The following is a 166,886-nucleotide window of genomic DNA, read 5'->3' as shown; positions in this document are numbered from 1 at the left end:
TGACAACATCGCGGCACCCCCGTCCAAACCATGGAGTGCCGCAATACGAATCACACAGACTCCCGATTCTGGAATCCCCGCGGCGGACCCGAGTCAATCCGTCGCACCAGATATGTGCATGCCCTAGCGCGAAGGCGGGGACCCATAACCACAGGGAGTCGTTTGGCGAAGACTCGTCGTTCGGTACTTCGACCCTTCGCAACAGATAGATCACGCGGTATGGGTCCCCGCCTTCGCGGGGACGACGTTGGGGAGAGAGTTTAAGCCGACCACGGCTCCGCTTCGGCCGCGCTCTTGGCCTTGGCGGAGACCGGGCTTTCGCCGATCACATCGGCCAGCGCGCGCAACGCCTCCTTGACGCCCTGGCCGGTGGCGCCCGACAGCAGCAGCGGCGTCTTCTTGGCGGCGCGCTTCAGGCGGTCCTTCTGCTTCTTCAGCTCGTCCGGCTCGACCGCATCGATCTTGTTCAGCGCGACGATCTCGATCTTGTCGGTGAGCTGGCCGCCATAGGCGTCGAGCTCCTTGCGCACGGTCTTGTAGGCCTTGCCGGCGTGCTCGCAGGTGGCGTCGACCAGATGCAAGAGCACGCGGCAGCGCTCGACATGGCCGAGGAAGCGGTCGCCGAGGCCGGTGCCTTCATGCGCGCCTTCGATCAGGCCGGGAATGTCGGCGAGCACGAACTCGCGGCCGTCGGCATTCACGACGCCGAGCTGCGGATGCAGCGTGGTGAAGGGATAGTCGGCGATCTTGGGCTTCGCGGCGCTGACCTTGGACAGGAACGTCGACTTGCCCGCATTGGGCATGCCGACGAGGCCGGCGTCCGCGATCAGCTTCAGCCGCAGCCAGATCCAGCGCTCCTCGCCGGGCTGGCCGGGATTGGCGTTGCGCGGCGCGCGGTTGGTCGAGGACTTGAAATGCGCATTGCCGAACCCGCCATTGCCGCCTTCGGCCAGCACGAACTTTTCGCCGACCTTGGTGAAGTCGTGGATCAAGGTCTCGCGATCCTCGTCGAAGATCTGCGTGCCGACCGGCACCTTCAGCACGATGTTCTTGCCGTTGGCGCCGTGGCGGTCCGAGCCCGAACCGTTCTCGCCCTTCTGCGCCTTGAAATGCTGCTGGTAGCGGTAGTCGATCAGCGTGTTGAGGCCGTCGGCGACCTCGATGATGACATTGCCGCCGCGGCCGCCATTGCCGCCGGAGGGACCGCCGAATTCGATGAACTTCTCGCGGCGGAACGCCACGCAGCCGTTCCCGCCGTCACCGGAGCGGATATAGACCTTTGCTTCGTCAAGGAATTTCATGGGCCATAGGTAGGCCAGCCGGCCCCCTGCGGCAACCCGGATCGGTCAGCAAATCGGCTGAAATTCCGCGAATTGGACCCCTTGCTTAATCCACCGGCCGCCGCCGGATCAGGAATTTCTGCAGGCCGTCCAGCACCAGCTCCTTGCGCTGGTTGAACACGGTGCTGCGCAGCGTCACCACGCCTGTGCTGCGCCCCGGCACCAGCTCGGTGACTTCGAGCGCGGGATAGATGGTGTCGTCGGCGAACACCGGCTTGAGGAACCGGCTCGACTGCTCGAGGAAGCCGACCAGGGAGTCCTCGACCATGAACGGAAACAGGCCGGCGCCGGGCGCGGTGTGGATCAAGGTCTGGAAGCCGTGGGCGAGCAGGTGCGGCATGCCGCGGGCGCGGCAATACTCCACGTCGTAATGCACGGGGTGGGTGTCGCCGCTCGCGGTCTGGAATGCGGCGAACAATGCCGAGGTTTGGGTGCGGCTCGGCAGCACGAAGCGTTCGCCGACGACGAAATCCTCAAACCAGCGTTGCGTCGGGATCATGCGATGCCGGGTGGGATCGAAGTCGGTCATGTCAAAGCTCTCTTTTCGTCGCTGGGCGCTTATCGCTACCGCGATGCAAACAATGCGACAATCCGTTCAATTCGGCTTGCGCGGGCTTGCCGCGGCGGCTGCCGTCATTAAAACGACTGCAAGCGACTCTATTCGCCTGCTTTCGCCGCTATCTCCCCGTCATTGCGAGCGCAGCGAAGCAATCCAGAATCCCTCCCCGGAAAGATTCTGGATTGCTTCGTCGCAAGAGCTCCTCGCAATGACGAGCCCCCGAACCTGCAACTCGTCGCAATGCCCCTGTTCAAGAATCTCTCCGCCTATGACGATCGCTCCGCGCGCCTGGCCGGCATCGGGCTCATGGTGCTGTCGATCTTCATGTTCTCGTTCGGCGACGCCATGGGCAAGTTCCTGGTCGGGACCTATTCGGTGGGGCAGCTGCTATTCCTGCGCGCCTGCGCGGCACTGCTCCTGCTGTCGCCGCTGATCTGGAAGCAGCGTCACCAGTTTCTGCATCTGGAGCGGCCGGGCCTGCAGCTGGTTCGCGTCGTGCTGTCGACGCTGGAAGTCGCGGCCTTCTTTCTCGCAACCGTCTATCTGCCGCTCGCCGACGTCATCACCTATTATCTCGCCGGCCCGATCTTCGTCACCGCGATGTCGGCAATCTTTCTGGGCGAGAAGGTCGGCTGGCGGCGCTGGACCGCGATCCTGATCGGCTTCTGCGGCGTCTTGGTCGCGCTGCGGCCGTCGGCGCAGACCGTCAGCCTGCCGGCGTTGATCGCGCTCGGCGGCAGCCTCTCCTTTGCAACCCTGATGCTGATCACGCGCAGCCTGCGCAAGACGCCCGACATCGTGATGGCGTCCTCGCAATTCGTCGGCACGTTTTCGCTGGGCGCGGTGCTGTCGGCGTTCAACTGGGTGCCGCCGACGCCCGGCAGCCTCGTGATCTTCGCGCTCGCCGGATGCGTTTCGGTAACTGCGCTGTTCTGCGTCAACCGTTCGCTCAAGCTCGCGCCGGCCAGCGTCGTGGTGCCCTATCAATATTCGATGATCGTCTGGGCGGTGATCTTCGGCTTCGTCGTGTTCGGCGACGTCCCGTCCATCGCAACACTCGTCGGCGCCGCAATCATCATCGGCGCCGGGTTCTACATTTATCTTCGGGAGCGCGATTTGGGGCGTGAGAGCGACGAGGTCAATCCGCCGGCGTAGCCACGACGTCGTCCCGGGGCGCGCGCAGCGCGAGCCCGGGACCCATAGCCCCAGAGAGCAATTGGACGACGACCCGGAGTGGGCGCTTTGCCCCACACTGCGCTCCGGGATTATGGATCCCGGGCTCGCGCTACGCGCGCCCCGGGATGACAATTGTGAGTGCGGCGCCTCGCCCTACCGCACCCGCCTCGCACTGCTCCAGCTCTTCAGCGAGGCCCACACGCCGCGCGAGAGGCGGAAGCAGTCGACGGGGGTCGAGGAGCCCAGCGCCAGGAAGCGGTGCAGCTGCACGCCGCTCCACTGGAAGCCGCACTTCTCCAGCACCTTGCGCGAGGCCGGATTGGTGACGCGCGCGCCGGCGTAGAGATGCTCGTCCTCGAACTCCTCGAAGAAGAAATCGATCGCGCCGCGCGCCGCCTCGGTGGCAAAGCCCCGACCCCAATGCTCGACGCCGAGCCAGTAGCCGAGCTCGGCATTGCCGGGCTTGGAGCAATCGATGCCGACCATGCCGACCGGCCCGCTGTCGTGCTCGATCAGGAACACGGTCTCGCTGCCGAGCTCGGCGGTGGCGCGGATGAATTCGGCGGCGTCGTCCTGCGAATAGGGATGCGGCAGGCGGCGCGTGTTCTCGGCGACGCGGCGGTCGTTGGCGAGCCGGGCGATGGTCCTGACGTCGGCCAGCGTCGGCCGCCGCAAGGTCAGCCGCTCGGTGGCGACGACGCTTGGTCTCGCCTCGGCCAAGGTCACGCTCGAGAAATCCTGCAACATGTCCGGCTCCGTGAAAGTCACTAAGTCAAAGTGCAAAGAACAAAGTGAGCAAAGAAAAGGGGAGGCCGGTTTCCCGCCTCCCCTTGGAGCCTTCGATCTCTTGCGATCTCTAGGACTCCGCCGGTTCAGTCGGGACCGGCGGACTCCGTTTTTGTCCACCGTCTATTCAGCAGCCTCGGCAAGCGGGAGCACCGATACGAAGGTGCGGCCGTTGGCTTTGGCCTGGAACGCAACGCGGCCCTCGATCTTGGCGAACAGAGTGTGGTCCGTACCCATGCCGACATTGAGGCCGGGGTGCCAGGTCGTGCCGCGCTGACGCGCAATGATGTTGCCGGGCGTGACAATCTCGCCGCCGAACGCCTTGATACCGAGGCGCTTGCCCTTGGAATCGCGACCGTTGCGCGATGAACCGCCTGCTTTTTTGTGAGCCATGGCTCGTCTCCGAAATCCTGCGTAGTTCTAGGTCAATTCCTTGACGGAATCATTTCAAAACGTCGCACGCATCAATTCGTGAATTGGCGTGATCGGTTTTGCGTTACTCGGCGGCTTCCGCTGCCGGCTCCTTCGTCACCTTTTCCTTCTTCGGACGCGGGCCCTTGGTGGGCTTGGCGCCGTCCGTCAGAATCTCGCTGATGCGCAGAACCGTGATCTCGTCGCGATAGCCGCGCTTGCGGCGCGAGTTCTTGCGGCGGCGCTTCTTGAACGCGATGACCTTCGGTCCGCGCTTGTGGTCGAGCACCTCGACCGCGACGGACGCGCCTGCGACCGTCGGGACGCCCAGCACCGGCGTGTCGCCGCCGACCACGAGCACTTCATTCAGCTGCACGATCGAGCCGACTTCGCCTTCGATCTTGCCTACTTCGAGAACATCATCCGGCACGACGCGGTATTGCTTGCCGCCGGTTTTGATGACTGCGAACATCGTTCTTTCTCCGTGTTCAATCCCGGCCTCGGGACGAGCGTCGTCCGGGCCGGCTTTTTGTCAGTCGCTATGGTTTATGCGAGTCTGCGTGGGCGGGAATTATCCCTTTGAAAACCCAAGCAAAAACAAGCGGCGCGAGAAACGCCCCGCGCCGGCTGTGGGACTTATAGCGGCTGAGCGCGCCAAGTCAAGGAAAACTGGGCGAAAACCGCCCGGATTTGAAGGCTTTGGCCGCGCTGAAAGCGCGCAGCCGAATCTCGGGTGGGCTTTGCAACAAACGGGTTCCCCCGCAGTTGTCCCGGCCGGAACAGGAAAGCGGGGCAAGGGCTCTCATGGCAACAGACGAATTGGTCAAAACAACGGGCATTGCCCAGCATGGCGCCGAACGGCTGCCATCGGTCGATGTCGACAGCTTCAACATCGAGATCAAGGACGAGGACGGCTTTCTCGGCGACCGCGCCAGCAAGGGCGCGTTCCGGGAGGTGCTCGAGCGCTGGCGCAAGCCGCTGCGCAAGACGGGGGAGGACCCGTTCGGGAAGGTGCCGACCGAGGAGATCAACAAGAAGACGCTGGACGCCATCCTGATCGGCGACGACACCGAGGCCTCGGCCGTGGTGCACAGCGCGATCGAGGATTTCTCCCAGGAGCTCGCTTATGTCACGCGCCGATTCCTCAAGACCAAGGCCTGGGCCAAGACCGAGCGCATCGTCGTCGGCGGCGGCTTTCGCGATTCAAGGCTCGGCGAGCTCGTGATCGCCCGCGCCGAGATCATCCTGAAATCCGAGGGCTTCAAGATCGACCTGCAGCCGATCCGCCATCATCCTGACGAGGCCGGCCTGATCGGCGCGCTGCACCTGGCGCCGTCCTGGATCTTCGAGGCTCATGACAGCATTCTCGCCGTCGACATCGGCGGCACCAACATCCGCTGCGGCGTGGTGGAAACCGGCTGGAAGAAAGCCAAGGATCTGTCCAAGGCCAAGGTGGTGCATGCGGAGCTGTGGCGTCACGCCGACGACGAGCCGACGCGCGAAGGCGCGGTGAAGCGGCTGACCAAGATGCTGAAAGGGCTGATCACGGAGGCCGAGGCCGAAGGCTACAAGCTCGCGCCGTTCATCGGCATCGCCTGTCCCGGTGTGATCAACCCGGACGGCTCGATCGAGAAGGGCGCGCAGAATCTGCCGGGCAATTGGGAGAGCAGCAAGTTCAACCTGCCGGCGAGCCTGATCGAGGGCATCCCCGCTATTGGCGAGCACGACACCGCGATCCTGATGCACAATGACGGCGTGGTGCAGGGGCTCTCGGAAGTACCGTTCATGCAGGACGTTGACCGCTGGGGCGTGCTCACCATCGGCACCGGACTTGGCAATGCGCGCTTCACCAATCGCCGCAAGGAAGGCAACGGCAAGGACCGGGATACCACGGAGAACGGGAAGAAAAAAGGTAAAGCGGACAAGGAGTAACCTTGACCGGTTAGGTTAAGGACCGGATTGCGTTGCGGACCGCCCGTCGCACGCTAGGGTCGAATCGTCGCTTCCACTCGGCCGGCGAAGCCGCCCTTCACGGCCAGTATTTCAATAAGCGGCACGGGACCGCCAGTGTTTACCGCGTCTGGCGGTCCCACCCCGTTTTTCTCCTCAGCTCCAGCCGATGCGCGCAAAGAACGCGGCGATCTCGCGTGCCGCGCGATCCGGATTTTCCCGATGCGGGAAGTGGCCGACGCCGGGAAACATCTCGAGGTCGAGATCGCTGAAGGTCTCGGACAGCCGGTCGGTCCAGCCAAAGGGAAACAGCGGATCGTGCTCGGCCCAGCGCACGCAGGTCGGCACCGCGATCGGCGGAAGTGGCGGCGCTTCGCCCTTCATCATCGCCACGCGCCCGGCATGCGAGGCGCGGTAATGCGCAAAGCCGCCGGCGAGGTTGCCGGCTTTCAGGAAATTGTCCGTGAAGGCGTCCAGCACGTCGTCGAAGGCGTTTGTCCGGTGCGCCCAGCCTTTGAGGAAATGGCTGATGTAGAGCCGGCAGCTCTCCCGGCTCGCACCGATGAGCTGTGGCGCCATCTCCATCTGGTGAAAGGACTGGTACCAGATGTGGTTGAGCCTATCGGGCGCGGCCATGCGCGGCCCGATCCCGGGATAGACGAAATCGAAGAAGAAGAGGCCCGCCATCCGCTCGGGCGCCTGCCGGGCCAGCGGCTGCATGACAGCGCCGCCGACATCGTGGCCGACGACGCCGAATCGGTCGATGCCGAGCCGGTCCATCAGCGCCAGCATATCGGCGGCATGGCCGTCCGGTCCGTATGGTCCACCTGGCTTGTCGCTGTCGCCGAAGCCGCGGAGGTCAGGCGCGACAAGCGTGAATCGGTCCGAAAGCCTCGATATCACCGGCTCCCAGGTCAGCCAGAATTCGGGCCAACCATGCAGCAAAAGCAGCGGTTTGCCGCTTCCGGCACGAGCCACGTGGAATTTGGCGCCATTGGCGGTGACCGTCAGATGCTCCATGGCAGTTCCTTCCCAAAGCGGGATAGCGGGCGAAAAGAGGCAGCGGATTTTCCCCTTTCGCGCCTTGTCTGGCCCGCCATCCTCGCCTATTAACGCCCCCAACCACAGGGGCCCAGCTCCTAATATGGCGCCTTCAGGAGAGGTGGCAGAGTGGTTGAATGCACCGCACTCGAAATGCGGCATAGGTGCAAGCCTATCGGGGGTTCGAATCCCTCCCTCTCCGCCATATCAAACACGACGCTTCCAAATAGCTCCGCAAAATCAGCCTGATGCTGCTGCCGTTCGGCCGGCCAGCACCATCCGCGCCGTCGTCACGAACGCCTGCGCCGCCGGCGACAACGTTCGGCCCTGGCGCTGCAGCAGCGACACGGGGCGGGTGAGGGCGGGGCGCACCAGCGGTCTTGCGATCAGTGTCGGGAACTGGTCGGCCGGCAGCATCGTCGCGGGCAGGATGGCGAGGCCGAGGCCCTGCGCCGTCATGGCGAGCGCGGTGTTGATCAGGGTCACTTCATAGGTCGGATCGAGGCGCTTGCCCTGCGCGCTCAGGGCCTGATCGATCTGCATGCGGATGCGTGTCTCGCTGCGCATCGCAATCGTCGGCAGTTGCACCAGCTCGTCCCAGGTTAGGGACCGACGCGCGGCGAAGTCCGCGGTGCGACGGCCGATCGCGCTCAGGCGGCCGCTCGTCAGCGTCTCGATCGTCATGTCCGCGAATTCGCCCTCCACGCTGCCGATCGCGAACTCGGCGTCGGTCGTGCTCAGCCGTGGCACGAGATCGTCGGCGGCGACATCGCGCATGTCGATCTCGATGTCGGGATGACCAGTGCGGAATTTCGCCAGCACCATGGGCAGCAGCGCCGATGCCGTGCCGGCGGAGGCGAGAAACACGACCCGGCCTGCGCGGGCCTGCGCGAGGTCACGCATGCGGCGCGACAGGCCTTGCGCATCGCTCAGCATGCGCTCGGCGGCGGCGAACGCCTCGTCGGCGGCCAGCGTCGGCTGCACCGAGCGCGTGGAGCGGTCGAACAGCTTGACGCCGAGCTGGGCCTCGAGCTGCTGGATCAACAGGCTCGCCGCCGATTGCGTGATGCCGAGCTCGCGGGCGGCCCGCGTGATGCTGCGCGTCCGATACACGCCGGTGAAGATCCGCAGCTGGCGCAATGTGACATTCATAGAGAAATCTCATGAATTGATGAGTTCTTTCCGACTCATCGCATAAACGGACCTGCAATAAAATGCATGCTGTGCGGACGAAAAGAATCCGCGGCAAGGATTGGAGCGAGCATGAGAGCACAAGTGCTGGTGGTGGGGGCCGGGCCCGTCGGATTAACCGCGGCGATGGATCTCGCTTCGCGCGGAATCGATGTCGTGGTCGCGGAAATCCGCCATGCCGGCGATCCGCCCAGCGTCAAATGCAATCACGTGTCGGCGCGCTCGATGGAGATTTTTCGACGGCTCGGCGTTGCCGCCCGCTTGCGCGATGCGGGGCTCCCTGCGGACTTTCCCAACGATTGCTCCTATCGGACCACGGCGACCGGGATCGAGCTTTGCCGCATCGACATTCCCTCCCGCGCGCGCCGCTATAGCGCGACCGGTGGCCCCGACACCTGGTGGCCGACGCCCGAGCCGCCGCACCGGATCAACCAGGTCTATCTCGAGCCGATCCTGTTCAGCCATGCCGCGGCGCAATCACGCATCAAGATCCTGGCGCGCACGGAAATCACCGACATCGAGCAGCACGACGACCATGTCGTCGCGCTGGCGCGCGATCTCGACAGCGGACATTCGTTTCCTATCGAAGCCAGCTTCGTGATCGGCTGCGACGGCAGCCGATCCCTCGTCAGAAAAGCAATCGGTGCCAGCCTGTCCGGCACGCCGGTGATCCAGCGCGTGCAGTCGACCTTCATCGAAGCGCCGCAACTGAAGGAGCTGATGGGGGCGCACAAGCCGGCCTGGATGGTGCTCTCGCTCAATCCGCGCCGCTCCGGCACCGTTGTTGCGATCGACGGCCACGACCGCTGGCTGATCCACAATCACCTCAAGCCCGACGAGCCCGAGTTCGACTCGGTCGATCGCGACTGGGCCATCCGTGCCATCCTCGGCGTCGACGAGCGCTTCGAATACCGCGTGCTCAGCAAGGAGGATTGGGTCGGACGGCGTCTGGTGGCCGACCGCTTCCGCGACCGCAGGGTCTTCATCTGCGGCGACGCCGCGCATCTGTGGATGCCCTATGCCGGCTACGGCATGAATGCCGGCATTGCGGACGCCGTCGATCTCTGCTGGCAATTGGCGGCGCATCTGAACGGCTGGGCGCCGGCTGCGATTCTCGATGCCTATGAGGCGGAGCGGCAGCCCATCACCGAGCAGGTGTCGCGCTTTGCGATGGACCATGCGATGAAGATGATGGCGCAGCGCGGCGGCGTGTCCGCCGAGATCGAGGATGACACGCCGCGCGGCCAGGCGGCGCGCGCGGCGCTGGCGAAAGCGGCCTACGATCTCAACGTGCAGCAATATTGCTGCGCCGGCCTCAACTTCGGCTACTATTACGACGCCTCGCCGATCATCGCCTATGACGGCGAGACGCCGCCGCCTTACGCGATGGGCAGCTTCACGCCCTCCACCGTGCCGGGCGCCCGCGCGCCGCATTTGTTCCTGCGCGACGGACGCTCGCTCTATGATGCCTTCGGCCCCGGCTACACATTGCTGCGCTTCGATCCGGCGATCGATGTGACGCGGCTGCAAGACGCTGCAAAGGCGCGCGGCGTGCCGCTCGCGCTGGTCGACGTCGCGCCGGAGGAGGCGAACGGCGCCTATGCCGAGAAGCTCGTGCTGGCGCGGCCCGACCAGCACATCGCCTGGCGCGGGCAGTCCGCGCCGGAGAACCCGATAGGTCTGCTGGCACGTATCACTGGCGCTGCGGCGTAAGACGACAACGAGCCGACGGCCTGGCGGCGCAGCTCGCCAAGTTGGTTTCAAGAACAGAACGCAAGGAGGAGACCGTGTTTCACGTTGCAAGACGCCGCATCCTGGCCGCGCTGACGGCCGCCGCTTTCGCACTGTTGCCGGTGGCGGCGGCCCGAGCCGCCTATCCCGAGCAATTGATCAAGATCATCGTGACCTTCCCGCCCGGCGGCAGCGCCGACACGGTCATCCGCGCGCTCGAGCCGCTGGTCACCGCCGAGCTCAAGCAGGGCCTGGTCATCGAGAACCGCGCCGGCGCCGGCGGCAACATCGGCATGGCCGCGGTCGCGCAGGCCAAGCCCGACGGCTACACGCTCGGCGTCGCGCCGGCCGGTGCGCTGACCGTGAATCCGCACCTCAATGCGGCAATGCCGTTCGCGCTGAAGGATCTCGCGCCCATCACCCTGCTCGCGGAAATTCCCTTTGTGCTGGTCGCGTCCGCGAATATTCCGGCGCGCACACCTGCGGAGACCATCGCGCTCGCCAAGGCGAAGCCGGGTGGGCTCTCGATCGGGCATGGCGGCAACTCGACCGCGATGCATTTGACCGCCGCGCTGTTCACGCAGAGAAGCGGGATCGCGATGGAGCTGGTCCCGTATCGCGGGACGGCGCCGGCGGCGGTCGATGTTCTCGCAGGCCATGTCCCGTTCGCGGTGCTGGATATTCCGGCATCGCGACAATTGATCCTCGACGGTAAGCTCAACGCGATCGGCGTGTCCTCGGCGCGCCGCCTTGCGTCCCTGCCCGACGTGCCGACGCTGGCCGAGAGCGGCCTTGCCGGTTTCGAATCCGTCGGCTGGTTCGGGCTCGTTGCTCCCGCCGGCACGCCTGCGGATGTCATCGCCCGGCTGAACGAGGCCTTCACCAAGGCGCTGAAGGACCCTGCCGTGGCGGAGAAGATCCGCACCCTCGGCGCGGAGCCTGCGCCGACCTCGCCCGAGCAGTTCGGCCGCTTCATTCAGGACGAAAGCGCGAAATGGGGCAAGCTGATCAGCGAAGCCGGCATCAAGGCAAACTAGTTAGCGTTTTCCGCTTCCCCGATAACGCACGTGATCGACCAGCGCGCGCAGCTTCGGCGGAAGATTCCGCCGATCCGGGAAGTAGAGGAAAAAGCCTGGAAAAGACAGACAGTATTCCTCCAGCACGGGCACCAATTCTCCGCGTTCGATATACGGCTTGAACGTCTCTTCCATGCCGAATGTCAGGCCGCCTCCCGCGCAGGCGGTCCGCACCATGACCCACATGTCGTTGGTCGTGATCCTCGGCTCCACCGCGACGTCGAACTCGCGCCCCCCTTCCGCAAATTCCCAGCGGTAGGGCGCAACGTGCGGCGCCGGCCGCCACCCTATGCAGCAATGCTGTGAGAGCTCGCGCGGGTGCGAAGGCGCGCCGAACCGCTCCAGATAGGCGGGAGCGGCCACCACCAGCTGGCGCTGATCGCCCGAAACAGGCACGGCGATCATGTCCTGCTCGATCACTTCGCCGAGCCGGACGCCGGCATCAAAGCCCTCGGCCACGATGTCGAATTCCTCGTCGGTCACGGTCACGTCGACCTGCACGCCGGGATGAGCCTGCGTGAATTCGGCCAGCAACGGACCGCGAATGAATCGCTCGGCGATCGATGAGACGGCAAGACGCAGCTGCCCCGTCGGCTGCGCGTCACGGTCGCGGGCGCCATTGATCGCCTGTTCGACTTCGGCGAGCGCCGGGGTCACGCGCTCGTGCAGGCGCAGGCCGGCTTCGGTCAGACTGACGCTGCGCGTCGTTCGCTGCACGAGAGCCACGCCCAGCTGGTCTTCCATGCGTCGGATAGCCTGGCTCACGGCGGATCGGGTCACCCCGAGCCGCTCGGCGGCGCCACGGAAGCTCTTGGCTTCCGCGACCGCGATGAAAACGGCAACGAGGTTCAGGTCCGTGGTCATTGGTTAGCTAGGCTTACCACCCCAGTCATCATTGGCCAACTTCTCTCACCTCTCGCCGGGGGCTATCTCCGACCCATACGAAGGAGGCTCTGATGACGTCGCTCGATCAATACCGCCTGCTTGGCCGTTCCGGCCTGCGCATTTCCCCCCTTGCCCTGGGCACGATGACTTTCGGGACCGAGTGGGGATGGGGATCCGATCCCGGCGAGGCACGGCGGATCTTCGATCTCTACGTCGACCGCGGCGGCAATTTCATCGACACCGCGGTGAACTACACCAACGGCGCGTCCGAGCGCATGGTCGGCGAGTTCGCCCGCGACAAGCGCGATCGTCTCGTGCTCGCCACCAAATTCACCATGGCCCGCGATCCCGGCAACCCCAATTCCGGCGGCAACCACCGGCTCAACATGGTTCGTTCCGTGGAGCAGAGCCTGCGGCAGCTCGAGACCGATCGCATCGACCTGCTTTACCTCCACAGCTGGGATGCGACCACGCAGCCGGATGAAGTGATGCGCGGCCTCGACGATCTCGTGCGCAGCGGCAAGGTCCAATATGTCGGCATCTGCAACACGCCGGCCTGGCGCATTTCACAGCTGCAGACGATCGCAGATTTGCGCGGCTGGTCGCCCTTCGTGGCCCTGCAGATCGAATACAATCTGGTCGAGCGCACCGTCGAGCACGAGCTCATTCCGCTGGCGGCCAGCCTCGGCCTGGGTGTGCTGCCCTGGTCGCCTCTCGGCGGCGGCGTGCTCACCGGCAAGTACAGCCGGGCCGATCTCAGGGATTCCCAGGACCGCGCCGTCGGAACGACACGCGCCTCGATCATCGCGTCATCCGGCCTTCTCAACGAGCGATCGCTGGACGCGGCCGAGACGGTGCGATCCGTCGCCTGGGAGCTCGGCGCGACGTCCTCGCAGGTGGCCATTGCCTGGACGCTGGCCAATCCCGCGGTCACCGCGCCGGTCATCGGGGCTCGCACGCTGGAGCAGGCGGAAGACAATTTTGGCGCGGTCGGGATCTCGCTGTCGCCCGAGCAGATGGCGCGCCTCGACCAGGCGACCGCGCCCGATCCCATCTTTCCAGGCCGCTTCCTGCGCCGCCCGATGGTCGAGCAGCTCATCTTCGGCGGCGCCACCGTCGCCCGGCGCGGGTAGGTCGAGCAACAACGCGACCGACCATGCGCGCATCACTTCGGGGCAGACGGCATCTGGCACCAGAAAGGGAGACACCAATGGCAACCCTGCTTAATCGCGCACTCGCGTCCTGCGTCTACGCGGTCATCGTCACGGCATCCACCCTGACGACGGCCGCACCTTGTGGACAGGCCAACTCGATCCAGGACGACAACAAGCGGATCGTCACCGATGCGTTCGATCGCTGGGCGGCCGGAGGAACAACCTTCTTCAATGACCTGCTGCACGACAACGTGGTCTGGCGCATCAAGGGGTCCGGCCCCAGCGCCGGCGAATTCCGGGGCCGCGATGTGTTCGTTGATCGCGCGGTCCGCCCGTTCGCCAGCCGGTTGTCGACCCCGGTCCGCCCCACTTCCGTGAGGATCTTCGCTGATGGCGACCACGTCATCGCGCATTGGGAAGGCAGCGGCGTGGCGCGCGACGGCAAGCCTTACGCGAACTCTTACGCGTGGATCCTGCTCATGCAGGACGGCAAGGCGGCGGAGGTCACGGCCTATCTCGACCTCGCACCCTATGACGACGTCCTGCGGCGCATTCCTTTGCCTGCGCAATAGGCCGCAGAAAAGAGTGATGTCGCTTGTGGCCATCCTTCGAGACGCCCGCCCTTGCGGGCTCTCAGGATGAGGACCGAGTGTGTGGCGCGAGTTTGGCGGGCTCCGATGCCGCTTAGCCTCATCCTGAGGAGGCGCGTAGCGCCGTCTCGAAGGACGAGGCGCGCGCTCAGCTCGCGCAAAGAGCCATATGCGATCACCCCCTGCCGCGAGGAGGAGCTTGAACCCATCGCCCGCACGATCCGACCTAGCAAGGTCCCGCCATCCGGCGGGCGCCAGGTGATCTTAGGGACGATGTTCGACAAAACCTACCGGCGGCGCCTCGAAGCCGATCTTGCGCGATGGGAGGCCGACGGCGTGATCGCGCCGGCGGCGGCTGTCGCCATCCGCAATGCGCTGCCGCCGCTTCCGGCCGGCATCAACATCGCAATGGTCGTCGGCATCGTCGGCGGCCTCCTGATCGCGGCCGCGTTCCTCGCCTTCGTCGCGGCGCACTGGACCGAGATCGCGCGGCTGGCGCGGTTCGCGATCCTGCTCGCCGGCATGACTGTTGCCGGCGGCCTCGGCGCCTGGTTCGCCGCGCGAGAGCACACAATTCTCGCCGATCTCTGCGCCAGCATCGGTGCGATCATCTTCGGCGCCGGCATCGCGCTGGTCGGCCAGATGTACCACCTCGGCGAGGACTTTGCCGGCGGCATGCTGCTGTGGTCGATCGGCGCCTTTGCCGCGGCTCTGCTGACCGGCTCGCGCGGCGCGCTCGCGGTCGGCCTCGTAGCCGCCTCGATCTGGACCTGCATGCGGATCACCGACGCGTCCGACGTGCTGCATCTTCCTTACGTCTCGGTCTGGCTCATCGCCGCCGCGCTCGCCTTCGCCTGGAATTCCCGCGTCGCCGCTCATCTCGTCGCGCTCGCGCTGCTGCCGTGGTGGATCGCGACCTCGCTCCGCTTCGAATTCGAGGGCACCCAGCCGTCCTTCGTGCTCGCGAGCGGTGCGGCGCTGCTGTTCGGCGCCGGGCTCGCGATCGCCGCCGCGCCGTCGCCGCGCGCGCTCCGGCTCGGCAGCGTGCTGTCGATCTACGGCGCGTTTTCACTGGCCATTGCCGCGTTCCTGGAGGTGACGACGGTCGACGATCTCGTCCGCTTTCGCGAGGGGTCCATTGCGGGCCAGCCGCTTTGGGCGATCGCGTGCGGAAATGCCGGCGTGATCCTTGCGCTGGCCTCGGCTGCGATCACCAGGCGCGCGGGAGAACTCCTTGCAGCAGGCGCGATTGGGCTGGTCCTGCTCGCGGCGCCGGTCTGGCCGGCATCCATGGCCGGCGAATCCTGGCTCGCCTATGCCGCGCTGCTCTCGGCCATGCTGTGTCTCGTCGTCTCCGGCATGCTCGACGACGTGCGGCCGCGCATCGTCGCCGGCTGGCTCGGGATGGCCGGCGTCATCGCCGGCATTACCTGGGCGGTGAAGGGCTCGCTGCTGCGCCGCTCGGCCTTCTTGGCAGTGGCGGGCGTCGCCGCCGTCGCCTTCGCCACTGCGCTCAACCGCATGCTGCCGAGGGCCGCGCGATGAACGGGATGATCGCACCCCTCACCGCATTCTGGCGGCGCATCCCCAAAGCCGTGCTGTTCGGTGTCGCCATCTTGATCCAATGCGCGCTGCTGGTCCTGATGGTCGCCGACCGCATGCAGATCCTGCGTAACGGCGTCGAGGTCACCCTGCAAACCCAGCCCGTCGATCCCCGCGATCTCCTGCGCGGCGACTATGTCGTGCTCCGTTACGACATCTCGCAAGTGCCGGCCGGCGCGCTCAAAGGCAAGCCCGCCGCCGCGCGCCATCCGACCGTGTTCGTCAAGCTCGCGCCCAGGACCGACGGCGTCTATCAGGCGGTCTCAGTGCATGCCGAGCCGGTCAAGGTCACCGCGCCCGAAGTGCTGATCCGCGGCCGCGTCGGCAATTACGGCGGGTCCTGCGGCGACGACCGGCGAAGGTTCTGCGACAAGCTGCCGATCAAATACGGCCTCGAAAGCTATTTCGTGCCCGAAGGTGAGGGCAGGAAGCTCGAGGAGGCCCGCAACCAGCAAAAGCTGCGCATCGTCGCCGCCGTGCTGCCCTCAGGCCGCGCCGCGATCAAGCGGCTGCTGCTCGACGGCGAGCCGGTGTATGAGGAGCCGTTGTATTAGGGGATGGCGCTGGGACAATCGATGGCCGTGGCGCTGGTTCACCTCTCCCGCTTGCGGGAGGGCCGCACCCTCTCAATGGCGCTCTTCAGGACGGTGACAGAGTGATTGAATGCACCGCACTCGAAATGCGGCATAGGTGCAAGCCTATCGGGGGTTCGAATCCCTCCCTCTCCGCCACGATCTCTGTGATGCAACCTCCTTCAGAAGCAGGCCTTTCTTGTTGGGTCGTTGTGACATGACGGTGGGAGCGCCGAAAATATTCAAGTTGCTGTATTGGTCGCCGACCGAAGGCCCCCGTCGGCGAATTGCCGGACAGACAGAATTGGCCGACGATTTGCACAAGGTTGGTGTCGGGTAAGATCGATGACGCGACCGAGTGGCGTCATCGCGACACGATCGGCTTGGTTGACCGCAATCTCAGGCCAGAAATCTCAACGTCTGCCCTCGCGGGCCTGCGAGGCCTCGCACGCAGGATGGGGCGATAATCAAAGCTTGTTGACCAATACCTTCACCATCGGAGGCAACTGATCGTCACTGACGCTAACAACAAGCGCGCTAAACAGTCGAATGCGTGAGATTTCGCGCTCGACCTGCCTGAGCTTTGGGAGAATGGTTCCGACGGTAAAGCCAGTTGCTCCGATGACCGCCACTGCATGTTTGGGATTGTCCAGAAGGAGCCAGACCACGAGAACCGCAAAGATGAACGCGATCGCGAGAATGCTCAGCCAGATGATGTATTGCTGCTGACATCTTCGCTCGACGACATCAAGCCGCTCCTTGAGCGCTTGCCGATCGATCTTGGATTTCGTCGCGCCGGCAGGCGCGGTCACGCTGTCAAATTGCTGGAGAACGTCGCGAAGCGTATGTGGCTCGCCCATTTTCAGATCACCTTCTTAACAAACCGGATAGACGCTTGATGAAACATTCCTTCCAGGACAGCTGAGCGTGATCAGGCTCCGCTCCGCGCAGGCGTTCCAGCACTTCAAGCCACAATTCAGGGTAGCTGGGTCTCTCGGGACGAAGCAGGGCAACGACCGTGCTGTAAACCTCGAAGAACGTGAGGGGGAGGAGTATCTCTTCATTCCCAAGAACGCGGCGTGATGGAGATGCCAGCGCTCGCTGCAAAATGGTCGAATGACAATTCCCAAGATGGATGCAACCAGCAAACTCGGAGAATCCAAAATCGGCCACCTGTGTTGGAGAGAATAATCCGTCCCGCAACTCGAGCCGGTTGCCGGTTATCATCGTCCCGGCGAGCCAGGTGTCGATTGCCCGCCGATTGAGTTCGCTCAGCTCCTGGCGCATCAGGCCGACAGAATCACTTCCCTGAAAGTCCAGGTCGAATAACGCCTGTTCGGCCTCAATGGCCGTCGTCAGTTGTTCGGCCAGTGCCGCGCGCGCGCTAATCGGTTCTGCGCTGGACTGTGCCGCTATGCATTGCATGGCTGATAAATCCGTGGCCTGGCGGATCAATTCCGCCATTTCATCGGTGCTGTCCTGTAGCCGATTTGCCACTGCCACTGGATCGATAATGTCTCCAGCCAGCACTTGATGTCCTTTCCAATGCCCAAAAATAGTAATCGTGCGAAATCCGTCGCGGAGAACCCGTCGAACCTCCGCCGACGAGGCATTTTCGATGATTTTGACACCCAGAGGCTCCACCCGCTGCCGACAGATTTTCCAGGCGTCCGCCACCGGACGAAAATGTGTCTCAAAAACCGCCTCCGGCAGAAGAAAGTCCGCACCCTCGATTGATCGTGCATAGTCGTGATGGTCCAGCGAACTCAGGTCACCTTTTACCTCTTCCACCGTCAACGGAATGGCGAGCAGAAGAACGCATTCTTGCGGGGATGTAGCCCCAGCGATGCTCAACTCAACCTCGCTTTCGAGCCGCCGAAGACATCCAATTCTCCGTTATGACAGCGTCGAATGTACTCGTCTGGAAAAAGAACTTTACATCCTTGATCTTGTTGCCGCTGACCTTGAGGTTTCGCAGCCGATCAATCAACTGCTGGACGCCTTCGCGGAACGAGCCCTTGAGATCTGTCACCTGGGCTGCATCAGCGACGGTCTTGCGATCGGCCGGGCTCGCAGCTGCCGACAATTCTATGTCCAGCCGACCAGTCATGTTGGCAGACGGAGTTACTGCGGCCTCCCGCGGGACCACCAATTCGAAGCTCATCGATGCGTCCGACTTGGTGGGCACGGCTACGGCCTTAATCGTTCCGCCCCGCCAGTTCACAGCGAGATTCAAATGAAGATATGCCGCCTGAACTTCCGCTTGCTCCGGGATCCTGAAAGAGTCGCCGTCGCGCGCCCGAATCCTGATCTGACGAGCATCCTGGACGTTTCGCTTGAAGATCAGCAACCGGCCCTCGGCGGGGCCGCTCTTTCCCGTACCACCAGGGTTTCCAGAGTTCCCTGATCCACCGCCGGCCCCGCGACGCCAGGGAGGCTCGCCCGCAGGCCCGGTGATGGTTGGTGGTGGGCCTGGCGGTGGTGGTGGCAAAGGCGGTCCATCCGCAAAGGCCATCGTTCGCTGGAACGCCTCCACCTGATCTGCGGCGAAATCCCGGAAATAGATTCGATACTCCGTGCCCTCTGGCGCCTGTTTCATCGCCATGGCGACGCTCTCACGCAAGGAGCTCTGACTGAGCGCTCGCATTTCTTGACCTGAGCTGCCGCAAAATACGCAGATCACGACAAAGTCGTTGCCGTCCTTTACGACGATCACGGACAGATTGAGCTGCTTGGCGAAAGCAACGACATCGGCTCTCAGCGCGACCGCGGCCTGATTCGGGTAAAGGCCGACCTGCCGCAACGGCTGCAATTGGCCATCACGAAGAACGGCCAATCCGCGCCCCGCGGCGGGAGCGCTGTTGAGATTCAGCGCGGCAACAACATTGCGTTGAGGGAATCTCTTAGCGAGCGTCTTTTGAAGTTGCGCCTGAATAGCATCGTTGCTCGTCCCGCTCGCCGCCTGCTTCTCGACGTTGCGTGCAACGACTCCGGCCTTGTCCGCATCGGCGGGATTTAGAACGATGACATCTCTGTTTCCGCGACTCAGGAGTTTCGAGCTGCCGGGTGCGACCGCGCTATCGGTCTCGACGATAGCGGTCCTTCCACTCAGGTTGTGGCCGCCAACTACGCCTTGCAGATTCGACGACAGTACGACGCGGGCCGTTTGAATATAAGAATCCGGATCTTCGGCTTGATCCATGCTGTAGATCGCAAACACATCGCGGCGGTCGTCGTCTTTGACTGCGCCAATCATTCGAACGCTTTGAACGAAATAGCGTGAAGCCAGTAAGGCGGCGGCGTCCTCCAATTCGGGAGGTAAGCTGATTGTCGTTCCGAAGCCGAAATCAATCAGGGCGTGATCGGTAAGGTCGGGATCGACGTTGCCGACTCTTTGTCCGAGGTTTCGGTCAAGCAGGAAATCGGTCAGAGCTTTGCGGAATGCAGGTGAGCCGCGCTGATAGGCGGCCGCCGTCAACACGGTCCGCGCTATTGCTTGCTTGCACGCGTCCGCGCTTCGGAACTCACCGGCAATCGCCGCAATCTCGCAGCTGCTTACGAGCGTGTTCTCGTCCATGGCGGCGAGGTTGAGGGTTGCTTTGAGCAACTTTTCGATTTTTGCGCGCACCGATTCGACGTTTGCCGCCACAGCCTTGTGGATGGGCAAGGCCGTCGGCAAGGGGTGATCTCGCGTGCTCTGAAAAATAACCTGATAGGAGGTCACGCGGGCTAACAATGGGTCGCGCAGGCTTCGAAAATATGTGTATCCGGCGTCTTCGAATGGTCCAAATACGGCATCATATGCCGGCTGGCTCTCATCCTTGTATATGACCGGAAGCGAGCCGGAATTCAGCGACGCGAGTGTTTGCCAGGCTGTTCCGCCGTTCATGGGGTGGTTCATCAGCGAATACGCGCCGGTCGTATTCCAGTTGAACAAGGTCTGCTCGATTTTCGGTTCGCGCGCTTGAGCCTGTTGCATTATCGGCTTCCCGTCGAAGGGAAATGAGCGCGGAACTGGATAGTCGAAGCCGTGATACTGAACGGCGCCTGCCATCGACCACGATTTCAACATCTGATCGGTCAGGTTCAAGGTGCTGCCCAGTTCCGAATTGATCAGCTCCGGCGACAAATAGATGGGCGCCCAATCGCTGCCCGCGTATTCTCCCTTCTCCAGGCGGCCGGCGAAGAGCTGATTTCGTTCGTAACTCTGTGCAAGCTCCGCCTTGTCGGTGGTCGCAAGCAAACGGGCGGTCTCGAACCGCAGAGGCGGCATCGCTTGGAGCGAGGTCTCCCTTTCTCTACCGATCAAGGCAAGATGAGTTTGTCCAATGCGGATGGCCCCCACGACTAGATCAGAGTCGAGTGCAAATTTCCGGAAATCGGCTCGGTATTCTTCGAAGTTGCGGTTCCTTTCGATCAGAAGCAAGACGACGCCTCGCTCAGTGGTGAAATAGGTGCCGGTCCGTTTTTGCTGGACTAGTTGGGACAGTGTCATCGGGTTCGCCGCAGTGAACTCCACGGGGAACAGTTTCATCGTTCCGTCGACCAGCCAGCCCTTGAGTTCCGTATGGCGAATGGAGACGTTTAGCGGGGCTGACCATTTCTCCGCTGGCTTCAGATTGGACAAATCGAGGATCGGCGCTTTGTAGGTCGTGCCCCACATGACCTGGGCCAAGTACCCAACGTCGTCATTGAGAAGTCGCGGGTCACTGTAGCCGTTGAGCGAGACAACGAGATCTTCGACCCATCCTCCGAGCCCGATGCTCTTTTTCTTGATTTCAACACCGCTGAGGTGATCGCGGAAGACTGATTTCAACAACTCCGGGTATGACCGCTTCGGAAGGGTATCTGATGGCGGTTCGCTGATGATGAGCACGCAATGGCCGGTCGCATCTGCTCTGGAGAGTGCGATGGTCTGAACGTGATTGGGATAAATCTTGCGGAACGAATTCCATTCGTTCTCGCCTATGCCTGCCGCGCAAGCGGTGCCTGCAAATATGATGTTCAGCATCAGAACGAGGAGAAAATAAACTCGCATAATGAGTCCTCCCGTAGGTGAGGAATCCTAAAAAATCTACTGGTAAGAAATAAAAACAACTCGTGATAGTAGCCAATGTTTGGCGAACGTCAATATGGTTTCTATTTTCGGTTGATTGCTTTGTGTCGAGTAGCCCGGCACCGGATGTTTCGCCGAGCAGGTCGTCGATGAAGAAAGGGACCTGATCGCGCTGATGCGGCCCCATTGATCTGATACAGCTTTGTCGATGCGGCCGTCATCGCCTCCCGTGAACCTTGCAAACATGCCAATTCATCACGATGATCTCCGCGTCGTAGCATCCCTCGCGAGGCCTTCATGCGAAAATGCGAAGTCGCCGTGCTGGGTCTGGGGCTCATGGGCGGAGCAGCGCTGGGCGCATTGCTGGATGCCGGCGTCGATGCGCTCGGCTTCGACCCTGTCGCAGCAGGCTCGGATCGAGGCTCGTCCCATGGATCATGTCGCATTTTCCGTCGCTTCAATTTCGAGAACCCCAACTACACCAGCCTGAGCGACGAGGCTCATGCCGGCTGGATCCGGCTGCAGACCGAAAGCGGTCAAACAATTCTGACGGAAACCCCTGTTCTGGAGGCCGGCCGCCCCGGCTCCGCCATGGTAGCGTCCTCGCGCGCGGCCGCGATCGCGAAAGGGCGCCCGGATCCGATGCTGACCGCGGCTCAAGCGAATCAGGAATTTCCGGCTTTCAAGCTGCCCGACGACTGGGACGTCGTCGTGCAGGACGGTGGCGCGATCCTGCACACCGAGGTCGTCATGAAACTGATGCGCGCACGCGCTCGCGACCGCGTGATTCCGGAACGCGCGAGCTTCACGCCGCACCACGACGGCGTGTCGATCCGCACTGATACCGAAGAGTTCTTCGCCGAGCGCGCGATTTTGGCGCTGGGCCCATGGCTCGGTCGCGCACTCCCGCCACTCGCCCCGCTGCTGAACGTGACCCGACAGGCGGTCGGCTGGTTCGCGCCTGCTAGCCCCGAGAGCGTGGCGCTCGGTCGTTTTCCGATCTTCATTCTGGACCGAGGTCCTGATGACACCGTCTACGGCTTTCCGGACTTCGAACAGCGCGGCGTCAAAGCGGCGCCTCACAACCACGGGCCCGTGGTCGGCCCCGACGACTGGGGCCCGCAGGCCACCGATGCCGAACTCCGCCCGGTCGGCGAAGCGTTGGCCGCCCTCGTCCCGGGCGCGGCCGGGCCCATCATCGATCGCGACGTCTGCCTCTACACCAACACCGCGCCCGCCGACCGCCGGCCCGATGCGGGCGAGGAATTCATCATCGATCGCTGGCCGGAGTCCCGCCTGATCGTCTGCTCCGCGTGTTCAGGCCATGGTGCGAAATTCGCGCCCGCCATCGGGCAAAGGCTTGCGCGCCTTGCCACCGATCCGTCCTACGACGCAGAGCCCTTCTTTCAGCTTTCGCGCTATTCTCGATTCGCCTGAGCGGATGCTGGATGATGTTGCGGTGACAGTGCACAAAACGCGCACCGTCCGGCGTCGGACGCCTCCACGAGACCCGGGCCAAAGCCCCGCCAGTCCGACCTCCTGCGATGATGCCACTATGCTCCTGTTTTGCCCGACGAAGCAAATGACGGCAGATGTCATTCGGAATGGACCGCACCGCTCGCCGCCAATCTCGTCGGCTCGCACGGATCCGCCGAACAGCCGCGACAACGCACGTTTTCTAGACTTTTTGCCTCCCGAAACCCCGCCCGACCCGCACCCAATCCCGCCTCCCACCTAACCCATTGATCTTGCAACCCCCGTCTACTGTGCATGGGGTTGTTTTCGCACTTCTGTTGTTCCATGCCACAACGCGAGCCGTTCAACCGCCCCGACACCCGGCCAACCGCCCCACCAAGCGAGACCAACATGCACTCTTCCGCCAGCGGCTGGGGCAACGGGCTTCTCGGCGTCATCATCTTCAGCGGCTCGCTGCCGGCGACGCGCGTGGCCGTCGGCGGCTTCTCGGCGCTGTTCCTGACGTCGGCGCGCGCCGTCATCGCGGCGCTGATCGGGGCGGCGGTGCTCGGCCTGCTCCGGCAGGCGCGGCCGCAGCGCCGTGATCTCGCCTCGCTCACCATCGTCGCCGTCGGCGTCGTGGTCGGCTTTCCGCTGCTAACGGCGCTCGCGCTCCAGCACATCACGTCCGCGCGGTCCATCGTCTTCATTGGCCTCTTGCCGCTGTCGACCGCGATCTTCGGCGTGCTGCGCGGCGGCGAGCGGCCGCGGCCGCCGTTCTGGCTCTTCGCTTGTCTCGGCAGCTCCACCGTGGCCGGCTTTGCCCTCACCGGCGATGGCGCGGCCTCGCTTCAAGGCGATCTCCTGATGGTCGCCGCGATCGTGCTGTGCGGCCTCGGGTATGCCGAGGGCGCCGCGCTGTCGCGCCGCGTCGGCGGCTGGCAGGTGATCTCCTGGGCGCTGCTGCTCGCGCTGCCCTTGATGCTGGTGCTCGCGGTGCTGACGTGGCCGCCGAGCTGGAGCGACATCAAGGTGCCCGCCTGGATCGGCTCGCCTACGTCTCCGTCTTCAGCATGTTCGTCGGCTTCATCTTCTGGTACCGCGGGCTTGCCATCGGCGGCATTGCCCGCGTCGGCCAGCTGCAGCAGCTGCAGCCGTTCTTCGGTCTGGCGCTCGCCGGGCTCCTGCTCGGCGAGCCCGTGGCAGCAAGCATGATCGCCGCGACGGCAATCGTCGTCGCCTGCGTCTTCTTCGCGCGGCGCTTTGCCTAAAGCCTCTCGCCTCACTCGGCCTGCTTCGTGCGGGGGGCGGGTGATCGATATCTGGGGCCATTGTCATGCGACCGCCAAACCTTGATCTAGATCAATGCCCGTCCCGGCGCGGTGTCTGCCTTTACGAGGAAATAGCCTGGTCAAAACCTCGAGCGAAGGAGGACGTCATGCGACACCGAACCAAATTGTGGTTAGCCGGCGCCGTTGTTGTCTGCGCAGCATTGGGCTCGGTGCAGTGGTCGGCAGAGGACGGTCTTTCACTCGCGATCCAGAGCGCGGAAGCCCGCGTCGGGCGGCCCGCGACGCCGGCGAGTGTCGCGGGCGTCGCACGTCGAACGACGCGTCGTGCCGTGGTCGGTGGCGCCGCCGTCGGTGCAGCAGCCGCAGGAGCCGCCGTCGTCGCGCCAGCCTGCGTCCGCGTGCTGGTCAACGGCGTCTGGGTCTGCCGCTAGGCCTCACTGCTGCCCCATCACCGTTCGCGTCAGCGCGGCCTTCGCGAACTTCTTCAGCGGCATCGGCTTGCCGAACAGAAAGCCCTGCACGACATCGAAGCCGATCTCGCTCGCCGCGATGAGGTCGGCGCGGCTCTCGACCCCTTGCGCCACCGCGCGCGCGCCGAAGGTCTGCGCCAGCTCGACGATGTGACGGCACACCGTGCGCTTCAGCCGATCGCCGCCGCTGCCGGTGACGAACTGCCGGTCGGCCTTCAGCTTGACGAAGGGAATCTTGTCGAGGTCCATCAGCGACGGCCAGTTGGCGCCGAGATTGTCGATCGACAGCCCGATATTGTGCAGGCCGACCTCGCGCGCGACCTCGGCCAGGAAATCGAGTTCGCGGATCGCCTCCTCGCTGTCGATCTCGACCGTCAATCCGCCGAAGGCCGGATGCGTCGGCACGCGGCGGCAGAGATCGCGCACCGCCTGCGGCTCCCTGAGATAGGCGGCGGGAAGATTGATCGACAGATCGACCGGACTTTGCTGCTCCAGAAGATAGTGCCAGTCCTGCATGGCGCGATCGATCACGAACTCCGACAGCTCGCGAAAATGCGGATCGTGCGGCTCCGGGATGAAATAGGCCGGCGGCACCACGCCCCAGGTCGGATGCCGCATCCGCACCAAGGCCTCGGCGCCGTTGCGGACCAGCGTGCGCGCGTCGATCTTGGGCTGGTACCAGAGCTCGAGCCAGCCGGCATGCAAGGCCTCGCCGACATGCACGGCCGGGCTCGGCGCCGGCTCCTCCGGCAGCAGCATCGCAACGCGCTCGCGCAGCGTCTCCGCGGCAAAGGGCGTGGTCAGCGGCGGCAGCATGCTAAGGCCATATTCGTCGCCGACCTGCCGCACGGCTTTGACGATGATCGAATCGCGGGCGCCGACGGCGAGAACCTTGCCGGCAAATGCCTCACGCACCAGGACTTCGAGGAATCGTCCCGGCTCGATGCCGTCGGCGGCGACGCCGAGCAGGATCAGGTCCGGCAATTCGCTCGCGAGCACCGTCTTCAGCTCGTCGGCGCTGGCACATTCGCAGGTGACGAAGCCGAGATCCTCGAGGATCTCGCTGAGGAACGCGCGCAAGTGACGCTTGCTGTCGGCCACGCAGGCGCGCGGCGTCACCTTTCGCCGTCCGAAGGTCACAGGCCTTCGTCCGACGAGTTCAATCATCCCATCGTTCATCGTACACCACTCCCGTTCCGTGACGGTTTCTTAAACGCGGAGCGTGGGTTCAAATAAGGAGAGCTTCACATCGTTCTTGAATTATCTGAGTAACGTTAAGCCCTGCAATTCGAGCTAATTTGTCGACGAAATCTTTGGGTGCACGCGCGCGGTTGTCCCGCGGCGGCGATGAAGCCGGCGCAACGTGAATCGGCGGCGGCTTTCACGCTTGCGTCTTCCCGCGATGCGCGCACCGCCGCCTTTCGCTCGTGACGGTCATGCGACAACGGGTCCGCGCCGGCGGCCGAGAATGTGAAGCACATCACACGCGCGTTGCCGCGCTCGCGCTAAAGCTCCCCCGAGCCGGTGGAGGGCTGTCGAGGACTACAGCTATGTCGATGCGGCGAATGATGTATTGGTGGTTCAGGTTCGTGCTGTCAGGGCGATTCATGGATCGCTTCCTGTGCCTGCCGCGCTAGCCGCGCGGCGCATCGTGGCTTTTCGCGGCCGAACCGGATCTAGAGCATGATCCGGAAAGTGTGCAGCGGTTTTCCGGAAAGATCATGCTCAAACAACAACCTAAAGCGCGATACGATTCATCCTAATCGTATCGCGCTTTAGGTTTGCCCGATCAATTTGCGGAACGCCGCTGCACCGTCCTGCATCGCGTCGCGTCCCTTCCAGGCCAGATAGGACAGCTTGCCGCCGAGCGTGTCGTGGCTGCGCAGCCGCCGCGAGCCGAGAATGTGGCCGACATTGGCAGGGAAGCGGCTCACCTCGGCGGAAACCAGCGCCGCGATCGCATCCATCAATTGCTGGAGCCGGACGCCCCATTCGCATTGCTCGATGCCGTCGATGCGGACCTTGAGCGCATATTCGGTGTCGTAGATGTCCGCGAGCAGGTCGCGGGCGATCAGCACCCGGTTGTGCCGGAGTGCGACACGAAGCGCGAGGCGCTTGTCGTCGAGCCGGTCGAGAACCATGGGAACGACGCAGGCATAGGGGGTGGCGGCGACGTCTGCGGCGGCCTTGCTCGCAGCGGCTCGGGTAGCAAGCCGCACCAATTGCCAGGACGTCTTCAGGCGTCGCGCCACCAGCGCCAGCGCGAAGGGCAGCGCCTGGGGATGCGCCTTCTTGAAGGCATCGAGCTGCGCGGTGATCTGGGCGACCTGGCCGTCGTCGAACTTCGCGATCTTCTCGGGCAGCTTCGCGTTGAACTTCGGCAGTGCATCGCCGGCGCGCAACACATGCAGCATCTTCACGACGTCGTCGAAGGCGGTGCGCGAGGCCGTATATTGCCCGAGCTTGGCGCGTGCGGTTTCGGCGCTCTCGGGCGAGGTGAGGGTGCTCTCGAGGACCTTGACGACCTTGATCTGGAAGGTCGAGGCGATCTTCTGGACTTCCTTCGGGTTGTTGGCCGCGACCTGGTCGCCGATCGCCTTGATGTAGTCGCGCGCCATGGTCGGCAGCAGGTCGCGACAGATCCATTCCCAGATCGGGGTGAGGGTATTGCGCGAGATCCGCCCCATGTTGGCATGCTCGGGCGCGCCGTCGATCAGCAGCAGCTCGAGCGGCGCGAAGAAATAGCGCGACGGGCTGGTGGCGCGCGCCTGGGTCGATCCGTCCTTGCGGAATTCGGCGCGCAAGCGGGCCTGGATGTCGGCCGAACCCGGCATCTCGATGCCGCACAGCTCGAGCCGTTCGAGCTCGCTGAGCAGACAGCTGCGCGACAGCGGCGTCAGCCTCTGCAGAAATTCCGATAGCCGGTCGATCTCGTCCATGGCACGCAATCTTTCGCAGCGTGTCCCGCGGGCTTGCGGGTCCAATGCGTGGAGGCATTTGCGCGCTCTCAACCTCCCTAGAGAAGCAAGTCGCCGTTAATTAATCCGTAAAATCCGGGGGGTGGATGTCGGAGCAAAGCGTTCGCCGAGGAGCTTTTCCCGTTCCCAGCCCAGCATTCGGCAGAAAACTCAACCGCTGCATGGTCGCGTGCGGCACCGCGCAAGCACAAATTGTGCCGAAGTCGTCATTTCAGCGTAAAACCGTCTAAATCACCGTAGTCATACGGAGCAAAAAGTTAATCACAGACCCGCCCCGGTTCCGCTAAACGAGTGACATGGGGTCACAGAATGATACGGCCACCGATTCGCGGCCGTCGGCATGGCACGAAAGCAGCGCTGCTTCAGCTGAAGAGCTCGATTTCGCCCGCCTGAGCGCCTTGCGTGCCAAGGCGGCCGACGAAATGGGGGCTGCCATCGCCCGCGAGCTCAATGGCCCCCTGACCGCGCTGCTGCTCTACATGGGCGAGATCAAGCACCACAGCGATCAGCTCGTCCCCGCGACCGGCGATCGCGCCTATTTGCAGCGGGTGGTGGAGAACGCGCTGGCCCAGACCGAGCGCGTTTGCGGCCTGGTCAAGCAGCTCGCCGGCCCGCCCAAGGGCGGCTCCAAGGGCGGCTTACCCAGCCCGTCCGAAGAAGCGGAATCGAAGGCCGTCCGCGTGCTGCAACCGCCGCGGCCGCCGAGCGCCGATCTGATCGGCCCGTCGGGCCAGAAGCGGCTGACCAGGCGCGAGCGCGAGGTGCTGAGGCTGATCAGCGAAGGCTACTCGAACAAGCAGGGTGCGCTTCGCATGCAGATCAGTCCGCGCACTTTCGAGAGCCATCGCGCCGAGGCGATGCGCAAGCTCGGTGCGCGCAACACCGCGGACCTCGTCCGTGCGGCGCTGCTGCATTCGATCGACTGAGGCCGGGCCCGTCGCCCGCCGTCGGGCGAGACCCGACGCCTATCTCGAAAGTTGGGAAATTCGTGGCGCTCAGAAATAGTCTTCGGCGAAGGGACGTGCGCGCGAGGTGGGACGCAGCGGCTTGATCTCTTCCTTCGGCGCGCTCGGAATGATCGTGATGGTCCAGCGGGGGGGCATGCTCGATTCCTGCTCCAGCACCGAGCGCACGAAGCCGGTCACGGTCGACTCGCCGGCCTTCACCGTCGCCATCCGGCCGTTGAACTGTGCGATCCGGAAGCGACGAACCTCCTTCTGGTCTGCGGTCTCGTAGGTGAACATGGAAAACCCTCCTGGTTTTCCGGGACTATCGCCAGCTATGATTAGCCATCTGTGAAAATCGCAAACCGTAGAAGTACGGCGGGAATGCACGCGCGAGTAGTTCGGAGCGTTTTCACGCGAAGCAGCGCGACGAGCGCGCATCCCAAGCGAGCTAGCCTTGCGGCTCCTGCGCATGCGCGGCGGCGTAGGCCGCATCCATCTGGTCCAGCAGCGCGCGGAATTCGGTCTCGCCGAGGCTTTCCGCGGTTTTCTCCAGCCGGAGCGCCAGCGCTGCCAGCCTGAGATAGCCGAACGTTCCGGCCGCGCTCTTCAAAGAATGTGCTTCGCGCGCGATCCTGGCGTGGTGCTGCGCAGGCGAGAGCGTTCGGAACGATTCCAGGCGCGCGCAGGTCTCGCTCCAGAACACGTCGCGCACTTCGCCGGCACCGTCCTCGCCGATCTCGCGCACCAGCGCTTCGTACGCGCGCGGCTCGCGCGCGGGTTCGGCATCGATCGCGTTCGCAAGCGGGACGGCGACGTCAAACATGGCCTAGCCTGCCTCATCCCGATTCGTGTCGCGCGGCACGTCGCCGCGCGAGGCATGTCGCGTGTGTACGGCCTTCGAATTTCAGTTCTGGTAGCAGGATGGCTGGTGTTTGCAGGCCGGCATTAGCCCGCGGTTTACCAAGCGACCGCGGCGTTCAGGGCGGGCCGAGCAGCCGGTCGTACTGGGCCTTCACGGCGGAGTAGCATTCGCACGCCGTCTGGCGCAGCCCGTCCAGGTTGGTGATCTGGATGTGTCCGCGGCTGTAGTGGATGAAATTGGCCTGCTGCAGGGAGTTGGCGACCAGCGACACGCTGTTGCGCCGGGCCCCGATCATCTGAGCCATGGTCTCCTGTGTCAGCAGCAGACGCGACTCGCCCGACATGTCATGCGTGTGCAGCAGGCAGCGCGACAGCCGCGACTCCACCGGATGAGCGGCGTTGCAGCCCGCGGTTTGCTGCACCTGGGCGTAGACCGCCAGCCCGTGACGCGCAAGCTGCGTGCGCAGGGCGCTGCTCTGATCGGCGGCCATGCGCAGGCGGTCCAGATCCACCACCGAGGCGGCGCCGGGAACCAGCACGATGGCGGTGTTCAACGCACACGCATCACCCTCGATGGCGAGCGTTCCGAGCAGGCTGCCACGGCCGATCATGGCGACCTGCACATGCTCGCCTTTGGCCAGTTCAACCACCAGCGAGATGACGCCGCGGTGAGGAAAATAGGCGCGCATGAGCGTCTCGCCGGTCTCGACCAGCACCGCCCCGTGGGGCAGATCCACAGTTCGCAGGTGCGGGCGGATCAACTCATAATCGTCTGCCGACAGTGCGGACAGGAAACCGTTGGACGGACGCGCCATGCTTTCCAAAGCTGCCTCCTCCGTACCCTTGCACCTGGGAATCGCACGCCTGCACTCACGCGGTGCGCGGGTAAGTTCCATCATCCTCGCGGCGGGATATATTGGCAATTGAGACAAGTTGTCCGGCCCTGGCGATGCACCGACGCTGCGTGCACGTCGGAACACAGAGATCGCATCGTGCTCCCGTCACGCCACGACTCCCATCAGGCGCAGGTGATGGGTCTTCACCGCCGAATAGCAGCCGCAGGACGTCGCCAGCAGCGCCTTGGGATCGATGATCTCGATCTGGCCGCGGCTGTAGCGAATGATGCCGGCGCGCTGCAGCGCATGCGCGACCAGCGAGATCGCGTTGCGGCGGGCGCCGATCATCTGCGCCAGCGCCTCCTGGGTCAGCGGCAGGATTTGGCCGTCGGACAGGTCGTGGGCGCGGAGCAGCCAACGCGCGAGCCGAGCCTCGACCGGATGCAGCGTATTGCAGAGCAGCGATTGCTGCACATGCGCGAGCATGACCTGCTCGTGGCGGACCATCAGCTTGCGGAGGCGTGCGCTTGCGGTCGCGACCGCGCGGAAAACTCCGATTTCGATCACGGAAGCAGCTCCTGGGAACAGCACAACCGCGTCCATCGGCGAGATGCCGTCGGCAAGGGCCGCACCGGCCCCCACGACGCTGTCGCGGCCCAGCATCGCAATTTCGATCGTCTGTCCTTCGGACAGGCTCACCCTGATCGAAACGCATCCACCATGCGGGAGGTAGACATGTCTCGGTGCAGTGCCGATCTCGACCACGACAGATTTGCTGACCATTTCAACCGTCGCGAGGTGCGGACGCAGCAGATCGAAATCCGCGGCATCGAGCAGTTGCAGCAGCTGGTTGGGCGGGCGGCCGCTCACGGTCATGCAGGTTAATCCGGCGGGTTCGATGGACGCTGGGCGCGGCGGCCTTCGTCACTCAGTTGCACGGCGCGCAAATACTAATCTAAAGGTTGTGGTGTCGTCCATATACCCGTTAGAGGGCAGACAGCCTGTCTCATTTGCGGCGGAATTAAGTAGCGCACGCTGATTCGTTGACGAGGCGGCCGTCCTGCAACGATTGCGCAGGGAAAAAGCGGCAAGGGGGCCTCAGGAGCCGGAAGGCATTGCAGTCGCGCTGGCCATCGGGCGGGCTCGCGTCGCCTCGACCGCGTCCGCAAAAATGTTAGTTTCATCTCTCATCGAAAGCAAAGGAGAAAGGCGTGCCCCACGGTTCGATTGTTGAATCGCCGGAACGGGAAGCTCAATCCGGGCGAGACGATCTGCGCCATATTCTCGTCGTCGACGATGACCCGATGGTGTGCATGGCCATCGAGGTTTACCTCCAGCGCAACAATTTTCGGGTGACGATCGCCGACGGTGGTGAAGCCGGACTGCGCGCCCTCGAGCACAAGCAATTCGATCTGATGATCATCGACATCTTCATGCCGCACATGCGCGGGTTCGAATCGATCCGGATTTTCCACGACCGGGCTCCGGTCATTCCGCTGATCGCGATGTCCGGCTACGCCTTCGCGAATTTGGACTCGCCCGCGCCGGACTCCCTGCGGATGGCGCTGGAGCTCGGCGCCGCGCGCTGTCTGCGCAAGCCGTTCACGCCGCACGCGCTGCTCGCCGCCATCAACGATTGCCTGGCAGAGCCTCGCCCCCGCTCCGACATTGCCACGGCCGTGCAGCTCGGTTAGCGCGACACGAGCCGCTTTCCCCGCGGGGTAACGCTTCGTTTACGTCGAGCGTGGACCGCCTAGATCCGGCAACGCCCAAGCACTCGCGCGACGAGGGCGCGGCCGGCTTGCCTCGACCGCCTCTATCGTTCTTCACGAGCAGGACTTTCTCGCACGCCGCGTCGCGCGATTAGTGGCTCGTTTACCGCGCGGCTCCCGCCGTTGCGGCGCGGGGATGGTTTTGCCGAAAAGCGCTGCAACACGCGGCAGAACCGCAAACTTCTCTTCAAAATCCGTAGTAGCACGGAGGATGAAATTAACGGGACTGTGAAAGGGGATGTCTAACGATCCAAAATAGGGCGTCCGTCCGTGCCAAGGGTGGCTCGGACGTCGCGTTTGCGGCCCGGGTCAGTAAGGCGTAGCTCATGGATGATCTGTTGCGGGAGTTTCTGACGGAGACCAGCGAGAGCCTGGACACCGTGGACAATCAGCTGGTGAAGTTCGAGCAGGAGCCGAACAACGCCAAGATCCTGGATAACATCTTCCGCCTGGTCCACACCATCAAGGGCACCTGCGGCTTCCTCGGCCTGCCGCGGCTGGAAGCGCTGGCCCATGCCGGCGAGACCCTGATGGGCAAATTCCGCGACGGCATGCCTGTGACTGCCGAGGCGGTGACGGTGATCCTGTCCTCGATCGACCGCATCAAGGAGATTTTGGCTGGCTTGGAGGCGACCGAGGCCGAGCCGGAGGGGAACGACCGCGATCTCATCGACAAGTTGGAAGCGATGGTCGAGCAGGGCATGGCCGCCATGTCAGGCTCGGCGCAGCCGATGCCGACTGCCGGCACTGCGGCCCCCGTTGCCGATGCGCCGCCGCTGGTGCCGGAAGCGCCCGCCGCTGCCGCCGCCCCCGCCAAGGAGATGACCATGGGCACGCTGGTCGATCAGACCCTGGAGCGCCCGCTGCGTCCGGGCGAGGTTTCGCTCGACGAGCTCGAGCGCGCCTTCCGCGAGACCGCGGTCGAAGCGCCGGCGCCCGTTGCTCAGGCTGAGGCAAAGGCCGAGCCCGCGGCTGAAGCCCCCGTGGCGAAGGAAGCCGTAAAGCCCAAGGAGAAGGCCGCGCCGAAGAAGTCGATGGCCGACGAGATGGCGGGCGAGGGCGACCGCATCGCCAACCAGTCGATCCGCGTCAACGTGGATACGCTGGAGCACCTGATGACCATGGTCTCCGAGCTGGTCCTGACCCGCAACCAGCTCTTGGAGATCTCCCGCCGCAACGAGGACACCGAGTTCAAGGTGCCGCTGCAGCGCCTCTCCAACGTCACCGCCGAGCTGCAGGAAGGCGTCATGAAGACGCGCATGCAGCCGATCGGCAATGCCTGGCAGAAGCTGCCCCGCATCGTCCGCGACCTCTCATCCGAACTCGGCAAGCAGATCGAGCTCGAGATGCACGGCGCCGACACCGAGCTCGACCGCCAGGTGCTCGATCTGATCAAGGACCCGCTCACCCACATGGTGCGCAACTCCGCCGATCATGGCCTGGAGACCCCCGCCGAGCGCCTCGCCAGCGGCAAGGGCGAGCAGGGCACCATTCGCCTGTCCGCCTATCACGAGGGCGGCCACATCATCATCTGCATCGCCGACAACGGCCGCGGCCTCAACACCGAGAAGATCAAGGCCAAGGCACTCTCGTCCGGTCTCGTCAGCGAGGCCGAGCTCGAGAAGATGAGCGAAGCCCAGATCCACAAGTTCATCTTCGCGCCGGGCTTCTCCACGGCCGCTGCCATCACCTCGGTGTCGGGCCGCGGCGTCGGCATGGACGTGGTCCGCACCAATATCGACCAGATCGGCGGCACCATCGACATCAAGAGCGTGGCCGGCGAAGGAAGCTCCGTCACCATCAAGATCCCGCTGACGCTCGCCATCGTCTCGGCGCTGATCGTCGAAGCCGCCGGCGACCGCTTTGCGATCCCGCAGCTCTCGGTGGTCGAGCTGGTCCGCGCCCGCGCCAACTCCGAGCACCGCATCGAGCGCATCAAGGACACCGCGGTCCTCAGGCTCCGCAACAAGCTGCTGCCGCTGATCCATCTGAAGAAGCTCCTGAAGATCGACGACGGCGCGGCCTCCGATCCCGAGAACGGCTTCATCGTGGTGACGCAAGTCGGCAGCCAGACCTTTGGCATCGTCGTCGATGGCGTGTTCCACACCGAAGAAATCGTGGTCAAGCCGATGTCGACAAAACTGCGTCACATCGACATGTTCTCCGGCAACACCATTCTGGGCGATGGCGCGGTCATCATGATCATCGATCCCAACGGCATCGCCAAGGCGCTCGGCGCCGCCGGCTCCTCGGCCCATGGCATGGGTGACGAAGCGGCCGGCCATCACATCGGAAGTGGCGAGCAGACCACCTCGCTCTTGGTGTTCCGCGCCGGCTCGTCGCAGCCCAAGGCGGTTCCGCTCGGCCTCGTCACGCGCCTGGAAGAGCTGCCCGCCGACAAGATCGAGTTCTCGAACGGCCGCTACATGGTGCAGTACCGCGAGCAGCTGATGCCGCTGGTGGCCATGGAAGGCGTCACCATTGCGAGCCAGGGCGCCCAGCCGATCCTGGTGTTCGCCGACGACGGCCGCTCCATGGGCCTCGTCGTCGACGAGATCATCGACATCGTCGAGGAACGGCTCAACATCGAGGTCGGCGGCTCCTCCTCCGGCATTCTCGGCTCGGCCGTGATCAAGGGCCAGGCCACCGAGGTGATCGACGTCGGCCACTTCCTGCCGATGGCGTTCGCCGACTGGTTCACCCGCAAGGAGATGAAGCCGTCGCTGCATTCGCAGTCGGTGCTGCTGGTCGACGACTCGGCCTTCTTCCGCAACATGCTGGCGCCGGTGCTGAAAGCGGCCGGCTACCGCGTCCGCACCGCGCCGACCGCGCAGGAGGGCCTCGCGGCACTGCGCGCCCAAAACTTCGACGTGATCCTGACCGACATCGAGATGCCCGACATGAACGGGTTCGAGTTCGCGGAAGTCGTCCGCTCCGACAACAACCTCGCTGCGACGCCGATCATCGGCCTGTCGGCGCTGGTGTCGCCGGCGGCGATCGAGCGCGGCCGTCAGGCCGGCTTCCACGATTACGTCGCCAAGTTCGACCGTCCCGGCCTGATCGCGGCGCTGAAGGAGCAGACCGCGGGCGCCGCCGGCGCCTCCGAGCTGAGCCGGGCGGCCGCGGCTTAAACCTTGAGCGGCATGGACCAGGAGACACTGAAATGAGCAAGAAGACCCAGTCCGCTGAAGGCGCCATGGTCGAATACGTCACCGCGATGATCGGCGGCCAGCTGTTCGGGCTGCCGATCTCCCGCGTCCAGGACGTGTTCATGCCCGAGCGCGTCACCCGCGTGCCGCTGGCCTCGCGCGAGATCGCGGGCGTGCTGAACCTGCGCGGCCGCATCGTCACCGTGGTCGACATGCGCTCGCGCCTCGGCCTGCCCAAGGACGAGGACGGCAAGACCGCGATGGCGGTCGGCGTCGACCTGCGCGGCGAATCCTATGGCCTCCTGATCGACCAGATCGGCGAGGTGCTGCGCCTGCCCGAGGACGGCAAGGAAGAAAACCCCGTCAACCTCGACCCCCGCATGGCCAAGCTCGCCGGCGGCGTCCACCGCCTCGACGGCCAGCTCATGGTCGTCCTCGACGTCGACCGCGTCCTCGAGCTCGAAACCAAGACGCAAATGGCCGCCTGAGCCAACGAAACATCGAAGCCGGAGAACAGAAATGAAGACGTGTTTGGTGGTCGATGATTCCAGCGTGGTGCGCAAGATCGCGCGCCGGATCCTGGAAGGTCTGGAGTTCGAGGTCACCGAGGCCGAAGACGGCTCGAAGGCGCTCGAGATCTGCCAGCGGCAGCTGCCCGACGCGGTGCTGCTCGACTGGAACATGCCGGTCATGGACGGCTTCGAGTTCATGGGCCACATGCGCCGCCTGCCAGGCGGCGACCAGCCGAAAGTGGTGTTCTGCACCACCGAGAACAACGTGGCTCACATCGCTCAGGCGCTCAGCGGCGGTGCCAACGAGTACATCATGAAGCCCTTCGACAAAGACATCATCGCCGACAAGTTCGCTGAAGTTGGTTTGATCCCGGTCGGACAAGTCATGGTCTGAGTGTGTCAGGCCCAAAGCGCTTGGGCCAGAGTGTTCCAGTACAGCTTTCGAGAGGCCATCCGTGACCCCGACCGAGTATGAGTACCTGCGTAAGTTCCTGAAGGATAATTCCGGTCTCGACCTGTCCGCAGACAAGCAATATCTGATCGAAAGCCGCCTATTGCCGCTGGCTCGCAAGGCCGGGCTCTCCGGCATCGCCGAACTCGTGCAGAAGCTGCAAGGCGGCTCGCGCCAGCTGATCACCGAAGTGGTCGAGGCCATGACCACCAACGAGACTTTCTTCTTCCGCGACAAGGTCCCGTTCGATCATTTCCGCGACCACATCATGCCGGAGGTCATCAAGGCGCGTGCGGCCAAGCGCAGCGTGCGCATCTGGTGTGCCGCCGGCTCGACCGGGCAGGAGCCCTATTCGCTGGCGATGTGCCTGAAGGAGATGGGCGCGGCCCTCACCGGCTGGCGCGTCGAGATCATCGCGACCGACCTGTCGCAAGAGGTGCTGGAGAAGGCCAAGGCCGGCGTCTACAGCCAGTTCGAGGTGCAGCGCGGCCTGCCGATCCAGATGCTGGTGAAATACTTCAGGCAGACCGGTGAGACCTGGCAGATCAATCCCGAATTGCGGGCGATGATCCAGCACCGCCAGCTCAACCTGCTGCACGATTTCGCTCAGCTCGGCACCTTCGACGTCATCTTCTGCCGCAACGTGCTGATCTATTTCGATCAGGACACCAAGATCAACATCTTCAACCGCCTGGCGCGCCAGATCGAGCCCGACGGCTTTCTGGTGCTCGGCGCCGCCGAGACCGTGGTTGGACTGACCGACACGTTCCGGCCGATTCCGGAGCGGCGCGGCCTCTACAAGCCAAATGATGCGCGCGCGGCCGCGGCCAAGCCGGTTCTCGCCGGTGCGGCGCCGCGCATGGCGGCGATGGCGGGACGATAATCATGGCCGAGGATGGCAAGGGCGCGGAGCGTGTGACCTTCAGCCGCGGCTATGATGTCTGCATCATGGCCATCGACGGCACCTGGCGGCGCGACTGCAAGCTCAACGCGATCTCCGACACCGACGCGGTTCTCACGGTGGAGGGCTCGATCCAGGGCTTGAACCTGAAGGAGTTCTTTCTGCTGCTGTCGTCCACGGGTCTCGCCTATCGTCGCTGCGAGCTGGTCCGTGTCAACGGCGCCGAAATGGACATCCAGTTCCTGCGCGGCAAGAACCGGAAGAAGCGCGGTGCGGCCGGTGGCCACGACGCCGCGGCCTGATCTCGCCGCCGCCGTCGCTGCGCTTTCCCGCACTTTGCTTCACATTTGCTGAACGTTTCCGAGTCAATTGCTCGCGGCAGCTTTACGCGGCTTCAGCGCGAGCCGTGTATCCATTGACGCTCTCAATCCCAGGATACGGCAATGCCCAGAAGTTCTCTTTCCCCGATCTCGTCAAACCTGCCCGACGGCGCCGAGCGGCGTGCACTTCAGCTCCTGGTGGTCGATGACGACGCCACGCAGCGCCGCCTGATCACGGTCGCGGCCAAGCAGGCGGGCCACGAGGTCACTGTGGCGCCATCGGTGGCGGACGCGATCGAGAAGCTGCGCGCCGCGCGCTTCGACTGCGTGACGCTCGATCTCGTGCTGGAGGATGGCGACGGCGTCGACGTGCTGCGCGAGATGGCGAGCGCGAAGTTTGCAGGCTCCGTGATCGTCATCAGCGGCATGGACGGCAAGCGCCGCAGTGCCGCCCGCAGCTTCGCCCGTTCGGTCGGCATCGAGCTCCAGAGCCTGCCGAAGCCGCTGGATCTCGCGGCGCTGCGCATCAGCCTCGCCAATCTCGGCAAGACCGCGATGGGCCTGCCGGCGATTCACACCTGGGGTGGTGTCGCCACCGACGCGATCGTGGAACGGCACCGCGCCTGAGCTTGCGGAGCCGCCATACGGTCAGACGCGGCTTCCGGCCGCGTTGCCGGATTCCGATAGACATTGCAGGGCGTGGCCGAGGCCCGCCCGGCAGACATTGAGGGCCGCGCTCGCGCTGGCGTAGCGGGGCGTGACGTCGTCGAGCAAGACGACATCTGCGGAACCTTCCGGATCGCTGCCGTGTTCTTGATCCATGGCTGCGGCGATCCGGCGCATGCTGGTCTCGATCTGTGCGATCAGTAAACGAAGGTCCGCCGCAATCAGCTCACGGCTCTCGACTTCGGACGTTGCGACAGGAGGCGGCGTGTCGGCCAAATTTAGCATGGATATTCTCCGTCCAATGCAATTAGGCGCCATGCCGCTACTTGTGCGTTAAGTCCATGTCCCGTACAAATACGGGTGGGCCGAATCCGCGCCGAGCGCCATAACGATTGGCGCGGACGCGAGTCCTTCATGCCAACCGGATGTGGCACATGGCCGAACAAAGCTCTCGCGGTGAAATCTTCGTGGTCGATGACGACCCTGCCGTTCGCGACACCTTGTCGATGGTGTTGAAGGCGGCGGGCTATGAGGTGATCTGTTTTGCGGACGGTGCAGCGCTGCTTTCCGTGGCGCGAAACCGCACGCCGGCTGCAATCCTGCTCGACGTGAATATTCCCGGGAAGTCGGGTCTCGACATCCTGAAGGAGCTGCACGGCGAGGATTATCCTGCGCCGATCTTCATGATCTCCGGGCAGGGCGACATCGCGATGGCGGTGGGCGCGATCAAGAGCGGCGCGCTCGACTTCATCGAGAAGCCGTTCCGCGGCAGCGAGATCGTCGGCCGTCTCGACGAGGCGATCGGTGCCTATGCACGCAGGCAGGCGGAGAACGCGTCGCCGAAATTCGGCTCGCTGCATTTCCCCGGCCGCGAGCCGCTGACGCGCAGGGAGCGCGAGGTGCTGGAGCAGTTCGCCTCCGGTGCCTCCAACAAGGAGGCCGGCCGCACGCTCGGCATCAGTCCGCGCACCATCGAGGACCACCGCGCCAACATCATGAAGAAGCTCGGCGCGCGCAATGCCGCCGACCTGATCCGCATCGTGATGACCGCAGCCCAGCGCGCGTCGTAGGCGGTGCTTCTGTCTCGTGCCCCGGACGCGGTGCATCATGCCATGATGCGCCGCTGAGCCGGGGCCCATCTTTCCAACTTCAGGGCTCAACGTTCTGGGTCCCGGCTCTGCACAGCAGCGCTTACGCGCCGCAGTGCGTCCGGGACACGAGAGCCTTCACCCGCTCAACGCCTTGCGGATGATCCGCGCCAGATCCGATTTGCGATAGGGCTTGGCCAGCAACACCACGCCGGCATCCAGCCGGCCGTGATGGATGATCGCGTTCTCGGTATAGCCTGACGTGTAGACCACCTTGAGATCCGGGCGCGTCTTCATCAGCTCGTCCGCAAGCTGCCGTCCGTTCATCTTGCCTGGCATGATGACGTCGGTGAACAGAAGGTCGAACGGCTTGCCGGCCGCGACGATCGCGAGCGCCTCCGCGGCGTTCGCGGCCTGCAACGTGACGTAACCCAGCGAATGCAATTGCGCCAGGACGTAGTCGCGCACCAGCCGGTCGTCCTCGACCACCAGGATCGTCTCGTGTCCGCCCTCGATCGTCGCCGGCGTCACGCCCTCGCCGACCGCCGTCGGCGTCTTGCCGGGCGGCAGATACATCTTGATCGTGGTGCCGTGCCCCTCCTCGCTGTAGATCTTGATGTGACCTGCGGACTGCTTGATGAAGCCGTAGACCATCGAAAGCCCGAGTCCGGTGCCCTTGCCGGGTCCCTTCGAGGTGAAGAAGGGATCGAACACCCGTGGCAGCATGTGCGCAGGGATTCCGGTGCCGGTGTCGCTCACGGCGATCAGCACGTAGTGCCCCGGCGGTACGTCGTTGGCGCTGGCATAAACCTCGTCGAGATAGGCGGCGCCAGTCTCCACGATCAGCTTGCCGCCGCCGGGCATGGCGTCGCGCGCATTGAGCGCGAGGTTGAGGATCGCGGTGGTGAGCTGGTTGGGATCGACGATGGCGACGCAATTCTCGTCCTCGAACACCGATTCGATCTGGATCTGCTCGCCGAGCGTCGGACGCAATAACTTTGCGGTGTCGACGATCAGCGAGTTGATGTCGATCTCGCGCGGCTGGAGCGGCTGCTTGCGCGCGAAGGCGAGCAGGTGCTGGGTCAGGTCGGCGCCGCGCGCGGCGGCCTCGTCGATCATCTTGGTGATCGCCGCGAGCTGCGGCTCCTTGGCGACCGCCTCCGCGAGAATTTCGATCGTCCCGGTGATGACGGTGAGAATGTTGTTGAAGTCATGCGCCACGCCGCCGGTCAGCTGGCCGACGGCCTCCATCTTCTCGGCATGGCGGATGCGCTCCTCGGCGGCGATCTTGTCGGTGAGGTCGCGGTAGAAGACGTTGAACAGCAGGCCCTCGCGCCGCTTCAGCGCGGTGACGCTCAACTCGGCCTTGAATTCCTTGCCGTCGCGCCGGCGGCACATCAGCTCGCGGCGGCGGTTCAGCGTCCGACCACCCTCGTCTTCGAGGAAGCGTTTCAGGCCGGCTCGGACCCGGCCACGTTCGCTCTCGGCGACAATGAGGTCGATCGTGCTCTTGCCGAGCACCTCGTCGCGGCGCCAGCCGAACAGCTGTTCCGCCTGCGAGTTCCAGTTCAGGATGCTTCCGGTCTCGTCGGTCTGGACGAAGGCGTCGAGCGAGGTCTCGACGATGTTGCGGGCGAGCCGCTCGCTCTCGAGCAGCGATTCCTGCGCGAGCCGCGCTTCCGTCATGTCGCGCCCGACGAAGAAGAAGCGCTTGGCGCGCTCGGACCAACTGCCGAGCCAGGACAGCCAGACCTCGTGCCCGTTCTTGTGGTAGCAGCGGGTGTCGGCCAGCCTGACGCGCTCGCCGTGTCGCATCGCCCGCATCTCGGCACGGGACTGCTCCAGGTGATCGGGATGGATGAAGTCGGCGCCGCTGCGGCCGATCATCTCGTCCGGCCGATAGCCGAGAATGGTCTCGCTGCTCGGGCTGATCTGCGCGACATGACCCCGCGCGTCCATGACCATGATCAGATCCTGCGACGTCTCGAAGATCTGACGCCGCTCCTCGAGTTGGTGCTGCAGCGCCCGCTCGGCGCGCCGCGCCTCGGTCAGGCTGCGCGCGCTTCCGGACGCGCCGATGATCTCGCCCGACGGTCCCTTGATCGGCGACAGGCCGAGCGAAATCTCGACCGGCGTGCCGTCCTTGCGCAGGCGGACCGTCTCGAAGCGTTCGATCGGCTCGCCCCGCGCGATCCGCCGCAGATAGTCCTTGCCCTGTTCGCGGCGGTCGGACGGGACGATGATCGAGGTGGGCTTGCCGATCGCCTCCTCCGCCGTATAGCCGTAAAGGCGTTCGGCGGCCGGATTCCAGCCGGTGATGATGGCATCGAGCGTCTGCATGACGATCGCATCGTCGGACGATTCCACCGCGGCACTGAACAGGTTCTCGCGCGCCGCGTGATGGCTCCGCGCGGCCTCGGTGCGGCGATGCTCCTCGATCTCGCGTTCGAGCGCGGCCGTTTTCGCGCGCATCTCCTCCACCATCCGCGCAAAGGCCCGGGCCAGCACGCCGGTCTCGCCGCTAGCATCGACGGGGATCTCCGCGGGACGTCCGCTGCCGATGGCCTGCACCGCCTCCGTCAGACGCCCGATCGGGCGGGTCAACGAGCGCGCCAGCAGCACCGCGAGCGCAGCCGCGGCGAGAACAGCCAGCACGCCGACGAGCAGGGACGTTTTTTGAATGGCGGCCGGCACGCGGCCGAACACGGACGGGGGAACAGTCGCGACGATGGCGACCCATTCCTTGCCCGCAAGCGATAACGGCACGAATGCCGCGCCGCTCGTCCGGCCCGCCTCGTCGGTTGTGACCCGCGTGGCCACGTCCGACGTGCCGGCCAGTTCTGACAAGAACGGAAGGTCTTTGCGCCAATCGGTCGGATGGCCCCGCGATGACCCGAACTCCCGCGTCCGGTCCGGATGGACGAGATAGTCGCCGCGCGCATTCACGACGTAGATCTCTCCGCCCGAGGTTGTCGCCGCGCGGACCCGCTCGAGTGCCGGGCGCATGTCGATATTGGCCACGATGATGCCGAACGGCTTGTCGTCGGCCGTGAACAGCGGCATCGCCACGCGCAAAGTCGGCGCGTGAGGCGCCGTCGTTCCCCCCTGACGGGTCGCGAGCTCGATGGGAGACACATAGATCTCGCCGGGCCCGAGCCGTATGGTTTCCTGGAAGTAGGCGCGGCCACTCTTGCGCTCCAATTCGCTGTCCGGAGCGATCCGGGCTGCTCCGTTGGGACCCGAACGATCGACGTGGACCAGCTCGCGCTGGTCGTCGTCGACGCCGATGATCCTGAACTGCCCGTAGATGGGCTTGGCGTCGATCTCGGCCGCGAGCCGCGCCGCGATACGCTCGCGCCAGGTCTGCTGCGAGACGCCGTCGGCAGGATCGATCCCGCCGCCGGCATGAGCCCGGATCAGGCCGTTGATTGCCGCTGCGGCGCGATAGCCGACCAGATCACCGCGTACGCCGGCAACGTAGGATTCAAGATTGGTTGCAAGCAGGCGGGATTGGGCTTCGACCCGCTCCAGCACCCGCGGAATGACGGCCTGTGTGGTGTTGCGATAGCCCAACCATCCGACTGCGGCCACGGTGACCGCAACCAGCAGGATCATCGCGAGGGCCAGCCGCGTGGCCAGCGTCGTTGCTGCTCGCATGGGGAGTTTCGCCGGACCTGCCGCATCGCTGCGCCATTTTTGGCTTGCAGCAGAGGCGTTCTTGTCATCGGCGGCCGGAGCGGACATCGGACCCCTCTGGCGCGTCGGCCTTCAGGCAATCTGCGACCACGGCAAGCAGTGCATCGGGCCGGAACGGCTTTTGCAGGCTGGCCACGGCGCCGAGCTTGGTCGCCATCTTCAGGAAGTCCGGCTCCGCATAGGCATCCGGCGTGATCGAACGGCCGGAGATGACGACGATCGGAACGGTCGGGGCCAGCGCCCGAATGTGACGCATCGTCTCCAGTCCGTCCATACCGGGCATGAAGATGTCGAGAAACAGCAGGTCGAACCGGCTGGCCTCGAACAGCGCCACCCCCTTGCGGCCATCCTCGGCGACCGTCACGTGATGACCCGCCCGTTCCAGCAGCAGCCGGATGGTGAACTGGACGGCCGGATCGTCATCCACGATCAGGATGTTGGCCACGCCTGAAATCCTCCGGAGTCGGCGGGGCTAGTCCCACCAACCGCAAATCAAGCCAATCAACTCGAAATTGTTGCGCGGATTCTTGTCTGCCGGCAAGCACTTCGGCCGGAGCTGCCGCTGTGTTGCGCTGCACTGCCGCTATGCACGCCTGAGTGCATAGCAGAGGCCCGCCTCCCGCCCGCCCAGCGCCTTGCCCGGGATGGATGGCCTGTGAGAAGAGCAGGGAATCCTCCGGACGGACAAGGAAAGAGATGACCAACAAGAAAAAGACGCCCGACCAGCTCCGCAGCGCGCGTTGGTTCGCGCCCGACGATCTGCGCTCGTTCGGCCATCGCTCCCGCGCCATGCAGATGGGTTACGCGCCGGAGGAGTGGAAGGACCGCCCGATCATCGCGATCCTCAACACCTGGTCGGACGCGCAACCCTGCCACATGCACTTCAAGTCGCGCGTCGAGGACGTCAAGCGCGGCATCCTGATGGCGGGGGGCCTGCCGCTGGAGCTGCCGGCGCTGTCGCTCTCGGAATCGCTGCTCAAGCCCACCACCATGCTCTATCGCAACCTGCTGGCGATGGACGCCGAGGAGCTGCTCCGCAGCCATCCCGTCGACGGCGTGGTGCTGATGGGCGGCTGCGACAAGACCACGCCGGCGCTGCTGCTGGGAGCAACCTCGATGAACATTCCGGCGATCTATCTGCCGGCAGGCCCGATGCTGCGCGGCAATTGGAAGGGCAAGACGCTGGGTTCCGGCTCCGACGGCTGGAAATATTGGGACGAGCGCCGCGCCGGGAAGATCTCCGACAAGGACTGGCTCGACATCGAGGCCGGCATCGCCCGCAGCTACGGCACCTGCATGACCATGGGCACCGCCTCGACCATGACCGCCATTGCGGAAGCGATCGGCATGACGCTGCCGGGCGCTTCCTCAATCCCCGCCGCGGACGCCAACCATATCCGCATGGCCAGCGAATGCGGCCGCCGCATCGTCGAGATGGTGTGGGAGGATCTGACGCCGAAGGTGATCCAGACCCGCAAAGCGTTCGAGAATGCCATTGCGGTCGCGATGGCGATGGGCTGCTCCACCAACGCCATCATCCATCTGATCGCGCAGGCCCGCCGCGCCGGCCAGGACATCGGTCTCGACGATTTCGAGACGGCCAGCCGCAAGGTGCCCGTCATCGCCAATGTCCGCCCGAGCGGCGATGCGTACCTGATGGAGGACTTCTTCTACGCCGGCGGCCTGCCGGCGCTGATGGGCCAGATCAAGCCGCATCTGCATCTCGACTGCATCACCGTCACAGGCAAGACGGTGGCTGAGAACATCGAGGGCGCCGAGGTCTACAATGCCGACGTGATCCGCGGTATCGACAATCCCATCTACAAGGAGGGCGCGCTCGCCGTGCTCAAGGGCAATCTCGCGCCCGACGGCTGCGTCATAAAACCCTCCGCCTGCGCGCCGCGCTTCCTCAAGCACACCGGCCCCGCGCTGGTGTTCGACGATTATCCGTCCATGAAAAAAGCGGTCGACGATCCCGACCTCGACGTCACCGAGGATCACATTCTCATCCTGCGCAATGCGGGGCCGCAGGGCGGACCGGGCATGCCGGAATGGGGCATGCTGCCGATCCCGACAAAACTCGTGAAGCAGGGCGTGCGCGACATGGTGCGCATCTCCGATGCGCGCATGAGCGGCACCAGCTACGGCGCCTGCATCCTGCACGTCTCGCCGGAATCCTATATCGGTGGCCCGCTGGCGCTGGTGCAGAACGGCGACCGCATCACGCTCGATGTCGCTGCGCGCACCATCAATCTCGATGTGAGCGAGGCCGAGCTCGCAAAACGCCGCGCCGCCTGGAAGCAGCCCGCGCGGCGCTTCGAGCGCGGCTATGGCTGGATGTTCACCAAGCACATCAAGCAGGCCAATGACGGCTGCGACTTCGACTTCCTGGAGACCGATTTCGGCGCGCCGATCGGCGAGCCGTCCATCTACTAGCACCTGTCATTCCGGGACATCGCGAAGCGATGGGCTATGGTGCGCAATTGCGCACCTGAGAATCCATAACCACGATAGGGAGTATGGATTCCGGGCTCGCGCCAAGTGGCGCGCCCCGGAATGACGAACGAGAGAGAGCACGACATGACCAAACTCACCGAAGCCACCCGCAACAAACTCAAATCCGTCTCTACCGCCACCGTCGCCACCGCGCTGTTCAAGCGCGGTCTGCGCATCCAGATGATCCAGGATGTCCGTCCCTTGAGCCCGGATCAGCCGGCCATGGTCGGCGAGGCCTTCACGCTACGCTACATGCCGGCGCGCGAGGACCTCAACACTATCGACGTGTTCAGGGACCGCTCCCATCCGCAGCGCAAGGCGGTCGAGGATTGCCCGCCGGGCGCGGTGCTGGTGATGGACAGCCGCAAGGATGCGCGCGCGGCTTCGGCCGGCGCGATCCTGGTGACGCGGCTGATGAAGCGCGGCGTCGCCGGCGTCGTCACCGACGGCGGCTTTCGCGACTCCGCCGAGATCTCAAGGCTCGGCTTTCCCGCCTTCCACCATCGTCCCTCGGCGCCGACCAATCTGACGCTGCATCAGGCGATCGACATCAACGTGCCCATCGGCTGCGGCGATGCGCCGGTGTTTCCCGGCGACGTCATCCTCGGCGATGCCGACGGGGTCATCGTGATCCCCGCGCATTTGGCAGACGAGATCGCCAACGAAACCTTCGAGATGACCGCGTTCGAGGATTTCGTCACCGAGGAAGTCGGCAAGGGCCGCGGCATCTTCGGTCTCTATCCCGCCACCGATCCGCAGACGCTCACCGATTTCGCGGAATGGCGCAAGAAGAACGGGCGGTAGCGCTCTCGTAGCCCGGATGGAGCGGAGCGTAATCCGGGAACAGTCTTGATGTCTGCGCGAGTCCCGGATTGCGCTCCGCTCCATCCGGGCTACGACGTCACGCCTCCGCCATCCCCGCCGCCCACAGCGCGAACGCATACACGATCGCGACTTCGTCGAGCCGGTCGAAGCGGCCCGAGGCGCCGCCGTGGCCGGCGCCCATGTTGGTGCGGAGCAGGACCGGGCCGCCCCCACGCATGGTTGCGCGCAGGCGCGCGATCCATTTGGCGGGCTCCCAGTAAGTGACCCGGGGATCAGTAAGCCCGCCCATCGCCAGGATCGCCGGATACTCCTTTGCCGCGACGTTGTCGTAAGGCGAGTACGACAGGATGGTGCGGAAATCCTTCTCGCTCTCGATCGGGTTGCCCCATTCCGGCCATTCCGGCGGCGTCAGCGGCAGCGTGTCATCGAGCATGGTGTTGAGCACGTCGACGAACGGCACCTCCGCGACGATGCCGGCGAACAATTCGCCGGCGCGGTTGGCGACCGCACCCATCAGCATGCCGCCGGCCGAGCCGCCATGGCCGACGATGCGCTTGGCGCTGGTGTATTTCGCATCGATCAGCGCGCGGGCGCTGGCGGCGAAATCGTCGAACGAGTTGGTCTTCTTCTCGCGCTTGCCGTCGAGATACCAGCCCCAGCCCTTGTCGGCGCCGCCGCGGATATGGGCGATGGCATAGACGAAGCCGCGGTCGACCAGCGACAGGCGGTTGGCGCTGAACGAGGCCGGCATGGCCATGCCGTAGGAGCCGTAGCCGTAGAGCAACAGTGGCGCTGCGCCGTCGAGCTTCAGTCCGCGGCGATAGAGGATCGAGACCGGCACCTCGGCGCCGTCATACGATTTCGCCATGATGCGGGTCGTGACGTAGTCGGCCGGGTCATGGCCTGACGGAATCTCCTGCCGCTTGCGCAAGACGCGCGTGCGCTTGACCATGTCGTAATCATAGACTTCCGACGGCGTCGTCATCGACGAATAGGCAAAGCGCAGTGTCGTCGTGTCGAATTCGTAGGAGCCCATCGTATCGAGCGAGTAGGCGGCCTCGTCGAAGGCGATGGCATGCTCCTCGTTTGATGCAAGATCGCGGATCACGACCGACGGCAGCGCATTGGCGCGCTCCAGCCGCACCAAATGGCCGGCATAGAGATCGAGGTCGATGATGTAGATGCCGAGCCGATACGGAATTAGATCGCGCCAGTTCTTGCGCTCGGGCGCGTGAAGCGGTGCGGTGACGATCTTGAAGTCGATGGCGTCGTCGGCATTGGTGAGGATGAAAAGTTCGTCGCCGCGGTCGGCGAGCGAATATTGCACGCCCTCCTCGCGCGTAGCGACCAGGCGCGGCGGCGCCTCGGGATTGGCGAGATCGATCAGCCGCTGCTCGCTAGTCTCGTGATCGCCGCCGGCGATGACGCAGAAGCGGCCGCTGGTGCTTTCATGCAGGTGGGTGAACCAGCCGGCATCCTGCTCCTCATAGACCAGCGTGTCGTCGGCTTGCTTGGTGCCGAGCTTGTGCCGCCAAACCTGCATCGGGCGGTGATTGTCGTCGAGCTTCACATAGAAGAAGCTCTTGCAGTCCGCAGCCCAGACCACGCCGCCGTCGGTCTCCTCGACGAGATCGTCGAGGTCCTTTCCCGTCGCCCAGTCGCGGACGCGGATCGAAAAATATTCCGAGCCCTTGGTGTCGGCGCTCCAGGCCTGCAGCTTGTGATCGTAGGAGTGGCGGCTGCCGCCGAACTTGAAATATTGGTGGTCCTTGGCGAGCGTGTCGCCATCGAGCACGATCTGGCCGTCGCCGCCGTCGCGCGGCATGCGGCCGAACAGCTCGTGCTGCCCGCCCTCGCGAAACCTGCGGAAATAGGCGAACGGCCCATCCGGTGACGGCACGCTGGAATCGTCCTCCTTGATCCGCCCGCGCATCTCGCGCACCAGCGTCTTCTGCAGGCCCGAGGTGTGGCCGAGCAGGCTCTCGGTGTAGGCGTTCTCCTCGTCGAGATATTTGCGGATATCAGGATCGAGCACGGCGGGATCGCGCAGCACCTCCTGCCAGTTCGCGTCCTTCAGCCAGGCATAATCGTCAGTTACGGTGATGCCGTGCCGCGTGAAGGAATGCGGCCGGCGCGGGGCGACGGGGGGCTTCGAAGGCGTCTTGGCTTGGGTCACTCGGTCCTCATCAACTACGTGTCGCGGCGTCGCCTCTTAACCTCTCCCCGCCTGCGGGGAGAGGTCGGAATTTGCGAGAGCAAATTCCGGGTGAGGGGGTACAGGCCCCTCGACAGATCTCGCCTGCGGAGACGGGCCCCTCACCCCGACCCTCTCAGGGCGAGCGCAGCTCGTCCCGACCCCGTAAGAACGGGGAGAGGGAGAAGAAAAAGCGGCTCGCCGTGTCCCACCTTATATCGTTCCGATTCCGCGGATTGCCAGCACGACCGCCCATGCTGCCGGGTTGTTGATCGGCCCCTTGTGTGCTTTGAGGGGCAATATCCCGCCGCCGGTCCAGCCCGATGCTGTTCAATTCCTATGCGTTCATCCTGCTGTTCCTGCCGGTCGTGCTCGCCGGCTATTTCCGGCTCGGCCGGCGCAGCAATCTGGCTCCGGTGGTCTGGCTGGCGCTGGCTTCGATCACCTTCTACGCGATCGGCAGCTGGCAGTTCGTCGCCCTTCTGCTGCTCTCGATCGCCTTCAACTACGGCGTCGGCCATCTTCTCATCGTGGCGGAGCTCACGCACCCGCAACGAAAGGCCGCACTCGCGCTCGGCGTCGTCGGCGATCTCCTCATGCTCGGCATCTTCAAATATGCCGGCTTCGTCGCGGAGAACGTCAACGCGCTGCTCGGCACGGATGTCGCGCTCCACATCCTGCTGCCGGTCGGCATCTCCTTCTACACCTTCACCCAGATCGCGTTTCTGGTCGACGCTTATCGCGGCCAGGTCGCGGCCTATGCGCTGCCGCATTACGCGCTGTTCGTGACTTACTTCCCGCATCTGATTGCGGGGCCCATCCTCCATCACAAGGACATGATCCCGCAATTCGAGCACGAGGACACCAAGCGCCCGGACGGGCATCTCATGTTGTGCGGTGTCATCATCTTCGCGATCGGCCTGTTCAAGAAGACCTGCCTTGCCGACGGCATCCAGCCGCTGGTCGCGCTCGCTTTCGAGGCGCGCTCGCCGAGCTTCGACCAGGCCTGGCTTGGCGCGCTCGCCTACACCTTCCAGCTCTATTTCGACTTCTCCGGCTATTCCGACATGGCGATCGGCATCTCGCTGCTGTTCGGCATCTTCCTGCCCGTCAATTTCAACTCGCCGTACAAGGCCACCAGCATCGTCGAATTCTGGCGGCGCTGGCACATGACGCTGTCGCAATTCCTGCGCGACTATCTCTACATCCCGCTCGGCGGCAACCGCAGAGGCCGCGTGCTGCGCTACGTCAATCTGATGATCACGATGCTGCTCGGCGGGCTCTGGCACGGCGCGGCCTGGACTTTTGTCATTTGGGGCGCGCTGCATGGCGCCTATCTCTGCGTCAATCATGCCTTCAATGCCTTGGTGCCGAACGGTCCGCCGCTGATTGCACGCCCAGCTCGCATCGCCGGCGTCGTGCTGACCTTCCTCGCTGTCGTCATCGCCTGGGTGTTCTTCCGTGCCGAGAGCGTCGCCTGGGCATTGCGGGTGCTCCACGCCATGGCTGCCCCTTCGAACCTCGTGCTCGGCCGCGAGGAGATCGCGGCCCTGGTGCAAGTCGCGATCTATGCGGCGCTGGTGTGGCTGGCGCCGAACACACAAGCGCTGATCGGATACGACCACGGCAACCGCGAGGTCGGCGAGGCCTTGCGGGCAGGGCGCACGCGGCCGTTGGTGCTCTATGCGGCCTCGCTGCTGCTCGCCTTCGGCTTCCTGGGCATCCAGAGCCACAGCGAATTCATCTATTTCCGATTCTGATGCAGGGCGCATTCACCAATCTCGGGCGTCTTCTGCTGGCGAGCGTGGCCTGCGTACTGAGCGCCGCGGCGCTCACCTTCATCGTCGATCCCCTGCAGCTGTTCCGCCCCTCGCGCCTTGTCCCGGCCTTCTACTCGGAGGACACGCGCGTGCAGAATGCCGGGCTGATCAGCAGCCAGCCGTTCGACACCGCCTTCATGGGCACCTCGCTTGCGATCCATTTCCGCCAGAGCGACATCGATCGCGCGCTTCGTGTCCGCTCGCTCAAGCTAGCGATGACCGGCTCCAACTCGCGTCAGCAGGCCTTCGTGCTGGAGCAGGCGATCGACCGCGGCGCAAGGCGCGTGATCTGGGAAATGGACGATTTCATCTTCATCGATGCCGCGGACATCGAGACCGACCCTTATTTGTCCGTCGATCTTTATCGCCGAACCGCCAAGGGCATCGCCTCCTATCTGTTCAGCGCGGCGATGGCGAAGGAATCGGTGTTCGCGCTGCTGCGGTCCGTCCCGCTGCTGCGGGAGCCGCTGACCCGGGCGTCGCCTTATCTGCCGGTCAAGTTTGCGTTGTCAGACGTCGACGACATCTACGCCCTGCCGCGGGATTTCGACGTCGCGCGCGACTACAACGCAAAGAAGACGCTTGCCGCCTTTGCCTACATTACCAGCCCCGTACGCAGCCGCTTCCTCGGCGAAGGCTACAGCTACGAAGCCATGGTCCGGCATTTCGAGCAGGACGCCGTCGGCCTGATCGCGCGCCACCCCGACGTGACCTTCGACATCTACCTCCCGCCCTATTCGATCCTGCAATTCGTCGCGATGCGCGATGCCTCGCCCGAAACGCTGAAGGTCGTCACCGATCTCACGGCGCACATTGCGCAGCGATTGACGCAACTGCCCAACGTCCGCCTGCACGATTTCCGCGCGCTCAAGGCGGTGACGCACGATCTTAACAGTTACAGCGACGTTATCCACCATTCGCCGGCCGTGGACGCGATGGTGCTGAGATGGCTGGCAAGCGGGGAGCACCGCGTCGACCCGAAAGCGCCGCTCGCGCCGCTGAATGAGCTGAAGGCACAGGTGGAGGCGTATCGGGTGGAGCGCTGATCTTCCCCTCTCCCCTTGCGGGAGAGGGTGGCTCGCGAATAGCGGCGAGACGGGTGAGGGGTTCTATCCGCGAGTCCTGGCAGTCGGGAATCGCGGATAGAACCCCTCATCCGGCGCTTCGCGCCACCTTCTCCCACAAGGGGAGAAGGAAGAGGCGCGCGCGCGACTTACACCGCCACCTCTTCGCCCAGATACGCGACCGCCGCCTCCAGCCCGCCCTTGCCGTGCGGGATCTTCAGCGCGTTCAGCCCGACCTCAATCACCCCGAGCGTGCCGAGCAGCATCGGCGCATTGACATGGCCCATATGGGCGATGCGGAAGGCTTGGCCGGAGAGATCGCCGATGCCGGTGCCGAGCACGACGCCGCACTTGTCCTTGCAATAGCGTTGCAGCACCGCCGGATCGTGGCCGTTGCTCATCGTCACCGTGGTCACGGTGTTGGAGCGCTCGCTGGCTTCGGCCACGTTGAAGCCGAGCACCTGGCCTTCCGACCAGACCGAGACCGCGCGGCGGGCGGCTTCGCCGAGCAGGCTGTGGCGGCGGAAGGCGTTCTCCAGGCCTTCCTCGTGCAGCATGTCGATCGCCTTGCGCAATGCGAACAACAGATGCACCGGCGCGGTGCCGGCATATTTGCGATAATTCTCGGTGCCCTCGCGCTCGCTCCAGCTCCAATAGGGCGTCGACATGTTGGCCTTCTTGTGCACCTCGAGCGCGCGCGCATTGGCGGCGACGAAGCCGAGGCCGGGCGGCGTCATCAGGCCCTTCTGCGAGCCGGACATCGCGACGTCGATACCCCATTTGTCCATCTTGAACGGCATGCAGCCGAGCGAGGCGACGGTATCGACCATGTAGAGTGCGGGATGGCCGCTCGCCTTGATCGCCTTGCCGATCGCCTCGATGTCGTTCTGCACGCCGGAGGCCGTGTCGACCTGGACCACGACGACGGCCTTGATGCTGTGCTCCTTGTCGCGGCGCAGGCGTTCCTCGACCTCGTGCGGCCGCACCGCGCGGCGCCAATCGCCCTTGAGCACCTCGACCTCGGCGCCCATCAGCGCCGCCGCGTTGCCCCACCCGATCGCGAACCGACCGCTCTCCAGCACCAGCACCTTGTCACCGCGCGACAGGACGTTGCTCAGCGCCGCTTCCCAGGCGCCGTGACCGTTGGCGATGTAGATGTAGGACTTGCCCTTGGTCGCGAACAGCTTGGAGATGTCGCTGAGCAGGCTCTCGGTGAGATCCAGCATCTCCTGGGAGTAGATGTCGATCGCCGGACGGTGCATCGCCCGCAGCACCTCGTCGGGCATCGTGGTGGGCCCGGGGATGGCCAGAAACTCCCGGCCCGCGCGAACGGTCATTGCTATCGGTCCTTATTGCCTGAGAACGGGATGGTGGGTCGCTGAATCATGCTTTTACGTGCCGGCGCGTCCCGAGAAAAGCGCGCAAAATGCAGGGCTGGGTTATCGCTTCGTCTCCCGGCAACCGGCCGCTTCGGCCTCCTCGACCGAGCAGAACCAGCGGGTGCCCTTGCTGATCTTCATCCTGATCTGCGTGTACCAGCGGCTGGTCGGCTGGTGAAAGATGCACTCCCCGGAGCTGTTGACGTTGCCCTTGATGGTGCAGTCCGGCGACGGCGCGACCGGCCCCGAGGCCGAAGCGAGCAGCACCGCGTGCGCGCCGTCAGGCGGCTTGGTCGCGCCGAGGATCGCGGTCTTCTTGTTGCGGACGCGCCAGTCCCACGGCGCGATGAAGGCGCCCTGCCACATCCCTGCCTTGGCCTCCCGCGCGGCCTTTTCATCGGCTTCATAGTCGCGGGACATGTGGGCGTAGGCCAGCGCCCAGCCGTTGCGCACCAGCCATTTCTGGATGTCCTCGCCGCCGACCTCGCAGCGCGCCACGGTGCGGCCGCGCCGGTCGACCGATCTCGGGCGGCAGACCCAAGTCTTGCCCTCGGCGTATCTGGCGAGCTCATCGCGGGCCGCGACGCCGCAAGTCCAGCGCTCGGACTTGGTGTTGAGGCAGAGCTGGTCGATTGCAGGCGCGTCGATGCCGCCGAGCCGGATCCGCGTGGTGCCGATCACCACCGCATCGCCAGCGCGGACCTTTGCCGTGCCGGTGATCTCGGCGGCATCCGCCAGCGAAGGGATGGCGAACAAAGACAGCGCAATCAGGACCTTTCGCAACATGCCCGTCCAGTTGTGATGAAAATCTCGATAGACGGCGCAATTGTGGTCGGCTTTTGGCCGCGCGGCCAGCGCATGCCGAACAGATAGGCTTTCAACTTCCTGTCATTGGGCGGGCGAGTTGCGAATGGTGAGTGGCGAATAGGGGCGAGTGCCATTCGCTATTCGCCATTCACCATTCGCCTCCGGGCCACCGCCAGCCCCATCAGCACGAACGCCGAGGTCACCTCCGGGCCACCGACCAGGATCCGCGTCGGCGTCTTCATCTTGTTCCATTCATAGGCGCGGAACGGGCCGCGGCGGCCGCCTTCACCGAGCCCGGCGACGATCACGTTCAGCGCCGGTGCGAAGGCGCGCGGGTCGGCGCCGAGATGGCCGAGCGCGATCAGTGCCAGCGCGGCGTCGAACACGTTCATCTCGGCCGCCATCAGCTCGCCCTTGACGTAGGACAGCACGCGGTGGCGGATGAAATCGAAATCGCCGGCGGGATCGATCGCGGCCTGCGCCGCCAGCGGCAGCGCCAGGAAGGCGGCATAGCAGCGGCCGAAATAGGCGCTGTAGAGCTCCGGCAGATAATAGATGTGCGAGCGCGGATTGGCGAAGGCGCCGCTGGCGGCCAGCCGCTTCTGAAAGCCGATGATCCGGTGCAATGTTGCAAGCCGCGACGGCGTCTCCAGCACCTTCCAGCGCTCAAGGTTGCGGAAGCTTACCTCGAGAATGTCGAGATTGAGCGTCGGATCGAGATCGTTGCCGTAAGGGCGCTCGCCCTTGAGATTGTCGATCCAGGTCGCAACCCCGCCCTCATAGTCGATATTGTCGTTGAGCGGCACGGTCACGCGCGGTTCGTTGACGCCGGCGCGCACCTGATAGCCCGCATAGAAGTCCAGGAGCGGCTGGTTGATGATCGCGTCGGTACAGCCGGCCTGCGTCGCCGCGGAGATCGAGCAGGCCGTGGTGTCGCAATCCGGCACGTAGATGCCGAAACCGAGGTCCTGCTTGATCTGCGCGAAGTAACGGGAGAAGCGCGGATGCGGCGCCGGCGCCAGTGCGGTGACGACGTTGAAGCGCGCGCCGCCCAAGCCCTCGACCTCCTCGCGACTGATGTTGACGCAGAAATCGACCATGTCGGCGATCGCGCGCTCCGCCGCGACCTTGTCGGCCGGGGAGGCGAGCCCGGTCTCGACGAAGCCGAGCAGGGCCTCGATGAAGAACGCGTCGTAATAGGCCGAGCGGTGGCGGATCTGCACTGGCTCGCACATCGGCTCGGCAATGCCTTTCCAGGGCGGATTGACTACGGCGCGCGCGGGCGAGCGCGCGATGAAGACGCGGGCGAGGTTGAACAGCAGCGAGGAATTCTTGTAGCCGCGCGCGTTGAGGCCCGTGAGCGCCATGATCAGCTCGCGGCCGCGGACATCAGGATCGCCGATCAGGTTGAAGGCGGCGTAGGTCGGCAGGAAGCCGTTGCGGCGGTACGAGCCGAGCAGATGCTGCGCGCAATCGCGGATCACGCCGTCGATCTGCGCGTTCTGGGGCATGGCGGCGGTGAACGGCACCGGCGGCGGCTTGGGGTGGTCGAGCGCGATGCTGTCGAGGAGATCGGCGATCGGTTGTCCGACCGCCGCCCAGTCGGGCTCGGCCTCGTCGCGGGCCCGGGTGAGTGCCGCGCGCAGCCGCGTCAGCATCCCCTCGTCGCGCAGCTCGGGCAGGCCGGCGCGGCGGAGCAGGATCCGCAGCGCGGGATTGCCGAGCGCGGTCCTGTAGAATTTGGCGAGATGCGGATCGCCGCTGGCCGTATCCGACAATACGGGATCGCAGACGTCGTAAAGCGAGGGGCCGTCCTTCGGCGCCGTCAGCGCCCGGCAGGCGGCGCCGGCAAAATAATGAAAGCTCATGAAATACCTGGTCGCGGGGGCCTTGGTCGGGGACATCAGGCACGCTGCCATCTGCGCGCCACCCCCTGCAAGTCGTTGAAAAAGCTACCCGGATTCGCGGGAAAAACAAATGTGATGGACGTCACGGAAAAGCCGGCACGAAGGCTGCATGATCGCTCTCCGGAAGGCTACGGGGAAGCCGCAAATGCGGCAATTTGGATCGGAGAATTATCAAGTATATTCAGACACTTAGTTCAAATTTTGAGCAATCTATTGCCCCAGGGCCTATATCCGGTTAAGGGTTTGTTTGGTGCGGCGCCGCAAATTGCGCGCAATTCGGGGTCACATCCCCGGCCAATCCCTCAAACCTAAAGCCGCTATCGCGCTACTCAAACAGTGTGCGCGCGCTTGGTAGGTCTTTGGCACAGGAAACGAAGCGAGATGAATCTAAAGCAGCTCGACCTTTCCAGACGTACGATCGCCCTCGCCGCGGCCCTCATCGGCACGGTGTCGCTGGTGATCGGCGCCCATGCTGCTCTCAACATGCGTGCGATCGATGCCGCCAAGGCGGTCTCGACCGATCAGATCACCGGTTCGATCGGCCAGAGCTCGCGCCTGGCGCTCGTCATCGGCAATGGACATTACCCCGACGCCAGCGCGCCGCTGACGCAGTCGATCAACGACGCCCGTGCGCTGTCCTCGTCCCTGCGCAAGAACGGCTTCGACGTCGACATGGTGGAAGATGCGACCCGCGACGACATGGTCCGCGCCGTGAGCCGCCTGAAGTCGCGGATCACCCGCGACAGCGTCGTCATGCTGTTCTTCGGCGGCTACGGCGTGCAGGCCGGCCGCGAGAGCTACATGCTGCCGGTCGATGCCGTGATCTGGAAGGAAAAGGACGTCCGCCGCCAAGGCGTGTCGATCGAGGGCGTGCTCGAGATGATGAAGGAGCAGGGCGCCAAGGCGAAGCTCGTCGTGGTCGACGCCTCCCGCCGCAATCCCTACGAGCGCCGCTTCCGCTCCTACAGCCACGGTCTCGCGCCGATCAGCGCGTCCGACAATGCGCTCATCCTCACCTCCGCCTCGCCCGGCAAGGTCGTCGACGACGGCAAGGGCGAGCACAGCGTGCTGGTCAGCGAGTTCCTCAACAACCTCAGCAAGCCCGGCAGCGCCGAGAGCGTCTTCAACAAGACCCGCCTCGCCATCTCCCGCGCCAGCGAAGGCGACCAGGTCCCGACCGTATCGTCGTCGCTGCTCGAAGACGTCCGTTTCGGCGAAGCCGGCGGTTAGTTCGCGGCTCTTGTAGGGTGGATTAGCCGAAGGCGTAATCCACCGCTTCTCTCGCGTCAGCTTGGAAAGCAAAGAGGTGGGTTACGCCTTCGGCTAACCCACCCTACGACGTTGCTCCTACTTCGCCGCTTCCGCGCTCGCCATCACGGGACGCACCGGATCGCCTTCGCGCAGCAAGGCACCGGCGCGGGCGACGACGACGTCGCCCTCGCTGAGGCCGTCGCGGACCTCGATATTGCCGCCGGACATCAAGCCGACCTCGACACGCTTGGTCTCGACGCGGTTGCGGCGGATCACCTGCACCACGGTGCCGGCGGACGAATATTGCACGGCGGTCAGCGGCACCGCCACGTTGCAGCTCTGCCCGGTCTTGATCAGCGCGCGCCCGCTCCCATTCAGCAGCAGCCGCTTCTGCGAGGAGATTCCGATATAGACCATGCCCTGCTGGATGTTCGGCTCGACGGTCGGGCCGATGCGGCGCACCTTGCCGCTGATGTCGCCGCCACCTGGGATTCGCACGGTGGCCTGCTGATTGACCGCGAGCTTGCGCACATCGGTGGTGGCCACGAGGCCGACGAGGTCGTACTCGCTGCGCGCCACGATCGTGAACAGCGCCTCGCCCTTGGCCGAGGCGAAGTTGCCGATCTGCGCGGTCGAGGTCGCGATCACCCCCGCCACGGGCGCGGTGACCTGAAGCGTGCCGCCTTCGGGCAGCGCCAGCCGGGCCAGCACCTGGCCGGCGGTGGTGGTGTCGCCGGCTTCCGCCAGCACGTCCGTGACCTTCAGGCCGGGCCGCTCGGGCCGCACCGAGGTTTCCTCGCGCGCGATGATCGTGCCGGTGGCTTCGACGACGTCGGAGAAGCAGGATTTCGCGACCTTCAGCACCGTGACCGCCGGCCCCTTCGGCGCGTCGTCATCGGCGGCACCGGCCGGATGGGGGCTGAGGACGAGCAGGCCGGCGACGGCTGCGGGGCACAGGTTTCGAACAACGGCGCGGGGCAAATGACGCATCGGAAATTCCAATTGGGTAAATTCCACTTGGGCTATGCCTCCAATCGATAGCAGATGGCCGCCGCCCGCACTACGGCCGCGTCGTCCCGAAACAGGACGCCGTGCCGCCGCCGGCAGTCGCGGCAAGCAAGTCTTTGACAAGCAAGTCTTTGATGAGTCGCGGGATTGGAGAACAGGTTCGCTCCGAAGAGCTCGAGTCGCGCGCGGCGGGCGTCAGCGGCGCCGCTCACCCACCGGCTTGCCGCTGGCCCGCTCGATCAGATGCAGCCGCGTGCAGGCCGGACACGACACCGACACGTGCGTGCGATCGCTCGGCTCGTCGGTAAGCCGATGCTGCACGTTCAGGCCCGTCTGGGGGCATTTGAAGACAATCTGCCGGTCCATGACCGAGATATGACGCCAAGCCGGGCCTCGCGAAATTACGGATGTTTACGTAGGTCGGCGATGGCTCCTCACGGCAGTTTCAGGAACTCGACCCAGTTCGGTTTCTTGCCGGTGGGGTAGGATTTCAGCTTGGTCAGCGCGCCGCTGCCCTGGTCGATGGCATGAACCGTCATGCTGTCGGAGAGCTCGCCGACCGCGGCGAGATAGCGGCCGCTTGGATCGACCTGAAAGCCGCGCGGTTGCTTCTCGGTCGGCACGCTGCCGATCGTGGTCAGCTTGCCGCTCGAGCCATCGACCCTGTAGGCGGTGAGCGTGCTGGTGGTGCGCTCGGAAGCGTAGAGGAAGCGGCCGTCCGGCGTGATGTGGATGTCGGCCGCCCAAGGTTTTCCCGAAAACCCTTCCGGCAGCGCGGTGGTGCGCTGGATCTCGTCCCACGCGCCGCTCCTGGCTTCATAAGTGAAGGCCGCGACATCGCCGTTCAGCTCGTGGAGGAGATAGACGAACTTGCCGCCGGGATGAAACACGAAGTGCCGCGGCCCCGATTTCTCCGGCACCTTGCGCCCCGGCGGGTCGTTCGGCGTCAGCGTGCCGGTCGTGGCATCGAATGCGAAGGCCAGCACCTGATCGGAGCCGAGATTGGTCGCAAATGCGAAGCGGTTGTCGGGCGAAGGCAGGAAGGCGTGCGCGTTCAGCCCGGTCGGGATCACCTGCTTGGGCTCGCCGGCAACCCCGTTGCCAAGCAGCGGATTCAGCGCGACCTTGTTGCCGCCATAGGAGGCGCTGAACAGGTACTTGCCGCTGCGGTCGATGGCGATATGGGCCATGCTGTCCGCGAGCGGTCCGTTGCCGAGATGGCTGAGCTCGCCCGTCCTGGGATCGATCGCAAAGCTCACCGCGAGAGTGGGCTGCGAGCGGATTCCGGCAATCAGCGTACGATGATCGGGCGTGATCGCGAGCGGTGTCGAGGAGCCCGGCTTTTCGACGCCCTTGAAGGCGGCCGTCTGCACGAGCGTCATCTCGCCGCTCTCGCTCATCTTGAACACGCTGATGTCGTTGCTGTCGGCATTGCCGACATAGGCAAAGGTTTCGGCCATACCGGCACGGACTCCAGAAATGAGGGTAAGCGAAGCGAACAGGGCGGCGGCGATCGCAGCGCGTGGCGCGCGCGATGCGATGCGTCGGATCGGTCTCGACATCGGTCTCGACATGGGCTCCTCCTGAAAGCTGGCTCGCGGTATTATCGTTTTTGCCGCGAGCATAGCGGGCGGAGCGACGCCGCACCAAAATCCAATGGGGATCGATCGATGCCGAAATCGCATCGGTCGCGGGATGCCGGGTCAGCGCGCCGCTGCGGTTCGGGAGGGCAGACGCAACCCGGACGGCTGGTCCGGCGGCCCGAGCATAGTCCACACGGTGATCGCGACCAGGGCGGAGGTCATGAGGGTCCAGAGGATGAGTCGTTTTCGCATCAGGCCAATCCATCGGTGCAAGCCGCGAGGCCAAGGGCCGCGTCAGCGATCCTGCACTGCAAAGAGCGGCGGTTCTATGAGGCCGTTCACAGGGCGAAAACGGCCGATGCTGTCGCGAACCAATGCGCTGCGAACGCATTGAACCGACATGTCCCGCGCAAACGATCTCGAAGGCAAGCCCGACATGGGCGGCAAGCATGGCGGTCAAGCCGGCCAGCCCAAGCTTCCGCCGCGCCCGCACGAGGGCGAGCGCGATGCGGACGTCGTGGCAAAGCGCCACACCGGCCAAACCGATCGGGCGGCGCCGCCGACCAAACCAAAATAGTTCCTTGCCGCCGCCCTCGCGGCAGGCCCCGCGCCGGGAACGGCGGCATCGCTCTGCCGTTAGCTCGGGGCGCGAGAGAGGGAAAAAGGGAGGCTGGCTCGTGTTTTGGATCTGTTGGAACACCGCCTGGTCGCTGATCATCAGCGGCATCATGGTCGCCACCATCGTCAGCCACCCCGACGCCGAATTCGCCGAAGTGCGGGCGGCCCGACAATCGATGTGAGCTTCTCTTACCTTGCCGAGCCCGTTCCGGATCACGTCATGCTGCCGGGCATGAAGCAGCGGATCTTGGGGCGGCCGTTGACGTAATAGGGCCAGACCATGGTGCGCCCGGCGTCGAGCGCCGTGCTGTCGGCATCGGCACAACAGGGGGGACCGCACTCGGCGCCGCCAAGTCTCAACCAGCGGTTGGCGGGCCTTGGAACGCTCTGGGCTTGGATGCGTTCAAGCTGATTGCGTAGGCGCCCGCCTGCGGCACGTCGGGGCTAAGTATGTCGAATGTCGAGGAATTTCCGCTCTCTGCCCGCAAGCTGACCGAATTCGAGGCCCTGGTGGCGGCGGCTCCTGCAGCGCTCGAGGCCATTCCGGGCGCGGTCTATGTCTGCGATAGTGAAGGCTGGATCGTGACCTACAACGGCGAAGCCGCGGAATTGTGGGGCAGAACTCCGGAGCTTGGTTCCGTCGAAAAGTTCTGCGGGTCGCATCGTCTCTACAGGATGGACGGCACCCTGCTTCCGCATTCGGAGTGCCCCATGGCCACGGCGGTCCGGCTCGGCCTCCCCGCGCGTAACACGGAGGTCATGATCGAACGGCCGGACGGCTCGCGGATCACTGCACTCGTGAACATCCGTCCCCTGCGCGATCATGCCGGCCGCATCCAGGGCGCAATCAATTGCTTTCAGGACGTTTCAGATCGCAAGAAGATCGAGGAAGAGGTTCGTGCAAAGACCAAGGATCTCGAGGACTTCTTCGAGAACAGTGCGGTCGGGCTCCATATCGTGGGTGGCGACGGCATCATTCGCAGGGCCAATCAGGCCGAGCTCGATCTGCTGGGCTACAGCGCCGAAGAGTATATCGGTCACCATGTGGCCGAATTTCACGCGGACGCCCGCGTCATCGGCGACATTCTCCACCGACTGTCCTGCGGCGAAAGGCTGGACCGTTATCCTGCCCGCCTGCGCGCGAAGGACGGCTCGATCAAGCACGTACTGATCACCTCCAACAGTCGTGTCGAGGACGGCAAGTTCGTCAGCACGCGCTGCTTTACAGCTGACGTCACCGGGCTGCGCGTGGCCGAGCTGGCGCGCGAGGCGAGCGAGACTCGCCTCGCTGCAACCTACCAAGCGGCCAAGGTCGGCATCGCCGAGGCCGATGAACATGGGCGGCTGCTCCGGGTCAACGATTATCTGAGCGAGATCACCGGGAGATCCCGTGAGGAGCTGCTGGGGATGAGCTTTTCCGACTATACTCATCCCGACGATTGCGCCGCGGATCTTGCCCTCTATGAGCAACAGGTCCGTGGCGAGATTCCAAGCTACACCTGCCGCAAGCGCGCCCTGCGCCCCGACGGCAGCGTGCGTTATCTCGAGATCTTCAGCTCTTCGGTCACGGACAGCGCGGGACGCTTCCGCTACGGCGTTCGCGTCAGTCACGACGTCACGGAAGCCAAGCGATTGCAGGATCGGATTCGCGAGAGCGAGCAGCATATGCGCGATCTGCTCGAGGCGCTGCCCGCCGCACTCTACACCACCGACGCAAACGGCCGCATCACCTTCTACAACAAGACCGCCGTCGAGATGGCCGGGCGCACGCCGCTGCCCGGCGACGAATGGTGCGTGACCTGGAAGCTCTATTGGCCCGACGGCACGCCTCTGCCGCACGACCAATGTCCGATGGCGATCGCGCTCCGGGAGGGTCGGCCCGTGCGTGGAGTGGAGGCTGTCGCGGAGCGACCGGACGGCACGCGCGTGCCGTTCATTCCCTATCCGACGCCGCTATTCGATTCGGGGGGCAGGCTGATCGGTGCAGTCAACATGCTGGTCGACATCACCGAACGCAAGCGCGCGGAAATGGCGCAAACCCTCCTGATTGATGAGCTCAATCATCGCGTCAAGAATACCCTGGCGATGGTGCAATCGCTCGCCGGCCAGACCGCGCGCCATACCAGCAGTCTGGACGACTTCAATCGAACCTTCGAGGGCCGGTTGCTGGCGCTCTCTCGTGCGCATGATCTCTTGACCGAGCGCAAGTGGCAGGACGCGCCGCTCCAGCGTCTCGTCGAGGACATCACGGCGGCTGTTGCGGAGGATGGCCGGATCAGGATGGAAGGTCCCCCCGTCGCGCTCAATGCGCGCTCGGCGCTCAGCTTTACGATGGTTCTCAACGAGCTCCTGACCAACGCGACGAAGTACGGTGCCTTGTCGGCGCCGGATGGGACGCTCTTGATGCGATGGAGCCTGCGGAATGCCGGGCACGGCACCATTCTCGATTATGAATGGGTGGAATCCGGCGGCCCGAAAGTCACGCCGCCCATGCGCCGCGGCTTCGGCACGCGGCTGATGGAGCGCTGTGTCGAGGCGGACCTCGGCGGCGAGTTCGATCTCGCCTTCGAACCGGGCGGCGTGCGCTGTCGCATGTCGATGCCGGTCACGGGCACTGTCGGATCGAATTGATTCGCGCGATCCATGGCTGTTCTCTGGATGACAGCATATCGAGCTCGTTTGCTAGCGCGATGGCTTCTTTCACGTCCGGCGTGACGAGCCCTTCACGGAGCCTGCCGACAACAGGCACAAGCAGGTCCACCGCCTGCTCAAGCTTGTCGGAATCTCGCCAGAGGCGGGCCAGGCTGACGGCTGTCCGCAGCTCCCACGAGCGGGCATTCTGTCCGCGCGCGACTTCCAGCGACTGCACGAACAATTCCTCGGAGTCGGCCGCTGGTCCGGCATGGGCCCGGATGAACTCCCCTTGCAGGCGGTAGATCTCCGCCAGATAGAAGTGATCGCCCGTCCTCTTCGCGACCGTCAAGGCACCATCGAGCGCGCGCAAGGCCGCTTCCGACAGACCGGCCCTCGCATAGCCTTGCGCGAGGAGGCATCTGAACCAGCAACTGGCGAGCCAGGAATTCTGCGCCTCGTAACCCTCGACGCCCGTGCGCATTTCGCTCAGACCTGCATCCATGTCCCCGAGCTCAGTCAGCGCCCATCCATGCAGAATGGTGGCCTGTTGCTTCCAATGCAGAAAGCCGTGTTGCGATGAAATGGTCATCGCGCGGCTGGCATAATCTCTGGTGCCCGTGACGTCGCGCAGATGCTGACAAAGGTATGCGCCAAACACTTGCGCGAATGCCAGCGTAAAAGGATGGCGCATTTGCTCGGCATCGGAAATCGCCTGCTCGCTGTGCTGCCGCGCGGTGTCGGGCTGCCCCAGGAACCATAGCAGGTATCCGAGGTACGACATCGACATGACGCCTGGATTGAGGAGCCTTTCCGCCGAACCGCGATGCAGTGCCGGATCATCGAGTTCGATGGAGCGACGAAGATGATGTTGCGCCGCCAGAAACCGCCCGCGGTAAAGCATGGTCGCCGCGATCGACCTGTGGGCCTCCACGAGGTACAGGGTCTGCTTCGACAGCAACTCGCTCGGACGTTCCCGTTTGGCGAATTTCAGGAGTGCGGCACTCAGACCGTGCGCCTTGGTCAGGTCAGCTCGAATGAAGTGGTGCATCCAAAGCCCTCTTATCGCCGCTAGCACCTTGTCTTCATCATCGAGCTGCCGTCCGAGCTCGAGGCCTCGGGCAAAATTGTCTTCCACCTCCTGTGTGCCGTAACCTTTGGCAGCGATCAGCGCGTTACCCAGCGCAATGCGAAGCTCCAGCTCCATTTCATCGCGGTCGGGCATCTCGGGACTGCCGAGGACGACCGCTAGGCCACGGCGCAGGTGGCCGATCGCTTCCAAATAGGCTCCCAACCTTGCGGCGTGCCTGCCGGCCTTGATCCAGGAAGCTGCAGCCGGCTGGCTTTGATCGGATTCGGTCAGATGATAGGCGAGCAGCTCCGGCTCGCGCTCGGTCTTTTCCGGATAGTTCTGAGCCAGCACCGACGCGATCCGCGCGTGGAGCCGTCTCCTCTCGCTGCGCAACAGGCTCGCATGCGCTGCATCCTGGATCATCACGTGCTTGAACGAGTAGAGCGCATCCGGCGGATGGCCCAACCGGACGATCAGCCCTGCCTCCTCCAGGCGATCGAGCGCCGCCTCGATCTGGTCGGCTGGTACGGAGGCGACAGCGTTCAGCATCTCGTAGGAGAACTGCCGGCCGATGGTGGCTCCGATCTGTGCGACCCTCTTGAACGGGCCCAGCCGATCCAGACGCGCCATCAGCGAATCCATCAGCGTCGCCGGGATTGCCAGCGGTCGCCACGAACCGGAGAGCACATAGTTTCCGCGTTCCTCGGTCAGAAGGTCGCTTTCGAGAACGGCTTTGGTCAGCTCCTCGACGAACAGCGGCACGCCGTCGGTCTTGACGATGATGTCCTCGACGACTTCCTTCGGCATTTTGCGGCTGCCGGCAACCCGCTCGACCAAGGTCGTCCGCTGCTGCCGGCTCAGCCTGTTCAGCACCAGCGTCGTGATGTGAGAGTGAGCGCTCCAGCTCGGCTTGAATTCGGAACGGCAGGTGATGACGACGAGAATGGGCGTGTACTGGACCCGCTCCACCAGCAGATCGATGACCTCCCGGGATGTCGGATCGATCCAATGGGCGTCCTCGAAGGCGATCACCAACGGCTGATCGTGCGCGAGGCCCAGGAGATGATTGATGAGGGCGGAGACGATGGCGTCCTTTTGCTGCTGCGGCGACAGATCGAGCGGAGGATAGCGGTCCCCGGTCGGGATCGACAGCAGCGCCGCAAAGAGCGGCGTCATCTGCTCGATGTCGCCATGCGCGGCCGCAACGGTCCGCTCGAGACTCGACAGAGACGAGGCCGAAGCATCGTCGCGGTCGAGGCCCAGGGCAAATTTGAGCTGCTCGATGAAGGGATGGAACGCCGTCGAGCTGTAGTAGGGCGAACACTGGAACGAGACATGCCCGTGCCGATCCCCCGCAATCCGCACGAAGATTTCCTGGACGATGCGCGACTTGCCAATGCCCGGCTCCCCGAACAGCACCACGACTTGGCCGTCGCCCGCCTTGGCCTGCTCCCAGCGGCCGAGCAGAACCGTGATCTCGTCGTCGCGATTGACGAGTGGCGTCAGCCGGGAGCCGATGGCTGCGGCAAAGCGGGTCTCCACGCGCGACGGCCGCACCACATGCCACGCCTGTGTTCTTCCGGCTATGCCCTTGAGTGCATGGACCCCGAGATTGCGATAGTCGAACTTTCCCTTCAACAGCGACTGCGTCGACGACGAGATGACCACCCCGTTCGGCGGCGCCAGGCCCTGCAATCGCGCCGCCAGATTGACGGTCTCGCCGACCGCGGAATCGCGCTCCTCGGTCCCCTGGCCGACCAAGTCGCCCACGACCACCAGTCCCGTCGCGATGCCGATCCGGACGGCGGGCGCATGGTTGAGCGCACCCAGCGGCTCGATCGCAGGCGCGGTCGACAATGTCCGCACGATCTCGAGACCAGCCCGCACCGCTCGCTCGGCATCGTCCTCATGCGCCTTCGGGTAGCCGAAATAGACCAGGATGCCGTCGCCGACGAAGCGGGCGGCAAATCCTTCATAGTGTTTGACCACACCCACGCAGGTTTCGCGAAAGCTCGCGATCATGTCACGCACGTCCTCGGGATCGAACTGTGCGGAGAGCGCGGTGGAATCGACCATGTCGCAGAACATCGTGGTGAGCTGGCGACGTTCCGCAACGATTGCCGTAGCGGGCAATGTGTGGCCCGCGGCTGGCGCGGCCATTCCGGAAAGGGACGCCGTTGCACGCTGAAGCCGCTTGCGGTCTCCGAGCGGCAGTCCAATCTGTGCCAGATCCGGTTCGGTCAGGTGGGGCAGGATGTCGAGATCGATGCGATGGCGGACGAAGAGGTCCGTGTATTGGCTGAGCCCAACGCTTTCAAGCCAGTGTCTCAGACGCTCCGTCCCCGTCCTCGACTCATCATTCGGCATGCGGAAATCCCTGGTTCAAATTGCGCTGAGCGGCTCCAAAATGCCTGTGGTTTGCGCTTGGATTGGGACTCGATGCGACTCTTCGTTGCGGCGGCCAATGGAGGCAAACCATCGGTATTTTGAGCGTTTCTTGCCCGCGTCTCGAAAATGAGGCGGATCGGCGGCTCACCATTTCGACGAGCCAGGTGCGCAGAATTCAATGAATTGATAGCTGTCGGTCGCTGATTGTCAAATCGCCGCACGACCTCGAACCAAGCACTCAGCGGCGCCGCTTTCCTCGCAGCGGACATCCGGGCCAGACGTGGCGTCGCCGGCTAGGCCGCGACCGCCTGCGCCGCCAGCAGCTGCTTCAGCTTCGTCGCCGGTACCGCCGGGCTGAACAGCCAGCCCTGCATCTGGCTGCAGCCGAGCTGGCGCAGCACCTCGGCTTGCGCTTCAGTCTCGACGCCTTCGGCGGTGGTCGCCATATGGCGCGCGGCGGCCATGCGCACCACGGCCTGCACGATCGGCGAGGAGTCCTCGGACTGACCGATGTCGCTGATGAAGCTGCGGTCGATCTTGATCTTGTCGAACGGGAAGCGGTGCAGATAGCTGAGCGAGGAATAGCCGGTGCCGAAATCGTCGAGCGCGATGCGCACGCCGAGCTCGCGCAGCTGCTGCAGGATCGCCAGCGCCTCCTCGTCGTCGCGGATCAGCACCGTCTCGGTGATCTCGAGCTCGAGCCGGCCCGGCGCGAGCCCGGACTCCGCGAGGGCGGCGGCGACCTTGAGCGCCAGCGTGCGCGAGCGGAACTGGACCGGCGACACGTTGACCGCGATGTGAATCCGTCCCGGCCACGAGGCAGCCTCGACGCAGGCCTGCTTCAGCACCCATTCGCCGATCTCGCCGATCAGGCCGGTGTCTTCGGCGACCGGGATGAACTCCGCCGGCGAAACCATGCCGCGCTCGGGATGGCGCCAGCGCAGCAAGGCCTCGCAGCCGGTGACGACATTGGCGGTGAGGTCGACCAGCGGCTGGTAGTGCACCTCGAACTCGCCGCGTGCGAGCGCCTGGCGCAGATCGAGCTCGAGCTGGCGGCGCTGCCGCGCCTTGGCGTCGTATTCGGGCACGAACAGGCGGAAGGTGCGGCGGCCTTCCGACTTCGCCGCATACATCGCCAGATCGGCGCGCTTGAGCAGATCGTCGAGATTGTCGCCGTGATCGGGCGCGACGGCGATGCCGATGCTGGCATCGGTCGGAACCTCGTGCCCCCTGCAATCCACCGGTGCGCGCAACGCCTTGAGGATGGTTTCCGCCAGTGCCGTCAGCTCGGCCGGATCGGAGGTGCCGGCCTTGACGATGGCGAATTCGTCGCCGCCCAGCCGCGCGACCATGTCGTTGCCGCTGACGCAGGCGCGCAGGCGGTTCGCCACCTGGCGCAGCAGTTCGTCGCCGACCTCGTGTCCGAGCGAATCGTTGACGCCCTTGAACTCGTCGACGTCGATATAGAGGATCGCGAATGGCTTGCCTTGCGCGAGCTCGGCGACGCGGCGTTCCAGATGCCCGCGCAGCAGCACGCGGTTGGGCAGATCGGTGAGGGCGTCGTAATGCGCCAGATGGGCGATGCGCTCGTCGGCGCGGATGCGCTCGGTGACGTCGTCATGGGTGGCGAGCCAGCCGCCGGCAGCGGCCGGCTGGTTCTTGATCTCGATCAGGCGGCCGTCGGCGGTTTCGACGATCGCGCTCTTGGTACGGCCGACATTGCTCAGGATGTCGTCGCAATAGGCCTCGACGTCGCCCTCGAACGAGCCGGTGTCCCGGCGGTGCCGGATCACATCGCGGAAGTGGACGCCGGGCTTCACCACGGCGACAGAGAGCCCGTACATCTCGATGTAGCGGCGGTTGCAGACGATCAGCCGCTCGTCCTGATCGAACATCAACAGGCCTTGCGTCATCGTGTTCATCGCGGTGTCGAGCCGCTGCTTCTCGAGCGACAGGCGGTGCGTCACCTGGCGGAAGATCAGAAACAGCGTGAGCACCAACAGGCCGATCGACAGCGCGGCAATGGTGACGAAGAATTTCGTCTGTGTGCGCCAGGTCGCCAGTGTCGCATCGAGCGACTTGGTCGCGACCACGACCAGCGGCTCGCCGGTGAGCAGGCGCGAGGCGACGATGCGGTCCTTGCCGTCGATCGGGCTTGCGAGCTGGGTGGTGACGAAGGTGCGCTCGAACACCGCCATTTGCTCCGGCGTGCCGGTGCGGAAGTTCTGCCCGATCATCGCTTCGACGTGTGGAATGCGGGCGAGCAGCTGGCCGTTCTGGTGGTGCATCGCGATCGAGGAATCCTCGCCGAGCCCGGTCGAGGCGAAGAAGGATTCGAGCTGCTCGGGCGTGATCGCGCGCGAGACCAGCCCGAGGAATTCGCCGTGCGGGCCGGAGATGCGCCGCGCGAACACGATCGCCGGTCCATTGCCGAACCGGCCGGGCACGACCTCCACCTCCTCCTGTGCGGCCGGATCGTCCTTGAGACGGTTGAAATAGCCGCGATCGGCGATCGAGATATCGGCGACCGGCCATTGCCGCGACGAGTTGATCAGCACGCCCCTGGAATCGAACACATTGGCGCCGGCGACGTCGGACCAGCCGCTGGCTTTCGCGCGCAGCACCTCATGCACGGCGAGCGTGCCCATCTCGCTGCGGAAGATTTCGGCGGACTGGATGCCGTGGCTCTCGAGCTCGGCGATGATGCTCTTCTGCAGCACCGCAAAGTCCTCGAACTGCCGGTCGAAATGCCGGGCGAGCATGCGGACGGCGTTTTCAAGGCTGTCGCGACCGCTCTCGATGGCATTCTGCCGGAAACGGTCGACCGTGAGCGCGGTGCCGATGGCGGTCGCAAGCATCAGCACGAAGCCGCCGGCGATCAGCCACGTCAGCGGCGCTCCGCGCCAACGGCGGAGCAACGCGCGCGTTCGCGCGGTCCATCGGATCGATGCGCCCATCCAGCCCTCCCGTGGGATGCAAGATGCAGCAAAACCGACAAGACCAGGTTACCATTGACGGTTAGGAAAATATGAATCGGAATGGAATCAGAGGGTTGGTTCCATCGTACAGGAGACCGCGGCGAGACCGCAGGACCTTCAGCGCTTGATTTTCCACTTCAAGGCTTCCGCGTTGCCCTTGGCGAACATCTTCGGCACATCGAATTTGCCGGTCTCGAGATCATAGCGGCATTTCCAATCCGCAAGGCCCTTCACCGCGACGTTCTTCGGATGCTTGTCCGTCTCGCCCGACAGCGAGATCAGGAGATAGCGGTTGTTGGTCCAGTCGACGCCGAGCCAGCGATACGCATCTTCGGTGCCCTTCACCAGATTCGCCGTGATGTGATAGTCGAGCTTCATGCTCTTGGTGTCGGGCCGGCTGCGGAAGTAGGCCCAGGCCAGATCGCCGAGCGACGTCTTGGTCGCGCTCACGAAGGCGCCGTTCTCCAAATGATAGAGAAAGAGGTCCTGCTCGCCCGAGCCCGTCTTCTGGATCCGCACCAGCCATCGCGAGTCGGCCGTGAAACGGAAGCCGGCCGGATAACCCTGCTCGGGCTTCAACTCGCGCATCTCCCCGCCGCGTCGCGCCCAGACCTGCCACTTGATGTCGAAATCCTCGCCCTCCTTCATATACTGCTCGAGCCTGGTGGCGCCGTCGGGCGAGGTGAAGGCGAGATCGGCATCGTCGGAAAGCGTGAAGCCGGGCGGCGGGCCGGAGGCGGCCAAAGCGGGTGCAGCGGCCAGCGTCAGAGCAACCGCTAGGGATCCCGCGGCACGGGAGAATACGGTCACGGGAGGAATTCCCTTGAAGAATGCCGCCAGGCGGCCTTGATACTTGGACACCCGCGTGGTCGCGCCGGTTCATCCCGCGCCCCTGGACGGAAGCATAATCCTATCGACAGTCTTGCTGCGGCAGCCAAATCGGCGCACCTTGCCGGCCTCGGCTGATTTGCCACCCAAGGTCCTTTTCAAATGATCACCGCCTCCAAGGCCTTCATTGCCTTCTGTCTGCTCGCGCTGGTCGGCACCGCGCTGGTGATCGGCCCGACCGAGCTGCGCCGCCTGCTGCCTGATGGGACGAAGGTCACCGTCGCCGCCAAGCCGGAGGCCAAGGTCGAACCCCAGGTCGGAGCTAAGGTCGAGCCCAAGCTTGAAGCCAAGGTCGAGCCCAAGGTGGAGTTCAAGCCTGAGTCCAAGCCTGAATCCAAGCCAGAGCTGAAGCCGGAACAGCCGAAGCTCGTCGACAGCGCGCCGCCTGCACCCGAGCCGAAGGCGGGCGCGCTGGCCGAGACCCAGAAGCAGGTGGCCGCGCTCGGTGACCTCGTGCAGGTCAAGCCGCCGGCGCCGGCTGCAGATGCCGGCCCCCGTTTCGACGTCGCCCGCATCGACGATCACGGCGAGGCGGCGGTGATTGCCGGCCGCGCCACGCCGGGTGCGCGGGTCGAGCTGCTGCGCGACGGCAAGCCGCTCGACAGCGTGGTCGCCGACGCCTCGGGCCAATTCGTGATGACCCCGCCGCAGCTGCCGGCCGGCTCATATGACCTGACGCTCCGCGCCAGGGCGCCGGACGGCACGGTCACCGAATCCGGCCGGACCATGCCGGTCACAATCGCCGCGGCGGCGCCGCCGCCCGTGCGCATGCCGCCGGTTGCGAAGCAGGAGGCCAAGCCGGCCGAGAAGCCCGACGACAAATCGGATGTCGTCGCCGCGCTGCCGTCGGCCTCGCCGCGGCTGGCGTCGGTGCCTGAGAAGCAAGCGGCCCGGCCGAAACTGATCGGCGCGCCGAAACCCAAGGCCTTCGCGCAGGCGCCGAGGGCCACCGTGGTTGCATCGGCCTCGCCGGCGGAGGCGCTCACCGCCGCGCCGGCCGAGGCCGGCGGCAGCCGGATCATCGCCCGCGGCGATAGCCTGTGGGCGCTCAGCCGGCTCGCTTACGGCGACGGTTCCCGCTACGCCGTGATCTTCAACGCTAACCGCGACAAGATCCAGAATCCCAACTTGATCTATCCCGGCCAGACCTTCGTGATGCCGCAAAAGGCGGAGTGACACGGCACAGCCGGCGCGTTGCGACGCATTGTCCTGTGTCTCTCTGGAACATTCGGTTCCCTCGCGCGTCTTCGTGATGCGACGCATTGCGCACTTGGCGCGGGAGGGAGGGCCAAGACGTGGCCGAACAAGACGTGGCCAAACCAGTCGTCAGGTCAAAAATCCTGTCGGGGCGCATGGGACTGGCGCTGGCTGGCGCGGTCCTGGTGGTTGCAACAGTGCTGCTGCCTGACAGAGCCGAGGCGCAGTTCGGCTTGCGCGGCGGTCCGGTCGGGGTTGCGCGCTTCGCCGTCGGCCACGTGATCGGCCTGTCGCGCCTGCGCCATTCCCGCATGGCGGTGCGCGGCGGCCGCTACCGGTCAGCTGCGCTGAGGTCGCAGGACCCGCGCGGGGCCGACCGCAGCCAGCTGTCGAACCCTTACGTGATGCGTGCGGCCCTCACGGCGCAGGCTGCGTTGGCGGGCTGGCAAGGCGGCCGCCGCCCGCAGGGCTGGTGGCGTCATCCCGATGGCAGCTATGGCTGGGTCGGCCCGGTGTTCTGGCCGTTCGCCCATGACGATCTCACCAATGCGATCGTCTTCGGCGACACAACCAGCCTCTCGCTCTACGGCTACGGCGACATCTATGCCGCGCTGTTCACGCCCTATGCCGCCACCGAGCTTGCCGCCTACACCGTGCCGCAAGGCCGTCGCGCGCGAAAGGTCCCGACCGCGGAGACGCTGTGCGAGGCCAGCGACACCGGCGGCCTGCCGGTCGAGCGCATCGCGAGCGCCGTTGCACCGAACGAAGCTCAGCGCACCGCGCTCGACGAGCTCTCATCCGCCTGGAATGCCGCGCGCGACACCATCCGCACCGCCTGCCCGGCGCAAACCCCAGGGAATGCGGCGGAGCGCCTCGGCCTGATGCGCGAGCGTGTCGAGGCCATGATCAAGGCCATCGACACCATGGAAGCGCCGTTGTCGAAATTCGTCGGCCTGCTCAATGACGACCAGAAAGCCCGGCTCAACGCCTTAGCCAATGAGCGTCGCGCCGCGCTGGCGTCCTACCAGTCCAAAAACGCTGACAAGAACGATATCAAGAACGCGAGCAAGAACGCTGATAAGAACGCTTCCAAGGACGCGCAGGCGGCCAAGGCCTGCCAGGCGGACTACGATCCTGTTTCCGACGAGAACGCCCAGCGCCAATACGAGCAGCTGCTCCAGCAGCAATGGCCCGCCGCCGACATCGCCACCACGCTCCAACTCGACGAGGTCGCCCGCGCCCGCTTCGAGGTGCTGCAGGACACCACGCTCCGCACCATGCAGACGCTCAGCGCCTGCCCGACCGAGCCGGCCGCAACCCCGCAGGCCCGCCTCGCCGCCGTGAAGACGCGGCTGCAGACCATGCTGCAAGCCGTCGGCGCCATCGCCGACGCGCTCGACGATTTCCAGGCCGATCTCAGCGACGAGCAAAAGGCCGGATTCGAGGCGATCGGGCCAAAGCGAGGGGCGTGAGGGGACGCCAGCTTGGAATGCCATCATATCTCCCTATGATATGCAGATAGGGATGCACATCACGGAGGGTGCTGGTGCTGGTTTCCAAATGGGGCAACAGCCTCGCAGTGCGCCTGCCCAAAGCGCTAGTTGATGAACTCGGCCTCAAGGAGGGCGACGAAATCGATATCGTGGCCACTCGCAAAGGCGCGATCGAAATCGAGACCAAGGCGGAGCAGCGTCGGCGTGCGATCGAGAACATGGAGGCGCGCAATTGGGCGGCCTTGCCCGCCGGCTACAAATTCGATCGGGACGAGGCGAACGAGCGGTGATCGCGTTCTTTGACAGCGGTGATTCTGGGACCTTCAGCACGGCCGCAGCATCGGCGGGCTCACCATCGTCAATCCGTTCCTCGGCATGGCTCCGTGAACGCTCGCATCATCGCAAAGTCCGGATCCTTGCGCGGCTTCCATGATCACCCGCACGCCCAGTCGAACTTCATGTCCTTGAAGTCGAGCTGCGCGTTGCCGCCGCCGAAATTGTAGCCGCCGAAATATTCCTCGAACTCGATATAGAACGGGCTCATCTCCGGCACGGCCTGGCAGGGCCGCATGGTGCCGCCGAGGTGGTTGTGGGCGTGATCCTTGGCCCAGTCGTGCAGGCGGAAATTGTCGCGGCCCGGCTTGCCGCCGACATAGTAGTAATATGGCTGATAGCCGGTCGGCGGATTTTCGCGCACGTGCTCATCCTGCGGGCCCTTGCCGGCGTTGGGATCATCAGCGCGCGGCGACAGCGCGATCGCGCGCGTCTCGCTGAGATCGGCACGCGGCGGGGCTGCAAACATCTTCTTGGCGTAGCTAGGTGCGGCCTCGAAGAAGGCGCTGGCACCGCCGACATCGAGCCAGCGCGGCCGCTCCACCGTTGCCAGCGCAAGCGGCGCCGGCTGCGCGGCGAACGCGCCGTCATATTCGGCCTTCGTCAAGAGCAGCGCGGCATAGGCGTAGTCGAGAATGTCGGTCATGCGCGACAGGCGCGGATGCGACGGCCGCGCCAGCACCGCCTCGCGAATCTCGGGATCGTCGGGCGCGCCGCCGTCATTGTGATCGGGCGCCGTGGCGAAGAACGACAATGCGACGATGTCATCGCCATGCACCCGATAATCCTCCGGCAGCAGAAGCGTGAAGCCGTGCATTAAGGGATAGCCGGTGACGGGATCGAGCGGCCATTGCTCGGATGCAATGCCCGGCGGCAGCCCAAACACCCAGCCCTGATCACGCGCGCGATCCGCGGGCCGGTCCAGCATCTGCAAATCATAGGCACGCGAAGGCAGGGCAAGCGTCACGGGGTGTCTCCCACGAAATCAGCCTCGCCGTTGAGGCGAGGGTTGGTCGCGGGGAGGAGGGATGTGGTTCGTGAGAGGGGGCTGGGATGCTGCCAATCTGTCGGTGTTTTGCCCGACGTGTCAAATTGCGCGGCACGCGGCCGAGGCCTGCCGTAAGTCATTGATCCCAAAGCCCCTGCCTACTGTGCATGGGGTTGTTTTCGCAGTTTTGTTTGCGGCTACCCCCTCCGCCGCACCGCCGTGGCATCCACCACGTTCTCGACCTCCTCGCGCCAAGACAAAATCTCCATCGCCAGCACGGGGTGATTGAAGCCCTTGAGCTGGAGATCGTCGAGGGCGCGGGCTTCGACGAAAGGCTCGACCATGCCGTAGACGCGGCGGCTGACCACGATCTGGTTGGGCTTGGCTTCGCTGCAGAGGCGGGAGGCGAGGTTGGTGACGCTGCCGATCGCGGCATATTCCAGCCGCTGCTCGAAGCCGACCTGGCCGAGCGTGGCATAGCCGAGCGCGACGCCGATGCCGAAGCCGAGGCTATGACCGCGGTTGCGCCAGCGCTCGGTCAGGGGGCCGATCGTGTCGCGCATCTCCACCGCCATCTTCACCGCGCGCTTGGTGTGGTCCTCGAACTGGATCGGGGCGTTGAACAGGATCATCACGCCGTCGCCGGCATATTTGTCGAGCGTGCCCTCGTACTTGAAGATCAGCTGGCCGAGCGCGGCGTGATATTCGCGCAGCACGTTCATCGCCTCTTCCGGCTCGGTCGCCTCCGTGAACGCGGTGAAGCCGCGCAGGTCGCAGAACACCACCGTGACCTCGCGGCGTTGGCTGGTGAGCAACCCCTCGGGGCTGTCGGAGGAGGCGATCAGCTGCGCCACCTGCGGCGCCAGGAAACGCTCGAGCTTGCGGATGCGCTCGATCTCGCCGAGCTGGGTCCTGACTCGCTCCTCCAGCGACTTGTTCCAGTCCTTGAGCTGCTCGGTCTGCTCGCGGAGCTTGTCGGCTTGCGCGCGCACGGTCGTGTTCGCCGCCTCCAGCGCGTGGCTCTTGTGGTCGACCTCGGTAAACAGCTGCGCATTGCGCATCGCCAGCACGGCCTGGTTGGCGAAGGTGCGCATCAGGCCGATGATGCTGGGCGCGAACGCCCCGGTGGCGCGGCGCAGTACCACGAGCGAGCCGAGCGTGCCCTGCTGGTCGATCAGCGGCACCACCAGCACCGAGTTGAAGCCGGCCGCGAGCGCGGCCTCGCGCAGCGGCTGCTCGGCGGCATCGCCAAGCTCGGCCAGCGCGATCGGCGCGCCGCTGTCGGCGGCATCGCTCAGGATGTTGCCGCCTTGGGCGATGGTGACATGCGCGCCCTCGGCGGATTTGTCGATGCCGTTGGCCTCGACCAGGTTGAAGCGGCGTGTCTCGGCGTCGAAGCCGTAGATCAGCACCGCGTCGGCACGGGTGATCTCGATGGCGCGGGCCGCGATGGTCGCAAGCACCGCGTTGAGATCGAGCGAGGAGGCCACCGCCCGGCCGACCTCCTCCAGCACCTTGAGCTCGTGGATCGACTGCGCGAGATCGCGGGTGCGCTCCTCGACCTTGCTCTCCAGGTTCGAATAGGTCTCCTGGATCTGGTCGGCCATGCGGTTGAACTGCCCGGCGAGGTCTTCCAGCTCGTCGGAGGTGTGCACGTCGATGCGGTGGCTGAAATCGCCTTCGCCGAGCTTATGCGCACCGTCGCGCAGCGCCGTGATCGGGATGATCATGCGGCGGGCGAGCAGCGTGCCGGCGAGGATCGCGACCATCAGGCCCATGCCGATCAGAAGCGCGATGCGCACCAGCTGGTCGCGGATCGGCATCAGGGCCTGCGTGGTCGGCTGCTCGAACAGCACGCTCCAGCCGAGCTTCGGCACGATGCTCGCGGCGCTCATCACCGCATGGCCGTTGAAGTCGGTCCCGGACGTCTCGGCTTCGTGGCCGGGCGCGATCGCGGCCGCCACCTGCGGCAGTTTGGAGAGGTCCTTGCCGATCTCGGGCCCTTTCGATGACGTCGCCAGCACCCGGCCGCGCGGATCGACGACATAGGCGAAGGCGGCCTTGCCTACTTGCGCGTCGGACAGGAAGTCGGAGAGGAAACCGAGGTCGATCTCGGCCACGGTGACGCCGGCATTGAAGCCGGAATGCGCCACCGAGATCGACATCAACGGCGTCCGGTCGGCGAACCAGGCCGGCGCGTAGGTGACGCCGCGGGCGACGGCGTCGGTGAAGCGCACGTCGCGGGAGAGGTCGGCATTGCCGCCGGTCGTGGTCGATTGCCTGGAGACGCGCAGCACCTCGCGGCCGTCGCCGTTGAGCTGGAACAGCTGGTTGACGACCGAGACCTGGTGCAGCAGAGAGGCATAGTCGGCGCGGCGCTTCTCCAGCGTGTCCTGGCTCGCGCGCGTCACCCAGCTGATCTGGCGGTCGAGCTCCGAAATCGCCTGCTCGATGCGCCGGGCGGCCGCCTGCGCCTTGTCCTCCAGGCCGTCGGTCAGCTGTGTCCGCGTCGCGCGGTAGGAGATCCAGGTCTCCATCGCCCCGTTGACGGCAAGGACGAACACGACGAGGCCGACGAGAGAGACGACGTATTTGGCGAACAGGCCCTCGCGCAGAGATCGTGTCTTGTCGTTCGCTCCTGCCATCCCGATCCTCTCGCGCCGCCACTGACGCTGCGCGCTATGGGCCGTACAGGCCCTTCCAAGCCGTTCTAGCACAATTTGGACGTAGGGGCCGTCATGCAGCCGGGGACCGGCCGGTGTGGTTACCCCTGTGGTCTCCTGGGCGGGTGGACCGGCAGCGATGGTCGCAGCCCGATCCGTTCGAAGGAGGGAGCTTATCGATTGAAGAGCTGCCGCAGCACGTCGTTCATTGGCTGACTGTCCTGCTGCGCGGCCGGCGGGTCCTCCAGGGCGGGGGCCGCAGGCGAGGCCTGCGGCGCCGGCGTGGAGGGCGTTGCCGGCAGGCTGCGGCTGCGCCCGGTGCCGGTGCCAGTGCCGCTCCCCGCGCCGCTGGAGAGACCCTGCTGGATCAGATTGCCGATCGCTTCCCCGAGCGGGCCGCCGAGCAGATTATTCTGCCCCGGTTGCTGGCCTTGCGGATTGGCGTTGCCGCTGCCCGGCGCGGCGGTGCCACCAAGACCGAGGCTGCCGAGGATGTTGCCGAGCCCGGCGCCGTCCGGGCCGAACAGGCCCTTGCCCATCTCGCGCAGCTTGGCATAGGCGGCGTCCGGATTGTCCAGCATGCCGGCCATGTCGGGATAGATCCGCGGCTGCGACCAGGAGCCCTGGATCATCACGGGAATGCCGAAGCCGACCGGCTCGGAGGTGCGGCCCTGGCCTTCGGTCGTCATCACGAGCTTCGGCTCGACGCGAAAGCCCATCATCTTGGTGTCGAGCGCGATGGTGCCGGCGCCGGTGACGCGCACCAGCGGCCCGATCAGGTTGAGATCGGTCGTCACCGCCTGACCCTTGTCGATGCGGAAGGAGGCCGAGAGCTGCGACAGATCCGTGCTCTGCTCCTGGCTCGGGTCCTGGTTTCCGTTCTGGTTTCCTTGCCAGCCGGAGAGCGTGCTCGTCGTCAGCGAGCGGATCATCTGCGCGACATTGATGCCGCGGATGGCGCCGTCCTGGAAATTGACGAAGGCCGTCCCTTGCATGTTCGCCATCAGCGCGCGCTGGCTGTTGCCGGCGCTGCGCAGGGCGAGCTTGGCCTGCAGCTTGCCGTCGATGCGATCGAACTCGGCAAGGCTTTGGAGCAGCGGCAGCGCGCGCACGCCGACGAGGTCGGAATGCATCGCAAAGCTCGGCGCGCCGGTCGTCGCGTCCAGGATCACCTCGCCCGAGACCTGGCCGCCATAGGCGCCGAGATTGGCCGTGCCGGCCTTCAGCACGCCGCCGGCGAGCTTGGCGTCGAGCGCCAGCGGCGCAATGCGCGCATCGCCGATCACGGCCTCGTTGGCGGAGATCCGCACTTGCGCATCGACATAGTTGAGCCCCGAGACGTCGATCGGCGCATTGCTCCAGGGCTGCCCGGACACGCCTTCCGGCGATTTCGCCAGCGGCATGGCGAGCCGATGGAAGTCGAGATCGACCTTGACCAGCGGCTTGCTCGCGATGTCGACGGAAGCCCAGCCATTGAAGGCGCCATCGCCGAGCCTGCCGTTCACGCCGTTGATCATCACGACATTGCCGCTCAGCCGCATCTCGGCCTGGCCGGTGAGCTGGGACTTCAGCACGCTGGGCATATCAATGGCGAAATCCACATGAAACGCCGGCCGTTCGGCCGGCGAGGCCGCCTTGATGTCGAACTTGGTCGGGTGATCGCCGACGCGCGCGGTGCCGGTGATGTTGACCTTGCGGTCGCGGTCCAGGGTCGCGTCGGCGTTGATGGCGCTGATGCGGCCCTCGACACGGTCGCGCAGGCGCGAGAATGCCACCTCGCCGTCGGTGATCTTGATGCGGTCGATGGTGGCGCCTTTGGTGTCGAGCGCGAGCGGCTTCGCAGGCGCGGCCGCATTCGGCAGGCGTTCGCGCAGCAGCGGCTGGTAGAGCACGGGACGGGTGACGACGAGCTCGCTGATCTCGGGCCTGCCGGACCACACGCTCGCGAGCGACATGTCGGCCTGCACGCGATCGATCGTCAGGCGCGTGATGCCGCTGCGGTCCTTGGGGTCGGCCAGCGTGAGGTCGTTCAGCGTGACGTTCAGCGTCGGCCATAGGCTGATCTTGGTGGTGCCGTCGATCGACAGCCGATAGCCGGTCGCGCTCTCGAGGCGCGAGGCGATCGTCGAGGTCAGGAAGCCCGAGGGGATCCCGACCACGAGCAGAAGTGCGATCACGACGATGACGGCGGCCAAAGCCCCGCCGACGAATTTCAATGCTCTCATGTCGACTTTCCAGCGACGGACAATCCGCGCCGAACCCGGCCGATCACCCGTCCTTTGCGCCCGGAGTTTATCCCCGGACGGGAAGCGGCTCCAAGCGCGTAAAAATAGTCAGGGGGTGCTGCAAAGTTATGTGACTTATGACACACTTCTCCAGCGCGGTTTTACGCGATCCTGAAGTTGATGGTTTCAAGCGATTTGCCAAGACGACGACCAAGACGATGACCAGCACGTTCACAAGGACATTGACATGAGCAAGCAGGCCGAATTTGCGGTCATCCTGAAGATGAACCCGATGTTCGCCGATCTCGGCGCAGACGAGCTCCAGCGGCTGTCCAATCTCTGCCACACCCAGCATTTGGCCAGCGGCGAGGTGCTGTTCCAGAAGGGCGATCCCGGCAATGCGCTGTTCGGCGTGCGCCGCGGCCAGGTCCGCATCGAGACCGGCGCCGCCGACGGTAGCCGGCTGACGCTGAACTTCATGGGGCCGGGCGACCTGTTCGGCGAGGTCGCGGTGCTGGACGGCCAGAACCGGACGGCGGACGCGACCGCGGGCGAGGCCAGCGAATTGTTCGTGCTGCGGCGCGAAGACTTCCTCGGCTTCCTCGAGCGCGAGCCCAAGGTCGCGATCAAGATCATCGCGCTGCTGTGCCAGCGCATCCGCTGGCAGAGCGAGCGCATGGAAGAATCCATGCTGCAGCCGCTGCCGGTGCGGCTGGCGCGGCGGCTCTGCGCGCTCGCCGCCGATTTCGGTTCCGAGGTCCATATCTCGCAGGAGCAGCTCGGCGTCTTCGTCGGCGCCGCCCGCGAAAGCGTCAACCGCCAGCTCCAGGCCTGGCGCAAGGAAGCGATCCTCGATCTCCAGCGCGGCCGGATCCTGCTGCGGAACATGACCAAGCTGACCGCGATCGCGCGGAACGAGTAGGGCGAGCAGTTTCACTCTTGCTCGGCGGGTGGAGACAGATCGACGGCTAGATCCTCGGCGAGGAACGCCGCGTATCGCAGTGCCTCATCGATGTCCTCGCGCTCGAGATACCGATATTCATTGAGGATCGATTCGCGCGTCTCGCCGGCCGCCAGTAGGCCGAGCAGCCGCGCAACCGGAAAACGCAGCCCGCGAATGCAAGCTTTGCCAGTGCAGACGGTAGGGTCCATCGTGATGCGCGCGAAGGCCATGCCATAGGCTAGCGGGCGCAAACGACTTGCGCCACCGTGGGCTTCCAAGCTGGCGTGGACCCTACTCCGCCGCGGGCCGTGCGACGCTCGTCACCGCCGGCCTGGCTTCCGCCTCCGCAGCCCCATGATGGTCCGTCTCCGCATCCTCGCTGTGCACGATCAGCCGCTTGGCGAAGCGCCAGATCAGGGCGCCGAAATCGTCCATCACCATGAACATCGCGGGCACGAACACCAGCGACAGGAGGGTCGAGAAGATCAGGCCGCCGATCACCGCGAGCGCCATCGGCGAGCGGAATTCGCCGCCGGCGCCGACGGCCAGGGCGCTCGGCATCATGCCCGCGGCCATCGCGATCGTGGTCATCACGATCGGACGGGCGCGCTTCATGCCGGCGTCGATCATGGCCTCCTCGCGCGGCGTGCCGGCCTTGATGGACTCGATGGCGAATTCCACCAGCATGATCGCGTTCTTGGTGACGATGCCCATCAGCATCAGGATGCCGATCCACACCGGCGTGGTGAGCTGCTTGCCGGTGACGAGCAGGGCCGCGATGGCGCCGCCGATCGAGAGCGGCAGCGAGAACAGGATGGTGATCGGCTGCAGGAAGGTGCCGAACAGCAGCACCAGCACCGCATAGACCATCATCAGCCCCGCCGTGATGGCGGTCGCAAAACCCTCGGACAATTCGTTCAGGCTTTCGGCATCGCCCGAGGGCGAGACCTTCACGCCCTTCGGCAGGGTCTTCATGACCGGCAGGTCGTAGATCTTCTTGGTGGCATCGCCGAGCGCGGCGGAGCCGACGAGGTCGGCGGCAACGGTCGCCTGCCGTTCGCGATCGTAGCGGCCGATGCTGGTCGGACCCTGGTCGAGCTTGACGTCGGCGATGACCGAAAGCGGCACGCCGCCCTTCTCGCCGCGCTCGCCGAGCGGCACTCGGAGCTGCTCCAGCGTCTTCAGATCGCCGCGGGCGGCGTCCTCGAGCTGCACGCGGATCGGCACCAGGCGGTCGCCCACGTCGAACTTGGCGAGTGCCGGTCCGACGTCGCCGATGGTGGCGACACGGATGGTCTGCGACAGGCTTTCGGTGGAGACGCCGAGCCGTGCGGCGAGATCGGCGCGCGGCTCGATGCGCAGTTCGGGGCGCTCCAGCGAAGTTTCTGAGATGACGTTGGCGATGGTGGGAATGCGCTTCATCTGCGTCGCAAGCTCGCTCGCGACGTTGTTGACGATGTTGGGGTCGACGCCGGTCACCACCAGCGAGATCGCGCGCAGGCCGTTCTCGTCCAGGAACCAGAAGCGGATATCGGGAACGTTCTCCAGCTCCTGGCTGATGGAGAATTCGAGCTCGCGCTGGGTGATGTCGCGGCTGTCCTTGGGCGTGTAATTGATGATCAGGGCGGCGCGGCGCACCTCCTGGGTGCCCGGCGGGACGCGGCCGCCGTCGACGAAGATGCTCTTGACCTCGGGCCGCTTGCGTAGGCGCGCGACGATGTCCTCGGTGACCTTCTCGGTGTAGGCGAGCTGGGTACCCGGCGGCAGCTCGAGCGCAAGCAGCGAGCGCGCGCTGTCCTGGGCCGGCAGGAAGCCCTGCGGCAGCAGCGTGATGCTCCAGATCGAGGCGGCAAAGACGCCGAGCCCGATCAGCACCGTGATGAAATAGTGCTTCACCGACCAGGCAACGATACGATGATAGGAGCGCAGGATGGGACCGGGCGGCGGCTCCTCGTGCGTACTGTGCTTGAGGAAATAGGCGGCCAGCACCGGCGTGACGAAGCGCGCGGCGAGCAGCGAGAAGAACACCTGCACCGAGACGGTGATGCCGAACTGCTTGAAGAACTGTCCGGCAATGCCCGACATGAAGCTCGCAGGCGCGAAGATGGCGATGATGGTCAGCGAGATCGCGATGACGGCGAGGCCGATCTCGTCGGCGGCCTCGAGCGCGGCCCGGTAGGGCGACTTGCCCATGTTCATGTGCCGGACGATATTCTCGATCTCGACGATGGCATCGTCGACAAGAATGCCGGTCGAGAGCGTGATGGCGAGGAAGCTGACGAGGTTCAGCGAGAAGCCGAGCAGGTCCATCGCCCAGAACGCCGGGAAGATCGACAGCGGCAGCGAGATCGCGGCGATGATGGTGGCGCGCAGGTCGCGCAGGAACAAGAGCACGATGATCACGGCGAGGATCGCGCCTTCGAACAGGGTCGAGATTGCCGCGTGGTAATTGCCGTTGGTGTATTCGACCGAGGTGTCGATCACCTTCAGGTCGACGTCGGGATAGGCGGCTTTCAGCGCGTCGATGCGCTTCTGCACGGCCTCGGCCACCTTCACGTCGCTGGCGCCCTTGGAGCGCTTGATGCCGAGCGCGACCACCGGCTCGCCGTTGAAGCGGGCGAAGGTTCGGCGGTCGGCGATGGTGTCGGTGACGGTGCCGAGATCGTCGAGCCGGACCTCGCCGCCGCCGAACAGCGGGATCATGGTGCCGGCGAGATCGCCAAGCGTCTTGGCGCCGGCGAGCGTGCGGATCGCCTGATCGTTCTTGCCGATCTCGGCGCGGCCGCCGGCGACGTCGACATTGGTGCCGCGCAGGCTCTGGCTGACATTGACCGCGGTCAGGCCCATCGCCTGCAGGCGATCGGGATCCAGCGAGACCAGGATCTCGCGCTCGACGCCGCCGATGCGCTCGACCTGGGCGACGCCGCGCACGCCCTGCAGCGCGCGCTTGACCACGTCGTCGACGAAATAGGAGAGCTGCTCCGGCGTCTTGCCGGGCGAGATCGCGGCATAAGTCACGATCGGCAGGCCGATGACGTCGACGCGCTGGATCAGCGGCTCGGTGACGTTCTGCGGCAGGTTGGAGCGCACGCGCGTCACCGCGTCCTTGACGTCGTTGAGCGCGCGGTCGGTGTTGGTCTCGAGCGCGAACTGGATCGTGGTGACCGACAGGCCGTCGGTGATCGACGAGGTGATGTGCCTGACGCCCTCGACGCCGGAGACCGCGTCTTCAACCGTCTTGGTGACCTGGGATTCCAGTTCGGCCGGTGCGGCGCCGAACTGCGATACCGCCACCGAGATCACGGGGATGTCGGCCGAGGGCAGCCGTGTGATCGCGAGCTTGGTGAAGGACACCCAGCCGAGGACCAGCAGGATGATCGAGAAGACGACCGACGGGAGCGGATTGCGGATCGACCATGCCGAGATATTGAGAGCCATCAGCGTACCCGCGTGCGATCGAGTTCATCGGCGAACATGGTCTTGATCTGGTCGCCGTCATGGAGCGAAGAGCCGGCGTCGGCCACGACGATTTCGCCGACCTGCAGCCCTTCCAGGATTTCCGTTGCGCTGTCGGACGACAATCCGACCCGCACCTTGCGTGTCTCGACGACATTGCCCTTGACGACCTGCACCGTGAGGTGATCGATCGCGGTCTTCGGGATCGAGACGCCGCAGCTTCGCTTGGCGTCGATCGAGGCGCGAGCGAACACGCCGACCTTGAGCGAGGGGTTGTTGGCGACGCTGATGCGGACCCGCCCGAGTTGCGTGGCGCGGTCGATCTCGGGTGCAACCAGCCGGACCCGCCCGATCAGGTCGGGCGCATCGTCGCGGCTGATCCGCACGGTGGCGCCGGAGGTGAGCTTGGACATGTGCACCGCCGGGACCTGGGCGTCGAGCTCGATCTCGTTGTTGACGGCGATGCGGAACATCGGACCGGCCTGCGGCGAGGCCGGCGCGCCGACGATAGTGCGGACTTCGGTGACAAGGCCCGGCGCGGGGGCTTTCAGCGAGATCGGGCCTTGCGGGCCGGGCCGCTGCGGCTGGCCCGGAATCTGCGGCGGCGCGGTCAGGCGCGCTAGCTCCTGATTGTCGGCGACAATCGTGCCCTCGGTGACCAGGAGGTCGGTGACCCTGGAGCCTTCCTGATCGGCAACGACCACCGCCTCGCGGCGCGGTACGAAGAAGCCGGTCACCCGCACCAGATCGGAGAAGCAGGCATTGGTCGACTTCGTCACGATGACGAGCGCCTCGCTTTGCGTCTCCTTCGGCTCGGGACGCTTGCGATGCTCGAACAGATAATAGCCGATGCCGAGCGCGGCGACGAACAGCACGGTTCCGGCCGGCTTGAGATATTCAGTCAAATTCATCGCCGGATCATCCTGACCTGGCTCACGGCCATCCGCGCGAGGCCCAAACGGAGCGCTTTTCTGACATGAAGCGGCGTCCCGCAAGGCTGCGGGACGCGCTTTGGAAACGAGACCTTACACGACATCACGACTTGTCACTGGCAATGGATTCGTCGTGCTCACTTCGATGCGGTGGTCTTGTTTTCCATGTTGACGACCTGCACGCGCCGGTTGGCCTCCGCCAGCGGCTGGTTCGGGTCCTTGAGCTTGCTCTTGCCGTAGCCGACGGTGACGAGATCCGTCGCGGAGATGCTGTACTTCTCGACCAAGTAGCGCTTGATCGAATCGGCGCGACGCTCCGAGAGGTCCTGGTTGTAGGCTTCGCCGCCGGCGGCGTCGGTATGACCGGCGACCACGAAGGTCGAGCCCTTCAGGTCCGGGCTGGTCAAGGCGCGGCCGAGCGCCTGCACCGAGGGCAGCGACTTGGCGCTGATATTGGCGGAGTTGTAGTCGAACGTGATCTCGAGATCGATGTTCGGCTTGTCCTTGGCGGCCAAGGCGATTTCCTCGCGCTCGGTCGACGACAGCGAACGCGTCGAGCGGCCGCGCACCGACTGGATCAGCTTGGAGTCGGTCGCGCTCGGTGCAGGGGCGGTCTGCGGACCGATCGAGAGGCCGCGCGTCAAGGGCTTCTTCGGCGCCGGCGCCAGCGCGCGGAGGATCTCGTCCTCGGTGACATTCTTGCTGTTGCCGTCATCGCCCGCATATGCGGCCGAGGTCGGCAGCGACAGCGCGGCGCCGACGGTGATGATGGACAGAATCGCGGTAAGCCAATTTGCAGCCGATCTCATTCCCAGTCCCTCCTGCGCAGCCAGCTCACGTGCTCTCAAAATTCAAGCAACACGCCCCCGAAAAAGCCTGTTGCGGCATCCGCCCATTGGTCTTCCCAGGGCTGTTCAAGGTTCGAGCCTTGGACGGGGGCCCGACTCAAAAAAATACTAGCGCACTCCGTAGCTTGCGAATTCCTGAACGATGTTCGGATCCATCGCCTTGGCATTGGCGATGTCCAGCGCCCCCTCCTGGGCCGAGCCGTTGCGTTGCTTGGCAAGGCCGCGTCCGTAGAGCGAGGACGTCAGGCGCGGGTTGATCTTCAGGGCCGCGTCGAAATCGGCGATCGCATTCTTCACCGCGCCCGACTTGAGATTGACGAGCCCGCGGCTGTCCAGTGCATCGACGAAGTTCGGCCGCAGCCGCAGCGCCTCGTTGCAATCCTTCAGCGCGGCCTGGAGGTCGCCGACCACGGTGCGGGTCCAGCAGCGGTTGTTGAGGGCCTCGACGTCCTTCGAATTGATCCGGAGGGTGTCGTCGAAATCCTTGATGGCGAGGCTGTAGGCGCCCTTGCTGGCATAAACCTGGCCGCGGCGGTACAGCGCGTTCACGTCGTCAGGGTTGGCGGCAATCTTGGCAGTCAGGCTCTTGATCGTGGGATCGTCAGCCAGGGCGGCAGCGCTCGGCCCACCGTCCGTGCTCGGCGCAGGAACGGGATCAACCGGCTTCACCGGCGGTGGCGGCGGGGGCAGGGCGGCCTCGATCTGCGGCCTCGGCGTGGGAGCAGGCGCGGGCGCCGGTGCCGGCGCCGCGACTGGAGCCGCAGGTGGCGGAGGCGCAGGAGCGGGAGCTGCAGCCGCGCTGTCGGCCGGCTTCGGCGGCGGCGGTGGTGTCGGCGGTGCGGGAGGGGCGGGCGGCGGGTTGTTGGCGACGACGGCCGGCGCGGCGGGAGGCGCGGGCGGCGGCGTTGCCGGACGCGATCCGCCGGCGCCCGGAATGAACGAGAAATCTTCGGCCAATGACGAGGAAATCCACGGCACCTGCTCGCCGCGCGAGGCGCGGGTGACGCCCATCTTGGTGCGGTTCAGCGTCTCCTCGGCCATCAGGTCGGGAACGCGGATTTCTTTCAGCAGCTCCTGGACGAACAGGCTGCGGTCGCCGCCGGCGTCCGAGACCACCGAGGCCAGTGCCGCCGAGTACATCACCAGCGTGCCGTTCGGGGCGATCACCGGGGTCAGGCCCGCTGAGAAGCTGCGGAACCGGCGCTCGAACGGGTTGCGCCTGGACGCATCGACCAGCGCGATCTTGACGCCGGCGCCGCGGGTGTTGAGCTCGCCGAGGACCGTCTCGAGGCTGAAGCCATCGCGGCGCACGTCGGACTCGGTCCAGATCTGCGCATCCACCGGCAGCAAATAGCTCTGGCGCGCGGACTGGATGCCGAAACCTGAGAAGAACACCAGCGCGACCGAGCCCGGCTTGATCTTGCCGTAGAGCTTGTCGAAGGCGCGGCGCATGGCGTCGCCGGTCAGATTCTCGCCGAGCTCGACCGAAAAACCGTCGCGCTTGAGCTCGTCGGCGACGGCGCGCGCATCGTTGATCGGTTCCTTCAGCGGGGCATCCGCATCCGGATATTTGGCGTTGCCGATGACCAGCGCAAAACGGTCGCCGGCCGCAAGCGAGGGGGCCGTCGGGACGAGCGAGATCAGCAAGGGCAGAAGAAAAAAGAAGCGAATTTTCATAATCAGCGCGGTCCAGCCAAAAGGCGCCGTTCCAGCTTGCGCCGCGGCGACCTTAACTTACGCTTACCTCATTATCAAACCGGGGACGGAGGGCGTCAACCGCTTGGAGATTCGACCTTATCCCGATGATGGACCGCAGCGGATGGGCATGCCGCGAGAGGAATGGATGGGGTTATCATGACGGTCCTCGGTACCTCGATGCTGTCCGGCGGACCTTAGCGCAGCCAGGGCGGGTGAAGACGTGATCGATCTCACATTGCAGCCTCGCCTCCGGGTTTGACCTTTCCTGCCGGTGGTGGCTTGGTGTGCGCGATCGTCCAAGATCCAACTCTAAAAAAAGCGAGCCCCATGGGAAACGTCTACGAGATCTACGCCCTGCGCTATGCGACGATGTCGCCGCGCACCCCCCACATGAACTTCCTCGTGCCCGACCCGCATGACAGCGCGGCGCAGGACCTCGATTATTTCGTCTGGCTGATTCGAGGGCCCGGCCGCGACATTCTGGTCGATACCGGCTTCAACGCCGAGGAGGCGAGCGCGCGGGCGCGCAAGCTCACGCTCAATCCTGTCGATGCGCTGGAGCGTTTCGGCGTTTCGGCGTCAGCCATTCGTGACGTCATCGTGACGCATCTGCACTACGACCATGCCGGCAATCTCGACCGCTTTCCCAACGCGCGCTTCCATCTGCAGGAGCGCGAGATGGCCTACGCGACCGGGCGCTGCATGTGCAACGGCCTGCTGCGCCATCCGTTCTCGGTCGAGCATGTCACGCTGATGGTGCGCCACGTCTATGGCGAGCGCGTCACCTTCTATTCCGGCGATGGCGAGGTTGCTCCCGGCGTGACCGTGCACCGCGTCGGCGGCCATTCCGACGGCTTGCAGGTGGTGAAGGTCGAGACCGCGCGCGGCGCCGTGGTGCTGGCCTCCGATGCCGCGCATTATTACGCCAATCTGCAGCGCAAGAGCCCGTTCCCGATCGTTTATAATGTCGGCGACATGGCGCAAGGCTGGGACACGATCGAGCGCCTCGCCGGCCATCCCGACAGGTTCATCCCCGGCCACGATCCGATCGTGACCGAGATCTATCCGCGCGCCAGCGATGAGGTCGATGCCTGGGCGCTGCATCTGCCGCCGACGCGGTCGTTTGTAAAGTGACACCGTAGCGTCATTCCGGGGCGCGCGAAGCGCGAACCCGGAATCCATCTGTCGACGCAGCTGATGTCGCGATGGATTCCGGGCTCACCGCTGCGCGGCGCCCCGGAATGACAGCGGTGGCTAATACGCCTGCTTCGCATCCGCCTCTTCGCTGGTCTGGATCAGATCGAGGCTCTGCTCGATCTTGCCGAGCAGGGCCGAGAGCTGCTTGCGCTCCTGCGCCGAGAGGCAGGCGAGGATCTCGTCCTCCCGCCGCAGCAATTTGCGGGAACAGCTCCTCGTAGAGTTCGTCGGATGGGTTGAGACGGGAGGCGGGCGCGACGTCAACGAGCACCGGCAGGATCCCCGCAAGCAACGATATCGTGGGGAGATTTTCGAGCCGCTAGCTCCGGAGGAGAGAATACCGCCAGGTATCCTCCGCCCCCTGCGAGCTTATATGTGGCGATCTCGCGATAGTCGACGGCGGTCAACTCGCACCGCAAGAGCTCAATTGGCGTGCCATGCTTCGACGTCGGAAGCTCAAGATCGACAATTCCGACCCGCGCACCTTGCTTCAAGGCGGACGCAAGATTGTAGAGAAAGGCATAGGGTTGGGCTATCTCGTGATACATATGCACAAGGATTGCGGCGTCCAGCGAGGAAGCGGGCAGACGCGGGTCGTGTGGTTCGCCGAGCGCGAATTGCACGTTTGTCAACTTCAGAAGTTTTGTTCGCCTGGCGAGTTCGACGAGATAGTCCCGCGTGACGTCCTGGGCAACGACAGAGCCGGCGGATCCGACGAGGTGCGAGAGCCTGACCGTGTGATAGCCACTGCCTGCTCCAATGTCGCCGACAGTCATCCCTGGTTTCAGTTCAAGAGCGCGTGCGATTTGACCGGCCTCATTCAGGGCGTCGCGGCGCTCTTCGGCGGAGCGGCGCGGGCTGACGATCCGTGCGACAGGACGCTGCGGTGAGGGAAACTCGTTTGCCGCGACTCCAGGGGGAGCCAGATAACCTATGTCAGCGGCGTATGCGCGAGTTGCGGCAAACGCCACAAGGAGCATCGCTATATACCTCGCTGCCGTCACGGTCCTACCAAGCTTTCTCAACCGGGCTCCCAAAAGCTGACGTCTGCGCCTTATGGGGGGCGCCCTAATACGCCTGCTTCGCATCCGCCTCTTCGCTGGTCTGGATCAGATCGAGGCTCTGCTCGATCTTGCCGAGCAGGGCCGAGAGCTGCTTGCGCTCCTGCGCCGAGAGGCAGGCGAGGATCTCGTCCTCTCGCCGCAGCAATTGCGGGAACAGCTCCTCGTAGAGCGCGCGGCCCTTCCTGGTCAGTTGCAGGCGGAATTCGCGGCGGTCGGCTTCGTTCTCGACCCGCTCGATCAGGCCGTCGCTGAGCAGCGCCGTCACTGCGCGGCTGATGGTGGATTTGTGCGTGCGGGTGCATTGCGAAATGTATTGCGCGCTGCAGGCATCATTGCGGAAGCCGAGCGTGGCGATGACGCGCCAGGCCGGAATGTCGAGGCCGTGGCGTTCCTGATACTCGACCGACAGCGCGGAACTGACCTCCGCGGCGAGCCGATTGAGGCGGAACGGCACGAACTTGAACAGATCGAGCCGCAGCTTTGGCCGCGCCGACGCCTCGTCGGCCGCGCGCGCTTTGAGCGCGATGTCGCTGGATGTCCTCGCCAAGGAGAGCGCCTCCGAATTCCAGTTGACGGCCGGCCGGCTCCGGTCCAAAATAGTTGCACGTGAGACTATCTAGCAGATCGATCCTGTCCTGACCAGAGCCGAGGTTCGTGTATGGCGCCGGCCAATACCCCTCACGCCAAAACCCTGAACGCCAAGACCGCTCAAGCCAAGACCCAGTTCGGCTACCGCCGTCACCCCGATCAGGACCGCCCCGGCTCGAGCCCCGCGGCGCATCCGGTCGTGATCGTCGGCGCGGGCCCGGTCGGGCTGTCGCTGGCGATCGATCTTGCCCAGCGCGGCCAGCGCGTCGTGCTGCTGGATGATGCCGACCGCATCGGCGAGGGCTCGCGCGCGATCTGCTTCTCGAAACGGTCGCTGGAATATTGGGACCGGCTCGGCGTCGGCGACCGCATGGTCGAGAAGGGCGTGGTGTGGAGTGTGGGGCGGATCTTCCATGGCGAGTCGCAGCTCTACCAGTTCAATCTCCTGCCCGAAGACGGTCACAAGCGGCCGGCCTTCATCAATCTCCAGCAATATTACGCCGAGGCCTATCTGGTTGATCGCATCAACGAGCTGCCGGAGATCGACCTGCGCTGGCGCAACAAGGTGACAGCGCTCGAGCAGCGCAACGAATCCGCGCTGCTGACGATCGAGACGCCCGAGGGCGCCTACCGCCTGAATGCGCGCTATGTCGTCGCCTGCGACGGCGCGCGCTCCTCGCTGCGGCAGATGGTCGGGGCGGAATTCGCCGGCCAGGTCTTCGAGGATCAGTTCCTGATCGCCGACGTCAAGATGACCGCGGAATTTCCGACCGAGCGCTGGTTCTGGTTCGATCCGCCGTTCCATGCCGGGCGTTCGGCGCTGCTGCACCGGCAGCCCGACGATGTCTGGCGCATCGATCTCCAGCTCAATCGCTATGCCGATCCGGTCCTCGAGAAGAAGCCGGAAAACGTGCGGCCGCGGATCGCGCGCATGCTCGGCCATGACAAGTTCGAGTTCGAGTGGATTTCGCTCTACAAATTCCAGTGCCGGCGGATGGACCGCTTCATCCATGGCCGCGTCATTTTTGCCGGCGATTCCGCGCACCAGGTCTCGCCCTTCGGTGCGCGTGGCGCGAACTCGGGACTCGAAGACGCGGAGAATCTGTCCTGGAAGCTCGACCGCGTGCTGCGCGGCAAATCGCCTGCGAGCCTGCTGGAGAGCTACCATCTCGAGCGCAGCATGGCGGCCGACGAGAACATCCGCGAATCCACCCGCTCGACCGACTTCATGGCACCGAACTCGCATCAGGAGGCGCGGTTGCGCAAGGCGGTGCTGTCGCTGGCCAAGGAGACCGAATTCGGCAAGCGCATGGTCAATGGCGGTCGGCTGTCGGTGCCGTGCAGCTACGATACGCCGCTGTCCTCGCTTGATGCGGATACGTGGCGCGGTGGACCGCCGCCCGGCGGTTCGATGCTCGACGCGCCCGCCGCAACGTCCGCCGGCGAGCCGATCTATCTGACGGATGCCTTCCGCAAGGGTGGAACGGATTTCACCTTGCTGTCGTTCAGCAATGGCGCGCCGATCGATGCGCCTGATGGTATCAAGGGCATCCGCATTGGCGCCGACGGTGAATTTGCCGATCCCTCGGGCCTAATCGCAAAGCGCTACGGCGCCGTGCCGGGTGCCGCCTACCTGCTGAGGCCCGACGGTTATGTCGCGGCGCGCTTCCGTCATCCGACGCGTTCGGCGATCGCGGCGGCGCTGGCGCGAGCCGAAGGTTTGTATTGAGGTCTGGCATGCCGCTCTCCACCAGTTCGAACTTCGCGCGCCCTGACGATGCCTTCCGCGCCATCGTCGAGGCGCATCGCGGCCTGACCGAGGAGCAGAGCGCCGATTTCGACGCGGCTCTGGTGCTCATCCTCGCCAACCATATCGGCGACATCGACGTGCTGCGGGAGGCGATCGGACTCGCCAAGCGCCGCATGATCGACGGCCAGCAGCAGCAACAGCAACAACAATAACCCTGACCTGAAGGACGAATTGATGGCGAAGAACTTCGCATCCACCGGCGATCTCTCCGAGAAGAAGATCACCTTCTCCGAGATCGGCACCGATCTCTATGCCTTCACCGCCGAGGGCGATCCCAACACCGGCGTGATCGTCGGCGACGATGGCTGCCTCGTGTTCGACGCGCAGGCGACGCCGGCCATGGCGAACAAGGTGATCGAGCGGGTCCGCACGGTGACCGACAAGCCGATCAAATATGTCGTGCTGTCGCATTATCACGCCGTGCGCGTGCTGGGCGCCTCCGCCTATCACGCCCAAGGTATCGTCGCCTCGCAGGAGACTCATCGGCTGATTGCGGAGCGCGGCCAGCAGGATTGGGATTCCGAGTACGGCCGCTTTCCGCGCCTGTTCCAGGATGCGGAGAGCATTCCCGGCCTGACCTGGCCGACGCTGACCTTCGAAGGCGAGATGACGATCTATCTCGGCAAGCGCGAGGTGCGCCTGATGCAGCTCGGCGCCGGCCACACCTCGGGCGACATCGTCGGCTGGGTGCCGGATGCAGAGGTGATGTTCTCGGGCGACCTCATCGAATATCACTCGGCCTGTTATTGCGGCGATGCGCATTTGCGCGAATGGCCGATGACGCTAAACGAGATCCGCAACTTCAATCCAAAGGCGATCGCGCCGGGCCGCGGCGATGCGCTGAAGGGCACCGCCACGGTGCGCGAGGCCATCGCGATGACGCGCGACTTCGTCACCTCGCTCTATGGCGCGGCCGAAATCTCGGTCGCCAGGGGCCGCAGCTTAAAGGAATCGATGGCGGCGACGCGCGAGGTGATGGATCCGAAATTCTCGAGCTTTGCCATTTACGAGCACTGCCTGCCGTTCAACGTGTCGCGCGCCTACGACGAAGCATCCGGTATCGACGACCCCGTGATCTGGACCGACAAGCGCGACCAGGAAATGTGGGCCGCTTTGCAAGGAGGAGGATAGTCATGAACATCAATACCTCGCCTGATCAGATCATCCGCAGCTCGGCCCAGGTGACGCCGGGCTACATGTCCGGCTTCGGCAACTCTTTCGAGACCGAGGCGCTGCCGGGCGCGCTGCCGATCGGGCGCAACTCGCCGCAGCGCTGCGCCTACGGACTCTATGCCGAGCAGCTCTCGGGCTCGCCCTTCACCGCGCCGCGCGGCAGCAATGAGCGCTCCTGGCTCTACCGCATCCGCCCCTCAGTGAAGCATTCCGGCCGCTTCGAGAAGGTCGACGCCGGGCTGTGGCGTTCGGCGCCGTGCCATGAATACGACCTGCCGATCGCGCAGCTGCGCTGGGATCCGACGCCGCTGCCGAAGGAGGAGGTCACCTTCATTCAGGGCGTGCAGACCATGACGACGGCGGGGGATGTGAATACGCAGGCCGGCATGGCCGCGCATGTCTACCTCATCACCAAGTCGATGGTGGATCAGCATTTCTACGATGCCGACGGCGAGCTGATGTTCGTGCTCCAGCAGGGCAATCTGCGCCTCGTCACCGAGTTCGGCCGCATCGATGCCGAGCCCGGCGAGATCGTGGTGATCCCGCGCGGCGTCAAGTTCCGCGTCGAGATTCCGAACGGGCCGGCGCGCGGCTATCTCTGCGAAAATTACGGCGGCGCCTTCACGCTGCCGGAGCGCGGGCCGATCGGCGCCAATTGCCTCGCCAATGCGCGCGACTTCCTGACGCCGGTGGCAAACTACGAGGACAAGGACACGCCGACCGAGCTCTACGTGAAATGGGGCGGCTCGCTGTTTAAGACGGCCTTGCCGCATTCGCCGATCGATGTCGTCGCCTGGCACGGCAATTACGCGCCGTACAAGTATGATCTGCGCACCTTTTCGCCGGTCGGCGCGATCGGCTTCGACCATCCCGATCCCTCGATCTTCACGGTGCTGACCTCGCCCTCGGAGACCGCGGGCACCGCGAATATCGACTTCGTGATCTTCCCCGAGCGCTGGATGGTCGCCGAAAACACCTTCCGGCCGCCCTGGTATCACATGAACATCATGAGCGAGTTCATGGGCCTGATCTACGGCGTCTACGACGCCAAGCCGCAGGGCTTCGTCCCCGGCGGCATCTCCTTGCACAATTGCATGCTGCCGCACGGCCCCGACCGCGACGCCTTCGAGCACGCCAGCAACGGCGAATTGAAGCCGGTCAAGCTGACCGGCACCATGGCCTTCATGTTCGAGACCCGCTACCCGCAGCGCGTCACCGCGCATGCGGCGAAGTCCTCGACGCTGCAGGACGATTACGCCGATTGCTGGAACGGCCTGGAGAAACGCTTCGATCCGAACCGGCCGTAGTTTTCTTCACCCTCTCCCCTTGTGGGAGAGGGTGGCTCGTCGCGAAGCGACGAGACGGGTGAGGGGTCTCTCTCCGCGAGTGAACCTCTCACATTTGGATACGCGGATAGAACCCCTCATCGGGCGCTTCGCGCCACCTTCTCCCACAAGGGGAGAAGGAAGAAAGAACCGAGCCGAACGTGACAACGCACCCCAACGACCCCAGCCTCCGCTCCTTCATCGACGTCGATCCCGCCTCGGACTTCCCGATCCAGAACCTGCCTTACGGCGTGTTCTCGACCGCTTCCAATCCGACACCGCGGGTCGGCGTCGCGATCGGAAACTACGTGCTCGATCTCTGGGAGCTCGAGCAGGAGTCCCGGCTCGATGTCGGGCCGCTCGGCGTGTTCTCGGGTCCCTCGCTCAATCCCTTCATGGCGCTGGGCCCGAAGGTCTGGACCAGGACTCGCGCACGTATCAGCGAGCTCCTGCGTGCGGATCATCCGGAGCTGCGCGACAACGAGGAGCTGCGCAAGCAGGCTCTGGTGCCGATGCGCAATGCCAGACTGCATCTGCCCTTCGCCGTCTCCGGCTACACCGACTTCTATTCCTCCAAGGAGCACGCCACCAATGTCGGCGTCATGTTCCGCGGCAAGGACAATGCGCTGCAGCCGAACTGGCTGCACATGCCAATCGCCTATAACGGCCGCGCCTCGACCGTCGTGGTCTCCGGCACCAGGGTGAAGCGGCCGCGCGGGCAGCTGAAGCCGCCGAATGTGGAGCTGCCGAGCTTTGCGCCGTGCAAGCGGCTCGATTTCGAGCTGGAGATGGGTGTCGTCATCGGTCAGCCGTCGCCGATGGGCGGCATGCTGAGCGAGCAACAGGCCGAGGAGATGATCTTCGGCTTCGTGCTGCTCAACGACTGGAGCGCGCGCGATATCCAGCAATGGGAATATGTGCCGCTCGGTCCGTTCCTTGCAAAAGCGTTCGCGACCTCGATCAGCCCCTGGGTGGTGACGCGCGAGGCGCTGGAGCCGTTCCGCCTGAATGGGCCGGAGCAGCAGCCGGTGCCGCTCGATTATCTCAAGCAGACCAAGCCGCAGAACTACGATGTCGAGCTCGACGTCTCCTTGCGCGCTGCGGGTGCCAATGCGCCCGCCAGCATCAGCCGCACCAATTTCAAGTACATGTACTGGTCGTCGGTGCAGCAATTGATGCACCACGCCTCCTCGGGCTGCGCCATGAATGTCGGCGATCTCTTAGGGAGCGGCACCATCTCCGGCCCGGAGAAGAACCAGCGCGGCAGCCTGCTCGAGATCAGCTGGAACGGGACCGAGCCGGTCGAACTGCCCGGCGGCGCCAGGCGCTCGTTCCTGGAGGACGGCGACAGCCTCGTGATGCGCGGCTGGTGCCAGGGCAACGGCTATCGCGTCGGGTTCGGCGAGGTCGAAGGAACGATATTGGCGGCGGAGTAGCGGGCCAAATCACCGTTTCTCCGGCGGCACGTCGCGCACCCGCGCGCAATGCGCCGCGACATCCTCTAGGCTGTACTTCAGATGCACCCGCTTGTCCGACGGCGCCTGCCTGGCCGTGCACACGCCCGGCCGCCATTCCTGCGCCGGCCTGATCGGGCGCGGGGCGAGGCCGCCGCCGCAGTTCGGGCAGACATTGAACAGCTTGGTCTCGACGCAGTCCGCGCAGAACGTGCATTCATAGGAGCAGATCCGCGCATTGGTCGCGTCGGGCGGCAGGTCGCAATCGCAATATTCGCAGTTCGGTCGCAGCTGGAGCGCCATGTTGAATCTCCGCAACTGGAGCTGCGATCATCGCAGATCGCGTTGCCAGCGCGAATGCCATAGTTCCCTCGATTTCAGCCGGGCTTGATCTCCTTCAGCGGCAGCTTCGAGCTCTCCTTCAGCCTATCAAGCACGATCGAGGAGCGCACATGCGCCACGCTCTGGTGCGGCATCAGCACGTCATTGACGAGGTTGGACAGGCCCTTGAGATCGCGCAGCACGGCCTTGAGCACATAGTCGGCATCGCCCGTCAGCGAATACGCCTCCTGGATCTCATCGATCCGGTTCACCAGCGCGCGAAAACGCTTGGAATTGTCCGGCGAATGTGTCGCCAGTCCCACCTGGATGAAGGCGATCACGCCGAAGCCGAGCGCCTCGCTGGAGAGGTCGGCGTGGTAGCCCGCGATCACCTTCTCCTCCTCCAGCCGCATCCGCCGCCGCGAGCATTGCGAGGCTGACAGGCCCGCGAGCTCGGCGAGCTCCTGGTTGGTGAGGCGGCCATCGTCCTGGAGCGCGCCGAGAATCCTGAGGTCGAAGGCGTCAACAGAAATCATGCGTCTTTCATCCGTTTCATGCGCGGATCGTGCATAGAATAGCCAAAGCCCGTCTCGTTTGCACGCTCATTGCATGGCCCATGAAGGATAGTTCCCTGTCAGCAGCCATTCGGGAGAACACCATGGGACCGTTTCCGCACGATGCACCGCCGGCCACGATCACTGCCGACAACCCGATGGGCACCGACGGCTTCGAGTTCGTCGAATACGCCCATCCCAATCCGCAAGACTTGCACGCTTTGTTCAAGCTGATGGGCTATGCGCCGGTCGCGCGCCACAGAACCAAGAAGATCACGGTCTATCGCCAGGGCGACATCAACTATCTCGTCAACGAGGAGCCCGGCACGCACGGCTATGAGTTCGTCGCCGCCCACGGCCCTTGTGCGCCGTCCATGGCCTTTCGCGTCGTCGATGCCAAGGCGGCCTATGACCGCGCGATTGCGCTCGGCGCCGAGCCGGCCGATGTGTCGTCGGCGCAGAAGACGCTCGATGTGCCCGCGATCAAGGGCATCGGCGGCAGCCTGCTTTATCTGGTCGATCGTTACGGTGCCAAGGGCTCGGCCTATGACGCCGAGTTCGAATGGCTGGGCGCGCGCGATCCCAAGCCGCATGGCGCCGGCCTGTTCTATCTCGACCATCTCACCCACAACGTCCATCGCGGCCGCATGAATGTCTGGGCCGGGTTCTACGAGAAGCTGTTCAACTTCCGCCAGATCCGCTTCTTCGACATCGAGGGCCGCGCCTCCGGCTTGTTCTCGCGCGCGCTGACCAGCCCCGACGGCAAGATCCGCATTCCGATCAACGAGGACGCCGGCGAGTCCGGCCAGATCGAGGAATATCTGCAGACCTATCGCGGCGAGGGCATCCAGCACATCGCCTGCGGCTGCCGCGATATCTATCGCACCATCGAAGGTTTGCGCGATGCCGGCCTGCCGTTCATGCCGTCGCCGCCCGACACTTATTTCGAGAAGATCGATACGCGCCTGCCCAAGCACGGAGAGGATGTCGCCCGGCTCAAGAAGAACGGCATCCTGATCGACGGCGAGGGCGTGGTCGATGGCGGCCAGACCAAGGTGCTGCTGCAGATCTTCTCGGCCAACGCAATCGGCCCGATCTTCTTCGAGTTCATTCAGCGCAAGGGCGACGACGGTTTTGGCGAGGGCAATTTCAAGGCCCTGTTCGAATCGATCGAGGAGGACCAGATCCGGCGCGGCGTGTTGAAGGTGGGGGACGCGGCGTAGGACGTCAGCCGCGCTGCCGTAGGGCGGGCAAAGGCGCGTAGCGCCGTGCCCACCATCTCTCTGTGATCTCGCCCAAAGTGGTGGGCACGTTTCGCTTTGCCCACCTACGAGAGCGTGCCCGCTGGCTCTACCGCTGCCAGGCCTTCATCACCGCGCCGATCCCCGCCGCCTCCGGCTCGCGTGCCGCTGACGGCGTGCGCGAGAACCGTGGCGCGGGCGCCGGCTGCTTCACGCCGTGCCGCTCGATGAAGACGTTGCGGGCGACCATGTGCGGATGCTGTGTCGCCTCAGACATGGTCAGCACCGGCGCGAAGCAAATGTCAGTGCCTTCCATGATCTTGCACCAGTCCTCGCGCGTCTTGCTCTTGAACACGGCCTTCAGCTTCTCCTTCAGCGCTGGCCAGGCCTTGCGGTCCATCTGCGCGTCGAAATCGGCGTCGGTGAGGCCGGCGTGCTCGCGCAGCAGCGCGTAGAATTGCGGCTCGATCGAGCCGATCGAGACGAAGTGCCCGCAGGCGCATTCGTAGACGCCGTAGAAATGCGCGCCGCCGTCGAGGAAGTTCTGGTTGCGCTCCTCGGTCCAGCGTCCCATCGTGGTCATGTCGAAGAAGAACGACATCAGCGAGGCCGCGCCGTCGCACATCGCCGCGTCCACCACTTGGCCTTTGCCCGACTTCTGTGCTTCCAGCAGTGCGGCGAGCACGCCGACGACGAGATAGAGCGCACCGCCGCCGAAATCGCCGACCAAATTGAGCGGCGGCACCGGCGCTTCCTTCGTACCGATCGCGGCGAGCGCGCCGGTGATGGAGATGTAATTGATGTCGTGGCCGGCGGCGTTGGCGAGCGGGCCTTCCTGGCCCCAGCCGGTCATGCGGCCATAGACCAGCTTCGGGTTGCGTGCGAGCACGACGTCCGGCCCGAGGCCGAGCCGCTCCATCACACCGGGGCGAAAACCCTCGACCAGCGCGTCCGCGCTCGCGAGCAGATCCAATACTTGCGCGATCGCCGCCTTGTCCTTGAGGTCGAGCTCGATCACCTTGCGGCCGCGCCCGGCCACCGACTTCATGCTCTTCTTCGCGCCGACGCGGTCGAGCGTGACGACGTCGGCGCCCATGTCGGCCAGCATCATGCAGGCGAACGGACCGGGCCCGATGCCGGCGAATTCGACGATGCGGAAGCCCGAGAGCGGGCCGGAAGCGCGGACGGAGGAGGTGGGGGAGGGTTTGTCGAGCACGTTGTTGTTTCCTCGGGTCGCGGACGGATGCCGGCGATCGGCAATCGCCTCTGACGTTTCTTCTGTTGAGCGAGTTAATCGGCCGATTAACTTTTCTCGCCTTCACGCCAGCGAGGCAAGCGGTTTTCATGCCGCACGGCCAAAATAAAACGGCGCGCACCGAAGTGCGCGCCGCGGAAAATTTGCGTGGAGACGCTAAGTCGAACTGTCAGCGCGCAGCAGCGACCGCGCGTTGTGCCATCACCTTGATCAGATTGGCGCGATATTCCGCCGTGCCGTGGATGTCGGCCAGCAATCCGTTCGCCGAGATGCTGACGCTGTCGATCGCCGATGGCGACCAGTTCGCCTTCAGCGCCGCCTCGATCGCGCCCACCCGCATCACGCCGGTTTGCGAGGCGCCGGTGGCGGCGACCCGAACCTCGCCCGACTTGGCTTGCGCCACGAACACGCCGGTCAGCGCGAAGCGCGAGGCCGGATGCCGCATCTTCTCGTAGCCCGCCTTTGCCGGCACCGGGAATGACACGGCGGTGATGATCTCGCCGTCTTCGAGCGCCGTCGTGAACAGGCCCTGGAAGAAATCATCCGCCGCAATCGACCGCTTGTTGGTCTTCACGGTGGCGCCGAGCGCGAGCAGCGCCGCCGGGAAATCCGCAGCCGGATCGTTGTTGGCGATCGAGCCGCCGATCGTGCCGCGATAACGCACGGCGGGGTCGCCGAGCACCGAGGTGAGATAGGCGATCGCGGGGATCGCCTGCTTCACATCGGCATTCGTCATGATGTCGTAATAGGTCGTCGCGGCCTTGATGGTCAGAGTGTCGCCCGACAGCTCGACGCCCTGCAGCTCCTTGATCCTGCCGAGGTCGATGACGTCGGAGGGACCTGCGAGGCGCTGCTTCATCACCGGCAGCAGCGTCTGGCCGCCGGCGAGGAACTTCGACTCGCTGCCTTTGGCGAACAGGCTGGCGGCCTCGTCGACCGAGGAGGCGCGATGATAGGTGGTCTGGTACATCTTCGGTCCTCCCTTAAGCCGCGTGGATCGTGCGCCACACCCTGTCAGGGGTTGCGGGCATTTCCAGGTTGTTCTTGCCGATCGCATCCGTGATCGCGTTGATCACGGCCGCCGATGCGCCGATCGCGCCGGCCTCACCGCAACCCTTGATGCCCAAGGGATTGCCCGGGCAGAGCGTCGTGGTGTGGGACAGGTTGAACGACGGCACGTCGTCGGCGCGCGGCATGGCGTAATCCATGAACGAGGCCGTGACCGGCTGGCCGTTCGCATCATAGATCGCATGCTCGAGCAACGCCTGCCCGATCCCCTGTACAAGGCCGCCATGGACCTGGCCCTCGACGATCATCGGGTTGATCAGCCGACCGAAATCGTCGGCCGCGACGAAATTGACGAAGGAAGTCTTGCCGGTGCCGGGATCGACCTCGAGCTCGCAGATATAGGCGCCGGCCGGGAAGGTGAAGTTGGTCGGGTCGTAGAAGGCGCTCTCCTTCAAACCCGGCTCCATCCCGTCAGGCAGATTGTGCGCCGTATAGGCCGCGAGCGCGACCATCGGCAGGGCGATCGCCTTGTCGGTGCCTGTCACCTTGAACTCGCCGTTCTCGATGACGATGTCGGCCTCCGATGCCTCCAGCGCATGCGCGGCGATCTTCTTGGCCTTGGATTCCATCTTCTCCATCGCCTTCAGGATCGCGGTGAGGCCGACGGCCGCCGAGCGCGAGCCGTAGGTACCCATGCCGAACTGCACCTTGTCGGTATCGCCATGGACGATCGAGACCTGGCTGATCGGAACGCCCAGGCGCTCAGCGACGAGCTGGCAGAAGGTGGTCTCGTGACCCTGGCCGTGGCTGTGCGAGCCGGTGAGGATCTCGATGGTGCCAACCGGGTTGACGCGCACCTCGGCCGATTCCCACAAGCCGACGCCGGCGCCCAGGCTGCCGACCGCCTTCGACGGCGCGATGCCGCAGGCCTCGATGTAGCAGGACACGCCGATGCCGCGCAGCTTGCCGTCGGCCTTCGCCTTGGCCTTGCGGGCAGGGAAGCCGGCATAATCGATCGCTTTCATCGCCGCATCGAGGGAAGCGTTGAAGTCGCCGGTGTCGTAGGCCATGATCACAGGCGTCTGGTGCGGGAACTGGGTGATGAAGTTGGTCCGCCGCAACTGGGCCGGATCGACGTTCAGCTGCCGCGCCGCCGTTTCCATCAACCGCTCGATCAGATAGCTCGCCTCCGGCCGGCCCGCGCCGCGATAGGCGTCGACCGGCGTGGTGTTGGTGTAGACCCCGATCACCTCGGCATGGATCGCCGGGATGTTGTACTGGCCCGACAGCAGCGTCGCGTAGAGATAGGTCGGCACCGAGGACGAGAACAGCGACATGTAGGCGCCGAAATTGGCGTAGGTCTTCACCTTGAGGCCGATGATCTTGTTGTTGGCGTCGAAGGCCATCTCGGCATGGGTGATATGATCGCGGCCATGCGCGTCGGTGAGGAAGGCTTCGGTGCGGTCGCCGGTCCACTTGACGGGACGGCCGACTTTCTTCGAGGCCCACAGCGCCACCATCTCCTCGGGATAGATGAAGATCTTGGAGCCGAAGCCGCCGCCGACGTCGGGCGCGATCACGCGCAGCTTGTGCTCGGGGGCGATGTTGTAGAACGCCGAGAGCACGAGACGGGCGACGTGCGGGTTCTGCGACGTCGTATAGAGGGTGAAGTGCTCCTCCGCGGTGTCGTAATCGGCGATCGCCGCGCGCGGCTCCATCGCATTCGGCGCGAGGCGGTTGTTGGTGACGTCGAGCTTCACCACATTGGCGGCTTTCGAGAAGGCAGCATTCACCGCGCCCTCGTCGCCGATCACCCAATCATAGACCTGGTTGCCGGGCGCCTCAGGATGAAGCTGCGGCGCGCCGGGCTTGATGGCGGCGTGCATGTCGGCGACCGCGGGGAGCTCCTCGTAGTCGACCACGACGGCTTCCGCCGCGTCGCGCGCGAGATTCTTGCTGTCGGCGATCACGACGGCAATTGCCTGTCCGACGAAGCGCACCGTCTCCGGCGCCATCGCCGGCCATGCGCCCATCTTCATCGGGCTGCCGTCCTTGGAGGTGATGGCCCATCCGCAGATCAGGTTGCCGACCTTGTCGTCGACCAGCTCCTGTCCGGTGAGCACCGCGACCACGCCCGGCATCTTCAGCGCCGCGGACGAGTCGATCTTCTTGACCTTGGCGTGCGCGTGCGGGCTGCGGATGAAATAGGCATGGGTCATACCCGTCAATTTGATGTCGTCGACGTAACGGCCCTTGCCGGTAATGAAACGCTTGTCTTCCTTGCGCACGACGCGTGCGCCGATGCCTTCAACACCCATGTCTGGTCCTCCCGACCGGAAATTTCCTTGATCGCGCCGTCCATCGACGGCTGCGACGGTTGTTCTTGTTTCGAGGCGCGCCGCTTACTCGGCCGCCTGCGAGACCTTCATGCGGCCGGCGGCGTCCAGCACCGCCTTGACGATGTTGTGATAGCCGGTGCAGCGACAGATATTGCCTTCGAGCTCGGTGCGGACGGTCGCCTCGTCGAGCTGTCCACCATGGCGGTGCACGATGTCGATCGCCGACATGATCATGCCCGGCGTGCAATAGCCGCACTGCAGGCCATGATTGTCGCGGAAGGCGGCCTGCATCGGGTGCAGTTCGTCGCCCTTGGCGATGCCCTCGATCGTGGTGACGCTGGCGCCGTCGGCCTGCCCCGCCAGCATGGTGCAGGATTTCACCGCGCGGCCGTCCATGTGCACGACGCAGGCGCCGCACTGGCTGGTGTCGCAGCCGACATGGGTCCCGGTCAGGTTGAGGTGATCGCGCAGGAGCTGGACCAGCAGCGTGCGGTCCTCGACATCGACAGCAACGGCCTTGCCGTTGACCGTCAGTTTGACTGTAGACACTTGAAGTCCTCCCAAAGTTATTTTGATTGGTTCTAATTAGAGACAGCGCAAACGAAACTTTGCAACTGGGTTTTTGCTGACCGCGGTCATGGAAGGGTCATCGTGATGACGGTCGCCGATCTGCGATTCGGCCACAACGTCTCGTGCCGCCGCCATCACGTGCTGCGACATTGTGGGAGACACACGGAAAGTCGCAGCTAGCATCTGCAATGGCGTGCTCGGCTGCCGCCGCAATAGGCGCGTGAGCCGGTCGCGCGTGCCGTGGTCATCTCGCCGCTTGCCTTGGACCTAGGCCCGGTCGTGCGTCGTTCCTCCCTTTAATGCCGTGCTCGTTGCGCGAATAGGAGCATGCGCCCCCGCCTTTGTAATCGCGATCTTGGTAGTAGGACGAGACGACTTAAGCCATTGATTTTGCTTACGGCAATGCAGCGAAATCATGCCCCGGGGCGAGGCCGGCGGGCCAATCGCCGGGCCATGCGCGCCTAGTACTTCCTGGCGATTGAACGCAGCCGCCCGTGCCCCTAGTCGAGCCGTACAGGCAACGGCAACAAGGGTGGAAGCGATGCAGATGAACGACAGTCAGCGGATCCCGGCGTCGAAGGACACGGTGTGGGCTGCGCTCAACGATCCCGAAATTCTCAGGCGCTGCATTCCCGGCTGCCAATCGCTCGAGATGGCGTCGCCGACCGAGATGACGGCGACCGTGGTGCTGAAGGTCGGTCCGGTGAAGGCGGCGTTCAGCGGCAAGGTGAGGCTGACCGATATCGATGCGCCCAACGGCTATCGCATCGTCGGCGAGGGCGCCGGCGGCGTCGCCGGCTTTGCCAAGGGCGGCGCGAAGGTCAGGCTGGAAGAAGAAGCCCCTGATGTCACCATCCTGCACTACGAGGCCGATGCGCAGATCGGCGGCAAGCTCGCACAGCTCGGCTCGCGATTGATCGACTCGACGTCGCGAAAACTCGCCGCGAGCTTCTTCGAAAATCTCGCCGGCGTGGTAGCGCCATCATCGTGATTGATGCGCGATGCCGCCTTCATTCGAACGCGCATTTCAAGCTGCAAAACAAGGGCAGGACGCAAGGCGCGACAACAAGATGAGCGGCGAAAGCCGCCGATGATTTGCACTACTACCTTCCGCCTATACTAAGCGCGAAACGGCGATGCTGTAATTTCGAACGATGGCTCGCAGGCGAACTGCGCATCACGAGCGCAGTGCGCTCAGGCGCCCAACGAGGCGTGCACAACAACATCGCGGAGGGAATACATGACCTTTGGAACGAAGGGCTTCTTGGCCGGCATCTCCATGATTGCGATGCTCGCCGCCGTTACACCGGGCGTTCGCGCCAACGACTCGGTGCTCAACGCGCAATCCGATTCGAATCAATGGGCCGTTGCCGGCCACGATTACGGCAACACGCGCTTCAGCCCGCTCAAGCAGATCAACACCGAGAACGCCGGGAAGCTGACGCTCGCTTACTCCTTCTCGCTGGCGTCGTTGCGTTCGAACGAATCCTCGCCGATCGTCATCGGCAACACGCTGTACGTTTCGAGCTCGTGGGGTCCGAAATACGTCTATGCGCTCGATGCGGCGACGGGGCAGCGCAAATGGACCTGGGAGCCCGATATTCCCGAGGACGTGCTGCAATACGCCTGCTGCGACGTGAACAGCCGCGGCGTCTCCTACGCCGACGGCAAGATCTTCGTCGGCCGCCTCGACGGCAAGCTGACCGCGCTCGATGCCGCGACCGGCAAGTCGCTGTGGACGGCGAAGGTGGTCGACTACAAGCAGGGCTCGGTCATCACCTCGCCGCCGCTCGTCGTGCGCGACAAGGTCATCACCGGTTTCGGCGGCGGCGAATACGGCGTGCGCGGCGCGCTGCTGGCCTTCGACATCAACACCGGCAAGCAGGTGTGGCAGACCTACACCGTTCCTTCGCCGGACGAGCCCGGCGGCGATTCCTGGAAGGGCGACTCCGCCCAGCATGGCGGCGGCGCGGCCTGGCTGGTCGGCTCCTACGATCCGAAGACCGACACGGTCTATTGGGGCACCAGCAATCCCGCCCCGTGGAACACGGCGGTGCGTTCGACCGGCGACGGCAACTTCGGCAAGCTGACCAACCTCTACACGGCTTCGACGCTCGCGCTCGATCCCAACACCGGCAAGATCAAGTGGCACATCCAGACCACGCCGGCCGACGCGTGGGACTATGACGGCGTCAACGAAGCCGTGCTCGCGGATCTCAAGATCGGCGGCAGCACCGTTCCGACGCTGATGAAGGCCGACCGCAACGGCTTCTTCTTCGTCGCCAACCGTGAGACCGGCAAGGTGCTGTCGGCGGAGAAATACGTGTTCTCCAACTGGGCCAAGAAGTGGGACGTCGCCACGATGCGCGCGGTCGAGGATCCCGACAAGCGTCCCGGGCCGGGCCATCCCGCCAAGGACATCTGCCCGAACCTGATCGGCGGCAAGAACTGGCAACCGATGTCGTTCAATCCGCAGACCGGCCTCGTCTACATCCCGTCCAACAACGTCTGCATGGACTGGTCGGTCAGCGACGTCACTTACAAGCGCGGCGTGTTCTATCTCGGCGCCGAATTCCCGACCAAGGAAGGCCCCGGCGGCTTCCTCGGCGAGCTCGTCGCCTGGGATCCGGTCGCGCAGAAGAAGGTCTGGTCGATCAAGGAAGACCTGCCCTTCAACGGCGGCACGCTGACCACCGGCGGCGGCCTCGTGTTTGCCGGCAACATCCATGGCGACTTCCGTGCCATCGATGCGAAGTCCGGCAAGGTGCTGTGGAGCAAGAATCTCGGCTCCGGCATCGGCGCAGGTCCGGTGACCTATCAGGTCGACGGCAAGCAATATGTCGCCATCGTCGTCGGCCGCACCGCTGCGCTGCCTGCGTTCCTGGGCGAGGTAGGAAAGAAGATGACGGCCGCAGCCCCCGAGGGCGGCTCGCTCTTCGTGTTCTCCGTCCAGTGACAACTCGCGCGCGTATCCTCGAGGTGACGGGATACGCGCGCGCTTTCTCCGGATTTTAGCTGCGGCATCGGCCGATGCCTGGTGCCGCTGCGCCCGGCTCAACGAGCTCCGGCGCAACAAAGCCAACACCAAGGGAGACGAGGATGCGTCCGAATCATTCCGCCACCGGTGCGAGCCGACATCGCGCCATCGCAGGCCTGCTCGCATGTGCCGCCGCGGCGCTGATCGTTCCGGCCTCGCCGCTGCAGGCCAACGAGGCGCAACCGTTCCGTCTCTGCGCCGATCCGACCAACCTTCCATTCTCCAGCGACAGTTCGTCGAAGCCGGGCTTCTATGTCGAGATCGGGCAGGCCTTGGCGCAGGCGCTCGGCCGGCCGATCGCCTATGACTGGTACAAATCCTATTTCGGCAAGCGCACGGTGCGGGTCACGCTGCTCGGCAAGCAATGCGACGCCATGATCGGGCTGCCGCGGTCCGCAGATTTCATGGGCCCGGCCGTGATCTTCTCCGACGCCATCGCCAAAGAGGGCTATGCCCTCGTCGCCACCAAGGAATCTGCGAAGGGCGCGGCGATCGGCGGCATCGAGGGCCTCAAGGGCAAGCGCGTCGCCGTGCAGTTCGCCAGCACGCCGCAAAACCTGCTCGCGAGCCGCGACGACATCCAGAAAGTGACGGTGCTGTCGCCTGAGGAGGGCATGCAGGCGCTCGACCAGGGCCGGGCCGACGTCGCCTTCATCTGGGGCCCGGTCGCCGGCTGGCTGAACAAGACCAGCTACGGCGGCCGCTACCAGATCGAGCTCACCGAGGGCGAGGGCCTGTCATGGGACGCCGCCATCGGCTTTGCCAAGGCCTCGACCGAGTTGCGCGACCGCGTCAATGCCGTGCTGCCGCAGCTTCAGGGCAAGATCGGCGAGCTCGCCGTGAAATACGGTTTGCCGGGCGGCGCGCCGGTTCGCTTCGGCGCAGCGCCGACGCCAGCGCCGCTGACGACGGGCACGGGAAGCGGAGCCGGCGTCGTCCAGGTCGCCAATGTCGTGGCGACTGAGACCAAGGGCGATGCGGTCACGCCGGGCCTTGAGGCCGTCGGCGCGGGCAAGGAGATCTTCAACGGAACCTGCGCCCACTGCCACGGTCCCGATGCGATCCAGAGCGAGCGCAAGATCGATCTGCGGCTGCTGCGTCACCGCTACGGCGACGAGATGCGCGAGAAATATTTGACCACCGTGCAGGAGGGACGGCCGAACAAGGGCATGCCGGCCTGGAAGGAGGTCTATACCGAGGACCAGGTCAACAGCATCTATTCCTTCCTGCTGACGGTCCAGGTCGAATCGAACGATTGAACGGTCTTGACCGAACCCGATCGGGAGGATGTGGTAGCGTTCATCCGGCGCCATCCCGGTGCCGGATTGATGCCGGATGGTTCCGCCTCTTCCGCTGCGGCGGCGGATGCCCGTACGGTGCAGCATTCGGCGGTGCAGTCCTGTGAAGGCGCCATGACCAGCTTCCTGATCATCGACGATCATCCGCTGTTTCGCGAGGCCCTCGGTAATGCGGTGCGGCTGGCTCTGCCGGAGGCGCGGATTGTCGAGGCGATGTCGATCGAGGACGCCCTTCACATCCTGACGGCCGAGCAGGGCGAGGGCATCGACCTCGCACTGCTCGACCTCCTGCTGCCCGATGCGACCGGCTTCTCCGGCTTTCTGCGCTTGCGCGAGGCCCATCCACGCCTGCCCGTCGCCATCGTGTCGAGCGAGGAGGACCAGCGCGTCGTTCGCGAGGCGCTGGAGCTTGGGGCCGCGGGTTTTCTGCCGAAGTCGCTGTCGAAGCGCGAGCTGGCGCAGTCGATCGAGGGCGTGCTGAACGGATCGGTGTCGGTGCCGAAGGATTTCGTGGTAACGTCGCAGCGGCGTCGGGCCGAGGCCAGCAAGGCGCTCGAGGTCAAGCTGCGCGAGCTCACGCCGCAGCAGCTTCGCGTGCTCGATCTGCTGCGGCGCGGCTATCCGAACCGGCAGATCGGCCAGGAGCTTCAGCTCGCCGAGTCCACGGTGAAGGCGCATATCACCGAAATTCTGCGCAAACTCGGCCTGTTCAGCCGCAACAAGGCGATCATCGAGATCGGCAAGGTGGACCTGCCGGATCCCAAGGCCCGGCCTTATGCGCGGGCCGACCGCGGGCGGCCGCAATGACGCGCAATATCCTGCTTGATCTGGATCAAACCGGTCTGGTCCGGCTGCGACATTCTCGTTTCGGCGTCGAACCCTTCGATCATCTGGCCAATCAACCGGGAATGGCTCACGCGTGATGCGATTTCTGATCGTCGAAGACCATCCGTTGTTTCGAGAAGCCTTGGAGGGCGCGCTCCAGATGGCGGCGCCGGCGGCCGAGATCCTTCAGGCGACGTCGATCGACGGTGCGCTCGAGCAGGCCGCGGCGGCTGCCGAGCTCGACCTCATCCTGCTCGATCTGTCGATGCCGGGCACCACGGGCCTTTCCGGCATCATCCGCATCCGCAAGGCCTTTCCCAGGATTCCCGTCGTCATCGTATCAGGGCATCAGGATCCGCAGATCATAGCCGGCGCCTTGTCGCTCGGCGTCTCCGGCTACATCCTCAAATCGTCCTCCAAGCAGGAGCTGGCGCAGTCGATCGGCGAGGTGCTGCGCGGTGCGGTCTGTGTCCCAGCCGCCTATCGCGGGCTCGTCCGCCCGCAACGCGCCGCCGGCCCGGCGCAGGATCTGCTGAAACGCCTGCACGAGCTGACGCCGCAGCAATTGCGCGTGCTCGAAATGCTCAAACGCGGCCTGCAGAACAAGCAGATCGCCTTCGAGCTGAACATCTCCGAGACCACGGTGAAGGTCCACGTCTCCGACATCCTGCGCAAGCTCAACGTGCTCAGCCGCACCAAGGCCATCGTCGAAATGTTCCGGATCGATTTCGCGACCCTGGCCGGCGAAGGCGCCGGCCTGAAGGGGGAGCGTTCGCAGGCCGATCCGCCCTCAGGATAATCCGGTGTCATTCGTCGGAACGAGGCGAGCCGCGGTTCAAGCCGGTAGCGGCTGGCCGGCTTGCTCGCGAGCGATGTAGTCGGCGTACCAGTCCGGCCAGTTCGCATCGTACTGACCGCCGTTCCGCTTCTCGTGCTCACCGTGTGCCTTAGCCGCACGTCGGAGCGCGCTCGCGAGCTCGGACGAGGAGGTGAATGTTGTTCCTGCTGGCTCTACGCGTCCCGGCAATCGCGTGGTGATCTCCTGGAACAGCCAGCCGTTGCCATCGGGATCGTTGAATGAGACGTACGAGCGATAGCTGGCGCGTGCGGGATCCAGACCAGCAATCCGACGGCGCCCGAACAGATAAGGCTCGTCGGGTCCGGTGTGCACGTCGCCTTCAGCGTGGAAGACTTCGCTGACCTCGACGCCGCGACCGCGCAGATCGTCTCGCGCGGCTTCAATGTCGGAGACGATCAGGTACAGACCCTGGGCGGAGCCGGGCGCCGCCGCGGTCACGTTCTTGCCGAAAATGACCGAGGAGGGGGAGCCGGGAGGTGTGAACTGGATGACGCGGTAGTCGTCAGGCCCGGCGAAATCGGCATCGAGCCGCCATCCGAGGTTCGCATAGAACTTCTTGGCGCGATCGATGTCCGAAACAGGGATGACGACGACTTCGAGCTTCATGTCGATCGTTGGCGCTTGGGTGGTCTCATTTGCATCGGGGGCAGGCATTGCTTCTCTCCTGATTATAAGCGGTTACGATATAATCGTGTACGAGATATAAAATACCTTGGAGCCTCAATGTCAACCTTCCGATTTAATCGGACACGATATATATGCACGCGGAGTTTCACATGTCCGTGTTGGAAAGGGCACCCCCATGAGCCTGAAGAACGGTCCCAGAGCCGAATTCAGAGACGATTCCAGAGATGATTCAACGACCAATCAGCCGAAACCGGCCGAGGGCGACCGGCGCCTCGACGATTTCCTGTGCTTCGCGATCTATTCGGCCAACCTCGCCTACGGACGAGCCTACAAGCCGGGCCTCGATGAGCTCGGCCTAACCTACCCCCAGTGGATCGCGATCGTGGCGCTGTGGGAGCAGGACGACCAAACCGTCAGCGAACTCGGCGACAAGATGTTCCTGGAATCCAACACCCTGACGCCGATCCTCAAAAAGCTCGAGGCGGCAGGCTATTTGCGCCGCCAGCGCGATCCCGCCGACGAGCGGCAGGTGCGCGTCAGTCTCACCGACGCCGGCCGACGCCTCCGCGAGAAAGGCATGCACATGAATCTCGTGAAGTCGAGCGGACTAAAGCCCGATGAGTTCGCGCGGCTGCAGAAAAGCGTCGTCAAGCTCCGCGACAATCTAATCAAGGCGATGGAGGAGGAGTGACAGGCCCCTGTCTACTTTGCATGGGGTTGTTTTCGACATTCTTGTCTTGGCTACGTCCGATAGCCCCGCCGCAAGGAAGGCGAGGCGAAGATCATCCGCGCTTCAGCTCAGCAGGAACGACAGCAGCGCCCGCATCTCGGCCGGCTTGATCGGCTTCTTCAGCACTTCGAGGCCCTGCAGGCTCGCCTGCTTCGCCGCCTGTTCGGAATAGTCGGCGGTGATGATCATGGCGGGCGTGTCGAGCTTCAAATGCTCCCGCACGTCGGTGATGGCCGACAGGCCGCTTTCGCCGTGGTCGAGATGGAGGTCGGCGATCACGACATCGGGCGCGCCGCCGAGCTCGCTGAGGCGCACGAGCGCGTCCGCACCCGATCGCGTGGTCGCGACGTCGCAGCCCCATCCCTCCAGCAGCGCGGCCATCGCCTCCGAGCCGTTCGGATCGTTCTCGATCAGCAGGATCTTGGCGCCTTCGAGCCCGCTGTAATCGTAGTGCCGCGCGGCGGGCGCGACCTCCTGCACCTCGTCGGCGACCTCGGCGAGGTCGGCCGGCTCCAGCTCCAGGGTGAAGGTCGATCCCTTGCCGAGCTGTGACGACAGCCGCACCTCGTGCCCGAGCTCGCTGGCGAAGCGGCGGACGATGGAGAGGCCGAGCCCGAAGCCGGCTTGGTCGGCCGCGTTGGCATCGCCGCGCTGGAATTCGCGGAAGATCGCCTCCTGCTGCGCCTGCGCGATCCCGGGTCCGGTGTCGGAGACCTGGACGCAGATCTGCCCGCTGCGCGGCCGGCATCCGATCACGACGCCGCCGCTGCGGGTATAGCGAATGGCATTGGCGAGCAGGTTCTGCAGGATCCGCCGCAGCATCATCGCGTCCGACATCACCGCGAGCTGAGAGGGGCGGATGCGCAAGGACAGGCCTTGCCGCGCGGCGATCGGCTCGAACTCGTTGCGGAGCTGCTCGAACAGGGGGGCCAGCGCGATCGCGCGCACGTCGGGCTTGAGCGCGCCGGAATCGAGCTTGGCGATCTCCAGCAGCGAGCGCAGCAGGTCCTCCAGCATCACCAGCGAGCGGCTCGCCTGGTCGATCAGCACGCCCGCTTCCTGCGACTCCATCATCTCCGTCAGTGCGGACAGGGTCAGGCGCGCCGCGTTGAGCGGCTGCAACAGATCGTGGGTGACCGAGATCAGCACGGAGGATTTCAGCGAGCTTGCCGCCTCTGCCTGCTGCTTGGCGCGGTAGAGCCCCTCATTGGCACGCTCGACCGAATGCAGCGCCTCGCGCAATTGGTGCGTCCGGTCGCGAACCTTGTTGTCGAGCGCGATGGCGGTTTCGAACAATGAAAAGGCGTTGAGCTGCTGGTCCATCGAGCGCTCGACGCGCGACATCAGCGCGGCATTGATCTTCCTCAACTTGGCGGCCTCGCGCCTGAGCTGGTCGACCGCATCGGGGCCCTGCCACATGTCCGTCACGACGGGCGCCTTCCGATCGCAACTCCCGTGAAGGTCTGGTTCACATGCATGGAGCCGAACTGCTCGCCGTAAGTGTGAAAGCCGACCACACGGTTCTGCCGGTACAGTTCTGACATGTCGCGGGCGAGCTGATGCTGCTCGGCATCGAGCCGGCGGAGCAGGCATTCGAAGCCGATATAGAGCGAGACGTCTCCGATCTGGTCGCGGATGTCGGCGAACGTCTCGCGGGCCGCGCCGACCAGGCTTCGCGAGGTCGCGGCGGTCAGCACCATGCCCTCGTCGATGGCGCAGAAGAAATGCAAGGAGCCGTCCGGCTCGACGCGCTGGATCGAGCGTGCGTAATAGGCGCCGCCGACGCGCACGAGGACCGGATGCGAGGCGAAGGAGAACGGATCGAGCTTGGCATCCATGATGCCGACCACGCGCGAATATTCTTGCGCGGCAGGCTCTGCGTTCAACTCCCGGACCATGCGGTTTTCGATGTCGGCCTCGGTCACCACCATCTTCTGCGCCTGCGGCTCGAAATTGTCGCACTTGAAGACGCGGAACGGCAACGAGGTGTTCAGCAGGATCAACAGGGCAGCATTGCTGTGTGCCTTGCCGTCGAAAAACACGAACGTCTTCTCGAAGCGCAGCCCGTCGCCTGCCGACCCGCCGACGACCGGAATGTCGTCCAGCGATGCATAGATCGCGGACATCACCGCTTCTTCGCGGCGGCACAGGCCGTCGATCAGGACTAGGCCGAAGGGACTGCCGCGCTCGACCTGCGGCGTGGCCCGCAACAGCTCGTGCCGGAGCTCGCCGCCGATCCTGCGGCCGTCCTCGACGCGGAAGCTGTCGAGATTGAAGATCGGCCGCACCACCGCGGAAAAGTCCGCGCGGCTGAACGCCAGCGCCACGACGCTGTTCTCGTCCCAGCCGTCAGGAGCAAGCTCGCCCGCGGTGGTACAGCCGCAGACTTGTGTGTCGTCGAATTGGCGGCTGATCTCCGCGATGAAGCGATCGGGGTCGTAGCTGGGGGAGACGAACACCAGGATCAGCGCCAGCCCGTCGGACGGGAGCTGGGCCGCCAGCTCGGCCACGGCGTCATCGACGCTCGCGGCCTTCGACTTGGCCACGGCAACGCCAGACGCACCGCCAAACCGAAAATCGGTTTGCCCCACTCCGTTTCTCCCTTAAGGCTCGGTCTGATGCCAAGTGCCTGATAATTATCGAGAGTAGGGCGTTTTCCGGTGAGCCGCAACACGGCAGCCGCTCCCCGCAAGCCCGGTCGGATTTACCACCCCTTGAGGATTCTGCCCTAATTTTCCGCAACGTTCGGAAAGGGCTGCTTCCGGGCCGCAGAATCACATGAGCTGGGGGTTGGGAATGTCCGGGCGTACCGCGTCGCCGTCGAAGCGTGCACTATTTCCGACTCCCAAGTTCCGCGCAAAGATCATACTCGGCTTCGCCGCCGTGCTGGTGATCTCCGCCGGCAGCATGGCGTTTTCCTATTTCGGCTTCGAGCGGGTCGCCGCCGGGGTCGGATCCTACCGCAGCAGCGTGTCGGAGGCCGATCTCGCGCGCAACATCGATCGCGAGCTGCTCGCCTATCGTTCGGCCGTCAGATATTTCGTCGTCACCGGCAAGGAAGACGACGCCAAGGCGGCGCTCGATGCCGAGGCCAGCCTGAAGAATGCCATCGACCAGGCCGTCAAGAGCGCCAAGCAGCCGCCGCGGCAGGAAAGCCTCGGCAAGCTCGCCAAGGAGTTCTCCAACTTCTCCGCCACCTTCGCCAAGGTGCTCCAGGCCAAGCGAGACAGCGCGCTGCTGGTGCAGAACCAGCTCCAGCGCCAAGCCAATCTCCTGAAGTACAAGCTCGACGACATCGGCAACAACGCCTCCGACGCCGAAGCGCAGGCGATCGAGTTTGGCACCAAGCAGGTCAACGCCCAATTCCAGACCGCAAGCGCTGCAGCCACCCAGTTCGTGCTGACGTCCGATCAGGCGATCGCGAACAGCGCCTTGGCGCGGCTGAAGTTCGTCGAGAACTCGCTGGGCGCGGTCTATTCCATGGACGACAAGATTGTCGCTGGCCTCAAGGAGGCCAAGTCCATCCTCGGCGCCTATCGCGAGGCGCTGGAGAAGTTGATCGCCAACGCCAAGCTGGTCGATGGCCTCGTCACGGAGATGAGCGGCTCGGCCGGCGCGATCCAGCAAGGCGCCACCGCCATGAAGGCGGACCTCGTCGCCGAGCAGCAGCGGCTGGATTCGGAGTCGGCGGCGACCATCGGGCAGACCGAGCAGCTGGTGCTGATGCTGGCCGTCGGCGGCACGCTGTTAGGCGCGGTCCTCGCCTTCCTGCTCGGCACCGGCATCTCGCGGCCGATGATTGCGATGTGCAAGGCGATGCGCGAGCTGGCCTCGGGCAATTTCGATGTCGTGTTGCCGGGCCTGGGGCGCAAGGACGAGATCGGCGAGATGGCCGGCGCGGTCGAGGAGTTCAAGATCCAGGCCGTTGCAAAGGCCGAGCGCGATGCCGCCGCCAGCGAAGTGCAGAACCGCGAGCAGGCCGCAAGCCGCCGCGCCGAACTGATCCGCTTTGCCGACGATTTCGAGAGCGCGGTCGGCGCCATCGTCTCCAACGTCTCGGCCTCGGCCGTGCAGCTGGAATCGGCCGCCTCCACGCTGACCCGCACCGCCGAGACCACGCAGAGCCTGTCGAGCCAGGTCGCTGGCGTCTCCGAGCAGGCCTCCTCCAACATGCAGTCGGTCGCGACCGCGACCGAAGAGTTGTCGGCCTCGGTCGAGGAGATCGGCCGCCAGGTGCGCGATTCCAGCCGCATCGCAGAGGCTGCCGTCATGCAGGCCAAGGAGACCGACGGCCGCATCGGCAAGCTGTCGCACGCGGCACAGCAGATCGGCGAGGTGGTCAAGCTGATCACCGCGATCGCCGAGCAGACCAATCTGCTCGCGCTCAACGCCACCATCGAGGCCGCCCGCGCCGGTGAAGCCGGCCGCGGCTTCGCCGTCGTGGCGAGCGAGGTGAAGTCGCTGGCAAGCCAGACCGCGAAGGCGACCGACGAGATCTCCTCGCACATCACGGGCATGCAGGGCGCCACCGCCGAATCGGTTGCCGCGATCAAGGAGATCGGCGCGACGATCGGCCAGATCTCGTCGATCTCGACCTCGATCGCGAGCGCGGTGGAGCAGCAGGGCGCGGCCACGCAGGAGATCGCCCGCAGCGTCCAGACCGTCGCGCAGGGCACCCAGACCGCGGCCACCGATATCGGCGAGGTCAACCGCGGCGCCGCCGAGACCGGCTCGGCCTCCGAAGAGGTGCTGAACTCGGCCAAGACACTATCGAGCGAAAGCACCCGCCTTCGCACCGAGCTCGACCGCTTCATGGCGAACATCAGGGCGGCGTAGTAAAGCGCACCTTAACAAATCCCTACGTCACCTAACCGCCAGTTGCGGCGCCACAAGTTTACCGCAGCTTATCCTTTGCCGGTTACCGTGCACACGAGTCGGAAGCGGGCTGCTTCCCGGCTGCGCCTGGTTTTCCGCGAATGGAATGGGGTGGGGGAATGTCGGTCACGTCCAAATCGAGCCAATCGAAGTCGCGCCAATCGAAGCTGCCAACGCTGCGTTTTCGCGCAAAAATCATCCTCGGCTTCGTGGCGGTGCTCGCCATCCTCGCCGTCAGCATGGCGTTCGCCTATTTCGGCTTCGAGCGGATCGCAGGCGCTGTGGCCTCCTACCGCACCAGCGTAGCGGAAGCCGATCTGGCGCGGACGGTCGATCGCGAGCTGATCGCCTATCAGGGGCTGGCACGGGCCTATACCCTGACCGGCGCAGCTGATGACGAGACCGCGGCCAAGGCCGCTGAAGGAAATCTGAAGAGCGCGATCGCCAAATCGATGGCCGCCACCACGGGCGCGGCTCGCCGCGAGCAGGTCGGCAAGCTCGAGGCCGAGTTCCAGAGCTTTACGAAAGTCTTCAGCGAGATCATCACGCTGACGCGCGAGAACAACAAGATCGCGGCCGACGAGCTCAACAGTGTCGGCAACAAGATCCGCTTCAAATTCGACGATCTCGCCGACACCGCGGCGCTGGCGGGTCTCTCCTCGGTGCAGACCACGGCCAAGGACATCACCTCGCAATATCTGGCGGTCTCGACCTCGGTCAGCGCTTTCGTCGCCAAGCCGGAGCCGAAGACCGCCGACGGCGTGATCGCCCGCATCAAGTTCCTCGAGACGCTGCTGGTCTCCGTCTACGCGAACGACCAGAAGATCACCGATCGCGTCAAGGAGATCGGCGATCTCTTGAAGCAGTACCGCACCTCGTTCGCAAAGCTGACCGAGAACGTGAAGGTCATCGTCAAGCTGAACGGCGAGATGACCAAGACGGCGGCGACCATCCTCAAGCTCTCGGCCGAGCTGCGTTCGGATCTCACCGCGGACCAGCAACGCATCGAGGCGAGCGCCAATGCGACGATCGTAGAGACCCAGCAGCTGATGTTGATGATGGCGCTCGGCGGGCTGGCCATCGGCATCGTGCTGGCCTTGTGGCTCGGCAACGGCATCTCGCGGCCGATGATCGCGATGTGCAAGGCGATGCGGGAGCTCGCCTCGGGCAATTTCGATGTCGTGTTGCCGGGCCTGGGGCGCAAGGACGAGATCGGCGAGATGGCCGGCGCGGTCGAGGAGTTCAAGATCCAGGCCGTCGCTAAGGCCGAGCGCGATGCCGCCGCCAGCGAAGTGCAGAACCGCGAGCAGGCCGCAAGCCGCCGCGCCGAGCTGATCCGCTTTGCCGACGATTTCGAGAGCGCGGTCGGCGCCATCGTCTCCAACGTCTCGGCCTCGGCCGTGCAGCTGGAATCGGCCGCCTCCACGCTGACCCGCACCGCCGAGACCACGCAGAGCCTGTCGAGCCAGGTCGCTGGCGTCTCCGAGCAGGCCTCCTCCAACATGCAGTCGGTCGCGACCGCGACCGAAGAGCTGTCGGCCTCGGTCGAGGAGATCGGCCGCCAGGTGCGCGATTCCAGCCGCATCGCAGAGGCTGCCGTGATGCAGGCCAAGGAGACCGACGGCCGCATCGGCAAGCTCTCGCATGCCGCCCAGCAGATCGGCGAGGTGGTCAAGCTGATCACCGCGATCGCCGAGCAGACCAATCTGCTCGCGCTGAACGCCACCATCGAGGCCGCCCGCGCCGGTGAAGCCGGCCGCGGCTTCGCCGTCGTGGCGAGCGAGGTGAAGTCGCTGGCAAGCCAGACCGCGAAGGCGACCGACGAGATCTCCTCGCACATCACGGGCATGCAGGGCGCCACCGCCGAATCGGTTGCCGCGATCAAGGAGATCGGCGCGACGATCGGCCAGATCTCGTCGATCTCGACCTCGATCGCGAGCGCGGTGGAGCAGCAGGGCGCGGCCACGCAGGAGATCGCCCGCAGCGTCCAGACCGTCGCGCAGGGCACCCAGACCGCGGCCACCGATATCGGCGAGGTCAACCGCGGCGCCGCCGAGACCGGCTCGGCCTCCGAAGAGGTGCTGAACTCGGCCAAGACACTATCGAGCGAAAGCACCCGCCTTCGCGCCGAGCTCGACCGCTTCATGGCGAACATCAGGGCGGCGTAGGTTCGCTGCTCCTGTAGCTCGCGGTCCCGAAGGGCCGCGCTATCGCCTTACACTCCGCTGTCCGGAACGACAGCGGAGTGAGTTCATTCCCTTCCGAACGCCCGCTTCAGCTCGACCTTCGCGCGCTCCAGTCGCGTGCGCTGCGTCTTGGGCAGCGTCTTGCCGGCGCGGTTGATGTAGAAGGTCAGCATCGACAGCGCCGACCGATAGGCGCCGGTCTTGCGTCGCGAGCTGTGCTCGGCCGAACGCTTCAGCGAGGCCGCAATCCTCTTCGCGCTGGTCAGCTTGAACACCCCTTGCTTGAGGTCGAGCGCATCGCTCTCCTCCGTCACGCGCTGCGACCAGCGCCTTGCGGCGCGTTTGGTGCTCTTGCGCGCGGTCCCGCTCCGCCGGGTGTTTGCCTTGCGTGCCGTCTTGCGCGGGCTGCTGTTTCGAGAATGTGTCGTCTTTCTGACCTGAGCCATGCGCCAACTCCTTGCGGGTCCAGCGGAAACGAGCGGTGCTCGCTGGCGTTCCCGCGGGAACCCGGCCCCCTCGCAAACGTTGTCGCAGGTGGCAGGCAGAATGCCGCACCCCGATGATCGGATCGACCCCGTCCACGTCATGTGAGCCGGGGCCGCTTCCATTGATCAGACGCAACAATCCGATGGAACTGCAGCAGAGCCCAGCGCTGAACTATGCACCCGTAGTCTCGGCGGCGGCCGTGACCGACCGCATCGTCGAGACCAGCATTCCCTCGCGGCTCGATGCGCTGCCGTGGAGCGGTTTTCACACCCGCGTCGTGCTCGCGCTGGGCATCACCTGGATTCTCGACGGCCTCGAGGTGACGCTTGCGGGTGCGCTCTCCGGTGCGCTGAAGCAAAGCCCATCGATGCAGTTCTCCAATCTCGATCTCGGCATCGCCAACTCCGCCTATCTCGCGGGCGCCGTGCTCGGTGCGCTCGGCTTCGGCTGGCTGACCGACCGTATCGGCCGCAAGAAGCTGTTCTTCATCACGCTGGCGCTCTACCTCTCGGCAACGGCCGCAACCGCGCTGTCATGGGATGTCGCGAGCTATGCGCTGTTCCGCTTTCTCACCGGCGCCGGCATCGGCGGCGAGTACACAGCGATCAACTCGACGATCCAGGAGTTGGTGCCCGCACGCTATCGCGGCTGGACCGATCTTGTGATCAACGGCAGCTTCTGGATCGGGGCTGCGATGGGCGCAGTGGCGGCCATCGTGCTGCTCGATCCCGCAGTATTCGCTCCCGATCTCGGCTGGCGCCTGGCCTATCTGATCGGCGCCGCCCTCGGCCTCGTCGTGCTCTTGATGCGGATGTGGATCCCGGAAAGTCCGCGCTGGCTGATGATTCATGGTCGTCCCGACGAGGCCCATGCCATCGTCGACGGGATCGAGCGGTCGGTGATCGGGCACGACCAGGATACGAGCGACGGACGCTTCACCAAGATCCGCCTGAAGATGCGCGATCACACGCCGATCCCCGAGGTGGTCCACACCTTGTTTTCGGTCTATCGCCGGCGCGCATTGGTCGGCCTCGTTCTGATGAGCGCGCAGGCATTCTTCTACAACGCCATCTTCTTCACCTTCGCGCTGGTGCTGACCGATTTCTACGGCATCAAGGCCGACCACGTCGGCTGGTACTTGCTGCCGTTCGCGGCCGGCAATTTCCTCGGGCCGCTGCTGCTCGGCCGCTTGTTCGATACGCTGGGACGCCGCACCATGATCACGTTCACCTATGGCGCATCGGGCCTGTTGCTGGCGCTATCAGGCTATCTGTTCTCGATCGGTGTCCTGAGCGCGCAGGGGCAGACCATCGCCTGGATGGTGATCTTCTTCTTCGCCTCGCCCGCCGCGAGCGCGGCCTATCTCACCGTCAGCGAGACCTTTCCCCTCGAGGTTCGCGCGCTGGCGATCGCGGTGTTCTATGCGGTCGGCACCGGCATCGGCGGCGTGATCGGGCCGGCGTTGTTCGGCGCGCTGATCGACACGGGATCGCGCACCAGCGTATTCGCCGGCTATCTGCTGGGGGCCGTCCTGATGATCGCGGCTGCGATCGTGGCGTGGCGCTATGCCGTCGCCGCCGAGCGCAAATCGCTCGAACACATCGCGCGGCCGCTCGCCTTTATGGAGTAGACTGATGAAATCGGAACTTGCGGAAATGGCGTTGGACCAGAAGCTCACCATACCTGATGACGACGAGACGCCGGAAACGGTGCCGGTGCCGCATGCGTTGGTGCCGCATCTCGATGAAATCGCCATTCTGCTCGACATCGATGGCACGCTGCTTGAGCTGATGCCGACGCCGCGCGAGGTGTGGGTGCCGCCGGGCCTGTCGGAAACGCTGAAAGCTTTGACCGAGCGCACCTCGGGGGCGCTGGCGCTAGTCAGCGGCCGCTCGCTCAACGACATCGACCTGATCTTCGCGCCCGACGTGTTCCGCGCCGTCGCCGGTCATGGCGCGGAGATGCGGCTGGCGGTGGACAGTGAAGCGGATGCCCTGCACGCGCCGCCGCTCGACAAGGAGCTGAAGCGGCGCCTCGCCGCCATCGCCAAGCTCAGCCCTGGAATCCTGCTCGAGGACAAGGGCTATTCGCTCGCGCTGCATTACCGCCTGGCGCCGCATGCGGAGAAGGCGATCTACGAATCCGTCTCACTGATCCGCGCCGATCTGCCCAATGCGCCGATCGAGGTGCTGCCGGGCAAGTTCGTCTGCGAGATCAAGCATTCCGGATTCACCAAGGCGAGCGGCGTGCGCGAGTTGATGAAGCGCGCGCCGTTCAAAGGACGTCGTCCGCTGTTCATCGGTGACGACGTCACCGATGAGACCGTGTTCGCGATCATGCCCGACATGGACGGGCTGGCGTTCTCGGTCGGCCGCCGCGCCATGGGCGTGAATGGCCACTTCGATGCGCCGGCGGATGTGCGTGCGTTCCTTGCGCACCTGCTCGATCCCAGGTGAAACCAAGGCAGCGTCATCTCGCAGACACAAAGGCTTGCATCGCAGCGCCATTGCGCGGTGCGATGCATGCTGCGCAACAGGACCGGAAACGCTGTCTTTGCAGCGAAATGACTGGGTTCCACGAGCGAAACCAGTTCCAACGCGCACGCCCGATTTTGGTTTCAATTGGTTGAAACGATGATCAGGAACCATATTGATGAACGGCAGTTAAATGGGGCGGAATGAACAGGAGGGGACGACCTGTGAACTTGATCGTCGTTTCAAATCGCGTCGCCCGCGGCAAACCCAACGAGCCCATGACGGGCGGCCTTGCGGCGGCATTGCTTCCCGTTGTGGAACATTCTGGTGCGATCTGGGTCGGTTCCTCCGGCCGGGTGCGTGATGGCCACCAGAAGGAGCCGTTCGCCGAGATCGAGGCGCTCGGGACAGGCGCGATTGCGACGTTGGATCTGCCGGCGGCCCATTACGGCGGATACTACGAAGGCTTTGCCAATTCGGCGCTGTGGCCGGCGCTGCATTCGCGCAGCGACCTGATCCGCGTCTCGCGCGAGGACTATGTCAGCTATCGCGAGGTCAACGCCTTCATGGCGCGCGCCTTGATGCGTTTCCGCAAAGCCCGGACTGCGTTCTGGGTTCAGGACTATCACTTCCTCGCGCTTGGTGCCGAGCTGCGCGAGCTCGGCGTCGATGATCCCATCGGCTTCTTCCTGCATACGCCGTGGCCCGTCACTGCTGTGATGCAGGGCGTACCCAACCATCGCGAGCTGATCACCGCGATGCTGGCCTATGATCTGCTCGGCTTCCAGACCGAGGAAGATCGGCAGAACTTCCTCGGCTATGTCGGCGCCGAGCTCGGCCTCACCATCGAGGACGGGGTCGTGGTCTCGCAGCATGGGCGCACGCGCTGTGAAGTTTTCCCGATCGGCATCGATGCGGAGAAGTTCGCCGCCTATGCCGCGAAGTCGGCCGCGCATCCGGATGTGTCGCGCCTGCGCCGCAGCCTCAACGGCGAGCGCCTCGCGATCGGCGTCGACCGGCTCGACTATTCCAAGGGTCTCGTCAACCGCATCAGCGCATTCGACCGGCTCTGGACCGAGCAGCCGCAATTTGCGCGCAGCATCTCGCTGCTCCAGATCGCCAATCCCTCGCGCGGCGGCATCGAGGCCTATGGCAATCTCCAGAACGAGGTCGCGCGCCTCGTCACCGACGTCAACGGCCGCCACGGCGAGGTCGACTGGACGCCGATCCGCTATTTGAACAAAGGCTTCAGCCAGGCCGTGCTCGCCGGTCTCTACCGCACCGCGCAGGTCGGCGTGGTGACGCCCCTGCACGACGGCATGAACCTCGTCGCCAAGGAATACGTCGCCGCGCAAAATCCCGCCGATCCCGGCGTGCTGGTGCTGTCGAAGTTCGCCGGCGCCGCCAACGAGCTCGACGCTGCGCTGCTGGTCAATCCGCACGATATCGACGGCATGGCCCGCGCGGTCGCGGTCGCGGCATCCATGCCGCTCACCGAGCGCAAGATGCGCTGGGATGCGATGATGAAGAAGCTGCGCGGCCACACCATCCAGCAATGGTCCGCCGATTTCGTCGCCGAGCTCGAGAAGTGCCGCGCCGAGAAGGCCGCCGTGGCGCCGCTCGCGGCCCAGCCGCCGCAGGCGCTGCGCTGGTTGAAGTCGGCGATCTCAGGCGTGCGGTTGATCTAGTTCTTCTCCCTCTCCCCATTCTTACGGGGAGAGGGTTGGGGTGAGGGGCTCTCTCCATACCTGATATCTATCGAGAGACCTGTATCCCCTCACCCGGATTGCATCTACGATGCAATCCGACCTCTCGCCGCAAGCGGGGAGAGGTGAAAAACGGCCCCTCAATAGCAATACGACACGCCGTCCAGGATCGCGCATTGCCGCTTGTTCGGCGCGTTCGGATCGTCCAGCGGCACCAGGCCCTTGCCCTGGCCGACGAACACGCCGGGCCCGACATGCACCGAGCTCTTGTTGCCGATGATCACGCTCTGATGCGGCGCCGAGCTGGAGCGCGTGCCGTCCGGCCAGAGGATGGCATCGCCTGAAAGCACCCTGCGCCGGCCGTCGTCGCAGCTGACGTCGACCCCCTGCCGGGTGCAGACCTGGGCCAGGGCCGGCGCGGCAAGGGCGGAGCCGAGGGTCGAGATCAGGCTCAAGGCGGCGATGGTGTTGCGGATGGTCATGGCGTCCCCGGTCGTGTGTGGCGGCTTGCCGTGAATCGTCGCGCCAGGGCCGCCCGCGGTTCAGCCCCGCGGCCGCTCCAGGTACCTGTGGAGCCAGATATTGTGCTGTAAATACAATAAGTTGCGGAAAAATCGCCCGATATCTCCGCGATCCCTTGCAAAATCGTCGGCGCCCCTTCAAGAGAGGGCGCTCCGGAGAGATGGCCGAGTGGCTTAAGGCGCACGCTTGGAAAGCGTGTGTGCGGGAAACCGTACCGTGGGTTCGAATCCCACTCTCTCCGCCATCCGCTCAAATCAATCGCGCCGGCTTATTTGCCTTCGGGGCCAGCAATCGTCGCCAAGCGTCCGAGCAGGGCCGCCTCGGCCCTGGAAGTCAGACGGTAGCCTTCCGCCATCTCGGCCATGTCGCCGCGGGCGACGCACGCGTCCCACCAGTCCCTCACAAAGCCCTCGGCGTACCCGCGCGTGTTGAAGCCGTAAGGTTCGGTGACAAGGTCGAAAGCGATCATCAGCTCGTAACAAGGCGAGTCGTAGGAGGTGCCGGTCTCGGACCGGCCCAAGAAAGCTTCGAAGGATCTGGCCGTACGAAGGCTCGAATAAAGCCAGAACATCAGTCCATACATCAGATGTGAGCGCTCGTCGTCGTGCAGGGCAAAGAAGCCCTTCTCGTCCACGATCTGCCGGGCCAAGGTGCGCAACATTCGCTCGCCGTGCGGCAGACGGTCGCCGACGGCGGCCAAGGCTCGCACCACGATTGGCGATAACGTTCCCCGCTCGACGGTCGCGATCGCAGCGGCCCGATCCTCCTCAGCAGTGTCGTACTCGGACTCCTCCACCAAGCCGCGAATGAAGGTCTCGAAGTCCGGCGCGACGACGACGATACGGCAGTCATCCTCCTGGTCGACGTACACGACCTGCGGCTCGCCCCGCTTTCCGCAGCTCCGGTAGTCCAGCATGATCAGTTCGTGGCCGCCGGCCGGCGTGTCGGCGATTCCGACGCCAATCGGCGGGTAGCCCCATTCCTCGATCATGAACTTGGCGCCAAACTTCCCGGCGAGTGAATAGGTGGACGTACGGCCAAGAGCGAAGAGCCCCTCGATAGCCACGTGGTCCGCCGCCCAGCCTGTACGCTCCTTCATTGGATGGCAGTTGCGCTTGACCATTCCGCCATTGTGGCGCCGTGCGAGGTCGACATAGGCCGCCGGCAGCCGATACCCTCCGATTTCATGCTCAATGGAGGCGATCAGCTCGTCGGTCGGCGGAGGCTCGACATAGTTCTCCAGGGAATACGGACAGTCATTCCAGAAGCCTTCGAAGTCAAAGTCGTCAAAGAGCCGTTTCGTCGCCATCTTCATTACCTCGTCATGTTACGAGGCGTGTCTAAGCGCCCAGTAGCCAGGACCGTTGATTGCCGCCCTTCGGAATGAAAACAGCTTATACGTCAATCAGGATTGACTGACACTCTCTCCGCCATTTGCTGCCGCTCATAACGGTTTGGTTGCAGGCTCGAGTCCCGCCGGTGCGGTTGAGGCGCTTAGTTGCTTTCATTGCTGGGCAGCGGCTTCATATTCGTGGGGTCATGCCCTCAGGAGCTTATTCCGTGCCGCAAGCGATCCTATCCGCGCAGAGCCGACCCCTCCGTTCTCGTGCCGAGTTAGCCTCCATCATCATAAGCGCCTATGAGCGCATCGAGCGGGACCGGCACCGCAATTGCTGGATCTATGTGCGGCCCATGGAAGAAGCGCTGGCTGAGGTTGATGCCCTTGTGCAACGAGCGGAAGAGGGTGAAGTCCTGCCGCTCCTTGGCGTGCCATTCGGCGTCAAGGACAATATTGACGTTGAGGCCATGCCAACGACAGCAGCCTGCCCGTCATTCGAATATAGGGCTGCGCAATCGGCTAGATGCGTCGAGAAATTGGCGGCCGCGGGTGCGATCTGTCTTGGCAAAACCAACCTGGATCAGTTCGCAACCGGACTGTCCGGCGCCCGCTCCCCTTACGGCGCCTGTTCCAGTGCGGCGGACGATCTGTATGTCTCCGGTGGTTCGAGCTCCGGCTCGGCTGCTGCCGTAGCATCCGGCCATGTTGCCTTCGCTCTCGGCACAGATACCGGCGGCTCAGGCCGGATTCCCGCGGGTTTCAACGGAATCATCGGGATCAAGCCAACCGTCGGCCTCGTCTCGTCCCGGGGACTTGTGCCGAACTGTCCGACGCTCGATTGTCCCTCGATCTTCTGCAATTCCATTGCCGAAGGTCGAATTCTGCTCGGGTTGATCGAAGGATTCGACGACAGTGATCCCTTTAGCCGCCAACGGATTGCCTCGTCCTTCCCATCTCCTCGCAAATTCCGGTTCGGCCAGGTCCCTGTCGGTCATCTCAATTCATTCGGCATGCCGGAATGCGACGACCTCTACAGGCAGGCCTGCACGAGGCTTTCGGGATTGGGAGGTCAAGCCAGGAACATTGACTTCGCGCCTTTCGCCGAAGCCGGTGAAATGCTCTTTTCAGGGCCTTGGATTGCCGAACGTCATGCGGCGATCAGCAAGCTCATGAACATCGATCATGGAGACCTGCTTGACGTCATCCGCAACGTGCTGAGCGGAGCTGCCCGGTTTTCCGCAACAGATGCATTCGCCGCGCAACATCGACTTTGGAAGCTGCGACGCCAGATCCAAACGCTTTTCGAGGAGATCGATGTTCTGGTGGTACCGACCGCGCCACGCCCCTTCACGATTGCGGAGATGATGGAAGATCCCATCACGCTCAACAACCGCCTCGGTTACTACTCCTATTTTGCCAATCTCGTGGACTTGTGCGCGGTGTCGGTTCCCAATGCAACGCTCGGCAACGGCATGCCGATGGGTATCACTTTGCTGGCACCTGCGTGGCGCGACCATGTTGTTCTCGACCTTGCCGAACGATGGCTGCCCGATGCGAAGGCCAGACTGTTCGATCTAAAGGAATATCCGAAGGCCGCCTCCTAGACCACTTCGAGATCGAGGGCGCGCAGATTGAGGATCACAATCAGGCCCCGGTGATAACGGATGACGCCTCTTGCCTGCATGCGGGAAAGCTGCACCGTCACCCATTGGCGGGTTGAGCCGATCAGATTGGCGAGATCACCATGCGTGAACGGGATCCCGATCACGATCTCGCGGCCCTGCTGCGAACCGTAGATCTTCGAGAGGAAGACCAACAGACGATGCAGCCGCTCGGTCACCGAGCGGGTCCCCAGCATTTGCGCCATGGCCGAGTAGCACCGTGCCTTGAAGGCGAGCGCATCCAGCAGCGCGACTGCGATACTTGCCGATTGAAGCGCCAGCGCGCGCAGGGCTGGGCCGGGCAAGAACGTCACTCGGCTTCGTTCCACTGCAACCGAAGACCATACGTGGGCACCAGTACCGAACAGATCGGGGCCGCCGACGAAATTGCCGGCGAACCAGTAGGCCAGCGTCACCTCGCGTCCGGAAGGCGCCGCGTAGTAGCTGCGAATACGCCCCTCTTCGATCAGATAAATGCCGTTCTGCAGATCGCCCTGACGCCAGACATGCTTGCCTGCCGGCAGGACCTCCTCGCGGCCGATGGCGAGGACACGGCGCCGGTCAGCCTCACACAACGGATCCAACAAGCTCGGCAGCGACCCGACCAGAGCATCCGATCCCGCCAGCATGATGCCGGTCGCATTCCTGAGACTTGCCGCTGACATCTGCTCGCTCCCCTGCCGCCGCAGGGGAAAGCTATTCAAGAGCCATGCCAGAACATATCGTCAGGCGCCTACGTCTTGATTTCCATCTGCTCGAAGGCCCTGCGGCCTTCCGAGCGGATCAGGTCAAGGCAATCCCGCTTGAGGGCGAGATAGGCGGCCTCCGCGACAATGGCGCTGGAGCGCGGCCGCGGCAGGCTCACCTGAAGATCCCTGAGGATGCGGCCAGGTCCGGCGCTCATGATCAGCACACGGTCAGAGAGAAGGATCGCTTCATCGATGTCGTGTGTGACGAAGACGATTGTTGCATTGATCCGCTCGCGGAGCTCGAGCAGATTGTCCTGCATGACCGCCCGGGTCTGCGCATCCAGCGCTCCGAACGGCTCGTCCATCAACAGGACACGCGGTTGATTGGCGAGGGCACGGGCAATCGCAACCCGCTGCTGCATGCCCCCGGATAGCGTGTGCGGATATGCCGACGCAAATCTGGTCAGGCCGATCATCTCGATGAGACCGTCGGCAATCCGCAGCGCCTCCGCTTTCGGCTTGCCGAGAGCGCGGGGCCCGTGCGCGATATTCCGGCGCACCGATTTCCACGGAAACAGATGTGGCTGCTGGAAGACCATTCCGATCTCGGGTCGTGGCTTGCGCATTGCTTCGCCGGCCATGAGCACCTGGCCTCCGAACGGCCGCTCGAGGCCGGCCATTGCATTCAGCAGCGTGGACTTGCCGCAGCCGGATGGACCGACGATCGAGACGAATTCCCCCTGGGCTACTGCCAGGGATACGCGGTCGACTGCGATGACCTGCCCGCTCGGCGCATCGAAGACGATGCTCAAATCCTCGACCCGGATGATCGCCTGACGCGCCGCGGCGGACGGCGGGTACGTATCCACGAGCCTGAGCGGCTGGTCTGGACGAAGCAGGCTCGGGATCATCGCCACCACACAGCACGTTCGGCAAGAATTGCGAAGGAACGGTCGGCGATGAAGGAAAGCAGCCCGAGAGCCGCCAGCCCGCCCATGACCTGACCCGTTTGCATGTTCTGTTGCGCAATTTCGATACGATAAACGATACCGGCGAACGCTCCCGCCAACTCGGCGGCGACCAGCGTGTAGAAGGAGATGCTCACCGCGGTTCGAAGACCGACCGTGATATAGGGCAGCGCGCCAAGAAGGACGATCTCCCACAGCATCTGCGGTTGCGGCGTGCCGAGCATCTGGGCGGCTCGGATAAGTCCGTGGTCGACTTTCTGCACCCCGATGTGGGTCGCCAGCCATACCGTGAAGAACACGCCCCAAACGACCAGGAAAAGCTTGCCTGTCTCCGAGAGGCCAAACCAAAGGATGACGATCGGCACGAAGGCTATGGGAGGAATTGGGCGAAGGATGTGAAACAAGGGCGAAAGCAGGCTGGACACCAGCCGAAACCGGCCGGTCAGGATGCCGAGCACGATTCCGCCCGCGGCCCCGATGGCAAATCCCGCGGCCACGCGCGCGAGGCTCGCCATCAGGTCGGCGAAGAATTGTCCGCTGCGAATCCATTCGAGAACGGCAACGGCGACGGTCGATGGCGGCGGAAACAGCACGGTGTTCACGATGCCGGAGCGCGCAACCAGTTCCCACATGCCTGTGAAGGCGGGCACGGAGAGGACGGCGACCAGTACGCTCAGCCGTTCGGTCGCGCTGCTGCGTCTGCCGACGCTCACGGGCGTGCCCCCAGCGTGACGCGAGCTGAATCGAGCGCCTTCAGCGGCGCCGTCACCAGGACTTTCGTGAAATCGGGCATGCTCGCTCCAGGGGGATGATTGCCGGTCTCGAGCCGCCAGGCGGCATGGGTTTTCAGAGTCGTGAGAATCCTGTCGTCGAGGCGCACATGGTAGACGTAGTCCGTCCAGATCGACGCCAATTCATCGCGTTTCATCCCAGTCGCCGCTGCGATGACGTCGATTGCTTCACCCGGATTCGCCTTGAGCCAGCCCTCGGCTTCGATGAGGGACGCCAGGAACTTGCTGACGATCGCCGGGTTGGCGGCGAGGTAAGACTGCGTCACGACGATATTGAAGGTCTCCGAGTAGAGACCTTTGGTATCAAGCGGGATCGCGCCTTCGCCGAGAGCCTTCTTCGCATTCGCGACGTGTGGCTCCCAGGTGTCGAATGCGTCGATGCTGCCGGCCGCCATCGCAGGGAGCATCTCCTGCGGTCGCAGGTTGACGAGCGTCACGTCCTTCGACGTCAGGCCCGCCGCTTTCAACAGAACCGAGGTGTAGACCTCGCTGCCGGTTCCGGCCGTGAAGGCGATTCGCTTTCCACGCAGATCGGCCTTCGTCTTGATTCCGGCAGAAGCTGCGGTCATGGTCTTGAGATCCGAATATTCCATCCCCGCCACGAAGGCGATGGGCTGTTGCGCCATCGCGGCCGCCGTGACCGGCGCCTCGGCTGTTGTCGCGAAATCCGCCCCTCCCCCAAGCACCGTATCGAGGCACTGCTTCCCGCTGGTGAAGTTGGAGACCGAGATGTCGAGCCCGTGCTTGGCGAAAAGGCCCTTCGCATTGGCAACGATCGCCAGTCCCGAGATCGGCCCAAGATTCTGGGCGAGCCGCGCCTTCAGCAATTCCTCGGCCGTCGCGCGCTCGGACGGCGCAAACAGGAAGGACGCAGATAGCACGAACACGGCGAAGCGAAGAGCAGTTGTTGATCGCATGCCAAACCCCTGTGATGCCGGCGATCGGAGGTGATCGACCTTGACGACAGGATCGTCTGAAGATCGAAGATCATGAAGCAATTAATCGACAAGGCCCTGCTGTCCACTTTTTGCGCAAGCAAAACAGCTTCCGACCGTGATCGGGGCAATAAATTCATCAAGCTGCTCACACCTTGGGCGCAGCATGGCCTGCGGCAGCGGCGCTCTGCTGGCTTTCGCCAAGCCCGACGCCGAATTCAATCAGAACCGATCGGGATTTCGGTACCGTTGCGTGCGCGGCGAAACCAGGCCCACGTCTGCCGCGTCACTGCGATGTAGCCCGGGCCCCGATAGACGATCCGATCGGCGACGATCCGGTTCAGTTTCGGCAGCGCATGGAAAGGAATCGAAGGATAGGCATGGTGTTCGACATGATAGGGCATGTTCCATGCGAACCAGCGCACGAACCTGGCGGTATAGGTGGTGCGGGTGTTCTGGAAGGCGCTGCGCGTGCGATCGCAGCCGGTGTGTTCGGCAAGCAGATACGGACGCAGAAACAATTGACCGACGATCACGGGGACGACCCAGACCCACAACAGGATCAAGGTGTGCAACGCGATCGATGCCAGCAACAGCGCGACGTAGCCTGCCAGATGGAGACGCGCCTCTGTCACGACGATGTGGCGTTTGCCTTCGGGAATCCAGGGTGACGTGGCGTTGCCGGTCAACGCATGGCGAAGCATCAGCCCCACCCGGAAGGCAACCTGCCGCAAGCCGCTGTAGACGATCACCAATTGCGCGTCCGAGGTCGGGATCGGAACCGACAGCAGTTCCGGATCCCTCTTTGGATCCTGCGTATACCGATGATGATCCCAGTGGAATAAACAGTAATATTCGTAAGGCAAGCCGACCGCGAACGAGGAGAGATGACCGAAGACGAGATTAAGCGCCCGGCTGCGAAATGCCGTCTTGTGGGCGGTCTCGTGGACCACCATGAACAGGAATGCGACAAAGTAGCCTTGGACGACCACCAGCGGCAACGCCCAGACGATTCCGTATTGCGATGAGACCAGCCAGATCAGCGCGCCGACAACGACGATCACGCCGTAGTGGCTGGCCGCGCGGATCAGACCCTGCCAATCGGACCGCACCGACAATTCGCGCAGCATGGCTGGAGTCAGCGGCTTCTCTCCGGTGGCAGTGATGGCATTGCTCATGATCGTGGTCGCCTCTTTTTCGGAATCGCACACTTGACCGTGCTCGTGAGGACGCTGGAATTGGCCAAGCACAGGCCGACCCTAGGAAGCGCGGCCGCAATGCAGAAGCAATTTATTTCGCCGGCGTTGGCTCGCCCGGCATCCCTGGACTGACACTCTCCTCGCCAGCCTTCGCAAACGACGTTTGCGCAAGGCTGGCGCGCCGAAGCCCGCAGGCCGAAGGCGGACTCGGTGCCGTTTGCTTCGGCTCGGCAAGCCTGCCGGGGGCAAGCTTCTCCTGCGCCCTCCGCCGCCGCTTCACCCCACCAGCTTCCACTTCCCATCCCCGGTCCGCTTCAGCGCGGGGTCGCTCACCCGCACGTGCTCGGCGAGGAAATCGATGAACGCGCGCACGCGTGCCGGGAGTGGGGCGGTATGGCCGACATAGACGGCGTGGATGTCTTCGCGGTCGCCGGGATTGTAGCCTTGCAGCACCGGCACGAGGCGGCCAGATTCGATGTCGGGACCGATGTGGAAGAGCGCGAGGCGCGCGAGACCGACACTGCCGAGGCAGAGGCGGCGGGCGGCTTCGCCGTCGCTGGCGCGCGCGACCGGCGGGGGCAGGGCCTCCTCGGCGTGGTCGCCACGCCTGAACGGCCAGCCGCGGATGCTGCGTGGAAAGGTCCAGCCGATGCCGCGGTGGTCGGCGAGGTCGGCCGGAATCTTGGGCGTGCCGCAACGGGCGAGATAATCCGGCGCGCCGACCACGACCATGCGGCTGGTGCCGAGCTTTCGCGCGACCAGACGCGAGGCGCGCAGCGGACCGACGCGGATGGCGACGTCCGCGCGCTCCTGCATCAGGTCGATCACCGTATCGGTCAGCACGAGATCGAGCGTGACGTCGGGATGCTGCGCCAGAAACCGCGGGATCAAAGGCATCACATGCAGCATGCCGAAGGGGATGTTGCAGTTGACCGTGAGGCGGCCGCGCGGCGCCGCGCCCGAGGCCGCCTCGCGCTCGGCCTCCTCCATCTCGGCGAGGATGCGCAACGATCGCTCGTAGAAGGCCTGGCCTTCCGCTGTCAGCGTCAGCTTGCGCGTGGTGCGGTTGACGAGCCGCGCGCCGAGGCGCGCCTCCAGACGCGAGATCAGCTTACTGACGCCCGATGGCGTCAGACGCAGCTTTCGCGCGGCCTGGGTGAAGCCGCCGAGGTCCACGACGCGGACGAAGACCTCCATCTCGGCCGAGCGGTTGGTATCGAAACGGGCCATGTTGAATTCACGTCACAAATGATTGGATTGCGGACATTCTAATGGTTTGGCGGCAGCGCCGCTATCTGCGTGGCTCGTCTCATCCCTTGGAGCAACGCATGCCTCCTGCCGTCCTCGCGCTCACCGCCGGTGCCTTCGGCATCGGCACCACCGAATTCATCATCATGGGCTTGCTGCTGCAGGTCGCCGCCGACATGCACGTCTCGGTGCCGGTCGCGGGCCTGCTGATATCAGGCTATGCGCTCGGCGTGTTCGTCGGCGCGCCGGTGCTGACGCTGGCGACGCGGCGGATGCCGCGGAAAACCGTGCTGCTGGCGCTGATGGCGATCTTCACGCTCGGCAATGCGGCTTGCGCGCTCGCACCCACTTACGAATTGCTGATGGCCGCGCGGGTGCTGACCTCCCTCGCCCACGGCACGTTCTTCGGCGTCGGCTCGGTGGTGGCCACCAGCCTCGTCGCCGAGGACAAGCGTGCGTCTGCGATCGCCACCATGTTCATCGGCCTGACGGTCGCGACGCTCCTGGGCGTGCCCTTCGGTGCCTGGCTCGGCCTGATGCTCGGCTGGCGCGCGGCGTTCTGGGCGGTGACTGTCATCGGCGTGATCGCGTTTGCGGTCGTCGCCGGGCTCGTCCCCGGCCATGTCGGCGATGGCGACAAGCCGATCTCGCTTGCCGAGGAAGTGGCCGTGCTCGGCCGTCCGCAGGTGCTGCTCGGTCTTGCCATGACCGTGTTCGGCTTCGCCGGACTGTTCGTCGTCTTCACCTATATCCAGCCGATCCTGACGCGCTTCACCGGCTTTTCGGAGGCTGCCGTCTCGCCGATCCTGCTGGTGTTCGGCGTCGGCCTTGGGATCGGCAATATCGCCGGCGGCAAGCTTGCGGACCGCGGCCTCGCACGGGCCTTGACCGGCACGCTTGCCGCGCTTGCGATCGTGCTGCTCGGCCTGGCGGCCGTGCTGTCGATCAAGATCCTGTCCGTCGCGCTGATCCTGCTACTCGGCACCGCCGCCTTCGCGACCGTCGCCCCGCTTCAGCTTCGCGTGCTGGAAGCCGCAGGTCCCAGTGGCCGGACGCTCGCCTCCAGCCTCAACATCGCCGCGTTCAATCTCGGCAATGCGCTCGGCGCCTGGGCAGGCGGCCTCACCATCGACCGCGGGCTCGGCCTTTCGGCGCTGCCGCTGGTCGCGGCCGGCATCACCGCCATTGGCCTCGTTCTGGCGCTGTGGAGTCTCCGGCTCGATCGCGCGCCGGCCACCGTCGCGGTGTGCCCGGCGGAGTAGGAGAGCGATCATGGAATACCGCAATCTCGGCGCTTCCGGGCTCAAAGTTCCCGCCCTGAGCTTCGGCACCGGCACGTTCGGCGGCCAGGGTCCGTTGTTCTCCGCCTGGGGCCGCAGCGGCATCGATGAGGCCCGCAGGCTCGTCGATATCTGCCTCGATGCCGGCGTCAATCTGTTCGACAGCGCCGATGTCTATTCGAACGGCGCCTCCGAGGAGATCTTCGGTGCTGCGATCAAGGGGCACCGCGACAAGGTGCTGATCTCGACCAAGATGAGCCTGCCGATGGGCGACGGTCCGCTCGATGCCGGCTCGTCGCGGCAGCGGCTGCTTGCCTCGGTCGATGCGGCGCTAGGACGGCTCGGCACTGACCATATCGATCTGCTTCAGCTCCACGCCTTCGACGCGTTCACGTCGATCGAGGAGGTGCTGTCCACGCTCGATATGCTCGTGCGCGCCGGTAAGCTGCGCTATGTCGGCGTCTCGAATTTCGCCGGCTGGCAGCTGATGAAGTCGCTCGCGATCGCGGACCGGCATGGCTGGCCGCGCTATGTCGCGCACCAGGTCTATTACTCCCTGCTGGGGCGCGACTATGAATGGGAGCTGATGCCGCTCGCGCGCGATCAGGGCGTCGGCGCTCTGGTCTGGAGCCCGCTGGGCTGGGGCAGGCTCACCGGAAAGATCCGGCGCGGCCAGCCGCTGCCGCAAGGAAGCCGTCTGCATGCCACCGCACAGTTCGGTCCGCCCGTGGACGATGCGCGCCTCTACGCCGTCGTTGACGTGCTCGATGCGATTGCTGTGGAGGCCGCTCGGACCGTGCCGCAGGTCGCGATTGCCTGGCTGCTGTCGCGTCCCACGGTCTCTTCCGTGATCATCGGGGCGCGCGACGAAGCGCAGCTGCGCGACAATCTCGGTGCCGTCGGCTGGTCGCTGAGCGCGGACCAGATCAAGCGGCTCGATGAGGTCAGCGGGGTGATGCCGCCTTATCCGTACTATCCCTATCGCGTCCAGGAGGGCTTTGCGCGGCTCAATCCACCGTTGGTGTAGGAGCTTGCTCATGGAAGGCTGCGATTGCGACAGAGCGTCGCGACAATGCGCCATGCAGAATCGCGCCTGTACAGGGTCCCATGTCGTCCCTAACCTCCGCCGCGCAAATTTAGGAGATGCGGCGTGGCGAAGAAGACGGCGACCAAGAAGAAAAGTGTGTTGAAGACGACGGCGAAGGCTTCGAAGAAGGGCTCCGGCCGCAAGAGCGCCGTCGCCAAGCCGGCCGGAAAGGCCGCTGCCGGCAAATCGGCGAAGCCGCGGCGCCCGAAGGGCCCGGCCTGGCAATGGTCGGCGGTTGAGACCGCGGCTGCGATCCGCTCCGGCGCCATCTCCGCGGTGGAGGCGGTGGAAGCGCATCTCGAACGAATGCGCACCGTCAATCCGAAGCTGAATGCGGTCGTCGTCGATCTCTCGGAGGAAGCACTCAAAGCGGCGCACGCGGCCGACAAGCAGCGCGCCAAAGGCGGCGAGCTCGGTCTCCTGCACGGCGTGCCGATTACGATCAAGGAAAATGTCGACTACGAGGGCCGGCCGAATTTCAACGGCGTGCCCGCCAACAAGGACCTCATTGCACCCTCCGACTCGCCCGTGGTGCGCAACCTGAAGAAATCAGGCGCGATCGTCATCGGTCTCACCAACACGCCCGAATTCTCCTTTCGCGGCTTCACCGACAATCCCCTGCATGGGCTGACGCTCAACCCCTGGGATCCCGACATCACCTGCGGCGGCTCCTCCGGGGGCGCAGGCTCGGCGGTTGCTGCGGGCATCGGCACCATCGCCCACGGCAACGACATCGGCGGCTCGCTGCGCTGGCCGGCGCATTGCAACGGCGTTGCCACCATCAAGCCGACGCAGGGCCGCATCCCCGCCTTCAACGGAAGCGCAACGTCGGAGCGGCCGATGCTGGCGCATCTGATGTCGGCGCAGGGGCCGCTCGCGCGCCATGTCGCCGACGTGCGCCTCGCTTTGGAGGTGATGAGCCAGCGCGATCCGCGCGATCCCTGGTGGGTGCCCGCGCCGCTGGTCGGCGAGCGGCCGAAGCGGCCGATCAAGGTTGCACTGGCGAAGATCCCCGAGGACATGGACGTCGATCCCTCTGTCGCCGCGGCGCTGCGCCAGGCTGCCGATCATCTCGAGCGGTCCGGCTATCGCGTCAGCGAGGTCGAGGTACCCGACATCAACGGGGTCTGGCAGACCTGGTGCGACATCATCACAAACGAGACCGTGATGATGCAGGAGGCCGCCATGCTGAAGGTCACATCCGAGGATTTTCACAAGTCCTGGGGCGGCATGAAGGCCAAGGCCAACGTGCTCGATCTCAAGGGCTGGATGCAGGCGACCGCCGCGCGCAACGGCCACATCCGCGCCTGGCAATTGTTCTTCGAGGAGTATCCGGTGGTGCTGGCGCCGACCACGGTGAAGCCGACGCCGGGCCCGCGCGAGGACACCATCAGCTCCGAGCGCGTGCGCGAGATCTTCTGGGGCGAGATCCGCTTCATCTCCGCCATCAACGTGCTGGGCCTGCCCGGCGCCGTGGTGCCGGTGGCGCTGCATGACGGCAAGCCGATCGGCGTGCAATTGATTGCCGGCCGCTATCGCGAGGATCTCGCCCTCGATGCCGCAGCCGCCATCGAGAAACGCGTCGGCGTGCTCGCGCACCGGCTGTGGGAAAGAATGGCGTAGCGGCGGGTAATTTCACCCTCTCCCCTTGTGGGAGAGGGTGGCTCGCCGCAGAGCGGTGAGACGGGTGAGGGGTATCCCTCCACGAGTTCGCGTGTGGATAGACACCCCACCTCCGGCGCTTCGCGCCACCTTCTCCCACAAGAGGAGTAGGAGCGCCACGGCGAGAGCGCGTTCGTTAATCCGCTTTAACCCGGATTTCAGCCAATCCGCGAGCAAGCATTAGGGTTACTTCCTCGATCTCTAAGCGAATTATTGTCCGCTTTACCACCCGCCTCTAACAGAGGAGCGGCGGACAACGCACATGCCTCATTCTAGGCCAATAAGTGCGGCCCGCTCCACGCGGAGGTGGCACGATGCGCAACGAGACGATCGCTATTCACGCCGGCTACGAGCCTGAAGCCACCACGCACGCAGTGGCCGTGCCGATCTACCAGACCGCGGCCTACGCCTTCGACAGCGCCGATCATGGCGCCGCCCTGTTCAATCTGGAGACCGAAGGCTTTCGTTACAGCCGCATCGCCAATCCGACCAGCGCAGTGCTGGAGAAACGCATCGCCCAGCTCGAAGGCGGCGTCGGCGCGCTCGCGGTCGCGACCGGGCAGGCAGCGCTGCATTTCGCCTTCGTCAACGTCGCCGATCACGGCGGCAACATCGTCTCCGTGCCGCAACTCTACGGCACCACGCATACGCTGCTCTCCCACATCCTGCCGCGCCAAGGCATTACCGGCCGTTTCGCCGAGAGCGACAAGCCCGAGGCGGTCGAGAAGCTAATCGACGAGAACACCCGTGCGGTGTTCGCCGAGACCATCGGCAATCCCGCCGGCAATGTCTGCGACATCGAGGCGCTGGCGAAGGTCGCGCACGCGCATGGCGTGCCGCTGATCGTCGACAACACCGTCGCCACCCCGATCCTCTTCAAGCCGTTCGACTATGGGGCCGATATCGCGGTGCATTCGCTGACCAAGTTCTTGGGCGGTCACGGCACCACGCTCGGCGGCGCCATCGTCGATTCCGGAAACTTTCCCTGGGCCGAGCACGCCGATCGCTTCCCGGCTTACAACAAGCCCGACGCCTCCTATCACGGCCTCGTCTATGCCGAGCGCTTCGGCAAGACCGCCTATATCGAGCGCGCGCGCAGCGTCTATCAGCGCACAATGGGCTCGGTGCTGTCGCCGTTCAACGCCTTCCTGCTGCTTCAGGGCATCGAGACCGTGGCGCTGCGCATGGAGCGCCATGTCGAGAACGCCCGCAAGGTCGCCGAATTCCTGCGCGGCGATCCGCGCGTGGCCTGGGTCAATTACACCGGCTTCCCGGCCAGCCCCTATTATCCCCTCGTGCAGAAGTACCTGAACGGCAACGCCTCCTCGCTATTCACCTTCGGCATCAAGGGCGGCATGGAGGCCGGCAAGGCGTTTTACGATGCGCTGAAGCTGATCACGCGCCTCGTCAATATCGGCGATGCCAAGTCGCTCGCCTGCCATCCGGCATCGACCACCCATCGCCAGATGTCGGCGGAGCAGCAGCGCGCCGCCGGCGTGCTGCCGGAGACGATCCGTCTGTCGATCGGCATCGAGCATGTCTCTGATATCATCGAGGACATCGACCAGGCGCTGGAAAAGGCCTGCCCGTCGGCGCGCCGCGAGGCTGCGGAGTAGGCGGCGCCGGCCATGACGATCTTGATCGACAAGGATCAGGTCATCGCGGGCCCGACGCTGGTGCCGGCCGCGCACGATCTCGCGCGCGATGCCGGCGCCGAACTCACCATCGGCCTCGTCAACAACATGCCGGATGCCGCGTTGAAGGCGACCGAGCGGCAGTTCATGAAGCTGCTTCTGGCCGCGGCGAGCTCGCGCCGTATCCGCTTCCACTGCTTCTCGCTTCCCAGCGTGAAGCGGTCGCCGGAAGCGAAATGGCATGTCGAGAGCGAGTATTCCAACCTTTCCGATCTCGAGCGCGGCAAGTTCGATGGGCTGATCGTGACGGGCGCAGAGCCGATCGCGCCCGAGCTCGACGGGGAGCCGTACTGGCGCGACCTCACGAACCTGATCGACTGGGCCAAGACCAACACGCGTTCGACGATCTGGTCGTGCCTTGCCGCGCATGCCGCGGTGCTGCATCTCGACAATATTGAACGGCGGCGGCTGCCGGCCAAATGTCACGGCATTTTCGATTGCGGCGTCGTGACGGACGATTTGCTGACCCGCTCTGCGCCCGCACCGCTCAAGGTGTCGCATTCACGTTTGAACGAGATCGCCGAGAGCGACCTCGTGCACGCCGGTTATCAGGTGCTGACACGCTCACAGGAGGCTGGCGTCGACGTCTTCGTTCGCCAATATGCCAGCCGCTTCGTGTTCTTCCAGGGTCACCCCGAATATGACGCGCTGTCGCTGCAGCGCGAATATCTGCGTGACATCGGCCGCTATCTCGCGCGGGAGCGGGAGACCTATCCGCGCCTGCCGGTGAGTTATTTTGACGCAGCGACTGAAGAGAAGCTGGCTCGGTTCGAGAAGAAGGCGGCGCACCAGCGCCATCCGGCGCTCAGCAACGAGCTGCCCGCGCTGAACCTGCGCGCCGATATCGGCGCTGGCGACGCGGCGGCGGTGCTCTTCCGCAATTGGCTGCGTTATCTCGGCGCGGACGCCGACGCGTCGATGTCGGTGCGCTAGCCGAAGCGCTCTTGGTTCGGCGTTAGGATTACCCGGGCGTTAGGCTTGCCTCGACCTGCGCACGAATGTTTCAGTAGAGCAAGAAGGCATCACAGGAAACGCAGTCGTGTGGTCGGCACTCCAGGGACGCGTGAGCAATCGGTTGGCCCGGCATTTCCGCGCCGCGCCGCACCGGCTGGCCGCGCATGCGGCGATGGTGAGCTTCACGTTCGACGATGCCCCCGATAGCGCCGCGGGCGAGGGCGCCGAGCTACTGGAGCGGCATGGCGGCCGCGGCACCTATTACCTCGCCGGCAGCCTGATCGGTCGGCCGTCGGAGCATTGGCACGGCCTCTCGGATGATGCGATCGTCCGGCTTCACCGCGCCGGGCACGAGATCGCCTGCCACACCTTCTCGCATCAGAGCTCGGCGACGCTCGACGAAGCCGCCATGGAGCGCGAGATCGAACGAAACCGCAGCCATCTCCGCGGCATCGATGGCTCGATCACGCTGGAGAATTTCGCCTATCCCTATGGCATCGCCTCGGTGTGGCGCAAGCCGCAGCTGACAAAGGCCTTCCGTTCCGCGCGCGGCATTCTTCCCGGCGTCAACAGCGGCGTCATCGACCTCCAATTCCTGCGCGCCTCCCCCTTGGTCGATTGCGAGATCGACGAGGCGGGCGTCGATCGCTATTTCGACGAGGCGGTCGCGAGCGGCGGCTGGCTGATCTTCTACGGCCACGACGTCAGCGACAGGCCGAGCCCCTATGGCTGCACGCCGCATCTGATGCGTCATGCGCTTGAAGCCGCCGCCAAGCGCAACATGCCGATCGTGACGGTCGCAGAAGCGCTCCGACGGATCGGGGCGTAGCCTCTTCTTCCCTTCTCCCCTTGTGGGAGAAGGTGGCGCGAAGCGCCGGATGAGGGGTATGTCTCCACAAGCTCATATCTGCGTTCGCGGATAGAACCCCTCACCCACCTCGCTTCGCGAGGCACCCTCTCCCACAAGGGGAGAGGGAAGAGTCGTGCCTCGCCTCCAAACAGTCTTGCCACAGCCACACCAGCATGCGACTGGCCTTGTGACGAATCCCACGGCCTGATCTGCTCCGCCCATGTCCGCTCCCTCCAACGCCCCACTGCCTGCGCCGGCCAACGGCGGCGATGCGCTGTCGGTGCTGCATTCGGTGTTCGGCCTGCCGGGATTTCGCGGCGCGCAGGGCGAGATCGTCCGCCACGTCACGGACGGCGGCAATTGCCTGGTCTTGATGCCGACCGGCGGCGGCAAGTCGCTGTGCTATCAGCTTCCATCCTTGCTGCGCGAAGGCTGCGGCATCGTGGTCTCGCCGTTGATCGCCTTGATGCGCGACCAGGTCGCCGGCCTGATCGAGGCCGGTGTCAATGCCGCCGCGCTGAACTCGTCGCTGACGCCGCAGGAGGCCTCCGACATCGAACGCCGCCTGCTCGCCGGCGATCTCGATCTGCTCTATGTCGCGCCGGAACGGCTGGTCACGCCGCGCTGCCTATCGCTGCTGGCGCAGGCGAAAGTGGCGCTGTTCGCGATCGACGAGGCGCATTGCGTCTCGCAATGGGGCCACGATTTCCGGCCCGAATATGTCGGCCTTTCCGTCATCGCCGAGCGCTTTCCCGACGTGCCGCGCATCGCGCTGACCGCGACCGCCGACGAGCTGACGCGCAAGGAGATCGTCGAGCGGCTGCAGCTGACGGGCGCGCCGCAGTTCGTCTCCAGCTTCGACCGGCCCAACATCCGCTATGAGATCGTCGACAAGCGCAATGCGGTGTCGCAGCTGAAGGAATTCATCCGCGAGCGCCACATGGGCGATGCCGGCGTGGTCTATTGCCTGTCGCGCAACCGCGTCGAGGAGGTCGCCGCAGCGCTTGCCGAGGCCGGCATTGCGGCGCTGCCCTACCACGCCGGGCTCGACGGGGCGGTGCGCTCGCGCAACCAGGATCGCTTCCTCAACGAGGACGGCATCGTCATCGTCGCGACCATCGCCTTCGGCATGGGCATCGACAAGCCCGACGTGCGCTTCGTCGCCCATCTCGACCTGCCCAAGAGCATCGAGGCCTATTACCAGGAGACCGGACGCGCCGGTCGTGACGGCAAGCCGTCGGCGGCGTGGATGACCTACGGCCTCTCCGACATCGTGCAGCAGCGCCGCATGATCGACGAATCGGCCGGATCGGAGGATTTCAAGCGGGTCTCGATCGGCAAGCTCGACGCGCTGGTCGGCCTCGCCGAGACGCCGCATTGCCGACGCCGGCGCCTGCTCGCCTATTTCGGCGAGATCGTGATGGGCGAGAGCTGCGGCAATTGCGACAATTGCCTGACGCCGCCGAAGATGCGCGACGGCAAGGTGCTGGCGCAGAAGCTGCTGTCCTGCGTCTATCGCACCGGGCAGCGTTTCGGCGCCATGCATTTGATCGACGTGCTGGTCGGACGCCTGACCGAGAAGGTCACACAGTTCGGTCACGACAAGCTGTCGGTGTTCGGCATTGGCCGCGAGCTCAACGAGAAGCAGTGGCGCACGGTGCTGCGGCAATTGGTGGCGACGGGCCATTTGCGCAGCGACAGCGAAGCCTACGGCGCGCTCAAGCTGACGGAGTCTTCGCGCGGCGTGCTGCGCGGCGAGACCGAGGTCTGGCTGCGCGAGGAGGCGCCCGGCACGCGGGTTCGCGCCAGCCGGGCCACGTCACGCCGCGGTGACCTCGCGCCCGCGGCGAGCGCGCCGCAAGGCGACGTCGATCCCGAATTGCGCGCGCGCCTGCGCGCCTGGCGGTCAGAGGTCGCGCGCGAACGCGGCGTGCCGGCCTATGTGGTGTTGCACGATGCCACCATCGACGGCATCGTCCGGGCCTGGCCGACCACGCTGGACGAGCTGCGCAACGTGCCGGGGATCGGCGACAAGAAGCTCGAGCACTACGGCGACGAGCTGCTGCAGATCGTGAGGACGAGGTAGGGCGAGCCAAAAACTCCCCTGTCATCCCGGACAAGCGAAGCGCAGATCCGGGATCCATAACCACAGGCCGGTGTGATGACGGCAGGCTGGCAACTGCCAGTCCTCGCAAAACGATTGCTGTGGCGTATGGGTCCCGGGCTCGCGACTTCGTCGCGCCCCGGGACGACAGCAGTGTATGACGTGCGAGTGCGCTACGCTCTCACTCACCCATTCCTGAACGCATACGCATACCCGTTCAGCGCCGGCGCGCCGCCGAGATGGGCGTAGAGGATCTTCGCGCCCTTCTCGAAATAGCCCTTCTGGGCGAGATCGATCAGGCCCTGCATCGACTTGCCCTCATAGACGGGGTCGGTGATCATGCCTTCGAGGCGCGCGGTGAGGCGGATCGCCTCCTTGGTCTCCTCCGATGGCACACCATAGGCGGGATAGGCGTAGTCCTCGATCAGCACGACGTCGTCAGTGACGAGGTCCTTGCCGAGCTCGACGAGCTTTGCCGTGTTCTGCGCGATCTCGAGCACCTGGGCCTTGGTCTGTGCCGGCGTGAACGACGCATCAATACCGATGACTTTTCGCGCACGGCCGTCCGCCGCAAACCCGACCAGCATGCCGGCATGGGTGGAGCCGGTGACGGTGCAGACGACGATGTAGTCGAACTTGAAGCCGAGCTCGGCTTCCTGCTTGCGCACCTCCTCGGCAAAGCCGACATAGCCGAGGCCGCCAAACTTATGCACGGAGGCACCGGCGGGAATGGCGTAAGGCTTGCCGCCCGCCGCCTTCACTTCCTCGATCGCCTGCTCCCAGCTCTTGCGGATGCCGATATCGAAGCCGTCGTCGACCAGGCGCACGTCGGCGCCCATGATGCGCGAGAGCATGATGTTGCCGACACGGTCATACACCGCGTCCTCGTGCGGCACCCAGGCTTCCTGCACCAGGCGGCATTTCATGCCGAGCTTGGCCGCGACCGCCGCGATCATGCGTGTGTGGTTCGATTGCACGCCGCCGATCGAGACCAGCGTATCAGCGTTGGAGGCGATCGCATCGGGGATGATGTATTCGAGCTTGCGCAGCTTGTTGCCGCCATAGGCAAGGCCGGAATTGCAGTCCTCGCGCTTGGCATAGACCTCGACATGGCCGCCGAGATGTTTTGAGAGCCGCTCCAGCTTCTCGATGGGCGTCGGGCCGAAGGTCAAAGGATAGCGCGGAAATTTGTCCAGCTTCATGGGTCATCTCGATTGGCGTTGGTGTTGGCGGCTCCCTAGCATCACGTCGGGAAAATGTGCTCTCGAATATTGCGGCCATGTTGCACGGCTTCTTGCGAAAGTCGTGATAATTGCTAACATTCCTTCCAGAACAGCACCTATTTTCGGAAGTTTCTTTCATGGCTGCCCGGCTCGACCGCACCGACCTCAAGATCTTGAGATTGCTTCAGAATAACGGTCGGCTCAGCAACGCCGAGCTGGCCGAAACGGTCGCGATCAGCCCCGCCACCTGCCATCGTCGCACCCAGCGCCTGTTCGAGGACGGCTTCATCGCCAATGTCCGCGCCATGGTCGCGCCGAAGAAGGTGGCAAAGGGCACGCTGGTGATGGTCGGGGTCGTGCTCGACCGCTCGACGCCGGAAAGCTTTGCCACCTTCGAGCAGGCCGTTGCAAAGCTGAAATTCGTGCTCGACTGCCATCTCGTCGCCGGCGATTTCGATTACTTCCTCAAGATCCGCGTCGGCGACATGGAGGATTTCAACCGCATCCACGGCGAGCAGCTGATCGCGCTCCCCGGCGTGCGCCAGACCCGGACCTTCTTCGTGATGAAGGAAGTCGTCGACAACGCGCCGCTGGAATTTTAGGCGCAGCTATTGATGCGCTATCCGCATCATGAGAGATTCGCCCGATGCAGACATTCCCCTTCCGCCAGCACAATCCGGCCGGGCCGGCCTATCGGCGCGGCTGGGTCGACGAGGCCGTGGCCGCCATCGAGGCCGACCAGTGCCGCACCGCCGACACGCATCTGATCCGGCTGATCGTGCCGGCGCTATCGGGCATCGACATCTATCTGAAGGATGAGTCCACGCATCCGACCGGCAGCCTGAAGCATCGCCTCGCGCGCTCGCTGTTCCTCTATGCGCTCTGCAACGGCCACATCCGCGAAGGCACGCCCGTGGTCGAGGCCTCGTCGGGATCAACCGCGGTGTCGGAGGCCTATTTCGCTGAGATGATCGGCGTGCCCTTCTACGCCGTGATGCCGCGCACGACCTCGGCGGAGAAGATCGCCGCGATCGAGCATTATGGCGGCAATTGCCATTTGATCGACGACGGCCGCGCGCTCTATGCGGAAGCCGCGGCACTCGCCGCCCGGCTGGACGGCCACTACATGGATCAGTTCACCTTCGCCGAGCGGGCCACCGACTGGCGCGGCAACAACAACATCGCCGAGTCCATCTTCACGCAGTTGCAGGGCGAGCCGCGGCCGATTCCGGACTGGATCGTGATGGGCGCCGGCACCGGCGGCACGTCGGCCACCATCGGACGTTATCTGCGGTATCGGCAATATCCGACCCGGCTGTGCGTCGCCGATGTCGAGCATTCCGCGTTCTTCGATTGCTTCCGCACGCTGGACCGCTCCCGTGTTTGCGACCGCCCGTCGCTGATCGAGGGCGTCGGTCGCCCCCGCTGCGAGCCGTCCTTCGTGCCCGGCGTGGTCGATCGCATGATGAAGATCCCGGATGCGGCAACGGTCGCGGCGATGAACGTGCTGTCGCGACGGCTGCGCCGTGCGGTCGGCGGCTCCACCGGCACCAACTTCCTGGCGCTGTGCCGGCTCGCCTCGGAGATGCGCCAGGCGAGCGTCACGGGATCGTTGGTGACGCTGATCTGCGATTCCGGCGAGCGCTACCGGCAGACCTATTACGAGCCCGCTTGGCTCGCCGCGCGCGGCCTCGATCCGGCGCCGTTCGAGGCGGCGCTGTCGTCGTTCCTCGCCACAGGTGAGCCACTGGCGCTGGACGTCGACGACGTGGTCAATCCTCAAAGCCTGCAAAACCCCACGGCGTCATAGCGAGATCTGCCTGGCATTTGCGAAATCGCACGGTCGTCACGGCAACTTCACTTGCCTTGCGCAGGCATGCAGGTGACGGTTGCGTCTTCTCAACGAGGAGACCCTACCGTGCGCCTTCCCATTCTCGATCCGAAAGAGCTAACCGACGAACAGAAGCCGCTCTATGACGACATGCGGGCCGGCATGAAGGACCACTTCAAGGGTTTTGTGAACATGCGCGAGGACGGCGCGCTGCTCGGGCCCTGGAATCCCTGGATCCGCGAGCCGCGCTTCGGCAAGCCGGTGTGGGAGCTGGTCAAGGCGATTGCGTCGAACCCGCTGCTGCCCGCGGCCGTACGCGAGGTCGCGATCCTCGTCACCGGCTCGCATTTCCGCTCCGGTTACGAGCTCTACGCTCATGTGCTGGTGGCCGAGCAGCGTGGCCTCTCCGACGAGAAGCTCGCGACCATCGTTGCCGGCCAGCGGCCGGTGGACCTCACCAAGCAGGAAGCCGTCGCCTACGACATGGCTTCGGCACTGGTCAGCGGCGGCGTGCTGCCGGAGCTGACTTGGCGTGCGGCGGTGAAGGAATTCGGCGAGCACGGCGCGGCCGAGCTGTCCTATCTCGTCGGCGTCTACTGCATGGTCTCGGTCACGCTCAACACCTTCGACGTGCCGGTGCCTGACTAGTTGCGCACGGCGTAGAGCGGTGTGCGCAACGTGACCTGATAGGACGGCTTCGGCATCCAGGCGATCTGCGCGGTGATGCCGAACAGGCGGTTGTCGTTGTCGTCCATGCGATCGAGGTCGAGCCGCATGACCGGCTGGGTGAAGGATTCCGCGAGCGTCCGGCCCGCGAGCTGCGCGCCGCCGAACGACTGCATGCCGAGGCGCCCGGTGAACTTCCAGTTGCTCGGCCATTGATAGTAGCCGCCGGCATAGAGGATCGTGTTCGGCCGGATCGTGGCGAACGGGCTGGCGATGGTGACGGTGGTGTATTGCAGGCCGGCGAGCCAGCCCCGTGTCTCGTCCTCGTCGACCGCGTAGTCGAATTCCACGATGTTGTTGAAGGAATTCGTCATGCCCTGCTCGTTGGGCACCGACTGCGTCAGGGTCGATTGCACCGTGATGGTCGGGATCTTCCCGCCATTCTGCTGGTAGAGATCGGCCTGCACGCCGATGTTCCAGCTCGTGATGTCGAAGGACGACCAGCCGCCGCCGATATCCGTCGTCGTGCCGGATACGCCGCCGTAGAGCGAAACGCGGTCGCTGACGTCGACGGTCAGCGGCAGGTCGATCGCAATCGATTTCGCGGCCGGCAGTCCATTCCGCAGCGACGTGCCTCGTTGCGCCGCCAGGGCTTGGAATGCGGCTGACAGCGAGGTGTTGCCGAAGCCGAGCGCGAGCGTGCCTGCGGGGATCGTCGCATAGATGGTGCGGAGATCGAGATAGATGTTCGGGACGATCGGCTTTGCGGGCTCGTCCTCCTCATCGTCGGCGGCGAAGGCGCCGCCTGCCGGGACCGCGAGACACAGCAGTCCCGCCGCGGCAGCGCGCAACGCACGACGGGATTGGCTGCGAAGAGGCACGTGACGATCCGACGCGTGGCGATTTGAGGGTGGAACCGTTGTTAGATGGAACGTGATCGCGCGCTTGGTCAAGCGCTATCCGCAAGCGATGGACGGCGCGGATGTGCGCGGTTACCCTGGCGTGATCGCACTGACACACTCGCCCGCCACAGTGCAGGCCGAAGAATGGAGGAGACAGCCATGAACACGTCACGCCGCATCCTGCTCACCGGTCTGGCGGGGCTTGCCGTTACTCCCGGTGCTGCGGTGGCTGCTGCACCCATAGCCGAGCCCGGCAAGGCGACTGTTGCGGAGGAACGTTTCGCGCGCACGATTGCGGCGGCGCATGCGCCCGACCGCACCTGCGCATGGCAGGCGGAGCATTATGCGGAAGCGCACTGGCCGGAATATGTCGCGGCGGCGCGCGCGGTGATCGGCGCGCGCGTATGATTGACGCTGTCAGGTCTTCACCGCGCGCCGCACCTGTTCGCCGATTTGCGACAGCACGAGCTGTGCCTGCGGCAGGATTGCGCCCATGGCGTGGAAATTGTGAACCATGCCATCGTGGCAGACATGCTCGACCGCGACCCCCGCGGCGAGCAGCTTGCGGGCATAGGCATTGCCCTCGTCACGCATCGGGTCATATTCGGCGGTGTGGATGATTGCGGTCGGCAGGCCCGTGAGGCGTGTTGCGCGCAAGGGAGAGACGCGGGGATCGGCGGTATCGATGCCGTCAGGCAGATAATCGGAAAGATCGGCTTCGATCGTGGCGCGATCGATCAGATGGCCCTCGGCAAAGGCTTCGCGCGAAGGCGAGGTTTCCTCGAAATCCAGCACCGGGCAGATCAGGCACTGCGCGGCGATGGAGAGGCCAGCGGTCTGCGCCGCATTCTGGCACACGATCGCCGCGAGTGTGGCGCCGGCGGAATCGCCGCCGACCACAAGGCGGTCCGCGTCGATGCCGAGCGATGCCGCCTCGCGCGCCACCCATTCGGTGGCGGCGATCGCGTCGTCGACCGCGGCGGGGAATCTGTGCTCCGGCGCGAGCCGGTAATCGACCGACACGAGGCGGCAGCCGGTGGCATGCGCCAGCGCCGCGGCGATGCGCTCGTGCGTGGCAATGCTGCCGGCGACGAGCCCGCCGCCATGAAAGAACACGAAGCCCGGTGCGGGCGCTTCAGTGCCTGCCGGCGCGTACAGGCGATAGGGCAGCTCGCCGCCGGGACCGGGCAGCCTGCCGTCGGAGGTCGTCACATCCGGCGCCTCGGCCCGGGCGAACTGCATCAGCTTTGCCAGCGATTGCCGCCGCACCTCCACACTCGGGCGGCTCCGCGCCTGCGGCGCAGCCGCAGCCATCATGGTCAACAAACGCTTTGCGAGCGGATCCAGCGGCATGGATTCTTCCTTCTCCCCTTGTGGGAGAAGGTGGCGCGCAGCGCCGGATGAGGGGTTTTCTCCGCAGGTGAGTTCGCGGATGGATACCCCTCACCCGTCTCGCCGCTACGCGGCGAGCCACCTCTCCCACAAGGGGAGAGGGTAACTCACCATTTCCTCGCAGCAAATCGTTTAGAAATTGGGACAATAGTGCCGGATCGTTCGAAAAGGAGGCCGGTCATGGCCGAGATCAAGAAGCCCATCGACTACTCGCCGAGCTGGACCTTCTTCGAGGGCAAATGGCACGAGGGCAACGTGCCGATCATGGGGCCGCGCACCCATGCGGCCTGGCTCGGCTCGATCGTGTTCGACGGCGCTCGCGCTTTCGAGGGCGTAGCACCGGATCTCGACCGTCACGTCGCCCGCGCCAATCAATCCGCGATCAGTTTCGGCCTGAAGCCGGTGGTCGATACCGACACTTGGCTGTCGCTCGCGAACGAAGGCATCGCGCGCTTTGCCGGAAATGCCGAGCTCTATATCCGTCCGATGTACTGGGCGCAGAACGGAAGCGGCGGCGGCGTGCTGTTCGACCCCGAGACCACCAATTGGTGCCTGTGCATCTACGAAGCGCCGATGCCAAAGCCCGTCGGCAACGCGATCACCTTGTCGCCGTTTCGTAGGCCGACGGCCGAATGCGCGCCGGTCGAAGCCAAGGCCGCCTGCCTCTACCCGAACAATTCGCGCGCACTCGCCGAAGCTGCCTCGCGCGGCTTCCAGAACGCGCTGATGCTCGACATGCTCGGCAACGTCGCCGAGTTCGGCAATTCCAACGTGTTCATGGCCAGGGACGGCGTGGTGTTCACGCCGGTGCCGAACGGCACCTTCCTCAACGGCATCACGCGCCGGCGCGTCATCAGCCTGCTTCGCGCCGACGGCGTCACCGTGGTCGAGAAGACGCTGCGCTACGCCGATTTCCTGACCGCCGACGAGATCTTTTCGACCGGCAATTTCGCCAAGGTCGCGCCCGTGATCCGCATCGACGAGCGCGAGCTGAAGCCGGGCCCGTTCTACGCCAAGGCGCGCAAGCTCTACTGGGACTTTGCGCATGCCGTGAAGATGGCGGCTTGATCCGGAGTCTCTGTCGTCATGCCGGGTCAAGCCCGGCCATGACGAGAACTATTTCTGCCGCCGAAACCGGCTGAACTGAAACGCCTGCGTCGAATGCCACGGCGTGTGGTGCGTCTCGCTGCGCGTCTCGACCAGTTTAAATTCCGGCCCGAGCTCCGCTGCAAGGCTGGTGCTGTCATGGCGCTGCACCGGCAGGCCGCTGCATTTCTCGGGACCGTCGGGTGCAAACGTCGCAATGATGACGTGGCCGCCAGGTCTGACCGCCGACCGCAGGCGCTCCCCGTAAGCGACCCTGTCGCGCGGGTCAGTCAGGAAGTGAAACGCTGCGCGATCGTGCCAGACATCGTAGGTCCTGGTCGGACGCCACGTCGTGGCATCGGCGACGATCCAGTCGACCGTCGAAGCGGCCGGACCGATGCGCTTCTTCGCCGCCGCGAGCGCATTGGCAGAAAGATCCAGCACGGCGATGTCGCGATAGCCGTCCTGCAACAGCGCATCGACCAGGCGCGATGCGCCGCCGCCGACATCGATGATGGTCGTGTCGCGATCGGAGCCGGCTGCGCGAATCATCGCGAGCGAGATCGCGGGGCTATCCTGATACCAGCTGACCTCGGCCTCGCCCTTGGTGGCGTAGACATGGTCCCAATGGTTGCTTCGGTCAGACGTGGCTCGCCCTCCCGCGTACAGGGGCCGGCGCGAATGAAAGACTATTCGTCCTTCTTCGACATCCGCTCGAGGCGCTCCTGCATTTCCTTCATCTGCTGGCGCAGCTCGTCGATGTTGCTGTCCTTCGGCGCCTCGGCATTCGCATCGGGCTCCGGCTCGGGGCTGGCCGCCGGACGGGGCGCAGCGAACGGCTTGAACATCGAGAAGGTCTGCTGGAACAGCTCCATGTTGCGGCGGACTTGCTCTTCCAACGGAGCAAAAGGAGTGCCGGACAGCGTATTGGCGATCTGCTTGCGGAACTTCTCCTGCTCCTGGGTCAGGGTTGCGATCGACTGCTCCAGATATTTCGGCACCACCATCTGCATGCTGTCGCCATAGAAGCGGATCAGCTGGCGAAGGAAGGTGGTCGGCAACAGGTTCTGGCCGGCCTTGTTCTCCTGCTCGAAGATGATCTGGGCGAGCACGGAGCGGGTGATGTCGTCGCCGGTCTTGGCGTCATAGACCAGGAAGTCTTCGCCGTCCTTGACCATCGCGGCGAGGTCTTCGAGCGTCACATAGGTGCTCGTTCCGGTGTTATAGAGCCGGCGGTTCGCGTATTTCTTGATTGTGGTGGGTTGGTCTGATTTCGCCATGGGCTCTCACTTGCAAACGCGGAGAACGGGAACCTGTCGGGCAATGCCGCAGGGCGGGAAGAGTACGCAACGCAACAAAATAAGCATTTTCAAAGGGCTCACGCTACCGTTTTGTGCGGCACGGTTAATTGCAGAGCAAAATCCTGCTTGCGAAAACGCCAAGAACGCTATTTTGAATGCGCTGCGGTATGAATTCGGGCCCCGGCCGATTGACATGCCTCAACGACGTTAACAGGATGGCTGACGAGACTGGCGATCGCTTTCCAGCCCGCCTGCCCCCTTCACAAGAACCTCAAGCCCCAGGAGATGCCCATGTCAGACGATGTCGTCATCGTCAGCGCCGCCCGCACCCCGGTCGGAAGCTTCAACGGAGCGTTCGCGACCCTTCCCGCCCATGACCTCGGCGCCGTTGCCATCAAGGCCGCGCTGGAGCGCGCCGGCATCGAGCCCGGCCGGGTCTCCGAAGTGATCATGGGTCAGATCCTGACCGCCGCCCAAGGCCAGAACCCGGCCCGCCAGGCGTCGATCGGCGCCGGCATTCCGGTGGAGAGCCCGGCTTGGGGCGTCAATCAGCTGTGCGGCTCGGGCCTGCGCACGGTTGCGCTCGGCTACCAGGCGCTGCTCAACGGCGATTCCGAGATCGTGGTCGCCGGCGGGCAGGAATCGATGAGCATGGCCCCGCACGCCCAGCATCTGCGCGGCGGCGTGAAGATGGGCGGCCTGGAGCTGGTCGACACCATGATCAAGGACGGCCTGTGGGATGCCTTCAACGGCTACCACATGGGCAACACCGCCGAGAACGTCGCGCGGCAATGGCAGATCACCCGTGCCCAGCAGGACGAGTTCGCCGTGGCCTCGCAGCAGAAGGCCGAGGCGGCGCAGAAGGCCGGCAAGTTCAACGACGAGATCGTCCCCGTCACCATCAAGACCCGCAAGGGCGACGTCGTCGTCAGCGCCGACGAATATCCGCGCCATGGCGCCACGCTCGACGCGATGGCCAAGCTCAAGCCCGCCTTCGAGAAGGATGGCACGGTGACCGCGGGCTCGGCCTCGGGCATCAACGACGGCGCTGCCGCCGTGGTGCTGATGACCGCCAAGCAGGCCGCCAAGGAAGGCAAGAAGCCGCTCGCGCGGATCGTGTCCTGGGCGCAGGCCGGCGTCGATCCGAAGATCATGGGCTCGGGCCCGATCCCGGCCTCGCGCGCGGCGCTGAAGAAGGCCGGCTGGAGCGTCGGTGATCTCGATTTGATCGAGGCCAACGAAGCCTTCGCGGCACAGGCCTGCGCGGTCAACAAGGATCTCGGCTGGGACACCTCCAAGGTCAACGTCAACGGCGGCGCGATCGCCATCGGCCATCCGGTTGGCGCGTCCGGCGCACGCGTGCTGGTGACGCTGCTGCACGAGATGCAGAAGCGCGATTCGAAGAAGGGCCTGGCCACGCTGTGCATCGGCGGCGGCATGGGCATCGCCATGTGTGTGGCGCGCGACTGATCTTACGCGCAGCTGACGGGTGCGCCGCACACGTCAGCGCGTGCGTTGCACGCGACTAAAAAGGCAGCGGTTGCAAATCAAATATTCTTCGCAACCCGACAAGCCTCGACTAAAGAAAAACGCCCGGCTCGATGCCGGGCGTTTTGTTCTTGATGTCCGTCAAACCAACCGCATAATCCGTAGCTAAAAAGCGATCACGTCAGAAAAGTCCGAAGCGTCCAAGGAAGAGGGAAGGAATACGACATGGCACGTGTTGCATTGGTGACGGGTGGTACGCGGGGCATCGGTGCTGCGATCAGCAAGGCGCTGCAGGCCGCCGGCTACAAGGTTGCGGCGAGCTATGCCGGCAACGACGCTGCCGCGGAGAAATTCAAGGCCGAGACCGGCATTGCGGTTTACAAGTGGGACGTCAGCAGTTTCGAGGCCTGCGCCGAGGGCGTGAAGAAGGTCGAGGCCGAGGTCGGCCCGGTCGACGTGCTGGTCAACAATGCCGGCATCACCAAGGACGGTGCCTTCCACAAGATGACGCTTGAGCAGTGGAACGCCGTCATCAACACCAATCTCGGTTCGCTGTTCAACATGTCGCGCCAGGTGATCGAAGGCATGCGCGGGCGCAAGTTCGGTCGCATCATCAACATTTCCTCGATCAACGGCCAGAAGGGGCAGTTCGGACAGGTCAACTACTCCGCAGCGAAAGCCGGCGAGATCGGTTTCACCAAGGCCCTGGCGCTGGAGAACGCCAAGGGCGGCATCACCGTGAATGCGATCTGTCCCGGCTACATCAATACCGAGATGGTGCAGGCAGTGCCGAAGGACGTGCTGGAGAAGGCGATCCTGCCGCTGATTCCGATCGGCCGTCTCGGCGAGCCCGAAGAGATCGCGCGTGCCGTCGTGTTCCTCGCCGCGGATGAAGCCGGCGCCATCACCGGCTCGACGCTCTCGGTCAACGGCGGCCAGTACATGGTGTGATGCGATCGCATCACGCAGGCTGATATTGTCCACATCGTCATGCCCGGGCTTGTCCCGGGCATCCACGGCCTTACAACAGCCGTCGCCACGGAAGAACGTGGATGGCCGGGACAAGCCCGGCCATGACGGAAACATTGGGCCAATGACTCCCCGCACTGCCACGCTGATCGGTCTGACCGCGATCCTGATGTGGTCGCTGCTGTCGGTGATGACGGTGGCGACCGGAAAGATCCCGGCGTTTCAGCTCGCTGCGATGACCTTCGCGATCGGCGGTGTCGTCGGCCTGCTCACCTGGATCGGTCGGAGCGAGGCGGCGAGAAGCTTGCGGCAACCGCTCGCGGTCTGGATCGTCGGCGTCGGCGGCCTGTTTGGCTATCACGCGCTGTATTTCCTCGCGCTGCGCTTCGCCCCGCCGGCCGAAGCCGGCCTTCTGAATTACCTGTGGCCGCTCTTGATCGTGCTGTTCTCGTCCTTCCTGCCGGGCGAGCGGCTGGCGGCGCACCACATCATCGGCGCCGTGCTCGGCCTCGTCGGCACGGTGCTGCTGTTCGCCGGCAACACCAGCGGTTTTGCGCCTGGAGCTGTGCCGGGTCTCATCGCGGCCTTCATCGCGGCGTTCGTCTGGGCGACCTATTCGGTGCTGTCGCGCCGGTTGAAAGCGGTGCCGACCGATGCGGTCGCGGGCTTCTGTCTTGCCACGGCAATATTGGCCGCGCTGATGCATGGCCTGCTTGAAGCCACGGTCTGGCCGGAGACCACGGTGCAATGGCTCTCGGTCATCGCACTCGGCATCGGCCCGGTCGGTGCCGCGTTCTACGCCTGGGACATCGGCATGAAGCGCGGCGACATCCGTGTGCTCGGCGCCGCCTCCTACGCGACGCCATTGCTCTCGACGGGATTCCTCATCGCTGCCGGTTTCGCCAAGGCCAGCGCCAACATCGCCCTTGCTGCGATCCTCATTGCCGGGGGCGGCCTGATCGCGGCCAAGGACATGGTGCTGCGGAAGCGATGATTGGAGCGGAGCTACGGCTCCCAGCCGGACGGCGCGAGCTCGAAGCCTGCGAACTCGAATGCGGGCGCCACGGTGCAGCCGACCAGCGTCCACTCGCCGGTGGTTTCCGCCATCTGCCAGGCCAGCGCAGGCACGATCGCCTGCGGCCGCTCACCGCCGCCGAGGTCGGCGCCGAGCCGCACCTCGTGCTGCGAGCAGCCGTCATGGGCGATGCGCAGCGTCAAGGGGCTGCCGGCGTAATAGTGCCACGTCTCCACCGCATCGACGCGATGCCAGTGCGAACGCTCGCCGCGCGCGAGCAGGAAGTAGATCAGCGTCGAGCGCGAACGCCCGTTGGCGTCCGTGCTCTGGTCGCGAAACGTCTCGCGATAATGTCCGCCTTCCGGATGCGGGCGGAGCTCGAGGCGGGCGATGATCTCGGCTGCGGTCGGCATCGATCCTCGTCGGGATGTGTGCTTCAGGACTTGTGCGTCAGGATTTATTCTTGCGCTCGCGCAGTTCGCCGAACACCGCAGCGGGATCCGCGCCCTTCATATGCAGCTTGGCCGCGACCGCCGGCTCATCGGCGCGCAGGAACACGTTGGCGCGCTTCTCCTCGCCGAGCAGCGAGGGAATGGTCGGCTTGTTCTCGGCGCGCAGCTTTGTCACCTCCGCGGCGCGCGCCTGAAGCGCCGCGTTGTCCGGCTCGATCGTGAGCGCGAACTTGACGTTGGACGCGGTGTATTCGTGGCCGCAATAGAGCTTGAAGTCGTCGGGCAGGGCGCGCAGCTTCAGCAGGGAATCCCACATCATCGGATAGGTGCCCTCGAACACGCGGCCGCAGCCGATCGAGAACAGCGTGTCGGCGGCGAACACCGTCTTCTCATTGTCGAACACGTAGGAGATGTGGTCGAGCGTGTGGCCGGGCGTCTCCACCACGCGCGCCAGCAGATTGCCGATCTTGACCACGTCGGCATTGGCGACGCGCTGGTCGACGTTGGCGATTTTCGTGGTCTTGTCGTGCGGCGCGACGACGCGGCAATTGTATTTCTGCTTGAGCTCGGCGACCCCGCCGACATGATCGCCATGATGATGGGTGATCAGGATGTCGGTGAGCTGCCAGCCCTCGCGCTCCAGGGCCTTGAGGATCGGGCCGGCCTCCGGCGCGTCGATCGAGGCCGTCGCTTTGGTTTCCACATCGTGGATCAGATAACCGAAATTGTCGTTTAAACAGTTGAAAGTACGAATTTCGGCGGCCATGTCATCTCCATCGCGCTCAGCCCCGCCAGACAAATATGGCGTTAACGTTGCGCAGGCAATGCAATATTCCGCGCGCAGCGGCGCCCTGGCGCATGTTACATTGCGGTCATGACCATCGACGTCGTCGACCTCCGCGAGTTCTATTCTCGCCGCCTCGGCATCGTGGCGCGGCAAATGATCAATCGCGGCATCAGGGAGCGTTGGCCCAGCGCCGAGGGCCAGCGCGTGCTCGGCGTCGGCTATCCCACACCCTATCTGGGGTTGTTCCGCGAGGACGCCGAGCGCTGCCTCGCCTTCATGCCGGCGGCGCAGGGTGTCCTGAAATGGCCGACGGGACGGCCCGCGCTGGCCTCGCTGGTGGATGAGTTCTCGCTGCCGCTTCCCGACGCCGCGGTCGACCGCATTCTCCTGGTGCACGCGCTGGAGATGTCGGACGATCCGGCCGCATTGCTGCGCGAGGTGTGGCGCGTGCTGTCGCCCTCTGGGCGCGTCATCGCCGTGATCCCGAACCGGCGTGGGGTGTGGACCCGCACCGACAGCACGCCGTTCGGCCATGGCCGGCCCTATTCGCGCTCGCAGATCACCGAGCTGTTGCGCCAGACCTGGTTCACGCCGACCGCTTGGGGCGAGGCGCTGTTCATGCCGCCTTACGCCGGCGGCTGGGTGTTGAAATCGGCCCAGATGTGGGAACGTGCCGGTGCCGCGCTGTCACTGCCCTTTGCCGGCGTCCACATCGTGGAGGCGACCAAGCAGGTCTACCGCGCGATCCCCGCCAAGCGCGAGCGGGCGCGGCTGATTCCCTCGCTCGCCAAGCCCGTGCTGGTGCCATCCTCGACGACGGTGACGCGCAGTTAGCTTCACCTCTCCCTTCGGGAGAGGTGGGCCTGTGCCCGGCCAACGCACAGCATCAAAAGCAAATCGTCCCGGCGAGGCCGGGACGATTCGAGTCGGAAAGTCAGAAGAGCTTACTCGCCCGGGGCGACTTCGTCGCTGGAAGCGACCGGAGCGGCTTCACGCTCCGGGCGCGGGCCATGCGGCCGGCGCCGCCGGCGCGGATAGCGCTCGCCGCCACCGCCGCCCTCGAAGCCGCCCTGATTGCCGTTCACCTGCGGCTGCGCGCCGGTGATGAAGGAGGGTAGGCGGTCGACGCCGCCATCGGCGATGACAGGCTGCGGCTGGTTGGCGGGTTGCGGCTGATATTGCGGCTGCGGACGGTGATCGCGTTCGCGATGCTCGCGCGGCTGCTGATTGTCGCGCTGATAGGGCGGCTGGTTGTCGCGCGGCTGGTGATCACGCTGGTGATGATCGCGTTGGCCGTCGCGGTCGCGCATGAAGGGCTGCGGCTGGGGCTGCGGGACGAAGCCGGGCTCCTGGCCGAAGGCCGAGAAATTCTCACCGTCGTCCTCGCCCTCGTCGCTGCTGGCGATGGGCTCATCGCCGCGCGGCTGCTGGTTCTGACGGAACTGCTCCTGAGCCGCCGCGATCAGGCGGAAATAGTGCTCGGCGTGCTGGTAGTAGTTCTCGGCTGCAACGGGATCGCCGGAGGAGCGCGCGTCACGTGCAAGCTGGAGATACTTTTCGGCGATGTGCGAAGCAGTGCCGCGAATCTTGATGTCGGGTCCGTTGGATTCGTAGACCCGGGTCATCGGGTTCTGGCCGCGCCGGTTGTTGTTGTTATTGTTGTTGCGGTTGCGCATCCGCTGCTTGTTCTGACCGTTTCTCATGTCCTGCCTTTAATTCCAGCCCTAAAGGTTGCACGCATTACTGATTGCTAGGAGTGACCTGGTGACAGTGGCTCACATGTCTTGCGCGCACCGCGCAAAAGCGGATCCAACCCTGCCGATGTTCGTCGACCGTCGCGTTCAACAAAGACGCGTTCCCCACCCGCCAGCATCCATTGCCAGCGAACCCATTCATTTCGCCTGCCGAAACAAGCCCAGCTTTCTTGCGTAAGTGTTCAAGCGCAATATCAGGCTTTCGTTCACTTGCGGTCGGAGAGAGCAGCGCAGCTCCACGGGCCATCGCGCTCAACAGGACCTGCGGCTTGGAACCTTCAATCAGTAAAGCTCTCGCCCGAGAGCCCGGCTTTCGCCCGTAGGTCTACGGGGCCGGCACCGATGTGTTGACCGGAACGTAGTCGTTCCCACGGGATATTCCAAGTGGTTTTTGCAGGCCAATCGGGCTTTTATGGGGGCATTTTTCGGGCCGAAACGGCCCGCAGAATGCCCGCCAAGTCGGCCTTGGGTGACCTGTCCAGCGATAACGCGGCGGCCCTCATCAAGGTTTCAATATTTTGGGCCTGGCCCTGTCCAGCCTCGACGACCAGGGCGCCGCCGGGGGCGAGCCGCTCGCTCGCCTGCGGGATCAGGGCGCGATAGGCGTCGTATCCGTCATTGCCGCCGTCGAGCGCCAGATGCGGGTCGTGCTCGCGCACCTCGACGCTCAATTTCGGAATTTCAGCCGAGGGAATATAGGGCGGATTCGACACGATGAGGTCGAACGGGCCACCGAGCGCCGCGGCGTAGGAGCAGGCGACGAAGGCGGCGCGGTCGGCGAGTCCCAGCGCCGCGGCATTGTCCCTGGCGGTCATGAGCGCGTTCTGGCTGAGATCGGTACCGACGCCGAACGCATCGGGGATTTCGTGCAACAGCGCGAGCAGGATCGCGCCCGAGCCGGTGCCGATGTCGGCGATCCGCGGCGGGTGAGATGCCTGCCGCTCGCGGAGAATCTCGAGCGCAAGCTCAACCACGGTCTCGGTATCGGGGCGCGGCACCAGGGTTGCTTCCGACAGGCGGAACGGCAGGCCCCAGAATTCGCGCGTCCCGAGAATGCGCGACACCGGCTCACCGGCGATGCGGCGCTGTGCATGTTGCGCGAGCCGCGATGCTTCGGTCGCGGTCAGGAGACGGGCCGCCTGCGTGACCAGGCCGGTGAGGTCGAGGCCGAGTGCCGCACTGATCAGGATGCGCGCGTCGAGCTCGGCTTCGTCGAGCCGTGCCGATCTCAGTTGCGCAGCCAGCGCCCGCCGCGCGCTCTCGATGGATTGTCCGGTGAAGGGGTTGCTCACGCCTCAGGCCGCCGCGCCTTGCGCAGCGAGCTGTGCGGCCTGGTGCTCCGTCGTCAGTGCGTCGATCAGTTCGCCGAGCGCTTCACCCGCGATCACCTGCGGCAGCTTGTAGAGCGTGAGGTTGATGCGATGATCGGTGACGCGTCCTTGCGGAAAATTGTAGGTGCGGATGCGCTCGGAGCGGTCGCCGGAGCCGACCTTCTCCTTGCGCTCGGCCGAGCGCGCCGCCTCGACGCGTTGCCGCTCGGCGTCATAGATGCGCGAGCGCAGGATGTTCATGGCGGAGGCGCGATTCTTGTGCTGCGAGCGGCTGTCCTGCATCATCACCACGATGCCGGTCGGGATGTGGGTGATGCGGATCGCCGATTCCGTCTTGTTGACGTGCTGGCCACCGGCGCCCCCTGCGCGCATGGTTTCGATGCGCAGGTCGTCGTTCTTGATGTCCACGTCGACGTCCTCGACCTCGGGCAGCACGGCGACCGTCGCGGCGGAGGTGTGGATGCGCCCCTGCGTCTCGGTGTCGGGCACGCGCTGCACGCGGTGCACGCCGGATTCGAATTTCAGCTTGGAGAATGCGCCGCGGCCCTGGATCTCGGCGATGATTTCCTTGTAGCCGCCGACGGTGCCTTCACTGGCGGAGATCACCTCGACCTTCCAGCCCTGCAAGCTGGCGAAGCGCTCGTACATCCGGAACAGGTCGCCGGCGAACAGCGAAGCCTCGTCGCCGCCGGTGCCGGCGCGGATTTCCAGCATGACGTTGCGGTCGTCCATGGCGTCCTTGGGCAGGAGCGCGACGCGGATCTTCTGGACCAGTTCCTCGATTTTCGGCGCGAGCTCGTCGCGTTCGGCTTCCGCCATGCCGCGCATCTCGGCATCGGTGGCGGCATCGGCGATCAACGCGTCGGTGTCGGCGAGCTCCTTGACGGCGGCGCGATAGGACTTCACCGCCTCGATCAGGGGCGTGAGCTCGGCGAGCTCGCGCGTGATCTGCACGTAACGCTCGGAGGCGAGCTGTCCGAGCGATTCGGCCTCGAGCGAAGCGTGATGCGCGAGCAGGACGTCCAGTTTGGCTTCGGGAAGTGACGACATCGGTTCTGTCTCAAAGTGCGGAAGGAGGCGAGGGCGGCGGGAAGCTGGCGACAGGCCCGCTACAACGCAAGGCCCTCGGCCTCGGCAAATTCCGTCAGCTTCTGCCGGATCGAGACGCTGCCCGCAGGCGCATCCAGCAGAGGGCCCAGCATCGCTTCGGCCTTCTTGGCGTCGAGGTCGAGCACCATCGCCTTGACCGGGCCGAGCGCGGTCGCCGAGAGCGAGAGCGAGCGGTAGCCCAGCGCAATCAGCGCCAGTGCGCCGATCGGCTTGGAGGCCATCTCGCCGCACAGCGAGAGCGACTTCTGCGCCGCGTGCGCCTTGCGCGCGATGTCACGCAAGGCGCGCATGATCGGCGCCGACATGGTGTCGAAGCGCTCGGAGACCTTGGCGTTGCCGCGGTCGACCGCGAACAGGAACTGGAACAGATCGTTGGAGCCGACCGAGATGAAATCGACCTTCTTCAATAGCTCGTCGAGCTGGTAGAGCAGGGCGGGCACCTCGACCATGGTGCCGATGTCGATTCGTTCAGGCAGCGTGTGGCCGTGCTGGCGGAGGTATGTGAGCTCGCGCTCGACCAGCGCCTTGGCCGAGTCGAATTCGGCGACCTCCGAGATCATCGGGAACATGATGCGCAGCGCGCGGCCGCCGCCGGCGCGCAGCAGCGCGCGGATTTGGCCGCGCAACAGGCCGGGACGATCGAGCCCGAGCCGGATCGCGCGCCAGCCGAGCGCGGGGTTTTCCTCGATCACCGCTTCCATATAGGGCAGCGCCTTGTCGCCGCCGATATCGAGCGTGCGGAAGGTGACGGGCTTAGGTCCGGCGGCATCGAGCACGGTGCGATAGAGCGCGAGCTGGTCGCTGGTGCGCGGCAGGCTCTGACCGACCATGAATTGCAGCTCGGTGCGGAACAGGCCGATGCCGGCACTGCCGGTGTCCTCGATATGCGGCAGGTCGATCGCAAGACCTGCGTTGATCATCAGCTCGACCTTCTGGCCGTCCCTGGTGACGCAGGGCCGGTCGCGCAGCGCCAGGTACTGCGCCTGGCGGCGGGCGCGGAAGCGCACGCGCTCGGCGAAGGCCGCCTCGATCTCCTGCGACGGGCGCACATAGATCGAGCCCGAGGTGCCGTCGACGATGATGGCGTCGCCGGGATCGGCGATTCCAGGCGCGTTCGGCACCTCGCCGACCGCAGGGATGCCCAGCGCCCGCGCCACGATCGAGACGTGCGAGTTCGCGGTGCCTTCCTCCAGCACGATGCCGCGCAGGCGCTTGCGGTCGTAGTCGAGCAGCGCCGCCGGGCCCATCGCGCGGGCGATGACGATGGCGTTGTCGGGCAGCTGCTCGCGCGAGGGCGCATGATCCTGGCCGACCAGCTGCCGCATCAGGCGGTAGCCGAGGTCTTCCAGATCGTGCAGCCGGTCGCGCAAATAGGGGTCGGTCGAGCGCAGCATGCGCGCGCGGGTGTCCGACTGGACGCGCTCGACCGCAGCTTCCGCGGTGAGGCCGGTCGCGACCGCCTCGTGCAGCTTGTGCGACCAGCCCTGGTCGTTGGCGAACATGCGATAGGCTTCAAGCACCTCACGGTGCTCGCCGCCTTCGGCGACGTCGCCGCGCTCCAGCATGCGGTCGAGATCGGCACGCAGCTTGGCGAGCGCAGTATCGAGCCGCTTGATCTCCTTCGGCAGGTCTTCGGCGATGTAGTCCTTGATGACGACGCGCGGCTCGTGCAGCACGACATGGCCGAGCGCGATGCCCTCCGACAGGATGGCACCGACTTTCTGCGCCGAATGGCGCGCCGCCGGCTCCTGGCCCGGCTGCGCCAGCGCGGAGAGTTCGCCGGAGGCGATCAGCTCGGCCAGCACCATCGCGGTGGTCTGGAGCGCCTCGAGCTCCTCCTCGACATAATTGCGCTTGGCGCGATTCTGCACCACCAGCACGCCGAGCGTGTTGCCGGCGCGCAGGATCGGCACGCCGAGGAAGGAATGGTAGATTTCTTCGCCGGTCTCGGGCCGGAACGAGAACGCCGGGTGGCTCTGCGCGTCGCTCAAATTGAGCGGCGTCGCCTCGCTGGCGACGAGGCCGACCAGGCCCTCATGGGCGCTGAGCACGGTGTGGTGCACCGCCTCGCGGTTGAGACCTTCGGTGGCGTAGAGCTCGAGCGTATTGTCGATGCGCAGCACATAGACCGAGCACACCTCGGCCACCATGTTGGCGGCGATCAGCACCACGATCTTGTCCAGCCGCTCCTGGGCCGAGACCTGCTCCGCCATGGTCTCGCGGAGCCGTCTCAACAAGACGCGGGGACCTCCCGACGCGCTCCGCATGAACCGTCAATCTCCTCCATCGGCCGGGCCCGGCGATATCGGCCGGCGGCTGGACCAAAATTCCAGAAAAACAATCAAATTGTTTGTCCGGCGCAGGCACAAGCCCAAATCCACGGGAGATTGAGTGCTCGTACCGAATCAGCGCCGCCTGAACTGGGACACAGTCTGCGGCAGCCCACCCTGTCCGCCGTATAGCGAATTGAGGCTTGTTTTGCCAAGCAAAACGCCTGCCAAACGCGAAGGTGTGTACACCTTCGCGTTTGCTGCGACCGCTAAGAGAAAATTAGCCTTTTGGCACTGTCCGGAAAAGTGCGAAGCGGTTTTCCGGAAAGACCGTCAGGTCTGATCGAGACCGTAGAGCGTATGCAAGGTGCGCACCGCAAGCTCGGTATAGGCGGTATCGATCAAGACCGAAAATTTGATCTCGGAGGTTGTAATGGCCCGAATGTTGATGTTCCGCCCGGCGAGCGCCGAGAACGCCTGGGCGGCGACGCCGGCATGGCTGCGCATGCCGCTGCCGATCACCGAGATCTTGGCGACATCGGTGGCGGTATCGAGCCGCGCATAGCCGATCTTGGCCTTGGCTGCGGTAATCGTATCCTTGGCGCGGGTGAAGTCGGCGGCCGGCACGGTGAAGGTGAGGTCGGTGGTCTTGCCGTCCTCGGACACATTCTGCACGATCATGTCGACGTTGATATTGGCATCAGCCAGCGGGCCGAAGATCGAGGCCGCAACGCCGGGCTTGTCCTCGATCTGGCGCACCGAGATCTGAGCCTCGTCCTTGGAGAAGGCGATACCGGTGACGACGTGGCTTTCCATGATCTCCTCCTCGCTGCAGATCAGCGTGCCGGGCGGCTGGTTGGCATGCGGGTCGATATCCTCGGGCTTATCGAAGCTCGAGCGGACGAAGATCGGCATGTTGTGGACCATGCCGAGTTCCACCGAGCGGACCTGGAGCACCTTGGCGCCCTGCGAGGCCAGTTCCAGCATGTCTTCGAATGCGATCTTGTCGAGCCTCTTGGCCTTCGGCACGATTCGCGGGTCGGTGGTGTAGACGCCGTCGACGTCGGTGTAGATGTCGCAGCGGTCGGCCTTGACGGCGGCGGCGATCGCCACGGCCGAGGTGTCGGAGCCGCCACGGCCGAGCGTGGTGATGCGACCCGTCTCGGGGTTGATGCCCTGGAAGCCGGCGATGACCGCGACCTCCTTTCGGTCCTTGAAGCGCTTGATGATCTCGCTGCCGTCGATGTCCTCGATCCGGGCCGAGGCATGGGCGTCGCTGGTCTTGATCGGGATCTGCCAGCCCTGCCACGAGCGGGCTTGGATGCCCATGCCCTGGAGCACGATGGCAAGAAGGCCGGACGTCACCTGTTCGCCCGAGGCGACCACGGCGTCATATTCGCGCGCGTCGTGCATCGGCGAGGCCTCGGTGCACCAGGCGACCAGCTCGTTGGTCTTGCCGGCCATCGCCGAGACGACCACGGCCACTTCGTGGCCGGCATCGACCTCACGCTTCACATGGCGTGCGACGTTGCGGATACGTTCGATGTTGGCGACGGACGTGCCGCCGAATTTCATCACGAGGCGGCTCATGACGACGCGTGCATTCCTTCATAAGGATCAGTATGGTGGCCCGCACTGGACGGGTGCCTCGGGGACACCGACCGCGCGTATACAGAGCGGCGGGGCCGGGGGCAAGCGGGTTCCTGCGGGGGCAGGGTGGGGTAGTGGGTTAAGCTAGATCATGGCGCGTTACATCGACGAGATCCTGCAGCCCGGCGAGCGCGTGCTGTATTCGACCAATGCGCACTGGATCTTCTACTTTCCGGCCATCGTGGCCTGGATCGCGGCGCTGGCCCTGCTCATCCTGTCGCGGCAGGCGACCGTCGACTGGCTCGTTCTGCTTTGCCTCGGGGCCGCGGGTCTCGCGGCTCTGGCGGCCCTGTATTGGACCGTGAAGGGCTGGTTCCATCGTTTCACCACCGAGACCGACGTCACCAACCTCAGGGTCGTGCACAAGACCGGCTTCATCAAGCGCCGAACCTTCGAGATGGCGCTGGACAAGGTCGAGAGCGTCGATGTCGACCAGACCATTCTTGGACGTATTCTCAACTACGGCGACGTGACGATTCGCGGCGTCGGCGAGGGTATCGAGACGATCAAGACCATCGCCTCGCCGCTCGCCTTCCGTAGTTCGATCACCACGCGGTAGGACCGCGCCCAACCATGAGCATGCAGCAAAATACTTCTCTTTCCGCCCAGCTCGGCTCGAGCGTCGACGCCGCCGAGATCGCGAAATTCTCGAAACTCTCGGCGGAATGGTGGGATCCCAAGGGCAAGATGGCGCCGCTGCACCGGATCAACCCGTTGCGGCTCGGCTATATCCGCGACGCCGCCTGCCGCAAGTTCGAGCGCAACGTGCGCAGCCTCAATTGTCTTGGGTCCTTGCGCGTGCTCGACATCGGCTGCGGCGCCGGCCTGCTCTGCGAGCCGCTGTCGCGCCTCGGAGCGCAGGTCATCGGCATCGATCCCTCCGCGAGCAACATCGCGGCGGCGAAGCTGCACGCCGACAAGAGCCATCTGGCGATCGACTATCGCTGCACCACGGTGGAGGAGATCGACCCGCGCGAGCGCTTCGACATCGTGCTGGCGATGGAGGTGGTCGAGCACGTCACCGACGTCGGCATGTTCCTGAAGCGCTGCGCCGCGATGCTGAAGCCGAACGGCCTGATGGTGGTCTCGACGCTGAACCGCAACTGGAAGAGCTTTGCCCTCGCCATCGTCGGTGCCGAATACGTCCTGCGCTGGCTACCGCGCGGCACGCATGAGTGGAACAAGTTCGTCACGCCCGACGAACTGACGAAATACCTGCTCGACAACCGTCTTGTCATCACCGAGCAGACCGGCGTCGTCTACTCGCCCTTCGCCGACAAATGGTCTCTGTCGTCGGATATGGACGTGAACTATATGGTGGTCGCGGAAGCGATGGTGTGAACTGCCCAGGGTGAGTGCGAGCCGTCATTCCAGGAACGCTGTCCTCCTGCGTTCGCAGCGACGACAGCGGAGATTGCCGCACTGACAGAGGTTCTAACCGGCAGCCCCCGCCCTGCGTCCCGGCGCAGGCCCCACATATCTTGCCCTCGGTCTGATCAGCTTGCCGAACTGCAATTGCTCGCTGGCATGCGCGATCCAGCCGACGCTGCGGGCCATCGCGAACAGCGCCAGCTCGCTGCCGGCGGGCAGGCGCAGTGCGTGGACCAGCACGGCGAGCGCGTAGTCGATATTGACGAACTCGCCGGTGGCTTCCGCGATCCGCTCTGGCACTTCCCTGGTGAATTTGCGCGGCGCGCCGGAGCGCGACAGCGCGTTCAGCAGCGACTGCGCGCGGGGGTCGCCGTGCTTGTAGACGCCGTGGCCAAAGCCGGCAAAGCGTTCACCGAGGGCGACACGCTCGCGCACGACAGGCTCGACGTCGCGGTCGACCAGCGTCTTGACGAGCTGTGAGGCCAGGACGCCGGCGCCGCCATGCTTCGGCCCTTTCAACGCGGCGAGCCCGGCGATGACGGAGTCATAAAGGTTGAGGCCGGTCGAGGCAGCGCAGCGCGCGGTGAAGGTCGACGCGTTCAGCTCGTGATCGGCGAGCAGTACCAGCGCGCGGCGGATCAGGTCGGGCGCGTGCTTGTTGTCCGCCGCCCAGGCGCGCGCGACCTGCTGATGCAGCGGCTCGGCCGAGGCGTCCGCATTGAGCATGGTCGCAACCAGCAGGCGGACGATGCGCGCGCCGACCATAGCGCGGCCATCGGGTGCCCGGGTGAAGGCGCGGGGATCGACGCTGGCGGCCAGTGCGAGCACGGCGATGGCGCGGTCGATCGGTGCGGCCCGGCGCGCGGCCTTCGCGATCACGCGCATTTCCTCGGAGAGTTCCGGTTGATTGTCGGGGGCAAACGGATCGACGTCGGCGACATCCCACAGCAGCGTCGCGGCGTGCTCCAGCGTGTCACTCTCGGAAAGATCGACGCAATTGACGCCGCGATAGATGGCGCCCTCCTCGGTGATGGTCGAGATCTCCGTGTCCATCACCGGCAGATCGGCATCGAAGCTGCGCAGGCCGCGTGGCTCCGGCGATGGCACACGGCGCTCCTTCAGCGCCCGAACGTCCTCGGCGCGATAGCGGTTCTTTCGCGAGTCCGGCGTCGGCTCGGAGCGGATCAGGCCGCGGCTGACATAGGCGTAGAGGGTGGCCGGAGAGATCGCGAGCTCGGCGGCGGCTTCCCGAGCGGAGAGGTACAGCCCATCAGAATTTTTCATATTGATTTATGTAATCAAGATTGATCAATGTGTCGAGAGGCCTGACCTTGTTCTCCGTGAACAGGAGATTTGGGTCATGAACATCCACCTCACCAAAAGCCAGATCGGGCTGGACGGCGTTCCCGCGGCCGAGACCGTGCTGAGCCATGTCGACGGCGAGCGCGGCGAGCTCATCATCGCCGGGGAGCACGTCGGGCGGCTCGCCGCCATCTCGAGCTTCGAAGGCGTTACCGCCCGGCTCTGGAATGGCGCCAGCAAGACCACCCTCACCGAAGCCAATGTGCGCTCAAACCTGGGCGTGGCGCGCGAGCGCGCCTTCGCGCGGCTGCCGGACCTGCTGCCGGCGACGCGCGGCATGGGGATCATCGATGGGTTTCGTGCCGCCGTCGCCGGGCTTCGCGCCGAGCACGGGCTGGAGCACGAGGCGACGATCGTCGGCGCGTTTCCGGTGATCGCGGGCGCGTTGGTCCGGCGCGCCAAGGGGCTGGAGCCGGTCGCGCCCGATCCCGACGTGAGCCATGCCGCCGACACGCTGCGCATGTTGCACGGGCGTTCGCCCGCAACGCGCGAGATCACGGCATTGGACGCCTATCTCGTCACCGCCAGCGACCACGGCATGAACGCTTCGACCTTCGCCGCGCGCGTGGTGGCCTCGACGCAGGCTGATCTGTTCGCGGCCGTCACCGCCGGCTATTGCGCGCTGACCGGTCCGCTGCATGGCGGCGCGCCGGAGCCGGTGCTGGAAATGCTGGATGCGATCGGCTCGCGCGAGTGCATCCAGCCCTGGGTGGATGCGGCGCTGGCGCGCGGCGAGCGCATGATGGGGTTCGGTCACCGCGTCTATCGCGTCCGCGATCCGCGCGCCGACGTGCTCAAGACCGCGGTCGAGGCGCTTGCGTCCAATGGCACCGATCTGCCGTTTGCCGGCGAGGTCGAGGCCTATATTCGCGCTGCATTGCGCAAGAAGAATCCGGAGCGGCCGCTGGAGACGAACGTCGAGTTCTTCACCGCGATCCTGCTCGATGCCCTGGCGATTCCGCGGCAGGCGTTCACGCCGATCTTCGCGGTCGCGCGCAGCGCAGGCTGGACCGCGCATGCCCGCGAGCAGCAGCGCACGGGGCGGTTGATCAGGCCGAGTTCGTCATATGTCGGGGCGATGCCGGAAGTTTGAGAGCGGATGCCTCCGCGAGACCGGAATCGTAGGGTGGGCAAAGGCGCATTTGCGCCGTGCCCACCATCTCTCGCGATCGAAAAAAAGCCGCGGGCACGCTTCGCTTTGCCCACCCTACGACACTGTCGTCCGCGCGAAAGCCGGGACCACACCAAAAGGTACCGCGAGTTCTACGCCTCGCGCACGACCGTCTTCAGATAATTGTACGCCTTGATGATCTCGATCAGACGATCTTCGGTCGAGCGGTCGCCGCCATTGGCGTCAGGGTGGTGCTGCTTCACCAGCGCCTTGTACTTGGTCTTGACGTCGGCAAGCGTGGCGCTGGGGCCGAGGCCCATGACCTGGAGCGCCTTGCGCTCGGCGTTCATCACCTTGCGCGTCTCGGCCTTGGGCGCAGCTTCCGGGCCCTTGCGCCAGCTGGCGCGGCCGTTGATCTCGCTGAACATGCTGAAAGGATCGGCCGCCATATCGATCTCTTCCGCGCCCTTCTTGCCGCCATTGGCGCCCATCTTCCAGGTCGGGCGGTGACCGGTCAGCGCATCCTTCTGATAGCGCGCGACGGCTTCGGCATTCATGCCGGAAAAGAAATTGTAGTTCTGGTTGTACTCGCGCACGTGGTCGAGACAGAAGTGCCAGTATTCGCGCTGGTTCTCGCGGCCCTTCGGCGCGCGATGCGAGCCCTTGTTGGCGCAGCCCGCCCATTCGCAATTGACCGCGGTGTCGCGCGGCTTCACTTCCGGCTGCTTGCCCCGCGGCTTCACGCGGATGGAGTCGAAGAATTTTGATGAATCGATCGGCATGGCTGACTATGACTACGCAATGCAAAAACCTTCAAGTCTTGACATTGCAATTCGCTAAGCACCCGGTCGCGACGAGCTTGGACGTCCGGGTATTGACGGGATGCGAGCGCGCACCTTAATGGCACACATGGCTATGAAAGACACTATCAGCAACAAGTTGCAGGAAGCTTTCACGCCGGAAAGCCTGCGGGTCGTCGACGAGTCACATTTGCATGAGGGCCATTCCGGCCACCGGCCGGGCGGCGAGACACACTTCCGTGTGTATATCGTGTCTGCCGCCTTCAAAGGGAAGAGCCGGGTCGACCGTCATCGCATGATAAATTCGGCGCTCGCCGCGGAACTCTCAGGCAGCGTGCACGCGCTGGCGATCAATGCGCAGGCGCCGGGGGAAGGTTGAATTCTCTTACCCTCCAGGGGAGGGTAAGCAAAAAATCAAAACGACGTCCCGGCCCGTCTCGGCTTGGCCTCTTCCAGCTCGGCCTCGCGCGTCACCGGTGAAATACGGAGCGCGGTGATGCGGTTGCGTTCGCGGCGGAGGACGCGGAAGCGGAAGCCGTGGAAGGTGAAGCTCTGGCCGCGGTCGGGGATCGAGCGCGCCTCGTGAATGACGAGGCCTGCGACCGTGGTTGCCTCTTCATCGGGCAGATGCCAGTCCATGGCGCGGTTGAGATCGCGGATCGGCACCGAGCCGTCGACCACGACGGAGCCGTCCGGCTGACGGCGCACGCCGGCGACGACGACGTCATGCTCGTCGGAGATGTCGCCGACGATCTCCTCCAGAATGTCTTCGAGCGTCACCAGGCCCTCGACCTCGCCATACTCGTCGACGACGAGCGCGAAATGGGTCTT

The 166,886-nt window shown here is 64.8% G+C and carries 145 protein-coding genes, 3 tRNA genes and 2 pseudogenes (1 of these 150 running past the window's edge); 74 read left to right on the top strand and 76 right to left on the bottom strand.

The window, feature by feature from the left end:
* Positions 1–260: 260 nt before the first annotated feature.
* On the bottom strand, positions 261–1,301 hold the full coding sequence (gene obgE, locus ACTEK7_RS27530) for a GTPase ObgE (RefSeq protein ID WP_025032816.1): 1,041 nt from the start codon (positions 1,299–1,301) through the stop codon (positions 261–263).
* Between the two features lie 85 nt (positions 1,302–1,386).
* Entirely contained in the window at positions 1,387–1,869 is a 483-nt protein-coding gene (locus tag ACTEK7_RS27525) for a MaoC family dehydratase (RefSeq protein ID WP_225148747.1), read from the bottom strand.
* A 270-nt stretch (positions 1,870–2,139) separates the two neighbouring features.
* On the opposite strand from ACTEK7_RS27525, the gene ACTEK7_RS27520 reads away from it, so the two are divergent.
* Positions 2,140–3,054: a DMT family transporter gene (locus ACTEK7_RS27520; protein WP_057026543.1), complete on the top strand. Its 915-nt coding sequence runs from the start codon at positions 2,140–2,142 to the stop codon at positions 3,052–3,054.
* Positions 3,055–3,228: 174 nt separating this feature from the next.
* On the opposite strand, the gene ACTEK7_RS27515 is transcribed toward ACTEK7_RS27520, so the two are convergent.
* The 3 genes from ACTEK7_RS27515 to rplU all read right to left on the bottom strand — a co-directional run bounded on the left by ACTEK7_RS27515 (position 3,229) and on the right by rplU (position 4,744).
* Positions 3,229–3,822, bottom strand: a complete 594-nt coding sequence (locus ACTEK7_RS27515; protein WP_036024657.1) for a GNAT family N-acetyltransferase — start codon at positions 3,820–3,822, stop codon at positions 3,229–3,231.
* Positions 3,823–3,984: 162 nt separating this feature from the next.
* On the bottom strand, positions 3,985–4,254 hold the full coding sequence (rpmA, locus tag ACTEK7_RS27510; RefSeq protein ID WP_025032812.1) for a 50S ribosomal protein L27: 270 nt from the start codon (positions 4,252–4,254) through the stop codon (positions 3,985–3,987).
* Between the two features lie 103 nt (positions 4,255–4,357).
* A complete protein-coding gene (rplU, locus tag ACTEK7_RS27505) occupies positions 4,358–4,744 on the bottom strand; it encodes a 50S ribosomal protein L21 (RefSeq protein WP_036008712.1) in 387 nt (128 codons plus the stop codon).
* Between the two features lie 332 nt (positions 4,745–5,076).
* Here rplU and ACTEK7_RS27500 point away from each other — a divergent pair, with 332 nt between their 5' ends.
* Complete coding sequence (locus ACTEK7_RS27500) at positions 5,077–6,204, top strand: ROK family protein (RefSeq protein WP_225148746.1); 1,128 nt, start codon at positions 5,077–5,079, stop codon at positions 6,202–6,204.
* A 174-nt stretch (positions 6,205–6,378) separates the two neighbouring features.
* Here the strand turns inward: ACTEK7_RS27500 and ACTEK7_RS27495 are convergent, their stop codons facing one another.
* Positions 6,379–7,242: an alpha/beta fold hydrolase gene (locus tag ACTEK7_RS27495; RefSeq protein WP_109141810.1), complete on the bottom strand. Its 864-nt coding sequence runs from the start codon at positions 7,240–7,242 to the stop codon at positions 6,379–6,381.
* Positions 7,243–7,378: 136 nt separating this feature from the next.
* Between ACTEK7_RS27495 and ACTEK7_RS27490 the strand changes: the two genes are divergently transcribed.
* Positions 7,379–7,468 (top strand) — tRNA-Ser (locus tag ACTEK7_RS27490).
* 35 nt (positions 7,469–7,503) lie between these two features.
* Here ACTEK7_RS27490 and ACTEK7_RS27485 read toward each other — a convergent pair.
* Complete coding sequence (locus ACTEK7_RS27485; protein ID WP_225148745.1) at positions 7,504–8,415, bottom strand: LysR family transcriptional regulator; 912 nt, start codon at positions 8,413–8,415, stop codon at positions 7,504–7,506.
* A 111-nt stretch (positions 8,416–8,526) separates the two neighbouring features.
* Between ACTEK7_RS27485 and ACTEK7_RS27480 the strand changes: the two genes are divergently transcribed.
* The gene (locus ACTEK7_RS27480) at positions 8,527–10,167 is read left to right on the top strand and encodes an FAD-dependent oxidoreductase (RefSeq protein WP_225148744.1); all 1,641 of its coding nucleotides are present in this window, start codon (positions 8,527–8,529) and stop codon (positions 10,165–10,167) included.
* A 74-nt stretch (positions 10,168–10,241) separates the two neighbouring features.
* Positions 10,242–11,222, top strand: coding sequence for a Bug family tripartite tricarboxylate transporter substrate binding protein (locus tag ACTEK7_RS27475; RefSeq protein ID WP_225148743.1), 981 nt, complete (start codon positions 10,242–10,244; stop codon positions 11,220–11,222).
* Here ACTEK7_RS27475 and ACTEK7_RS27470 read toward each other — a convergent pair whose 3' ends face one another.
* On the bottom strand, positions 11,223–12,125 hold the full coding sequence (locus ACTEK7_RS27470) for a LysR family transcriptional regulator (protein WP_225148742.1): 903 nt from the start codon (positions 12,123–12,125) through the stop codon (positions 11,223–11,225).
* A gap of 92 nt (positions 12,126–12,217) precedes the next feature.
* Between ACTEK7_RS27470 and ACTEK7_RS27465 the strand changes: the two genes are divergently transcribed.
* The 5 genes from ACTEK7_RS27465 to ACTEK7_RS27445 all read left to right on the top strand — a co-directional run bounded on the left by ACTEK7_RS27465 (position 12,218) and on the right by ACTEK7_RS27445 (position 16,223).
* Positions 12,218–13,279 (top strand): aldo/keto reductase, encoded by a 1,062-nt coding sequence (locus ACTEK7_RS27465; protein WP_225148741.1) that lies wholly within the window; start codon positions 12,218–12,220, stop codon positions 13,277–13,279.
* 77 nt (positions 13,280–13,356) lie between these two features.
* Positions 13,357–13,872: a nuclear transport factor 2 family protein gene (locus tag ACTEK7_RS27460; RefSeq protein ID WP_225138582.1), complete on the top strand. Its 516-nt coding sequence runs from the start codon at positions 13,357–13,359 to the stop codon at positions 13,870–13,872.
* Positions 13,873–14,163: 291 nt separating this feature from the next.
* A complete protein-coding gene (locus tag ACTEK7_RS27455; protein WP_225148740.1) occupies positions 14,164–15,435 on the top strand; it encodes a DUF2157 domain-containing protein in 1,272 nt (423 codons plus the stop codon).
* Between the two features lie 5 nt (positions 15,436–15,440).
* Positions 15,441–16,046 (top strand): GDYXXLXY domain-containing protein, encoded by a 606-nt coding sequence (locus ACTEK7_RS27450; protein WP_225148739.1) that lies wholly within the window; start codon positions 15,441–15,443, stop codon positions 16,044–16,046.
* An 88-nt stretch (positions 16,047–16,134) separates the two neighbouring features.
* Positions 16,135–16,223 (top strand) — tRNA-Ser (locus tag ACTEK7_RS27445).
* Between the two features lie 308 nt (positions 16,224–16,531).
* On the opposite strand, the gene ACTEK7_RS27440 is transcribed toward ACTEK7_RS27445, so the two are convergent.
* The 3 genes from ACTEK7_RS27440 to ACTEK7_RS27430 are packed head-to-tail and all read right to left on the bottom strand — an operon-like array spanning position 16,532 to position 21,102.
* Entirely contained in the window at positions 16,532–16,924 is a 393-nt protein-coding gene (locus ACTEK7_RS27440) for a hypothetical protein (protein WP_036008533.1), read from the bottom strand.
* A gap of 7 nt (positions 16,925–16,931) precedes the next feature.
* Positions 16,932–17,918 carry a hypothetical protein gene (locus ACTEK7_RS27435; protein ID WP_036008531.1) on the bottom strand — a complete coding sequence of 329 codons (987 nt, stop codon included), beginning with the start codon at positions 17,916–17,918 and terminating at the stop codon, positions 16,932–16,934.
* Position 17,919: 1 nt separating this feature from the next.
* Positions 17,920–21,102, bottom strand: coding sequence for a hypothetical protein (locus tag ACTEK7_RS27430; protein ID WP_225148738.1), 3,183 nt, complete (start codon positions 21,100–21,102; stop codon positions 17,920–17,922).
* Positions 21,103–21,438: 336 nt separating this feature from the next.
* On the opposite strand from ACTEK7_RS27430, the gene ACTEK7_RS27425 reads away from it, so the two are divergent.
* From ACTEK7_RS27425 to ACTEK7_RS27415, 3 genes and pseudogenes are all read left to right on the top strand, one after another.
* Positions 21,439–22,557: an FAD-dependent oxidoreductase gene (locus tag ACTEK7_RS27425; protein WP_345944136.1), complete on the top strand. Its 1,119-nt coding sequence runs from the start codon at positions 21,439–21,441 to the stop codon at positions 22,555–22,557.
* A gap of 429 nt (positions 22,558–22,986) precedes the next feature.
* A pseudogene (locus tag ACTEK7_RS27420) lies at positions 22,987–23,846 on the top strand (DMT family transporter).
* 167 nt (positions 23,847–24,013) lie between these two features.
* The gene (locus tag ACTEK7_RS27415) at positions 24,014–24,298 is read left to right on the top strand and encodes a hypothetical protein (RefSeq protein WP_036024702.1); all 285 of its coding nucleotides are present in this window, start codon (positions 24,014–24,016) and stop codon (positions 24,296–24,298) included.
* Positions 24,299–24,301: 3 nt separating this feature from the next.
* On the opposite strand, the gene ACTEK7_RS27410 is transcribed toward ACTEK7_RS27415, so the two are convergent.
* Both ACTEK7_RS27410 and ACTEK7_RS27405 read right to left on the bottom strand, forming a co-directional pair.
* A complete protein-coding gene (locus ACTEK7_RS27410) occupies positions 24,302–25,516 on the bottom strand; it encodes an EAL domain-containing response regulator (RefSeq protein ID WP_225148795.1) in 1,215 nt (404 codons plus the stop codon).
* Between the two features lie 596 nt (positions 25,517–26,112).
* Positions 26,113–27,276, bottom strand: a complete 1,164-nt coding sequence (locus ACTEK7_RS27405; protein WP_225148796.1) for a hypothetical protein — start codon at positions 27,274–27,276, stop codon at positions 26,113–26,115.
* A gap of 335 nt (positions 27,277–27,611) precedes the next feature.
* Between ACTEK7_RS27405 and ACTEK7_RS27400 the strand changes: the two genes are divergently transcribed.
* On the top strand, positions 27,612–28,241 hold the full coding sequence (locus ACTEK7_RS27400; protein WP_225137433.1) for a helix-turn-helix domain-containing protein: 630 nt from the start codon (positions 27,612–27,614) through the stop codon (positions 28,239–28,241).
* A 69-nt stretch (positions 28,242–28,310) separates the two neighbouring features.
* Here ACTEK7_RS27400 and ACTEK7_RS27395 read toward each other — a convergent pair whose 3' ends face one another.
* From ACTEK7_RS27395 to ACTEK7_RS27380, 4 genes are all read right to left on the bottom strand, one after another.
* Positions 28,311–28,559 carry a hypothetical protein gene (locus ACTEK7_RS27395; protein ID WP_036024694.1) on the bottom strand — a complete coding sequence of 83 codons (249 nt, stop codon included), beginning with the start codon at positions 28,557–28,559 and terminating at the stop codon, positions 28,311–28,313.
* 151 nt (positions 28,560–28,710) lie between these two features.
* A complete protein-coding gene (locus ACTEK7_RS27390) occupies positions 28,711–29,085 on the bottom strand; it encodes an Hpt domain-containing protein (RefSeq protein WP_225137431.1) in 375 nt (124 codons plus the stop codon).
* 154 nt (positions 29,086–29,239) lie between these two features.
* Entirely contained in the window at positions 29,240–29,938 is a 699-nt protein-coding gene (locus ACTEK7_RS27385) for a Crp/Fnr family transcriptional regulator (RefSeq protein WP_225148797.1), read from the bottom strand.
* Between the two features lie 186 nt (positions 29,939–30,124).
* Positions 30,125–30,835, bottom strand: a complete 711-nt coding sequence (locus tag ACTEK7_RS27380; RefSeq protein ID WP_225137428.1) for a Crp/Fnr family transcriptional regulator — start codon at positions 30,833–30,835, stop codon at positions 30,125–30,127.
* Between the two features lie 395 nt (positions 30,836–31,230).
* Here ACTEK7_RS27380 and ACTEK7_RS27375 point away from each other — a divergent pair, with 395 nt between their 5' ends.
* From ACTEK7_RS27375 to ACTEK7_RS27345, 7 genes are all read left to right on the top strand, one after another.
* Complete coding sequence (locus ACTEK7_RS27375; RefSeq protein ID WP_225137449.1) at positions 31,231–31,653, top strand: response regulator; 423 nt, start codon at positions 31,231–31,233, stop codon at positions 31,651–31,653.
* A 404-nt stretch (positions 31,654–32,057) separates the two neighbouring features.
* Positions 32,058–34,862, top strand: a complete 2,805-nt coding sequence (locus tag ACTEK7_RS27370) for a hybrid sensor histidine kinase/response regulator (RefSeq protein ID WP_474809959.1) — start codon at positions 32,058–32,060, stop codon at positions 34,860–34,862.
* A 32-nt stretch (positions 34,863–34,894) separates the two neighbouring features.
* Entirely contained in the window at positions 34,895–35,368 is a 474-nt protein-coding gene (locus ACTEK7_RS27365; protein WP_057030291.1) for a chemotaxis protein CheW, read from the top strand.
* 31 nt (positions 35,369–35,399) lie between these two features.
* Positions 35,400–35,786, top strand: a complete 387-nt coding sequence (locus tag ACTEK7_RS27360; RefSeq protein WP_036015905.1) for a response regulator — start codon at positions 35,400–35,402, stop codon at positions 35,784–35,786.
* A 61-nt stretch (positions 35,787–35,847) separates the two neighbouring features.
* Complete coding sequence (locus ACTEK7_RS27355; protein ID WP_225148704.1) at positions 35,848–36,726, top strand: CheR family methyltransferase; 879 nt, start codon at positions 35,848–35,850, stop codon at positions 36,724–36,726.
* Between the two features lie 2 nt (positions 36,727–36,728).
* Entirely contained in the window at positions 36,729–37,046 is a 318-nt protein-coding gene (locus ACTEK7_RS27350) for a hypothetical protein (protein WP_036015908.1), read from the top strand.
* A 141-nt stretch (positions 37,047–37,187) separates the two neighbouring features.
* A complete protein-coding gene (locus tag ACTEK7_RS27345) occupies positions 37,188–37,691 on the top strand; it encodes a response regulator (protein WP_036015910.1) in 504 nt (167 codons plus the stop codon).
* A gap of 21 nt (positions 37,692–37,712) precedes the next feature.
* On the opposite strand, the gene ACTEK7_RS27340 is transcribed toward ACTEK7_RS27345, so the two are convergent.
* On the bottom strand, positions 37,713–38,015 hold the full coding sequence (locus ACTEK7_RS27340) for a hypothetical protein (RefSeq protein WP_036015912.1): 303 nt from the start codon (positions 38,013–38,015) through the stop codon (positions 37,713–37,715).
* A gap of 149 nt (positions 38,016–38,164) precedes the next feature.
* Here ACTEK7_RS27340 and ACTEK7_RS27335 point away from each other — a divergent pair, with 149 nt between their 5' ends.
* Positions 38,165–38,800, top strand: a complete 636-nt coding sequence (locus ACTEK7_RS27335; RefSeq protein WP_026202588.1) for a response regulator transcription factor — start codon at positions 38,165–38,167, stop codon at positions 38,798–38,800.
* Positions 38,801–38,956: 156 nt separating this feature from the next.
* Here the strand turns inward: ACTEK7_RS27335 and ACTEK7_RS27330 are convergent, their stop codons facing one another.
* Both ACTEK7_RS27330 and ACTEK7_RS27325 read right to left on the bottom strand, forming a co-directional pair.
* Positions 38,957–42,475 carry a PAS domain S-box protein gene (locus ACTEK7_RS27330; protein ID WP_463671692.1) on the bottom strand — a complete coding sequence of 1,173 codons (3,519 nt, stop codon included), beginning with the start codon at positions 42,473–42,475 and terminating at the stop codon, positions 38,957–38,959.
* Between the two features lie 64 nt (positions 42,476–42,539).
* Positions 42,540–42,959: a response regulator gene (locus ACTEK7_RS27325; RefSeq protein ID WP_225148702.1), complete on the bottom strand. Its 420-nt coding sequence runs from the start codon at positions 42,957–42,959 to the stop codon at positions 42,540–42,542.
* A 251-nt stretch (positions 42,960–43,210) separates the two neighbouring features.
* Between ACTEK7_RS27325 and araD the strand changes: the two genes are divergently transcribed.
* A complete protein-coding gene (araD, locus tag ACTEK7_RS27320) occupies positions 43,211–44,950 on the top strand; it encodes an L-arabinonate dehydratase (protein ID WP_225148701.1) in 1,740 nt (579 codons plus the stop codon).
* Positions 44,951–45,094: 144 nt separating this feature from the next.
* Entirely contained in the window at positions 45,095–45,814 is a 720-nt protein-coding gene (locus ACTEK7_RS27315) for a ribonuclease activity regulator RraA (RefSeq protein WP_057030285.1), read from the top strand.
* A gap of 97 nt (positions 45,815–45,911) precedes the next feature.
* Here the strand turns inward: ACTEK7_RS27315 and ACTEK7_RS27310 are convergent, their stop codons facing one another.
* Complete coding sequence (locus ACTEK7_RS27310) at positions 45,912–48,011, bottom strand: S9 family peptidase (protein WP_225148700.1); 2,100 nt, start codon at positions 48,009–48,011, stop codon at positions 45,912–45,914.
* Positions 48,012–48,352: 341 nt separating this feature from the next.
* Between ACTEK7_RS27310 and ACTEK7_RS27305 the strand changes: the two genes are divergently transcribed.
* Both ACTEK7_RS27305 and ACTEK7_RS27300 read left to right on the top strand, forming a co-directional pair.
* Entirely contained in the window at positions 48,353–49,789 is a 1,437-nt protein-coding gene (locus tag ACTEK7_RS27305; protein WP_225148699.1) for an MBOAT family O-acyltransferase, read from the top strand.
* Positions 49,789–50,895: a hypothetical protein gene (locus ACTEK7_RS27300; RefSeq protein WP_225148698.1), complete on the top strand. Its 1,107-nt coding sequence runs from the start codon at positions 49,789–49,791 to the stop codon at positions 50,893–50,895. The genes ACTEK7_RS27305 and ACTEK7_RS27300 overlap by 1 nt, the downstream gene beginning before the upstream one ends.
* Before the next feature lie 167 nt (positions 50,896–51,062).
* Here ACTEK7_RS27300 and ACTEK7_RS27295 read toward each other — a convergent pair whose 3' ends face one another.
* From ACTEK7_RS27295 to ACTEK7_RS27285, 3 genes are all read right to left on the bottom strand, one after another.
* Entirely contained in the window at positions 51,063–52,250 is a 1,188-nt protein-coding gene (locus tag ACTEK7_RS27295) for a pyridoxal-phosphate-dependent aminotransferase family protein (protein WP_225148697.1), read from the bottom strand.
* A 102-nt stretch (positions 52,251–52,352) separates the two neighbouring features.
* Positions 52,353–53,078, bottom strand: coding sequence for a thermonuclease family protein (locus ACTEK7_RS27290; RefSeq protein ID WP_036015924.1), 726 nt, complete (start codon positions 53,076–53,078; stop codon positions 52,353–52,355).
* A gap of 158 nt (positions 53,079–53,236) precedes the next feature.
* Entirely contained in the window at positions 53,237–54,967 is a 1,731-nt protein-coding gene (locus ACTEK7_RS27285; protein ID WP_225148706.1) for a hypothetical protein, read from the bottom strand.
* A 420-nt stretch (positions 54,968–55,387) separates the two neighbouring features.
* On the opposite strand from ACTEK7_RS27285, the gene ACTEK7_RS27280 reads away from it, so the two are divergent.
* Positions 55,388–56,236 (top strand): caspase family protein, encoded by an 849-nt coding sequence (locus ACTEK7_RS27280; protein WP_036015927.1) that lies wholly within the window; start codon positions 55,388–55,390, stop codon positions 56,234–56,236.
* Positions 56,237–56,353: 117 nt separating this feature from the next.
* Here the strand turns inward: ACTEK7_RS27280 and ACTEK7_RS27275 are convergent, their stop codons facing one another.
* The 4 genes from ACTEK7_RS27275 to ACTEK7_RS27260 form a co-directional block, all read right to left on the bottom strand.
* Complete coding sequence (locus tag ACTEK7_RS27275; protein WP_036015950.1) at positions 56,354–57,247, bottom strand: efflux RND transporter periplasmic adaptor subunit; 894 nt, start codon at positions 57,245–57,247, stop codon at positions 56,354–56,356.
* A 213-nt stretch (positions 57,248–57,460) separates the two neighbouring features.
* Positions 57,461–57,631 carry a hypothetical protein gene (locus ACTEK7_RS27270; protein WP_167361671.1) on the bottom strand — a complete coding sequence of 57 codons (171 nt, stop codon included), beginning with the start codon at positions 57,629–57,631 and terminating at the stop codon, positions 57,461–57,463.
* A gap of 68 nt (positions 57,632–57,699) precedes the next feature.
* Complete coding sequence (locus ACTEK7_RS27265; RefSeq protein ID WP_225114569.1) at positions 57,700–58,725, bottom strand: lactonase family protein; 1,026 nt, start codon at positions 58,723–58,725, stop codon at positions 57,700–57,702.
* A gap of 243 nt (positions 58,726–58,968) precedes the next feature.
* A complete protein-coding gene (locus ACTEK7_RS27260) occupies positions 58,969–59,100 on the bottom strand; it encodes a hypothetical protein (protein WP_260345447.1) in 132 nt (43 codons plus the stop codon).
* A 148-nt stretch (positions 59,101–59,248) separates the two neighbouring features.
* On the opposite strand from ACTEK7_RS27260, the gene ACTEK7_RS27255 reads away from it, so the two are divergent.
* Together ACTEK7_RS27255 and ACTEK7_RS27250 are read left to right on the top strand one after the other, a co-directional pair.
* Complete coding sequence (locus ACTEK7_RS27255; RefSeq protein ID WP_156447317.1) at positions 59,249–59,425, top strand: hypothetical protein; 177 nt, start codon at positions 59,249–59,251, stop codon at positions 59,423–59,425.
* 100 nt (positions 59,426–59,525) lie between these two features.
* Positions 59,526–59,648, top strand: a complete 123-nt coding sequence (locus tag ACTEK7_RS27250) for a hypothetical protein (protein WP_260345449.1) — start codon at positions 59,526–59,528, stop codon at positions 59,646–59,648.
* Positions 59,649–59,679: 31 nt separating this feature from the next.
* Here the strand turns inward: ACTEK7_RS27250 and ACTEK7_RS27245 are convergent, their stop codons facing one another.
* On the bottom strand, positions 59,680–59,826 hold the full coding sequence (locus tag ACTEK7_RS27245; RefSeq protein ID WP_225148696.1) for a hypothetical protein: 147 nt from the start codon (positions 59,824–59,826) through the stop codon (positions 59,680–59,682).
* 90 nt (positions 59,827–59,916) lie between these two features.
* On the opposite strand from ACTEK7_RS27245, the gene ACTEK7_RS27240 reads away from it, so the two are divergent.
* Positions 59,917–62,097, top strand: coding sequence for a PAS domain-containing sensor histidine kinase (locus tag ACTEK7_RS27240; protein WP_225148695.1), 2,181 nt, complete (start codon positions 59,917–59,919; stop codon positions 62,095–62,097).
* On the opposite strand, the gene ACTEK7_RS27235 is transcribed toward ACTEK7_RS27240, so the two are convergent.
* The 3 genes from ACTEK7_RS27235 to ACTEK7_RS27225 all read right to left on the bottom strand — a co-directional run bounded on the left by ACTEK7_RS27235 (position 62,072) and on the right by ACTEK7_RS27225 (position 69,345).
* Positions 62,072–65,536 carry an ATP-binding protein gene (locus tag ACTEK7_RS27235; protein WP_225148694.1) on the bottom strand — a complete coding sequence of 1,155 codons (3,465 nt, stop codon included), beginning with the start codon at positions 65,534–65,536 and terminating at the stop codon, positions 62,072–62,074. The genes ACTEK7_RS27240 and ACTEK7_RS27235 overlap by 26 nt on opposite strands.
* 314 nt (positions 65,537–65,850) lie before the next feature.
* Complete coding sequence (locus tag ACTEK7_RS27230; protein ID WP_036044913.1) at positions 65,851–68,514, bottom strand: bifunctional diguanylate cyclase/phosphodiesterase; 2,664 nt, start codon at positions 68,512–68,514, stop codon at positions 65,851–65,853.
* A 138-nt stretch (positions 68,515–68,652) separates the two neighbouring features.
* Entirely contained in the window at positions 68,653–69,345 is a 693-nt protein-coding gene (locus tag ACTEK7_RS27225; RefSeq protein ID WP_036015940.1) for a hypothetical protein, read from the bottom strand.
* A gap of 180 nt (positions 69,346–69,525) precedes the next feature.
* Between ACTEK7_RS27225 and ACTEK7_RS27220 the strand changes: the two genes are divergently transcribed.
* From ACTEK7_RS27220 to ACTEK7_RS27210, 3 genes are all read left to right on the top strand, one after another.
* On the top strand, positions 69,526–70,599 hold the full coding sequence (locus tag ACTEK7_RS27220; protein WP_225148693.1) for a LysM peptidoglycan-binding domain-containing protein: 1,074 nt from the start codon (positions 69,526–69,528) through the stop codon (positions 70,597–70,599).
* A gap of 176 nt (positions 70,600–70,775) precedes the next feature.
* Entirely contained in the window at positions 70,776–72,092 is a 1,317-nt protein-coding gene (locus ACTEK7_RS27215) for a Spy/CpxP family protein refolding chaperone (RefSeq protein WP_225148705.1), read from the top strand.
* A gap of 74 nt (positions 72,093–72,166) precedes the next feature.
* Entirely contained in the window at positions 72,167–72,403 is a 237-nt protein-coding gene (locus ACTEK7_RS27210) for an AbrB/MazE/SpoVT family DNA-binding domain-containing protein (protein WP_036015962.1), read from the top strand.
* Positions 72,404–72,546: 143 nt separating this feature from the next.
* On the opposite strand, the gene ACTEK7_RS27205 is transcribed toward ACTEK7_RS27210, so the two are convergent.
* From ACTEK7_RS27205 to ACTEK7_RS27195, 3 genes are all read right to left on the bottom strand, one after another.
* The gene (locus ACTEK7_RS27205) at positions 72,547–73,413 is read right to left on the bottom strand and encodes a hypothetical protein (protein WP_225148692.1); all 867 of its coding nucleotides are present in this window, start codon (positions 73,411–73,413) and stop codon (positions 72,547–72,549) included.
* A 218-nt stretch (positions 73,414–73,631) separates the two neighbouring features.
* Complete coding sequence (locus ACTEK7_RS27200) at positions 73,632–76,079, bottom strand: adenylate/guanylate cyclase domain-containing protein (RefSeq protein ID WP_225148691.1); 2,448 nt, start codon at positions 76,077–76,079, stop codon at positions 73,632–73,634.
* Positions 76,080–76,270: 191 nt separating this feature from the next.
* Positions 76,271–78,322, bottom strand: coding sequence for an AsmA family protein (locus tag ACTEK7_RS27195; protein ID WP_225148690.1), 2,052 nt, complete (start codon positions 78,320–78,322; stop codon positions 76,271–76,273).
* Positions 78,323–78,569: 247 nt separating this feature from the next.
* On the opposite strand from ACTEK7_RS27195, the gene ACTEK7_RS27190 reads away from it, so the two are divergent.
* Entirely contained in the window at positions 78,570–79,244 is a 675-nt protein-coding gene (locus tag ACTEK7_RS27190; RefSeq protein WP_036044931.1) for a Crp/Fnr family transcriptional regulator, read from the top strand.
* Between the two features lie 11 nt (positions 79,245–79,255).
* On the opposite strand, the gene ACTEK7_RS27185 is transcribed toward ACTEK7_RS27190, so the two are convergent.
* The 5 genes from ACTEK7_RS27185 to ACTEK7_RS27165 form a co-directional block, all read right to left on the bottom strand.
* The gene (locus ACTEK7_RS27185; RefSeq protein WP_225148689.1) at positions 79,256–79,495 is read right to left on the bottom strand and encodes a DUF433 domain-containing protein; all 240 of its coding nucleotides are present in this window, start codon (positions 79,493–79,495) and stop codon (positions 79,256–79,258) included.
* A 61-nt stretch (positions 79,496–79,556) separates the two neighbouring features.
* The gene (locus tag ACTEK7_RS27180; protein ID WP_225148688.1) at positions 79,557–82,703 is read right to left on the bottom strand and encodes an efflux RND transporter permease subunit; all 3,147 of its coding nucleotides are present in this window, start codon (positions 82,701–82,703) and stop codon (positions 79,557–79,559) included.
* Positions 82,703–83,632 carry an RND family efflux transporter gene (locus ACTEK7_RS27175; RefSeq protein ID WP_036015974.1) on the bottom strand — a complete coding sequence of 310 codons (930 nt, stop codon included), beginning with the start codon at positions 83,630–83,632 and terminating at the stop codon, positions 82,703–82,705. Before ACTEK7_RS27175 ends, ACTEK7_RS27180 begins: the two co-directional genes overlap by 1 nt.
* Before the next feature lie 158 nt (positions 83,633–83,790).
* On the bottom strand, positions 83,791–84,462 hold the full coding sequence (locus ACTEK7_RS27170; RefSeq protein WP_225148687.1) for an OmpA family protein: 672 nt from the start codon (positions 84,460–84,462) through the stop codon (positions 83,791–83,793).
* A gap of 147 nt (positions 84,463–84,609) precedes the next feature.
* A complete protein-coding gene (locus ACTEK7_RS27165; protein ID WP_074448076.1) occupies positions 84,610–86,178 on the bottom strand; it encodes a caspase family protein in 1,569 nt (522 codons plus the stop codon).
* A gap of 348 nt (positions 86,179–86,526) precedes the next feature.
* Here ACTEK7_RS27165 and ACTEK7_RS27160 point away from each other — a divergent pair, with 348 nt between their 5' ends.
* Positions 86,527–87,333: an N-acyl homoserine lactonase family protein gene (locus ACTEK7_RS27160; RefSeq protein ID WP_225148633.1), complete on the top strand. Its 807-nt coding sequence runs from the start codon at positions 86,527–86,529 to the stop codon at positions 87,331–87,333.
* Positions 87,334–87,453: 120 nt separating this feature from the next.
* Here ACTEK7_RS27160 and ACTEK7_RS27155 read toward each other — a convergent pair.
* From ACTEK7_RS27155 to ACTEK7_RS27145, 3 genes and pseudogenes are all read right to left on the bottom strand, one after another.
* Positions 87,454–87,619, bottom strand: a pseudogene (locus ACTEK7_RS27155) (MarR family winged helix-turn-helix transcriptional regulator); the annotation flags it as partial.
* Positions 87,620–87,656: 37 nt separating this feature from the next.
* On the bottom strand, positions 87,657–88,376 hold the full coding sequence (locus ACTEK7_RS27150) for a class I SAM-dependent methyltransferase (RefSeq protein WP_036016344.1): 720 nt from the start codon (positions 88,374–88,376) through the stop codon (positions 87,657–87,659).
* An 88-nt stretch (positions 88,377–88,464) separates the two neighbouring features.
* Entirely contained in the window at positions 88,465–89,007 is a 543-nt protein-coding gene (locus tag ACTEK7_RS27145) for a MarR family winged helix-turn-helix transcriptional regulator (protein ID WP_225129953.1), read from the bottom strand.
* A 111-nt stretch (positions 89,008–89,118) separates the two neighbouring features.
* On the opposite strand from ACTEK7_RS27145, the gene ACTEK7_RS27140 reads away from it, so the two are divergent.
* From ACTEK7_RS27140 to fahA, 5 genes are all read left to right on the top strand, one after another.
* Entirely contained in the window at positions 89,119–90,777 is a 1,659-nt protein-coding gene (locus tag ACTEK7_RS27140) for an FAD-dependent oxidoreductase (protein ID WP_225148634.1), read from the top strand.
* Between the two features lie 8 nt (positions 90,778–90,785).
* The gene (locus ACTEK7_RS27135; RefSeq protein WP_025032749.1) at positions 90,786–91,010 is read left to right on the top strand and encodes a DUF2783 domain-containing protein; all 225 of its coding nucleotides are present in this window, start codon (positions 90,786–90,788) and stop codon (positions 91,008–91,010) included.
* A 22-nt stretch (positions 91,011–91,032) separates the two neighbouring features.
* On the top strand, positions 91,033–91,989 hold the full coding sequence (locus ACTEK7_RS27130) for an MBL fold metallo-hydrolase (RefSeq protein ID WP_225148635.1): 957 nt from the start codon (positions 91,033–91,035) through the stop codon (positions 91,987–91,989).
* 2 nt (positions 91,990–91,991) lie between these two features.
* Positions 91,992–93,338, top strand: coding sequence for a homogentisate 1,2-dioxygenase (hmgA, locus tag ACTEK7_RS27125; RefSeq protein ID WP_193760632.1), 1,347 nt, complete (start codon positions 91,992–91,994; stop codon positions 93,336–93,338).
* A gap of 179 nt (positions 93,339–93,517) precedes the next feature.
* Positions 93,518–94,792, top strand: a complete 1,275-nt coding sequence (fahA, locus tag ACTEK7_RS27120) for a fumarylacetoacetase (RefSeq protein WP_225148636.1) — start codon at positions 93,518–93,520, stop codon at positions 94,790–94,792.
* Between the two features lie 9 nt (positions 94,793–94,801).
* Here the strand turns inward: fahA and ACTEK7_RS27115 are convergent, their stop codons facing one another.
* Entirely contained in the window at positions 94,802–95,113 is a 312-nt protein-coding gene (locus tag ACTEK7_RS27115; RefSeq protein WP_225148637.1) for a DUF1272 domain-containing protein, read from the bottom strand.
* Between the two features lie 74 nt (positions 95,114–95,187).
* Positions 95,188–95,667: an Lrp/AsnC family transcriptional regulator gene (locus ACTEK7_RS27110; RefSeq protein WP_036016121.1), complete on the bottom strand. Its 480-nt coding sequence runs from the start codon at positions 95,665–95,667 to the stop codon at positions 95,188–95,190.
* Between the two features lie 122 nt (positions 95,668–95,789).
* On the opposite strand from ACTEK7_RS27110, the gene hppD reads away from it, so the two are divergent.
* Positions 95,790–96,908 carry a 4-hydroxyphenylpyruvate dioxygenase gene (gene hppD, locus ACTEK7_RS27105; protein ID WP_036016122.1) on the top strand — a complete coding sequence of 373 codons (1,119 nt, stop codon included), beginning with the start codon at positions 95,790–95,792 and terminating at the stop codon, positions 96,906–96,908.
* A 127-nt stretch (positions 96,909–97,035) separates the two neighbouring features.
* Here the strand turns inward: hppD and ACTEK7_RS27100 are convergent, their stop codons facing one another.
* From ACTEK7_RS27100 to ACTEK7_RS27085, 4 genes are all read right to left on the bottom strand, one after another.
* Positions 97,036–98,142 (bottom strand): CaiB/BaiF CoA transferase family protein, encoded by a 1,107-nt coding sequence (locus ACTEK7_RS27100; protein ID WP_225148638.1) that lies wholly within the window; start codon positions 98,140–98,142, stop codon positions 97,036–97,038.
* 208 nt (positions 98,143–98,350) lie between these two features.
* Positions 98,351–99,151: an FAD binding domain-containing protein gene (locus ACTEK7_RS27095; RefSeq protein ID WP_036031377.1), complete on the bottom strand. Its 801-nt coding sequence runs from the start codon at positions 99,149–99,151 to the stop codon at positions 98,351–98,353.
* A 13-nt stretch (positions 99,152–99,164) separates the two neighbouring features.
* Positions 99,165–101,507 (bottom strand): xanthine dehydrogenase family protein molybdopterin-binding subunit, encoded by a 2,343-nt coding sequence (locus ACTEK7_RS27090; RefSeq protein ID WP_036016129.1) that lies wholly within the window; start codon positions 101,505–101,507, stop codon positions 99,165–99,167.
* Between the two features lie 84 nt (positions 101,508–101,591).
* A complete protein-coding gene (locus ACTEK7_RS27085; protein WP_036016131.1) occupies positions 101,592–102,077 on the bottom strand; it encodes a (2Fe-2S)-binding protein in 486 nt (161 codons plus the stop codon).
* Positions 102,078–102,639: 562 nt separating this feature from the next.
* On the opposite strand from ACTEK7_RS27085, the gene ACTEK7_RS27080 reads away from it, so the two are divergent.
* From ACTEK7_RS27080 to ACTEK7_RS27060, 5 genes are all read left to right on the top strand, one after another.
* On the top strand, positions 102,640–103,089 hold the full coding sequence (locus ACTEK7_RS27080) for an SRPBCC family protein (RefSeq protein ID WP_036031382.1): 450 nt from the start codon (positions 102,640–102,642) through the stop codon (positions 103,087–103,089).
* A gap of 249 nt (positions 103,090–103,338) precedes the next feature.
* Positions 103,339–105,054, top strand: coding sequence for a PQQ-dependent methanol/ethanol family dehydrogenase (locus ACTEK7_RS27075; protein WP_063824126.1), 1,716 nt, complete (start codon positions 103,339–103,341; stop codon positions 105,052–105,054).
* A 143-nt stretch (positions 105,055–105,197) separates the two neighbouring features.
* Complete coding sequence (locus tag ACTEK7_RS27070; protein WP_225143298.1) at positions 105,198–106,394, top strand: c-type cytochrome; 1,197 nt, start codon at positions 105,198–105,200, stop codon at positions 106,392–106,394.
* A 153-nt stretch (positions 106,395–106,547) separates the two neighbouring features.
* Positions 106,548–107,240 carry a response regulator gene (locus ACTEK7_RS27065; protein WP_225143332.1) on the top strand — a complete coding sequence of 231 codons (693 nt, stop codon included), beginning with the start codon at positions 106,548–106,550 and terminating at the stop codon, positions 107,238–107,240.
* Between the two features lie 115 nt (positions 107,241–107,355).
* On the top strand, positions 107,356–108,057 hold the full coding sequence (locus ACTEK7_RS27060; protein WP_225148662.1) for a response regulator: 702 nt from the start codon (positions 107,356–107,358) through the stop codon (positions 108,055–108,057).
* Between the two features lie 36 nt (positions 108,058–108,093).
* Here the strand turns inward: ACTEK7_RS27060 and ACTEK7_RS27055 are convergent, their stop codons facing one another.
* The gene (locus tag ACTEK7_RS27055; RefSeq protein ID WP_225143300.1) at positions 108,094–108,771 is read right to left on the bottom strand and encodes a VOC family protein; all 678 of its coding nucleotides are present in this window, start codon (positions 108,769–108,771) and stop codon (positions 108,094–108,096) included.
* 148 nt (positions 108,772–108,919) lie between these two features.
* Between ACTEK7_RS27055 and ACTEK7_RS27050 the strand changes: the two genes are divergently transcribed.
* Positions 108,920–109,435, top strand: a complete 516-nt coding sequence (locus tag ACTEK7_RS27050) for a MarR family winged helix-turn-helix transcriptional regulator (protein ID WP_036016140.1) — start codon at positions 108,920–108,922, stop codon at positions 109,433–109,435.
* 102 nt (positions 109,436–109,537) lie between these two features.
* On the opposite strand, the gene ACTEK7_RS27045 is transcribed toward ACTEK7_RS27050, so the two are convergent.
* Together ACTEK7_RS27045 and ACTEK7_RS27040 are read right to left on the bottom strand one after the other, a co-directional pair.
* Positions 109,538–110,893: a hybrid sensor histidine kinase/response regulator gene (locus tag ACTEK7_RS27045; RefSeq protein ID WP_225148663.1), complete on the bottom strand. Its 1,356-nt coding sequence runs from the start codon at positions 110,891–110,893 to the stop codon at positions 109,538–109,540.
* Between the two features lie 5 nt (positions 110,894–110,898).
* On the bottom strand, positions 110,899–112,065 hold the full coding sequence (locus ACTEK7_RS27040; RefSeq protein WP_057030254.1) for an FIST N-terminal domain-containing protein: 1,167 nt from the start codon (positions 112,063–112,065) through the stop codon (positions 110,899–110,901).
* Positions 112,066–112,270: 205 nt separating this feature from the next.
* Between ACTEK7_RS27040 and ACTEK7_RS27035 the strand changes: the two genes are divergently transcribed.
* Positions 112,271–114,310 (top strand): methyl-accepting chemotaxis protein, encoded by a 2,040-nt coding sequence (locus ACTEK7_RS27035; protein WP_225148639.1) that lies wholly within the window; start codon positions 112,271–112,273, stop codon positions 114,308–114,310.
* 158 nt (positions 114,311–114,468) lie between these two features.
* Entirely contained in the window at positions 114,469–116,517 is a 2,049-nt protein-coding gene (locus ACTEK7_RS27030; RefSeq protein ID WP_225148640.1) for a methyl-accepting chemotaxis protein, read from the top strand.
* Positions 116,518–116,600: 83 nt separating this feature from the next.
* Here ACTEK7_RS27030 and ACTEK7_RS27025 read toward each other — a convergent pair whose 3' ends face one another.
* Positions 116,601–116,981 carry a DUF3175 domain-containing protein gene (locus ACTEK7_RS27025; RefSeq protein WP_225148641.1) on the bottom strand — a complete coding sequence of 127 codons (381 nt, stop codon included), beginning with the start codon at positions 116,979–116,981 and terminating at the stop codon, positions 116,601–116,603.
* A 182-nt stretch (positions 116,982–117,163) separates the two neighbouring features.
* Between ACTEK7_RS27025 and ACTEK7_RS27020 the strand changes: the two genes are divergently transcribed.
* The 3 genes from ACTEK7_RS27020 (at position 117,164) to ACTEK7_RS27010 (ending at position 121,183) form a co-directional block, all read left to right on the top strand.
* On the top strand, positions 117,164–118,651 hold the full coding sequence (locus ACTEK7_RS27020; protein ID WP_036026149.1) for an MFS transporter: 1,488 nt from the start codon (positions 117,164–117,166) through the stop codon (positions 118,649–118,651).
* Positions 118,652–118,655: 4 nt separating this feature from the next.
* Positions 118,656–119,477, top strand: coding sequence for a trehalose-phosphatase (gene otsB, locus ACTEK7_RS27015; protein WP_036016048.1), 822 nt, complete (start codon positions 118,656–118,658; stop codon positions 119,475–119,477).
* 242 nt (positions 119,478–119,719) lie between these two features.
* The gene (locus ACTEK7_RS27010) at positions 119,720–121,183 is read left to right on the top strand and encodes a trehalose-6-phosphate synthase (RefSeq protein ID WP_225148642.1); all 1,464 of its coding nucleotides are present in this window, start codon (positions 119,720–119,722) and stop codon (positions 121,181–121,183) included.
* 158 nt (positions 121,184–121,341) lie between these two features.
* Here the strand turns inward: ACTEK7_RS27010 and ACTEK7_RS27005 are convergent, their stop codons facing one another.
* Positions 121,342–121,683 (bottom strand): hypothetical protein, encoded by a 342-nt coding sequence (locus tag ACTEK7_RS27005; protein ID WP_225148643.1) that lies wholly within the window; start codon positions 121,681–121,683, stop codon positions 121,342–121,344.
* 194 nt (positions 121,684–121,877) lie between these two features.
* Between ACTEK7_RS27005 and ACTEK7_RS27000 the strand changes: the two genes are divergently transcribed.
* Positions 121,878–121,967 (top strand) — tRNA-Ser (locus ACTEK7_RS27000).
* 24 nt (positions 121,968–121,991) lie between these two features.
* Here the strand turns inward: ACTEK7_RS27000 and ACTEK7_RS26995 are convergent.
* Positions 121,992–123,038, bottom strand: coding sequence for an SMI1/KNR4 family protein (locus ACTEK7_RS26995; RefSeq protein WP_225148644.1), 1,047 nt, complete (start codon positions 123,036–123,038; stop codon positions 121,992–121,994).
* A 245-nt stretch (positions 123,039–123,283) separates the two neighbouring features.
* Here ACTEK7_RS26995 and atzF point away from each other — a divergent pair, with 245 nt between their 5' ends.
* A complete protein-coding gene (gene atzF, locus ACTEK7_RS26990) occupies positions 123,284–124,666 on the top strand; it encodes an allophanate hydrolase (RefSeq protein WP_225137202.1) in 1,383 nt (460 codons plus the stop codon).
* On the opposite strand, the gene ACTEK7_RS26985 is transcribed toward atzF, so the two are convergent.
* The 6 genes from ACTEK7_RS26985 to ACTEK7_RS26960 all read right to left on the bottom strand — a co-directional run bounded on the left by ACTEK7_RS26985 (position 124,663) and on the right by ACTEK7_RS26960 (position 130,535).
* The gene (locus tag ACTEK7_RS26985; RefSeq protein ID WP_225129871.1) at positions 124,663–125,352 is read right to left on the bottom strand and encodes a Crp/Fnr family transcriptional regulator; all 690 of its coding nucleotides are present in this window, start codon (positions 125,350–125,352) and stop codon (positions 124,663–124,665) included. The genes atzF and ACTEK7_RS26985 overlap by 4 nt on opposite strands.
* A gap of 104 nt (positions 125,353–125,456) precedes the next feature.
* On the bottom strand, positions 125,457–126,332 hold the full coding sequence (locus tag ACTEK7_RS26980; RefSeq protein WP_225148645.1) for an ABC transporter ATP-binding protein: 876 nt from the start codon (positions 126,330–126,332) through the stop codon (positions 125,457–125,459).
* The gene (locus ACTEK7_RS26975; protein WP_225148646.1) at positions 126,320–127,030 is read right to left on the bottom strand and encodes an ABC transporter permease; all 711 of its coding nucleotides are present in this window, start codon (positions 127,028–127,030) and stop codon (positions 126,320–126,322) included. Before ACTEK7_RS26975 ends, ACTEK7_RS26980 begins: the two co-directional genes overlap by 13 nt.
* A 59-nt stretch (positions 127,031–127,089) precedes the next feature.
* Positions 127,090–128,088 (bottom strand): ABC transporter substrate-binding protein, encoded by a 999-nt coding sequence (locus tag ACTEK7_RS26970; protein WP_225148647.1) that lies wholly within the window; start codon positions 128,086–128,088, stop codon positions 127,090–127,092.
* Positions 128,089–128,324: 236 nt separating this feature from the next.
* A complete protein-coding gene (locus ACTEK7_RS26965) occupies positions 128,325–129,284 on the bottom strand; it encodes a fatty acid desaturase (protein WP_225148648.1) in 960 nt (319 codons plus the stop codon).
* 297 nt (positions 129,285–129,581) lie between these two features.
* A complete protein-coding gene (locus tag ACTEK7_RS26960; protein WP_225148649.1) occupies positions 129,582–130,535 on the bottom strand; it encodes a LysR family transcriptional regulator in 954 nt (317 codons plus the stop codon).
* Positions 130,536–130,633: 98 nt separating this feature from the next.
* Between ACTEK7_RS26960 and ACTEK7_RS26955 the strand changes: the two genes are divergently transcribed.
* From ACTEK7_RS26955 to recQ, 7 genes are all read left to right on the top strand, one after another.
* Positions 130,634–131,815: an MFS transporter gene (locus ACTEK7_RS26955; protein WP_225148650.1), complete on the top strand. Its 1,182-nt coding sequence runs from the start codon at positions 130,634–130,636 to the stop codon at positions 131,813–131,815.
* Positions 131,816–131,825: 10 nt separating this feature from the next.
* Entirely contained in the window at positions 131,826–132,860 is a 1,035-nt protein-coding gene (locus tag ACTEK7_RS26950) for an aldo/keto reductase (protein ID WP_225148651.1), read from the top strand.
* A gap of 123 nt (positions 132,861–132,983) precedes the next feature.
* Positions 132,984–134,543: an amidase family protein gene (locus ACTEK7_RS26945; protein WP_225148652.1), complete on the top strand. Its 1,560-nt coding sequence runs from the start codon at positions 132,984–132,986 to the stop codon at positions 134,541–134,543.
* A gap of 353 nt (positions 134,544–134,896) precedes the next feature.
* The gene (locus ACTEK7_RS26940) at positions 134,897–136,198 is read left to right on the top strand and encodes an O-acetylhomoserine aminocarboxypropyltransferase/cysteine synthase family protein (protein WP_225148653.1); all 1,302 of its coding nucleotides are present in this window, start codon (positions 134,897–134,899) and stop codon (positions 136,196–136,198) included.
* 12 nt (positions 136,199–136,210) lie between these two features.
* Positions 136,211–137,209 (top strand): homoserine O-succinyltransferase MetA, encoded by a 999-nt coding sequence (metA, locus tag ACTEK7_RS26935; protein WP_225148654.1) that lies wholly within the window; start codon positions 136,211–136,213, stop codon positions 137,207–137,209.
* 106 nt (positions 137,210–137,315) lie between these two features.
* On the top strand, positions 137,316–138,059 hold the full coding sequence (locus tag ACTEK7_RS26930) for a polysaccharide deacetylase family protein (protein WP_345944129.1): 744 nt from the start codon (positions 137,316–137,318) through the stop codon (positions 138,057–138,059).
* A 241-nt stretch (positions 138,060–138,300) separates the two neighbouring features.
* A complete protein-coding gene (gene recQ, locus ACTEK7_RS26925; protein ID WP_225148656.1) occupies positions 138,301–140,166 on the top strand; it encodes a DNA helicase RecQ in 1,866 nt (621 codons plus the stop codon).
* Between the two features lie 203 nt (positions 140,167–140,369).
* Here the strand turns inward: recQ and ACTEK7_RS26920 are convergent, their stop codons facing one another.
* A complete protein-coding gene (locus tag ACTEK7_RS26920) occupies positions 140,370–141,386 on the bottom strand; it encodes a 1-aminocyclopropane-1-carboxylate deaminase (RefSeq protein WP_225148657.1) in 1,017 nt (338 codons plus the stop codon).
* 158 nt (positions 141,387–141,544) lie between these two features.
* On the opposite strand from ACTEK7_RS26920, the gene ACTEK7_RS26915 reads away from it, so the two are divergent.
* The 3 genes from ACTEK7_RS26915 to ACTEK7_RS26905 all read left to right on the top strand — a co-directional run bounded on the left by ACTEK7_RS26915 (position 141,545) and on the right by ACTEK7_RS26905 (position 143,886).
* Positions 141,545–142,009, top strand: coding sequence for an Lrp/AsnC family transcriptional regulator (locus ACTEK7_RS26915; RefSeq protein ID WP_057030169.1), 465 nt, complete (start codon positions 141,545–141,547; stop codon positions 142,007–142,009).
* A gap of 44 nt (positions 142,010–142,053) precedes the next feature.
* On the top strand, positions 142,054–143,217 hold the full coding sequence (locus ACTEK7_RS26910) for a PLP-dependent cysteine synthase family protein (RefSeq protein ID WP_109141754.1): 1,164 nt from the start codon (positions 142,054–142,056) through the stop codon (positions 143,215–143,217).
* A 108-nt stretch (positions 143,218–143,325) separates the two neighbouring features.
* Positions 143,326–143,886 carry a carboxymuconolactone decarboxylase family protein gene (locus tag ACTEK7_RS26905; RefSeq protein WP_036014759.1) on the top strand — a complete coding sequence of 187 codons (561 nt, stop codon included), beginning with the start codon at positions 143,326–143,328 and terminating at the stop codon, positions 143,884–143,886.
* Here the strand turns inward: ACTEK7_RS26905 and ACTEK7_RS26900 are convergent.
* Positions 143,883–144,755, bottom strand: a complete 873-nt coding sequence (locus ACTEK7_RS26900) for a hypothetical protein (RefSeq protein WP_249786634.1) — start codon at positions 144,753–144,755, stop codon at positions 143,883–143,885. The genes ACTEK7_RS26905 and ACTEK7_RS26900 overlap by 4 nt on opposite strands.
* 210 nt (positions 144,756–144,965) lie before the next feature.
* On the opposite strand from ACTEK7_RS26900, the gene ACTEK7_RS26895 reads away from it, so the two are divergent.
* On the top strand, positions 144,966–145,214 hold the full coding sequence (locus ACTEK7_RS26895) for a hypothetical protein (protein ID WP_036014770.1): 249 nt from the start codon (positions 144,966–144,968) through the stop codon (positions 145,212–145,214).
* A gap of 9 nt (positions 145,215–145,223) precedes the next feature.
* On the opposite strand, the gene ACTEK7_RS26890 is transcribed toward ACTEK7_RS26895, so the two are convergent.
* A complete protein-coding gene (locus ACTEK7_RS26890; RefSeq protein ID WP_225137172.1) occupies positions 145,224–146,159 on the bottom strand; it encodes an alpha/beta hydrolase in 936 nt (311 codons plus the stop codon).
* Positions 146,160–146,378: 219 nt separating this feature from the next.
* Between ACTEK7_RS26890 and ACTEK7_RS26885 the strand changes: the two genes are divergently transcribed.
* Entirely contained in the window at positions 146,379–147,266 is an 888-nt protein-coding gene (locus ACTEK7_RS26885) for a branched-chain amino acid aminotransferase (protein ID WP_225148659.1), read from the top strand.
* 48 nt (positions 147,267–147,314) lie between these two features.
* Here ACTEK7_RS26885 and ACTEK7_RS26880 read toward each other — a convergent pair whose 3' ends face one another.
* Positions 147,315–147,836 (bottom strand): class I SAM-dependent methyltransferase, encoded by a 522-nt coding sequence (locus tag ACTEK7_RS26880; RefSeq protein WP_345944130.1) that lies wholly within the window; start codon positions 147,834–147,836, stop codon positions 147,315–147,317.
* Between the two features lie 137 nt (positions 147,837–147,973).
* Positions 147,974–148,564 carry a polyhydroxyalkanoate synthesis repressor PhaR gene (phaR, locus tag ACTEK7_RS26875; RefSeq protein ID WP_036014750.1) on the bottom strand — a complete coding sequence of 197 codons (591 nt, stop codon included), beginning with the start codon at positions 148,562–148,564 and terminating at the stop codon, positions 147,974–147,976.
* 312 nt (positions 148,565–148,876) lie between these two features.
* Here phaR and ACTEK7_RS26870 point away from each other — a divergent pair, with 312 nt between their 5' ends.
* The 3 genes from ACTEK7_RS26870 (at position 148,877) to yddG (ending at position 152,036) form a co-directional block, all read left to right on the top strand.
* Complete coding sequence (locus ACTEK7_RS26870; protein ID WP_036026194.1) at positions 148,877–150,055, top strand: acetyl-CoA C-acetyltransferase; 1,179 nt, start codon at positions 148,877–148,879, stop codon at positions 150,053–150,055.
* Positions 150,056–150,298: 243 nt separating this feature from the next.
* Positions 150,299–151,024 carry an acetoacetyl-CoA reductase gene (phbB, locus tag ACTEK7_RS26865; RefSeq protein ID WP_225148660.1) on the top strand — a complete coding sequence of 242 codons (726 nt, stop codon included), beginning with the start codon at positions 150,299–150,301 and terminating at the stop codon, positions 151,022–151,024.
* Between the two features lie 142 nt (positions 151,025–151,166).
* Positions 151,167–152,036, top strand: a complete 870-nt coding sequence (gene yddG, locus ACTEK7_RS26860; protein WP_057030162.1) for an aromatic amino acid exporter YddG — start codon at positions 151,167–151,169, stop codon at positions 152,034–152,036.
* Between the two features lie 11 nt (positions 152,037–152,047).
* Here yddG and ACTEK7_RS26855 read toward each other — a convergent pair whose 3' ends face one another.
* Together ACTEK7_RS26855 and gloB are read right to left on the bottom strand one after the other, a co-directional pair.
* A complete protein-coding gene (locus ACTEK7_RS26855; protein ID WP_057030161.1) occupies positions 152,048–152,470 on the bottom strand; it encodes a cupin domain-containing protein in 423 nt (140 codons plus the stop codon).
* 37 nt (positions 152,471–152,507) lie between these two features.
* A complete protein-coding gene (gloB, locus tag ACTEK7_RS26850) occupies positions 152,508–153,275 on the bottom strand; it encodes a hydroxyacylglutathione hydrolase (RefSeq protein ID WP_036042630.1) in 768 nt (255 codons plus the stop codon).
* 108 nt (positions 153,276–153,383) lie between these two features.
* Between gloB and ACTEK7_RS26845 the strand changes: the two genes are divergently transcribed.
* Entirely contained in the window at positions 153,384–154,130 is a 747-nt protein-coding gene (locus tag ACTEK7_RS26845; protein ID WP_036014737.1) for a methyltransferase domain-containing protein, read from the top strand.
* Between the two features lie 110 nt (positions 154,131–154,240).
* Here the strand turns inward: ACTEK7_RS26845 and ACTEK7_RS26840 are convergent, their stop codons facing one another.
* The 5 genes from ACTEK7_RS26840 to ACTEK7_RS26820 all read right to left on the bottom strand — a co-directional run bounded on the left by ACTEK7_RS26840 (position 154,241) and on the right by ACTEK7_RS26820 (position 161,351).
* Entirely contained in the window at positions 154,241–154,999 is a 759-nt protein-coding gene (locus ACTEK7_RS26840; RefSeq protein ID WP_036042629.1) for a DUF4167 domain-containing protein, read from the bottom strand.
* Positions 155,000–155,460: 461 nt separating this feature from the next.
* Positions 155,461–156,342, bottom strand: a complete 882-nt coding sequence (gene prmC / locus ACTEK7_RS26835) for a peptide chain release factor N(5)-glutamine methyltransferase (RefSeq protein ID WP_225148661.1) — start codon at positions 156,340–156,342, stop codon at positions 155,461–155,463.
* A 3-nt stretch (positions 156,343–156,345) separates the two neighbouring features.
* Positions 156,346–157,431 carry a peptide chain release factor 1 gene (prfA, locus tag ACTEK7_RS26830; RefSeq protein ID WP_225113766.1) on the bottom strand — a complete coding sequence of 362 codons (1,086 nt, stop codon included), beginning with the start codon at positions 157,429–157,431 and terminating at the stop codon, positions 156,346–156,348.
* A gap of 59 nt (positions 157,432–157,490) precedes the next feature.
* Positions 157,491–159,758: a phosphoenolpyruvate--protein phosphotransferase gene (ptsP, locus tag ACTEK7_RS26825; protein ID WP_036014720.1), complete on the bottom strand. Its 2,268-nt coding sequence runs from the start codon at positions 159,756–159,758 to the stop codon at positions 157,491–157,493.
* 336 nt (positions 159,759–160,094) lie between these two features.
* Entirely contained in the window at positions 160,095–161,351 is a 1,257-nt protein-coding gene (locus ACTEK7_RS26820; protein ID WP_036014718.1) for an aspartate kinase, read from the bottom strand.
* Between the two features lie 151 nt (positions 161,352–161,502).
* Between ACTEK7_RS26820 and ACTEK7_RS26815 the strand changes: the two genes are divergently transcribed.
* Both ACTEK7_RS26815 and ubiG read left to right on the top strand, forming a co-directional pair.
* Positions 161,503–161,970: a PH domain-containing protein gene (locus ACTEK7_RS26815; protein ID WP_036014717.1), complete on the top strand. Its 468-nt coding sequence runs from the start codon at positions 161,503–161,505 to the stop codon at positions 161,968–161,970.
* Positions 161,971–161,984: 14 nt separating this feature from the next.
* A complete protein-coding gene (gene ubiG, locus ACTEK7_RS26810) occupies positions 161,985–162,752 on the top strand; it encodes a bifunctional 2-polyprenyl-6-hydroxyphenol methylase/3-demethylubiquinol 3-O-methyltransferase UbiG (protein ID WP_036026212.1) in 768 nt (255 codons plus the stop codon).
* Between the two features lie 93 nt (positions 162,753–162,845).
* Here ubiG and ACTEK7_RS26805 read toward each other — a convergent pair whose 3' ends face one another.
* Positions 162,846–164,066 carry a citrate/2-methylcitrate synthase gene (locus tag ACTEK7_RS26805; RefSeq protein WP_036014714.1) on the bottom strand — a complete coding sequence of 407 codons (1,221 nt, stop codon included), beginning with the start codon at positions 164,064–164,066 and terminating at the stop codon, positions 162,846–162,848.
* 76 nt (positions 164,067–164,142) lie between these two features.
* Here ACTEK7_RS26805 and ACTEK7_RS26800 point away from each other — a divergent pair, with 76 nt between their 5' ends.
* Positions 164,143–165,237, top strand: a complete 1,095-nt coding sequence (locus tag ACTEK7_RS26800; RefSeq protein WP_225148468.1) for a citrate synthase/methylcitrate synthase — start codon at positions 164,143–164,145, stop codon at positions 165,235–165,237.
* A gap of 170 nt (positions 165,238–165,407) precedes the next feature.
* Here ACTEK7_RS26800 and ACTEK7_RS26795 read toward each other — a convergent pair whose 3' ends face one another.
* A complete protein-coding gene (locus tag ACTEK7_RS26795) occupies positions 165,408–166,037 on the bottom strand; it encodes a J domain-containing protein (protein ID WP_225148469.1) in 630 nt (209 codons plus the stop codon).
* Between the two features lie 127 nt (positions 166,038–166,164).
* Here ACTEK7_RS26795 and ACTEK7_RS26790 point away from each other — a divergent pair, with 127 nt between their 5' ends.
* Positions 166,165–166,434, top strand: a complete 270-nt coding sequence (locus tag ACTEK7_RS26790; RefSeq protein ID WP_225148470.1) for a BolA family protein — start codon at positions 166,165–166,167, stop codon at positions 166,432–166,434.
* A 35-nt stretch (positions 166,435–166,469) separates the two neighbouring features.
* On the opposite strand, the gene ACTEK7_RS26785 is transcribed toward ACTEK7_RS26790, so the two are convergent.
* A protein-coding gene (locus ACTEK7_RS26785; RefSeq protein ID WP_036014704.1) for a hemolysin family protein crosses the window boundary here: on the bottom strand, positions 166,470–166,886 show its end. 936 nt of this gene lie beyond the right edge of the window; the window shows 417 of its 1,353 coding nt (coding positions 937–1,353); its start codon lies off the right edge, out of view — the gene reads right to left on this strand; its stop codon occupies positions 166,470–166,472.

This window comes from Bradyrhizobium sp. JHI2711, assembly GCF_056156565.1.
The sequence above is the reverse complement of the archived record's forward strand: the minus strand, read 5'-3'. Positions and strand labels throughout refer to the sequence as shown.

Bases quoted from the DNA above. Each gene is read 5' to 3' on its own strand.
- ACTEK7_RS26840 (WP_036042629.1), bottom strand. From the start codon at position 154,999: ATGAGAAACGGTCAGAACAAGCAGCGGATGCGCAACCGCAACAACAAT.
- hppD (WP_036016122.1), top strand. From the start codon at position 95,790: ATGGGACCGTTTCCGCACGATGCACCGCCGGCCACGATCACTGCCGAC.
- ACTEK7_RS26885 (WP_225148659.1), top strand. From the start codon at position 146,379: ATGGCCGAGATCAAGAAGCCCATCGACTACTCGCCGAGCTGGACCTTC.
- ACTEK7_RS27090 (WP_036016129.1), bottom strand. From the start codon at position 101,507: ATGGGTGTTGAAGGCATCGGCGCACGCGTCGTGCGCAAGGAAGACAAG.
- ACTEK7_RS26880 (WP_345944130.1), bottom strand. From the start codon at position 147,836: ATGATTCGCGCAGCCGGCTCCGATCGCGACACGACCATCATCGATGTC.
- ACTEK7_RS27495 (WP_109141810.1), bottom strand. From the start codon at position 7,242: ATGGAGCATCTGACGGTCACCGCCAATGGCGCCAAATTCCACGTGGCT.
- ACTEK7_RS27300 (WP_225148698.1), top strand. From the start codon at position 49,789: ATGCAGGGCGCATTCACCAATCTCGGGCGTCTTCTGCTGGCGAGCGTG.
- ACTEK7_RS27050 (WP_036016140.1), top strand. From the start codon at position 108,920: ATGAGCCTGAAGAACGGTCCCAGAGCCGAATTCAGAGACGATTCCAGA.
- ACTEK7_RS27385 (WP_225148797.1), bottom strand. From the start codon at position 29,938: ATGGCGCGTCCGTCCAACGGTTTCCTGTCCGCACTGTCGGCAGACGAT.
- ACTEK7_RS27130 (WP_225148635.1), top strand. From the start codon at position 91,033: ATGGCGAAGAACTTCGCATCCACCGGCGATCTCTCCGAGAAGAAGATC.
- prfA (WP_225113766.1), bottom strand. From the start codon at position 157,431: ATGTCGTCACTTCCCGAAGCCAAACTGGACGTCCTGCTCGCGCATCAC.
- ACTEK7_RS27410 (WP_225148795.1), bottom strand. From the start codon at position 25,516: ATGAACGATGGGATGATTGAACTCGTCGGACGAAGGCCTGTGACCTTC.
- ACTEK7_RS27290 (WP_036015924.1), bottom strand. From the start codon at position 53,078: ATGTTGCGAAAGGTCCTGATTGCGCTGTCTTTGTTCGCCATCCCTTCG.
- ACTEK7_RS27335 (WP_026202588.1), top strand. From the start codon at position 38,165: ATGGCCGAACAAAGCTCTCGCGGTGAAATCTTCGTGGTCGATGACGAC.
- ACTEK7_RS26795 (WP_225148469.1), bottom strand. From the start codon at position 166,037: ATGCCGATCGATTCATCAAAATTCTTCGACTCCATCCGCGTGAAGCCG.
- ACTEK7_RS27465 (WP_225148741.1), top strand. From the start codon at position 12,218: ATGACGTCGCTCGATCAATACCGCCTGCTTGGCCGTTCCGGCCTGCGC.
- ACTEK7_RS27140 (WP_225148634.1), top strand. From the start codon at position 89,119: ATGGCGCCGGCCAATACCCCTCACGCCAAAACCCTGAACGCCAAGACC.
- ACTEK7_RS26950 (WP_225148651.1), top strand. From the start codon at position 131,826: ATGGAATACCGCAATCTCGGCGCTTCCGGGCTCAAAGTTCCCGCCCTG.
- ACTEK7_RS27075 (WP_063824126.1), top strand. From the start codon at position 103,339: ATGACCTTTGGAACGAAGGGCTTCTTGGCCGGCATCTCCATGATTGCG.
- ACTEK7_RS27020 (WP_036026149.1), top strand. From the start codon at position 117,164: ATGGAACTGCAGCAGAGCCCAGCGCTGAACTATGCACCCGTAGTCTCG.
- ACTEK7_RS27400 (WP_225137433.1), top strand. From the start codon at position 27,612: ATGGGGTCACAGAATGATACGGCCACCGATTCGCGGCCGTCGGCATGG.
- ACTEK7_RS27345 (WP_036015910.1), top strand. From the start codon at position 37,188: ATGCCCAGAAGTTCTCTTTCCCCGATCTCGTCAAACCTGCCCGACGGC.
- ACTEK7_RS27525 (WP_225148747.1), bottom strand. From the start codon at position 1,869: ATGACCGACTTCGATCCCACCCGGCATCGCATGATCCCGACGCAACGC.
- ACTEK7_RS27275 (WP_036015950.1), bottom strand. From the start codon at position 57,247: ATGCGTCATTTGCCCCGCGCCGTTGTTCGAAACCTGTGCCCCGCAGCC.
- ACTEK7_RS27080 (WP_036031382.1), top strand. From the start codon at position 102,640: ATGCAGATGAACGACAGTCAGCGGATCCCGGCGTCGAAGGACACGGTG.
- ACTEK7_RS27215 (WP_225148705.1), top strand. From the start codon at position 70,776: ATGGGACTGGCGCTGGCTGGCGCGGTCCTGGTGGTTGCAACAGTGCTG.
- metA (WP_225148654.1), top strand. From the start codon at position 136,211: ATGACGATCTTGATCGACAAGGATCAGGTCATCGCGGGCCCGACGCTG.
- ACTEK7_RS27380 (WP_225137428.1), bottom strand. From the start codon at position 30,835: ATGACCGTGAGCGGCCGCCCGCCCAACCAGCTGCTGCAACTGCTCGAT.
- obgE (WP_025032816.1), bottom strand. From the start codon at position 1,301: ATGAAATTCCTTGACGAAGCAAAGGTCTATATCCGCTCCGGTGACGGC.
- ACTEK7_RS27235 (WP_225148694.1), bottom strand. From the start codon at position 65,536: ATGCCGAATGATGAGTCGAGGACGGGGACGGAGCGTCTGAGACACTGG.
- ptsP (WP_036014720.1), bottom strand. From the start codon at position 159,758: ATGCGGAGCGCGTCGGGAGGTCCCCGCGTCTTGTTGAGACGGCTCCGC.
- ACTEK7_RS27220 (WP_225148693.1), top strand. From the start codon at position 69,526: ATGATCACCGCCTCCAAGGCCTTCATTGCCTTCTGTCTGCTCGCGCTG.
- ACTEK7_RS27315 (WP_057030285.1), top strand. From the start codon at position 45,095: ATGACCAAACTCACCGAAGCCACCCGCAACAAACTCAAATCCGTCTCT.
- ACTEK7_RS26940 (WP_225148653.1), top strand. From the start codon at position 134,897: ATGCGCAACGAGACGATCGCTATTCACGCCGGCTACGAGCCTGAAGCC.
- ACTEK7_RS27430 (WP_225148738.1), bottom strand. From the start codon at position 21,102: ATGCGAGTTTATTTTCTCCTCGTTCTGATGCTGAACATCATATTTGCA.
- ACTEK7_RS27185 (WP_225148689.1), bottom strand. From the start codon at position 79,495: ATGGCCTTCGCGCGCATCACGATGGACCCTACCGTCTGCACTGGCAAA.
- ACTEK7_RS26845 (WP_036014737.1), top strand. From the start codon at position 153,384: ATGACCATCGACGTCGTCGACCTCCGCGAGTTCTATTCTCGCCGCCTC.
- ACTEK7_RS27365 (WP_057030291.1), top strand. From the start codon at position 34,895: ATGAGCAAGAAGACCCAGTCCGCTGAAGGCGCCATGGTCGAATACGTC.
- ACTEK7_RS27095 (WP_036031377.1), bottom strand. From the start codon at position 99,151: ATGTACCAGACCACCTATCATCGCGCCTCCTCGGTCGACGAGGCCGCC.
- ACTEK7_RS26915 (WP_057030169.1), top strand. From the start codon at position 141,545: ATGGCTGCCCGGCTCGACCGCACCGACCTCAAGATCTTGAGATTGCTT.
- phaR (WP_036014750.1), bottom strand. From the start codon at position 148,564: ATGGCGAAATCAGACCAACCCACCACAATCAAGAAATACGCGAACCGC.
- ACTEK7_RS26815 (WP_036014717.1), top strand. From the start codon at position 161,503: ATGGCGCGTTACATCGACGAGATCCTGCAGCCCGGCGAGCGCGTGCTG.
- ACTEK7_RS27285 (WP_225148706.1), bottom strand. From the start codon at position 54,967: ATGAGCTTTCATTATTTTGCCGGCGCCGCCTGCCGGGCGCTGACGGCG.
- ACTEK7_RS27305 (WP_225148699.1), top strand. From the start codon at position 48,353: ATGCTGTTCAATTCCTATGCGTTCATCCTGCTGTTCCTGCCGGTCGTG.
- ACTEK7_RS26965 (WP_225148648.1), bottom strand. From the start codon at position 129,284: ATGAGCAATGCCATCACTGCCACCGGAGAGAAGCCGCTGACTCCAGCC.
- ACTEK7_RS27175 (WP_036015974.1), bottom strand. From the start codon at position 83,632: ATGAATTTGACTGAATATCTCAAGCCGGCCGGAACCGTGCTGTTCGTC.
- ACTEK7_RS27240 (WP_225148695.1), top strand. From the start codon at position 59,917: ATGTCGAATGTCGAGGAATTTCCGCTCTCTGCCCGCAAGCTGACCGAA.
- ACTEK7_RS27005 (WP_225148643.1), bottom strand. From the start codon at position 121,683: ATGACCATCCGCAACACCATCGCCGCCTTGAGCCTGATCTCGACCCTC.
- ACTEK7_RS27165 (WP_074448076.1), bottom strand. From the start codon at position 86,178: ATGAAAATTCGCTTCTTTTTTCTTCTGCCCTTGCTGATCTCGCTCGTC.
- ACTEK7_RS27460 (WP_225138582.1), top strand. From the start codon at position 13,357: ATGGCAACCCTGCTTAATCGCGCACTCGCGTCCTGCGTCTACGCGGTC.
- araD (WP_225148701.1), top strand. From the start codon at position 43,211: ATGACCAACAAGAAAAAGACGCCCGACCAGCTCCGCAGCGCGCGTTGG.
- ACTEK7_RS27440 (WP_036008533.1), bottom strand. From the start codon at position 16,924: ATGGGCGAGCCACATACGCTTCGCGACGTTCTCCAGCAATTTGACAGC.
- ACTEK7_RS27500 (WP_225148746.1), top strand. From the start codon at position 5,077: ATGGCAACAGACGAATTGGTCAAAACAACGGGCATTGCCCAGCATGGC.
- ACTEK7_RS27280 (WP_036015927.1), top strand. From the start codon at position 55,388: ATGAATCTAAAGCAGCTCGACCTTTCCAGACGTACGATCGCCCTCGCC.
- ACTEK7_RS26820 (WP_036014718.1), bottom strand. From the start codon at position 161,351: ATGAGCCGCCTCGTGATGAAATTCGGCGGCACGTCCGTCGCCAACATC.
- ACTEK7_RS26920 (WP_225148657.1), bottom strand. From the start codon at position 141,386: ATGAAGCTGGACAAATTTCCGCGCTATCCTTTGACCTTCGGCCCGACG.
- ACTEK7_RS27110 (WP_036016121.1), bottom strand. From the start codon at position 95,667: ATGATTTCTGTTGACGCCTTCGACCTCAGGATTCTCGGCGCGCTCCAG.
- ACTEK7_RS26855 (WP_057030161.1), bottom strand. From the start codon at position 152,470: ATGCCGACCGCAGCCGAGATCATCGCCCGCCTCGAGCTCCGCCCGCAT.
- ACTEK7_RS27340 (WP_036015912.1), bottom strand. From the start codon at position 38,015: ATGCTAAATTTGGCCGACACGCCGCCTCCTGTCGCAACGTCCGAAGTC.
- ACTEK7_RS27170 (WP_225148687.1), bottom strand. From the start codon at position 84,462: ATGAGATCGGCTGCAAATTGGCTTACCGCGATTCTGTCCATCATCACC.
- ACTEK7_RS27395 (WP_036024694.1), bottom strand. From the start codon at position 28,559: ATGTTCACCTACGAGACCGCAGACCAGAAGGAGGTTCGTCGCTTCCGG.
- ACTEK7_RS27065 (WP_225143332.1), top strand. From the start codon at position 106,548: ATGACCAGCTTCCTGATCATCGACGATCATCCGCTGTTTCGCGAGGCC.
- ACTEK7_RS27025 (WP_225148641.1), bottom strand. From the start codon at position 116,981: ATGGCTCAGGTCAGAAAGACGACACATTCTCGAAACAGCAGCCCGCGC.
- ACTEK7_RS26970 (WP_225148647.1), bottom strand. From the start codon at position 128,088: ATGCGATCAACAACTGCTCTTCGCTTCGCCGTGTTCGTGCTATCTGCG.
- ACTEK7_RS26790 (WP_225148470.1), top strand. From the start codon at position 166,165: ATGGCTATGAAAGACACTATCAGCAACAAGTTGCAGGAAGCTTTCACG.
- ACTEK7_RS27035 (WP_225148639.1), top strand. From the start codon at position 112,271: ATGTCCGGGCGTACCGCGTCGCCGTCGAAGCGTGCACTATTTCCGACT.
- ACTEK7_RS27135 (WP_025032749.1), top strand. From the start codon at position 90,786: ATGCCGCTCTCCACCAGTTCGAACTTCGCGCGCCCTGACGATGCCTTC.
- ACTEK7_RS27485 (WP_225148745.1), bottom strand. From the start codon at position 8,415: ATGAATGTCACATTGCGCCAGCTGCGGATCTTCACCGGCGTGTATCGG.
- ACTEK7_RS26805 (WP_036014714.1), bottom strand. From the start codon at position 164,066: ATGAAAAATTCTGATGGGCTGTACCTCTCCGCTCGGGAAGCCGCCGCC.
- gloB (WP_036042630.1), bottom strand. From the start codon at position 153,275: ATGGCCGCCGAAATTCGTACTTTCAACTGTTTAAACGACAATTTCGGT.
- ACTEK7_RS27030 (WP_225148640.1), top strand. From the start codon at position 114,469: ATGTCGGTCACGTCCAAATCGAGCCAATCGAAGTCGCGCCAATCGAAG.
- ACTEK7_RS27045 (WP_225148663.1), bottom strand. From the start codon at position 110,893: ATGTGGCAGGGCCCCGATGCGGTCGACCAGCTCAGGCGCGAGGCCGCC.
- ACTEK7_RS27270 (WP_167361671.1), bottom strand. From the start codon at position 57,631: ATGGACCGGCAGATTGTCTTCAAATGCCCCCAGACGGGCCTGAACGTG.
- ACTEK7_RS26800 (WP_225148468.1), top strand. From the start codon at position 164,143: ATGAACATCCACCTCACCAAAAGCCAGATCGGGCTGGACGGCGTTCCC.
- ACTEK7_RS27350 (WP_036015908.1), top strand. From the start codon at position 36,729: ATGGCCGAGGATGGCAAGGGCGCGGAGCGTGTGACCTTCAGCCGCGGC.
- ACTEK7_RS27265 (WP_225114569.1), bottom strand. From the start codon at position 58,725: ATGGCCGAAACCTTTGCCTATGTCGGCAATGCCGACAGCAACGACATC.
- ACTEK7_RS27390 (WP_225137431.1), bottom strand. From the start codon at position 29,085: ATGTTTGACGTCGCCGTCCCGCTTGCGAACGCGATCGATGCCGAACCC.
- hmgA (WP_193760632.1), top strand. From the start codon at position 91,992: ATGAACATCAATACCTCGCCTGATCAGATCATCCGCAGCTCGGCCCAG.
- otsB (WP_036016048.1), top strand. From the start codon at position 118,656: ATGAAATCGGAACTTGCGGAAATGGCGTTGGACCAGAAGCTCACCATA.
- ACTEK7_RS27330 (WP_463671692.1), bottom strand. From the start codon at position 42,475: ATGCGAGCAGCAACGACGCTGGCCACGCGGCTGGCCCTCGCGATGATC.
- ACTEK7_RS27180 (WP_225148688.1), bottom strand. From the start codon at position 82,703: ATGGCTCTCAATATCTCGGCATGGTCGATCCGCAATCCGCTCCCGTCG.
- rplU (WP_036008712.1), bottom strand. From the start codon at position 4,744: ATGTTCGCAGTCATCAAAACCGGCGGCAAGCAATACCGCGTCGTGCCG.
- ACTEK7_RS27450 (WP_225148739.1), top strand. From the start codon at position 15,441: ATGATCGCACCCCTCACCGCATTCTGGCGGCGCATCCCCAAAGCCGTG.
- ACTEK7_RS27055 (WP_225143300.1), bottom strand. From the start codon at position 108,771: ATGCCTGCCCCCGATGCAAATGAGACCACCCAAGCGCCAACGATCGAC.
- ACTEK7_RS26890 (WP_225137172.1), bottom strand. From the start codon at position 146,159: ATGCCGCTGGATCCGCTCGCAAAGCGTTTGTTGACCATGATGGCTGCG.
- ACTEK7_RS27480 (WP_225148744.1), top strand. From the start codon at position 8,527: ATGAGAGCACAAGTGCTGGTGGTGGGGGCCGGGCCCGTCGGATTAACC.
- yddG (WP_057030162.1), top strand. From the start codon at position 151,167: ATGACTCCCCGCACTGCCACGCTGATCGGTCTGACCGCGATCCTGATG.
- ACTEK7_RS27255 (WP_156447317.1), top strand. From the start codon at position 59,249: ATGTCCCGCGCAAACGATCTCGAAGGCAAGCCCGACATGGGCGGCAAG.
- ACTEK7_RS27115 (WP_225148637.1), bottom strand. From the start codon at position 95,113: ATGGCGCTCCAGCTGCGACCGAACTGCGAATATTGCGATTGCGACCTG.
- rpmA (WP_025032812.1), bottom strand. From the start codon at position 4,254: ATGGCTCACAAAAAAGCAGGCGGTTCATCGCGCAACGGTCGCGATTCC.
- ACTEK7_RS27195 (WP_225148690.1), bottom strand. From the start codon at position 78,322: ATGAGAGCATTGAAATTCGTCGGCGGGGCTTTGGCCGCCGTCATCGTC.
- ACTEK7_RS26870 (WP_036026194.1), top strand. From the start codon at position 148,877: ATGTCAGACGATGTCGTCATCGTCAGCGCCGCCCGCACCCCGGTCGGA.
- ACTEK7_RS27405 (WP_225148796.1), bottom strand. From the start codon at position 27,276: ATGGACGAGATCGACCGGCTATCGGAATTTCTGCAGAGGCTGACGCCG.
- ACTEK7_RS27520 (WP_057026543.1), top strand. From the start codon at position 2,140: ATGCCCCTGTTCAAGAATCTCTCCGCCTATGACGATCGCTCCGCGCGC.
- ACTEK7_RS26985 (WP_225129871.1), bottom strand. From the start codon at position 125,352: ATGCTGGCGGGATCGGATGCTCTGGTCGGGTCGCTGCCGAGCTTGTTG.
- recQ (WP_225148656.1), top strand. From the start codon at position 138,301: ATGTCCGCTCCCTCCAACGCCCCACTGCCTGCGCCGGCCAACGGCGGC.
- ACTEK7_RS27295 (WP_225148697.1), bottom strand. From the start codon at position 52,250: ATGACCGTTCGCGCGGGCCGGGAGTTTCTGGCCATCCCCGGGCCCACC.
- ubiG (WP_036026212.1), top strand. From the start codon at position 161,985: ATGAGCATGCAGCAAAATACTTCTCTTTCCGCCCAGCTCGGCTCGAGC.
- ACTEK7_RS27200 (WP_225148691.1), bottom strand. From the start codon at position 76,079: ATGGCAGGAGCGAACGACAAGACACGATCTCTGCGCGAGGGCCTGTTC.
- ACTEK7_RS27230 (WP_036044913.1), bottom strand. From the start codon at position 68,514: ATGGGCGCATCGATCCGATGGACCGCGCGAACGCGCGCGTTGCTCCGC.
- ACTEK7_RS27415 (WP_036024702.1), top strand. From the start codon at position 24,014: ATGCGACACCGAACCAAATTGTGGTTAGCCGGCGCCGTTGTTGTCTGC.
- ACTEK7_RS27370 (WP_474809959.1), top strand. From the start codon at position 32,058: ATGGATGATCTGTTGCGGGAGTTTCTGACGGAGACCAGCGAGAGCCTG.
- ACTEK7_RS27070 (WP_225143298.1), top strand. From the start codon at position 105,198: ATGCGTCCGAATCATTCCGCCACCGGTGCGAGCCGACATCGCGCCATC.
- ACTEK7_RS27360 (WP_036015905.1), top strand. From the start codon at position 35,400: ATGAAGACGTGTTTGGTGGTCGATGATTCCAGCGTGGTGCGCAAGATC.
- ACTEK7_RS27160 (WP_225148633.1), top strand. From the start codon at position 86,527: ATGGGAAACGTCTACGAGATCTACGCCCTGCGCTATGCGACGATGTCG.
- ACTEK7_RS27060 (WP_225148662.1), top strand. From the start codon at position 107,356: ATGCGATTTCTGATCGTCGAAGACCATCCGTTGTTTCGAGAAGCCTTG.
- phbB (WP_225148660.1), top strand. From the start codon at position 150,299: ATGGCACGTGTTGCATTGGTGACGGGTGGTACGCGGGGCATCGGTGCT.
- ACTEK7_RS26895 (WP_036014770.1), top strand. From the start codon at position 144,966: ATGAACACGTCACGCCGCATCCTGCTCACCGGTCTGGCGGGGCTTGCC.
- ACTEK7_RS27150 (WP_036016344.1), bottom strand. From the start codon at position 88,376: ATGCTCCTTGTGGCGTTTGCCGCAACTCGCGCATACGCCGCTGACATA.
- ACTEK7_RS26960 (WP_225148649.1), bottom strand. From the start codon at position 130,535: ATGGCCCGTTTCGATACCAACCGCTCGGCCGAGATGGAGGTCTTCGTC.
- ACTEK7_RS26955 (WP_225148650.1), top strand. From the start codon at position 130,634: ATGCCTCCTGCCGTCCTCGCGCTCACCGCCGGTGCCTTCGGCATCGGC.
- ACTEK7_RS27260 (WP_260345447.1), bottom strand. From the start codon at position 59,100: ATGCGAAAACGACTCATCCTCTGGACCCTCATGACCTCCGCCCTGGTC.
- ACTEK7_RS27190 (WP_036044931.1), top strand. From the start codon at position 78,570: ATGAGCAAGCAGGCCGAATTTGCGGTCATCCTGAAGATGAACCCGATG.
- ACTEK7_RS26910 (WP_109141754.1), top strand. From the start codon at position 142,054: ATGCAGACATTCCCCTTCCGCCAGCACAATCCGGCCGGGCCGGCCTAT.
- ACTEK7_RS27455 (WP_225148740.1), top strand. From the start codon at position 14,164: ATGTTCGACAAAACCTACCGGCGGCGCCTCGAAGCCGATCTTGCGCGA.
- ACTEK7_RS27470 (WP_225148742.1), bottom strand. From the start codon at position 12,125: ATGACCACGGACCTGAACCTCGTTGCCGTTTTCATCGCGGTCGCGGAA.
- ACTEK7_RS27515 (WP_036024657.1), bottom strand. From the start codon at position 3,822: ATGTTGCAGGATTTCTCGAGCGTGACCTTGGCCGAGGCGAGACCAAGC.
- ACTEK7_RS26995 (WP_225148644.1), bottom strand. From the start codon at position 123,038: ATGAAGATGGCGACGAAACGGCTCTTTGACGACTTTGACTTCGAAGGC.